This window comes from Capnocytophaga ochracea DSM 7271 (assembly GCF_000023285.1).
In the GTDB taxonomy this organism is placed as follows: Bacteria; Bacteroidota; Bacteroidia; order Flavobacteriales; family Flavobacteriaceae; genus Capnocytophaga; species Capnocytophaga ochracea.
This window is the reverse complement of record NC_013162.1, coordinates 230,686-461,371: the sequence shown is the minus strand read 5'-3', so window position 1 is coordinate 461,371 and position 230,686 is coordinate 230,686. Positions and strand designations below refer to the sequence as shown.

174 protein-coding genes, 1 tRNA gene and 4 pseudogenes (2 of these 179 running past the window's edge) are annotated in these 230,686 nt (G+C 40.1%); 98 read left to right on the top strand and 81 right to left on the bottom strand.

Annotated elements, in window-relative coordinates; genetic code table 11:
* Positions 1–2,443, bottom strand: the 5' end (the start) of a protein-coding gene (locus COCH_RS01850) for a T9SS type B sorting domain-containing protein (protein ID WP_015781690.1). The gene continues 4,994 nt to the left of window position 1, outside the view; only the first 2,443 of its 7,437 coding nucleotides appear in the window; it begins with the start codon at positions 2,441–2,443; its stop codon lies off the left edge, out of view.
* Between the two features lie 567 nt (positions 2,444–3,010).
* On the opposite strand from COCH_RS01850, the gene COCH_RS01845 reads away from it, so the two are divergent.
* From COCH_RS01845 to COCH_RS01835, 3 genes are read left to right on the top strand one after another with little or no spacing between them, the layout of a single operon-like run.
* Positions 3,011–3,802, top strand: coding sequence for a DUF2797 domain-containing protein (locus COCH_RS01845; protein WP_015781689.1), 792 nt, complete (start codon positions 3,011–3,013; stop codon positions 3,800–3,802).
* Between the two features lie 42 nt (positions 3,803–3,844).
* A complete protein-coding gene (locus tag COCH_RS01840) occupies positions 3,845–4,072 on the top strand; it encodes a hypothetical protein (protein WP_009421903.1) in 228 nt (75 codons plus the stop codon).
* On the top strand, positions 4,062–4,388 hold the full coding sequence (locus COCH_RS01835) for a hypothetical protein (protein ID WP_009421892.1): 327 nt from the start codon (positions 4,062–4,064) through the stop codon (positions 4,386–4,388). Before COCH_RS01840 ends, COCH_RS01835 begins: the two co-directional genes overlap by 11 nt.
* Positions 4,389–4,471: 83 nt before the next feature.
* On the opposite strand, the gene yaaA is transcribed toward COCH_RS01835, so the two are convergent.
* On the bottom strand, positions 4,472–5,230 hold the full coding sequence (gene yaaA / locus COCH_RS01830; protein ID WP_015781687.1) for a peroxide stress protein YaaA: 759 nt from the start codon (positions 5,228–5,230) through the stop codon (positions 4,472–4,474).
* Between the two features lie 336 nt (positions 5,231–5,566).
* On the opposite strand from yaaA, the gene COCH_RS01825 reads away from it, so the two are divergent.
* The 8 genes from COCH_RS01825 to rsgA all read left to right on the top strand — a co-directional run bounded on the left by COCH_RS01825 (position 5,567) and on the right by rsgA (position 18,469).
* Positions 5,567–7,438, top strand: a complete 1,872-nt coding sequence (locus COCH_RS01825) for a glycoside hydrolase family 13 protein (RefSeq protein WP_015781686.1) — start codon at positions 5,567–5,569, stop codon at positions 7,436–7,438.
* A 12-nt stretch (positions 7,439–7,450) separates the two neighbouring features.
* Complete coding sequence (locus COCH_RS01820; protein ID WP_009417563.1) at positions 7,451–7,696, top strand: hypothetical protein; 246 nt, start codon at positions 7,451–7,453, stop codon at positions 7,694–7,696.
* Positions 7,683–8,495: a zeta toxin family protein gene (locus tag COCH_RS01815; protein ID WP_015781685.1), complete on the top strand. Its 813-nt coding sequence runs from the start codon at positions 7,683–7,685 to the stop codon at positions 8,493–8,495. The genes COCH_RS01820 and COCH_RS01815 overlap by 14 nt, the downstream gene beginning before the upstream one ends.
* Before the next feature lie 3 nt (positions 8,496–8,498).
* Positions 8,499–11,525, top strand: a complete 3,027-nt coding sequence (locus COCH_RS01810; protein WP_015781684.1) for a reprolysin-like metallopeptidase — start codon at positions 8,499–8,501, stop codon at positions 11,523–11,525.
* Positions 11,526–11,593: 68 nt separating this feature from the next.
* Complete coding sequence (locus COCH_RS01805; protein WP_015781683.1) at positions 11,594–13,945, top strand: reprolysin-like metallopeptidase; 2,352 nt, start codon at positions 11,594–11,596, stop codon at positions 13,943–13,945.
* Between the two features lie 50 nt (positions 13,946–13,995).
* On the top strand, positions 13,996–16,992 hold the full coding sequence (locus tag COCH_RS01800) for a reprolysin-like metallopeptidase (protein WP_015781682.1): 2,997 nt from the start codon (positions 13,996–13,998) through the stop codon (positions 16,990–16,992).
* A 25-nt stretch (positions 16,993–17,017) separates the two neighbouring features.
* A complete protein-coding gene (locus tag COCH_RS01795) occupies positions 17,018–17,527 on the top strand; it encodes a CvpA family protein (RefSeq protein WP_015781681.1) in 510 nt (169 codons plus the stop codon).
* 3 nt (positions 17,528–17,530) lie between these two features.
* Positions 17,531–18,469, top strand: coding sequence for a ribosome small subunit-dependent GTPase A (rsgA, locus tag COCH_RS01790; protein ID WP_015781680.1), 939 nt, complete (start codon positions 17,531–17,533; stop codon positions 18,467–18,469).
* 211 nt (positions 18,470–18,680) lie between these two features.
* On the opposite strand, the gene COCH_RS01785 is transcribed toward rsgA, so the two are convergent.
* Positions 18,681–19,676, bottom strand: coding sequence for a glycosyltransferase (locus tag COCH_RS01785; protein ID WP_015781679.1), 996 nt, complete (start codon positions 19,674–19,676; stop codon positions 18,681–18,683).
* A gap of 101 nt (positions 19,677–19,777) precedes the next feature.
* Between COCH_RS01785 and COCH_RS01780 the strand changes: the two genes are divergently transcribed.
* The 7 genes from COCH_RS01780 (at position 19,778) to recJ (ending at position 27,621) form a co-directional block, all read left to right on the top strand.
* The gene (locus tag COCH_RS01780; RefSeq protein WP_015781678.1) at positions 19,778–20,641 is read left to right on the top strand and encodes a sigma-70 family RNA polymerase sigma factor; all 864 of its coding nucleotides are present in this window, start codon (positions 19,778–19,780) and stop codon (positions 20,639–20,641) included.
* A gap of 222 nt (positions 20,642–20,863) precedes the next feature.
* Entirely contained in the window at positions 20,864–22,354 is a 1,491-nt protein-coding gene (locus tag COCH_RS01775; protein WP_015781677.1) for a hypothetical protein, read from the top strand.
* A gap of 12 nt (positions 22,355–22,366) precedes the next feature.
* Entirely contained in the window at positions 22,367–23,314 is a 948-nt protein-coding gene (locus tag COCH_RS01770) for a hypothetical protein (protein WP_015781676.1), read from the top strand.
* 109 nt (positions 23,315–23,423) lie between these two features.
* Positions 23,424–24,362 carry a hypothetical protein gene (locus COCH_RS01765; protein WP_015781675.1) on the top strand — a complete coding sequence of 313 codons (939 nt, stop codon included), beginning with the start codon at positions 23,424–23,426 and terminating at the stop codon, positions 24,360–24,362.
* 4 nt (positions 24,363–24,366) lie between these two features.
* Positions 24,367–25,566 (top strand): clostripain-related cysteine peptidase, encoded by a 1,200-nt coding sequence (locus tag COCH_RS01760; protein WP_015781674.1) that lies wholly within the window; start codon positions 24,367–24,369, stop codon positions 25,564–25,566.
* A gap of 94 nt (positions 25,567–25,660) precedes the next feature.
* Entirely contained in the window at positions 25,661–25,849 is a 189-nt protein-coding gene (locus tag COCH_RS11840; RefSeq protein ID WP_143713199.1) for a hypothetical protein, read from the top strand.
* A 77-nt stretch (positions 25,850–25,926) separates the two neighbouring features.
* Positions 25,927–27,621, top strand: coding sequence for a single-stranded-DNA-specific exonuclease RecJ (recJ, locus tag COCH_RS01750; protein ID WP_015781672.1), 1,695 nt, complete (start codon positions 25,927–25,929; stop codon positions 27,619–27,621).
* Between the two features lie 53 nt (positions 27,622–27,674).
* On the opposite strand, the gene tpx is transcribed toward recJ, so the two are convergent.
* The 12 genes from tpx to COCH_RS01690 all read right to left on the bottom strand — a co-directional run bounded on the left by tpx (position 27,675) and on the right by COCH_RS01690 (position 39,314).
* The gene (tpx, locus tag COCH_RS01745) at positions 27,675–28,172 is read right to left on the bottom strand and encodes a thiol peroxidase (protein ID WP_015781671.1); all 498 of its coding nucleotides are present in this window, start codon (positions 28,170–28,172) and stop codon (positions 27,675–27,677) included.
* A gap of 72 nt (positions 28,173–28,244) precedes the next feature.
* Positions 28,245–29,474 (bottom strand): BaiN/RdsA family NAD(P)/FAD-dependent oxidoreductase, encoded by a 1,230-nt coding sequence (locus COCH_RS01740; protein WP_015781670.1) that lies wholly within the window; start codon positions 29,472–29,474, stop codon positions 28,245–28,247.
* A 2-nt stretch (positions 29,475–29,476) separates the two neighbouring features.
* Positions 29,477–29,911 carry a PepSY-like domain-containing protein gene (locus COCH_RS01735; RefSeq protein ID WP_015781669.1) on the bottom strand — a complete coding sequence of 145 codons (435 nt, stop codon included), beginning with the start codon at positions 29,909–29,911 and terminating at the stop codon, positions 29,477–29,479.
* A 1-nt stretch (position 29,912) separates the two neighbouring features.
* Complete coding sequence (locus COCH_RS01730) at positions 29,913–30,359, bottom strand: PepSY-like domain-containing protein (RefSeq protein WP_015781668.1); 447 nt, start codon at positions 30,357–30,359, stop codon at positions 29,913–29,915.
* A 76-nt stretch (positions 30,360–30,435) separates the two neighbouring features.
* Positions 30,436–30,879, bottom strand: coding sequence for a PepSY-like domain-containing protein (locus tag COCH_RS01725; RefSeq protein ID WP_015781667.1), 444 nt, complete (start codon positions 30,877–30,879; stop codon positions 30,436–30,438).
* A 41-nt stretch (positions 30,880–30,920) separates the two neighbouring features.
* Positions 30,921–31,601 (bottom strand): ABC transporter ATP-binding protein, encoded by a 681-nt coding sequence (locus COCH_RS01720; RefSeq protein ID WP_015781666.1) that lies wholly within the window; start codon positions 31,599–31,601, stop codon positions 30,921–30,923.
* Positions 31,602–32,147 (bottom strand): Smr/MutS family protein, encoded by a 546-nt coding sequence (locus COCH_RS01715; protein WP_041546624.1) that lies wholly within the window; start codon positions 32,145–32,147, stop codon positions 31,602–31,604.
* A gap of 67 nt (positions 32,148–32,214) precedes the next feature.
* Positions 32,215–32,415, bottom strand: coding sequence for a hypothetical protein (locus COCH_RS01710; protein WP_015781664.1), 201 nt, complete (start codon positions 32,413–32,415; stop codon positions 32,215–32,217).
* A gap of 24 nt (positions 32,416–32,439) precedes the next feature.
* Positions 32,440–33,612: a nicotinate phosphoribosyltransferase gene (gene pncB / locus COCH_RS01705; protein WP_002673512.1), complete on the bottom strand. Its 1,173-nt coding sequence runs from the start codon at positions 33,610–33,612 to the stop codon at positions 32,440–32,442.
* Between the two features lie 201 nt (positions 33,613–33,813).
* The gene (locus tag COCH_RS01700) at positions 33,814–35,007 is read right to left on the bottom strand and encodes an aspartate aminotransferase family protein (protein ID WP_041546889.1); all 1,194 of its coding nucleotides are present in this window, start codon (positions 35,005–35,007) and stop codon (positions 33,814–33,816) included.
* A gap of 29 nt (positions 35,008–35,036) precedes the next feature.
* Positions 35,037–37,442 carry an FtsK/SpoIIIE family DNA translocase gene (locus COCH_RS01695; protein ID WP_015781662.1) on the bottom strand — a complete coding sequence of 802 codons (2,406 nt, stop codon included), beginning with the start codon at positions 37,440–37,442 and terminating at the stop codon, positions 35,037–35,039.
* A 105-nt stretch (positions 37,443–37,547) separates the two neighbouring features.
* Entirely contained in the window at positions 37,548–39,314 is a 1,767-nt protein-coding gene (locus COCH_RS01690; RefSeq protein ID WP_015781661.1) for an ABC transporter ATP-binding protein, read from the bottom strand.
* 537 nt (positions 39,315–39,851) lie between these two features.
* Here COCH_RS01690 and topA point away from each other — a divergent pair.
* A complete protein-coding gene (gene topA, locus COCH_RS01685) occupies positions 39,852–42,329 on the top strand; it encodes a type I DNA topoisomerase (protein WP_012797070.1) in 2,478 nt (825 codons plus the stop codon).
* Positions 42,330–42,404: 75 nt separating this feature from the next.
* On the opposite strand, the gene rpe is transcribed toward topA, so the two are convergent.
* The 7 genes from rpe to COCH_RS01650 all read right to left on the bottom strand — a co-directional run bounded on the left by rpe (position 42,405) and on the right by COCH_RS01650 (position 49,690).
* Positions 42,405–43,055 carry a ribulose-phosphate 3-epimerase gene (gene rpe / locus COCH_RS01680; RefSeq protein ID WP_012797069.1) on the bottom strand — a complete coding sequence of 217 codons (651 nt, stop codon included), beginning with the start codon at positions 43,053–43,055 and terminating at the stop codon, positions 42,405–42,407.
* Between the two features lie 89 nt (positions 43,056–43,144).
* Positions 43,145–44,617: a Fe-S cluster assembly protein SufB gene (gene sufB, locus COCH_RS01675; protein ID WP_012797068.1), complete on the bottom strand. Its 1,473-nt coding sequence runs from the start codon at positions 44,615–44,617 to the stop codon at positions 43,145–43,147.
* Between the two features lie 160 nt (positions 44,618–44,777).
* Complete coding sequence (locus COCH_RS01670; protein WP_002673497.1) at positions 44,778–45,332, bottom strand: TlpA family protein disulfide reductase; 555 nt, start codon at positions 45,330–45,332, stop codon at positions 44,778–44,780.
* Positions 45,333–45,452: 120 nt separating this feature from the next.
* On the bottom strand, positions 45,453–45,926 hold the full coding sequence (locus COCH_RS01665) for a DinB family protein (RefSeq protein ID WP_012797067.1): 474 nt from the start codon (positions 45,924–45,926) through the stop codon (positions 45,453–45,455).
* Positions 45,927–45,930: 4 nt separating this feature from the next.
* Complete coding sequence (locus tag COCH_RS01660) at positions 45,931–48,219, bottom strand: DUF5682 family protein (RefSeq protein WP_012797066.1); 2,289 nt, start codon at positions 48,217–48,219, stop codon at positions 45,931–45,933.
* Positions 48,212–49,066: a hypothetical protein gene (locus tag COCH_RS01655; RefSeq protein WP_009410596.1), complete on the bottom strand. Its 855-nt coding sequence runs from the start codon at positions 49,064–49,066 to the stop codon at positions 48,212–48,214. The genes COCH_RS01660 and COCH_RS01655 overlap by 8 nt, the downstream gene beginning before the upstream one ends.
* A gap of 144 nt (positions 49,067–49,210) precedes the next feature.
* The gene (locus COCH_RS01650; protein ID WP_012797065.1) at positions 49,211–49,690 is read right to left on the bottom strand and encodes a Dps family protein; all 480 of its coding nucleotides are present in this window, start codon (positions 49,688–49,690) and stop codon (positions 49,211–49,213) included.
* A 242-nt stretch (positions 49,691–49,932) separates the two neighbouring features.
* Between COCH_RS01650 and COCH_RS12635 the strand changes: the two are divergent.
* The 9 genes and pseudogenes from COCH_RS12635 to COCH_RS01610 all read left to right on the top strand — a co-directional run bounded on the left by COCH_RS12635 (position 49,933) and on the right by COCH_RS01610 (position 60,433).
* Positions 49,933–50,034 (top strand): annotated as a pseudogene (locus COCH_RS12635) (glycosyltransferase).
* Positions 50,035–50,446: 412 nt separating this feature from the next.
* Positions 50,447–51,235 (top strand): tetratricopeptide repeat protein, encoded by a 789-nt coding sequence (locus COCH_RS01645; RefSeq protein WP_009410073.1) that lies wholly within the window; start codon positions 50,447–50,449, stop codon positions 51,233–51,235.
* 3 nt (positions 51,236–51,238) lie between these two features.
* Positions 51,239–51,724, top strand: coding sequence for a 6,7-dimethyl-8-ribityllumazine synthase (gene ribH, locus COCH_RS01640; RefSeq protein WP_012797064.1), 486 nt, complete (start codon positions 51,239–51,241; stop codon positions 51,722–51,724).
* 95 nt (positions 51,725–51,819) lie between these two features.
* Positions 51,820–52,533: a DUF4294 domain-containing protein gene (locus COCH_RS01635; protein ID WP_012797063.1), complete on the top strand. Its 714-nt coding sequence runs from the start codon at positions 51,820–51,822 to the stop codon at positions 52,531–52,533.
* Between the two features lie 55 nt (positions 52,534–52,588).
* Entirely contained in the window at positions 52,589–53,893 is a 1,305-nt protein-coding gene (locus COCH_RS01630) for a cation:proton antiporter (RefSeq protein ID WP_012797062.1), read from the top strand.
* Between the two features lie 14 nt (positions 53,894–53,907).
* The gene (locus COCH_RS01625; protein WP_009410077.1) at positions 53,908–55,743 is read left to right on the top strand and encodes a GNAT family N-acyltransferase; all 1,836 of its coding nucleotides are present in this window, start codon (positions 53,908–53,910) and stop codon (positions 55,741–55,743) included.
* A 13-nt stretch (positions 55,744–55,756) separates the two neighbouring features.
* Positions 55,757–56,503: a hypothetical protein gene (locus COCH_RS01620; protein ID WP_012797061.1), complete on the top strand. Its 747-nt coding sequence runs from the start codon at positions 55,757–55,759 to the stop codon at positions 56,501–56,503.
* A 4-nt stretch (positions 56,504–56,507) separates the two neighbouring features.
* Positions 56,508–56,942, top strand: coding sequence for a DUF4268 domain-containing protein (locus COCH_RS01615; RefSeq protein WP_012797060.1), 435 nt, complete (start codon positions 56,508–56,510; stop codon positions 56,940–56,942).
* Positions 56,943–57,274: 332 nt separating this feature from the next.
* A complete protein-coding gene (locus COCH_RS01610) occupies positions 57,275–60,433 on the top strand; it encodes an efflux RND transporter permease subunit (protein WP_012797059.1) in 3,159 nt (1,052 codons plus the stop codon).
* Between the two features lie 724 nt (positions 60,434–61,157).
* On the opposite strand, the gene COCH_RS01605 is transcribed toward COCH_RS01610, so the two are convergent.
* The 10 genes from COCH_RS01605 to pbpC form a co-directional block, all read right to left on the bottom strand.
* Positions 61,158–62,321 carry an OmpA family protein gene (locus COCH_RS01605; RefSeq protein ID WP_012797058.1) on the bottom strand — a complete coding sequence of 388 codons (1,164 nt, stop codon included), beginning with the start codon at positions 62,319–62,321 and terminating at the stop codon, positions 61,158–61,160.
* 268 nt (positions 62,322–62,589) lie between these two features.
* On the bottom strand, positions 62,590–64,224 hold the full coding sequence (gene groL / locus COCH_RS01600) for a chaperonin GroEL (protein ID WP_009418123.1): 1,635 nt from the start codon (positions 64,222–64,224) through the stop codon (positions 62,590–62,592).
* 24 nt (positions 64,225–64,248) lie between these two features.
* Positions 64,249–64,527 carry a co-chaperone GroES gene (locus COCH_RS01595; protein ID WP_002673428.1) on the bottom strand — a complete coding sequence of 93 codons (279 nt, stop codon included), beginning with the start codon at positions 64,525–64,527 and terminating at the stop codon, positions 64,249–64,251.
* Between the two features lie 204 nt (positions 64,528–64,731).
* Positions 64,732–65,109: a preprotein translocase subunit SecG gene (gene secG / locus COCH_RS01590; protein WP_012797057.1), complete on the bottom strand. Its 378-nt coding sequence runs from the start codon at positions 65,107–65,109 to the stop codon at positions 64,732–64,734.
* Between the two features lie 11 nt (positions 65,110–65,120).
* Positions 65,121–65,957, bottom strand: coding sequence for a hypothetical protein (locus tag COCH_RS01585; RefSeq protein ID WP_012797056.1), 837 nt, complete (start codon positions 65,955–65,957; stop codon positions 65,121–65,123).
* 25 nt (positions 65,958–65,982) lie between these two features.
* Positions 65,983–66,474, bottom strand: coding sequence for an LptE family protein (locus tag COCH_RS01580; RefSeq protein ID WP_009419020.1), 492 nt, complete (start codon positions 66,472–66,474; stop codon positions 65,983–65,985).
* Positions 66,475–66,555: 81 nt separating this feature from the next.
* Positions 66,556–66,996, bottom strand: coding sequence for a PIN domain nuclease (locus COCH_RS01575; RefSeq protein WP_012797055.1), 441 nt, complete (start codon positions 66,994–66,996; stop codon positions 66,556–66,558).
* The gene (locus COCH_RS01570; RefSeq protein ID WP_009410085.1) at positions 66,993–67,259 is read right to left on the bottom strand and encodes a hypothetical protein; all 267 of its coding nucleotides are present in this window, start codon (positions 67,257–67,259) and stop codon (positions 66,993–66,995) included. Before COCH_RS01570 ends, COCH_RS01575 begins: the two co-directional genes overlap by 4 nt.
* Positions 67,260–67,276: 17 nt before the next feature.
* Complete coding sequence (gene ruvA, locus COCH_RS01565; RefSeq protein ID WP_012797054.1) at positions 67,277–67,861, bottom strand: Holliday junction branch migration protein RuvA; 585 nt, start codon at positions 67,859–67,861, stop codon at positions 67,277–67,279.
* A 690-nt stretch (positions 67,862–68,551) separates the two neighbouring features.
* The gene (gene pbpC / locus COCH_RS01560; protein WP_012797053.1) at positions 68,552–70,930 is read right to left on the bottom strand and encodes a penicillin-binding protein 1C; all 2,379 of its coding nucleotides are present in this window, start codon (positions 70,928–70,930) and stop codon (positions 68,552–68,554) included.
* Positions 70,931–71,223: 293 nt separating this feature from the next.
* Here pbpC and COCH_RS01555 point away from each other — a divergent pair, with 293 nt between their 5' ends.
* Entirely contained in the window at positions 71,224–72,015 is a 792-nt protein-coding gene (locus tag COCH_RS01555) for a DUF3108 domain-containing protein (protein ID WP_002673370.1), read from the top strand.
* 76 nt (positions 72,016–72,091) lie between these two features.
* On the top strand, positions 72,092–74,527 hold the full coding sequence (locus tag COCH_RS01550) for a tetratricopeptide repeat protein (RefSeq protein WP_012797052.1): 2,436 nt from the start codon (positions 72,092–72,094) through the stop codon (positions 74,525–74,527).
* A 174-nt stretch (positions 74,528–74,701) separates the two neighbouring features.
* On the opposite strand, the gene COCH_RS01545 is transcribed toward COCH_RS01550, so the two are convergent.
* Together COCH_RS01545 and COCH_RS01540 are read right to left on the bottom strand one after the other, a co-directional pair.
* Positions 74,702–75,568, bottom strand: coding sequence for a geranylgeranylglycerol-phosphate geranylgeranyltransferase (locus tag COCH_RS01545; protein ID WP_012797051.1), 867 nt, complete (start codon positions 75,566–75,568; stop codon positions 74,702–74,704).
* A gap of 28 nt (positions 75,569–75,596) precedes the next feature.
* A complete protein-coding gene (locus COCH_RS01540) occupies positions 75,597–76,919 on the bottom strand; it encodes a lytic transglycosylase domain-containing protein (RefSeq protein ID WP_012797050.1) in 1,323 nt (440 codons plus the stop codon).
* Between the two features lie 362 nt (positions 76,920–77,281).
* On the opposite strand from COCH_RS01540, the gene greA reads away from it, so the two are divergent.
* Genes greA through COCH_RS01530 form a run of 3 tightly spaced genes read left to right on the top strand, consistent with a single transcriptional unit; the run spans position 77,282 to position 78,362 of the window.
* Positions 77,282–77,755, top strand: a complete 474-nt coding sequence (gene greA, locus COCH_RS01535; protein ID WP_002673366.1) for a transcription elongation factor GreA — start codon at positions 77,282–77,284, stop codon at positions 77,753–77,755.
* 48 nt (positions 77,756–77,803) lie between these two features.
* Complete coding sequence (locus COCH_RS12135; protein WP_009410099.1) at positions 77,804–77,944, top strand: hypothetical protein; 141 nt, start codon at positions 77,804–77,806, stop codon at positions 77,942–77,944.
* 31 nt (positions 77,945–77,975) lie between these two features.
* Positions 77,976–78,362, top strand: coding sequence for an HIT family protein (locus tag COCH_RS01530; protein WP_009410100.1), 387 nt, complete (start codon positions 77,976–77,978; stop codon positions 78,360–78,362).
* An 83-nt stretch (positions 78,363–78,445) separates the two neighbouring features.
* Here the strand turns inward: COCH_RS01530 and trxA are convergent, their stop codons facing one another.
* On the bottom strand, positions 78,446–78,766 hold the full coding sequence (gene trxA, locus COCH_RS01525) for a thioredoxin (protein ID WP_002673363.1): 321 nt from the start codon (positions 78,764–78,766) through the stop codon (positions 78,446–78,448).
* A gap of 107 nt (positions 78,767–78,873) precedes the next feature.
* The gene (locus tag COCH_RS01520) at positions 78,874–79,674 is read right to left on the bottom strand and encodes a DUF4476 domain-containing protein (RefSeq protein ID WP_012797049.1); all 801 of its coding nucleotides are present in this window, start codon (positions 79,672–79,674) and stop codon (positions 78,874–78,876) included.
* Positions 79,675–80,055: 381 nt separating this feature from the next.
* On the opposite strand from COCH_RS01520, the gene COCH_RS01515 reads away from it, so the two are divergent.
* From COCH_RS01515 to COCH_RS01495, 5 genes are all read left to right on the top strand, one after another.
* Entirely contained in the window at positions 80,056–80,922 is an 867-nt protein-coding gene (locus COCH_RS01515; protein WP_012797048.1) for a lysophospholipid acyltransferase family protein, read from the top strand.
* Positions 80,923–81,412: 490 nt separating this feature from the next.
* The gene (locus COCH_RS01510) at positions 81,413–83,695 is read left to right on the top strand and encodes a GH92 family glycosyl hydrolase (protein WP_012797047.1); all 2,283 of its coding nucleotides are present in this window, start codon (positions 81,413–81,415) and stop codon (positions 83,693–83,695) included.
* A 117-nt stretch (positions 83,696–83,812) separates the two neighbouring features.
* A complete protein-coding gene (locus tag COCH_RS01505) occupies positions 83,813–83,992 on the top strand; it encodes a type II toxin-antitoxin system HicA family toxin (RefSeq protein WP_009410104.1) in 180 nt (59 codons plus the stop codon).
* 14 nt (positions 83,993–84,006) lie between these two features.
* Positions 84,007–84,387 (top strand): type II toxin-antitoxin system HicB family antitoxin, encoded by a 381-nt coding sequence (locus tag COCH_RS01500; RefSeq protein WP_012797046.1) that lies wholly within the window; start codon positions 84,007–84,009, stop codon positions 84,385–84,387.
* A 63-nt stretch (positions 84,388–84,450) separates the two neighbouring features.
* Positions 84,451–87,438, top strand: coding sequence for a VIT domain-containing protein (locus COCH_RS01495; protein ID WP_012797045.1), 2,988 nt, complete (start codon positions 84,451–84,453; stop codon positions 87,436–87,438).
* A gap of 90 nt (positions 87,439–87,528) precedes the next feature.
* On the opposite strand, the gene COCH_RS01490 is transcribed toward COCH_RS01495, so the two are convergent.
* A complete protein-coding gene (locus tag COCH_RS01490; protein ID WP_012797044.1) occupies positions 87,529–88,923 on the bottom strand; it encodes a DUF5723 family protein in 1,395 nt (464 codons plus the stop codon).
* Between the two features lie 425 nt (positions 88,924–89,348).
* Between COCH_RS01490 and COCH_RS01485 the strand changes: the two genes are divergently transcribed.
* The 9 genes and pseudogenes from COCH_RS01485 (at position 89,349) to hisS (ending at position 97,914) form a co-directional block, all read left to right on the top strand.
* A complete protein-coding gene (locus tag COCH_RS01485) occupies positions 89,349–89,681 on the top strand; it encodes a hypothetical protein (protein ID WP_012797043.1) in 333 nt (110 codons plus the stop codon).
* A gap of 251 nt (positions 89,682–89,932) precedes the next feature.
* Positions 89,933–91,033, top strand: a complete 1,101-nt coding sequence (locus tag COCH_RS01475) for an efflux RND transporter periplasmic adaptor subunit (RefSeq protein WP_012797042.1) — start codon at positions 89,933–89,935, stop codon at positions 91,031–91,033.
* Positions 91,034–91,149: 116 nt separating this feature from the next.
* Complete coding sequence (locus COCH_RS01470) at positions 91,150–92,547, top strand: efflux transporter outer membrane subunit (protein WP_012797041.1); 1,398 nt, start codon at positions 91,150–91,152, stop codon at positions 92,545–92,547.
* A 157-nt stretch (positions 92,548–92,704) separates the two neighbouring features.
* Positions 92,705–92,959: pseudogene (locus COCH_RS01465) on the top strand (DNA alkylation repair protein); the annotation flags it as partial.
* A 38-nt stretch (positions 92,960–92,997) separates the two neighbouring features.
* On the top strand, positions 92,998–93,546 hold the full coding sequence (locus COCH_RS01460) for an SMI1/KNR4 family protein (RefSeq protein ID WP_012797039.1): 549 nt from the start codon (positions 92,998–93,000) through the stop codon (positions 93,544–93,546).
* A 6-nt stretch (positions 93,547–93,552) separates the two neighbouring features.
* Entirely contained in the window at positions 93,553–94,227 is a 675-nt protein-coding gene (locus COCH_RS01455) for an SMI1/KNR4 family protein (RefSeq protein ID WP_012797038.1), read from the top strand.
* A gap of 322 nt (positions 94,228–94,549) precedes the next feature.
* Positions 94,550–95,758, top strand: coding sequence for an ROK family transcriptional regulator (locus COCH_RS01445; RefSeq protein WP_012797036.1), 1,209 nt, complete (start codon positions 94,550–94,552; stop codon positions 95,756–95,758).
* Positions 95,755–96,531 (top strand): nucleoside triphosphate pyrophosphohydrolase, encoded by a 777-nt coding sequence (gene mazG, locus COCH_RS01440; protein WP_012797035.1) that lies wholly within the window; start codon positions 95,755–95,757, stop codon positions 96,529–96,531. Before COCH_RS01445 ends, mazG begins: the two co-directional genes overlap by 4 nt.
* Positions 96,532–96,537: 6 nt before the next feature.
* Positions 96,538–97,914, top strand: a complete 1,377-nt coding sequence (gene hisS, locus COCH_RS01435; protein WP_012797034.1) for a histidine--tRNA ligase — start codon at positions 96,538–96,540, stop codon at positions 97,912–97,914.
* A gap of 109 nt (positions 97,915–98,023) precedes the next feature.
* Here hisS and COCH_RS01430 read toward each other — a convergent pair whose 3' ends face one another.
* The 10 genes from COCH_RS01430 to COCH_RS12130 form a co-directional block, all read right to left on the bottom strand.
* Positions 98,024–99,274, bottom strand: a complete 1,251-nt coding sequence (locus COCH_RS01430) for an aspartate kinase (RefSeq protein WP_012797033.1) — start codon at positions 99,272–99,274, stop codon at positions 98,024–98,026.
* A 272-nt stretch (positions 99,275–99,546) separates the two neighbouring features.
* Positions 99,547–100,239 carry an OmpA family protein gene (locus COCH_RS01425; RefSeq protein ID WP_012797032.1) on the bottom strand — a complete coding sequence of 231 codons (693 nt, stop codon included), beginning with the start codon at positions 100,237–100,239 and terminating at the stop codon, positions 99,547–99,549.
* A gap of 23 nt (positions 100,240–100,262) precedes the next feature.
* Positions 100,263–100,757 carry a lipocalin family protein gene (locus tag COCH_RS01420; protein ID WP_012797031.1) on the bottom strand — a complete coding sequence of 165 codons (495 nt, stop codon included), beginning with the start codon at positions 100,755–100,757 and terminating at the stop codon, positions 100,263–100,265.
* A gap of 71 nt (positions 100,758–100,828) precedes the next feature.
* The gene (locus tag COCH_RS01415) at positions 100,829–101,590 is read right to left on the bottom strand and encodes an MBL fold metallo-hydrolase (protein WP_012797030.1); all 762 of its coding nucleotides are present in this window, start codon (positions 101,588–101,590) and stop codon (positions 100,829–100,831) included.
* 80 nt (positions 101,591–101,670) lie between these two features.
* Positions 101,671–101,829, bottom strand: coding sequence for a 50S ribosomal protein L34 (gene rpmH, locus COCH_RS11245; RefSeq protein WP_002669412.1), 159 nt, complete (start codon positions 101,827–101,829; stop codon positions 101,671–101,673).
* A 104-nt stretch (positions 101,830–101,933) separates the two neighbouring features.
* Positions 101,934–102,692, bottom strand: coding sequence for a carboxypeptidase-like regulatory domain-containing protein (locus COCH_RS01410; protein WP_009421677.1), 759 nt, complete (start codon positions 102,690–102,692; stop codon positions 101,934–101,936).
* Positions 102,693–102,764: 72 nt separating this feature from the next.
* Positions 102,765–104,057: a phosphopyruvate hydratase gene (gene eno / locus COCH_RS01405; RefSeq protein WP_012797029.1), complete on the bottom strand. Its 1,293-nt coding sequence runs from the start codon at positions 104,055–104,057 to the stop codon at positions 102,765–102,767.
* A gap of 90 nt (positions 104,058–104,147) precedes the next feature.
* Positions 104,148–104,618: a DinB family protein gene (locus COCH_RS01400; protein WP_012797028.1), complete on the bottom strand. Its 471-nt coding sequence runs from the start codon at positions 104,616–104,618 to the stop codon at positions 104,148–104,150.
* A 116-nt stretch (positions 104,619–104,734) separates the two neighbouring features.
* Positions 104,735–105,835, bottom strand: coding sequence for a glutamine-hydrolyzing carbamoyl-phosphate synthase small subunit (gene carA / locus COCH_RS01395; RefSeq protein WP_012797027.1), 1,101 nt, complete (start codon positions 105,833–105,835; stop codon positions 104,735–104,737).
* 223 nt (positions 105,836–106,058) lie between these two features.
* The gene (locus COCH_RS12130; protein ID WP_012797026.1) at positions 106,059–106,286 is read right to left on the bottom strand and encodes a hypothetical protein; all 228 of its coding nucleotides are present in this window, start codon (positions 106,284–106,286) and stop codon (positions 106,059–106,061) included.
* Between the two features lie 358 nt (positions 106,287–106,644).
* On the opposite strand from COCH_RS12130, the gene COCH_RS01390 reads away from it, so the two are divergent.
* Together COCH_RS01390 and COCH_RS01385 are read left to right on the top strand one after the other, a co-directional pair.
* Complete coding sequence (locus tag COCH_RS01390; protein ID WP_012797025.1) at positions 106,645–107,784, top strand: TlpA family protein disulfide reductase; 1,140 nt, start codon at positions 106,645–106,647, stop codon at positions 107,782–107,784.
* Between the two features lie 28 nt (positions 107,785–107,812).
* Positions 107,813–109,069 (top strand): hypothetical protein, encoded by a 1,257-nt coding sequence (locus tag COCH_RS01385; protein WP_012797024.1) that lies wholly within the window; start codon positions 107,813–107,815, stop codon positions 109,067–109,069.
* 161 nt (positions 109,070–109,230) lie between these two features.
* Here COCH_RS01385 and metK read toward each other — a convergent pair whose 3' ends face one another.
* Together metK and COCH_RS01375 are read right to left on the bottom strand one after the other, a co-directional pair.
* Complete coding sequence (gene metK, locus COCH_RS01380) at positions 109,231–110,484, bottom strand: methionine adenosyltransferase (protein WP_002673303.1); 1,254 nt, start codon at positions 110,482–110,484, stop codon at positions 109,231–109,233.
* A 277-nt stretch (positions 110,485–110,761) separates the two neighbouring features.
* Positions 110,762–111,307 carry a hypothetical protein gene (locus COCH_RS01375; protein WP_009410909.1) on the bottom strand — a complete coding sequence of 182 codons (546 nt, stop codon included), beginning with the start codon at positions 111,305–111,307 and terminating at the stop codon, positions 110,762–110,764.
* A 476-nt stretch (positions 111,308–111,783) separates the two neighbouring features.
* Between COCH_RS01375 and COCH_RS01370 the strand changes: the two genes are divergently transcribed.
* From COCH_RS01370 to COCH_RS01315, 13 genes and pseudogenes are all read left to right on the top strand, one after another.
* On the top strand, positions 111,784–114,840 hold the full coding sequence (locus COCH_RS01370) for a SusC/RagA family TonB-linked outer membrane protein (RefSeq protein ID WP_012797023.1): 3,057 nt from the start codon (positions 111,784–111,786) through the stop codon (positions 114,838–114,840).
* A 9-nt stretch (positions 114,841–114,849) separates the two neighbouring features.
* A complete protein-coding gene (locus COCH_RS01365; protein WP_012797022.1) occupies positions 114,850–116,358 on the top strand; it encodes a RagB/SusD family nutrient uptake outer membrane protein in 1,509 nt (502 codons plus the stop codon).
* Between the two features lie 67 nt (positions 116,359–116,425).
* A pseudogene (locus COCH_RS01360) lies at positions 116,426–117,645 on the top strand (DUF6051 family protein).
* Positions 117,646–117,699: 54 nt separating this feature from the next.
* Positions 117,700–117,876 (top strand): hypothetical protein, encoded by a 177-nt coding sequence (locus COCH_RS12125; protein WP_012797020.1) that lies wholly within the window; start codon positions 117,700–117,702, stop codon positions 117,874–117,876.
* A 190-nt stretch (positions 117,877–118,066) separates the two neighbouring features.
* Positions 118,067–118,828 carry a TatD family hydrolase gene (locus tag COCH_RS01355; RefSeq protein ID WP_012797019.1) on the top strand — a complete coding sequence of 254 codons (762 nt, stop codon included), beginning with the start codon at positions 118,067–118,069 and terminating at the stop codon, positions 118,826–118,828.
* 72 nt (positions 118,829–118,900) lie between these two features.
* Positions 118,901–120,034 carry a 1-acyl-sn-glycerol-3-phosphate acyltransferase gene (locus tag COCH_RS01350; protein WP_012797018.1) on the top strand — a complete coding sequence of 378 codons (1,134 nt, stop codon included), beginning with the start codon at positions 118,901–118,903 and terminating at the stop codon, positions 120,032–120,034.
* Positions 120,021–121,049: an asparaginase gene (locus COCH_RS01345; RefSeq protein ID WP_012797017.1), complete on the top strand. Its 1,029-nt coding sequence runs from the start codon at positions 120,021–120,023 to the stop codon at positions 121,047–121,049. The genes COCH_RS01350 and COCH_RS01345 overlap by 14 nt, the downstream gene beginning before the upstream one ends.
* A 69-nt stretch (positions 121,050–121,118) precedes the next feature.
* A tRNA-Ser gene (locus COCH_RS01340) sits at positions 121,119–121,206 on the top strand.
* Between the two features lie 74 nt (positions 121,207–121,280).
* A complete protein-coding gene (locus COCH_RS01335; RefSeq protein WP_009418843.1) occupies positions 121,281–122,012 on the top strand; it encodes a MotA/TolQ/ExbB proton channel family protein in 732 nt (243 codons plus the stop codon).
* Positions 122,013–122,040: 28 nt separating this feature from the next.
* A complete protein-coding gene (locus COCH_RS01330) occupies positions 122,041–122,472 on the top strand; it encodes a hypothetical protein (protein ID WP_009418031.1) in 432 nt (143 codons plus the stop codon).
* Between the two features lie 6 nt (positions 122,473–122,478).
* On the top strand, positions 122,479–123,093 hold the full coding sequence (locus COCH_RS01325) for an ExbD/TolR family protein (RefSeq protein ID WP_002673266.1): 615 nt from the start codon (positions 122,479–122,481) through the stop codon (positions 123,091–123,093).
* Positions 123,094–123,105: 12 nt separating this feature from the next.
* The gene (locus COCH_RS01320) at positions 123,106–123,585 is read left to right on the top strand and encodes an ExbD/TolR family protein (protein WP_002673265.1); all 480 of its coding nucleotides are present in this window, start codon (positions 123,106–123,108) and stop codon (positions 123,583–123,585) included.
* 118 nt (positions 123,586–123,703) lie between these two features.
* Positions 123,704–124,210 (top strand): porin family protein, encoded by a 507-nt coding sequence (locus COCH_RS01315; RefSeq protein ID WP_012797016.1) that lies wholly within the window; start codon positions 123,704–123,706, stop codon positions 124,208–124,210.
* Positions 124,211–124,257: 47 nt separating this feature from the next.
* Here the strand turns inward: COCH_RS01315 and COCH_RS01310 are convergent.
* Positions 124,258–126,504 (bottom strand): annotated as a pseudogene (locus tag COCH_RS01310) (helix-turn-helix domain-containing protein); the annotation flags it as partial.
* A gap of 351 nt (positions 126,505–126,855) precedes the next feature.
* On the opposite strand from COCH_RS01310, the gene COCH_RS01305 reads away from it, so the two are divergent.
* Together COCH_RS01305 and COCH_RS01300 are read left to right on the top strand one after the other, a co-directional pair.
* Positions 126,856–128,280 carry a Gfo/Idh/MocA family protein gene (locus tag COCH_RS01305; protein WP_012797014.1) on the top strand — a complete coding sequence of 475 codons (1,425 nt, stop codon included), beginning with the start codon at positions 126,856–126,858 and terminating at the stop codon, positions 128,278–128,280.
* A gap of 114 nt (positions 128,281–128,394) precedes the next feature.
* On the top strand, positions 128,395–129,480 hold the full coding sequence (locus COCH_RS01300; RefSeq protein ID WP_009421703.1) for an ATP-binding protein: 1,086 nt from the start codon (positions 128,395–128,397) through the stop codon (positions 129,478–129,480).
* 13 nt (positions 129,481–129,493) lie between these two features.
* Here COCH_RS01300 and COCH_RS01295 read toward each other — a convergent pair whose 3' ends face one another.
* The 8 genes from COCH_RS01295 to COCH_RS01260 all read right to left on the bottom strand — a co-directional run bounded on the left by COCH_RS01295 (position 129,494) and on the right by COCH_RS01260 (position 139,902).
* Complete coding sequence (locus tag COCH_RS01295) at positions 129,494–130,162, bottom strand: hypothetical protein (protein WP_012797013.1); 669 nt, start codon at positions 130,160–130,162, stop codon at positions 129,494–129,496.
* The gene (locus COCH_RS01290) at positions 130,159–131,205 is read right to left on the bottom strand and encodes a WD40/YVTN/BNR-like repeat-containing protein (RefSeq protein ID WP_012797012.1); all 1,047 of its coding nucleotides are present in this window, start codon (positions 131,203–131,205) and stop codon (positions 130,159–130,161) included. Before COCH_RS01290 ends, COCH_RS01295 begins: the two co-directional genes overlap by 4 nt.
* Positions 131,206–131,389: 184 nt before the next feature.
* Positions 131,390–134,572 carry a UvrD-helicase domain-containing protein gene (locus COCH_RS01285; protein ID WP_012797011.1) on the bottom strand — a complete coding sequence of 1,061 codons (3,183 nt, stop codon included), beginning with the start codon at positions 134,570–134,572 and terminating at the stop codon, positions 131,390–131,392.
* Positions 134,573–134,587: 15 nt separating this feature from the next.
* Complete coding sequence (locus COCH_RS01280) at positions 134,588–136,666, bottom strand: outer membrane beta-barrel protein (protein ID WP_012797010.1); 2,079 nt, start codon at positions 136,664–136,666, stop codon at positions 134,588–134,590.
* A 4-nt stretch (positions 136,667–136,670) separates the two neighbouring features.
* Positions 136,671–136,877 (bottom strand): hypothetical protein, encoded by a 207-nt coding sequence (locus COCH_RS01275; RefSeq protein WP_012797009.1) that lies wholly within the window; start codon positions 136,875–136,877, stop codon positions 136,671–136,673.
* Between the two features lie 46 nt (positions 136,878–136,923).
* On the bottom strand, positions 136,924–137,850 hold the full coding sequence (locus COCH_RS01270; RefSeq protein ID WP_009410890.1) for a Dyp-type peroxidase: 927 nt from the start codon (positions 137,848–137,850) through the stop codon (positions 136,924–136,926).
* 271 nt (positions 137,851–138,121) lie between these two features.
* Complete coding sequence (locus COCH_RS01265; protein ID WP_012797008.1) at positions 138,122–139,393, bottom strand: adenylosuccinate synthase; 1,272 nt, start codon at positions 139,391–139,393, stop codon at positions 138,122–138,124.
* A gap of 11 nt (positions 139,394–139,404) precedes the next feature.
* A complete protein-coding gene (locus COCH_RS01260; protein ID WP_012797007.1) occupies positions 139,405–139,902 on the bottom strand; it encodes a Fur family transcriptional regulator in 498 nt (165 codons plus the stop codon).
* A gap of 736 nt (positions 139,903–140,638) precedes the next feature.
* On the opposite strand from COCH_RS01260, the gene COCH_RS01255 reads away from it, so the two are divergent.
* The 7 genes from COCH_RS01255 (at position 140,639) to COCH_RS01225 (ending at position 149,346) form a co-directional block, all read left to right on the top strand.
* On the top strand, positions 140,639–141,712 hold the full coding sequence (locus tag COCH_RS01255; protein ID WP_009410887.1) for a PCMD domain-containing protein: 1,074 nt from the start codon (positions 140,639–140,641) through the stop codon (positions 141,710–141,712).
* The gene (locus COCH_RS01250; protein WP_012797006.1) at positions 141,705–142,487 is read left to right on the top strand and encodes a porin family protein; all 783 of its coding nucleotides are present in this window, start codon (positions 141,705–141,707) and stop codon (positions 142,485–142,487) included. The genes COCH_RS01255 and COCH_RS01250 overlap by 8 nt, the downstream gene beginning before the upstream one ends.
* A 35-nt stretch (positions 142,488–142,522) precedes the next feature.
* Positions 142,523–143,086 (top strand): helix-turn-helix domain-containing protein, encoded by a 564-nt coding sequence (locus COCH_RS01245; RefSeq protein WP_002673227.1) that lies wholly within the window; start codon positions 142,523–142,525, stop codon positions 143,084–143,086.
* A 98-nt stretch (positions 143,087–143,184) separates the two neighbouring features.
* Positions 143,185–145,686 (top strand): heavy metal translocating P-type ATPase, encoded by a 2,502-nt coding sequence (locus tag COCH_RS01240; RefSeq protein ID WP_012797005.1) that lies wholly within the window; start codon positions 143,185–143,187, stop codon positions 145,684–145,686.
* A 194-nt stretch (positions 145,687–145,880) separates the two neighbouring features.
* The gene (locus COCH_RS01235; protein WP_012797004.1) at positions 145,881–146,555 is read left to right on the top strand and encodes a succinate dehydrogenase cytochrome b subunit; all 675 of its coding nucleotides are present in this window, start codon (positions 145,881–145,883) and stop codon (positions 146,553–146,555) included.
* 4 nt (positions 146,556–146,559) lie between these two features.
* Complete coding sequence (locus tag COCH_RS01230; RefSeq protein WP_009418022.1) at positions 146,560–148,587, top strand: fumarate reductase/succinate dehydrogenase flavoprotein subunit; 2,028 nt, start codon at positions 146,560–146,562, stop codon at positions 148,585–148,587.
* Positions 148,588–148,593: 6 nt separating this feature from the next.
* Positions 148,594–149,346: a succinate dehydrogenase/fumarate reductase iron-sulfur subunit gene (locus tag COCH_RS01225; protein WP_002673219.1), complete on the top strand. Its 753-nt coding sequence runs from the start codon at positions 148,594–148,596 to the stop codon at positions 149,344–149,346.
* 77 nt (positions 149,347–149,423) lie between these two features.
* On the opposite strand, the gene COCH_RS01220 is transcribed toward COCH_RS01225, so the two are convergent.
* Positions 149,424–150,026, bottom strand: coding sequence for a DUF4254 domain-containing protein (locus COCH_RS01220; RefSeq protein WP_012797002.1), 603 nt, complete (start codon positions 150,024–150,026; stop codon positions 149,424–149,426).
* A gap of 85 nt (positions 150,027–150,111) precedes the next feature.
* Between COCH_RS01220 and COCH_RS01215 the strand changes: the two genes are divergently transcribed.
* The 9 genes from COCH_RS01215 to COCH_RS01175 are packed head-to-tail and all read left to right on the top strand — an operon-like array spanning position 150,112 to position 156,358.
* Positions 150,112–150,666: a glutathione peroxidase gene (locus COCH_RS01215; protein ID WP_041546613.1), complete on the top strand. Its 555-nt coding sequence runs from the start codon at positions 150,112–150,114 to the stop codon at positions 150,664–150,666.
* An 11-nt stretch (positions 150,667–150,677) separates the two neighbouring features.
* Positions 150,678–151,853, top strand: coding sequence for a glycosyltransferase family 87 protein (locus COCH_RS01210; RefSeq protein WP_012797000.1), 1,176 nt, complete (start codon positions 150,678–150,680; stop codon positions 151,851–151,853).
* Entirely contained in the window at positions 151,819–152,745 is a 927-nt protein-coding gene (locus COCH_RS01205) for a glycosyltransferase family 2 protein (RefSeq protein ID WP_012796999.1), read from the top strand. The genes COCH_RS01210 and COCH_RS01205 overlap by 35 nt, the downstream gene beginning before the upstream one ends.
* Before the next feature lie 16 nt (positions 152,746–152,761).
* Positions 152,762–153,166, top strand: a complete 405-nt coding sequence (gene uraH, locus COCH_RS01200) for a hydroxyisourate hydrolase (protein WP_012796998.1) — start codon at positions 152,762–152,764, stop codon at positions 153,164–153,166.
* 11 nt (positions 153,167–153,177) lie between these two features.
* Positions 153,178–153,945 (top strand): polysaccharide deacetylase family protein, encoded by a 768-nt coding sequence (locus COCH_RS01195; protein WP_012796997.1) that lies wholly within the window; start codon positions 153,178–153,180, stop codon positions 153,943–153,945.
* Entirely contained in the window at positions 153,945–154,865 is a 921-nt protein-coding gene (locus COCH_RS01190; RefSeq protein ID WP_012796996.1) for a VirK/YbjX family protein, read from the top strand. The genes COCH_RS01195 and COCH_RS01190 overlap by 1 nt, the downstream gene beginning before the upstream one ends.
* A gap of 4 nt (positions 154,866–154,869) precedes the next feature.
* Positions 154,870–155,586 carry a bacillithiol biosynthesis deacetylase BshB1 gene (gene bshB1, locus COCH_RS01185; protein ID WP_012796995.1) on the top strand — a complete coding sequence of 239 codons (717 nt, stop codon included), beginning with the start codon at positions 154,870–154,872 and terminating at the stop codon, positions 155,584–155,586.
* 26 nt (positions 155,587–155,612) lie between these two features.
* A complete protein-coding gene (locus COCH_RS01180; protein WP_012796994.1) occupies positions 155,613–155,807 on the top strand; it encodes a hypothetical protein in 195 nt (64 codons plus the stop codon).
* Complete coding sequence (locus tag COCH_RS01175; protein ID WP_012796993.1) at positions 155,807–156,358, top strand: RNA polymerase sigma factor; 552 nt, start codon at positions 155,807–155,809, stop codon at positions 156,356–156,358. Before COCH_RS01180 ends, COCH_RS01175 begins: the two co-directional genes overlap by 1 nt.
* A 35-nt stretch (positions 156,359–156,393) precedes the next feature.
* Here the strand turns inward: COCH_RS01175 and COCH_RS01170 are convergent, their stop codons facing one another.
* Entirely contained in the window at positions 156,394–157,752 is a 1,359-nt protein-coding gene (locus COCH_RS01170) for a suppressor of fused domain protein (protein ID WP_041546886.1), read from the bottom strand.
* A 90-nt stretch (positions 157,753–157,842) separates the two neighbouring features.
* Positions 157,843–158,925: a bifunctional 3-deoxy-7-phosphoheptulonate synthase/chorismate mutase type II gene (locus COCH_RS01165; protein WP_012796991.1), complete on the bottom strand. Its 1,083-nt coding sequence runs from the start codon at positions 158,923–158,925 to the stop codon at positions 157,843–157,845.
* Positions 158,926–159,858: 933 nt separating this feature from the next.
* Between COCH_RS01165 and COCH_RS01160 the strand changes: the two genes are divergently transcribed.
* From COCH_RS01160 to rfbB, 13 genes are all read left to right on the top strand, one after another.
* Entirely contained in the window at positions 159,859–163,002 is a 3,144-nt protein-coding gene (locus COCH_RS01160) for a SusC/RagA family TonB-linked outer membrane protein (protein WP_012796990.1), read from the top strand.
* 37 nt (positions 163,003–163,039) lie between these two features.
* Complete coding sequence (locus tag COCH_RS01155; RefSeq protein ID WP_012796989.1) at positions 163,040–164,710, top strand: RagB/SusD family nutrient uptake outer membrane protein; 1,671 nt, start codon at positions 163,040–163,042, stop codon at positions 164,708–164,710.
* A complete protein-coding gene (locus COCH_RS01150) occupies positions 164,697–166,076 on the top strand; it encodes a DUF4960 domain-containing protein (protein WP_041546611.1) in 1,380 nt (459 codons plus the stop codon). Before COCH_RS01155 ends, COCH_RS01150 begins: the two co-directional genes overlap by 14 nt.
* A gap of 121 nt (positions 166,077–166,197) precedes the next feature.
* Positions 166,198–167,655, top strand: coding sequence for a glycoside hydrolase family 32 protein (locus tag COCH_RS01145; RefSeq protein WP_012796987.1), 1,458 nt, complete (start codon positions 166,198–166,200; stop codon positions 167,653–167,655).
* 350 nt (positions 167,656–168,005) lie between these two features.
* Positions 168,006–170,222 (top strand): GH32 C-terminal domain-containing protein, encoded by a 2,217-nt coding sequence (locus COCH_RS01140; RefSeq protein WP_012796986.1) that lies wholly within the window; start codon positions 168,006–168,008, stop codon positions 170,220–170,222.
* A gap of 67 nt (positions 170,223–170,289) precedes the next feature.
* Entirely contained in the window at positions 170,290–171,456 is a 1,167-nt protein-coding gene (locus tag COCH_RS01135) for an MFS transporter (protein WP_012796985.1), read from the top strand.
* 190 nt (positions 171,457–171,646) lie between these two features.
* On the top strand, positions 171,647–172,525 hold the full coding sequence (locus COCH_RS01130) for a carbohydrate kinase family protein (RefSeq protein ID WP_009422057.1): 879 nt from the start codon (positions 171,647–171,649) through the stop codon (positions 172,523–172,525).
* Complete coding sequence (locus COCH_RS01125; RefSeq protein ID WP_012796984.1) at positions 172,500–175,304, top strand: hybrid sensor histidine kinase/response regulator transcription factor; 2,805 nt, start codon at positions 172,500–172,502, stop codon at positions 175,302–175,304. Before COCH_RS01130 ends, COCH_RS01125 begins: the two co-directional genes overlap by 26 nt.
* Before the next feature lie 486 nt (positions 175,305–175,790).
* Positions 175,791–175,934, top strand: coding sequence for a hypothetical protein (locus tag COCH_RS12120; protein ID WP_167524713.1), 144 nt, complete (start codon positions 175,791–175,793; stop codon positions 175,932–175,934).
* A 321-nt stretch (positions 175,935–176,255) separates the two neighbouring features.
* Entirely contained in the window at positions 176,256–177,038 is a 783-nt protein-coding gene (locus COCH_RS01120; protein ID WP_012796983.1) for a DUF481 domain-containing protein, read from the top strand.
* Positions 177,039–177,078: 40 nt separating this feature from the next.
* The gene (locus tag COCH_RS01115) at positions 177,079–177,741 is read left to right on the top strand and encodes a DUF421 domain-containing protein (RefSeq protein ID WP_012796982.1); all 663 of its coding nucleotides are present in this window, start codon (positions 177,079–177,081) and stop codon (positions 177,739–177,741) included.
* 88 nt (positions 177,742–177,829) lie between these two features.
* Positions 177,830–180,094, top strand: coding sequence for a GH92 family glycosyl hydrolase (locus tag COCH_RS01110; protein WP_012796981.1), 2,265 nt, complete (start codon positions 177,830–177,832; stop codon positions 180,092–180,094).
* Entirely contained in the window at positions 180,091–181,083 is a 993-nt protein-coding gene (gene rfbB / locus COCH_RS01105; RefSeq protein ID WP_012796980.1) for a dTDP-glucose 4,6-dehydratase, read from the top strand. Before COCH_RS01110 ends, rfbB begins: the two co-directional genes overlap by 4 nt.
* 106 nt (positions 181,084–181,189) lie before the next feature.
* Here the strand turns inward: rfbB and COCH_RS01100 are convergent, their stop codons facing one another.
* From COCH_RS01100 to COCH_RS01065, 8 genes are all read right to left on the bottom strand, one after another.
* Positions 181,190–181,894 carry a cell division protein FtsQ/DivIB gene (locus tag COCH_RS01100; RefSeq protein WP_012796979.1) on the bottom strand — a complete coding sequence of 235 codons (705 nt, stop codon included), beginning with the start codon at positions 181,892–181,894 and terminating at the stop codon, positions 181,190–181,192.
* A gap of 6 nt (positions 181,895–181,900) precedes the next feature.
* Entirely contained in the window at positions 181,901–182,782 is an 882-nt protein-coding gene (era, locus tag COCH_RS01095) for a GTPase Era (protein ID WP_012796978.1), read from the bottom strand.
* 10 nt (positions 182,783–182,792) lie between these two features.
* The gene (locus COCH_RS01090) at positions 182,793–183,413 is read right to left on the bottom strand and encodes a hypothetical protein (protein ID WP_012796977.1); all 621 of its coding nucleotides are present in this window, start codon (positions 183,411–183,413) and stop codon (positions 182,793–182,795) included.
* Between the two features lie 17 nt (positions 183,414–183,430).
* On the bottom strand, positions 183,431–184,261 hold the full coding sequence (locus tag COCH_RS01085; RefSeq protein ID WP_012796976.1) for a DUF6048 family protein: 831 nt from the start codon (positions 184,259–184,261) through the stop codon (positions 183,431–183,433).
* Positions 184,227–184,664: a DUF6452 family protein gene (locus COCH_RS01080; protein WP_016479154.1), complete on the bottom strand. Its 438-nt coding sequence runs from the start codon at positions 184,662–184,664 to the stop codon at positions 184,227–184,229. Before COCH_RS01080 ends, COCH_RS01085 begins: the two co-directional genes overlap by 35 nt.
* 321 nt (positions 184,665–184,985) lie before the next feature.
* Complete coding sequence (locus COCH_RS01075) at positions 184,986–185,456, bottom strand: GNAT family N-acetyltransferase (protein WP_012796974.1); 471 nt, start codon at positions 185,454–185,456, stop codon at positions 184,986–184,988.
* A 382-nt stretch (positions 185,457–185,838) separates the two neighbouring features.
* Positions 185,839–186,594, bottom strand: coding sequence for a response regulator transcription factor (locus tag COCH_RS01070; protein WP_009410639.1), 756 nt, complete (start codon positions 186,592–186,594; stop codon positions 185,839–185,841).
* 48 nt (positions 186,595–186,642) lie between these two features.
* On the bottom strand, positions 186,643–188,241 hold the full coding sequence (locus tag COCH_RS01065; protein WP_012796973.1) for a sensor histidine kinase: 1,599 nt from the start codon (positions 188,239–188,241) through the stop codon (positions 186,643–186,645).
* 548 nt (positions 188,242–188,789) lie between these two features.
* Here COCH_RS01065 and COCH_RS12115 point away from each other — a divergent pair.
* The 3 genes from COCH_RS12115 (at position 188,790) to rpmF (ending at position 189,943) form a co-directional block, all read left to right on the top strand.
* On the top strand, positions 188,790–188,933 hold the full coding sequence (locus tag COCH_RS12115) for a hypothetical protein (protein ID WP_167524718.1): 144 nt from the start codon (positions 188,790–188,792) through the stop codon (positions 188,931–188,933).
* Positions 188,934–189,201: 268 nt separating this feature from the next.
* On the top strand, positions 189,202–189,732 hold the full coding sequence (locus COCH_RS01055) for a YceD family protein (RefSeq protein ID WP_012796972.1): 531 nt from the start codon (positions 189,202–189,204) through the stop codon (positions 189,730–189,732).
* A gap of 16 nt (positions 189,733–189,748) precedes the next feature.
* Positions 189,749–189,943, top strand: a complete 195-nt coding sequence (gene rpmF / locus COCH_RS01050) for a 50S ribosomal protein L32 (RefSeq protein ID WP_002673108.1) — start codon at positions 189,749–189,751, stop codon at positions 189,941–189,943.
* A 216-nt stretch (positions 189,944–190,159) separates the two neighbouring features.
* Here rpmF and COCH_RS01045 read toward each other — a convergent pair whose 3' ends face one another.
* On the bottom strand, positions 190,160–190,573 hold the full coding sequence (locus tag COCH_RS01045; protein ID WP_009421271.1) for a DUF5606 family protein: 414 nt from the start codon (positions 190,571–190,573) through the stop codon (positions 190,160–190,162).
* A 75-nt stretch (positions 190,574–190,648) separates the two neighbouring features.
* Positions 190,649–191,239 (bottom strand): peptide deformylase, encoded by a 591-nt coding sequence (def, locus tag COCH_RS01040; RefSeq protein WP_012796971.1) that lies wholly within the window; start codon positions 191,237–191,239, stop codon positions 190,649–190,651.
* Positions 191,240–191,731: 492 nt separating this feature from the next.
* Here def and COCH_RS01035 point away from each other — a divergent pair, with 492 nt between their 5' ends.
* Positions 191,732–207,628 (top strand): T9SS type B sorting domain-containing protein, encoded by a 15,897-nt coding sequence (locus COCH_RS01035; RefSeq protein ID WP_012796970.1) that lies wholly within the window; start codon positions 191,732–191,734, stop codon positions 207,626–207,628.
* Between the two features lie 76 nt (positions 207,629–207,704).
* On the opposite strand, the gene COCH_RS01030 is transcribed toward COCH_RS01035, so the two are convergent.
* From COCH_RS01030 to aspA, 10 genes are all read right to left on the bottom strand, one after another.
* Positions 207,705–208,466, bottom strand: coding sequence for an acyl-[acyl-carrier-protein] thioesterase (locus COCH_RS01030; RefSeq protein WP_009410646.1), 762 nt, complete (start codon positions 208,464–208,466; stop codon positions 207,705–207,707).
* Positions 208,467–209,657: 1,191 nt separating this feature from the next.
* A complete protein-coding gene (locus COCH_RS01020; RefSeq protein WP_012796969.1) occupies positions 209,658–211,103 on the bottom strand; it encodes a beta-N-acetylhexosaminidase in 1,446 nt (481 codons plus the stop codon).
* Between the two features lie 112 nt (positions 211,104–211,215).
* A complete protein-coding gene (locus COCH_RS01015) occupies positions 211,216–212,820 on the bottom strand; it encodes a right-handed parallel beta-helix repeat-containing protein (RefSeq protein ID WP_455423499.1) in 1,605 nt (534 codons plus the stop codon).
* Between the two features lie 170 nt (positions 212,821–212,990).
* A complete protein-coding gene (locus COCH_RS01010) occupies positions 212,991–214,526 on the bottom strand; it encodes a RagB/SusD family nutrient uptake outer membrane protein (protein WP_012796967.1) in 1,536 nt (511 codons plus the stop codon).
* A 12-nt stretch (positions 214,527–214,538) separates the two neighbouring features.
* Positions 214,539–217,601, bottom strand: coding sequence for a SusC/RagA family TonB-linked outer membrane protein (locus COCH_RS01005; protein WP_012796966.1), 3,063 nt, complete (start codon positions 217,599–217,601; stop codon positions 214,539–214,541).
* Between the two features lie 183 nt (positions 217,602–217,784).
* Positions 217,785–219,572 (bottom strand): RagB/SusD family nutrient uptake outer membrane protein, encoded by a 1,788-nt coding sequence (locus tag COCH_RS01000; protein WP_012796965.1) that lies wholly within the window; start codon positions 219,570–219,572, stop codon positions 217,785–217,787.
* Positions 219,573–219,600: 28 nt separating this feature from the next.
* Positions 219,601–222,705 (bottom strand): SusC/RagA family TonB-linked outer membrane protein, encoded by a 3,105-nt coding sequence (locus COCH_RS00995; RefSeq protein WP_012796964.1) that lies wholly within the window; start codon positions 222,703–222,705, stop codon positions 219,601–219,603.
* Between the two features lie 621 nt (positions 222,706–223,326).
* Positions 223,327–227,316 carry a glycoside hydrolase family 2 TIM barrel-domain containing protein gene (locus COCH_RS00990; protein ID WP_012796963.1) on the bottom strand — a complete coding sequence of 1,330 codons (3,990 nt, stop codon included), beginning with the start codon at positions 227,314–227,316 and terminating at the stop codon, positions 223,327–223,329.
* A complete protein-coding gene (locus COCH_RS00985; RefSeq protein ID WP_012796962.1) occupies positions 227,313–227,993 on the bottom strand; it encodes a DUF4328 domain-containing protein in 681 nt (226 codons plus the stop codon). Before COCH_RS00985 ends, COCH_RS00990 begins: the two co-directional genes overlap by 4 nt.
* A gap of 100 nt (positions 227,994–228,093) precedes the next feature.
* The gene (aspA, locus tag COCH_RS00980; RefSeq protein WP_009410654.1) at positions 228,094–229,485 is read right to left on the bottom strand and encodes an aspartate ammonia-lyase; all 1,392 of its coding nucleotides are present in this window, start codon (positions 229,483–229,485) and stop codon (positions 228,094–228,096) included.
* Positions 229,486–230,519: 1,034 nt separating this feature from the next.
* Between aspA and COCH_RS00975 the strand changes: the two genes are divergently transcribed.
* Positions 230,520–230,686, top strand: the beginning of a protein-coding gene (locus tag COCH_RS00975) for an acetyl-CoA carboxylase carboxyltransferase subunit alpha (RefSeq protein WP_002673067.1). Its footprint extends 790 nt past the window's final position; the window shows 167 of its 957 coding nt (coding positions 1–167); its start codon is at positions 230,520–230,522; its stop codon lies off the right edge, out of view.

Genomic DNA, 230,686 nt, shown 5'->3' with positions numbered 1-230,686 from the left:
AAGTAGTGCCCGTAGCTGTAGTAGGAGGTGTATAGGTAGCTACGTTAGCTCCCGTAATAAGAGAGCCTCCCGTATTGTTATTGGTTGTATTAGAATACCATTGATAAGCAAGAGTGCCTTCACCCGTTGCTACTACATTGAGAGCTGTAGCTGTAGCATCCTTACAAATAGGAGTTGTAGGAGTTACTGGCTGAGTAGTGATAGTAGTAACCGCTTGTTTAGTGTAAGTGAACTCATTAGAGTATACCGTAAGGTTATCACATAAACCTACTATATCAGCTGTATATCTTACCCTAAAAGTAGCACCACTTGGAGTATTATTAGGATTTATAGAGAAAGTACGTATCCGAGCATTTGCATTATTGCTATATACTTGATCGTAATAGTTTTCCCAAGGAGAGGTAGGTGTTTTACGATATTCTAATTGGTAAGCAAAGAAATTACCTCCTCCCAAATTTTTAATTTTATTACTATAATCGGGAGCAATAGTAGCCTGAGCACTTATAGTACTATTTGTATTACAAATACCGTTAATATTATTGTAATTAGGAGTATTAATAGTAATGATATCCGAAGCGGTAAGTACTTGTACTCTTGCTACTGTACTGGTTACTGTACCACAAGTACCCGTAACTGCTACGTAGTAGTAAGTGCTACCCGCAGTTGTAGTAGGAGGTGTATAGGTAGCTACATTAGCTCCCGTAATAAGAGATCCTCCCGTATTGTTATTAGTTGTATTAGAATACCATTGATAACTAAGCGTTCCTTGCCCAGTAGCTGTTACACTAAGAGCCGTAGGTGTAGCATCTTTACAGTAAGCTACTGAAGTTGCTGGTTGAGTTGTGATAGTAGTACTAGCGTTTACATTCAGTTTTACCTCATTAGAATATTTAGTGAGGGCACCACAGAATTTTGCACTATTACTATAAGTATATTTTATCCTTACTGTAGCCTCATTGTAAGCTAATGCTTTTAAAACACTAGGCTGATAGGTAAGGTCATTAGTCACACTATTGTTAGTTGTAATTGTTTCCCAAGTAGTGCTACCTTTCTTTTTAGCTTGTAATTCATAGTTAAGCGTTCCTCCTGCATAGGCTGGAGTAATGGTAGCTTTAGCAAGATAAGAAGGAGCATTTCCTGTATTATCACATACTGTTTGCTCTGTGAGAGCTGTATTTACTGTAATAATATTTGCTTTTTTTACCGAAGTAGGACACATCTCTACTAAATAGCCTGCCGCTTGTGCATCACTACTGTCCTCTATGGTTATTTTTGTAAAAGGTTTACTAGAAGTTACTTTATAAGCTATATCTGTTACCTTTGTAGGGTTCTTTACCGAAATAAGACGACTGTTAGCACTTGGATTAGTTACATTTACATCGTTTCCATTACATCTAAAAGCCTCTCTGAGAGTAATATCACCACAATCTACACTAACTTTTGCTCTATCATAAGCGCTAATACCATTTCCGCCTCCCATTCCTACAAACCAAAGTTCAGCTTCTGTTACAGGCTCTTCAAAAGTATAAGTAAGTGTTTTAATATTGTTGTTACTATTAAGTACCCAAGGTAAATCGCCACTATAGCTACTTTGGCAATAAATAGAACTTCTAGGCTCTCCTGCATTCGAGAAGTTACCCTTGCCTGTATAAGAACGCGTTACCTTTACTCCTCCCATAGTGGCGGTTGCATTTTGTTCTCTTCCAAACTGAGCGTTAGGCATTGTATCACAACTTGCATCTGCAATAATAGATGCTAAACAAATTTCCACGAAGAAACCATAACCACCTGTTTGTCGTTGTTTTTCTATAACTTGTAACACAAGCTCTGTAAAAGGCTCTGTAGAAGTAATCCCTATTTTAGCATCGGTAGTCTTATGGTCTATAGATGATATTTCATTACCAGAGACAGTAAGTAAATTATTCTCACCACAAGTAGAACGTGCGTGTAAAGTTGCCGTTCCTTTATTAGTTGTTATTTTAACCACATCTATATGAGGATAAGATTGCCATCCACCAGACTTACGTGTTCCACTATAACCAAAGGCTGCTAAAAAAACTTCAACATCTATTACGGGCTTACTAAACTTATAGGTAATTTTGCTTACCTTATTAGAGTCCATAAAAGGATATTTCTTGTCACCAAAAGTATTCTTACGAGATTTACCACAATAGGTTTCGTCACTTTGCGTATCTCCAGGAATAGTTTCCTGATTAGAATACATAATCTTATCAATAGACCAGCCTCTCGTTTCTAATATGCGAGTTACTGTAATACCTCTAACAACAGCGGTTTCTTCTACTCTTTTTTCAGTAGGCGTACCCACTCTTGTATAAGCAACAGGCTCAGGCATAGAATTACAAGACTGCACTTGTGCTTCTATCCCCTCAAAAGAGATTAAGAAAAATGCTATAGCTAATAGAATTTTAGTGATATTTTTCATTCTTGTTTTGTAAAAAGACATTGTTAGTGATTTATTTTGGGCGCAAAATTAGTAAAGATTTTTTACATTCTCTACACTGAAGCAATAATTAACACAGTTTTAACAAGTTTAAGGTTAAAAACAACCGTTTTTAATTCTTTTTAAATCTCTTTTTCTTTACACTTTCTACTCTTTACCTTTCCTTACTTGTGTAAAAAATAACACTGTTATATCTTCTGTTTCTGCTGTAATCTTTTTCCTCTTTATAAGGTAGGTACGAGCTATAAGAAACGTACCTGCCGAGAGGGAAAAAGGTAGCTTCGCTACAAAGAGTCTCGCACAGATTTCACGGAAGACACGGATTTTTCACAGACAAATTTTAGATGCTATTCATTTTATCCACAGAATTTAGCAACAAGTTGCTTAAATTTCACGGAAGTATACTGTAAAAAGAAACTGTAAATCAGAATTATATATTGAACGGACATTAACTCTTAATTTCGTGTGTTTGCTCTATTTGCTAATTGTTTTGCTTGTTGTGTTACGACTTTTTTTGTATCTTTGTCCCCTCATTTCACTGTTAAAACTATGTTTCAAGGAGTACTTCAAAAAATGCTTACCGAATGGGCAGACCCCATACGGTATTACTTGCCAATGGAAGGCGATTTTGTGCTGATGAACCAACTCATCGGCAAGGATATAACGCTCCAATTTGTGCGCTTTCAGTGTATGAATTGTGGCGAAAATAAGCCTATCTTCCGTCAGGGTTATTGCAAAGAGTGCTTTTTTGAAGTCCCTCAAACCGCCGATTGGGTGATGCACCCTGAACTTAGCAAAGCGCATTTAAACATCGAAGAGCGCGATTTAGGCTATGAGCAACAAATGCAGTTGCAACCGCATTATGTGTATCTTGCCAATTCCAGCGACGTAAAAGTGGGGGTAACACGCAAATCACAAGCTCCAACACGCTGGATCGACCAAGGGGCGCACGAAGCCCTTATACTTGCCGAAGTACCCAATCGCTATTTGGCAGGCATTGCTGAAGTCGCTCTTAAAGCTCATATAGCCGATAAAACTAATTGGCGCAAAATGCTCACCAACCAAATCACCCCCGTAGATTTATTGCGAGTAAAATTAGAGGTGCGCGACTTTGTGCCCGACCAAGTACAGCCCTACATCACCGAAGATATCACCCCTTTGCACATTCATTTTCCCGTAGAAAAATACCCTACCCAAGTACGCTCTCTGCAACTGGTGCAAACCCCTACTTATAGTGGTAAACTAATGGGCATCAAAGGGCAATACCTTATTTTTAGCGACAACACCGTCTTTAATGTGCGAGGTAACGAAGGAATAGTGATTAATTTACAAATTAGCTGATTTTTCAATTAATTTTTATACCTTTGCAAAAAAAGAATAATTATGTGTGTATTAGTATATCCAAAAGATGAAACCCAAAAAGCAGTGCTAACTTCGTTTTTAGAAGAGAAAAATATAGATTTTGACTATAATATTTCAGATAGTGAGACTTCTAATGAGTATTTGCAAGTGCTTTTGAAACGAGCTAATGAAATTACAGAAAATCCTGAACAAGCAGGAAGAGCTTTTGATGAATTTGATAAAAAAATGAGAGCAAGATATGGATTTTGAGCTAATGATTCATCGTCAAGCCGAAATAGACTTGGAAGAAATTGTAGTTTACTACAATAAAATAAGAGAAAATTTAGGATTTGAAGTATATGAGGAGATTTATAGCTATATACAAGAAATAAAAAGTCGCCCCTTTTCTTTTAGAAAAGAAATAGAACAAGTGCGGGTTTGCTTTACTAAAAGATTTCACTTTGGTATTTATTTTCTTATTGTAGAAGAATTGTCAAAAATTTGGATTATAGGAGCTATAAATGCTAAAGAAGACCCTAATAAATTATTGAGAAGACTTACTATTATCAATATTCCTCAAAAATGATTGATATCATACACTTTGCCAAAGGTGCGAGCCGCACAGGCAGTTGTAGCACGACGTGCAATTAGAACCTTTGGCAAAGTTTTTTATCTAATAAAAACAAGTGTATTTCCTTTCGAGAACTGTTCTGAGAACGCATATCCATCAGCGTTAAACCCTTTCAAATCTTCTACTGAGCGAATCTCATTTTCTGCCAAAAAACGCACCATACGACCCCGCGCTTTCTTCGCATAAAAACTAACGACTTTTAGTGTATCTCCTTTATAATCTTTGAAAATAGGTGTAATCACGGGCACTTTTAGCTTTGTCGTATCAATTGCCTTAAAATATTCTTCACTGGCGAGATTGATAAACAATTCTCCTTCTTGTAATTCGTTGTTCAATGCGTGAGTGATTTTGTCTTTCCAAAAAGCATATAGATTTGTAGCCTTCCCTACGGGTAGTTTGATGCTCATTTCCAACCGATAAGGCGCGATAAGGTCTAAGGGTTTAAGCAGTCCGTATAAGCCAGAGAGAATACGCAAAGACCTTTGTAACTTATCAATTTGCATTTTAGAGAGTGAATAAGCATCGAGTCCCTCATACACATCGCCATTGTAAGCAAAGAGCGCCGGACGCGCATTTTGTGGGGTAAAGGGCAATGAGAGCTGTTGGTGTCGTTGCCAATTCAGGTCGGCGAGCTTTTGGGAGATATGCATCAGGTTTATAAGTTGCTTTGGAGAGAGTGCTTTAAGGGCAGTGCTTACCTCGCCAATTTCCTTTGGGAAAATAGCCGAAGAGTGTACGGTAGTAGGTAGGGCTGATGTTTCGTTAATGGTTTTGGCGGGAGAGATAACGATTTTCATAGTGATATATAATTAACGGGGCAAAGTTACAAAACAATTGACAATTCGCAATTGATAATTGACAATTGAATAGGGGTGAGACATTTGATAGACTTTAAACGGAACTATGATGGCTTTATAGTGGGGCTTCAGTGGGGCTTCAGTGGCTCTACAGTGGGTCTACAGTGGGTCTACAGTGGGTCTACAGTGGCTCTACAATGAAGACTAACCAAAGATTAATAGAATACTAATAGAACTTACAATGTTGTTACTATCAACTGTATCTCTCGTTCTGTGGGTCGAACTTGTCCGACCTAAAATAATTAACTACTATTTTTCATTGTTATTTAAAAAGAAATGCTTATCTTTGCGCGAATAAACACCCGTGTAACTTGCACTATGAAATACATTATTACCCTTATGGGACTATTTACTTTTGGAATGACTCACGCTCAGATTCAGCGTGTAGAACCGCCTTTTTGGTGGGAAGGAATGCACTACAGCCAAGTGCAGGTATTGCTCTATGGCAAAAATATCGCTCAGTACAATGTGGAGAGCGATTTGCCTATTGTAAACATACTGAAAACAGAGAACCCTAACTATCTGTTTGTAACCGTCGATACCAAAGATAAAAAAGCGGGCAACTATACCATTTCGCTATTGCAAAAGAAAAAGAAAGTGGGCAGTGTTCGCTACGAATTAAAAGCGCGTCGTGAGGGCTCGGCTTACCGCAAGAGTTTCGACAGCAGTGATATGGTTTACCTGATTATGCCCGACCGCTTTGCCAATGGTAAACCCGACAACGATTCGCACCCCGCACTTACTGATAAGCTCAACCGCTCAGATTCTTTCGGTCGTCACGGGGGGGACATTCAGGGGATTATCGACCATTTGGATTATATACAATCCTTAGGTGCTACGGCTATATGGAGTACGCCCTTATGTGAGGACAACGAACCACAACATTCTTATCACACTTATGCCCAAACCGATGTGTACAAAATAGACCCGCGTTATGGTACTAATGAAGAGTACCGACAGCTCTCAGCGGCTTTGCACAAGCGCGGTATGAAGCTCATCAAAGATTATGTAACCAACCACTGGGGCAGTCAGCATTGGCTCGTGAAAGACCTACCTTGCTACGACTGGTTACACCAATTTCCTGGTTATGGACAGAGTTCTCTTAAGATAACAACTCAGATGGACAGCAATGCCTCGGAATGGGACAAAAAGTACTGCGAAAAAGGTTGGTTTGCTCGTTCTATGCCCGACCTCAACCAAGCGAACCCATTGGTACTAAACTACCTCACCCAGAACGCGATTTGGTGGATAGAATACGCCGACCTCGACGGTTTGCGTGTGGATACTTATCCGTATAACGACAAAGCAGGCATTGCCCAATGGACGAAAGCCATTACTGATGAATACCCGCACTTTAACATTATGGGCGAAGTATGGCTTACTGAAAGCGCACAAGTGTCGTATTGGCAAAAGGATAGCCCTATCAGTGCGATACAAAGCTATAACACCCACCTGCCTACGGTAATGGACTTCCCGCTCTTCGATGCAATAGGCGAGGCTTTCCGTACCACACCTTCGTGGGACAAAGGTATGATGCAACTCTACGACAACTTTGCGAACGACTTTCTGTATAAAGACATCAACAATCTGCTTATCTTTGCAGAAAATCACGATACGGCACGTATCAATCACGTATATCCTAAGATAGAGGATTATAAGATGATTATCACATTGTTAGCAACGGCGCGTGGTATTCCGCAATTGTACTACGGTAGCGAGATAGCAATGACAGGCGACAAGAGTAAGGGCGATGGCGATATACGACAGGATTTCCCTGGTGGCTGGGCAGGCGATACGCAGAACGCTTTTAGCGCTTCGGGGCGTACGGCTACTCAGAAAGAGTATTACGATTTTACGGCTAAGCTCTTCAATTGGCGTAAGGACAAAGCCGTAATTCACTACGGGAAGACCAAGCAATACTTGCCTGAAAATGAAGTGTATGTCTATTTCCGTTACAACGATACCGAGACCGTAATGGTAGTGCTCAACAACAGCGAAAAGAGCCAAACGCTCCACCTAAACCGCTTTGCCGAGAGTTTGGCGGGATTTTTGAGGGGGAGAGATATTATCTCGGGGAAAGAGGTCTCTCTGAGTGGTGACACTTTAGAAATATCTGCTAAAACTCCTATGCTCATTGAATTAAAATAACAAAGGTATATGATGAAAGAACCTATTAGTTTAGATACAGCATTACAGATTGTAGGCTCATTAAAAGTAAGGGCTATTAAGGAAAAATCTACTTTAACTAATTTGGTAGAGAAGGATGCGTTAGACCAAAAAATTAAAATGTATTTAAAGGAAGAAAAAATGTTATATGGTACTGATGATATGGCAAGGCTTTCTGTTATGGATAAAGTAGTACATTATTATAGTCCGCTAATAAAACAAATGAATGGAGTACTATAAAGTTGAGGATATTTTTGAAAGAGAGAAAACAGACCTTTTATCAGGTTTAAAATCTCAAGAAAATCCTATTGCCTTTATATTAGGAGGACAGCCTGCATCAGGAAAGAGTGGGCTAGCAAAAGCTATCCTAAGACAATTTCCTGACAAAGATTTTCTTTTTGTAAATGGAGATATTTACAGAGAGTTTCATCCTAAGGCTAATGAGCTTATAAGATATCCTGAGAGATACTCAACAGAGACGCAAATATTCTCTAACTTTTTTACAGAAGCACTCATACAAGAGGCTATTATCCATAAATACAATATCATTGTAGAGGGTACTATGCGCAATCCTGAAGTACCTTTGCGTACGGCATTGGCTTTTAGAGAAAACGGTTTTAATGTAGAAGCTTTTGCGATTGCAGCTCCTGCACTCTTTACCGAATTAGGTTTTTATTTGCGCTATCAAGAAGAAAAAGATTTTCAAGGATATGGGCGATTGTCAGATAAAAATTCCCACGACAGAGCAGTAGAAGGCTTACTTCACTCATTAGACCGTTTGTACAACGAAAAGGCAGTAGATAAAATACATCTTTACAATTATCAAGCTGAAAAACATTTAGAAACTTTCTCATTGAGGGAACAGCAATGGGATATAAATATTTTGCCTTCTACAGAAGTTATAAAAGCAAGGAGAGAACAATTTCAGGATAAGACACTTCGTTTGCAACTGATAGCACGAGCTTACTCTGTTATACCGCGAATGTCGCCACCTATAAAAGCTATAGTAGAAGCACTTATAGAGCAGTTAAAAGACTAAAGAATGAAAAACATCATTACAATAGGATTGCTAATAGGGTGTGTGTTCTTTGGGAAAGCACAGGACGAGGCGGATAAATGGCTAAAAGCAGTATCGGCACAACAAGGTATTGCCATTGACTGGCAGGAGCGCAAAACCTCTCTTGCCTCAGAGGGTATTCGCTCTTTTGTGGGTTACTACCAAGACAATTTTGTAGCGACCCTTTCGGTAGGAGGACAGAGCGTGTCAGGGAGTTTTCACTACCGAGATACCTCGTATGAGATAAACGAGCAAAAAGGACAATTGCTCTTTTCGCCTAATAAAGATTTCCGATGTGGCACTACCGATACGCCTCATTTGCACCCAAGCCTTTCGACAGCACGCCCTGCGATATTAGCCGAAGAAACCGCTCCTACCATTGCCAACACACAAACACTAAGGGTATACCGCTTGGCAATGCATATCCCTTATAGCACCTTCAGCACAGAACACTTAGAGAAAAACATACAAAAAGTAAAAACGTTTTGGGCAGATACTGAAAACTTCCTAAATGAAGTGTATATACGCGATTTGGGAGTGCGTTTTGAATTAGTAAACGATGAGCGTCTCATCATCAAAGACGAAAGCAAAGAGACTTTTGCAAGCTTTCACAATGCCGATTACGTTAAGGATCATTCAACAAAGGTTATCAACGAACTTATAGGAGAAAATAGTTATGACGTGGGTATCTCTCTTGCATATACCGCTTCCTTAAAAAAAGGAGTCAGAGGATTGGCTTATCTTAAAGGTGTTTATCAGGCAAATACCAAAGCTGATGCCGTAGCAGTACTTACCAAAGAAGTCATAGCTCACGAAATCGGACACTTATTCGGGGGTAAACACACTTTTGGTAGCTATAAGGGCTCAGAAGCCTACGATAGTGAAAAGACAGAGTATGACAGAGGTACTTCGGTGATGAGCTATGGCAGTCCGCGTGATTTCTTCTCGCTGTCGAGCATTCAGCGCATACGGGAACTATTGACGAAAGTACCCGTGAAAGCTCACGACAAGACTTTCACTACTCAAGCTCCTCGCATAGACCACAGCAAGATTAAAAGTCATTATACGATTCCCAAGGGTACTTTCTTTCAATTCTATATTCCTGCTATCGACCCCGATAGTGCAGAACTGCTATACGCCGTAAACCAACACGATGTGCGCAATGGTGATGAAACCCCAATAACGCAATACATTATCTACAAACCTACTCCAGCTAACCCTGTAACTATTAAAACAGAGTACCACAAAGACTCAGGTAGTGTAATAGCCAATAGTGGCTTAGCACAACAAACTACGGGTACTTTTACCTTTTGGTTGGGAGTGAGCGATGCCCCACTCCAACCGTCAGCCGACTATATAGTACAATACGATTTGGCTGAAACCAAAGTAACGGTAAAAGACGGTACCCCCTTCAAAATTACGACTACCCCAAAAAACGAATACAAAGGAGGCACTCAACTTACCCTTAGTTGGAACGTAGATAATACTATTTTCAAAGACACCAAAGTGCGTATCCTGCTCTCAGATGATTTAGGTAAGACGTTTAAACATATGGTAGTAGCAGAAGCTGATAACAACGGCAGTAAAGAAATTACCTTGCCTAATATTAGCACTACCCAAGCCGTCTTAAAAGTAGAAGTAATCGATGGTTTAGCCTTTGACCTTACTAACTACAACCCTAAAAGCGGTGGTTTTACCATTGAAAAGAACCCCGCCCTCCCCGAACCTCTCCTTTGGGCATCACTTCCTAATCATCTTACCCTTTCTTGTGAACAATCTATTCCAGCAGTAGTATTGCCTACAGTTACAGGGGGGTGTACTCCTGTGGTTACCCTTCAAAAAGAAGAACGCATCAAAGGCAATTGTGACTATACTTATACTCTCAAACGCATTTTTATAGCTACCGACACTTGTAACCAAACGCTTACTTATACTCAAACTATTAGCGTAACAGATAAAACTCGCCCTACTTTTGTAGGTGTTTTACCCCAAAATATGAGTATTAAAGAAGGTGAAACAATCCCTACCCAAGTAACGCTTACCGCTACTGATAATTGTGGCACCGCTACTGTTACGTCTTCTCATAAAGAAGTAAAAACTAATGGAAAAATCTCTCAGCTTATCTATATGTGGGAAGCTAAAGATGCTTGTGGCAATGTTACTACCCACCAGCAAATCATTACCATTGTGCCTAAAACAACTCCTATACCTCTCACTTGGGCAACACTTCCTAACAATATAACCGTAGATTGTGCCAAAGCTATTCCCGCTGTGCAAACCCCCACCACACAAGGAGGCTGTGCTAAGGTAGTGATTACTCGCGCCGATAAAGAACTTAACAAGCAATGCCTTAACAACTTCACGTTAGAGCGTACTTTTACCGCTTCCGATGGTTGCACAACTCTTACCCATACCCAGCGCATTACCGTAGCCGATACTACCCCACCTACTTTTGTAGGGACTTTACCTCAAAACCTCACGATTAAAGAAGGGACACCCGTCCCCCAACAACAGAGTATTTCAGCAGAAGATACTTGTGCAGGACAACCTACCGTTACAATCTCTCCAAAAGAAGAAACTCTCACTAACGGAAAGCTCTCTAAGGTCGTCTATAAGTGGGTAGCGCGCGATGTGTGTGGCAACGAAAGAGTGCATACGCAAACTATTATCATTACCCCAGTAATACCACAACCACCTACACCGCCAATAGTTCCTTCTGTTAAAGAAGTGGTGATTTACAATGCCGTTTCTACTGAAAAAGGCTCTGATAACTATTTCAGAATAGAAAATACAGATGAAAACCGACCTATTACCTTACTTATTTTTGATGAAATGGGCTTGAAAGTATATGAAAGTAACCATTATCAACAAAAAGGTGAATATTTTAGAGGCTATCCTAATGTAAAAGGAGTGATAGGTAGCAAACGCTTAGCAGGTACTTATTTCTATGTGGTTACCTATTATTTCAAAGGACAGCAAGAAACAAAAAAGGGATTCCTATATGTAAGATAACTTGTTAATTTTTGCTTGCTATTTGTTAATTGTTTTGTACCTTTGCGCCGTTTTTTAAAACCAAACTAATGAAACATATACTACGCTACTTACTTTGGCTATGCCTAAGCATAGAGGTAGCCAATGCACAAACTAATATCCAAAGTGTTATAGCTCTTTTTGCTGAAAAACCCTCTGTAGAATGGGCTCCCCCTATTCCTAACTCACCTTCTATGCTCGTACAATGGCAAGCGCGAACTACTTCTAAGGAATTTCGCTCGTTTGTAGGTTACTACCAAGAGCATTTTGTAGGCGTTATCAGCTTTGACAAACAGCAGTTAAGCGGTGAAGTGTTTTACAGAGGAAAGTCCTATGTATTGGGAACTTCTCCCCAAGGAATGCTCACTGTAGAGGCAGTAACCGATGAACACGATTGTGGTACGAGTTCTTTGGGAAAACAAGCCCTCACTGCCCGCAATTTCTTTCCCGAAGGCAATGAAGATAAGAACGACCCTCCTATCGAGCAACCCGAGATTTACAATTCACTTTATCCTAAAGCGCTCATTCACACCGATGGCGTATTCAGGCACTACCGCTTGGCAATACCGGTGGATTACAGCATTTACAATTCGGCATATTTTAATAGAAATGTAAATAAAATCAAAACGTTTTGGTATGCCACCGTTGCCTTTATGAATGAGTTATATCGCAATGATGTGGGGGTGGATTTTACTTTGGTAGATGATGAGGCACTTATTTTTACTACTGAAGAAAATCATTTATTCCGCAGAAGGGAAGCTGCTAATGAAGTGGTAAACAACGGTACAATCACCTTAAATAAGAAGTACGACCCTAAGAAGTACGATTTGGCAGTGATCCTAACTGATTATCGCGAGAACTACAATGGTTTGGCAGCGGTCTATGCAGTTTATGAGCAACACAACAAAGCTAATGCGGCAGCACGCCCCATAAAGCCTTCTACCATTGCCCACGAAATAGGACATATGTTTGGTGCAGACCATACATTCTCTAACGGAGGACAGTATTCTAGTAAAACCGAAACTGGATCGGGTCAATCAATTATGAGTTATGGACACGAGCACCCACGCGATTTCTTTTCGCTCGTAAGTCTGCAAGAGATACGCAAGTTCTTGGGGAACTCTATGGCGTATTACGCTGATGAAGCGCGTACCCAAGAGGCAGGTAAACGCGTAGAAGGTACAGGCTCTAACCTTGTTTATGGGATAAAGAGCAACAACCGCCCCCCAGTGCTTGATAAAACGCACCTTAAGAAAACCTACACTATCCCTGAAGATACTTATTTTCAATTCTATCTGAACGCTACCGACCCCGAGGGCGATGCGCTTACTTATATAGCACACCCCGCTGATAGGCGTTTTCACTCTACCAAATCTAACGCTCGTTTTATCACCTACAAAGGAAAATCTGATGGTAATATACGCTTTGAAACTACTTGGTTTGAGAGTGAACGCAATACCTTTGTACCCATAGGAGCTGCCGATTCTTACAAAGAAGGTACTTTCACCTTTTGGTTAGCTGCTGCCGATCATAACAAAGACAATAGCAACCACGTAGTGAAATACGATGTAGAAGAGGTACAAGTGAAAATAGTCAAAGGTAAACCTTTTGAAATACAAAATTTCGACAATGGCAGTAGGGAGCAGAACAAAACCTACAAAGGAGGTCAGACAATTTTGCTTCATTGGCAGGTAGACGAGGCTATTTTTACCAAAGATAGTAAGGTGCGTATCCTTTTGTCAACCGACTCTGGTAAAACCTATAAGTATGTATTGAAAAAAGAAGTAGCTAATAATGGCACTTGCCAAGTAGAGCTTCCCAATATATCTGTAGGTACTACTCGCGGACATTTTGGCAAACAAAGAGGACAAGGCATCATTAAAATAGAAGTGATTGATGGCTTGGCTTATGCATTGTCTTGTACAAAGCCGTATCACGTAGGAGGTTTTATGATACAAAAAGACCCTACAAAACCTGAAACTACGCCAGAACCAGAACCTCAGCCCAACCCACGACCTAACCCTCAACCTAACCCACAACCACAGCCTAGCCCGCAACCACAGCCCCAACCACAACCAAGTCCGTCAGACTCTTCTGACTCATCAACATTACCTAATGCAACAGCAATCATATACAATGCTGTCTCAACTACTAACCCCGGGAACTATTTTAAAATAGAAAATGCTGACGAAGATCGCCCTATCTCGGTACTCATCTTCGATGAAATGGGACTCAAAGTATACGAGAACAACTATTACGGCAAAAACGGTGAAGTGTTTAGGGGCTACTCTAATCTAAAAACTATAAGTAACAAACCTCTTGCAGGTACTTATTTCTATATAGTTACCTATTATAAAGATGGTAACTTAGAAGAAAAGAAAGGATTCCTATATGTAAGATAATCGGAATTCTTACCTGTTACCTAATACTAACGACTAATAACTAACAACAAATGAAAATATCACGACTTTTACTACTCTGGTTCTTCGTAGCAGGAACCATAAATGCACAACAAAAAGCTACTGAGGTCATACGCCTTTTTGGTACAAACTCCTCAGTACAATGGAATGTTCCTATCGAAGGAAAATCTGTATCGCTCAACTGGCAAGCACGTCCCAACAGCCTTGCCCAAGAAGGATTCCGCACTTTCGTTGCCTATCACAATGGCAATTTTGCAGGAACACTCTCAATGAATAAAAGTACCCTATCAGGTGAAGTATGGCACGACGGTCATTCTTATTTCATCAACACTGAAAACGGAATACTCAAAGTTACTACCGATAAAGAACACTTCGCTTGTGGCACTTGCGCCGATGGACAATGCTCCCAAGCTACAACACCCACTTCCCAAAGACTACCTATGCAACTCGCGCCTGCTAATGCGATGACTGCACGTGGTGCCATACTGCATGAAGAGCCACTTCCGTCTGACGACAAAAAAGTGCTTTACAATACCAATGTACTCAGAACCTATCGTTTGGCTATGCTCATCGATTACAGTTTCTACAAAAAACATTGTTATGGTGATATAAATAAGGTAAAAGAATTTATGACAAAAGTAGAGGCAGGGCTCAACGAAGTATGCGGTAGAGAGATTGGCTGTCAATTTACTTTGGTGAACGACCCTCGCCTTATCATCACTACTAAAGACAAAGAAATATACAATTACCCTGTGGTGAGAGAGGTATTGAATAGAGCGACTTCAGATTTTAATAACCTTATAGGCGAAGAGAATTACGATGCAGGTATTGTCTTTTCTATATACAGTGATAACCGTGGTTTGGCGCATTTGGGTGAAATTACAGGAAAGCTAAAAGGAGGCTGTATCGCCAATCACGAGTTTTATATCATCCTTCACGAATTAGGACACTTATTAGGCTCCGCACACACTTTTACCATAGGAGGTGCAACAGCTTCTTCTCATACCGAACCCGATAGAGGGAACTCTATTATGAGTTACATCAACGACCCTAATGGCACTTATTTTTCTCTTCCGTCTATATACACCATCCGCAACCGTACCAATTTGCACGATGCTTATTATAGCGATAAAGCCCGTACACAGTTGGTAGGCTTGCCACAGGACAATATTCCTTACGGTGAAGTTTCTACTAACCGTGCCCCCGTAATCCAACGTTCTACCTTAAAGAAGGAATACAAACTCCCCAAAAATACTTACTTTCAATTCAATATAGAAGCAACTGACCCCGATGGTGATCCGCTTCTCTATATGGCACATCAAGCCGATTTTAATCAGTTTGGCAAAGCGCGTTTCCCTTCTAATCGCCCTACCGAAAGCAACCATATAGAGTTCTATCAACCCTATAGAGAAAATGGATACAATGAATGGAAACCTGTCCCTTATAAGTTCACAGGTAAAAATGAAACTGGCGTTTTTACTTTTTGGTTAGGCGTATGCGATGGTAAAATAGGAGCTTACAAAGATGGAAAACCTCACGTAGCGCTCTATGATGTCTATGAAACCAAAGTAAATATAGTAGAAGGTAAGCCTTTTAGGATAACTAATATAACTAAAAGCAGTGCCGGAAGATTTAAATATGGTAAAGAAACTACTATCTACTGGGATGTTGATAAGAATGTTTTTGGCAACGATAGTAAGGTGCGTATTCTCTTTTCAGACGATTATGGAAAAACCTATAAATACGTGTTAGCCGATGGATTACCTAACAACGGACAAGCTACGGTCATTTTTCCTACACAAGCCAAAGGGTGGAAAAATTATAATCTTTTTGTAGAAGGACTCTTTAAAATAGAAGTACTCAACCATATTGCCTATGCTGTGAGCACTGACACCCCAGGCACTTTGGATATGCACAGCCCTGACATTACCTTTAAAAATTTACCAGAGCCTGTGATAACTGTTAAAAAGAATGCTATTCCCGAAAAACCTAACGTTACCGCCGAATCTCATTATTGTGGTGCTAATAAAAAAGCTGAGGTAACTTTTTCAGAAGAAGACCATACTACCTATTTATTGCGCAAATGGGTAGCAAAAGATAAATGCAACTATTCTGCTACAGCACAGCAATTTATCTATTACGAAAAAGAACCACCTACTAAAACCTTACGATTTGTAGCTCCTCTTCCTGAGGATAAACACGTACAATGCAGAGGCGATATTCCATCCAAAGCTGAAGTAAAAGCAGAGGGAGCCGATAACATTCACATAGACTATGAAGAAGAGTTTAGAGAAGGCGACCGTAAGTCTTACAAACTCACTCGCTCTTGGATAGCCTATGCCGAGGGAGCTTTGCCTATCCGCCATACCCAACAAATTTTCCTTAAAGACACCCAAAAACCTGTGCTCTCGTCTTACCCCCCAAGTATGACCGTAAAGAGCGAAGCCGATGTGCCTGTAAGAGAAAACCTCACTGCAACCGATAATTGTGATGGAGCTTTACAAGTAGTGTCTAGCCAAAGTAATGAAACTAAAGACGGTAAAAAAATAGTGCGCTATGTATGGTTTGTAGAAGATAGTGCTCATAACGAAAACCGTTATGAACAAGTAATCACTATTGATCTTAACGCTCAAAATCCTCAACCCCAACCCCAACCCAACCCTCAACCACAACCACAGCCACAACCTCAACCCCAACCCCAACCACAGCCCAACCCGTCCGACCCATCCAAATCACCCTCTGCGGCACTTATAATATATAATGCTGTCTCAACTACTAACCCCGAGAACTATTTCAAGGTAGAAAATGCCGATGAAGATCGCCCTATCTCATTACTTATTTTTGATGAAATGGGCTTAAAAGTGTACGAAAATAACCACTATCAGCAAAATGGTGACTATTTCAGAGGCTACCCTAACGTAAAAGGAGTGGTAGGTAGCAAACGCTTAGCAGGTACTTATTTCTATGTGGTTACCTACTATTTTAAAGGACAACAACAAACCAAAAAAGGAATTTTATACGTAAAATAGATACTACTAAAAATATAATTGATAAATGAATAAGATAGATATTTTATTATTGGTAATTCTGGCTTTCGGAGCTGTACGTGGCTTTATGCGAGGAGTTATCATCGAAATGGCATCGCTATTAGCTATTGTGATAGGTATCTATGGGGCGATACACTTTTCGTTCTTTACAGCCTCGTTGTTAGACAAGATTCTACCAGCCGAAAAACAAACCTTGGAGATTTTTGCATTTGGTATTACTCTCATTGTATTAATGCTGGGGGTAATGCTCTTAGCTAAAGTCCTTACCCAGATGCTTAAAATTGCCGAACTCGGTTTTCTGAACCGTTTAGCAGGAGCCTTGTTTGGCTTACTCAAAGTGGCTGTAATTGCAGGGTCGATGTTCTTGTTTTTAGAGCGTACCTTTCAAACCGAAAAGTGGCTCTCAGTCTCCGCTTTGAGTGAATCTCTTCTGTACAAACCCGTAAAGAGTATCAGTCAAGTAGTATACGCCAATGTATTTCCCGAGAAAGAGAAAAAAGAACAGAAAAGTGAATAATAAATGGAAGGGTTAGTCTATAAATCTACAGGAAGCTGGTACACAGTGAAGGACGTCGCTACGGAGCAGTTCTACGAGTGTCGCATCAAAGGCAAATTCCGAATAAAAGGCATTAAGAACACAAATCCCATAGCCGTGGGCGACCGCGTGCTCTTTCGTTTGGAAGAGAGCAACAGAGGCGTCATTACCGAGATAAAAGAACGCGATAACTACATCATTCGTAAATCAGTAAACCTCTCTAAGCAAACTCATATCATCGCTTCCAATATCAACCTCGCTTTCTTGGTAGTAACCCTCAACAATCCGCCTACCTCTACTACTTTCATCGACCGTTTTTTGGTAACTGCCGAAGCCTATGGTATCAAAACCGTATTGCTTTTCAACAAAGTAGATACTTATACAGAAGACGAGCTCACCGAAGTGAAATTCCTCGCTTCAATATACCGCAAGGCAGGTTATAAATGTATAGGTATTTCGGCTACTACGGGCAAAAATATCGATAAGGTAAAAACCATTATGGAAGGAAAAACCTGCGTGGTATCAGGGCATTCTGGTGCGGGCAAGTCTACCCTCATCAATGCCATAGCTCCCAATTTACATCTCAAAACTGCCGAAATCTCTCAGCAACATCAGCAAGGTCAGCACACTACCACTTTTGCCGAGATGTTCGATTTGCCTTTTGGGGCACGCATTATCGATACTCCAGGTATCAAAGGCTTTGGTATGGTAGAAATCGAAAAAGAAGAACTCACCGACTATTTTCCCGAGTTTTTCGCTCTCAAACACCAATGTAAGTTCAATAACTGTCTCCATACCGATGAACCCCAATGCGCTGTAAAAGCAGCCTTAGACCGCGATGAAATCGCTTGGTCGCGCTACAAAAGCTATCTCCAAATCCTAAAAGGCGAAGAAAGCGTATACCGAGAAGGCGAAGGAGAGTAACGCAAAAAACAATATTAAAATAAAACACCTCTCTCTTACAAACAACAGACCTCCTATTGGAGGTCTGTTTTCTTTCGTTTTATTTCTGTGTAAATGCCCTTTATAGCAGTTTAAAAATCAAATCTTTATATAGCTATCCTATACCAATCGTCCAAGATTCGTATAAGCTTCCTATAAGCTTTCTATAAGCTCCCTACTACTAAAAAAGAGGTTATTTAAAGAATAAATGCGGGAAAAGAGTTTCGATTGGTTTCTTAACGAAAGCTATTTTTAATGTTGCTCTGAGAAATCCCCAACCATAACTAAAAAACTGTACCAGAAGTGCCCAAACCGATAAAAATCCTATCTTCACACTGCGGTTCTCTCGGGCACTGTCCCACCCTATCAATATAAAATAAGAAGCGTATACAAGCAAGGGAGCGATGTGTCCAAAAAAGGCTAACAGTATAGCGCCACAAAGTCCCAAGGCAAAGCAAGTAGGCAACCAAAAAGTCAGCTTGCGCGTTTGCGGGTGCCAATGGTTAAGGATAGCCCGCGTTTGTCCAAATTTGCTCACTTGGGTACGGAATTTCGTCCACGAAATGCGCCGTTTGTGAAACACAAAAGCGGTAGGGATAAAAGCCGAATCAAAACCCTTTTCCCAAAGGCGTATCACTAAATCAGGGTCTTCACCAGGGTGTATTTTCCCAAAACCTCCCGTCGCCTCAAAAGCTTTACGCGATAAACCCATATTAAAACTGCGAGGTTCAAACCGCTGAATACGCTTTTGGCTACCGCGAATGCCCCCCGTAGTCAGCAAAGAAGTCATCGTATAGTTAATAGCTTTCTGAATATCGGTAAAGTCATCGGTAGCAGTATCCGAGCCCCCAAAACAATCTACATAATGGGCTTGCAAGAAGTCATCTACCGCTTCCAAATAATGAGAAGGCAAAATGCAATCGGAATCTAAAATGATAAAATAATCGTGCTGAGCGCGTTGCATACCGTAATTACGCGAGTCGCCCGGACCTGTATTAGGTTTAGAAAGATAACTAATCGATAAATCGTTTTGGTATTTTTTACATATCTGCTCTGAGGTAATAGTAGAGCCGTCCTCTATCACTACTACTTCAAAATCACCTTCGTAAGTTTGTGATACAAGACTGTTTAGCAGTTCGTCAAGTTCCTCAGGGCGATTGTATATAGGGATAATAAAACTATATTTCATCTGTTAAAGTAATGTTAAAATTAAAAGATTTTGTAACATCTCTATAATACCATACGTATAATATGCGTATAAGAATCGACAAAATTAAGGATTTTTTCTGAATGAGACAACTAAAAATTACCAAACAGGTAACCAACCGTGAAACCGCGTCTCTTGATAAGTATTTACAAGAGATCGGTCGTGTAGATTTGATTACTGCCGATGAAGAGGTGGAATTGGCACAACGCATTAAGGCAGGCGATGTAGCTGCCTTAGAAAAACTCACCAAAGCCAATTTGCGCTTCGTGGTATCAGTAGCTAAACAATACCAAAACCAAGGGCTTACCCTGCCCGACCTTATTAACGAAGGGAACTTAGGGCTCATCAAAGCAGCACAACGCTTCGACGAAACCCGTGGATTCAAATTCATTTCCTACGCCGTATGGTGGATTCGCCAATCTATTCTCCAAGCCTTAGCCGAACAATCCCGTATTGTGCGCTTACCGCTGAATAAAATAGGTTCTATCAACAAAATTAACAAGATGTATGCTTATCTCGAGCAAGCCAATGAACGCGTACCTTCAGCCGAAGAAATTGCACGTGAGTTAGATATGTCAGTAAACGATGTAAAAGAATCAATGAAAAATGCAGGGCGTCATATCTCTATGGATGCGCCTTTGGTGGAAGGAGAAGATTCTAATCTTTACGACGTGATTCGCAGTAACGAATCGCCTAACCCCGATAAGTCGCTTATTTTAGATTCGTTGCGTACCGAGATTGAGCGTGCACTCGAAACGCTTACCCCTCGCGAAGCCGATGTAGTTCGTTTGTATTTCGGTCTTTCCGACCAGCACGCAATGACCCTCGAAGAAATAGGTGAAACCTTCGACCTCACCCGCGAACGTGTACGTCAAATCAAAGAAAAAGCAATACGTCGCCTTAAACACACTTCCCGTAGTAAAATTCTAAAAACATATTTAGGATAGTCAATTACAAATTACGAAATAGGAATTACGACTGTACCTCTAAACTTTGCCAAAGTTTCCTGCCTATGTGGCTCGTACCTTTGGCAAAGTTTTTTTATAATATTTTTCTATTACAACTATGTTTATTTTGCACATAAATGAAAAAAAATAACTCATTTTATTTTTTTTTCTAAATAAAAAAATGTATCTTTGTCCCATAATAATCTTAAAATTTGATACGCTATGAAGAAAATGTTATTATTGATAGGGGTAATTTCCTTGTCTGCCTGCCAAAAAAAGGACTTTTTAGAGGCTGAAGTTTCACAAACCTCTATTGAAAAAAATGCCAAAGCAGAGGATTTATCATTTCCTTTTGCTACTGAAGAAGAGTTAAATCAGTTCAAAGACAATCCAAAGGTACTTCATTATGAAAAGGCTCGTAAAGTAGCTCTTTTGGAAATGCAAGCTACTGGTTTTATTGAACAGATGAATTGGAATGGTTTTCATTTGTCTGAAAAGCCAATTGTCTTTTACAATTTATCTTCTGTACCTAAGTACTATGATTACATAGCTTTAGACTCTGAAAACGAACCCATAGGTACTATTAGAGTAACAGCTACCAAAGAGAAAAGTACTGCGCTTAAAGGTATGTTTTCTAAAACGTTCAACTACAACGAAATGCTTAGCAAATCATCAGCTACACATCCTTCTTTTTTTATAGATTGGAAAGGTACTGAGTTTGTAGGGATGAAATCTAAATCAGGAGAGGCTCCTAAACAACTCATTGCTGCAGAAAGTGGGAATCTCATATCTCAATCACAAGTAAAAGAATTGAGTAATCAAGAAATTGTAGATGTCTTATCAGAAGGACTTTTACCTGCACTTCTTCCTAAAGATGAGAGAGCATTCCAAAATATTCCTGAACATCTTATTCAAAATGACACTATTAGAGAGGAAATAGAAATTGCTAAGCACCTAGATGTTGACATGATAAAAGATTCCTTACAATCAACTCTTGTAAGAACAGAAAAAGAAGCAAAAGCATTCTGGAATGCTATTGATGAGATTGAAGAAGACCTTAAAAAAACTACAGATGAGGAACTTACCAATGCTGATAGCAAATTCTTCAGACGTATTCGTAATTGGATTCGTAGAGTCTTTAATTTTAATACTAATACAGATACTCATTATATTGAAAAATATGCTAATTATAGTAATATAGACAATTATGGGCACATAAATGATTGGTGTGGACCTTGGGTATGTGGTTATATAGTGTATGTAAACTTAGGAATTGATAGGTATCAAACTTTTGAAAATTGTTCCTCTACATTTGGTGAATTAGGAATTATAAATAATCTGTTCCGTTATTTAAATAGTTTTCCAGATGCTAAAACAAGAGCACTATCACCTGCAGAAGCTTGTTGGGCAATGCCTATCGCTTCTCAAGGAAGAATTTGGATACATCCATCTGCTTTTTACAATAATCTACATGCTTATGACCACATAAGATACAGAAAAAAACCAGCTCTTCGCTTATGTGCCACAAAGGGACAACTGCATTGGACTTTAGCTTTAGGAGCTAAGGCTACAGGAAATTATTGGTGGAGAAATTACTATTTCTTACAAATAGACAATGGCACTTTAATAAGTAATAGACATCAATTTCCTAAAGATGCTCAAAACTACACAGCTATTGATTGGTGGAATCCTTGGTTTTTAGTTTATGATTAAAAATAAAATCCTATGAAAAAGTTTTTTGTAAAAGTATTTCTAATTTTTAGTATTTTAATTAGCTTCCAATTAAAATGTACTAAGCCAGAGATAGAAACAGCTACAAGTAATAAAACTAAAGTGTTAAAGCATAATTATATAGTAGTTAATTCAGTAGATAACTCACCTGCTGAGGTAGAAGTAAGTTACTCAGTTTTTATTAATGGAAATGCTGAAAACATTGTAAAAACTGAACGTAAAACTACTCCTTTTATCATTGGAGGAGAAGAAGTAAAAGTAGTATATGATAGTCTACTTTTTGTGCACGGAACTACTCGAAGATTTCATCAAAATGAATTAAAAAGGAATTACACTCCTCGTGGCGCTGACTATCTATCAATCAAAAATTTATCATCAGTAGCTATTGAATATGCTATTATAGGCAACCAAGAATTAGAATATGATCCTATTCAAAAAATAACTGATAGGAGTGATATTATAAACAAAAATGAAATCGATAAATCAAAAGTTGTTAAGTATCTTGGTGGTGCAAACCCTATATATAAGGCTACTCCTGTATTGTACCTAATAAAACCTGAATTAGCCCCTCAAACTACGGTCTATGTACTCAAAGGAATATACAGCAGTGAAGGAGGAGTATCTGGGAACAAAGCAGTAGCAGTACCTCTTAAAACTCCTAATTTTGGTGAAGTGATTGCACATACACCTTTTTCAGTAACTGATATTCTCAGCCTATACAAACAGGAATACACTTCAGGGAATATATTATATCCAGAATATAATGCCTATATGGATAGAGGAAGACCCTATAATTACAGCATTTCTCAAGGCAAACACTATCTTAAATTTTATGGGACTATACTTCCAGACAAAACATTAGAAAATACAGGGCAGATATGGTTTATTAATACTTTTAAAGGAAGTTATGCCCTTGATGGTTTTCAGGAATATGAAGATTAAGAAAAATGAAGAATAGTTTTAAATTATAAAACTCTTACTTTTGTTTTTACTTTTATGCATTGATTGGTGGAATCCTTGGTATTTAGTTTATGATTAAAAATAAAACACTATGAAAAAGTTTTTTGTGAAAGTATTTCTAATTTTTAGTATTTTAATTAGCTTCCAATTAAAATGTACCAAAATAGAAGAAGAAGTAATTGAAAACATAAAGACGAACTCTCTTAAACATAATTATATAGTAGTTAATTCAGTAGATAATTCACCTGCTGAAGTAGAGGTGAGTTACTCGGTTTTTGTAGAAGGGAATACTGAAAATATTGTAAAAACAGAACGCAAGATAACACCTTTCATTATAGGAGGAGAGTCTGTGCAAGTAAATTACGATAGCATTGTGTATATTTGGCATAAAAAATTCCACGATTACCAAAGGAAACTAAAAAGGAATTACACTCCTCGTGGTGCTGACTATCTATCAATCAAAAATTTATCATCAGTAGCTATTGAATATGCAGTTATAGGCAATCAAAAATTAGAGTTTTTATCTGCTGATGAGATTGCTAATAGTAGTGATATTGTAAACAAAAATCAAATAGATAAAACAAAAGTCGTTAAATATCCTAGCGGTGCAGCTCCTGTATATAAGGCTACTTCAGTATTATACCTGATAAAACCAGAATTAGCCCCTCAGACTACTGTTTATGTTACAAAAGGAATATATGCTCCTGATGGAGGCGTTTCAGGTAGAGAAGCAGTAGCTGTACCTCTTAAAACTCCTAATTTTGGAGAAATAGTAGCTAACACACCTTTTTCAATAGCTGAGATTCTTAGTTTGTATAAACAAGAATATACTTATGGAAATACATTATATCCTAATTATGATGCTTATATGGGAAGAAACACTAAAGATCCAAATGATAGAAGTATTCTTCAGCATAATTACAAGATTAAACATTATGGAATAGTCTCAGCAGGAAAATCCTTAGAAAATAAAGGGGAAGTATGGTTTATCAATATCCCAAATGGAATAATGGGCTCTAATAGTTTTTAAACAGATGAAAAATTTTTTTTTACGAACACTTGCCATAGTTTTATGGCAGGTGTTCCTTTTCACAAGCTGCGAAAAGGATTCTAATATTGTTACAAAAAAAGAAAGTAAAAGAGCTGTTTTCGTTTATATGATAGCTGATAATGATTTAGACTTCTATGCTACTGCAAATATTAACGAAATGGAAACTTTTATGGCTCAAAACCCTGAAGCTGGCTCTGTGTATGTTTATATTGATCGCGCTAAAAACAGAAAAACAGCTCACCCTATACTGTATCAAATTACTGCTGACACCTCTGCTAAAATAAACTCTAAGATTATAAAGGTTTATCCTGAAAATAATAGTGCCAATGAAAAAGTTTTTGCTGAAGCACTTTCACAAGTACAAACTATTTGTGCTATTAATAATGAGTTCTTACGCGGACTTGTGTTATGGTCACACGGTAGTGCTTGGCTCCCCGAGAGTGTTTCTTTAGCTTCGCAAAGAGCTACTGCAGTCAAATCTTTTGGGCTTGACCAAACTATGGCTAATAACGAAAACCATAATGCCGAAATGGATGTCCGAAAATTAACTATCATTCTAAATAATTATCACTTTGATTTTATCCTTTTTGACGCTTGTTTTATGGCTTCTATTGAGGTGTTTTATGAATTGAGAAATACTACAGATTATATCATTGCTTCTCCTACTGAAGTGCTTGCTACAGGATTTCCCTATAAAGATATTTTGACTGATATGCTTAGTGCTACAGTGAATTACCAGAAAATTGCTCAAAAATATGTAGCATTTTTTCAGCAGAAAAAAGGTGTATTACAATCTGCTTCAGTAGTTACTGTCAAAACAGCTGAGCTTCCTCAGTTTGCAACATTATTTAAATACTATTTAAATACTATTTCTAGAGAAATAACAGACCAAAAATGGTTGCAATATAGCCAAGATGAAGTAGACTATCTATTTGATTTAGGACAGGTTGCTGATTATTTGCAAAAAGAACAAACTAATAAAAAACTTACCGAGCAATTAGGAAGATTAATAACTAATTACCATCATACTTCTTATTTCTTTGGTAAAATACCTCTCCAAAAAAGTTCTGGAATCAGTATTTATATACCTCAGTCGGCTACACTACAAAATGATGAATATGAATTTTATAAAACATTATCTTGGACTAATGCTGTTAATATGCCTATTTTTACTAAGCATTAGTTGTAAAAAAGAAAAAGTGTCTAAAGAGAATTACAGAATAGGTATTGAAAATAGATATTTTGAAAGAATTGATTCTGTTTCAATAGGTTCTAAAATGTCAAAGGAACCAATAGAAGTCTCTCAAACCTACTTTTTTAAGGAATATTTTCCTAAAAATACCTATGAAGTACGTTGTTATACAGCTTCTCATTTAGTGATTAAAACCACTCTTAAAGCAGTTGATCATCAAGAGAATATTTTACTATCATTAAATGCTGATGGAGTGTTATCTATCAAAAAATAATACGAATATATTTGAATATTAGAATGTAATAGATTTTGGCAAAGTTTTTTTCTTACCTCTTATCTCTTATCTAAATAATGGACTACACTTGGAACTTTAAACCACTACCACCGCAAGCCATTGTCGCTACTTTACAACAAGAGCTCAACATCAGTGAGCCTTTGGCGATTCTTTTAGCACAACGAGGCGTGACTACCTTTCAGCAAGCAAAAGATTTCTTCCGTCCTACATTCTCACAATTACATAATCCTTTCCTGATGAAAGGAATGAAAGAAGCCGTTGCTCGTTTAGATCGAGCCTTAAAAAGTAACGAAACAATCCTTATCTACGGCGATTACGATGTCGATGGTACTAGCGCCGTTTCTTTCATGGAGCGCTATCTTAGCAACTTCACTTCTAAATTACACACCTACGTCCCTGACCGATATACCGAAGGCTATGGTATTTCTTTTCAAGGAATAGACTATGCCGAGGCGCAAGGTTGTACCCTCATCATTGCGCTCGACTGCGGTATCAAAGCCATTGATAAAGTAGAATATGCCAAAGAAAAAGCCATTGACTTTATTATTGCCGACCACCACCGTCCTTCGGAACAAGTGCCAGATGCTATTGCCGTGCTCGACCCCCAGCAAGCTGATTGTCCTTACCCATATAAAGAACTCTGTGGTTGTGGTTTGGGGTTTAAATTAGCCCAAGCTTATCACGAGTATTTACAACGCCCGTTCAGCGAACTCATTCCTCTTTTAGACTTAGTAGCCGTCGCTACTGCTGCCGATATCGTACCAATGAACGGCGAGAACCGTTGCTTGACGTACTTTGGTTTAGAAGTACTCAATAATAATCCGTCGGCAGGCGTAAAAGCGCTTTTTGGAGAGCATCAAGGTAAAATTACCATAACCGATGTAGTGTTTAAAGCAGCACCTCGTGTGAATGCAGCAGGACGTATAGAACACGGCAAATACGCCGTTGCTCTCCTCACCGAAACTGATGAAGAACAAGCTGTACTTAAAGCTAAGGAAATAGATGCGCTTAATACACATAGGAAAGAGCTGGACAGCAGTATCGCCGCCGAAGCTCTCAACCAAATAGAGGCAAATGGCGAGCAAGAACACTATACGTCGGTAGTGTTTAATGAAGAATGGCATAAAGGGGTGATAGGCATTGTCGCCTCTCGCCTTATAGAGCATTATTATCGTCCTACGGTAGTCTTTACTAAGAGTGGTAATAAGTATGCTGCTTCAGCGCGTTCGGTACAAGGATTTGATATTTACGAAGCTTTGGAACAATGCAGTGAGTATTTGGAGCAGTTCGGTGGTCATAAATACGCTGCCGGACTCACTTTGCGCCCTGAACAGTATCCGCTTTTCAAAAATGCCTTTGAAGAAGTAGTAAAGCAAACCATAGACTCTTCGCTTCGCATTCCCAAACTCTTTATAGATACCGCTTTGCCATTGAGTAAACTTACTCAAAAGTTGTATAACGTACTCAAACAGTTCGAGCCTTTCGGTCCTCTGAATCTCCCTCCGCTTTTCTATGCCGAAAACGTAATAGATACCGGCTTTGCCAAACGTATCGGTAAAGATGAAGAACACTTAAAACTCACCTTAAAAGAAGTAGGCACTACCTCGTATTATGACGCAGTAGGCTTTGGCTTAGCACATAAACTCCCCATAGTAACCTCTGGCAGACCTTTCAGCATAGTATATTCAATAGAAGAAAATCAGTGGAATGGCAGAGCAAGTTTGCAGTTACAAATAAGAGATATAAAATAAAAAAGAGGTTATTGGAATACTATTCCAATAACCTCTTTTTTTTGTTCCTCTACCTATTTCAAAGCCTCTAACGCTTTAACGTAGTTAGGTTCGTGTGTGGTTTCAGCTACTTGTTCTGTATAAACCACTTTCCCTTGCTCATCTAAAACTATTACACAACGTGATAATAACCCTTTTAAGGGAGTATCAGTAAAGACAATAGGGTAATGCTTTGCAAAATCACCTCTAAAGTCTGAAAGCATAGTGAGATTGTCTATTCCTTCAGCAGCGCAAAAGCGAGTAAGTGCAAAAGGAAGGTCTTTAGATACACAAAGGATAGCTACATTACTGAGTTTAGAAGCTTCCACGTGAAATTTGCGTACAGAAGCTGCACATACCCCCGTATCTACACTCGGAAAAATATTTAGTACAACTTTCTTCCCTTGAAAGTCTTTGAGTGTTACTTCAGCTAAATCATTCCTTACAGCTGAAAAATTAGGAGCTATAGTACCCACTTTGGGAAGTTCTCCAACAGTATGAGCTGGTTGTTCGTGAAACGTAATATTTGCCATAAAATATAGTTATTATTAATAATATGAAAATCAACAAAAATAGTGCCAAGTATTAAGTTTATAATAGGATTATTATTGAATACTTTCTGCAATGATATAACCACCCGTCCACGCATTTTGGAAGTTAAACCCTCCAGTAATAGCATCAATATCGAGTACTTCTCCTGCTAAATAGAGCTGAGGGTATAGCTTGCTCTCATAAGTCTTAAAGTTGATTTCAGAGAGTTTTACACCACCTGCTGTTACAAATTCTTCTTTGAAGGTAGCTTTGCCCTCTATGGGAAAACGATATTGGGTAAGAGCTTCAGCCAGCCGGCGCAATTGTGGTTTGTTGAGTTCTGCCCACACTTGTTCAGGAGCGATACCTGCATTTTCTAAAAGAGCAGACCATAAGCGTTTGGGGAGTTCAAAAAGTGAGAAGCTTTGTATAGCTTTGCGTCCGTTGTGTTGTTTAAATTCTTGGAGAACAGAGAGCGTTTCGTCATAAGAAAGCGCCTCTGTGAGGTTAGCGGTGAAATTTACTTCCATTAAGCATTGGTAGTTACATTCAGCTAGCACACGAGCCCCCCAAGCCGAGGCGCGCAATACCGCAGGTCCGCTAAAACCCGTATGGGTGAAGAGTAGCGGAGCAGTCTCAGTTATTTTTAGTGATTTTCCTTCTTTGCTAAGCAAACGTACAGAAGCATTTACAGCAATACCCGATAGTTCTTTTGTCCATTGGGTGGAAGTATGAAAGGTAAACAACGAGGGGACTGGTGGTATGATAGTATGCCCCAAATTAGCTAACAATTGCCATATTTTAGGATTACTGCCGGTGGTAATGACTACATTTCGAGTAATGTAGGTCTGTTTGGGCGTACCTACTTGCCAACCTTCGGGAGTAGGAGAGAAGGCTTGTACATTTTGCTCAGCGAAGAGCTCTATATGGTGTTTTTTTATTTCGTTGAGGAAGCAATTTACAATGCTCTCCGAAGTATTAGAAATAGGAAATACACGACCATCAGCTTCAGTTTTGAGAGGGACACCGTGAGCTTCAAACCAGTCCATTGTATCACCACACATAAAACGGAGGAAGGGACTGAGGAGTTCCTTACTGCCACGAGGATAGTTCTTTACGAGTTCTTGGGGAGTAAAAGTAGCGTTGGTGAGGTTACAACGCCCTCCGCCTGAAATGCGCACTTTATGGAGTACTTCTTTGCTTTTTTCGAGGATAGCAATCTTAAAGTTAGGGTGTTTTTCAGCAGTATTAATAGCGGTGAAGAAGCCAGCAGCTCCTCCACCGATAATAAGAAGGTCGTACATAGTTATTTTACCCCAATAAAGTTGAACTTATCGTCAAATTTAAGTTCTTGATCGTCGGTAAGTTCTGCTTCATATTTCTTTTTACTAAGGTTGCGCGATACTTCTTTGATAGATTCAAAAGGGAAAGTGGCACGTACGTGTGCTAATATTTTTTCGGGTACTACGTGATCGGGCACTTTGCCGTGACGAGCTTTAAGCTCTTTCCAATCGCCATCGCCGTTAAACTCTATTTCAAGTCCATCGCGAAAGATGACGGTATACTCTTCGTCCTTGTAATCGGTGTCTTTCCATACCGAAGCGATGTGGTCTACTAAGAAATGCTCGCGTACAAAGTTGATAGCATCAGCAGGGAGGTCGTTAAAAGTTACTTTTTTGTCTTGTGCTGAGGCTGCGCTGAAGGTAAGTGTAGCAGCAATGAGTAATAAAAAATGTTTCATTTTAGTCGTCTATTTTTAAGAATTTACCATTTAAGTTAAAAATGAGTTCTACCCCGTTAGAAAGGTCTACTTCGTATTTAGTACGTTCTTTTTTAATTTCTTTAACGATTACATTAGGGTAGTTTTTGTGCACATACTTAGTAATTTTTGTAGGAACAATCTTGGGCGAAACTTGTCCGTTGCGTGATTTCACTTCTTTCCAATTGCCATCAGCACGAAACTCTATTTCTGTGCCATCAGCAAAGAGCACGGTGTAGTCCTCTACTTTGCCTTTCTCGGTATCTTGCCATACCGAAACGATGCTATTAGCAGAAAAATGTTGCTTAATAAAACTTTGTGCACTAGCAGGCAAAGTACTTATAGGTACAAGACCTTCGTCTTGAGCGGTAGTCACTCCAAAAGCAAGTAAAGAGAAGACTACTGTTGATAATGTTTTGAGTGTATTCATCTTTTTATAATTGATATGTTTAAGGCGACAAAGGTAGCTAAAAATAAAAAAAGTACCAAATGAATGGTACTTTTTATTAGTCGTCTATTCTTAAAAATTGTCCTTTAGCATTGAATTCCAAATCGAGTCCGTTAGCGAGTTCTACCTCATAGCCATAGCGTTTCTTTTGGATTTTGTAGATATCCGTTTGAGGGTAGGTTTTCTTTACGTACTGAGCGATACCATTAGGAATAAGTTTTGCAGGTACAGCTTGAGTGCGAGTTTTCACTTCTTCCCAGTCTCCATTGCTATAGAATTCAATTTGAGTGCCATCGTTAAAATACACTTTGTAATCTTGGTCGTGGAAATCGTCGTCTTTCCATACCGATGCGATATCATTTAGTTTAAAGTGTTGTTTCACGAAAGCTTGCGCCTTAGCTGGTAATTGTTCAAAAGTAATAGGAGTGTCTTTAGCTGACAAATCTTGTACTGCTATTACAGTCAATAAAAAAGTGGTGATAATTGATACTAATTTTTTCATCGTTTAATCTGTTTTTAAGTTTAACGGGGCAAAGATACTACCTAATTTTGGAAAGAATTGGGAATAATTATCCTTCCGTCTACCATCACCAGCTTTCTATCTGCCATAGTAGCCAATTCTTCATTATGGGTAACGATTACAAATGTCTGCTGGAACTCATTGCGCAGTTGGAAAAAGAGTTGGTGTAGTTTTTCAGCACTTTCGGAATCGAGGTTGCCACTGGGTTCATCAGCGAATACTACCGAAGGGTGGTTCATCAAGGCGCGTGCTACTGATACTCGTTGTTGTTCGCCTCCTGAAAGGGCATTGGGCTTATGGTCAGCACGCGAGGTGAGGTGCAAAAAGTCTAAGAGCTCCATTGCACGTTTTTCGGCTTCCTTCCTGCCTACCCCTTTGATGAGTGCAGGAATACAGATATTCTCCAAAGCAGTGAACTCGGGCAACAACTGGTGAAATTGAAAGATAAAGCCTATGTGTTCATTGCGGAATTTTGCTAAGGCTTTGGAGGATAACGACAATATATCCGTACCATTAATCACCAACGACGATGGTTTATTGGCATCTGGACTGTCCAAAGTACCTAAGATGTGTAACAGGGTAGTTTTTCCTGCTCCTGAAGCTCCTACTATCGATACAATTTCGCCTTTGGAAACGTTCACCGATACGCCTTTGAGCACTTCTAAATCTTTATAAGTTTTATGAATATTGGTAGCTTGAATCATTTATTTGGCATTTTGATAGATATATACTTCGGTAGCACCTATGCCGTATTTGGCATATTCGGCATCGTAGAAAGTAACGTTAGAATAACGCCCCAACAGGAATTCTAATTCGGTGCGCAACACGCCTTCGCCTACTCCGTGAATAAACACTACCCGCTGGATACGCTGTGCAATGGCAAACTCTAACTGCCGGCGAGCGGTTTCGAGTTGTAGAGTAAGCATATCGTAGTTGGTCATATTCCTAGTAGAATTGACCAGTTGCTCAATGTGCAAATCTACTTCCATTGGAGGGATATTACGCTCTTTTTTAGTGAGTGGCGATTTGTTCTTGCGCTTGCTCACCACATCTTTGCGCAAACTCTCTTCATCTATATTCGTAAAAGCACCTTTTAAAGGCGCTTCCTCTTCAATAACTATTATTTCCTCAGGGCGGTAAGTTAATTCAAACCCCTCAGTAGTAATTACTGTTACCTGCTGAGGCGTAAGGCGCACGATGTGTCCTTTTATGGTATCGTCTAATACTTCTATGTAATCTCCTATGTTCACAGTGCGAGGTGCGAGCCGCACGGGCAGTTTATTTGTTAATTTGTTAATTTGTCAATTTGTCAATTTGCTAATTATCTTCTGGGTTTCTTATTTTCGTCGCTGGGTCTTGAAAATCTTCCTCATTTTTAGAGGGTAGGTTGCGCGAAATGCGATAGATACCTATCATCAGTAGGCTTATGCCTATGATGAGTAACGCTTGGTCGTATTTTGGGAAAAGATAACGCGACAGTGCTACCAATATCCCTAAAATCATTAATATATAATTCATAAATTCGATTTATCAATTTGCTAATTAACTAATTGCTAATATTCCTTTTGCGAGTTCAATCATTCTTGGGTCGCCCGTGTGTTTGTTAGGCTCGTCTGAAAGTTTTACAGTAGGTACCCACTCGTTATCGCTGGTAAGTACCCCAGTGAGCTTCATCACTATGTTCATCGGACGTAAACCTACATCATTAGTGAGGTCGGTACCTATCCCAAATGAGATACCTATTTTACCTTTACAAGCTTCGGTGATTGCTTGTACTTTCTTAGGGTTAAGTCCGTCAGAGAAGATAATGTATTTTGATAGTGGGTCTATTCCCATCTTCTTGTAGTGTGCTATTGTCTTTTCGGCAAAGACTATAGGGTCGCCACTATCGTGACGCACACCGTCGAACAACTTGCTAAATTTCTTGTCGAACTGCTTGAAAAACACATCGGTAGTATACGTATCGGAGAGGGCTACTCCAAGGTCGCCTCGGTACACGTCTACCCAGTGTTCCAATGATAGTGCATTAGCCATTTTGTAACTGTACTCAGCTGCGTGGAACATAAACCACTCGTGGGCGTGAGTCCCTATAGGTTTCACCTTGTATTTCATCGCAAAATGCACATTGCTAGAGCCTATAAAGGTTTGGTTGTAGCCTTCCATTAAGGTATGCATCACGATGTCGTGCACGTGATACGAATGGCGACGACGGGTACCAAACTCGGCAAATACCACTCCTAATTCTTTGTATAACAGTTCTTTTTCACGAGTATTGGCTATCACCTGCTCGTCTGTCCAAGCGGTCGCTTTGGTGAGTTTATAGAAGAGCTCGCTAATTATAGAAAGTAGGGGCACTTCCCAAAGTATCGTGCGATACCAGTAGCCCTCAACAGTTACCTGCAAGTCGCTACCGTTTTGTTCGATATGTACTTCCGAAGGATCATAGCGATACCCTTCCAAAAAGTCTAAATACAGCGGACTCAAATAGGGGCAGTTATCTATCAAAAACTGCTTTTCGGCTTTGGTAAGTTTCAGTTTTGCCATATTGTTCACCTCTTCTCTCAAAGCCTCAGCAAAGCCATCGGGGAACTCGTGTTTGCCACGGTTGATAAAAGTGTAACGTGCCTTGTTTTTAGGAAATAACTGCACTACGCCACATTGCATAGTGAATTTGTAAAAATCGTTGTCTAATAATGAGTTTAGGATTGCAGACATATATTTTCAATTAACAATTTACAATGGATAATTAGTAAGTTCAAAAAACTTATTTTGGGCAAAGATAATAAATAAATTGCAATTATAACCGATTGCTTCCTAATTCTATTCCACCTATTTTTCGTCTTAACTTCGGTTTAGATTCGCCTTAGGTTCGCTTTAGCTTCGATTAAAATGAAATTAAATGTAGATAGCAATAATTTAGAATGATTTCTCTACTTGATTCAATGCTTCCAAGATAATATCACAGCCTTCTTTTATTTCTTCTTCTGTAAGGGTAAGTGGAGGAGAAAGTCGCACGGCGCGGTGTTCAAACAAGAGCCAATACACAATGAGTCCCCTATCCTGACAGTAATTCACTACAAAATCGGCGATTTCGGCAGTCTTAACGATAACTGCTAACATCAGTCCTTTACCGTTCACGCTTTCAATGAGTGGGTGTTGCAAATACTTGCGGAAGAGTTTTTCTTTCTCCAAGGTTTGAGCCATTAGGTCGGTAGTGAGTAGCTGGTTGAGGGTTGCCAACGAGGCAGCTGCTATCACGGGGTTGCCTCCAAAGGTAGTGATATGTCCCATTTTAGGACTGTGTGCCAAGAGTTGCATACGCTCATATGACGACACGAATGCCCCTACCGGCATACCGCTTGCCATACCCTTGCCTATTGCGATAATATCAGGGGTAAAGCCATAGTTTTGGAAACCAAAGAGCTTGCCGGTACGTCCGAAACCTGGTTGTATTTCATCGATGATAAGCAGGGCTCCCACCTCTTCACAACGGCGTTTTACCTTGATAAGATAGTCGTTTTGGGGTTCGATAAAACCTGCTCCTCCTTGGATACTTTCTAAGACCACACCTGCCGTACGTTCGGTGATTTTGAGGATATCGGCTTCGTTGTTGAACTCTATAAAATCTACATCAGGGATGAGCGGACGATAAGCGCGTTTGCGTTCTTCATAGCCCATTAGGCTCATCGAGCCTTGTGTATTGCCGTGATAGGCGTTTTTGGCAGCAATGAGTTGAGTGCGACCCGTAGCGCGTTTGGCTAATTTCACCGAGCCCTCAATAGCTTCCGTCCCCGAGTTTACTAAATAAGTAGTATTGAGCTCTGGTGGCAACTGCTCAGCGAGGAGTTTGCAGAAGTCTACCGCCGGTTTTTGTACGTACTCGCCGTATACCATTACGTGCATATAGGTAGCGCACTGCTCTTGTATAGCCTTCACTACCGCAGGGTGACAATGCCCTAAGGTGCAAGCCGATACGCCTGCTACAAAATCTAAATAACGTTTGCCATCGGTAGTATAGATATAGCTACCCTCAGCGCGTTCTACTTCCAAGAGTCGCGGATAAGGTGAGGTGGGAGCTTGATATTTTAGAAATTCTTGTTGTTGATTCATACTTTTGACTCTTAACTTTTCTCTTTTCATTATTGTCCTTCCAACAGCCTATCCAAGCTTACAATGTCTTGAATAAGCACTTGCCTTGCCTTACTGCCTTCAAACGGGCCTACTACACCGGCGTGTTCTAATTGGTCGATGAGGCGACCCGCGCGGTTGTAACCTAATTTCAGTTTGCGTTGCAAGAGGGAAGCCGAACCTTGTTGGGCATTCACTACCACTTCGGCAGCTTCGCGGAACATAGGGTCACGCTCCGAGGGGTCGAAGTCTAAATCTACACCCTCTCCCTCAGGTCCTACATACTCAGGTAGCAAGTACGCATCGGGGTAAGCGCGCTGTGCCCCAATGAAGTCGGTAATGTGTTTTATTTCGGGGGTATCTACAAAAGCACATTGTATACGTACAGGTTCATTCCCTTGCGAGTACAGCATATCACCTCGTCCGATGAGCTGTTCTGCTCCTGAGCCATCCAAGATAATTTTAGAGTCGATTTTAGAGCTTACTTTAAAGGCAATACGCGTAGGGAAGTTGGCTTTAATAATACCGGTAATCACGTTGGTCGATGGGCGTTGGGTAGCGATAATCAAGTGAATACCAATGGCTCGGGCAAGCTGTGCCAATCGTGCAATAGGAAGTTCTACCTCCTTGCCTGCTGTCATTATCAGGTCGGCAAACTCATCTACCACCAATACGATGTAAGGTAAGAAGCGGTGTCCCTCGTTAGGGTTTAGCTGTCGCGCTTTAAACTTAGCGTTGTACTCTTTGATGTTGCGCACTTGGGCATTTTTCAGCAGTTCGTAGCGGTTGTCCATCTCTATACAGAGGGAGTTTAGCGTGTTCACCACCTTTTTGTTATCGGTAATAATTGCTTCTTCACTATCGGGCAATTTAGCGAGGAAGTGACGTTCTATACGCTCAAATATCGAGAGCTCTACCTTTTTAGGGTCTACTAACACAAACTTCACTTCGGCTGGGTGCTTCTTGTAGAGTAGCGAACTGAGCACTACATTTATCCCTACCGATTTACCTTGTCCGGTTGCCCCCGCCATCAGTAAGTGAGGCATCTTGGTAAGGTCGGCTACAAAAGTTTCGTTGCTAATTGTCTTTCCGAAGGCGATAGGAAGTTCCATTTCGGCGTGTTGGAATCGCGGTGCGGTAATCATCGTGCGCATATACACCATTGTAGGCTTCTTGTTTGGCACTTCAATACCTATCGTACCTTTCCCTGGAATAGGTGCGATAATACGAATACCAAGTGCTGCCAATGAAAGAGCTATGTCGTCTTCTAAGTTCTTGATTTTTGCAATACGTGTCCCCGCTTCGGGTACAATTTCGTAAAGAGTAACGGTAGGACCTATGGTCGCCTTTATCTTCTCTATTTTAATTTTGTAATCGTTCAGCGTTTGTACGATTGTATTCTTGTTTTCCTCCAATTCCTCTTGGTTAATAACAATACCACTGTCTTTGGGGTCGTCTAAGAGGTCGAGTGTAGGGAAACGGTAATCGCTAAGTTCTAACGTTGGGTCATACTCTCCATAGTTCTCTACCAATTGCTTAGCCAGAGCCTCGGGGTCTATTGCCTCTGTTGGCTGAGTAGGCGTTACCGTAAAATCAGGTTGTTCCTCTTCGGGAATATTAGTGATTTCCAATCCTCCCTCTTGTCCATCAAGGCGCGGAATTTCCTTTTTATGGGTAAAAGGGTCTAACTTTTCGTTTTCACCCTGTGGAATGATAAAGTCTAAATCACCCTCATCAGTAGTAAATTCTATGGAGTTAGGTTCTTTTTCTATACTTTCAAAGCTGTTTTCCTCCTCATCGCCTTGCTCCTGTTCTTCTTCTCCTTCGCGTTTCAGTTTAGAGAATGTATTTTGGAAGAAAGCAACAGCCTTTTCAGTAGTGAGATTTAGTTTGAAAATGCCATAGAGTACCACAATAAGTACCAAAAGGAGTATAGTGCCCAATTTGCCCAAATAGTCTTGTAGAAAATGGTTTAGTTCATAGCCCGAAACACCTGCTAATATAGTAGCTTTCCCTCCCAAAAATCCTAAGGCGGTTGAAGTGAATACCATTAACAGAATCCCCCAGAACCAGCGGTTTAGCAATGGCTTTTTCATATTCAGGATAAGTTTCATCCCTGAGAGAAATAGAAGCCACACAGGAAAGATAACTGCCAGTCCAAAACCTTTATATACAAATAACTGACCCAAATAGGCTCCTATCTTACTGCCTATATTGTCAGCAATTTCTTCCCGATTGCTCAAATCTGCCCATCCACTTTGGTCAGTCTGCCACGAGAAGAAGAATGACGAAAAGGTAAATACCAAATACAGCGATAGCAGTACTAAAAATACGCCAAAAGCCAATTTGCGCTGTTGAGGTTTATTAGTATCCTTCTTCTTCTTTTGTGTTTCTTGTGGTTGTTTCTTTTTAGCCATTTATAGTTAAGCGTTTTTTCAATTAAATTTTATATAACGTCAGTTCAATTGCGTTTTATCTGCTTGATTCTGAACCTCATTTATGTTAATTTCTGAGATGCAGTCTCACTCCTTGTATTTCACTTCTTCCAAAAACTGCACCTCATACAAGTTGCGGTAATAGCCGTTTTCTATTTGCAACAACTCCTCGTGATTGCCTATTTCCACTATCTTCCCTTTGTCTAATACTATTATTCTATCAGCTTTTTTCACGGTGGTAAGGCGGTGCGCAATGATGATGGACGTGCGCCCTTCGGTCATCTTATCGGTAGCCTCTTGTATGAGCTTTTCCGAATGCGAATCTACTGAAGACGTTGCCTCGTCCAAAATAAGAATTTGCGGTTTGTGTACATAGGCGCGTAAGAAAGCTATCAGCTGGCGTTGTCCTGCCGAAAGCATAACCCCACGCTCTTTCACGTTGTAATGATATCCCTCTGGCAAACTCATCAAAAAGTTGTGAACTCCTATGCTCTTAGCAGCCGCAATCACTTCCTCTTCGGTGATAGCAGGATTTTTCAAGGTGATATTGTTGTAAATACTATCGGCAAATAGGAATACGTCTTGCAACACGGTAGCAATGTGCTCTCGTAGCGAACTGAGAGTATACTCCTCAATGTTCACCCCATCGATGTAAATCGCCCCCGAAGTCAAGTCGTAAAAACGGTTTAGCAAATTGGTGATAGTGGTCTTCCCTGCACCCGTTGCCCCTACAATCGCAATGGTTTCGCCTTCTTTTACCTCAAAACTAATGCCGTGCAAGATTTCTTCCCCTGCTACGTATTCAAAACGGACGTCTTCAAACTTAATATTACCTTTCACCTCCTTCAACTCTTTCTCACCTCCGGTTTCAGTATCCGTTTCAGTATCCAAAATAGCAAATACGCGGTCAGAAGCGATAATGCCCATCTGCAAAGTGTTGAACTTATCGGCTATATGCCTAATAGGTCGGAATAACTGTTGCGAAAGCTGTATAAAAAGGAAGATATTCCCTAAGTCGTATACGTTTTCTCCTATAATTTGCCGACCGCCAAACCACACAATCAGCGCAATGGTAATCGATACACACAAGTCGCCAATCGGAAAGAAAATAGAGTTGTACCATATCGTTTTCAGCCACGCCTGTTTGTGTTTCTCGTTTATCTTTTTGAAATTCTCCAATTCTTCGCGCTCTTGCGCAAAAAGTTGTAGTACTTTAATACCCGAAATGCGCTCTTGTACAAAGGCGTTTAAGTTTGCCACTTCGTGACGTACCTCCACAAAAGCTGCCTTCATTGAACGTTGAAACCAACGCGTAAAGTACAAAATCAGAGGCATCGTAGCATAGCTGATAAGCGCCAATTTCCAATCAATCACAAACATTACAATCGTGATAACAAACATTTTCAGTATATCGCTTGCCATCTCAAAAAGCCCCGAACTGAAAATTTCGCCTATCCGTTCCATATCGTTCACCGCACGCGTTACCAATACCCCTATGGACGATTTGTCAAAATACCGCATCTTAAAGCGTAACAAGTGCGCAAAAAGCTTTTCTCGCACATCGCGTATTACCGTTTGTCCCAGCCAATTAGAGTAATAAGAAAACAGAAACTGCATCGTTACTTCCGCACATAGCAAAGCTATGAGTATGTACACAATGCGCACTAAACCCTCGTAATCCTTAGGAGTGATATAATTGTCAATCGCTACTTTTATCAAGTAAGGTTGTGCGGTCGAAAAGATAGACGATAGCACTGCAAAGAGAGCTACGGCTATAAATACCCCACGATAAGGTTTTACAAAGCGCGACAGCTGACGAAAAGTATGTTTAGTCCGAGATGTTTTTTCTGACATTGTTTTCTTTTAAGGTGGCAAAATTACGAACTAATTCCCAAATCCCCAAATTTAACACTCGTCATTTATTCCTCGTTTCCGTCATACTCCCCCCTAGTGCCTATGGCCTAAGGCCTAGTGCCTTTTCTCTTTCTTTCGCCTCGAAACCTCGTTTTTAACATTTTTAGCACTGTTGTATGATATTATGAATCAACTCTTTATATACCCTTCCTATACCAATCGTCCAAGATTCGTATAAGCTTCCTATAAGCTCTCTATAAGCTAACCCCACCCTCCTCACAGCCTTTTTTCACCAAAATCTCTCTCAACCCTCTTCCGAACTTCTCCGTTTACTTTCGATAGCTCAGATATGTCACTTTTAGGGGTACACACTTTGCCAAAGTTTGAAACTTTGGCAAAGTTGATTACTGGTATTTCCGGTATTATTGGTATTCCCAGTATTATTGGCATTATTGGCATTACTGGCATCTCCCTCATTTGCTATTTTGCAATTATTTTGTACTTTTGCACCCAATAACTCAAAAAACAAACAAGCGTATGGCTAAGAATGTAGTGATTGTAGAGTCGCCTGCCAAGGCTAAAACCATTGAAAAGTTCTTAGGTAAGGACTACAAAGTAGTGTCCAGCTATGGGCATATTGTCGATTTGCCCTCCAATGAACTGGGCGTAGATATCCAGCACGGTTTTAAACCTAATTACCTCATCTCTAACGACAAAAAAAATCTTGTAAAAGAACTCAAAGCACTCACGTCCAAAGCCGAAGTAGTATGGCTCGCTTCCGATGAAGACCGTGAAGGAGAAGCTATTGCGTTTCATCTTTCCGAAACACTCAAACTAAAAAAGGAAAATACCAAGCGCATCGTTTTTAACTCCATTACCAAATCGGCTATTGAAAACGCTATTAAAAACCCTCGTGGTATCGATTATAATCTGGTGAATGCTCAGCAAGCACGCCGTGTACTCGACCGCCTCGTGGGCTATGAACTCTCTCCCGTACTGTGGAAAAAAATTAAAAGCGGACTCTCAGCAGGACGCGTTCAGTCGGTAGCAGTACGCCTTATCGTAGAACGCGAACGCGAAATACAAGACTTCAAAACGCAATCCTCTTACCGAATTACTGCCGAATTTATCACCTCAGAAGGCAAAGTTGTAAAAGCCTCTTTGCCTAAGAATTTCAACACACAAGCCGAAGCTGAAAACTTCTTGCAACAGAATATCGGAGCGCATTTCAAAGTGCAATCATTAGAAACCAAACCAGCTAAGAAAATGCCTGCGCCCCCCTTCACTACTTCCACCCTCCAACAAGAAGCCGCACGCAAACTGCACTTTTCAGTAAGCAAAACAATGACGGTAGCCCAACGCCTCTACGAATCTGGTTTCATCACCTATATGCGTACCGATAGCGTGAATCTTTCACAAGAAGCGCTCAACACTGCCAAAAACGCTATCGTGCAACTCTTCGGAGCTCAGTACAGTCAAGTGCGCAAGTTCGCTACTAAAAGCAAAGGCGCACAAGAGGCGCACGAAGCCATTCGTCCTACCGATATGAGTCGCTCCTCTATCGCTGCTGAACCCGACCAGAATAAGCTATACGAACTGATATGGAAACGCACCCTTGCCTCACAAATGGCAGATGCTCAAATAGAGCGCACTACCGTAAAAATAGAAGCCGATAAGCACAAAGAACACTTCGTAGCCAGTGGCGAAATGGTACAGTTTGATGGTTTTTTAAAAGTGTATTTAGAAAGTACTGACGACGAGGAAGAAGAACAAGAAGGAATGCTCCCCAATCTCAAAAAAGGAGAAGCTCTTACGCATCGCTATATTACTGCTACCGAGCGTTTCACTCGTCCACTACCTCGTTATACTGAGGCTTCGCTGGTGAAAAAGTTAGAGGAACTCGGTATCGGACGCCCATCTACTTATGCTCCTACCATTTCTACGATTCAAAACCGCGGATATGTGGAACGTAGCACACTCGAAGGTGAAGTGCGCCCCTATCAGCAACTTACCCTTACAGGTAATAGTATCAAAACGCAAACTCTTAGCGAACGAGTAGGTGCCGATAAAGGCAAGCTTGTCCCCACTGATATAGGTAGTGTAGTAAACGATTTTCTCGTCTCCCATTTCGATACGATAATGGACTATAATTTCACTGCCAAAGTAGAAAATAGCTTCGACGAAATAGCCGAAGGCACTGAGAATTGGACAAAGATGCTCACACAGTTTTATAATCATTTTCACTCCGTAGTAGAAAATGTTGAAAAACATACAGGTCGTGAAACAGGTGAACGCGTGCTGGGTACCGACCCTAAATCAGGTCGCCCTCTCAGCGTACGCTTAGGTCGTTATGGAGCTATGGCGCAAATAGGGAATCCCGACGATGCCGAAAAGCCTATTTATGCAAGTTTATTGGCAGGTATGTCTATCGAAACGATTACTTTTGAAGAAGCCCTCAAACTCTTCGAGCTTCCTCGTCAGTTAGGCATTGTCGATGGTAAGAATGTAGAAGTGAATGTAGGGCGTTTCGGCCCCTATGTGCGCTACGGCGATGCTTTTATATCACTTGATAAGGGTGAAGACGTTTTCAGTATAACTCTCGAGCGGGCTAAGCAACTCATCGGCGAGAAGAAAAAAGCTGACGCTCCTATTGCTACCTATCAAGGAGTGGAAGTTACCAAAGGTGTAGGTCGTTTTGGTCCCTTTATTAAGTGGAACAATACTTATATAAACGTTACCAAAAAGTACAATTTCGACCATCTTAGTCAGCAAGATGTAGAAGAACTTATAGAAGATAAGCTCAAAAAAGAATCGGAAAAGGTAGTAAAAGAATGGGACGAAGGAGCTATCCGTATAGAGAAAGCTCGCTGGGGACGTTTTACCCTCCTCAAAGGTAAAACCAAAGTAGAACTCCCCAAAGACACCGATATAGCAACTTTGACCAAAGAACAAGCTCTTACCCTGCTCACCGAGAAAGAGCCTAAAGCTAAAAAAGCCCCTTCTAAAAAGAAATAATACAATAATAATAGGCTATCAAAAAGATAAGATTTCTTTCTTGATAGCCTATTTTGTATCATAAAATAAGTATTCTTATAATACTGTTTTTTTTAATTCCGCAATCGTTTGGGTAGGGTTAGTAGCATTGAAGATAAAACTGCCTGCTACTAAGGCATCAGCACCTGCCTCTACAAGTGCTTTAGCATTCTTTAAACTCACTCCACCATCTATTTCTATAAGTGCGTGTGCCTCTACTTGTTCAATAAGTGCTTTAGCTTGACGCACTTTCTTATAAGTATTTTCAATAAATGACTGTCCTCCGAATCCAGGGTTCACACTCATCAGCAAGAGTACATCTATATCTTGAATAACATCTTCCAACAAAGCGACAGGCGTATGCGGATTGAGGGCTACCCCTGCTTTCATTCCCTCTGCTTTAATTGCTTGTATAGTGCGATGCAAGTGCGTACACGCCTCGTAATGCACAGTAAGAATATCACTACCGAGCTTAGCAAAAGTGCTAATATAGCGGTCGGGGTCAATAATCATCAAGTGAACATCTAACGGCTTAGTAGCGTGTTTGTGAATCACTGAGAGTATGGGCATACCATAAGAGATATTAGGCACAAAAACACCGTCCATAATATCGATATGAAACCAATCAGCTTCGCTGGCGTTTACCATTTCCACGGCTTGTTGCAGGTTGCCGAAATCGGCAGCTAATAATGAAGGAGCGAGAATCATATTTTTAATGTTTAATGATTAATGTTTAGTGATTTATTTTATGAAGCAAATGCAATTTTTAGTATACCATCGTCATTCGTAATTCGTCATTAGCCTACACTTCCTTCTAGCGAAATCTCTAAGAGTTTTTGAGCTTCAACAGCGAACTCCATAGGGAGCTTGTTAAGCACTTCCTTGCCAAAACCATTTACGATGAGTGAAATCGCTTTCTCGGTATCAATACCCCGCTGATTGCAATAGAAAATCTGGTCTTCACCAATCTTAGAGGTAGTAGCTTCGTGTTCTATTTGAGCAGTAGGATTTTTGGCTTCTATATAAGGAAATGTATGCGCTCCACAGAGGTTACCCATCAATAGGGAGTCGCATTGAGAGAAATTGCGTGCATTTTTAGCATTAGGCACTACTTTCACCAATCCGCGGTAGCTGTTTTGTGATTTTCCCGCCGAAATACCCTTAGAGATAATCGTAGATTTGGTGTTATTGCCTAAGTGTATCATCTTAGTACCTGTATCAGCTTGCTGAAAGTGGTTAGTAACCGCAATTGAGTAAAATTCGCCTATAGAATTATCCCCTTTGAGCACTACTGAAGGGTATTTCCAAGTAATAGCAGAGCCTGTTTCTACTTGTGTCCACGATATTTTGGCATTTTTCTCAGCCAAAGCGCGCTTGGTTACGAAGTTATATACACCGCCCTTACCGTCTTTATCACCAGGAAACCAGTTTTGAACGGTAGAGTATTTAATTTCGCCTCCCTCCATTGCGATGAGTTCTACCACTGTGGCGTGCAATTGGTTTTCGTCGCGTTTGGGCGCCGTACAACCTTCGAGGTAAGAGACGTAAGCGCCTTCATCAACAATGAGGAGGGTTCGCTCAAACTGTCCTGTTCCTGCTTGATTGATACGGAAATAAGTAGAAAGCTCCATAGGGCAACGCACCCCTTTGGGTACATAACAAAAAGACCCATCAGAAAAGACCGCTGAGTTAAGAGCTGCGTAGAAATTATCGGTTTTAGGTACCACAATACCAAGGTACTTACGCACTAAATCAGGGTGTTTTTGTATCGCTTCGGAGATAGAACAGAAGATAATGCCTCGTTCTGCCAATGTTTTTTGAAAAGTAGTTGCTACTGAAACGGAGTCCATTACTACGTCCATTGCTACGGCAGGTTTTTCATCTTCTACTCCCGCAAGGCGTTTTTGTTCTTCAAGAGAGATACCGAGTTTCTGGAAAGTTTCCAATAGCTGAGGGTCTACCTCATCAAGGCTGTTAAGTTTAGGTTTCTGTTTAGGAGCAGAATAATAAGCAATATCTTGAAAGTCGGGAGTTTCAAACTTGAGGTTCGCCCAATGAGGAGGCTCTTCCATCGCTTGCCACGCACGGAAGGCTTCTAAACGCCAATCGGTCATCCACTGGGGTTCGTTTTTCTTTTTAGAAAGGGCTATTACCACTTCCTCGTTGAGCCCTTTAGGAAAAGTTTCTGATTCGATATCTGTATAAAAGCCGTATTTGTATTCGCTGTTTTCTAATTCTTCTTTAAGTTCTTCTTCTGTATATTTAGTCATAATTGCTTTTAGATAAGAGGTAAGAGATAAGAGGTAAAAACTCCTCTTATTTATACCGAGATGCGATTTTACAAAGCGCAAAGATAGTACTTTAAATTGAATCTAAAATACTATCTTTATAATTATTTTGTTTGAGAGATAGAGTTTGCCTATAGTTAAGCTATTGGGTAAGACTGTCTAACAACTGATGTACTGCATCGCTATTCCAGCGTGCAATACCGTCTTTCTGAGCGCGTACATAACCGTTTTTATCTACTATGTAACCTGCAGGAATCTTATCGGGGTCAAAAGGTTTTTTAGGAGCTTCGATAATGAGGTAGGTAACTTTGAAATGAAAATTGCGCTTTTGCATCATTTCATCTACTGGCTCGGGAAGCTCATTGGTGATGATGTAAAAATCTACTTTATCCTTATAAGCATCATAGAGTTTTTCGACTGCATAAAGGTCGGCTACGCTGATTTCACGCCAAGAAGAGAAGAAGTATACAAATGATGGTTTCTTACCTTCGGTTTGGGAATAGTTAAACTGCACATTATTGCGGTCTTTCAGTTGCCAATCGAAGTCTATTTTACGAGCTTTATCAGCGGGAATAATATCTACCGAACCGGCGAAAATACGCTGTAGTAATATCTTACTTTCGTACCCCAAAGGAGTTACAAAGAAAGAGAGCACAAAAAGAATAAGTAGTAGGTTGAGTATGGTACGTTTTTTCATAAACTAATTTTATTGATAGCGATTGCAAAGGTAATACTTTTTTTTCTAATTGAGAAACTTACTTCAATATCAGAAATCAAATAGCTTTTCGTGTTACTCATCTATTTAATTTATAATCAATTACTTTTTGCTTCCTGTAATTGCACATTTTAAAGCTAATACACTTCCCAAATGTACTCCCTCGTGTGAAATATTGAAGTAAATAGCTTCTTCAATAGTATTGAGTTCGTACTCTATGCCCGTTACATAATGATTATAGTGCTTAAAAATTCCTTTTTGATAATCAGTTTCGAGCCAATTTACAGTGCTGATGAGAAGCTCTTTTAGTTCCTCTATCTCGGCAGAAGTAGGGATATGTCCATCGGGAATTGTACCTTTGCGATAACGCTCTACAAACTCAGGGGTGAGATAAGTAGGTAGGTCGCTATTGGTATAGCAATAATTTTGCTGGGTAACTACGCAGTGAGCGAGATTCCACAAGATATTGTTTTTAAAGCCCGCAGGAATGATTGCTAATTCTTCGGGGGTAAAGCTATTGAGCAATTTGAGTTGTCGCTCACGCAATTTTCGGTATAAGGTAAATACTTCTTTCATATATTTAAAAATCAAAATCAAAGTCGTTGAGTTCGTCTAATTTAGTACTCTCTTCTTCCGTAAGCACTTCTTGCAAGAGTTCGGCAGTAGCTTCTTTACCAGTACCCCAAAGGTCTCCTAAAAGTTCGGCGATACTGTTCTTTTGGTTAGGCTCAAAATCAGAAAAAGCACGGCGCAAGAACACTACCGAGCGCATAAATTGTTCTTCATCTAATTGGCGTACATAGTTGTCTAACTCTTGCCATATAATCGTACGCGATAACAATGCGTATCTATTTCTTCCTGAAAAGCCTTCAAACCACGAAGCTCCTAAATCGGCGGGGACACCTGCTGAAAGACGGCGTGACACTTCTTTTCCACATTGTTCTTCAGTAGCTAAATTGTGCTCTAACAATATAGCAAAGGCTACCCCCGAAAGTTTGGTGTTCACATCGTCACGCCACGCAAGGTGGGTAAGTTCTTTTTGCCACGTTTCGGTATCTACCAATTCGTATTGCTGTTCGGCTATGAACTCCATAGTATTGATAGCTTCTACAATTTGTTTAGAGGCTTTGTCATCACAAGATGAAGCATCTATCAGTAATAACGAAGCACGGAGGAAAAGCTGTTGCAAGATAGGTTTCAGCGGTTCGAGATTGAACTGACGCAAATCACCGTACTGTATAAGTACCGAGAGCTCGTGTGCAGCAAAAGCAGTTTCGGCAAAACTATTACTATCTACCAAAAGGCGTTGCAAGGTGCTGAGCGCATTGCTAAAAATATGCGTAAGCTGACATTCGCAAGCCTGCCTAATGATTTTAGCTACTACTGAAAGGTCGGTGCTTTCGTTGAGCTGTTCTTTGAGTACAAAAGCTGTGGCTATTTCAAGCGTTTCACCTTTAAGGTTAGCTTCTACAATTTCTATTTCGACCTCAGGACTCCACTGTAACACCCATTTCTCTGCCCACGAGGCTTTATCCTGCTGTACGTGCTGCTGAGTGGCAAAGTGAATGCCCAACACTTCCAAGCGATGGAGGAATGTAGAGCGATTTAGGTCTATAAAAGCAGCTTCTTTGGTTTTTACTTTTAAGTTCTCACGCAGGTCGAGGGTGAGGTCTTGCGCTACCGCCGATTTGTAGTTGGTAAGCTTTAAGCGTTTCAGCTCTTGGTTCATATCCTCTTGTACGGGCGTCTGGCTCACCCCTTCGGGTAATGCCCCAATAGCCGTACCGATATCTACCTTATTGATAGCTTCGGCTACCACAGCAAGGTCTCCCCCACCAAAACAAGTAACTACTGCATCGTGGAGGTCTTGCAACACAGGGTAAGAACCACCTTTCATAGCCGAAAGCACATTAGCAAGACGCACCGCTTCAATTACGCTAGCAGAAGAGGCATTTTGCCCTTGATTACGCAAGATTTTGGCTACTTTAGTAAGATAGACAGCTGAGAGCTGATTGAGGGTGTTTTCGTGCATCGCTTGCCACATCAGCTCAAAGTAATAAGGAGCCGTATTGCCCGCTCCATAACCCGTACGACTGCTGAGACGCAAATAGGAATAAGGCATCAGGGTGAGTTGAGAGGTAGCTTTGGGGAGCTTTTTGAGCTCGTCATCAGTTATAGCAGGTAGGCTGTTTTGGATACCTGATAAGTGGTAAGCCCCTACGATTACTACTATTTCTTCGGGTTTGAACTCGGTGCAAGCCTTAGCAATCTCACGTTTCATATATGCCTCACGAATGAGATTATACGAGAAATCGAAAGGCGCGTTTTCATATTCTTTATCTATGACCATTTGGCGCATTTCACCCGATTGTAAGGCAAGTGTGGGTGCAAAAGCATCAGGATTGAGATTGTGTTCAAAATGGCGTTCCCAATAATCTTCATAGTCGGTTTCGCCCCCCTCCTCGGCTATTTGCTTGTAGAGGGTATTATGGTAGAGATAAAATTCTTTGGCTTTTTCGGCTTCTTCCTCCGTGCGTTGCTCCTGCTTCAATTTCAGCATATTCTCCGAAGGCAAATCGATGAAACGAAGTGTTACCTTCTTCTTTACTCCCCAACATATTGCTTGATATTCGGGAGAATAAGATGCCAATGGATAAAGCACTGTTTCGATAGGCAATTCGGTAGTATAGCCCAGCATAGCGATAGGAGGTTTTACCCCTTTTTGCGCTATTTGAGATATCAGAGGGGTAGCATCGGCAGGACCTTCGATGAGAATACACTTGGGGTTGTTTTCCTCTAAGAAGGCAATTAAATGATAGGCTGCCGAAGGCGACAGATGCCTTACACCGAAAAAGTGAATGTTATTCATAATAACTGAGGGTGCGTTCTATAATTTGTCGGGGTTCACCGTTGATGAAAGTCGTTTTGGCAATCCAATTACCTCGATTATCGTATTTATACTCGTAAGTGGCTACATTCTTCTGTTTTTGAGGTAGTTTATTTTCTGCTTGTAGTTTGATACAATCTCCTTGACTATTGTATTTTTTGGTAGTAATATTCACCAACTTATTATCTTTGTCGTAAGTGCGATTGCGTTCGGCTAAATGCTGTTTATTGAACTTGCTTTCTACCCTTTGCAACAGATTGCCCTGAGCATCGTAGTAGCGCATCTCGACAGGGTCGCCTTGTTTGTTGTAAGTATAAGCTATGGTAGACTCTAACTGATTGGCGTGATAAGTTTCCTCTTTTAGCACTTTGCCATTGGTATCTACTTGATAGTTGTAATGCGTTTTTAAGAAGCCCCCAGGTGAATAGGTCGCATCTTTGATAAGATAGCCTTCGGGGTTGTAGACATAAAGGGTTTTATCGGAATTGTAACGGGTTTCAAACAGTTGTCCTTGCGGATTGTAATAGTATTCCATACGACTGTACAACTCACCGTTTTTGAAGAAAAAACGCATTTGAGTGAGATACCCATTGGGATTGAAATCTTTTTGAAGATTGTCGAGGTTACCTATCTTGACTACTGTATCCAAATCGCGGTCGATGGCTCCTTTTACGAATGTTTTTCCTTGGGTAACTACCTCATAAGGGATACTGCGCTGACTTTTCACTTTTCCTTTGAGTCCTGAGAGTTCCCAATCGGTAGGGGCTTTGTGTTGAGCGGTGAGGATAGTGGTTGCGATAAATAGGATAGATGTGATTAAATATTTCATTAGTTATGAGTTAAAAGTTATGAGTTATCAATTAAGAGTTATGAGTTGTGCAAAGGTAGGGATTAATTATGAATTGGCAAAAAAAGAAAGAGGAATTGATTATTTTTAGTCAATTCCTCTTCCTCGTTTAATCAAAATTCAGTATTAAATTACTTCATTGAGGTAGGCTTTGAGCATCCAAACGGTTTTCTCTTGTCCGGATATAAAGTCACTCATTAAAGAATTAGTACCTTCATCACCTATTTCGTCAGAGAAGTTCAAAAGTTCTCTTTCCAAAGGTAATAAAGTGCTAATGGTATTGATTATCAGGCGTACGGTTTTATCATCGTCGAAAATGTTTTCGCCTACGGGAACAGAAGTGTGCTTTACATAGCTTTCGAGAGTGTGAAAAGGCACGCCACCAAGGGTAAGAATACGCTCAGCTATTTCGTCGACTTGTTCTTGTGCGGTATTATAAAGTTCTTCGAACTTCACGTGTAGTTCAAAGAAGCGTTTTCCTTTTACGTTCCAGTGTACACCGCGCAAGTTTTGATAATACGTTTGATAATTGGCAAGCAGTACATTTAGCAAGCCGATTTCTTTTTCTACTTTGGCTTTATCAAGCCCTAAGGTATTTAAACTCATAATTTGTTATTTTAAAAATTCTACGGTGCAAAGATAGCAGTTTTTTTGCAAAGAAGAGCTACTGGATTATAGATTTTTTTAATTATAGAATAATAGTAATTAATACTAAATAATGCCAATAATACCAGATAATGCCAATAATGCCAGTAACTAACTTTGCCAAAGGTGCGAGCCGCACAGGCAGTCGTAGCACGACGGGCGGGGAAAAATTAGCAGATTAGCAAATTTGAAAATTAGCAAATGTGGAGGGTTGGAGGATTCGGAAGGAAACGGAGTAATTCGGAAGAGGTGAGGGAAGGTTTTTGGTGAAAAAAGGGTGTAAGGAGGGTGGGGTTAGCTTATAGAGAGCTTATAGGAAGCTTATACGAATCTTGGACGATTGGTATAGAAAGGGTGTGTAAAAAATTGATTAATAGCTTAATACAACAATGCCAAAAATGCCAAAAATGGGGTTTCGAGGCGAAAGAAAGGGAAAAGGTACTAGGCCTTAGGCCATAGGCACTAGGGGGAGTATGACGGAAAAGGAGAAATTAGGGACGAAAACATACCCCCTTTAAAGGGGGAGTGTGGCGATGGAAAGGGGAAGAAATGAGGAATGACAAGGGACGAATGACAGAGGAGATGTGGAGAAAACTCGCCGTATATTAACTAATAGATAAAATGGGAAAAATGACTGATAAGTAAATAATTTTTTCTGTTTTGCTTTCTAATTAAAATAAAAGTTGTACTTTTGCCGAACTTTAATGAAAATTATATATGGCAACTTACAAAAAGAACAACAACCGACCTAATAGACAAAAAGATACCGAGCATTTAGACGAAGCAAAACAGGCTCAATTACACAAAGAAAGTACTACTGCTGAGGTGTTTGATGCCCTCGATGCAGGCGCTACTCGCACCGAAGATTGGGTAAAACGCAATCAGAAGATTATTATTGGAACTCTCATAGCCGTAGCTGTGATAGGCTTGGGTTATTTGCTTTACCAACAGTTTGTGAAAGCCCCTAGAGAAAAGAATGCTGCTAATGAGCTTTTCTTTGCACAACAGTTCTTTGATGAAGCGATGGAAGCTACTGATGCTAGAGCGCAGGATTCCCTCTTTAAAGTGGCTATCAACGGTGGAAAAGGAAAATATGGATTTAAGCAAATTGCCGAAAACTACAGCGGTACCAAAGCTGCTAACCTCGCTGAATACGGTATGGGTATGGCTTATATGCGTTTGCGTGACTATAACAACGCAATAAATCACCTCAAAGAGTTTGACTCTACCGATGATATTTTCGGAGCTTTGGCTTACGGAAATATAGGTGATGCTTACCTTCAACAGAAAAATAACGCTGAGGCATTGAAATATTATATCAAAGCCTTTGAACATAGCAAAAATGACTTCGTAACTCCATTATACCTGAAAAAAGCAGGAATAGTAGCTTCTTTGCAAGGTAAAAAAGACGATGCCTTGAAATATTATGAGCGCATCAAAGACGAGTACCCTACCTCAGAAGAAGCACGTACTATCGATATCCTTATAGGGAAAATTAGTCAATAATTAATGGCAACAGAAAACAAAAACTTATCACAATACGATAAAAAAATAATCCCAAATGCGGAATCTCTTCGCTTTGGGATTATTACTTCTCAGTGGAATGAGCAGATAACTTACGGAATGCGCAATGGTGCCATCGAAACCCTTAAAGATTGTGGTGCTATTGATGACAATATACTCCTATGGGAAGTACCAGGGAGCTTTGAATTAGTGCACGCAGCCAAGCGGATGCTCGATACTAACGAGGTAGACGCTATTATTGTAATAGGCTGTGTGATACAAGGAGAGACTCGTCATTTCGATTTCGTGTGCCAGGGTGTTACCCAAGGTATTGCCCAGCTCAATGCGGAACAAAGTGAAGTACCTGTTATCTTCTGCGTCCTCACTGATAATACCTTCCAGCAGTCGCTTGACCGCAGTGGTGGTAAGCTCGGTAATAAAGGCGTGGAGGCGGCTATTACAGCAATAAAAATGGCGGTGTTAGGGAAGTGAAAAGAGAAAAGTGAAACGTAAAAGGTTGGAACAATTTTTGCAATGCAAATGTTGTTAAAGTCGTTAGATTTTAAAAATAAATAAAGAAAATCAGAATGAAATACATCATTGCATCTATACAACATTACCTTTTATTCACTTACCCAGCTATCACTGTTTTTGTCTTTTACTTTTTACCTTTTACTTCTTTCTCGCAGAAGCGTGATACTATTTATATTTTTGACCAGCAATTTTATTCAGGAGATACTATTCGGCTTGCTGAGGTAAGTGTTTTTGGTAAAGAACATTACTTTGGAGATGCAGAAGCTCAAAAGCGCTATTTGCTTCTCCGCAGTAGGGTGAAACGCGTGTATCCGTATGCCAAAATGGCTGCCGACCGGCTCTATACAATGGAACGTACGATGGATACTATGCAAAATAAACGACAAAAGAAGGTGTACGTAAAACGCACCCAACGCTATATTGAAGACCACTTCACCGACGAACTCAAAAAACTTTCCCGCTCGCAAGGGCGTATTCTCATTAAACTCATTCACCGCCAAACTGGAAAAACGGCTTACGAATTGGTAAAAGACCTGCGCAATGGTTGGAATGCTTATTGGTATAACAAAACCGCGTGGCTGTACGACCTTTCTCTAAAAAAAGGCTATGACCCTATGAATGTAGAAGAGGACTATTGGATAGAGGAAATTATCTTGCGGGCTATCAATAGTGGTGAATTAGAATACCAAACCCCAGCTTTACTATATAACTTCTCAGACCTTGTAGAACAACGACAGAAAAGACTTCAAAAGCAATTAGCAAATTAGCAGATTTGCAAATTAGCAAATTATTTGTACCTTTGCCGAAAATAAAATAGTACTAATGGAGTTATACTACGCTTTTTCAGTAATTATCGTCTTAGCAGCCTTGTTTTCGTACGTGAATGTTCGCTACATAAAACTGCCTATGACCATAGGTATTATGGTGATTGCTATGATGGTATCGGTAGGCGTACGTCTTTTCGGAGGAGAAATATTTACAGGGCTTGCACACCGTCTTGAATCGCTTTTAGAAGGCTTTGACTTCACCGAAATACTGATGGGAGCAATGTTGAACTTCCTTCTCTTTGCAGGAGCTCTCCACATTAATATCAACGACCTTAAAAACTACAAAATCTCCATTTTTACTTATGCAACTATCAGTGTAGTACTTTCGGCTTTCTTTATATCAGTCTTGCTGTACTACATTGCTCCTTTGGTAGATATCCATATTCCTTACATTTATTGTCTGCTTTTTGGTACGCTTATTTCCCCAACTGACCCTATTGTGGTGTTGGGAGTACTCAAACAAGTGAAAGTACCTAAACGTATTGAAACTAAGATTACGGGTGAATCGCTTTTTAACGATGGGGTAGCGGTAGTAATGTTTGCCGTAGTGCTGAAATTGGCTACTAATAGCACTTTTGAGCCTTCGTTCTTTGCTATTACTAAGCTCTTTCTCTTGGAAGCAGGAGGAGGCATTTTCCTCGGAGTGCTCTTGGGATGGATAGCTTCTCAAATGATGAAAAAAGCCGATGACTATCACGTGAGTGTGCTTGTCACTTTGGCAGTGGTAATGGGTGGTTTTCTTATCACCAAAGCTTCTCACGTTTCTTCGCCTCTGGCAATGGTAATTGCAGGACTTTTTGTAGGAAATGTAGGCAAGAAAGCCAGCAGTGCAGAGAATAAAGATTACCTTGAAAAGTTTTGGGCAATCATAGACGAGATTATGAATGCTATCTTGTTCCTATTCATAGGATTTGAGATGCTACTGATAGACAATCTAACAGAGCAGTTCCTTTTAGGTGGGGTAGCTATTCTCGTATGCCTCTTGGGGCGTGCACTGGCAATCTATATTCCTGCCAAAACGATATTACGCAAGGTAGCTACCTATTCGCGTGGCTCGCTCATCACAATGGTGTGGGGGGGTATTCGCGGGGGAGTATCCATCGCCTTGGTACTCTCTATCCCTGCTGATAAAGGAGGATTTAAAGAAACACTGTTGCAAATTACTTATATTGTAGTATTGTTTTCCATTTTAGTACAAGGTCTTACCGTAGGCAAAGTGGCTACCAGAGCCTTGTATCGCGATGAGGTGATGACACGCTTGAAAAGAATGAAACAACTGCAAAGAGGGAAACAATCATAAGACTTTAAAGAAGAATGAGAAAGCAAAAAGATAAAGGATTGGTAAGTGCCAAAGAAGTAGCCAAAGCGATTAATATTGATAAACTTGGCTTCTTGGGTACTTTTGGAGGATGGGCACTGATGAAGTTGCTCCGTATCTCCAAGCTCAATGCTATTTACAACCGAAATAAACACTTTGAAGGGTTAGACTTCCTCAACAAACTGTTAGATGAGTTTGAAATAAAGTTCGAAATACCCGAAGAGGATTTTAAGAATATCCCCAAAGAAGGGGCTTTTATCACCATTTCTAACCACCCACTGGGGGGAATTGATGGCATTCTGCTTCTCAAACTACTCTTAGAAAAACGTCCTGATTTCAAGATTATGGCGAATTTTCTCTTGCAACGTATTGAGCCTTTAGCGCCTTATGTATTGCCGGTAAACCCCTTTGAAGACCGCAAAGATGCGAAATCTAGCGTGGTGGGTTTTAAGCATACCATTGCACACCTCAAAGAGGGTAAACCCTTAGGTCTTTTCCCTGCGGGGGAGGTATCGGTAACCAAAGAGGGGCAACTGATGGTGGATAAGCCTTGGGAAGAGGCAGCTATGAAACTTGCTAAGAAAGTGAAAGTGCCTATTGTGCCTATCTATTTTCACGCCAAAAACAGTAAGTTGTTTTACTTCTTGGCGAGTATCAGTGATACGTTGCGCACGGCTAAATTGCCCTCAGAATTGCTTACACAGAAAGAACGCACTATTTATATACGCATAGGTAAGCCTATTTCGGTAGCTATGCAAGATGAGCATACCGATTTGGAAGATTTTACCGAATTTTTACGTAAGAAAACATATATATTAGCCAATGCTTTAGAGCAAGATAAGAAGTTTTTACCACTCACTAACGTGTTGAAATCAAGCAAGAGCGGTAGCAATCCTCAACAGATAGAAGCGCCTATCAAACAAGACCTCATAGAGAAGGAAGTTGATAACATCACTAAAAAAGATTACCGACTGCTCAAAAACAACAACTACGAGGTATTCTTAGCACCTTATCAAGAGATTCCTAATATAATGAAGGAAATAGGACGCTTACGTGAAATTACCTTCCGCGAAGTAGGGGAGGGGACTAACGCCTCGTCTGACTTAGATAAGTTTGACCTCTATTATCATCATCTTTTCCTTTGGGATAACGAAGCTAAGAAGATAGTAGGAGCTTACCGTATGGGCTTAGGGGCTGAAATATTTCCTAAATATGGCATCGAAGGCTTTTATACCCACGATTTGTTTCGTTTTGAGCCCGAATTATACGATATGATGAGTAAAACCATCGAGATGGGGCGTGCCTTTATCATTTCAGAATATCAGCAGAAACCTATGCCACTGTTTTTGCTGTGGAAAGGGATTGCTCACACCACTTTGCGTTATCCGGAACACTCATATTTGTTGGGAAGTGTGAGTATTAGTAACCAGTTCTCTGACTTTTCTAAATCGCTGATGATAGAGTTTATGAAGTCGAACTTCTATGACCCTTATATTGCACAGTATGTACGTCCTAAAAAAGAGTTCAAAGTAAAACTCAAAGACGAGGATAAAGATTTTATTTTCGACGAAACCAAAGCCGACCTCAATAAGTTCGACAAACTCATCGACGAACTCGAACCAGGAAACTTGCGTTTGCCGGTGCTCATTAAAAAGTACATCAAGCAAAACGCCAAAGTCATTGCCTTCAATGTCGACCCACTTTTCAACAACTCTGTAGATGGATTGATGTACATTCGTATCTCCGACCTCCCTGAAAGCACTATGAAACCCGTGATAGAAGAGTTTCAAGCCGAACTTGAAGCTCGAATGAAGAATAATGAATATGAATAAATATTAGAAACCAATGAAAAAGATATTATTTTTAGTAGCATTACTACCACTGACTCTTGTTGCACAAACTGTGATTGTGCCTAACCGTTATACTTTCCAAAAGGAAGATAATCAGTACCAGCTGAATGCACTTACGAAGTTTTTACTAGAAAAACAAGGTTTTAAAGCATATATGGAGAGCGAAGCCCCCGCTGAACTGCTCCAAAACCCCTGCGATGCTTTGAGAGCCGACGTGAAAAACCAATCGAATATGATGACCTCTAAGGTGCAATTTATCCTCACTGATTGTGCTAATAAAACCGTTTTCACTTCCGAGATAGGTAAAAGTCGTGAAAAGGAGTTTAAGAAGTCGTATCAAGAAGCCTTACGCAATGCCTTTGAAGGGAATGCTTTAGCAACTTTTAAGTCGGAATACAAAGCACCTGTTACTACTCAAACGGCAATGGCAACGCTTACTCCTGCACAACCTACTACTATAACAAAAAGCAATACTCAAATAATAGAAGAAGACCCCTATATAGAATTTTTATATGCTAAAAAAGTAGATTTCTCATACGAATTGTATGATAAGAAGACTAATGAATTGCGTTATAAAATCAAACCGACTCTTACCCCGAATACATTCGTAGCTTATGATTTAAAAAATAATGAATTTGGAGTGCTTGAAAAGGACGGCTCCACATTCTATAAATTTACTTTGTTTAAAAAAATAGATGATAGAGGTCATACATTTTTAGCAAATATCCAATTCATACCTTAACCCCTTGTACAGCAAAGCTGAAGCAAAAAAACTACGCGAAGACTTCTGGATTTCCTTTGGCAAATCCTTCCCTCGGAAATGGACGCTTTACAATACCAAGATAAAGGATTTCAGCTTTAAGTTTTCATTCGACACCCGTAAAGCACGGGTGCTCCTCGCTGTGGAAGACCCTGACGAGACAACACGTAGTTTGTACTACAACAAATTGCTGTCGCTGAAAACCCTTTTGCAAGAAGAATATCTCCCTGACCTTGTTTTCGAAGAGCACTTTCTCTTAGACAACGGTAAAGAAATCAGCTGTGTGTATGTAGAACTGCCAAACGTAACTATTCACAACAAAGCTACTTGGCAATCAGCGATGGAGTTCCTCTATCAATCGATGTTACAGTTTGAAGCCTTTTGGGCAGAGTACAAAGACATAATACAAGAAGAAAAATAAGCACTACTTACCTCTGTATTATCTTTTTAAACTTTAAGAAAAGATTAACATCGAACCTCATTCTCACGCAACTTTTTTGTCTTACCTTTGTATAGAAATAAGGTAACACCCTCAAAGAGGAAGTGTTTTTTACTATAAAAGCACTTCCTTTTCTGTATTTTAATATTTAATAAATTGGTAATTATGAAAGAAAACATCAAAGATAAAGTCGTGATTATTACAGGAGCCAGTAGCGGGTTTGAAGGTGGCGGCAGGTCGAGGACGTAGCTATCAATGAGATTACTTTGCGTCCTACTAAACAAGAATTTTAATTCAAGTATAACATCTAACTTATGATAAAAAACTTTATTAACAGACCCGTACTATCAACGGTTGTCTCTATCTTAATAGTGATTTTAGGGATATTGGGGATTATCTCTTTGCCTATCTCTCAATATCCTGATATCGCCCCTGTAACGGTACAGGTATCGGCTAACTATGCAGGTGCCAACGCCGAAACAGTGCTTAAAGCGGTGGTGATTCCGCTGGAAGAACAAATCAATGGGGTGGAAAATATGGATTATATTACCTCATCGGCTTCTAATAGTGGTTCAGCAAATATTACTGTGTATTTTAAACAGGGTACCAATGGGGATATCGCGGCGGTAAACGTGCAAAATGCGGTGTCGCGTGCCAACTCTATTTTGCCATCTGAGGTAACCCAATCGGGGGTAACGGTACGCAAACAGAGTTCTGGTAACCTGATGTTTCTCACCTTCTTCTCTGAGAATAAAGAGTTAGACGATGTATTTCTACAAAATTACTTAAGCATCAATGTGATTCCTGCAATTAAACGTATCAGTGGGGTAGGGGATGCCAGTGCTTTTGGGGGTAAAACCTATTCTATGCGCATTTGGTTAGATCCGCAAAAACTCCAAGCCTATGGGCTTAATCCTACCGAGGTAACTGCTGCAATTTCAGTTCAGAGTAGAGAAGCGGCTGCGGGTACTTTGGGGCAAAACAGCGGAAGTAGCTATGAATATGTGATTAAGTACAAGGGAAAATACACCCAAGTATCGGAATATGAAAATATAGTGCTCAAAGCGTTAGATGGAGGGCGTATTCTTCGTCTTAAAGATGTAGCTAAGGTAGAACTCGACGCGCTCGGATATACAGGATTTTCTGAAAGCAAAGGTCGTCCTGCTGTGGCAATGGGTATCTCGCAAACACCAGGCTCTAACGCTCACGAGATTATCCAAAATATTGAAAAACTCTTAGACGAGTTGAAGCCTTCTTTGCCCGAAGGGATTACTTATACTATCAACTACAACGCCAACACTTTCTTAGATGCTGCCATTTCTAAGGTGGTGTCTACCCTTTTAGAGGCTTTCTTGTTGGTGTTCTTGGTAGTGTATATCTTCTTGCAAGACTTCCGTTCTACACTCATCCCTGCTATTGCGGTACCAGTGTCTATCGTGGGTACTTTCTTCTTCTTGAATCTCTTTGGCTATTCTGTCAATATGCTTACCCTCTTTGCCTTGGTATTAGCTATTGGTATAGTGGTGGACGATGCGATAGTCGTCGTCGAGGCGGTGCACGCCAAAATGGAGCAAACTCACGAGAAAGCTAAACCCGCTACAATTTCAGCTATGAACGAGATTACAGGGGCGATTATCTCTATCACCCTTGTGATGGCAGCAGTATTCGTTCCGGTAACCTTTATGGGAGGTACTACAGGTGTGTTCTACAAACAGTTTGGGGTAACTCTGATTGTAGCCATCGTGATTTCAGCTATCAATGCGCTTACCCTCAGTCCCGTGCTTTGCTCGCTCTTTCTTAAACCTCACGGCAATAAAGAATATGAAGAAAAGTCGTGGTTTGGCAAGTTCTTCCACAAATTTAATATAGCTTTCAATGCCGCTACACGTAAATATGGTCAAACCTTTACCTTCTTCCTTCGTCATAAATGGGTAACCTTATTGCTCTTACTTATGGCTGGAGGTGGTATCTATTTTGCCAATAAAAGTATGAAATCGGGGTTTGTGCCCAGTGAAGACCAAGGGTTTGTGATGATGGATGTATCGATGATTCCTGGGGCTTCTATGGAACGCGTTGCCAATATTATGCGTGAGGTAAACGAAAGTCTTTCCAATATACCAGGGGTTGAAAATGTTACCTTTGTTACTGGTCGCGGTATGATTTCAGGCGAAGGTAGTAATAATGGTATGGGTTTCTTCAAGCTGAAACCTTTTGAGGAGCGTTCTAAACTCCCCGGTCAAGACATTAAATCAATTATCAACAATGCTTTTCGTGCAGTAGCCAATATTAAAGATGCCAATGTGATTTTCTTCCAACCTCCTTCCGTGCCTGGTTTTGGTGTAGGAGGTGGGGTGTCGTTTGTTCTCTTGGACAAATCCGGAAGTGATATCAGTGAGGTGAACAAGAATGCACAAGAGTTCTTGGGTGCCCTGATGCAACGTCCCGAGATACAGTTTGCCCAAACCTCTTTCAATGTGAACTATCCACAATACCAAATGGATATTAATGTAGAACGCGCTATGCAGTCAGGTATTACAGTGAGTACTATTCTATCGACCTTACAGAATTATATAGGAGGCTTCTACGCAACCGACTTTACCCTTTATGGAAAGCAATACCGTGTAATGGTACAATCGTTGCCCGAAGCGCGTAAAGACCTCAATAGCCTCAATAGCTTATTCGTGAAAACAGGTAGTGGAACAATGGCTCCTATTACCGAGTTTGTAACTCTTACACGTACTTTCGGTCCGCAATCGCTCAGTCGTTATAACCTCTTTACCTCGGTGTCTATTTCGGCTCAGAACAACCCTCCTTATAGTACAGGTGATGCCCTTACTGCGGTGCAAGAGGTGGCTGCCCAAACCCTCAATAATAATTATGGAATCGACTATACGGGCTTAACGCGTGAAGAGCAGAATGCCGGTTCACAAACCATTCTCATCTTCTTGCTCAGTTTGGTGTTTACCTATTTTATTCTCTCGGCACAGTACGAGAGTTACCTATTGCCTCTATCAGTGCTCTTCTCATTGCCTTTTGGTATCTTTGGAGCGTATTTAGGACAATGGTTTTTTGGGTTGGAGAATAATATCTATTTCCAAATCTCTCTCATTATGCTGATGGGACTCTTAGCTAAAAACGCGATTTTGATTGTAGAATTTGCTGTGCAACGCCGTCGTATGGGAGAAAGCCTCTCTAAAGCAGCTATCAATGCCGCAATGGCGCGTTTGCGTCCGATTTTGATGACTTCCTTTGCCTTCATCGTTGGTCTGATGCCATTAGTATTTGCTTCAGGCGTAGGAGCAGCAGGAAACCGTTCAGTAGCTACGGGAGCTGCTATTGGTCAGCTTATTGGTACTTTTTTCGGACTTGTTGTGATTCCGGTATTCTTTGTATTCTTCCAAGCGATACAAGAGAGTATAAGTGGTCATAAAGAAAAAGAAGAGATATTTGTAGAGCCTACTGGCGAATATTAAAAGCCTGTTGTGCTATCACAAAAAAAGGCTGTCTGCTTTTTAGCAGACAGCCTTTTTATTTTTTATTACTAGACATTATTTTTGGGTCGTTTTTGCGTCCAATACTTTGCCAAAGTTTTAAACTTTGGTAAAATTGATATTCCTTTTGTGTCGCAATCCGTACAAGTCTCATTTCTTTAGCTACTAAATCCGCCCTACAGACCTCGTAGATTTGTGAAATCTGTACAATCTATGGGATTTTTTTAATTATTTGATGTTTTATTATACCGAGCTCACCGTAAAAAGAAAGTAGTAACATTGCTTTTTATATGTTAAAAACGCTATTTTAACACTTTTTCTTCAATAAAGTTATAAGGGCTTTTTACCTATTGATATCCAATATTCTAACACCTTTCCTTCGTCTTAGATTCGTCTTAGGTTCGCCTTAGCTTCGCTCTACCTTCGGTTAAACTTCAATTAAAAGATAACAAAGCTCTTTCTAATATTTTACTGATAAATAATGTTTTAACGTTTTTCATACTAAAAAAGACTGTCGAGTATTCTACTTTCTAAACTTTAAAAAAATTGCGGGGTTTTAAAAGAGATTAACATTTTTTCAGCATTGACCTTGCCTCTTTTAATTTGAGTCAAACTCACGTAATAGAAAATAAAAAAGGCTATCCTAATTAGGATAGCCTTTTTCCTTAATTTTTATTTGTAAGTTCTTATTTTGTAGGGTATTTGATTACTCTACGATATTAGCGATACTTACACGGTTCCAATCTGGTTCACTGAACATATCACCGATACCATTACCTTCAGCTTGGATTCTATCAGCTGAGATTTTGTAACGTTTAACTAAAAGATTTTTAACAGCTTCAGCACGAGCGGTAGCTAATTGTTTGTTCTTTTCTAAGTTTCCTTCTGGTGAAGCATAACCTTTGATACTAACTTTAGCATTCCTATATTTGTTAAGGTAAGAAGCGATACGTTCTACGTTAGGCAATTGAGATGCATCGATAGTACTTTTAGCTACACGGAAAGTAACTACTGATTCCAAAGTTTTCTTGTTTTTAGTAACTACTTTTTCTACTACTTCTGGTTTCTTGTTGCGAGCTGCTTCTAAGTCATCTTGCAATTTATTAACTTGTCTTTGGCAGTCAGACAATTCTTTATTTTTGCTGTTCAACTCATCACGAAGTCTACCCAATTCTGCGCTATTGTCAGGATTTTGAGTAGCTGTAGTGAAGTGGTGAGCACCATTGCTTCCTTTGAAACGGTAAACCACACCAACAGTAGCTTGAATGAAAGAGTTCAAGCTGTTTAAGCTGTTTACTGAACTTTTCTCAGTAGGTGTATCTACTGCATAAACAATAGCAGGACTTAATTTAACTCCCCACGCTTTGCTTTCGCCTAAATTGAACAATAAGTTAGAACCAAACTGAGCAGACATACTGTTGCTTCTGTAGTTTTCTCTATAGTTAGGAGCGATGTCTTGTACATATCTGTGGAACCAACCAATTCCTGCAAAACCTTCTACTTCGAAGAAACGAGGAGTTCCTTTGTAACCAGCAATAAGGTTGCTCAAGTTTACAGTACCTACCAAGCTTACATTGGTATTGTCTATAAAGTTACCTGCATCTACATCATTGTCAAGGTCTACTGGACGAACATACGCCATACCTTCAACGCCTAAACGGAAAGCAGGAGAGATTTGTTTACCAATCTCAGCTCCAAAAGTGGCACGGGTGTTTTTAAAGAAAGCTTCACGCTGAGTATAAGAGAAACCTCCAGCTTTAACACCTACTTGCCAATTGTCAAAAAATTTGCTCTTACTTAGCATATCTTGTGCGTTAGCACTTGTTATCACTGCAACGACAGCTGCAATACTTAATAAGGTTTTTTTCATATAAAAAAATGTTTATTACTTGTGTTTTAAAATTCGGGGCAAATATACGACTTTTTTTTATTTGTACAATCATTTTTAGTAATAAAATATATGCTTTTCGCATTTTCACCCTGTTTTTTAACGTTTTATTTACAAATCATTTACATTTCTTTCACATTTCAAAGAGTTAATATAGTTTTTGGGTGTAAAAAATCAGGGAGAGTTTCATTGTAAACTCTCCCTGATTTTCGTGTTAATAAAATATGATAATAATGCTATGAATTTACGATTACATCATTCCTGGCATTCCACCACCCATTGGAGGCATTGCAGCTGCTTTATCGTCTTTGATGTCTACCAAAGCACATTCGGTAGTGAGAATCATACCAGCTACTGAGGCAGCATTTTCAAGGGCTACACGGGTTACCTTTTTAGGGTCGATGATACCTGCTTTAAACATATCGGTATAAGTACCTGTTTTGGCATTGTATCCGTAAGCATCTCTTGAAGCCTCGAGTACACGAGCTACGATTACAGAACCTTCAACACCTGCGTTTTCTACGATAGTGCGCAAAGGAGCTTCCAATGCTTTGAGGATAATTTTAATACCTGTTTCTTCGTCGGCATTGAGAGGTTTTAGTTTTCCTAAAACATTTTTAGCACGAATAAGCGCTATACCACCTCCTGCTACGATACCTTCTTCAACAGCTGCACGAGTAGCGTGAAGGGCATCATCTACACGGTCTTTTTTCTCTTTCATTTCCACTTCCGAAGCAGCACCTATGTAAAGCACTGCTACCCCACCAGAGAGTTTAGCTAAACGCTCTTGTAGTTTTTCACGGTCATAATCAGAAGAGGTGTTTTCGATTTGTGCTTTGATTTGTGCTACACGCGCTTTGATATTATCAGATTTTCCAGCACCATTTACAATAGTGGTGTTATCTTTGTCGATACTTACTCTTTCGGCAGTACCAAGCATATCGATAGTAGCGTTTTCAAGGGTAAAGCCTCTTTCTTCGGCAATTACAGTACCACCAGTAAGGATAGCGATATCTTCGAGCATTGCTTTACGACGGTCACCAAAACCAGGAGCTTTTACAGCAGCGATGCGAAGGGTACCGCGCAATTTGTTTACTACTAAGGTAGCTAATGCTTCACCATCGATATCTTCAGCGATAATCAAAAGAGGTTTGCCAGATTGAGCTACAGGCTCTAATACAGGAAGCAAGTCCTTCATAGTAGAGATTTTCTTGTCGTACAACAAGATATAAGGGTGGTCGAGTTCTGCAACCATCTTTTCAGAATCGGTTACGAAGTAAGGAGAAAGGTAACCGCGGTCGAACTGCATACCTTCTACTACATCTACGTAAGTATCTGTACCTTTTGCTTCTTCTACGGTGATAACCCCTTCTTTACCTACTTTCTCGAATGCTTGAGCGATAAGTTCGCCAATAGTATCGTCGTTGTTAGCAGAGATAGAGGCTACTTGTTTGATTTTTTCAGAAGAAGAGCCTACTTCTTTAGCTTGTTTAGCCAAGTGTTCTACGATTTTTGCTACGGCTTTATCAATACCACGTTTTAAATCCATTGGGTTAGCACCAGAAGCTACGTTTTTAAGACCTTCTTTTACGATAGCTTGTGCTAATACAGTAGCGGTAGTGGTACCATCGCCTGCGAGGTCATTGGTTTTAGAAGCTACTTCTTTCACCATTTGAGCGCCCATATTTTCGAGAGCGTCTTCTAGTTCTATTTCCTTAGCAACGGTTACCCCGTCTTTGGTTACTTGTGGTGAACCAAATGATTTGCTAATAATTACATTACGACCACGAGGGCCTAATGTTACTTTTACTGCATTTGCTAATGCATCAACGCCACGTTTTAAACCTTCGCGGGCGTCTATATCAAATTTAATATCTTTTGCCATTTCTTTAGTTTTTAGTTTTTATGTTTAGATAACTGCTAATACGTCGTTTTCACGCATAATAAGGTAGTCTTTACCTTCTAATTTTAGTTCAGTACCGGCATATTTGCCATAGAGTACTGTATCGCCTACTTTTAGGGTTACAGGGTTATCTTTAGTACCTGCTCCAACGGCTACAACCGTACCTTTTTGAGGTTTTTCTTTTGCAGTATCAGGGATGATAATACCTGATGCGGTAGTAGTTTCGGCCACTGCGGGCTCAATCACTACTCTATCAGCTAAAGGTTTAATATTCAATTTTGCCATTATTTGTTTAGTTTTTAGTTATTTGTTTGCTTAGAAAAAAGGAATTAGGTGTTAGGAAATTACATCCCCCGCGCCCCCTTCGAAAAGGGGGATGTGGGGATGTTATCTAACCTTTTCATTCAAGTATTTTAATTCCTTTTATAAAAAATCGAAGAGGATATTTCAGAAAGTATGCCAATCTGTAAAAACTGACTTTTTGTCAGTTTAGTTACCTGTATTAGAAGATGTGGCAGGAGTAGCAGGCATTTGGGTAGCATTGTTGGCAGGTGCTTGTTGGTTAAGAGGGTTTTCTATAGGGGCAGCAGGTGTATTGCCATCGAGCAGTTTAGAATCGGCATTTACACCGGTATTGCTTTGTAGTAAGGTGTTGGCGATAAGAATAAGCACTCCTAAAGCAGTAGCAAACGTCCAAGTACTGCGTTCGAGGAAGTCGCCTGTTTTTTTCACACCACCTACTACTTGTGTATTGCCACCGAAAGTAGAAGAGAGTCCGCCTCCTTTAGGATTTTGTACCATAATTACTAAAGCGAGTAGCAAACATACTACCACGATAAGCACTAAAAAGATGTTGAATGTAGTCATTTCTCTATAAATTAAAATAAATTATTTTGTTGTAGTTTTTTGATATTTTCTATTTGGGCTGCAAAGTAAGCACTTTTTTCTGGATTTTTCAAAATTAATATTTCATACGCTTGTATAGCTTGCTTAAATTTGCGCTGATTTACATATACTTGTGCCAATGTTTCGGTCATTAATTGTTTAGGGTCTGAGTTTACATCATCGGCTAAATTTACGTTGGATACATAGTCTTTGGAGGCTTCAATCTTAGGATTGTTTTCCAAAAACTTATCAATGAGTTTGAACTTTTCGGCTACCTTGTCGTCTTTATAAGATACTTCGGTATGGTCATCGGAGATGTTTTCTAACCATTGAGAGATATTGTCGGTATCAGTTTTAGGTTTTTCTTCTTTTTTAGGTTCAAAAGCATCGGCTAACTCTTGGTGATTTACCAAATCTTCGGGGAAAATAGGTTCTTCAAAAATAGATTCGGGTACATTAGGGCGATACAAGCGCGGTTCGTGGTCGATGTAACTTACCTTAGGAGGTGTATTCTCAGTTTCTTCGGCTTCTTTGCGTTCTCTCGCTTTGCGAATACGTTCAAAATCACGGCGCAGGGCTGAGAAATCAGGGATAATACTTTTAGAATTAATAAAGTCAAACAATACTGAGCGGTCAGTTACGTGTACCGCAGCGAGTTTTAAGGCTTTGTTGTACTTGTAGTTTCCTTCAGAATGCAATATTTTGAGTTGTAACACCCTTGCCGCTTGGAAATAAGGATATTCCTTCACTATCTCGTCGAGTTCATATACTTGATCATCGTTAATAGTGTAGGGATGCCTAATAATCTCTATGAATTGTTTTACTGTCAATCTTACCTTTATCTTTACCTGATTGCTACCAATCTGCCAATGAGGCGTTGAAAATATCTTGGGTGATACGCTCGAATATCTGTGGGATAGCTTCGCCTTTTACCGAGTTGAATTGTGTAGCAGCAGGATAATCATAGTAAAAAGAAAAGCGTTTTTCAAAGTCTTTTTTATCTTCTTTATGATTAGTAAAGCGCACATTTACGCCTATGGTTACACGGTTTTGGGCAGCGGTTTGTCCTGCAGTAGCCGTCATAGGGGTAATGTTAAACTCTACGATTTCGCCTTCGTACACAAGGTCGCCATTGCGGTCGGTAAGGCTGAGGTTGGTTTGGTTGTTAATCAAATCTTGTAGGGCGATGGTAAAATCGCGGTCGAGGCCAGGTTCTACCAAGGGAGCATCGTTGCGAAAGAAGTTTACTTGAAAAGTCTTTGCATCGCCTGTACTTCCTCCTGTAAAGTTGTAGATACCGCAACTTATAGCAGTGAAAGCCAAGAGTATATATAAGATGTATTTCATTTTACCAATCAATTAGCGGGCAAAGATACGAAAATAATTACGAATGACAAATTACGGATGACGAAATTGCGGTAAAAAGTGTTACTTTTTGTAAATTCTTTGTTTGAGTTCTTCGAGTGTTACAAAAAAATGTCCATACCCTTTTGCAGTAAGTCCTTTTCTGAGTTGCTTATCACCCGACCATATTTTGTGTTTATATTGCAAATGAAAGGCTATAAAAGGAGCATCATCAATATCTATATCAGCTACTATCTCCTGAGCTTTTTTGTCATTCTCTTTTGAAATATTTTTCATTGAAAGGATTTTTACCCCTTCTAAAAGATTAGCCAACTCCTTTTTAACCTCTTTCTTTGTTTTATTCAAAAACTTTGAGAGTCGAGGCAAGTGTTCTTCTACTTCATCTAATAAATATTCCGGCACCAAGAATTGTATCTTTTTCTTTTCGTTAAGAACTTTTGCTACGACTCCATCAGGAGAAATAAGTGCGCTAAAAAATATATTGCTATCAGTTATTACTATCATTTTTCAGCATATTTTTTCTTCATAGTCTTGAAATATCGTTTGGCAAAACCTTTTTTTACATCTTGTGATAGTTCCATTATAAAATCGCGATGTGCAATAGGAATACCGTCTTCATCTTCTTCTAATATTTCCATAGAGGAAGCTGATGTTTCTTTCTTGCTCTTAGGCACTTCTACTTTTACAAATGGCAAAGACTTTACATATTCTAAAAAAGCTAAAGCCATTTCACTGCTATTGTCTACTTTGAGAATGGTTGTATTCATAGTTTTTACTGTTAAATTTACAAGCGTTTGAGGGCTTGCTTGATAATTTCTTCTACTGAAAGCTCTTCGCTGCTTGATTTGATAATGATATCGACTACTTTTTCGGCTTGTTTGCGCATAAAGCCCAATACTTCTAAGGCGGCAAGCGCTTCTTCTTTATGGGTACTTACAGCGTTCATTGGCACCTCTTCAAAGTCTTGAAGCTTGAGCATCTTGTCTTTGAGGTCGAGTACTACGCGTTGGGCTGTTTTAGCACCTATACCTTTTACTGCTTGAATGGTAGCTACATCGCCATTGATAATAGCATTGCGCACTTGTGCAGCGGTAAGTGCTGAGAGCATCGTACGGGCAGTGCTAGCACCTACTCCCGATACCGAAAGAAGCAATACAAACACTTCGCGTTCGGCTTTGGTGAGGAAACCATAGAGTGTATGGGCATCTTCTTTTATTTGCAAATAGGTGTATAGCTTAATGGCTTCTCCTTCGGGGAGCGCTGAATAAGTATTCAGACTGATATTTACAAAATAGCCCACCCCGTGGCAGTCGATTACTACGTGAGTAGAGTTCTTTTCTACGAGTTTTCCTTGTAATTGTGTAATCATTAGTTCAAATTGTCGATTGAGTAGTGCAAAAGTACAAATAATTAAAGAATTAGCAAATTAGAAAATGAGAGAATTAGCAAATTAGCAAATGGGGTACTAGTTACAAGCTTGAACTAGAAGAGATTAACTTTGCCAAAGGTGCGAGCCACACAGGCAGTGTGAGCCACACGGGCTGTTAAATTAGCAGATTAGCAAATGTAGAGGGTTGAGGGGTTCGGAAGGAAACGGAGAAGTTCGGAAGAGGGGAGGTAAGTTTTTTACAGAAAAAAGGGTGTAAGAAGGGTGGGGGTAGCTTATAGAGAGCTTATAGGAAGCTTATACGAATCTTGGACGATTGGTATAGGAAGGGTATATAAAAGGTTGATTAATAATATGATACAACAGTGTAAAAAATGTTAAAAACAGGGTTTCGAGGCGAAAGAAAAAGGAATAGGTGCTAGGCCATAGGCCTTAGGCAATAGGGGAGAAGCGACGGTCATTATTGTTGTATAAACATTCTCTTTTCATATACTTCGCTCTCGCGGTGCACATACTCAGCTGTTGCTGGTTATCTTCAAAGGGGAAATTAGTGGCGGGAAGGTTTAATATATTTAACTTTGCCAAAGGTCCTAGAACAACAGACAATTAGCGGAAGACGGATATAAATTGGTAAATTGATAAATTAGCAAATTAGCAAATAGGTAAATTGGGTTATCGGCATATGATGGTAATGGCTCTTTCTTCGCCTTTTTCGTTGATGATACGCAGGGTGTGATTACCTTTGGGGGCAAAGATATTCATTTCGTGAAAGGTTTCGGTGGTGCCGAGAAAAGTATCGTCTAAATACCAAAAAACCTTGCCTTCGCGATTGGCAGCTTTCGCTGTAAAGGGTTGTTGCTCGCCCCCAAAAGTTTTAGTGGTGTAGAGTACACTTTGGTGTTTGGGGTAAACAAAATCTAAGCCTCTTTGCAGATTGCTTTGTGTGCAGTCTTCACGTAAGGGGGGCAACGGCTTGTAGTGAATGTGTTGCTGTTTGTAATACCATTCCATTACGGGAGGTAATACGAACCACGCTTTGTTTACAATATTTTGTGGAGACTCACACGAGGTGTTTACTTGGTACTGCTCATCACGGTCGAGGTGTACGAGCTTATGATAAGGACATTGCCCCACTTCCTTAGGAGCGATGTTGCTGAGTACTGTTTGCTTAGGGCATTCGGGTTTAGCAAGGAAACCAGAATTCGCACAGACGGAAACCTCGCGTAGGTCGTCTAAGGGCTGTGAAAACCACGAAGTAGGAGGGAGAGCGTTGAAGATACTGAACATTACTGGAGCGGCATAGGTAGCCCCTGTGAGGGTGGGACGCCCTTCGCCTGTGGCATTACCTACCCACACAGCCACCACATATTCAGGCGTAGCACCAATTGCCCACGCATCTTTATTGCCAAAGCTGGTACCCGTTTTCCACGCTATCTTGCGCGCCGACTCGTAATAACGCCACGCTACATCATCAGTAGGACGGTTCACTTCCTTCATTGCACTAAACATCTTGTAGAGCGCTCCTGCCCTGAGTGTAGGTAGTTCGCGAGTGTTTTTTCCGAAATCTAAAGGGGCAGTATCGGTATAACGCAAGTGCTGAAATTCCTTAGTACGATAGTGCTGAGTGCGCGCAAAGACTTCCGTTTCCGAAGCCAGATTGGTATATGCCTGTGCCAAATCCCACAGATTGCTCTCGGCACCTCCTAATATGATAGAAAGCCCATAATAGTCGGGGTGGCGGTTGATGTTTTTCAGTTGCAAGTGTTGTAACACATCGTAGAAACGATAGGTAGTAAACTGCTTTAAGAGCCATACAAACGGAATGTTTAGCGATTTGGCTAAAGCCATATCGGCAGAGACAGCACCTTCAAAACTATTGCTAAAATTCTGAGGTGAATAGCCTCCTATTTGAGTAGGAACATCGGGTACTAACTGGGTGGGAAGGAGTTCTCCCTCGTGCAACATCGCTGCATAGAGAAAAGGTTTGAGCACACTGCCCGTACTGCGAGGTGCGTGCACGATATCCACATCTTTTTGATGGTCGGTATCGGTAGGGGTATTGCCTACGTAGGCGAGCACTTTTCGTGTTTTTACCTCTACCACCAAAGCTGCCATATTATAGATTTCAGATTGCGAGTAGTGGGTGTAATACCCTGCTATAAGGCTGTTTACCTTCTCTTGCAAGTTTAACGACACCGTAGAGCTAATGCGCTCACCTTCTTGGGTTTTAGAAGCAAAAATAAGTAGGTGAGGCGCGAGTTGTGGAATAGGGTGAGGTTCAGCAGGAAGAGGTTCTAAAAGTGCCAAATCGTATGTTTCTTTATCGATGATATTTTTAAGGAGGAGTTTGTAAAGCAACGCATTGCGTTTCTGCAAGAGACGTTCTTGGTTTTTACCAGGAAAGATAAGGCTGGGTGCATTAGGGAGGACTGCCAATGTAGCCGATTGTGCCCACGAGAGCTGATGAGGAGCGACACCAAAGTAACGCCAGGCTGCCATATCGAGTCCCACAACGTTGCCACCAAAGGGCGCGTGAGAGGCGTAGAGTTTGAGAATACTCTCCTTAGAATAACGGAATTCCAAACGGGTAGCCCATATCATTTCAATAAGTTTTTCGAAATAAGTGCGCTGTTGGTGCTCACGAGCGATGCGTATCACCTGCTGGGTGAGCGTACTGCCCCCGCGCTGTACTTTACCACTGCTCACATTGCGATAGAGAGCCTTGGCTACTGATATGGGATTTACCCCCCAATGGTAATAAAAATGAGCATCTTCGAACTGCAATACCGACATTTTAAAGCGGTAGGGCACACTGTCTACTTCGGGGAAGCGCCATTGTCCGTCGTTTGCTATCTTAGCCCCAAGTAATTTACCCTCGTTGCTTTCCAACACCGTGGCATAAGGTTGTGGGAAGAGCTGACGAGGCAGGCAGAAAGCATACCACACAAAGCATAGCACTGCTATCGCTGTTTTGATAGGGTGGTGGCGGAGTTTTTGCTTTGTTAAGAAAAGGATATGTAAAATTTTATTTTTCAATTGTTTTTGCGTCACGGATTTTGTAAAAGCCTAAGAGACTTTGATAAAGAGTTTTTAAAGTCTCTCACGGATTACGCGGAAGCCCCCAAACCCTCGAAAGGGGACAATCCACGAAGGGATTTATAATTAGTGTTATATATTGAAATACTATTGATTAACGCTATCATAACACGAATAACCTCTAAAAAATCGGGCAAATGTAACATAAAAAAATGAGATGGAAGTCACAAGGCTGTTGAAAAGTGGCACGTTAATTGCTCTTTGGCACATTAATTTATTGTCTTATTGACAGATTAACACGTTAATATATGAAACATTTAAGTATTGTTATTATCTTTTTTTCGTTATTAGTAAGCCCCATAGTAGGGGCTCAAACTGCTGAATTACCTTTCAAAGGAGGAGAATGGTTGCGTTTTAAAGTAAAATATGGTGTATTTAACGCCAGCATTGCTACAATGGCAGTTAATGAGGAGATGTATAACGGCGAAAAGGTGTTTCACGCAGTGGGTAAAGGTGCCACTACTGGTTTGGCACGTATATTTTTCAAAGTAGATGATACTTATGAGAGTTATTTTGGCATAACAGATGGCAAACCACGACTTTTTATAAGAAATATTTACGAAGGAGGATACACTAAATACCTCAAAATGTATTTTAATCATACCAGCAATAAGGTAAAAATAAATAATGTAGAAAACGGTAATATTACCGAAATAAACTTTCAGCCAGGTTTACAAGATGTAATATCAGCGTTCTACGCACTTCGTCATCACCCTAATATCGAAAATATGAAAGTAGGGGGGCAGATATCTATGGATATGATTTTTGATGATGACGAGGTATACAAGTTCAAACTAAAACTATTAGGTCGCGAAAAAGTAAAGACACATTTTGGTACGGTTAATACCTTAAAGTTCTGTCCGTTAGTACAAGATGGGCGCGTGTTTAAGGAAGAAGAAAGCATCACGATGTGGATTACCGACGACAAGAATAAAGTGCCTGTGAAGCTAAAAGCCTCGTTGCGTGTAGGTTCGTTGGTAGCTGAGCTTGATGGCTTTAATAATCTTAAAAATGACACAAATTTGAAAAAAAAGAAATAATTGTGTAGTTAGTTTATTTTTTTTACGTATATTTGTCGCCTCAAAGCGTAAGTAATCAAAAATAAACAAATATACTATGAAAAACTTGTTTTTAGCAATCTCTGTTTTTCTTGTTACGTTATCGTATGGGCAAGATGCGAATGTAAAAAAACTCATCAAACTTGCCGAGAAGGGAGATGTACAAGCACAAACTGAATTAGCCGATGCTTATTTTAAAGGAAAGGGCGTAAGACGCTCTTATCAGGAAGCCGTAGTATGGCTTGAAAAAGTAGCCGAGACAGGCGATTTGAATGCACAATACCAGTTGGCACAATGCTATTTTAACGGTAAAGGCGTATCAAAATCACCACAAAAAGGAGTGGAATGGCTCACCAAAGTAGCCGATGCGGGCAACCCCGAAGCGCAACGTGAGTTGGCACTATGCTACCGCGATGGCAAAGGCGTAGAGCAATCGAAAGAGAAGTATTACGCACTTATAGAGAAGCACGCTGAGAAAGAGAATCCTGAAGTGCAGTTAGACCTTGCTAAGGCGTACCACTCAGGAGAAGGGGTTACTAAAGATGTGAATAAGGCTAAGTATTGGGCAGAACAAGCCTCAAAGAACGGTAACTCGGAAGCGGAATTGCTATTAGCTTCTTGGACATATGAAGTCAATGCATCAAACCCAGAAGCTATAAAGCGTTTAACCCAAGTGGCAAATAAAGGCAATACCGAAGCGCAAAGAATGCTTGCCGATGCTTACTTAGAAGGTAAAGGCGTAGAAAAATCGGAAGCTAAAGCTATTGAAATGCTTGAAAAAGCAGCCAAAGGAGGCGATGCTGAAGCAATGTACCAATTAGGAAACTTTTACTTCTATGGCAACAGTCCGCTTATAGGGAAATACTACAAGAAAGCAATTAATTACTATACCCAAGCCGCTAACAAAGGCAATGCAGCAGCGCAAGCACAGTTGGCACTTTGCTTCTACAATGGTATAGGCACCAATGCTTCCCCGAAAGATGCTTTCAGTTGGATACTCAAATCAGTAAATACCAATCCTACTCCTAAAGCACAAAATAACTTAGGGGTATGTTATGCAGTGGGGATAGGAGCACACCCCTCAAACGCACAAGCCTTAGAGTTCTTCCAAAAAGCTGCTGAAGCAGGTGATGTAACAGCGCAATACAACTTAGGAAATATGCTTTTGCAAGAGGGACAGTTAGACGTTAAAAAAGGCTTTGACTACCTCGAGAAAGCAGCTGCGGCTAATCATCTTTTAGCGCTTAAGAAATTAGGTGATTTATACTTCAACGGGAAATACACCAATCAATCGTTTGAACGAGCCTTTGAATATTATACTAAGGCTTCTAAACAAACACCTACTCCACAAAAGGAAATGTTAGACTACTTCTACCAAGGGCAAGAAGAAGCGTATGCCGATGTGTTATACAATCTTTCACAATGCTATGCCGAAGGTAAAGGAGTAAAGAAATCGATGAGAGAAGCCAGCAAGTGGGCAGTAAAAGCTGCTGGGCTTTCTAATAAATACGCTTTTGATTGGCTTAATAAAATAGTTGAAAAGAATGACCCAAAAGAGAGTCCGGAAGTGATATTGGCAGTAGCTGATGGTTATTTCTATGCTAAAGGGACAAATAAACAAAATGATAAAGCCTTTCCACTCTATGAAAAATTAGCCAAACAACAAGATAATACCACTGCACAAAAACGTTTGATGGAGTATTATTTTGAAGTAAAGAATCCAGATAAGAACGATGAGAAAGCAGTTTATTGGGCAGAGAGAGTGGCTAAGAAAGGAGATGCTTCTACTCAATTCAGCTTAGGAAAATACTATATGACAATGGTACCCGATGTGAAGCCACAACCGGCAACTCCCGCTCCTAAGCCAACCCCTAAAAAGCCAGCTGCTACCGCTACGCCTACTGTTGCTGTTACCTCATCACACAATATAGAGCCTAATAGTCCTGAAGCCGAAGCACGTGCTGAGTTACTTCGCAGACAAAGAGGAGGCAAGAATGTTACCCCAGCTAAACAACAATATGCTGTGAGAGCAAGTACACGACCTGCTGTAGCACAAAACGCTCCGAAAACACCTATGAAACACCTCGATGAAACCAAGGGGGTACATTGGCTTGCTAAAGCAGCTGAACAAAACAATGTGGAAGCGCTTAATGAGTTAGGCTCTTATTATTTTGAGAAGCAAAACTTTGGTCAGGCATTGGCTAACTTCCAAAAGTCGGCACAACGTGATTACGCTCAAGGACAATACAACTTAGCTAACTGTTATTACAATGGGAATGGTATAGACCGTTCGTATGAGAAAGCCGCTAATTACTACAAATTATCTGCACGTAAGGATTATGCTCCTGCGCAATTCCGTTTAGGGCATTGCTATTATCACGGTGAAGGCATAGAACAATCGGATAGTAGGGCTGCCGATTGGTTTGAACAAGCTTGCGATAACGGTGAGAAGAAAGCTTGCGATATGCTAAAAGTAGTTACCGCTAAAAAGTAAACTCTCCTTTTTCAAATAATAAATGCGGAAAGAGCTGTCTTATTAAGACAGCTCTTTTTGTTATTTAGCGAGAGTTTGATGTAAGAGAGGTAATATCCAAAGGGCTAAACTTTGGTAAAGTACTGTAACCGTAAAAGTATTTGAATATTAATAAATCGTTACATTGAGTTGAGATTATTTTACAGTAAGTGCTACGCTGAATATGCCTGCTACTAATATCAATTTAAGCATATTGTGGAGCAATGCATAATGTTTTTGGTCTTTACTTCGCCAAAGAAGACATACAAAAATACATAAATATATAAGCATAAACCATAGAAAATAGGTTAAATTTCCTATCGAAAAATAATTGAGCAATACGTAAATAGGTAAGGCACACAACACGACGCTTAGGGTAATGAGCTTTTTGGAGAAGGACTCTCCATATACTACGGGTATAGTAGCGTAGTTATGAGCCAAATCTCCTTTGATATTTTGTAAATCTTTAATAAACTCCTTGATAAGGATAAGCAGAAAGATGAGTAGGGCGTGTACGAAAATTATCGCCTCGAAGTTGCGGTAATATACAAAGATGGCAAAGAAGGGTATAATAGCCAGTACTGCCGAAGTGAGGTTGCCAAAAAATAATAACTTCTTGATACGGTGAGAATAGAGCCACATTGTGAAAATATATCCTGAGAAGAAAATCACTGCTCTGAAGGATACATAACTGGCTACAATTACTGAAAGGAAGTTAAGCAAAAAGTAAAGAGTGAGTTTAGTATTTTGACTTACCAGATGGTCTATCATTGTTTTGTTGGGCTTATTGATAAGGTCTTTTTCTTTGTCGTAAAAACCATTGATAATATAGCCTCCTGCGATAGCCAAGGCTCCTGCAATGACAAGCATCAGTAAAGAATCGTCAAAAATTACCTCACGCCAAGGTTTATGCGAAAGCACAAAGATAGCAGCTAAATATTGGGCGAGGCATACTATCATTATATTATAACCTCGTACAACCGAAAAAATTCCGATGAGCTTTAATAAGGTAGTTCTCCTCATTATGCGTATGTTTTGTACTTGTTAGCCGTTACCTATAGATAGAGAGCCGTTGTCCTACACGAATATTACTGCCCTTGATACGGTTCCAGCGTTTGAGATTAGAAACTGTTACTCCGTGCCGTGTAGCAATCTTTCCTAAATTATCTCCTTTCTTTACCGTGTAGACTGTTTTCTTAGAAGATCTGCCTCCTGCATATTGGTCGCCTTTTACCACTTGAGGGAGAGGTTGCTCACGGTTTGCTTTTTCTTCATTTAGATAAGCATAGATAGCCTCTTCGTTGGCTACAAACTTACCTATCTCGGAAATAGGTAAGCGCACGGCGTAGTTACGACCTTCAACATAAGGGACAACATCTAATTGATAGGAAGGGTTAAAAAACTGAATATCTTTTACGTCCATACCTGTAATATCGGAAATGTCTTTAAAAGATATAGCTTGCTTTACGCGGATAGTATCGGTTTCAAAAACGTGATTAGCGCGCTTTTGAGGCTTGAAGCCGTGTTCTTTGGCATATTCAAAAATATAGAGAGTTGCCAAGAAAGCCGGTACATATCCAGCGGTTTCTCTGGGAAGATAAGGGCGCAAATTCCAATAGTTAGTCTTGCCATTGGAACGGCGAATGGCTTTGGTTACATTACCGGGTCCTGAATTGTAAGCGGCGAGTGTTAAATCCCAGTCACCAAATATTTTATAGAGTTCATTTAGGTATTTTGCAGCTGCTTTGGTAGAGCGAATGGGGTCGCTACGCTCATCAACATAATTATTTACTTCTAAGCCATAACCTTTACCTGTACTGTACATAAACTGCCATAAGCCTGTAGCCCCTGCACGCGAACGAGCTTTAGGGTTTAGAGCCGACTCGATAATGGCTAAATACTTCATCTCTAAAGGAATCTTTTGATTACTCATCTCTTGTTCAAACATCGGGAAATAATAATCACTAAGGGTCATTAGGCGCTCTAAAGAAGAACGGCGATTTTTGAGAAACGACTTGATTACCTGTTCCAAGATAGGATTATATTCTACATTGAAAGGAGTTTTCTGGTTAAGTTTCTCTAATCGTTTTTTGAGGACTTCAGTGGGAAGTTCGTCGTAGGTTACATCGGTGGGGGTAGTAGCGATATCTTCACTCATTTGCTCGAATAAATCGGAATTAGAGAGTTCTTTTAGCCATTTTTCATCGTATTTTCTTGCCTTAGGGTTGTCGTTTAGTTTGCGAAGAGCTTCGCGTTTGTTGTTAGCAATAGTTTGATTGATGGTATCTTTGGAGAACGAGCTCTGTGCTTCAACGGATAAACTACCGATTAAAAAACAAAAAAGAGTTCCCAATGTATATTTTTTAAGTGTCATATTATTGTTGAGTGTTTTTTAACTTAGATTTAGCAAGGGGACAAAGTTATTAAAAATATTGAAATGCAACAAATATATAGTTATTTTTTTCAAAATCCTCACTGAATTGATACCAAAAGTGTGCCAAGATTTGTTTGTTTTGTGTAGAGGTGTTTTTTAGATAAGAGGTAGCTTATACAAAACTTATGTTAATTAGCATTAGTGATTTTATATTTGATATCAAAAGAAGAAAAGCGTACTACTTTGTTATAAAAAGTTTGTCAGTTTAAAAAAAAGTATTACCTTTGCCCGCAGAAATCCTCAGAGAGACTATTTGAGGATTTTTTATTTTTATATAAACATAACAACATTAAAAGGATATTATGAAGAAAGTATCATATTACACTGCTGAAGGGCTGAAAAAGCTTCGTGATGAGCTCAATCAGCTGAAAGATGTGGAGCGCCCTCGTGCTTCTCAAGCTATTGCTGAGGCACGTGACAAAGGAGACCTTTCAGAAAACGCTGAGTACGACGCTGCTAAAGAAGCGCAAGGTTTATTGGAAATGAAGATTGCCAAACTCGAAGAATTGGTAGCTAATGCTCGCATTATCGATGAATCACAACTTGATGTGAGCAAAGTGCTTGTGCTCTCTACCGTAAAGTTGAAAAATCTGGCTAACAAGATGGAGATTACTTATACCCTTGTAGCAGAAAGTGAAGCCGACCTAAAAGCAGGGAAAATATCGGTAAGTTCGCCTATTGGCAAAGGGCTCTTGGGCAAATCAGTAGGTGAAATAGCTGAGATTAAGGTACCTAATGGCACTCTTAAATTGGAGATTTTAGAAATCTCAAGATAGATAAGAGGTAAGAACATATACTAAATATAGTTTTTTTATTACTAAAATATGATTTTACCCCAATCAGAAGATAAACTTGCAACAAAGCAAGATTTAGCGCAAGCTAAATTAGATATCATAAAATGGGTGGTGGGATTATTTATTACTCTTGCCCTTATGATTATTGGTTTATACTTAAAGATTGGCTAAGTCCTAAAACCTGAACTAACAAATAAAAAAAATGAGTATTTTTACAAAAATTATCAATGGGGAAATTCCTTGCTACAAAGTAGCGGAAGACGATGAGTTTATCGCTTTTTTCGATATTAACCCTAATGCCAAAGGGCATACCCTCTGCGTGCCTAAACAAGAAATCAGCTATATTTTTGATATGGATGACGACCATTATCTGCGCTTGATGGCTTTCTCAAAACGTGTAGCCAAAGCTCTTGAAAAGGTAGTACCTTGCGAGCGTATAGGCGTAGCAGTTGTAGGTCTTGAAGTGCCTCACGTACACGTACACCTCATTCCTATCAGCGAGATGAAGGAAATGACCTTCCAACACAAAGTAAAACTTACTGATGAAGAGTTTAAAGCGCTTGCGCAGAAAGTAAGAGAAGCGTTTTAGCCTTAAAGAAGACAATACAAAAAAGGCTATCAACAATTACAATAAGTTGTTGATAGCCTTTTTTGTTGTAACACGACAAGCAATTAAGACAATAATCCGTCTAATGCATCGGTGTAAGTCTTTTTAGGAGCTACTCCCACTTGGCGACCTACTACCTCTCCATTTTGGAATACCAATACGGTAGGGATATTGCGAATGCCATATTTAGCAGCAAATTCTTGGTTGTTATCCACATCTACTTTGCCTACTACTACTCTACCTTCGTATTCTTTAGATATTTCTTCTACAACGGGAGCGAGCATACGGCAAGGTCCACACCACACTGCCCAAAAGTCTACTAATACAGGCTGGGTACTTTTAAGCACCAAGTCTTCAAAATTTCCATCTGTTATTTCTAATGCCATACTAATATGTTTTTATATTGTAATTAAATTTGAGGCAAAGATACAAACTTTATTAAAAATACAAAACCTCACGGTAATAGTTTTTTGTTATACTACTATAACGTTTGTTATCTGCGCACTGATTGTAGGAACTCTGATAGTTTCTTTTTACCAGATGAGAAGGTGAATTTAGCTTGCAACTGGTAATAGTTTTGAGGGTCGACTACATTAGGATAGGCTTCTTGTGCGATGATGAGTTTATTATCGTCAAAAGAAAGTTCTTCCATCAGTTCGCCTATTTGCTCAGTGGTAAACGATACGATATTCTTTTGGGCACGGAAGAAAGCTAGCTTGTCTTTATCGAAACTTTCGTTCTTGTACATCTTAAAGAAGTTATTAAAATCACCTTGACGCATCATAGGAGCACCTCCATAGCCTCCACCGTATGAGCGATTCCACACATCATTCCATTGACGACCGTGATAGGAGGGCTGATTGTTGTTCAAGCTAATTTCGTCTAACAAATAGAGTCCTTCGCGTGAAAAAAAGTCCATTATCATACGGGTGTTGTTACGGGGATTGATAGTTACTCGATAAATGAGCGTACGTCCTTGCCAGATGCTGAGTGGTTGAGGGTTAGCTGTTACGTCGAAGAAGCGATACATACCGGTAGTACTAGTGATTTCTTGGTCGCCTATACTCACTGTAAAGCGGTCGCGTTCAGGAATACGGATAAAGACTTCGGCATAACCGCCGTTATAGTCGTATTCCCAATCGATATTTACTGAGATACCACCCCGCCCAATGACAGCGCGCGCTTGTTTGTTTTGACGGTATTCGTTTTGTAACAAACGACCTGCTGAGCCTACTTCTTGCGCCCAGCTTACTGAGGTTAAAACCCCTAAGCAAAGTAATAATAACTTTTTCATAAGTGTATGTAGATTAAAAAGCCTCCGAACCCCCGAAGGGGGACAATCCGCAAAAGCAATAAATGTTTTAAAATCTCGCACGGATTTCACAGATTTCACGGATTCTTCGGCAATAAATTTAAGTAAATAACATATTAATTCACGGATTTCTCACCTAAAGGTGAGGGATTTTACGGAATTTATGACTTTACATCTTCTTATAGTAAATAGCGAATTTCGTGCCAAAGTCGTAGCACGACAGGCAAGTTGTAGCACGACAAGCAATTTAAAACTTTGGTAAAGTTTGCCACGAACTTTCTTTCTTTGGAAAATACAAAAATCACAGATTTACTTTTTTGGATAATATTAAATTATTAACTTTGCCACAAAATTAGGGACAGAATGAATTTATTAATTTATATTATTGCTTATCCTATTGTTTGGGGGATTTCGCGATTGCCTTTTTGGCTTCTTTACAGAGTATCGGATTTCTTTTATTTTATACTTTATACTCTATTGAAATACAGGGTGAAAGTGGTACGCAAGAACCTCCATACGGCTTTTCCTTTTAAAACAGAAGCGGAACTTAGAACGATAGAACGCAAATTTTACCATCACTTTTGTGATATTTTATTAGAAATGGTGAAATCATACGGAATGAGTGAAAAAGAGATGAAGAAGCGTATGGTGTATCCTAATCTTGAGGTGCTCAAAAAGTATGAAGAAGAGGAGCGTAATATCCTCATTATGTGCAGTCATTATGCGAGTTATGAGTGGTTGTTGTCTTTGGCTTATTTTCTTGAACACAAGTCGTATGCGCTTTATACTCCGCTGAGCAATAAGTATTTTGACAGGTTGTTACAAAAAATACGAATGAAACACCACAGTTACCTTTTGCCTCGCTATACGGCGCATAGAGAAATGAAAAAACACAAAGATGCGCACGAGGTATATTGCTATGGTTTTGCTTCTGACCAGATTCCTAATAATAAGAAGAACTATCGGCGTCCGTTTTTGGGGCTTAATGTGCCTGTATTTACAGGGGCGGAACGCTTGGGAAAGGCACTCAATACGGTGATTGTATTTGCTAAAATAGAAAAAGTAAAGCGCGGTTATTACCAAACTACCTTTGAAGTATTGGCGGAAAATCCTACTGAATACGTGGATTTTCAGATTACGGATATGTTTTTTGAACGTATCAACAGGCAGATTTACGACAAACCAGAGTTTTACTTGTGGACGCATAATAGGTTTAAGAGAATGCAATAAGAGTTCGAAAATTAGCAAATGAGGTGCGAGCCGCACGGGCTATTAACTTTGGCAAAGTTTGAGATGAAAAAGCGATGAGTTGGGAGTGTTAGGAATATCCGAAAGATATCGAAGAAGTTCGGAAGGAGGAAGAGAGGGGTTTTGGTGAAAAAAGGCTGTAAGAAGGGTGGGGTTAGCTTATAGAGAGCTTATAGGAAGCTTATACGAATCTTGGACGATTGGTATAGAAAGGGTGTATAAGTTGTTGATTCATACTATAATACAACAGCATAAAAAATGTTAAAAACGGGGTTTCGAGGCGAAAGAAAGAGGAAGAGGTAATAGGCCTTAGGCCATAGGCACTAGGGAAAAGTATGAAAGAGAGGGGGAGTGTGGTGACGGGAAAAGTGAAGGTAAAGAGCGGATGTATGACGATTATCATAACTCATTATAGACCATATGTTATTAATTTTTAATTCTTGACTCATATTATAAAATAATATCTAATTGAATGAAAATTGTAATTATTAAGATGAAAAAGATATTATACTTTGTGTTTTTGTGTTTGATAATGGCTTGTAATAAGCAGGCAAACACTTCAAAAGAAGAAACTAAACAGGATACTACTTCGGCAGTGCCCGAAACCTCTTACACTGAGTATGTAAACCCACTGATGGGTACGGACTCGAAGTTTAGTTTATCGAATGGGAATACTTATCCTGCTATTGCGGTGCCTTGGGGTATGCACTTCTGGACACCTCAAACGGGCAAAATCGGCGACGGCTGGGCATATCAATATCACGCTGATAAGCTCGTAGGCTTTAAGCAAACCCACCAACCGAGTCCGTGGATTAATGACTATGGGGCTTTTGCACTGATGCCGGTAGTGGGTGACTTGAAAATTAAAGAAGAAGAACGCGCTTCGTGGTTCTCTCATAAGGCAGAAACGGCTCAGCCTCACTACTACAAAGTGTATTTAGCCGATTATGACACATCGGTGGAAATTACGCCTACCAATAGAGCAGCGCAGTTCCGCATTACCTTCCCTGAGAGCGATAAGGCTTATTTGGTTTTAGATGCTTATTTTAAGGGCTCGATGGTGCAAGTGTTGCCCAAAGAACGCAAAATTATAGGCTATGCCCGCAACAACAGTGGGGGAGTACCTGAGAATTTTCACAATTACTTTGTGCTTACTTTCGACAAGGATTTTGAGAGTGTACAGACGTGGAGCGACGGCTTTAAGCTGACAAAAAATGCTGAAAGCAAGGGCGAACACACAGGGGCAGTGATAGGTTTCCGCACGAAAAAAGGTGAACAAGTAACCGTAAGAGTAGCTTCGTCGTTTATTTCGCCTGAGCAAGCCCTATTGAACTTGCAAACGGAACTGGGTAATGACACTTTTGAACAGACAAAACAAAAAGCACTTACCCTTTGGGAGAGTGAACTCGGCAAGATACAAGTGGAAGATGAAAATATAGACCATTTGCGCACTTTCTACTCCTGTTTGTACCGTACACTGCTCTTCCCACGCACTTTCTATGAATACAACAAAGAAGGTGAAATGGTGCATTACAGTCCGTATAACGGCAAGGTGGAAAAGGGGTATATGTTTACTGACAACGGTTTTTGGGACACTTTCCGGGCAGTATTTCCGCTTTTCAACCTGTTGTATCCTGAGATGAATCAACAGATGATGAAGGGATTGGTGAACGCTTATAAAGAATCGGGCTGGTTACCCGAATGGGCAAGTCCGGGTCATAGGGATTGTATGATAGGGTCGAACTCGGCTTCTATCATTGCTGATGCTTACCTGAAAGGTAATATAGACGAGGCTGATGCTGAAATTCTTTTAGAAGCGATGCTGAAGAACGCTACTCAAAACGATGGCAGACCAGTGAAATCGGTAGGGCGTGAGGGGGTGAATTACTACAATAGTTTGGGTTATGTGCCTTATGATGTGAAGATTAACGAGAGTGTAGCCCGCACATTGGAGTATGCTTACGCCGATTATTGCATTGCTCGTATAGCAGAAAAGATGGGTAAGGCGGAGGTTGCTAAACAGTATTACGAACAATCGAAACGCTACAAGAATGTGTTTGACCCCGAAACTAAGTGGATGCGAGGCAAGAATAAGGACGGCAAGTTCCAGTCGCCATTTAATCCGCTGAAATGGGGCGATGCGTTTACCGAAGGGAACAGCTTGCACTACACGTGGTCGGTATTTCAGGATATTGAAGGACTTATACAGCTAATGGGAGGCAAAGAGGCTTTTGAAAAGAAGATAGATGAAGTGTTTGAGATGCCTCCGCTGTTTGACGATTCGTACTACGGTTTTACCATACACGAAATACGCGAGATGCAACTCATAAATATGGGGAACTACGCGCACGGCAATCAGCCCATACAGCACCTTATCTACTTGTATAATTACGCTGGTAAACCCCAAAAAGCACAAGCTAAACTACGGGAAGTGATGGAGAAACTCTATACCCCTACGCCCGACGGTTATTGCGGTGATGAGGATAACGGACAGACCTCGGCTTGGTATGTGTTTTCAGCCTTAGGCTTTTACCCTGTTACCCCTGCCAGTGATAACTACATACTCGGTAACCCACTGTTTAAAACGGTGAGCTTGCAACTGCCTGAGGGCAAGAAGTTTTTAATAAAGAGTGTGGCACGCAATTCGGATAACAACTTAGTAGAGTACGTACAACTGAACGGTAAGAAAATAGAAGGTTTTGAAGTGCCGTTTGGCGCATTTAGAGAGAATGGAACTTTGACGTTTTTCAGGTAATGAGTAAATGTGTTAATCTCGTATGCAAAGCTGATGTCGCAAAATATTTATTAAAATATTTGCGCAAAAGTATATAAATATATACCTTTGCAATATTAAGCACCAATGAACTATATTATGAAATCAAGTGAATTGCACCGACTTATTACTGAAAATGATTGGATATTGATAAGAGTTTCTGGCAGTCATTATATCTATCAAAAAGGTGATAAAACCTATCCTGTCCCTTACCACGGTAGTAAAGAAGTGGGCAAAGGACTAGAGAAAAAAGTAAAAAAAGAAATGAGACTATCCTAAAAATATTATATAATATGAAAAACATTACTATTATTATAGAGCGCAGCAACGATTTTTATTGGGCTTACGCTGAAAACATAGAAGGCTTAAGTGCAGGAGGTGAAACCGTACAAGAAGTCAAGGAAGGTGTTTTGGAAGCGATTGCTTTACAAAAAGAGCTCGGTAATTTTCCTTATACTGATTATCAGCTTACTTATAAATACGACACTGAAAGTTTGTTGCAATACTTTAAAGGAGTAATAAGTAATCCTGCCTTTGAACGCATTACAGGTATCAATCAGAAACTGATACATCAGTACGCCGTAGGACTCAAAAAACCTCGTAGTGCCCAACGTCAAAAAATACAAGAGGGCTTACATAAATTAGGGGAAGAATTGCTTAGTGTACAATTATAATTAGCAAATTTGGTACGCTCTTTGATTTACAGACAGTAGTTTCATCAAAACCATTGTTTAGTAATGAGAATCAAGCATTTTTTATCAGCGACAGCTTTACTACTTCCCTTACTGCTAACCGCACAGAAATCGGTAGTGCCAGAGGTGAAGGTAGTGAATGAGCGCAATGCCAACCCGATGGTATTGCAAGACCTTTCAGTAGATATATTAGTGGTAGGACAAACGGCTGTTACTACTATGGAAATGACCTTCTACAACCCCAACACCCGCGTAATGGAAGGCGAGTTTCAGTTCCCGCTTGCCGACGGACAGCAGGTGTCGCGCTTTGCCTTAGATATCAATGGCAAACTGCGTGAAGGTGTGGTAGTAGACAAAGCCTTAGGGCGCAAAGCCTTTGAGGATATTGTGCGCAGGGGTGTAGACCCAGGCTTATTAGAAAAAACTGAGGGCAACAACTTTAAAGCACGTGTATACCCTATGCCTGCCAAAGGTACTCGCCGTGTACTCATCGCCTTTGAACAAGAACTACACGAACGAGGCGGACAAGATTACTACTTCTTGCCTATCACGGCTAACGTAACCCTTAAAAACTTCAAGGTGCGTACTGAGGTAGTATCACGCTTTGTAAAGGCAGATATTCAGAACAGTCTGCAATTAGACTTCAAACAAGCGCGCAATAGCTATATCAGTGAGGTAAGCAAGCAAAACTTCACGCTCAACCAAAACATTGCACTTACTTTCCCGAAAATTGAGAAACCACAAACCATTAGCGCTACCCAAGGCAGTAAAAGCTATTTTTATGGCAATATAGCTTTGAGCGATACCAAAGCTAAAAGTAGCCCCACTCCTAAGGAAATAGGACTCTTATGGGACGCATCGCACTCAGCAATCCAACGCGATAGAGCAAAAGAGTTTGCTTTCTTAGATGCTTATTTTAAGGAACTCAAAGACACTAAGGTAGTGCTTAGTACTTTTAATATTCGTTCTGCTAAACCGCTTACTTTTGAGGTGAAAAACGGTAATTGGCAAGCACTGAAATCGCATTTAGAAAGTTTGCAATACGATGGTGCTACCGATGGTAATGCTATTGATTTCAACCTCAAAACAGATGAAATATTACTTTTTAGCGACGGTATTTTCAACTTTGGCAGTAAAGAATTTTCTGTAAACGAAGTAGTGAAACAAGCTAAAACCCCTATAACAGTGGTCAATGCTTCGGCAGTTGCTAATACTCCAAAAATGCAATACCTCGCCAATGCTACGGGTGGTAACTTTATAGATTTGACAACCCTCACTACTGAGCAAGCAATAAAAGTAGCACGCACTGTACCTTTCCAACTGCTAGATATAGAAGTGAAAAGCGGTAAAGTAACCAAAATTTTCCCGCAGAAAGGAGCTACTATTAGCAAAGGTAATTTCACCCTTGCAGGTGAATTGCAAAGCGAGGAAGCAACCTTAGTACTTAGTTTTGGTTACCCTAAAAAGGTAATGGTGCAAAAAGAAGTAAAATTTGTAGCAAACCCCGATGCTTCTGAAAGTGAGTTCAATCTTTTGCGCCGTATATGGGCAGAGAAACAAATTGCACAACTACAACGAGAAGGTGTTGAACAAAAACAAATAGATGCGGTAGGGCGTGAGTACGGCATTGTAACCGAAGGTAATTCGCTGATAGTATTAGAAACCGTAGAAGATTATGTACGTTACCGCATTACGCCTCCTACCGAATTACAGCAAGAGTACTCCAAACGCTTAGCAAATGAGCAAAAGCAAAAAGAGGATACTGCTAAGCGTATTTTGGATAGAGTCGTAGAGCAATCGGAAAAGCAAAGTAAATGGTGGCATACCGAATATCCTGTGAAAGGCACTGAACCTAAGAAAAATGTTAATAACTCTAATGATACTCCTGTAAGAATAAGAGGGGTGGCTTCTGGGGTAGCACAAGAAGTTAGAAGTGAGGAGGTTGCTGCTATAGAAGCTGACGAAAGTGCAGAATTAAATGAAGTAGTTGTAGTAGGTTATTCTCCACGAAGAAAAGCAGCTATGACGGGAGCTATAAATAGTAGAGTTGCTGATTCTCCTAGTGGTAACACTACTGCTAAAAAAGATGTTTTTTTATCACGCAAACCAGCAAGTCCTGTTCCTGTACCTGCCTCAAAAATAGAGCTCAACGCCTATAACCCCGATACCCCTTATTTAAAGGTAATGGAGTATACTGAGGAAGCAAAAGCGGTAGAAACCTATTACAAACTCAAAAAAGAATACGGTAACACACCTTCCTTTTATGTAGATGTAGCCGACTATTTCTTTAAGAAAGGTAATCGTGAGCAAGCTATCTTGGTAGTTTCCAATTTGGCAGAGCTCGGTTTAGACGACCCTCAGTTGTTGCGTATGTTAGGCTACAAGCTCAGCAACTACAATGCTAAGAAAGAAGCGGTATGGGTATTCCGTAAGGTGGTAACTCTGCGTGAAGAAGAACCACAGTCTTTTCGTGATTTGGGCTTAGCACTTGCCGACGATGGTGCCTATAACGAAGCCGTGAAAAACCTTTATAAAGTAGTTACAAGCGAGTGGAGCAGTCGTTTTGGCGATGTACAAATCGTAACAATGAACGATATCAATAGCCTCGTCGCACGCCACAAGGGTATAGACGTGAGTTATATCGACAAGCGTTTGCTCAAAAAAGAACCCGTAGATGTGCGAGTAGTGCTCAGTTGGGATACAGATAGCTGCGATATGGACTTATGGGTAACCGACCCCAAAGACGAGAAGTGTTACTACCGAAACACTCTTACTTACCTTGGTGGTAAAATCACACGTGATGTTACTCAAGGCTACGGACCTGAAGAATTTATGCTCAAGAAAGCCGAAAAAGGCAAGTACAAAGTGCAAGTGGATTACTTTGGTACTCGCTCACAAAAGCAACTGATGCCTGTGAACTTGCGTATTACTTTCTATACTCACTATGGTACGCCTCAGCAAAAACAGCAAGAAACCACTGTACGCCTCAGTAATGCCAAGGAGGTGATTGAAGTAGGAAGTTTTGAATTTTAATAGTTAATGCTTAATAATTAAAGATAAAAGGCTGTTCAGCATTTACTGAACAGCCTTTTCCATTATGAAGTTGTAAAATTAAATTAATAATTAAAGGTCTACGGGGTAAGATTGGTGACCGAAACGAAGCCCAAAGAAGAAGTTAAACTCTTTAGCTGAGCGGGTAAGCACATTGCCTAAAATAGTGCTTGACCCTAATACTAATGGACCTAAGCGCAAGGCAATTCCCACATTAGCTTTTGATACTTGGTTGTATGAAATAGGCAAATAAGCCCCAAAACTATTAGTATCGTAGTGAGGAGTGAGTGAAAGTTCATTGGCATAAGTAGCGTTGTAAAGCTCTTTGTCCTTTGTAGAAGCTATATTCACTTGTCCTGATAAGTTCAAGTAGAACGCATCAACTACGCGATAATCGGCGCTGAGGTTAAAAGTAGAAGGTAGTGATGACCTCAATTTAGAGCCTGTAGCCTTTGTTCCATCAAAGTGATTCTTCAAATTCTCTTCTGATAGGTCATCTATGCTTAAAGTCGTACTTTGTGTTGCAGGCATTTTGTAGCGGTAAGAGTTCTTATTGGCAGTGTATTGTAAACGCCCGAGATCCATTAGCGAAATCCCTACACGCAAATCGTGAGGATTATTGTGGCAACGAGGGCAACCGTCCTTGCGAAACTCATATGTAGCTCCTAAATCGAAAGCCAAAGTAGTAGCTTCTGAACTAAAATACAACTTGTTTACCTTTACATTGTCGAAATCAACCAAGTCCATTCCACCGTTAAGCACTTCCAAAGTACCGTTAGCCGATTGGATATTCAAGTTTACTTTGTCCTTATCAGTGTCAGGCGTTAGTGTAGCCGAACCTTCAAAGTCTTTAAAACCTACGTAAACATTACCAGAGCCTTGTACCAATTTAGCACTTGCTCCTACTTTCACCGTGTTAGTACCGTCAAAATACACTTCACCTGACCACGAGAAACCTACTTCCGAAAAAGCATTTACCACTATCTCTTGGTCGTTAAGGTTCACTTGGTAAGGGGTTTTGAGTTCCAATTTATCTAAATCACTAACAAATGATTGTAACATTTTTGCATCTATGTTACGTACATTGCCCAGAAGGCGCACACGAGAGAAAATCCCTACTGTATGCTGGTCGTTTATCTTCACAAAAGCCGAGGGTCCTAACACATCAACGTTTATCTTCGCTTTGATATTGTTATAACCAAAAATAGCATTCTGATTATCAACGCGTGTGTACTCGTTAAAGCTATCAGTGATATTAGGCGTGAGTTTGATAGCGTTGTTGCCAAAACCAAAGTTCACTGTAGCAATATTAGCGTCCCAAGAACGCTTACTGCTAATCATATTCGCAGGATTAGAAGTTACAGGAAAAATACCCGAATAATTGCTTTCTCGAAGCCCTACATACGATTGCTGAGCTTCTACTGCCATTGTTGTTAGAAACAATGCTGATAAAATTACTTTTTTCATTCTATAAAAAACACTTGTTTAAATTGCGTGGCAAAAGTACAATATTTTATCAAATAACAAATAAAGAAGGTCAAAATTATTTGTAGAATTAATTTATAATCGTTATCTTTGCGCTTTCTATCCTGCCATTTACCGCTGAGCTACCTCTTGAAAAACCATATACAATCTTGTCTGCTTTGCATAGTTCACTACCTGAGTTTCGTTTTAGTTTCGTTTCACCTATGCTTTTAGTAGAGCATATATTCGTCTTTTCTATACCAATCTTCCAAGATTCGTATAAGATTCCTATAAGCTTCCTATATCTAAGCACTGATTATCAAAGGTATTAGTTACTTAAACATAACCTATTAACGGAAGTTTACGAAAGTTATAATATATAAAACGTAACCTTTATTTTGTAGAAGATTTTAAAATTGTTATTTCTTATGAAAAAGATAATTCTCGTAGGATTGAGCCTTCTTGCGCTCTCCTGTCGCACCACACAAAAAGTAGCACAATCTTCCTCTTCAGAAGAAGAAATGCTTAAAAATATTACGCATAATCTTATTATTAGCTATCAAAATCAAAAAACATTGGCTCATTTGAAAAAAGAAGTGCAAAAATATGGTGCAGAGATGCTTTACGAATACAAAATTATCAAAGGAATAGCTATCAAAGTATCCCAAGATAAAGATATTCGTCAGGCAAAAGCCTATTTTTCCAATCTTAAAGGTGTAACAAATGTGGAATACGACCAGATAAACCATATTGACCATTAATCACTAACCATCAATTATTAAAAGCTAACTTTAACAAAAGATTAACGCCTCACGGCACTTGTCTATAAAATTTTTTAGTGTACTTTTGCACTGTAAAAGCAGACCTCGCAACGCCACAAAAACAAGGAAGTGTTTTTTGCAAACGCTTCCTTTTTAGTGTATTATTTTTAATAAAATTATCTCTCAGACCTATCCGAATTATCCAACCTGTTTGATAACTAAAACCTCTAACATCTAAAATAACAAACATTATGAATAAAATCTTTTTAGTAGCAACCGCTATCGCAATGGTAGCTTGTAATAATGGAAACCAACAACAACAGCGACCACAGGGTGCTGTGTCTTACCCTGTGATTGTCGTAGGCGAACAAAATACCGTGTCTAACCTTTCTTACCCTGTGAATATCGAAGGCGTAGTGAACAGCGCCGTACAAGCCAAAATATCAGGCTATATTACCAAAGTATTGGTAGACGAAGGTCAGGTGGTTACCCAAGGGCAACCGCTCTTCAAGTTAGAAACTCAAACCCTTAACCAGTCAGCTGCTTCAGCCAAAGCTGCCGTAGAGGTCGCTAAGGTAGAGGTAGATAAACTCGTGCCTTTGGTACAGAAAAACATTGTGAGCCCTATCCAGCTCGCCACAGCCAAAGCTAACTTACAACGTGCCCAAGCTACTTATAACGAGGTAGCCAGCAACATTGGTTTTGCCGTAGTAAAAGCACCTGTAAACGGCGTGGTAGGTGCGATTAACTACCGCGAAGGTGCTTTGGTAACTGCCAATAACACTGTGCTCACTACCGTATCCGACGTGAAAGAGGTATATGCCTATTTTTCAATGAACGAAAAAGAATACCTCGATTTCTTAGACAATACCCAAGGCAAAACCACTGCCGAGAAACTCAAAAACCTACCTGAGGCTTCTTTGGTGTTAGCTAACGGACAAGAATATGCCGAGAAAGGCAAAATACAAGCCGTAACCGGACAAATAGACCCTACTACCGGTAGCATACAATTTCGTGCTACCTTCCCTAATCCTAACAAGTTGCTTACCAATGGCAACAGTGGGACTATCAAGATACCACAACATTTTAGTAACTCACTTGTAATTCCCGAAGTTGCTACCTTTGAGCAACAAGGAAAGGTATTTGTGTACAAAGTAGAGAACGACACCCTCAAACAAGCTATCATCACCCTTAAAAGCCGCGCCGATAACTATGCTGTGGTAGAAAGCGGACTTAAAAACGGCGATGTCATTCTCGCGCAAGGACTCAACAAAGTGCGTACGGGTACTGTTATCAAACCTCAACCTATCTCTATGGATAGCCTTGTCAAGAAAATACAACCGATATTTTAGTGAAGACTGAAAAGTCGCCTTTGCATCGTAAACCTTGCTAAAATTTTAGTGCTTGCCGTGCTGCGACCTTTGGCAAAGTCTATGTTAAATATTAATTGTCAATTGAACATTACTGTATGAACAGAATCATTTATAAATCACTGGCTATAGTAACCGTAGCCCTTACCCTTACCGCTTGTGCAGGACGCAAAGCCTATGAGCGTCCACAAGCCATAGACGAAAAACTCTTCCGTACTGAAAGCCCCGCTACCGATGCCCAAAGCGATGCTACCCTTTCGTGGCGCAATATCTTCACTGATCCGCTCTTGCAACAACACATCAGCAAGGCACTTTCCAATAACCTCGATGTGCGTGTAGCGATGCAAAATGTGGTTTCAGCACAAGCCTACCTCAAACAAAGTAAGGCAGCTTTTATTCCTACCCTCTCGATAGGAGCTAACTATACTCGTAGCACCTCATCATTAAATGCTGGAGGTGGTGCTCCCGACCGTACTTACAACAATCTGTTCGATATCACGGGTAGTGCTTCGTGGGAAGCCGACATATGGGGCAAGCTATCCGCTCAAAAACGTGCTTCTTATGCCTCTTATTTAGCAACTTTGGAAGCCCAAAAAGCAGTACAGTCCGAAGTGGTAGCTACCTTAGCAACAGCTTATTACCAACTGCTGATGCTCGACGAACAGAAAAAAGTACTCGAACAAACTATTGAGTTTCGCACCAAAAGTTTAGAAACTACCAAACAACTCAAAAAAGCAGGTTCTATTACTGAAGTAGCAACCAAACAAATCGAAGCACTCGTGTACAACGCACAGGCGCAACTTATTACCATCAACAATAGCGTTTGGGCATTAGAGAATACCATCTGTGTACTCTTGGGTGAAGAGCCTCATACGATAGAGCGAAGCACGCTTGCTGAGCAACAATTCCCCACACGGTTTCATCAGGGGTATGCGGTAAGTCTGCTCGAAAATCGTCCTGATGTGGCACGTGCCGAACTGAACTTGCGCAACGCCTTTGAACTTACGAATGTAGCGCGTTCCAATTTCTATCCTACGCTTACTCTTTCCGCTCGTGGAGGTATCAGTAGTACCGAACTCGATACTTGGTTTTCTGCCAAATCGATGTTTGCTAATTTTATAGCAGGATTGGCACAACCTATTCTCAATCGCCGACAAATACGCACCCAATACGAAGTGCAGAAAGCTGCTCAAGAAACCGCTTTGCTGAATTTCAAAAAAGCAATTCTTTCAGCGGGCAAAGAAGTATCCGATGCAATGCGTCAATTCAGTTCGCAAGACGAGTTCATTCAGCTCAAAACCCAAGAAATGAAAGCCTATCAAGAAGCTACCGACTATTCCAAACAACTGTTCGATAGTGGTATGGTGAATTATTTAGAGGTCATAACTGCCGAAGTAAACCGCCTCAATGCCGAGCTTAGTGTAGCCAACGCACAGTTTACCCGTATGCAGTATGGCATTACTTTGTATAAAGCATTAGGAGGAGGCTGGAGGTAGGAAAAAGAGCATAGGTTTTGCACACTTTGTTAAAGTTAAAAAAGCGATTTATAAGTTGCCATTGCTTTAAGAATCTGAATTGTCAGAAAGCTCAGAAAACCCTTGCTATCTCATTTCTTATAGCTTGTGCCTAATATAACTATAACTTAGTTATACAATGAACATAGAAATTATCAAAAACAGAAAAGGAGCTCAAAAGGCTGTTGATATCCCTTCCGAAGTGCTTTCACTGTTGAATACAGGGAGTATAGAAACGGTAAACCTTACCGAATGGTTGGCTGTAGACCATTCACAGCTTGTAAAAACTGTTTTTCCTACTTTTGGGATTGATAAGAATGTCATTGGGGAGTTGGTTTGCCAGATTGATTATCAGAAGAAACCTTCTACTTTAGGTAATGAAATAAAAACACTTGAAAAACCTAAACGAACAACTAAGAAATAGTCTTGATTATGCCCAACATCTTATTGCAACAATTAGAAAACGCACTTCCCGCAGGAATGCAAATCCCCGAAGAACTCCGCCAACTCTATCAGTGGATAGAAGATAACGGGTATTATGAGGACAGAGACGATGGTGTACGTTACGGATATCTGTATCCTAAAAATCCTTTTAGGAATACATATCTAGATGACATAAACGTAGATATCGATATTGCCTTTTATATGGAAGAAGAAAACTTTCGTAAAGAACTCTTGACCATTTCTTTTGGTAAGAATGCCGACGATGCTGCTCAGCGTTTTTTGCAAATAGCCGAAAATATATACAATGGTTCTATGGTAGCTTTGTGGTTGGACTACAGAGGAACAACCCAAATAGTCCGTTGTGTGAATACGGTTGAAGAGGCAGGCAACTGGGAAGTGGTAAAAAAGCAATTGAATTTCAGTAAAGTATCTATTCGCGCAAAAGGAATAGATATTTTTGTACCAATGAGCTCAGAGGATAGTGGCTTAAATGATGATTTTGAAGGTTGGTATAATGCGATGATGTATGAATCGTAAAGAAAAATGAAAAATATTTTATTACAACAATTAGAAAATGCCCTCCCTGAGGGAATGCAAATCCCTGATGAACTCCACCAACTCTATCAGTGGATAGAGGACAATGGTTATTATGAGGACAGAGATGGCGTGCGTTATGGCTATCTATATCCGTGGGATAAATTAGAAGAAAGCTGGACAGATGATGAGCGAGAAGGAGGTACCATTATTACTTTCAATGTAGATGAAGAATCCTATCGTAATGAGCTATTAGAAATACAATACAAACAGCACGCCGAGAAGATAAAGCGCCGTTTGCTCGTCTTTGCACGCAGTGGTGCCGATGGTTCGGAATGTGCCCTATGGCTCGACGATGAAGGGCGTACCCAAATCGTGCATATCGGGTCGGGTTCAGGCTCTATGATGACCTGTATATTGGTGAAAAACGCCTTGGATTTCTTGCGTCTTTTGGCTATTGGCTATGATGAGATTTGCTGGGACGAGGATTATCCACTCCCTCCTAACAGTGATAAGAACGAAATGTTCGTCCACCCCAATACACAATACCAAGAGTGGGTGCAAAATACGTTTCATACCACTATCCCCGCAATAGGATTAGAAGTGGTAACCCCTCATAGTATGGACGACGAAGCAACCGATGACCCTTTTTTAAATTGGTTTTATGAGATGACAGATGAGTAATAAGAAGTGATTATGCATCTTTATGCTACCTATAATCAAATGAAAAACAGCTATGGGAGATAGAAATACAGAAAAAAAGTTATTTCGAGACAAACTTTTAAAAGGTTTAGACGTTGCTTACAAGCGAATGATAGCCGAAAAGCGGAAGAATAATCAAAAGATTGTGGTGCACCGTGAGGGAAAAATCGTTACTATTAATCCGTAGGGAAAAGCATTAAATACTAATTACAAACATCAATTATTTTTTTATTATTGCATTTTTATTAAAATATTTTTAGTAATTTTGCCTTACCTTTACAATAATGATTAAGATTAAAATGCTATGGGACTAAAATTTTTAGAAGAAATTAAACAAGGCATCAGAAGCGCCTCATTGAAAAAGGATATTATCTGTTATTACATCAATAACGGAGATGATACACTTGCCGACCTTGGCAAGGAACTGAACTTCAGTGTTCCTACCGTTACTAAAATGGTGGGCGAACTGATAGAAGATGGTATAGTGATGGACTTTGGGAAGATGGAAACCCCAGGAGGTAGACGTCCTAATATCTATGGATTGAACCAAAGTTCGGGATATTTTATAGGTGTAGATATCTCTCAAAAACGCGTTCATATAGGGCTTATCAATTTTAAGGGAGATTTGATAGATGAACAGATGGATATCTCTTTTGAGGAAGCGCATCCTCACGAGCGTTTTGAACGTTTATGTGAAATAATTGAAGATTTTATGAGCCATACAGTGGTGCCTAAGGACAAAATACTGAGTATTGGCATTAATATTTCAGGGCGTGTGAACCCTCAAACGGGGCATAGTTATAGTTTCTTTTATTTCGATGAACGTCCGCTTACTGAAATGTTTGAAGAAAAATTGGGTATAGATGTCTCTATTGATAACGATTCGCGTGCGATGGCTTATGGTGAATATATTAAAGGACGCGTACAGGCTGAAAAAAATATCATCTACGTGAATGTAGGTTGGGGATTAGGCTTAGGAGTCATCGTTAATGGGCAGCTATATTATGGGAAATCGGGCTTTTCAGGTGAGTTTGGGCATATTACTGCCTTTGAAAACGAGATATTATGCCACTGTGGTAAGAAAGGTTGCTTAGAAACAGAGGCTTCGGGCTCTGCTCTTTATCGTAAATTCTTGGAAAAACTTCATAACGGTCAATCGTCTTTACTTACTCAACAGAAGGAAAATGAAGACGAAATTACACTCAACGATATCATAGATGTAGCTTTGCAGGAAGATATATTGGCTATAGAACTTATTGAAGAGGTGGGGAATACGTTGGGTAAACACGTGGCGGGCCTCATTAACCTATTTAATCCTGAATTGGTGATTATTGGTGGTACTCTTGCCAATGCAGGCGACTATTTGATATTGCCTTTGCGCAGTGCTATCAAGAAGTATTCTTTGAATTTAGTGAATAAAGACTCTTCGATAAAAGTATCAAAATTAGGAGATAAGGCGGGTCTATTAGGTGCAAGTCTCCTCGCCCGTAGTAAATTTATAGGATTGATATGAGAGAGCAACAACTTCAGGCTTTTGGGAGACTCCTCGATATAATGGACGACCTGCGTGCGAAATGTCCGTGGGATAAGAAACAAACAATACAATCGTTGCGCCATCTCACTATTGAGGAAACTTATGAATTGGGCGATGCTATCCTCAGTGGCAATCTGCAAGAAGTGAAGAAGGAACTCGGTGATTTGTTACTTCATATCGTTTTCTATGCCAAAATAGGTAGTGAAACGGGTGATTTTAATATTGCTGATGTGGCAAATGGTGTGTGTGAAAAACTCATTGAACGGCATCCGCATATCTATGGAGATGTGAAAGTAGACAACGAAGACGATGTAAAGCGCAATTGGGAAAAAATAAAACTCAAAGAAGGTAACAAGAGCGTACTGGGAGGTGTGCCTAAAAGTTTGCCTGCATTAGTAAAAGCTACTCGTATACAAGACAAAGTGGCAGGTGTAGGCTTCGATTGGGATAATATAGACGATGTTTTTGCGAAGATAAAAGAAGAAATAGATGAGCTACACGCCGAAGTAAAAGCGCAAAAACAGACAAATATTGAGAGTGAGTTTGGCGATGTTCTTTTTAGTCTTATTAACTATGCCCGATTTTTGAAAGTAAATCCTGAAGATGCCTTAGAGCGCACTAATCGTAAGTTTATAACTCGGTTTCAATACTTGGAACAACGAGCCAATGAGAAGGGAAAATCACTCAAAGATATGATTTTACAAGAAATGGAAACTTATTGGCAAGAAGCTAAGAAAATAGTAAAACAATAAAAAACAATGGCAATACAAAAACCAAGCATACCTAAAGGCACTCGTGACTTTTCACCAGCCGATGTGGCCAAACGCAACTTTATTATTAACACTATTAAAAATACTTTTAACGCTTTTGGATTTCAGCCTATCGAAACGCCCAGCTTTGAAAATTACGATACATTGATGGGTAAATATGGCGAAGAAGGCGACCGTCTTATCTTCAAGATACTCAATTCAGGTGATTTTACACAAGGAGTTAAACAAGACGATTGGGAAACTAAGAATACTCAGAAGCTCACTCCCCAAATATCAGAAAAAGCACTCCGTTATGACCTTACAGTTCCTTTTGCACGCTATGTAGTACAACACCAAAATGAACTGATTTTCCCCTTTAAACGTTATCAAATTCAGCCTGTATGGCGCGCCGACCGTCCGCAAAAAGGACGTTTCAGGGAGTTTTACCAATGCGATGCCGATGTGGTAGGCAGTACCAGCTTGTGGCAGGAAGTGGAGTTCGTACAGCTCTACGACACCGTGTTCACAGCGCTCAATCTTAAAGGGGTGACTATTAAGATTAACAACCGCAAAATTCTCAGCGGTTTTGCCGAAGTGATAGGGGAGAGTGATAAACTCATCGACTTTACCGTAGCTCTCGATAAGCTCGATAAGATAGGCGAAGAGGGTGTTATCAAAGAAATGATAGAAAGAGGTATCAGCCACGAAGCTATTAGCAAGTTACAACCTATCTTTGCACTTAAAGGAGCTCTTGCTGAAAAGCTCACTGCTCTGAAAGAGATACTAAAAACTTCTGAAACGGGGTTGAAAGGTATTGAAGAGGTGGAGTTTATAGCACAAAAAATAGAGCAACTTACCTTACAAACAGCTATTTTAGACCTCGATGTCACTCTCGCACGTGGACTGAATTATTACACAGGAGCTATTTTTGAGGTTGCTGCTCCAGCGGGAGTGCAAATGGGTTCTATTGGTGGAGGAGGACGTTATGACGACCTTACGAGCATCTTCGGATTGAAGGGGATAAGTGGTATAGGTATCTCGTTTGGTTTAGACCGCATAGGATTGGTGATGGAAGAATTGAATCTTTTTCCTGAATCACTGAGCAATAGCATAGAAGTGCTTTGTATAAATTTTGGCAATAACGAAGCTTTACAGAGTATGAAACTATTGAAAGAGTTGCGTAAACTCGGAAAAAGAGCAGAACTCTACCCCGATGTAGCTAAGATTAAAAAGCAAATGGAATATGCTAATAAGCGAAGCATTCCGTTTGTAGTGATGATTGGGGAAAGCGAGCTTACCAAAAATACTTTTGTATTGAAAGATATGCTTAAAGGCACTCAAAAAGAATATAATTTTAATGAAGTAAATGAAGCATTATTTCAATAATATGAATCATAGAATATATATAAAGGGACTGATATATCATCAGTCCCTTTTTTATTGTATGCTTTGCTTGATTGTTGCTTAAACAATAACGGATAATAAGAAGATAGATTTATTTCACTATTATCTGAACCGTATCTGAAGCCACTTGTTTAAGCAGCACTTCTTTGTTCATTTCCACTTCTTTAATAGCCTCTTCCGTAGCGTGACGAATGGTATAAAGTGTTACGCTCTCAGTTACCGATACCTTAAAGCGTTCTTCCAACTTTTCTAAAAGTTCAGTTAAGGTATCGAATTTGTTGTCTACACATACTGAAAAACTAATAGCCGAGTTCTGTATCACACTTACTTTCATCTTAGTCTTATGCAAATTCTTGAAGATATAGCTAATACCCTCTTCCATTATAAATGAAAAGTCAAGTGAAGAGAGAGAAAGCAGTATTTGTTCTTTCTTGAGGATAAAGCAAGGTACCTTTGGAAATAATTCAGCTACATTACACACAGCGCTTCCTTCAGCAGTAGGATTCAAAAACGAACGTACATAAAGAGGGATTTCCTTTTGTTGGAGTGGTTGTAGAGTTTTTGGGTGTATTACTGAAGCGCCATAAAAAGCGAGTTCTATAGCTTCCTTATAAGGGATTTTATGCAAGAGCTCTGTATGCTGAAAATATCGAGGGTCGGCATTGAGAACACCAGGAACATCCTTCCATATCGTTACACTTTCAGCGTTTAAACAATAGGCAAAAATAGCCGCTGTATAGTCTGAACCTTCACGCCCTAAGGTAGTAGTGAAGAAATTTGCATCGCTTCCTAAGAAACCTTGAGTGATGTTTAGCAATGATTTGTTAATATGCGTGCGAATGTTACTTTGTGTTTCTTCCCAGTCGATAGAGGCATCACGGTAATTACTATCTGTTTTTACGAGATTACGGACATCTATCCACGTGTTTTTAATACCATTGTCATTCAGATATTGACTGATAATAGTAGTAGAAATGAGTTCACCAAAGCCAATCACTTGGTCATATACAAAACTGTGTTTCGGCGATTTGTTGCGTTCTAAAAACGAAGTGAGCTCTGCAAACAAGCCATCTACTTTCCAATACACAGGGTGATTTTCATCTGTAAATAGTTCGCGAATGATATGGTAATGAAAGTCTTTTATCAGCTGAACGCTTTCCGAAAGTTTTTCTTGTTCTTTAAAATAGCTATTTACCACTATTTCTAAAGCATTAGTGGTTTTTCCCATTGCTGAAATGACGATGAGCGTATTAGCATAGCCTACCGTTTCTAATATTTTAGCTACATTGCGCACACCTGCAGCATCTTTTACTGAGGCGCCTCCAAATTTAAATATCTGCATTTCTTTTAGATATGAGGTAAAGTCTGCGACAGCAGAGTATGGTAAGAGGTAAGTAATAAACCTAAATACCCAAAATACCGAGATTAACAGTGCAAAGGTAGTGTATTTTAGTGAAAAGAGAAAAGTGAAGATTAAAAAATGTCATTTGGAAGTGATATTGTTATATTTCTAACGTTCTTTTTTATCTGTTGTTTTAGATATTTAATAAAAAATAATGAGTGTTGAGAAGTTCTTCTCAACACTCATTTGTATAGTCAAGTATCAAACTATTTTTATTTGTTTCCAGCCTGTTTTTTAGCGTCTGCTTTCATCTTTTCATTAGGAACGATTACTACATTCACACGGCGGTTTTTAGCTCGTCCATCAGCAGTTTCGTTACTTGCTACAGGGTTTCTTTCGCCATACCATTTGGTAGTAAAACGGCTACCTACTAAACCTTTACTTTTAAAATAGTTAGTAACGGCTTGTGCACGGCGTTGTGAAAGACCTAAGTTGTACTCATCTTTACCTACATTATCAGTGTGGCCAGCTACTATCACATTAGTATCAGGATATTCTTTAAGAATAGCAGATAGTTTATCAAGTGTTTGTCTTGATTTGTTGTTGATGTTATACTTATTAGTATCAAAGTATACACCTCCGTTATTTTCGTCGAAAGTAACCACGATACCATCGTCTACACGTTTAACATCGGCACCTGGGATTTCTTCTTCTATTTTTTTAGCTTGTTTATCCATTTGGTTACCGATAACAGCTCCTGCAGCACCTCCTACTACTGTACCGAGTACAGCACCGAGCTCGCTGTTTTGTCCGTTACCTACGTTGTTCCCTAAAATAGCTCCTAATAAAGCTCCACCAGCAGCACCAATTACAGCTCCGCGTTGTGCTTTGTTAGAGTTGTTGTATGCCTCGCAACCGGTAAGCAATACAGCTGCCGATAAGGCTAAAACTACGATTTTTTTCATCTTCTGTTTGTATTAATCTTTAATTATTTTACAAAATTCATTGAGATAACAAAAGGTTTGCCATCTACTCTCACGGTTTGTTCCCACACCATTGAGTTGTCAGAAATACTTGCCAAGTGCAAACGAATACCTTGTCTAGTTTCTGAAACATATTTTTCATTAGTAGGTTTCAATAGAAAATCATAGTATCCTGTTGATTTATCTACTTCTTGTACAATAAAAATGAAGTTTCTTTGTCCTGTTGAACAACCACTCGCGTTGATAGTATAGTGTCCGCGATTGTTATTTGGAACGAATTTCCAAGTACTGCCTTCAAAGCATTCTTTGGAAGTATCGTTTAACAAGGTAACTTCATATTTACCTTTTTCACTATATGTGATGGATTGTAATGTCCATTCACCTTTAATAGCTTTATTAGCTATATTTGTTTCTTTGGGTTTTGCAGTCATTGAGCCTGAAGAACTCTTACAAGCCATTACCAATACTGCCATTACAAGTAAAAGTGCAATTTTTTTCATCTTTAATTGTTTTTGATTACGAGGGCAAAAATAAACTTTTTTTTCTCGCCCACCTAATAATTAACTAAATATTAACATTCTATTACTAAGTTATCATATGCCAAAAATACGTTTTTAGGCAATCTTTTTTGTATCTCATCGTGAAAACCAAAGGTTTGGCTCACGTGTGTGAGATAGGTGCGCTTAGGTTGTACATCTCCTATAATTTCCAAAGCTTCCGCTAAATTGAGGTGTGTAGGGTGCACATCATCTCTTAGGCAATTCAATACTAAAACATCTAAATCTCGTAGTTTTTCTCTTTCGCTCTTGTCTATATATTTGGCATCGGTAATATAACCCAAGTCTTCTATCCGATAGCCTACGATAGGCAAATTGCCGTGCATTATGTGTATAGGTTCAACTGTTTTACCATACAAAGTAAAAGGCGCTTCGTCTATCTCGTGAGGTATTACCGAGGGAGCTCCTTCATATCGGTTTTCAGTGGCAAAGATATAACCAAAACGCACTCTCAGCTCATCGATTACTCTTTTTAGTCCGTAGATAGGCATATCGCCTTGCAAGCGTACAAAAGGGCGTATGTCGTCCATTCCGGCGGTATGATCGGCGTGCTCGTGAGTGAACAGTATAGCCCCCAAATGCTGTACATCGTTGGTGAGCATTTGCTGTCTAAAATCAGGGCTGCAATCTATTGCAATATTGGTGTCTTCCCAACTGATAAGTGCCGAAGTGCGCAACCGTTTATCTTTGGGGTTGGTACTTTTCCCCACAGGGTGGTTGCTTGCTATTACGGGAATCCCTTGTGAAGTACCTGTACCGAGGAAAGTAATCTTCATAATGATAAATGATTAATGGTTAATGATTAATTTCACAAGTCATTAATCATTAACCACTAATCTTTAAACAATTAAAATTGTTATTTTTTATGTCTTGGCTCAGAGGATACAGTAAGTTTTTTGCGTCCTTTAGCGCGACGGCGTGCTAACACTTTTCTACCATTGGCAGTTGCCATACGTTCTCTGAATCCGTGTTTATTTCTTCTTTTTCTCTTTGAAGGTTGAAATGTTCTTTTCATTGCTTGTTAATCTTTAAAATCTTATTAAAAATGATACTTTATCTCTCTATTTTATCAATAGCGGGGCAAAAGTACGTCAATTTTTTGGAATGACAAAATATTTTTTATTTTTTCTTGTGCAAAACCCTATATTCTTCGTAACACTGACTGATGGCTTCAAGCACTTGCAGGTCGTTTGCCGTCATTATAAAATCGTTAGAATAGTTGCAAGAGCGAATGATATCTTCTAATTCACTACGGTCTACTTGCAAAAGTTCTAATAGGGTTTCGCGGTCGTAACGGGTGGAAAGAGCATCGCTCAATTCGTTGTCTTTGCGCATCTCTCTCAGTTTGCGCATTTCTTTCCCTTTGGCACCAAACGAGCGACTCAGCAAGTCGGCAGGGTTCATTACAGCGCTTAGCACTCTACCCACAGCACTTGCACTAGCTCTACTTTCATAACCTATATCTAACCCCGAAATGCTATAACGCGTATTGTCATTGATAGGTGCATTTTTAGCGTCAATATCCAAATAACCTGTGAGTTTATAAGGAGTTACAACCACTTCTTGTAAAGTATAAGCAAGCTCTGTCATTCCTATTTTCAACCCTTGATATTTTATCATATCGTTTGTTATGCGTATCTTGGTAGATTTATACCCTAAAAAAGAAATGTATAGCGTGTCGTTAGCACTTACTCTGATACTAAAATCACCTTTGTCATTGGTAGTGGTACCTCTTACTTTATTGAGGTTCAAGATGTGTACATTAGGCATTGGTTTATTGTTTTGCACACTGTAAATATGTCCGTGCAACACTGTTTCCTGAGCTACAAGTGTCGTCACACATAAAAACATACAAAACCATAATATCTTCTTCATCATACTTACTTCTTTTAAGGGTAAAAAAATGGGTGTTCGAGGAGTGCCCTCGAACACCCTAATCATATTAAAACATTAGTTCTTTACATTGAAGGCTTTTTCTTTAGGATAGTAAGCTACTGAACCCAAAGATTCTTCGATGCGGAGCAATTGGTTGTACTTCGCCATACGATCAGAACGTGAAGCCGAACCTGTTTTGATTTGTCCGGTGTTCAAAGCTACTGCTAAGTCGGCAATAGTGTTGTCTTCTGTTTCTCCTGAACGGTGAGACATTACGGCAGTATAACCAGCGCGGTTTGCCATATCTACGGCTGCGATAGTTTCAGACAAAGTACCGATTTGGTTTACTTTGATGAGAATAGAGTTGGCAATACCTTTGGCAATACCTCTTTCAAGGATAGATACGTTAGTAACGAACAAATCGTCACCAACCAATTGTACTTTTTTGCCCAATTTGTCAGTAAGGAGTTTCCATCCGTCCCAGTCGTTTTGATCCATACCGTCTTCGATAGAGATGATAGGGTATTTAGCTACTAATTCTGCCAAGTACTCAGCTTGTTCAGCTGAAGTGCGTACTTTACCTTTAGCACCTTCAAAGATAGTATAATCGTATTTGCCATTTTTGTAGAACTCAGAAGAAGCACAGTCTAAGGCGATTTTGATATCTTCACCCCATTTGTAGCCTGCTTCTTTTACAGCTTCTTTAATAGAATCGAGAGCGTCTTCGATGTCTTTAAAGTTAGGAGCAAAACCTCCTTCATCACCTACGGCAGTGCTCAATCCTTTTTTGTGCAATACCTTTTTAAGGTTGTGGAACACTTCTGAACCCATTTGGATAGCTTGTGAAAAGTTCTTAGCGTTCACAGGCATAATCATAAACTCTTGGAAAGCAATAGGCGCATCGGAGTGTGCCCCAGCGTTGATGATGTTCATCATTGGTACAGGCAAAGTGTGAGCACTTACCCCACCTACATAACGGTACAAAGGCAAACCGAGTTCTTCAGCAGCGGCTCTTGCTACTGCCAATGATACCCCAAGAATAGCGTTAGCTCCTAATTTAGATTTGTTAGGAGTACCGTCAAGCTCAATCATTGTTTTGTCGATAAGGTTTTGTTCGAAAACGTCCATACCTACGATTTCTTCAGCGATGATATCGTTTACATTAGCAACGGCTTTGAGTACGCCTTTACCCATATAATTTTTACCACCGTCGCGCAATTCAACGGCTTCGTATTCACCTGTCGATGCTCCTGATGGAACAGCAGCTCTACCAAGGAAACCATTCTCGGTCATTACATCTACTTCTACGGTTGGATTTCCTCTTGAATCCAAAATCTGACGTGCGTGCACGCTTACAATAATACTCATATATTTTGTTATTTAATTATTTACTTTGTTTAGGGGTTAGGGATATCGGACTTATCTGACTTTATAATGCTAATTGTCAATTGTCAATTATCAATTGTTAAAGCTTTCTCTTCCCCAAAAGAAAGGCGGTTCGATGCCCAAAGCGCGGAGGTAGGTATACCCTTGTCCGCGGTGGTGACTCTCGTTTTCAATGAAGTATAATATCCATTGGGCAAAGCTGAAAGTCATTTGATAAATAGTAAACGGTTGGGTATAATCACCTACTTTTTGCCATTCACGGTCGAGAATTTCAGTAGCTCTGTCCCATAAAGCCAATACTTCCGCTTTGGTAGTAGGAAAGGCTCCTTCCAAGAAAAGCGTGTGTTGCTCCTGAAATCTTTCTTTAAAAAGATAGTCCATAACTCTCAAAAACTCTTCTACCATTCCTGAAAACGGACGCAAGTTTGCAATGTTGAACTCAAAGAGGTCTTTCTCAGGAAAAGCCTCAATCACCTTGCGGGTGAGACCACGTACATCTTTTAGGTTAGTGAGCAATGCTTCGGGTGTAAGTAATTCTTTCATATTAATTGTTAGTGTTTAGTCCTTAGTTTTTAGCCTATATTTTATACTCTTCTTATCCTTTTCACGGCTTGTCCCTCTTCGGGGGTTCGGGGGTAATTTTCTAATTTTCACATTTTCTAATTCCTCAATTGCTCCACAAATTGGTCAAACAAATACGTCGCATCATTAGGACCAGGAGCGGCTTCGGGGTGATACTGCACACTGAAACATTTCTTGCCTTTCACTCGTAAACCCATCACAGTATTGTCGTTTAGGTGGGTATGCGTGATCTCCACATTAGGGTTAGCTTCTGCCTCTGCTCTATTCACAGCAAACCCGTGATTCTGAGAGGTAATCTCGTCCTTACCTGTAAGCAAATTCTTCACAGGGTGGTTGATACCGCGGTGACCGTTGTGCATTTTATAAGTACTAATGCCATTGGCTAATGCAATAATTTGATGTCCTAAGCAAATGCCAAAGATAGGTAAATCCTCATCAATCATTTGTTTTACTTGAGCAATGACCTCGGTAAGCGGTTCGGGATCGCCAGGTCCATTAGACAAGAAATAGCCATTGGGGTTCCACGCTTTGAGCTCAGCCAAAGGCGTGTTGTACGGAAATACTTTGATGTACATATCACGGGCTGCTAAGTTGCGCAAGATATTTTTCTTGATGCCGAAATCGAGTGCTGCTACTTTGTACTTCGCTTCTGGATTGCCAAAAAAATAAGGTTCAGTAACCGACACTTTCGATGCCAATTCTAAACCTTTCATATTAGGAATCTCATTTAAGCGAGCTTTGAGCAGTGCTAAATCGTCAGTTTCTGTGGAAATAACAGCGTTCATCGAGCCATTGTCACGAATATAACTCACCAAAGCGCGAGTATCTACTTCACAAATGGCTACCAAGTGGTTACGGTCTAAAAAGTCTTTCAAGGTTTCCTCGGCAACAGCACGGGAGGCATCATAACTAAAATTTCTACATACCAGCCCTGCAATTTTCATACCATTCGATTCGTTGTCGTCTTCACAGATACCGTAATTGCCGATATGAGCATTGGTCATCACCATAATCTGACCAAAGTACGAAGGGTCAGTAAATATTTCCTGATAGCCCGTCATACCCGTATTGAAACACACTTCACCAAAAGCAGTACCTTCATAGCCAACGCTTTTACCATAAAAGGCAGTGCCATCAGCAAGGAGTAATACCGCTTTTTTCTTTTGTTGATACTTCATTGTGCTATTTCCTTAAATCGACTGCAAAGGTACAAAATATTTTTGAAATATAAATAATCAATGATATTTTTTAGCCTAAACCTATTAAAATTATTTCAATATTACCCTGAAATACAATCAATATTCATCTTATCTCCATCTTATCTCCTTCTTATCTTCACCTTATCTCCATTCATCGTTCGTTCATTCTTCGTTTATTGTTCGTTCTTTGTTCGTTCTTTGTTCATTTGCCCGTGCGGCTCGCACCGTTTTTTGTTCGTTCATTGTTCGTTGTAGAACCACTGTAGACCCACTGTAGAGCCACTGTAGAGCCACTGTAGAGCCACTGTAGAGCCACTGTAGAGCCACTGTAGAGCCACTGTAGAGCCACTGTAGACCCACTGAAAGACCACTCATTGTTCGTCTTTTGTTCGTCTTTTGTTTGTCTTTTGTTTGTCTTTTGTTCGTTCATCGTTCGTCTTTTGTTCGTTCATCGTTCGTCTTTTGTTCGTTCATCGTTCGTCTTTTGTTCGTTCTTTGTTCATTTGCCCGTGCGGCTCGCACCGTTTTTTGTTCCTCCTAGCTTCCAATAATCTTCAATTTGCAACCTTATTCTCTTCTTCTAAAAACTTTTCACACTTCATTTCTCATTTACTAATTTTCAAATTTGCTAATAGTACCTACCCTTGTACTACCCTTTACCTTTTATCTTTTACCTTTTATCTTTTAACCCCTTCATTAATCATTAACCATTATTTAAATATTCATAAAAAAAGTTCCTATTTCCAAAAAAATATTATACCTTTGTCATTATTTTAAATTCTAAAGCTATGAAACAACTATTTATTGCATTTCTCATTGTGTTAGGATTGAGTGCTTGTACCAATCCTGAAGAAGCTATAAAAGCGTATCAGCAACAAAAGGAAGCTATAGGGTTGCAAACTCCCGAAAAGCAAAATGAACTTTTAGGGCAGAACCCCGTTGCTTTTCAGCAGAACCTACAAGCGATAAGTAAACAATGCGCTGAGGTGTTAACTAACGCTAAAGGATTACCTTCTGATTTTATAGTTAAAGAAGAGAAAGAGAACCAATACGAACTCTTGTCTCTTACTTCTGCTTATTTACTGAATCATCGCAAATATACCGAAGAAGAAGCCCCTGCTATCAAAGTCTTGGAAGAATCTCTTAAAGATGTAGATTTAGATAACGCTACCGATTTCGATGCGTATAATGCTTATAAAACCTTAGTGCATAATTGCTTCCAACTGAAAATCTATCGCTATCAAGTGCAATATGAGTTCAACGACCCGTGGGGTAAGATTTTAGCCGATTTCAAAACGCTCAAATCACAAAATATTAAAGAAGACCTCACCCCTTTGCTCATCGAAGGCGTATCGGCTACCTCCGCTGAGACTACCAATGAACAGATTATAGCCTTAGTGCAAAAAGCAGTGAAAGATAACGAACTGTTAAACGCTCTTTCAGGACGCATTGCTACAGTAAACCGACTTAAAGCAGGACAACCTTTCCCTCTTTTTAAAGGTCTTACCGACCTAAACGATAAAGAAGTGAAATATGAGAGTTTACCCCTCAAAGGCAAATTGCTATTTGTAGATATATGGGCTACTTATTGCCCTGATTGCCGTAAAGAGTTGCCCGCCTTAGAAGCCTTACAGCAATCCTATAAAGGTAAGCCTATTGTCTTTCTCAGTATTTCAGTAGACCGTGATAAAGAAGCGTGGAAAGAGATGGTAAAGAATGATAAACTAAGCGGTATTCATCTGTATACCACCCCAGAAGTGAAAGATACTTATAAGTTTTTGTACGACTTGCGAAGTATCCCTCGCTATATGCTTATTGATGCACAGGGTAATATCATCAACAGCAATGCACCAATGCCTTCCGATGAGAATTTAAAGAAACTCATAGATACCCATTTGATGGCTATTAACAATCCTAAAGCCAAGTAACTTTTTTAAACCATAAACATAACATAAAATGAAAAGAATTCTATTTTTAGTAGCTTTATTGATGGCAATTCCTGCCTCAGCTCAGTTGCTTCGTCATAATTTCGATGAAGAAGGCGACACTTTTATTCAAGGTATTGTGCGTGGACAGTTTTGGGCTCGCCTTACCGAAACAAACCCTGGTACTACCGTACAAGGTGAACCTGCCGATAAGGTATTCGACCTTTCTGTACGGCGTTATCGCTTAGGCTTCTTCGCCCAAGTAGAAAAGAAATGGTTGTTCTATATCCTAATGGGAAATAACAATCTCAACCAAAGTACCCTCCAAAGCTCCGATTTCCGTCTGCTTGACGTGCTCGGTCAGTATACTTTTAGCGAAAAATTGAGCATTGGGGTAGCCAAGACCACCTTTGCAGGAGCTGGGCGCTTTTCCAACGCTTTCTCTAACGGCTCTATGCTCACTCTCGACCCTTCCGTTTATTATCTTAACACCCTTAATCATTTCGATGATATGGGGCGTAGAATAGGTGTTTACGCCAAAGGTCAGTTAGGAAAGATTGATTATTTCGTGTCTTTGCAAAATTCACCTGCCCCCTCTGAGAGTGCGCGTACAGCTTTTAATTATAGCAAAGGGCAACCCAAAGTGCTTACTTCCTCTTACCTAAAATATGAGTTTTGGGACGATGAGAGCAACAAATTGCCTACTAGCGGAGGTAATGGCACTTATTTAGGAACTAAACACATAATGAATCTCGGTATTGGCTATGAATATCAAGCTAAAATAAGAGAAATCACTGATGGAACTAATACTTCCTATCGCGATTACTTCAATTTAGGAATCGACTTCTTTATAGATACTCCTATTTCTGAACGCAACGACGCTATTACCGCTTATTTAGGCTTTAACAGCACTCATTTTGGTAGTGATTATGTGAGAAGTGTGGGTGCTAATAGCATTTTTGCAGGAGGAACCTCTCTTAATGGGGCTGGTAATGCTACTCCCGCCATAGGTACAGGTAGTACCTTATTCTTGCAATTAGGCTATCTGCTTCCTAAATGGGAAGATTGTAATATCCGTATACAACCCAATGCAGGCTGGCGATTTGCTAACTATAAAGCCCTCAACAGTAACGTGAATATCTATTCAGTAGGCGTGAATACTTATTTTAACGGACAAAAGAGCAAACTCTCCTTAGGCTATGAGAACCGCCCTATCTTCGATGCTACTGATAAAAAGGTAAGTACTCGTTTAGGTACTTTTGTATTGCAATACCAAATAGAGCTTTAAGAAAGAATATTGGATAGTGAAAAGTCGTTTTTCTATCATATATTCTCCCTCCTAACTATTTAATTTGCATTGTATATCACCTCCTAAACAAATAAAAGAAGGCTGTCTGTTTTATATCAGACAGCCTTCTTTATATTAATATTAACATTAACCACTAATCATTAATCATTAAAAAAAGTGTTTTTTACTTTCTCTACAAAGTCTAACTTTTCCCAAGTAAAAAGCTCTACTTCTATCGTTTTTGTCTTGTGATAAGGTGACGAGAACACTTTGGTTACCACCTTAGGTGTACGCCCCATATGTCCGTAAGATGCTGTTTCGCTATAAATAGGATTGCGTAGTTTCAAGCGTTGTTCTATATCATACGGGCGCAAAGGGAAGATTTCTTGTATCTTCTTCGCTATTTCACCATCGGTGAGGTTTACCTTAGCTGTACCATAAGTATTTACGTACACGCCCGTAGGTTCAGCTACCCCTATGGCGTAACTCACTTGTACCAATATCTCATCGGCTACTCCTGCGGCTACTAAGTTCTTAGCGATGTGTCGCATAGCATAAGCTGCACTGCGGTCTACCTTGCTCGGGTCTTTGCCGGAGAAAGCACCTCCGCCGTGAGCTCCTTTACCGCCATACGTATCTACGATAATTTTACGACCAGTCAAGCCCGTATCGCCGTGAGGGCCTCCTATCACGAAGATACCCGTAGGGTTGATGTGGTAAATAATCTTGTCGTCAAAGAATGGCGCATATTGAGGATACTTTTTAATCACACGCGGTATGAGAATGTTCACAATGTCTTCTTTTATCTTTTGAAGCATCTTCTTTTCCGTGTCGAATTCGTCGTGTTGGGTAGAAATCACAATCGTGTTCACGCGCAGCGGTTTGTTATCATCGCTGTATTCAAGGGTTACTTGGCTTTTCGCATCGGGGCGCAAATAGGTAATCTCTTTGTTTTCACGACGTAAATCAGCTAATTCTCTCAGCAAAGCGTGCGAGAGGTCTAAGGCAAGAGGCATATAGTTTTCGGTTTCGTTTACCGCATAACCAAACATCATTCCTTGGTCGCCAGCCCCTTGTTCTTCGGGGTTACCGCGGTCTACCCCCTGATTGATATCGGGCGATTGTTCGTGAATTGCCGAAAGCACACCACACGATTTGGCTTCAAACATATAGTCGCTTTTAGTATAGCCAATTTTCTCAATCACGTTGCGCGCAATTTGCTGTACATCTATGTAGGTGTTCGATTTTACTTCCCCAGCCAATATTACCTGACCGGTAGTAACTAAAGTCTCGCACGCCACCTTCGAATGAGGGTCGAAAGCAAGAAAGTTGTCGATTAGAGCATCGCTTATTTGGTCTGCGATTTTGTCGGGGTGTCCTTCAGAAACGGACTCAGAGGTGAATAAATATCCCATTGGTAATTATGATTTAGTAGAGGACGCAATTGTAAAGAAGAATGGGGAACCGACGTGAAAAGCAAGTAAAGATTACTGTTTTAGCATTTTTCGGGGAGTACCCCAAGAGGTTGCAATCAGTACAAATTTGTCCTCTTGTTATGTTTTTCGGTGCAAAGGTATAAAATAATTATAAATGAACAATTATAAATAAATAAATTTCTCTACTGTTCATTCGCTCACACCTGTTTGTCGTGCTAATTGCCTGTGTGGCTCGCACTTCACTGTGTGGCTCACACTAAAGTCCTATCACTATCCCAACACTCGGTATAAAACCACTACTGAAAACACTTTTGTCCTTCTTGTAGAGCACATTGTAGCTCACACCTATCTGTATATACACATTACCCCCCACATTTTGCATATAACCAGCTCCCACATACAAGGCGTCTTCCTCAGTATTGTATTTGTAATTGGTGCTTTTATGCTTCTGAGAGATAAAATAATGCTGATAAGAACTACTCACATACGCCACCCTACCTATGTAATAGGTTAAAGCAGGACCTACGCCCACTAACAAACTGCGGTAGTATTCCGAGTTTTGAAAAGAACCATTCACCACAGCAGCAAGCTCCAAATCCTCAGTGATTTTGTACCCCAAGCGTGGCGATACATCAATCCCCAATCCATAAGTAGAGTAGCCAATGCCTATATTTCCCCCATAAGTCCAAGGGTTAGGACGGCTGTTTTGGTAATCAGGGTCTAAAATGTTAGGACTTTGTGACCAAGCTAAGTGGCTCATAACAAGGAGTGTGATAGCTGATAAAAAGCGCTTCATATTCATATGTTTATATTTTTCGGCAAAGATAATAAATAATTACAAATAGCCAAATCTTACCTTATCAATAAGCAATGGCGTATTTTTCTATAAGATAATACTTTTTTAGAAAAACCAATAACAGAACATAAGTGTAACTACCTTATAGCGCTCAGCCAAGGTGTACAAAGGCTTTCAGTAACATTCCTATATCTATCGTCCAAGATTCGTTCAAGCTTCCTATAAGCTTCCTATAAGCTCCATATAAAATTTTTTTTACCCAAAAAAACGCTCATAAAAAATATATTCATCACATTTTCAGTATATAAACTCTCAGTGTTCTAAAAACGCCATTTTGTCAATAAAGAGGCTATGAAACATATTTATTTTCTGTTTTGAGTTCTATTTTTAGAAAAATATTCTAAAAGAGGAATCTCTTTTTTCTTTTGTTTGTTTTTCTCATTTTTTTTTAGAAAACTTTGCACTGAAAAATAAAGCGATTTATGAATTTGAAAAATTTATTAGTTTTTGTAGGTATTTTCCTTTGGGTATTACCTTCCTTAGCGCAAAATGTAACGATTAAGGGCTCGGTGAAAGACACTAAAGGTGAACCTATGATGGGCGCTTTTGTCTTTATAAAAGGCACCCAACACGGTACTTCTACTGACTTTGATGGCAACTATACTCTCAATGCCCAAGTAGGCGATGTACTCAAATATTCATTCTTGGGAATGAAATCTGTCGAAAAGAAAGTAACGGCAGGTGTAACCCAAATAGATATCGTTCTTCAAGACGATATTCAGCAATTAGAAGGTACAGTGGTAACTGGCTATGGAGGCAAAAAAATAGCCAGTCGCACGGTGGCTTCGGTAGCTACTGTAAAAGGCAAAGATTTTGCCGAAACCCCTAATGCTAATATCACCGATGCGCTACAAGGTAAAGTGGCAGGTATGGTGGTAACTACCGAGTCCGGAAGACCAGGAGCAAGCTCTTCGGTACTCATTCACGGACTCAACACGTTTATGTCAGTTTTTGATAAGACGATAGTCTCAGAACCTTTGTATATAATAGATGGTGCCCCTGTAAGTGGCGATATAATGACGATGTATAACCCTACCGATATAGAAAGCGTAACAGTACTCAAAGACGCTGCTTCTACTTCTATCTATGGAGCTCGTGCTGCCAATGGGGTGATTTTAATTACTACCAAAAGAGGTAAACGCAATGAGCGCACTCATATTACTATTAATCATCAGTTGGGCTTCTCAATGCGCACCAATGTAACTCGCAAATTCTTTGATAATATGGCGAGCCCACAAGAGTATATGGACTTTTGGGTAAAAAAAGACCCCAATGCTATTGTTGCTTTCGGTAAGCGTTCGGGCTACACCCAAACTACGGCAAGAGCTATCGCCGATAGTATCTTGGCAGCAAATCCTTATAATACACGTTGGGATAAAGTTTTCTTTCGCGATTTCGCTCCTATCTCACGCACCGATGTGTCTATTTCGGGAGGAAGTAATACAACCTCTTATTACATTTCGTTGGGCTACTTAGACCAACAGGGTATCAAGGCGCGTTCGGACTACAAACGCTATAATCTCAATACTAATTTAGACACTCAAATAACCGATTGGCTTAAAGCAGGACTTTCAATCTCCTTAGGAACTACCACTGCCGAAGGAGTATCGAATGCTGGTAGTGAAACCGATATATTGTCGCTTCCTATTTATTCTCCCAAAGAGAGCGATGGGAAGAGAAAGAATTACATTCCTTCTTTTATTAATCGTCAAAATGGCTTTTTTCACCCTGATTATATGGCTGAGAAATACCCTTCTATTGATTATACTGAGGATATATTGCCCATAGGGTATTTATTAATAGAACCTATTAAGAACTTAACATTTAAAAGCCAAGTAGGGATACAGTATAATGTAAACGAAACAGAAAGTAAAGGGCCTCTGCCTTCTTATATAGATTATCGTTATAGTAATGATAGTAGCAAAACGGTAGCACAAACCCTTCGCTATCTCAATAAATACATACAGCGTACTTATACTAACCTATTGCAATACAAATGGAATATAAAGAACCTACACGATTTTGACTTTTTATTGGGGCAAGAATCTATCGAAACGCTGTGGCGCTCGTTCAACGCATCGTCTAAGGGGCAACCTTCTGATGCTTTATCAATGCTCAGCCACGGAACTAAAGAATATAATGTAGGAGATAGTCAGTCTGAATCAGGATTTAATTCCTATTTTACTCGCTTAGAATACTCTTATAAATACCGTTATTTTATAGACCTATCAGCACGCCGTGATGGTTCATCAGCTTTTGGTTCAAATAATCGCTATGCCAATTTCTGGGCGATAGGAGGGATGTGGAAACTCAAAGAAGAGAAGTTTTTGCAAAAGGTAAATTGGCTTACCAGCTTAGATTTGCGTTTTAGCACCGGTATTTCGGGTAACTCTTCTATTGGTGATTATCGCAATAGAACCTTGGTAGATGCTTCAAAATTATATAAACAAACCCCAGGTTATTTTATTGCGATGCTCGGTAATCCCGATATTATGTGGGAAGAACAACAGAAAACAACACTCGGCTTGCATATCGGTATCGCCAAAGGTACTACTATCAATTTTGAAGTGTATGAGCGCAATACCCATAAAACTCTTGCACAACGTTATATAAACTCAGCGTCGGGTTTTACTTCTATTCCAGATAATATAGGTGATATGCAAAATAGAGGTTTTGACCTTACTATTTCAACGATTGCGTATAGAAGTAAGAACAATGATTTAAGCATACGTCCTTATTTCAATATGAATTACAATGAACAGAAGGTAACCTCACTATTCTTGAGCAAAGATAATTTTGTGAATAGACTTTTTAATAATGGATATAGGCTAAATGAACCATTGCAATGGGCATTGCCAATATTCAAGGGTATCAATAAAGACGGAGATGCCGAATGGTATCAACGAAACGAAGATAACCCTATGATACAACAAAAAGACGACTCCAAAGTTACAACCCAATTCAGTGAAGACCTAATACAAACTACTGGTAAGAAAATGTTTGCACCTATCAATGGTGGTTTTGGGCTAAGTGCTACTTATAAGAATGTATCACTCGATTTGGCATTTTCTTATGCTTTGGGCAAATGGCTTATCAATGAAGACCGATACTATACTTTAAACCAAAGCACTTTTGGAGGTAAAAATTTCAGTAAAGATTTGTTGAATTATTGGAAACAAGAAGGTGATGATACCGAGCTCCCTAAACTCAGCAGTGCTTATTATATGCGCAAAGATACCCGCTTACTCGAAAACGCCTCTTATATGCGCTTGAAGAGTATAAGTTTAAGTTATGCGCTTCCTCAGGAGGTAATAGACCAAATGAAATTCTTTTCAGGGGTGCGCCTATATGCATCGGCACGTAATATTTTTACCATTACCAAATATTCAGGAGCCGACCCTGAGTTTTCTAATACATTATCAAGAGGAGGATATCCACCTACTCGCCAGTTTACCTTAGGTGTAGAACTTAAATTTTAATAGAAAAAGATGAAAAAAATAATATATACAGCAGTTTTATGTTCTTTTTTGGTGTTGTTGCCTACGGGTTGTGCTCGTTTGGATTTAGACCCTTATAATTACGCTAGTGAAAATACAAGTTTTAAGAATAAGCGTGATGCCCAAATGTGGGTAAATGGGATGTATAACGCTTTGCGTGATTACAATCAGGGGCAACAGATGTATGCCTCAGACCTCCAAGCCGATTATCTCAACGCAGCTGCGGGAGCAATGGAAAAATTGCCCGATATGCATCGTTGGTCTATTTTTGCTTCTTCAGAGCAGGCTACTGCCTCTATATGGAAAGAACGATTCCTTATCATTCAAGATATAAACACGGGTATTAAGGGCTTCCCTAATATACCTGAGCAATCAGAAATACAAGAACTTACAGGAGCTCTTTACTTAGGGCGTGCCTATTGCTATACCTATTTGGTTACGCACTTCTGCAAGCCTTATAACAGTAGTACAGCAACTACCGATTTAGGTTTACCTCTGCTTACAGCTCCTACGCTCAAGAACTTTCCTACGCGCAGTAGTGTAGCCGAAACCTATGATTTTATACTCAGTGATATTCAGAAAGCTGAAACCTTATTGGCAAACCAAACAGGAGCAGCAGGAGCTGATACTTTCACCCTCGATGCTGCCAGAGCTCTCAAAGCAAGAGTCTTGCTCTATAAAAATGATTGGGCACAAGCCTACCAAGTAGCAGTAGCACTTATCAATACTAATCGCTATCCACTGGCTACCTCTGCCGATGCTTTCAAGAAAATATGGACAGAAGATGATAATACCGAGAGTATTATCCAGTTATACGCAGCTGTCAATGCAGGAGTTTATGAAACTTCTGATAATACCAATGAGCTCTATTTAGGCGAAAGTGAAAGTTTCTTTTTCCCAGGACAGATAGACGCTAATCCTAATGTGTTGCCTACTAAGGATTTTATAGATTTATTTACTACTGGCGACTGGCGAAAAGATGTTTTCTTGAAAGAAGTAACCGTAGGGTTTAGCTTTCTTTATGCTGTAAACAAGTATCCTCGAAATAGAGAATTAGAACCTATTGATAGTTATAATTTTTATTATGGGCATAAGGCTAAGCTTTTTCGCATAGCTGAGACTTACCTTATAGCAGCCGAAGCTGCCTATAAGAACAATGATGAAACTAATGCTAAAAAGTACTTAAACCTATTACGTGCTGCAAGAGGGCTTAGTGCTATTACTACCTCAGGAAGCAACCTTTTTGCCGACATACAAAACGAGCGCAATAGAGAGTTAGCTTTTGAAGATTTCCGCCTGTATGACCTTAATCGCTGGGGATTGCCTGTAAAAAGAGGCACTCCTCAGGATGTAACGACTATTAGGAATACTCCTGCCTCTGATTATAGTGAACTCAATATTCAGGTAGGAAGTAATTACTATTACAAAATAGTATGGCCTATACCAGTAGATGATATAGACTACGAACAAGGCAATTGGAAACAAAATCCTAATTGGTAATCCTATAATTAGCAAATTAGTAAATGTGGAAATTTGCTAATTTGCTAATTTTCTAATTTATAAAAATATGGAATATCACGAATTATACAAAAACTAAAAACAGTTTTCGATACCCAGCGCGATACCGAATTACCCGAGCTGGGTATTCGTATTTTGCATAATAGCTTCTTCTCCGAAGGGGCTAAGTATTACCTGCCAGGAAGTCCGCATTTGTTTTGCCAAGAGCATAACTTATCGTTTTCTTCTCAGCTTAATGATGCGCAAGACGACCTTCATTGGGCTGACTATGATGTGGATTGTAATATTCATTTCCAGTATCATATAATACAACCTTTAGGAACTCCAAAAGCTGACGGGGTGATTATCGTATTCCACGGACTCAACGAAAAGAAATGGGATAAATACTTACCGTGGGCTTATGGATTGGCAACACAAACAGGTAAGGCAGTAATGCTCTTCCCAATAGCCTTCCATATGAGTCGTGCCCCTGAGCGATGGAGCTCTCGCCAAGAAATGTACATTATTGCACAAAAGCGTATGAATGAGTTTCCGGATAATTCCGAAACCTCTTATGTGAATGCAGCGACTTCTACGCGTTTAGATGCCTTTCCTCAACGTCTCTTTTGGTCGGGGTTGCAAACGTATAACGATATAGTACAGCTCATCACCGACCTGAAAGCGGGCTTGCTCCCTACCATTGCACCTACGGCTACGGTAGACCTCTTTGGGTATTCCATAGGCTCTTTCCTTTCTGTAATATTGATGATGGCAAATCCCAAAGGCTATTTTACTAATTCCAAGCTCTTTTGTTTCTGTGGAGGTATGACTATCGACCGTATGTTTCCCATCTCTAAATACATAATGGACGGACGTGCAGCGATAACAATGCAAAAAACTTTTGCAGAACTGCTCAGCACCAATTTCAAGAACGACGACCGCCTAAGACATTATCAAGACAGTAACCTTCATTTTGGTGAAGGCTGGTTCAAAACGATGTTGCGCTATAATTATTATCAGAAAGAACGTGAACAGCGCTTTTTGCAGTTGGAGAAGCAAATCAAAGCTTTAGTATTGGAGAAGGACGAGGTAACACCTCCTATTGAGGCACTCAATACCCTTAAAGGAGGTTACAGAAATATCAATATAGAGGTACAAATAGAAGATTTTCCTTATCCGTATACTCATATGAGTCCGTTTGCTCTCACCACCAAGAATGCTCCCCAAGTAACCGAGGCTTTTGAGAAGTTTGTAACATCGGCAGTAGCGTTTTATTTAGGTAAAAGGTAAAGGGTAATACAAAGGTCGGTGCAATTAGCAAATTTGAGAATTAGCAAATGAGAAATGGAGTGTGAAAAGTTTTTAGAGGAGGGGAATAAGGTTGAAGATAAAAGGCTATTCGGAGCTGGAGCGAACAAAAGACGAACAAAAGACGAACAAAAGATGAACAAAAGACGAACAAAAGACGAACAAAAGACGAACAAAAGACGAACAAATGACGAACAAATGACGAACAAATGACGAACAAATGACGAACAAATGACGAACAAATGACGAAGGAAAGACGAATAAATGACGAATAAATGACGAATCTATACCGAGGATAAGGCGAAGAAAGGTTATAGAAATATTGGCTATTAGGAGTTGCACTTGTGATGTATTTAACCTATATAATTGTAAATAACTACTAAACACTAACGGCTGACAACCGATGATAGATACACATACACACTTATATTCAGAAGAATTTGACGCTGACCGTACCGAGATGATCGCACGAGCCAAAGCAGCTGGCGTAACCCGTTGTTTTATCCCAGCTATTGATGCGAGCTATACCCAGCGAATGTTTCAGCTGAAAAACGATTATCCTGACTACGTTTTCCTAATGAACGGTCTGCACCCTTGTAGCGTGAAAGAAAACTATCAGGAGGAACTTGCGCACGTTGAGAATTTGATGCAATCGCATTTCTTTTGCGCTATTGGCGAAATAGGCATCGACCTTTATTGGGATAAAACTTTTCTCAAAGAGCAACAAGAGGCTTTCCAGAGGCAAATACAGTTGGCTAAAAAGCATCAGTTGCCTATTGTTATTCACTGTCGAGAGGCTTTCGACGAAGTGTTTGAGGTTTTAGAAACTGAAAAAAGTGACGACCTTTTTGGCATTTTTCACTGCTTTACGGGTACAGAAGCGCAAGCTCAGCGCGCTATTGGCTACGGCTTACATTTAGGTATTGGCGGAGTGGTAACTTTTAAGAACGGAAAGATAGACCAGTTTTTAAAAAATATAGATTTACAGCATATTGTTTTAGAAACCGATTCACCTTATTTGGCACCAGTACCTTACCGCGGGAAACGCAACGAAAGTGCTTATATAGTGAAAGTTGTAGAGAAATTATCAGATATATATGCTTTGCCCGAAAGCGAGATTATACGCCTTACTGACGAAAATGCTACAAATATATTTAAGATTTAATTAGGTATTATCAAATATATTTCGTTACTTTGCCTTTCGTTATCCAAAACAAGAGAATATAGAGTATCTGAAATGACCGATTATTTCAAGTCCATACGTCCGTTTAACGACAACGAAGTAGCACGTGCCTTGTCGCAAATTAAAGATAATCCTTTGATTCGAGCGATGATGGCTTATGCATTTCCTGATGAAACTCCTGAGGAGCGAGAGCGACGACTGCTTGCTTGCCAAAAGGTGTCCGATTTTCAGGAGGATATAATGTATCAAGTGGTTACTAAGGCGATTGAGAAAAGTATTTCGGAATTTACCTGTGATGGGTTTGACGGTTTAGACCCGCGCAAAGCTTATGTATTTGTTTCCAATCACCGCGATATTGTTTTAGATACTTCCTTATTAAACGTTGCCCTATACGATAATCACCTCTCGATGACGGCTTCGGCTATGGGCGATAATTTGCTTAGGAAAAAGTATTTGAAGATATTGGCAATGCTCAACAGAAATATTATTATATATAGGAGTCTGCCCCCACGAGAGGCTTTGGAGCATTCTAAATTGGTATCGGAATACATTTACCACTGTATTAAAGAGGAGCACCGCAATGTGTGGATTGCGCAACGAGAAGGGCGTACTAAGAATGGAGACGACCGTACCCAGCAAGGGGTTTTGAAGATGCTCACCCTTAATGCTCCCGAAGATATATCACCTTTGCAGTACCTGAAGACACTTAATTTAGTACCGATGTCGATTTCCTATGAGTTTGACCCCACTGATGTGTTGAAGTTGCCCGCACTTATTGCCCAACATAACGGGGTAGAATACGTGAAATCTAAAAAAGAGGATTTTGAGAACATCATTCAAGGCTTGTTGGGACAAAAAGGACGTGTGCATATTTCGGTAGGACAACCGCTGTACGACCAGATAGACACTATAGAAGCTACACATCAGCATCTTAACAAGCAATTGCAAGCCTTAGCTGAATGTTTGGACAAAGCTATTCATCAACAGTACAAGTTGTTTCCTGCGAATTATATTGCTTATGATTTGCTGAACGACACCTCTATATATAAGGAATACTACAACGAAAAAGATTTTCGACGTTTTGAACGCCGAATGAACAACCGAAGCAATTCTGAAGATCTTTCACAAAAGAAGTTCTTAGAGATGTACGCTAATCCTGTAAAGAACAAATTCGATGGAAACCAATAATTCAAAAGTGCTCCTCATCTATACGGGGGGGACTATCGGGATGATAAAGGACTACCAAACAGGAGCCTTGCGTGCTTTCGAGTTTGATAATCTTTACAAGCGTATTCCTGAGCTCTCGCACTTAGATTGTGAAATCTCGGTGCACTCGTTTGAGAAAGTGATAGACTCCTCGGATATGAACCCCCAGCATTGGATTGAAATTGCTGAGGTGATTGAAAGAGAGTATAATCACTACGATGGTTTTGTAGTGCTTCACGGCAGTGACACGATGAGCTACTCGGCTTCGGCTTTAAGTTTTATGCTACAAGGACTTACTAAACCTGTAATATTTACCGGTTCACAACTGCCGATAGGCGATTTGCGCACTGATGCCAAAGAGAACCTCATTACCTCTATACAGCTGGCAGCCCTAAAAGAAAATGGTGAGCTGGTGATACAAGAAGTGGGGCTCTATTTTGAGTACAAGCTCTACCGAGGTAACCGCACTACCAAAATAAACGCCGAGCACTTTCAAGCTTTTGCCTCGCTGAACTACCCTCTGTTAGTAGAAAGTGGTGTACATTTAAAGGTAATGAAAGAGAACCTTTTACCCCGCAAGCAAAAGCAACACTTAGAAGTGTGGAAAGATTTTGAAACTAATGTAGCGATTATCAAGATGTTCCCAGGCATTACTGCACCTATACTGAATGGTATTTTCAATATCCCAAATCTGAAAGGGGTAGTGTTAGAAACCTACGGTTCAGGTAATGCTCCTACCGATGCGTGGTTTGTAGAGAGTTTGCAGAGTGCTATTCATAAAGGAATATATATAGTGAATGTTACCCAGTGTTCTGGAGGTAGTGTGATGATGGGCAAATATGAAGCGAGTGAAGCCCTCAAAAAGATGGGAGTGATAGACGGAAAAGACCTCACAACCGAGTCGGCAATCACAAAATTGATGCTTTTGCTTAAAAAAAATATTTCTCATAAACTATTCAAAATCAAGTTTGAAGAAAATATAGCTGGAGAAATTTAGCAAAAAATTAAGAAAAAACTTGTGGGATAGAAAAATAATTTGTTACTTTGGCATTCAGAAACAGCATAGAGAGAGGTGTCCGAGTGGTCGAAGGAGTACGCCTGGAAAGTGTATATACGCCACAAGCGTATCGAGGGTTCGAATCCCTTCCTCTCTGCTTCTTTCTAAAAAAAAAACAGAATAATTATTAAACATTAAATTATCAACTAACAATTTAAAAAGATTAAACAAATGAAAAAAATGTCATCTAAGCTACTTCTAGTAGCAATGTTAATTTTAAACGTGGCTATGGTTAGCGCTCAGGAAGCAACTGAAACGATGCAACAAAGCAAAGGCTTCCACCAAGTATTTAAAGAGCGTTTTATTGAAGGGGGTCCTATGTATATGGCTCCTATCTTGCTCTGCTTGATTATTGGTTTGGCAGTAGCTATTGAGAGAATTATTTACCTCAATATGGCGACTACCAATTCTAAAAAGCTAATTGCCGATATTGAAGAGGCATTGGATAGCAAAGGTATTGAGGCAGCTAAAGAAGTGTGCCGTAATACAAAAGGTCCTGTTGCATCTATTTTCTATCAAGGTCTTGACCGTTCATCAGAAGGTATTGATATGGTTGAAAAATCAGTAGTATCTTACGGAGGTGTACAGATGGGACAATTAGAAAAGAACGTATCTTGGATTTCGCTCTTTATTGCTATTGCACCGATGTTAGGGTTTATGGGTACGGTAATTGGTATGATTGAAGCGTTCGATAAGATTAGTTCAGCTGGTGGTTTGGACGCATCATTGATTGCTGGTGATATCAAGGTTGCCTTGCTTACTACAGTGTTTGGTTTGATTGTAGCGATGATACTACAAGTATTCTACAACTACATCATTGCTAAAATCGACGCTATCGTAAATGATATGGAAGATGCTTCTATCTCATTGATAGACCTTTTAGTAGCAAGAAAAATGAAATAATTTATTCACCCATTAAACAACTTTAAGTATGTATAAAATAGCAAAATATGGAGCTCTTGCTTTGGGCGTAATTGGGGTAGTTCTATGGATTGTTTTGTCTTTCTTTACAAACGCTGAGGATCCCAACAACGGTACTATGCAAGCTTTGTTTGTGCTGACTTATGTTCTTTTAGGTATTGCTTTGTTGGCAGTAATCGTATCAGCGGCACAAAACATTTTAGCTTCACCAAAAGCACTTAAGAAAACGCTTATCTATACGGGAGGATTTGTGGTAGTTCTTCTTTTAGCTTATATCTTCTCATCAGGAGCTGTAGAAGCTAATGCTAGTGACGAAGTGAAGAAAGCCAGCGAATCTGTAAGAAGATGGGTAAGCACAGGTTTAATCGCTTTGTACATATTGGTAGCAGTAGCCGTAGTAGCTCTTATAGCTTCCAATGTGAAAAAAGCACTAATGAAATAAGAAATTATGGCAAAACGTTCCGCACCCGAGGTAAATGCAGGTTCAATGGCTGATATTGCTTTCTTGTTGTTGATATTCTTTTTGGTAACAACAACTATTGAGAGCAACTCAGGGATTACTGTAAAGTTACCTCCTAAACCACAAGAAAATACGCCACCACCTCCACCAGTAAAAGAGAAAAACGTATTGGTAGTGGTAGTGAACAAGTACAACCAGTTGTTAATAAACAACGAAGTTAAGGAACTTAAAGACGTAAAAGAAACAGCGCTTAATTTCTTGGATAATAATGGAGATGGTTCTTGTACTTACTGTAAAGGTAAAAGAGACCCTCTATCATCTGACAACCCAGATAAAGCAGTTATTTCTTTGCGCAACGACCGTGAAACTTCATATCACACTTATATAGCTGTACAAAATGAATTGATTAAGGCATATAATGAGTTACGTGAGCGTGAACGCAGACGTTTGTTCCCTAACGAAGTACCTTACGTTCAGATAGAGGAAGAATTTAACGCAGCTCGTACTCCTAAAGACAGGAAAGATGCGTTAGAACCTAAAATCGTGAAATTACAGGAGCTATTCCCAAGAAAATTGCTTGAAACAGCACCTAAGAAACACTAAAATTAGAAGGATATGTCAAAATTTACAAAAAAGAAAAGTGGCGAAACGCCCGCTGTTTCTACGGCTTCTTTGCCAGATATCATCTTTATGCTTTTGTTCTTCTTTATGACAGTAACAGAATCTAAAGACAGTGATTTGATGGTACAAAATAAGTTGCCAGTGGCAGACCAGGTACAAAAATTGGACAAGAAAGACCCAGTTGTGTACATTTATGCAGGGAAACCACTTCCTAAGTATCAGGCTAAGTTTGGTGTAAACGCTAAAATCCAAGTGAACGATAAATTCATTGATGTTTCGGAGGTAAGCCACTATATATTGAATTATAGAGAAGGTTTACGCGATGCACTAAAAGATGTATTTATGACCGCTTTGAAAGTAGATGCTGATACCAATATGGGATTAGTGAGTGATATTCGTGAGAAATTGCAAGATGTTAATGCCTTGAAATTGACTTATATCGCTCGTGAAGGTTCTCCTTTGAATCAAAAATAAATAAGAAACATATTTCTGTGTTAAAAAGACTACCTTAAAAATTAGGGTAGTCTTTTTTTGTTATTATCAATAAAAATATTACCTTTGCATTATTAAAACAAGTTAATAGTAATTATTTATGAGAAAAATCGTTTTACTTTTTGGATTACTCCTCAGTGCAGGAGTAGCTTCAGCACAGTCTTTTGGGGCTGGTGATGTACAAATTAACGGAGGTTTAGGTGTTTCAACTCCAGGGGTTATGGTATATGGTTCAGTGGACGTTGGGATTAACGACCAAATAACTGTAGGAGGTGAGTTATTTTACCGTGGCAGAAACTACAATAGCGTAAAATACAATAATATAGGTGTTTTAGCTACGAGTAATTACCACTTCAATAAACTTATAAGAAGACTTCCTTCAAACGTAGATTTGTATGGTGGTTTAAGTTTGGGATATTACAATTGGAATAATGATTATAAATATGACAATTGGGATCCTTATTATGACTCAGGATTTGCAGTGCGTCTTCAAACAGGGGGGCGTTACTTCTTTACAGAAAACTTCGGTGTGAATGCTGAGTTATTTGTAGAACACAACTCTTTTGCAACAGGAGGTTTTAAAGCAGGTGTTACTTATAGATTTTAATAACTTAAAAAATGAAAAAAGGGACTTCTGAGGAAGTCCCTTTTTTATTATGCTTTTTTAGCTTCTTTTAGTAAGTAGGCTCTGAATAAACGCAGTTCGTCCCAACTGTATCTTTCTTCTGTCTTTTCATAAAGACTTTTCAGGGTAGTAAGTTCTTCGTTTTCTTTAAAAATTGTATTCAGTTCATTGATGGTTTCCTCAGGGAGTACTTCAGTAATAGCAATTTTATCTTGTTCTATGCATTTGGCTATGTGAGAATAGATAGTAGCCTGTGATAGCGTACGCTCTTTGGCTATTTCGACTACTGTTTTGCCTTCTTTCCAAAGCTGAAGTGTGATATCATAAGTAGAGCGTTTTTCCTTCTTAGGTTTATCATCTTTGGAGGGAGGATATTCGCCTATAAAGAGTTTTTCGTTCTTTAAAATATTATTAATTTTTCCGGTGAGTTTAGTGTACAAAGTTTCTAATTTAGCTGAATGTATCTTTTCTTTATTAAAAGGTTGGTCGGATTGTGCTAATTGTACCATTTGCTCTAAGCGGAAGAGCTTCTTTAGCATCTCGGAAAGGCTATTGTCTAACTCTTTTAGTTCGGTGAAAAATTGTTTGACTTTTTTCTGATTGGCTATTTTTCCTTCAACTAATAGCACTTCATACCATAATTGTTCTAAGAGCGGTGTAAAATAAGTGATACCTTTGGCTACGCGTTCGAAAATATGCTGAACATCGGTTGCATTATTGAAAAGTGTTTTGAGTTGCTTGATGAATTTTTCGGAGACGGTAACAAGTTCTTGCACTCTTACTAACTGCTGTGATGCCCAATCCTTATATAGGTTTTTATTGCCAATTTCACCTGAATAACTATTGCGGTGTAGCACCCATTCTTCTAAAAGAGTATTCCATTGGAAAGTGTTTAGAATATTCTCCTGCAAAAATTCGGTTTTTCCTGTATAACAAGCGGTTTGTACTTCTTTTTCGGAGGCTTTGTTCTCGGCATAACCTATCACTTCACCATTGTTGTTGATACCATTAGCACTTACTGAGGAAAGCAAAATCAAGCCTTCTAACGAACGCAGGCGCGAAAATGCTACATAGGCTTGACCTGAGGCAAATACGCTTGCCAAATCTAAGATGGCTTTCTCGAAAGTGAGCCCTTGACTTTTGTGTATGGTAATTGCCCACGCCAAACGCAATGGGTATTGGGTAAACGAGCCCAGGCGCTCTTCTTCTATATCTTTGGTTGTTTCATTCAGTTTATATCGCACGTTTTCCCATTCGTAGCGTTCGACGTTTATGACCCTTCCACCGTCTAATTTCACGGTAATTTCACCTTCGGAAAGAGAGACTACTGTACCCATCTTTCCGTTGAAAAACAGATGTTCTCCTGAAATGTCATTTTTGATGAACATTACTCTTGCGCCTTCTTTTAGCTGAATGACTTTTTCGATAGGGTAGAGGTATTCCGGAAAATCATCAACAATATCAGCCTCGTAAGAGAATAGGGGAGAAGAGAGTTTACTCATTTCGCGTTGGTTCATTGCATCGGCTTTGGCGTTGTGAGTGGTGAGGGTGATGTAATCTTTTAGGTGTTTTTTAGGGAAATCTGGCTGTACATACTTTTCTAACTGTTTGATATCCTCAGAGGTAAGTTGGTTTTCACGCAAGTGGTTTAAAATGGAAATAAACAGCTTATCGGTTTGTCGGTAAATGGTTTCGAGTTCTACATATAGCAAAGGATTTTGAGTTATGACTTCGGACTGGAAAAAATACATTCCTTTATAATAATATTTGAGCACTTCCCATTCCTCTTGTTTTACTACGGGGGGCAACTGTAACAAATCGCCGATGAAGAGCACTTGTACGCCTCCGAAGGGTCGTTTGTCTTTTCGGATAAACTGCAACATATAGTCCATAGCATCGAGCACATCGGCACGGAGCATACTCACTTCATCTATAATTAGCAACTCCATATTGCGGATAACCTGCTGTTTATTTTTGTGCATTTGGAAATGTTTGCGCAAAGAAAATCGGTTTTCAAAGCGCAAGAATTCATTCACAATAGGGGGATTGCTGAGTGTTGGTAAGAAAGAAGCAAAAGGGAGTTGGAACATCGAATGAATAGTTACCCCTCCAGCATTGAGAGCAGCAATACCCGTAGGGGCAACTACCACCGTATTTTTATAACAAGTATTGATGATTTTGTGTAGCAGAGTAGTTTTACCCGTTCCTGCTTTCCCTGTGAGAAAAATATTTCTATTTGTTTGATTTACAAGTGTAAGTATGTACTCTTCCATACCATTTGTTTGGTTGTTATCATTTAAAACGCAAAGATACGAAACTTATTTTAATTAGCAAATTAACAAATTAGGTGTGAACTACACAGCCAAATTTTGGTAGGAAGGAGGGTAGGTTTAGCTTATAGAAAGCTTATAGGAAGCTTATACGAATCTTGGACGATTGGTATAGAAAGGGTATATAAATAGTTGAAAGTGAATGGTTAAGAGTGAACGTTTTTTTGTAAAAAAGGTACTGAAAAGTAATTGTAAAGGAGTGGATAAATAAATCTTTTTTACTTTTCTTTTGTTACTATTAATTTTTTTTGCTACTTTTGTCACATTAATAATCAACCTTTAAAAATATTCACAGCTATGATTAAAAAAATCTATCAAGTAGCCATAGGCATTGCTGTATGTCTTGGCTTTGTGGCTTGTAACTGCAATCAAGCTACTTCTAATGAGAATAAGAGTAGAAGTTCTTATCAAATTAAAGTAACTACCCCCCCTCGTCCAGCTGGGCAAACAGATGTACTAAACCTTACTACACCTAAAATGGATACCGTGCGTGTAGGAATCATTGGTCTTGGAATGCGCGGACATAGTGCGGTAGAACGTTATATGCACGTGCCCGGAGCGAAAGTTACAGCTATCTGCGATATACGTCCTGAAATGGTAGAAAAAGCGCAACAAGTAATTGAAAAAGCAGGGCATAAGCGTGTAGCCCAGTACACAGGTGATGAAAATGCTTGGAAAGCGCTATGTGAGCGCAAAGATGTAGACCTCGTGTACATTGTAACTGACTGGAAACACCACGTACCAATGGCGCTTTATGCTATGGAACACGGTAAACACGTGGCGATAGAAGTACCTGCAGCTCTTGATATGGAACAAATTTGGGCATTGATTAATATGAGTGAAAAGAAACGCCTACACTGTATGATGCTTGAGAACTGCGTGTATGACTACTTTGAAATTACTACTCTTAATATGGCACAACAAGGGCTCTTGGGTGAAGTGATTCACGGTGAAGGCTCTTATATTCATAACTTAGACGACTTTTGGACTGAGTATTGGAACAACTGGCGTTTAGACTACAATGCTAAGAATCGTGGAGATATATACCCTACGCACGGTATAGGTCCTGTATGCCAAGCACTTAATATTCACCGAGGAGACAAGATGAACTATTTGGTTTCATTTGATACGCACGCTTTTAGAGGTAAAGAAGTGTACAAACGCGTAATGGGCAAAGAAGATCCTAACTTCCAAAACGGTGACCTTACTGTTACAATGATTAAGACAGAAAAAGGGAAAACCATACAAATACAACACGATGTGGTAACACCACGCCCATATTCACGTATGTATCAGCTTACTGGAACAAATGGATTCGCGAATAAATATCCAATAGAAGGTTATCTTATTCAGCCAGAAAGTATAGCAAAAGACGAAGTGCCTAACCACGAAAATCTTTCGACACACAGCTTTATGCCCGAAGAGGCTAAAAAAGCAATGATGGAAAAATACAAACCACGTATTCTTAGAGAATTGGAAACTAAAGCAAAAGAAGTGGGCGGTCACGGAGGTATGGATTTCATTATGGACTATCGCCTCATCTACTGTTTGCGCAATGGTTTGCCTTTGGATATGGACGTGTATGACCTTGCTGAATGGTGTTGCTTAGCACCTCTTTCTAAACTATCATTAGAAAACGGTAGTGCTCCTGTAGAAATACCCGATTTTACTCGCGGAGCTTGGAATAAACAAAAAGGTTACAAACACGCGTTTGCTAATTAGAATCACCACCCCTTTCCCTCCTCCAAGGGGAGGGGGTAGGATAATATATTTTTCTAACTATTTATATCGTATTCTCCCTTCCTTGGGAGGGGGTGGGGGAGGATTATAGAACTTATGTCAAACGTATTACGTCTTCCTGCGGAACAACTATATGCAAAAGAATTAGAGGCTCTAAAAGAAGAGGATAAAAAACAAGAAAAGCCCATAGGCTGGCAATTGTCGCCTAAAGCAGTGTTGAAATTTGTAACTGGAGGTACTGCCAGCGGGGTAGAGATTACCCCTAAGTATATCGGTCATAATCGCTTGGTGGAGATAGCTATTGCTACACTCCTTACCGACCGCTCTCTACTGCTTATAGGCGAGCCAGGAACTGCCAAGTCGTGGCTTTCCGAAAACCTTACAGCTGCTATTTGTGGTGATTCTGGCAAAGTGATTCAAGGTACTGCGGGCACCAGCGAAGAACACATTCGCTATTCGTGGAACTACGCAATGCTCTTGGCTAATGGACCATCGCACGAAGCCTTACTTAAGTCTCCTATTTACCGTGCGATGGAAACAGGAACTGTTGCTCGTTTTGAGGAGATTTCGCGTTGCGCCTCCGAAGTACAAGACGCATTGATTTCTATTCTATCGGAGAAGAATATTGCCATTCCCGAACTCAGTGAAGAATTACCTGCTCAGCGTGGTTTCTCTATTATTGCCACAGCTAATACCCGCGACCGTGGTGTAAACGAAATGTCGTCAGCACTCAAAAGACGTTTCAACATCATCGTGCTACCTGCCCCTGCTACTTTAGAAACCGAAGTGTCTATTGTAACCAAACGTGTAGCTGAGATTTCTAACAACTACAAACTGAAAGCCGCCTTGCCAAGCAATGAAGCTATAGAGAAGATTGTAACAATTTTCCGCGAATTGCGCAAAGGAGCTACTTTAGACGAAAAACAAAAACTCAAATCGCCTAGCGGGGTTATTTCTACGGCAGAAGCTATTTCGCTTATCACCAATAGTATGGCATTGGCAGGCAGTTTCGGCAACGGCACTGTTACCGATGAAGATTTAGCATCAGGATTGCAAGGAGCTGTAGTGAAAGACGAAGACAAAGATAAAATGGTGTGGAAGGAATACCTTGAAAATGTAATGAAGAAACGCGGAGCGTCTTGGCGTGAACTCTATAACCAATGTTCAGCAATGAACAATTGATAATTGATAATTATTACATTGGTATATTAGTAAAATTGCACATCTCTACATAGTAGTAAATAAGTGAATTGTATTCAGGATGTGCCTGCATCCACTGATGCAAGATAGGTATAAAGGTGGCGATAATCTCTTTGTCGCCACTTTCTAATATATGTTTGCTATAAGCAATATAGATTTGTTCCGCTAAAGGCATTATAGGCATACCTTGGTATGACTTAGGTACAAAATCCTCAGCGCACAGAAACGGCATCACGTCAGTAATCACTTCTAAATATTCCTCACGGTCTTTATAGGCTTTGTGCAACTGCTCTGCTAGGGCAGAAAACGCTTTTGAAGGCATTGTGAAATACATACCTTTCAAACTCTCGTACAGCACATCAATAAGCGCTATTTTTCCTGTTTTGCGCAACTGTGCGAAGAACTTCACGTATTGCCAAAGTAGTTGGTCGGTGATGAGCACTTCTTCAATGCTAAAACGCAGGTCTTTGAGAGCTTGCACATATTGTAGAAAAATGTCTAAGTCGTTTTCGGCTACTGCCCTCTTGCAAAAATCGTAATACACCCAGCCCAACGAATATTTGTTGATACTGCTATCGTTTTCCTTAAATTCTTCAAGAGCGATACGCAATGCTTCATCTAATTCACCTGCCTTTCGCAAAGCTGTTACCTCACTTACCATCATTTTTTTACGACTCTAAAAAGGGTGATTTTCTCATTGCCCGAAGCAACCATAGTTTGCTCATCAACAAAGAGTAGTGCGTGATAGGATTTATCCGAAAGTTGTTGCCAGCTCCTACCTTGGTCGTTAGAGAAGAAAAGACCATTAGGCGAAGTTGCCACCAAAGCATTTCCCTCACTATTAGGGATGTATTGCACACAACTCGCATAGCCAATAGCCTTGTCGGTCGCGATAGGTTGCCACGTTTTACCCCCATCGAAAGTGAGTGCGCCAGAGCCTTTGCGCTCTGTAGGTTGTTCATAATCACCACCGAGAGCGATGCCCTGCTGGTCGTTGTAGAAAGCTATGGTGAAAGCCCCTTGAGTAGCCGAACCTTGGGCGAGAGGTAGGGTAGCGAGGTCTTGCCATTTATAACCCTTGTTGTTCGAGAATAACACCCTGCTCTTACTGCCGCCTGTTACTACCCATAGTTTGTTGCCATAGTGCGCCAAAGCCGAGTTGCTAGCGGCAAATACACTTTCACCCTCTTCGAGTTTGGGTGATTGTGACCACGTGAGTTTCGTCCATTGTTGTCCGCCATTGTGCGTTGTTACTACCGATAGGCGATTGTCGATAGGGTCGCCAATAACGATGCCAAATTGGTCGTCCGTAAAGCGCAATACATCGTAGAATATATCGGGGTGTTCCTCGCGATACACTTCTTCCATACCACTTTGTTCTGCTTTGTAGAGCAATGCAGGATTGCCGATAGAGAGCATAAAAAAGTTCTGAGTCGTTGCTGCCACTGCGCGGAAATCCGAAATCACTCCGCGGTTTTTTAGGTTAGAAGTTGCAATAGTTTGGTTTTGTGTGTTGATAAAACCAAAGGTAGCATCGGAGCCTGCAAAAGCCACGTTTTTCTCTAAGAGCACCATTGCTCGCACGCTTACTTTCTCTAACGGAAAGGACTTTACTTCTACCAATTCAATAGTAGTGTCCTTATAAGGATTGGAGTGCTTGCACGCTCCAAGACAAAGCAATATAAAAATAATAGCAATATGTTTCATACATCAGTGATAAACAAAGGCAAAGATAATGTTTTTGGTTCGAATAACAAAGAAAGAATATATTTTTTCTCAACACTGACACGATTTGTCAGAGTAGCGCCTTACCTTTGCACCGTGAAACTAAAAAAGAAATAATCATTACTAAAACTTTTTTGAACAATCCTAAGGCGTATTTTAGAGAGGATTAGAGAATCTTTACCACTTTTCCCAAATCCAAATACACTAAATATTTTCCTTTTACTTGCCAGCCAATAGCTTGCAGGTTTTGGGCGTAGTACGATAGCTGTTGGTGGTACTGAGGGTTGGGTTGTCCAGTTTTGTAATCTATGATATAGACTTCGCGAGTGTTTGGGTTGTAGGCAAGTCGGTCGGGACGGAAATAGTTGCCATTAGCATCTATAAACTCACGTTCCATAAAGTATTCGTAGTCCTCACTAAAGAAAGGTGCTAAAGTGCTGTCGTTGAGTAATCGCTCCATTTGGGGTTGCAATAGCTCATATTGTTCGGCAGTGAGAGTACCCTCTTGTAGCGCATCGTTGAGTACAGTGTCGAGGTCGGTGGCGTAAGTGATTTTTGAGAATAACTCATGAATCAGGTTACCGCGCTCCAAGGCTTCTTGTTGGTGAGTGTCCCATAGCAGGGAAGCCCCTGTCGCAATCTTGTAGTTCGGATACTGCCAACCTTTTTGGAAAGGAATAGGTGATTCTTCAGCTGCTGCATTCTCTTTCTTCTCAGGAAATACAGGGTTTCCAAAGGTATATTCCACTACATTCTCATTCCACTGTTTGTTTTCTTCTAAAAACTCTCTAAAGAGCGTGCCATACGTTCCTGCACTACTTTTGGATAGTGAGGTGATTATATAGAGGAAAGATTCGGGACGCGTCATCGCTACATATAACACATTTAGCTGGTTGAGGAGGTTTTGTTCGTGTAGTTGCATCATAAGCTCTTCGGCTTGTGCGTCGTAATTCACTAAGCTTTTATTGCTGTTTACCAGCAGATAGTCAAAACCGTTAAACTGTTCGTGATTTACGGGAAACCAAAGTTTTTCAGTATGTGTATCGATGAGTTTGCTATCGGCGAAAGCGTAGATAATCACGGGGGCAGAAAGTCCTTTGCTCTTGTGAACCGTCATTACAGTAATAGCATTCAACCCTTCGGGAGAACTGATACTCAGTTTTTCTTGTTGGTCGTCCCAAAACTCCAGAAAATCGGCTAAGCCTCCTTTGCGCGCATTCTTAAAATCGAATACAATATCCATAAAGTGAGTGAGATAAGCATCGGAAGAGCGAGCGAGGTCAAAACAATTCACCGCCAAAGCTACTCCTTCGTATAAAGAATATTGGTTGAACAGCTCTATGGAGAAGTGAAAATCGGCAAGGAAAGTATTTACGGGTTTCTCTACATATTTGCTGAGGAAGAGGTGAGGGTCTTTAGTTTCTTTAAAACGAAGATAATCAAAGAGCAATTGCAGTTTGAGTTCTTCACTTTCAGGGTGATAAAGCAGACGTAATAGGGTGACGAGAAATTGTACTGATGCCACGTTTTTCAGCAATAGCGAATCGGGGGAAATTACATTTCTTTGGTGTTCTGAAAGGAAAGAGGCAACGGCTGCTCCTTCGCGGTTGGTGCGCACCAATATAGTAATATCCTTATCGGCTGCCCCTGCTCGGTTAGCGTGTTCTATTTTCTCTAAAATCGCTTCACAATAACTCCGTTCGCGCGGTGAAAGTGCTACAACATTGCTATTGTCTTCTTCTGTAGGCACTTCTTCTTCTCCAACTTCTATAAAGGAAAGATTGAAATAGCCCTCGGGTAAGGATTGGTCTTTTTTGTTTTTGGGATATTCCTGTGTAGAGTTTTTGTAAAGTTCTTTGTAGGTCTCACTTTGGAAAAGGTCTGCTGCAAACTTAAAAAAATGGTTGTTAAAATCGATAATGGCTTCTAAACTGCGAAAGTTTTCATTGAGGTCTTTTACTTCTCCTTTGATGCGGAAAGGGTTTACTTCATTGTTATACAGACTCATAAACTGTTCCGCTTTTCCTCCTCGCCAACGATAAATCGATTGTTTGGCATCGCCTACAAGTAATACCGACCCGCACTTATTGTTCACTTCACTTTGCACTGCATTGAGGATAAGCGGTATAAAGTTCTGCCATTGCAGTACTGAGGTGTCTTGAAACTCATCGATAAAATAGTGGCGGAATTTCTCACCTATACGCTCGTAGATAAAAGGTGCAGGCTGGTTGCTGAGCTCTGAGGAAATTACTCCGTTGAACTCCCATATAGGCAAGATGTTTTCTTCTTCTTTAATGGTCTCTATTTCTTTTTGTATACGGTTGAGCAAAGCCAAAGGCACAACATATCTCAGCGCGTTGTTCGCAAAGGCAAGAGCTCCAAAAGCTTTTTTGATTGCCAAAAACAAGTTGGCAATCATCTCTTGCAAACTATCTATCAGGGCAGTGTCGTACTTCTTAGCCGCTGAACCAGAATAAAGAGGTTCGCCTTCTAATAGATTGTTTTGCCAACCACTGCCCCACGAAGGTTCCTTAGGGTTGTCGGCAGTGAGGTTATCGAAGAATTTGTATAAATGTCCTCCATTAAAAGCACCTTTATCCAAACCGTGCTCACACATCAGTTGCATAAAGTCTTGGGCAGAAGTTTTAATGCTTTTCAGGGCATTGTTGCGTTGTTTGAGTAAGGTATTTTTAAGAATTAGAAAATCGGGTATTTCCTTGTCTTTCAGCGATTGTAATTGCTTGTAATGGTTCTCATTGGTGAGCATTTCGGCTACGCCTAATAATTCTTTAGTAGTATCCCAACTCTTGTCGTCATCTATCTTTTCATTGGCGAAATCGATGAGCAATTGGGTAAGCTCGGGGTCGTTTCCTGCCTGATTCATCAAATTATCAACCGCTCGCTCTAGTAAAGCCTTGCTATCCAACTGTACTTCAAAGAAAGGATTGAGATGCAAATCCTGTGAGAAGTGGCGTATCAGTTGGTGGTTAAACCCATCGATAGTACTGATATTAAAAGCCGCGTAGTTGTGCAGTATATGCTCCAAAGCTTTAGCCGAACGCGTTCTCAGTTCTTCGTCGGGGAGATTCAATTCCTTTGCTAATTCAGTAAACATAGCGTGAGGTTTAGTGAGCATTTTGTCCTCACTGAATACCCCTAATAACTCTATGATGCGGTTCTTCATTTCAAAAACCGCCTTATTGGTAAAGGTAATAGCGAGTAACTGCCTAAACAAATCGGGTTGCTTACTGCCGAGAATAATTCTCAGATAAGCTTTCACCAGACTGTAGGTCTTTCCAGACCCTGCCGAAGCGTTGTATATAGTATAATTTGCTGAAGGTGTATTCATTTTTTACCTCTTACCTTAAAACTGCGCTGCAGGAGCGGTATCGTTGTTGAGCTTCTTGTCTACCGAATTGTTCTTTCCTTTGGAGAAATCGTAGCTAACCCCTAATACAAACATATTGCGGTTGTTCTCTATGTAGGTATAGCTATGCTGGTTTACCAAACCTTCGTAACTGCTCTTCATCTTGTATTCCGAAGGCATTCCTAACCAAAACACACCACCTTTAAGTGTCCAACTACCTAACTGGTATTCTATAAAAATATCATTGTTATTTTCATAAGTGCTCATAGTGTTGCCGTCTATGTAATAAATAGGGAAGTTGAAACTGTAATCTACCCTCAAATCTTTATAGGTAAAAGTAAGTGATAGGTTGTTGTCGATATAATTATTGCGAGCGCGTAGTCCAGCATCAGTAACCAAAGTCTCACGTGTAGGGGCTATATTAGCTGAAAATACAAATAAATCATTCCTTAATGGTTTAAAAGTACCATCTAATGAAAAACCAAACTCCTCGTGATATTTACTGTTTTCATAAGTGCTGAGTATTCCATTGCGTACGGGGTCTTTGATATAAATATCAGTAATTACTCGTTGGGTGTTTTTGTAGAAGGGTTGAAGGTTAAAATCGGTGTACTCATTGTTGAAAGTATAAGAGAGTCCAGTCCAAAATATATGTTGTGATTTTAGGTAAGGATTTCCTGTCTCCAAGATGTTCGGCGCTTGTTGTGCTATATTGCTACTGAGTTCTGCACTACGCGGACTGCGGGGTACATAGTAACTTGTGAGGCGCAAACTCTGGTTATTGGCGAGTTCATAACCCAACACTACCTTCGGCGTAAACACCCATTCGGTAAAAGTGTTTTCGGCACTACGGTTGTGGGTGTGGGTAAGCCCAGCACTGGCTCTGTACATAAAATTAGCTTTTTTGCCTACAAACTCGGTGTACAAATACTGATTGGTATAGGTAACATCGTAAGCCGAAGTACCTGCCAAGTTACGTAAGTCGTTGTCGATAAAAGTACTGCTAATACGGTAGCCCGAATTGAGTTTGCCTATAGTAAACTGATGAGTATGTGCTACTTCACCTACCCAACCGCGTTGTTTTACTTTCAAATCCATATCATCGTCGTACACATTCTGCTGGGTTGCGGTCTCCCATTCCTTTGAGAGGTTCTCTTTGGTAGTGTTGTAATAACTCCCCACGGCGTTCACGCTCAATTCATCTCGTTTGCCTAATTTTTTAGAGAAGTATAGGTCTACTTTGGGGCGCAACCAGTGGTCGTGACTTTTACCTGATAATGTGTGATGGCTAATGGTTGTACCTTGTGTAAATAGGTTTATGCCATTGCTATGTGCAGAGCGATTCAAAAGTTCCATTCCGGCTTTAGCTTGGAAACTATAGTTTTGTGGTACTACTGCGCTATAACGCACCGAAGCGTTGTGCGCATTATAGCTAAACCCTGATTTTGATTGTTGGTCGTTTGCATAACGCACACCCGATAGTTCATAATCGGAGTGTTTTTCATAGTATCTGTCGTTGTAATTGCGAAACTCCAATTTGTATTCCACTCCCAACGTATGCTTGCCTTTGGTGTAGTTACCATAAGCCGAAGCATCTACAAAACCTGTAGTAAGAGCCGAAAGCCCATCCACCCCTACCGAATATCCCTCTTCAGCCGAACGTGTGATGATGTCCACCACTGTGTCAGCCCTATTGCTCCAGCGCGCAGGCGGAATATCGTAATAGTCTATGCGTGCCACGTTTTGAGGGGCAATACCGCGTATTTGCAAGTCAGTTGCCTCTACACCGTTTACCAATACCAAGAGCGTACCCCTTTTAAGGGTAGCAATCTGGTTGGTTACAGGATTGAGGTGCAGGTTAGGCAAACTGCGCAAGAGGTCTTTGGCATAGCGTGCTTGTTCCACAGCTTTCTTTTCAAAGGTAAAGCTCGCCTTATCGGTATATTGTGTTTTGCGCTGTGCTTTTACAATTACCTCATTGAGCACAATCGTATCCAAAGGTGTTTCAGGCACTACTTCTTGCGCTGTAGTGGTCATAAAATAAACTAATAGTAAGCTGGTTAAAAGGAGTTTCATAAGATTAGCAAATTGTACGTGCTTTTTTTCTAACTTCAGTATAAGGTTTTAACAATCCATTATTAGCTTGTTCAATACCTCTTTCTATGGAAGTTAATTGTGCTTCAGTGAAATGTGTTTCACTCCTTTCAAAAGAGATTTGTTGTTCCTTGAGCCATTCTTCCACTAAAAGTTGCTCTTCTGTGTTTAAAGGTTGTACTAATATATTCATAGTTTTTTAGGTATATTGTTAAGGATAATTAGTTGTATAGCTCCTTTTATCCTGCAAACTCGTCTAACATATCCAAAGATGGTACAAAGAAAAGTGTTCCTGTTTCGGCTGTGCTGAAATCTAATAGGCGGTCGTAATTGCCAGCGGGATTGCCTATAAACATATTAGTAAGCATCTTTTCTACCGTACTGAACGTATTGGCATAGCAGATGAAGTAAGTGCCCATTTGGTGACTTACGGGGTCGTGGAAAGGCATATTGTCTCTCACTACTTTCAAATCATCGCCTACATTGGCAAGTGCCGAGTGCGCATTGGTAGGCTTGGTATCCTCGTCCATTTCTATGTCCATTTCTTTGCTACGCCCTATTACTTTTTCTTGTTCGCTAACGGGGAGCGCACGCCAAGCGTTCATATCGTGTACGTATTTTTGTACGAATAGATAACTTCCTCCTTGGTAATCGGGGTCTTCATCACCTACTACGGCAAACTGTTCGCGTTCTGCGCCACGCGGGTTTTCGGTACCGTCTACAAAACCGATGATAGCGCGTCCGTCCCAATATCTAAAACCTTGTACGTTTACAATACCATTGGCAATGGGTTGCATTACCTCGCTAATGGCAGCTGCCATATCGTAAGCCAAGCTGGGGTTATGAGCGCGGATATGAAAGTGTAAGTCGCCTTCGGTGGATACAGCAGTGTGTTTACTACCTCTGATGGGCTCAAAATCTTTGAGTTCTTTGGGGAGTGGTTTGGGTAACCCTAAAGTAAGCCACGCCCTATGGCTAATGCCTATGGTTACACTGGCACGACCTTCAGGAAAGCGGTCGGCTACCGAGTTGTTGAGGTTTCCTACCAAACCACATACTTTTGCAAAAGTATTATTAAGCAATGTCTTGTCTATATCTTTTTTAAATGCCCATACCAAAAATATGGTATTGTTATTAGGCAAGTCTGTTACATTCTGATAATTCATTATATTAAGTATTTTTAATTTTTTAGGAATATTTCACGCGCTCTTTTCTTAACTTCAGTATAAGGTCTCAACAATCCGTTATTAGCTTGCTCAATACCTCTTTCTGTGGAAGCTAATTGCCCTTTTGTAAAATAAGTTTTTCTTCTGTTAAAAGAAATCTGTTTTTCCTTGAGTCATTCTTCTACTAATAATTGCTCTTCGGTATGTAAAGGTTGTGTACTATGATGTTCATAGCTCATTCATTTTATAACTTCCTAAATCATCTAATGTTCTACCGAATAATCGTTTGAGTTCTATCAGGCCCCACCGATACTACTTTGATGGGCACTTCGAGTTCTTTCTCTAAGAAACTGATATAATCCAAAAGTTCTTTGGGTAGTTGCTGGTAATTGGTGAGTTTGGTAAGGTCTTGTTGCCAGCCTTTGAGTTCCGTATATATGGGCGTTACGTTCTGTTCTTCTATATTGTAAGGCAAGTGCTTGATTTCTTTTCCTTTATAAAGATATGACGTACATACTTTTAAAGTCTCAAAACCGCTGAGCACATCGGCTTTCATCATTGTAAGTTCGGTAACTCCGTTTACCTGTACAGCGTATTTAAGGGCTACCAAATCAAGCCAACCACAACGGCGACGCCTACCGGTAGTGGCTCCAAATTCGCGACCTACTTGGGTCATTGTTTCGCCCACTTTGTCAAACAGTTCGGTAGGGAAAGGCCCACTGCCCACACGGGTTGTATAAGCCTTAAAGATACCTATTACCTCACCAATACTGCGAGGGGCTACACCTAAGCCCGTACAAGCTCCAGCAGCCGTTGTGTTCGACGAGGTAACAAACGGATAGGTACCAAAATCAATGTCCAACATAGAACCTTGTGCTCCTTCGGCAAGTATTTTTTTACCCTTTTTGAGAGCTTGGTATAGGTATTCTTCACTGTCGATAAGCTGAAACTCTTTCAGCACTTTTATCGCTTCAAAAAACTCGGCTTCCAACTCTTGTAGGTTATACTGAATATCCACCTTGTAGTTAGCGAGCATTTCTTCGTGTTTATCGGTGAGGTTACGGTAACGATCGTTAAAGTCACTGAGCTCTATATCGCCTACGCGCAAGCCGTTACGACCTGTCTTATCCATATAAGTAGGTCCTATACCTTTAAGAGTAGAACCTATTTTAGCTTTACCTTTGGAAGCTTCCGAAGCAGCATCTAAGAGGCGGTGGGTAGGCAAGATAAGGTGTGCTTTGCGCGAGATGAGCAAATTCTGTTTCAAATTTACCTCGTAAGGAGCGAGTGCCTCTATTTCTTTTTTGAAAATGATAGGGTCTATCACTACCCCATTGCCTATAATATTTACAGCACCTTTGTGGAAGATTCCCGACGGAATAGTGTGTAACACGTGTTTAATACCGTTAAATTCAAGAGTATGCCCTGCATTAGGACCTCCTTGAAAGCGTGCAATAATGTCGTAGTTTTGCGTAAGAACATCTACTATTTTCCCTTTTCCTTCGTCTCCCCACTGAAGACCTAATAATAAATCTACTGCCATTTTTGTTTCTTTTATTTAGTTGCTCTCTCTTCTTTTGGGGCATCTGCTTTGCGTGTACCGTAAAAATAAAGAGAGTGATTGCTAATATTAATATTAAAAACTTCTTCTATGGTTTTCTGTATTGCTTGAATACGAGGGTCACAAAACTCCACAATCTCACCCGTATCGGTAAGGATTACGTGGTCGTGCTGACGGTCAAAATACGATTTCTCGTAATACGCTTGGTTTTGTCCAAACTGATGTTTGCGCACTAAACCACATTCCAGCAAGAGCTCAATCGTGTTGTAGAGGGTCACTCTACTCACCCGATACTTTTTCTTTTTCATATTTTCATAGAGGGTCTCTATGTCAAAATGGTCGTTGTATTCGTAAATCTCCTTCACAATCGCATAGCGTTCAGGGGTCTTACGGTGTCCATTGTCTTCCAAATATTTGGTAAGCACCTTTTTTACAATCTCCAAGTTCTCTTCGGAGGTGTTTTTTTTATCTTTCTCAGCTATATTTTTCATATATTAAATATGTTTTTCAATAAAGGGCAAAAGTACTATTTATTTTTCAGAAAACAAAACACTACTATTATTTTTCAAAGCAAACACACCTCAGCCTCGCTACATTCGCCCTTTTAGCATTGCATCAACTCCCCCTTTGAAGGTAGCCAGCGACAGCTAGGTATGTGCCCTGCGAGAGCGGAGTATGTGATAGAGGGGAGGTTTCCGTCCCTACATTCCCCCTTTGGAGGGGGCTAGGGGGAGGTTTCTTTTGATTTTCCTTCACACTCCCCCCTATTGCCTATGTCCTAAGGCCTAGCACCTTTTCCTCTTTCTTTCGCCTCGAAACCCCGTTTTTAACATTTTTTGCATCGCTGTATTATACTATGAATCAATTATTTGTATACCCTTTCTATACCAATCGTCCAAGATTCGTATAAGCTTCCTATAAGCTCTCTATAAGCTAACCCCACCCTCCTTATAGCCTTTTTTCACCAAAATCTCTCTCAATCCTCTTCCGAACTTCTCCGTTTCCTTTCGCCTTCTCTAACCTATCCGATTTGTCCGACAAGTCTCACCTATCAATAAACAATTTTTATCACTACTCATTTGCTAATTTCCTCATTTCCTCATTTTCTCATCTCCCCATTTCCTCATTTTCTAATTCTCTCATTTTCTAATTTCTGGTATTATTGGCATTATTGGTATTAAAAAATTATTTCCTACCTTTGCAGTCTAAATTCATTGAACAGCATATATGAAACTTCAAAACATCATCATTACCATAGCCTCGCTATTCACATTGCAAAGCTGTATCAAAAGCGAAGCCCCAAATACCGAAGCCGATATCCTAACCTGTGAGGTCGACGGCAATCTGCTCATTCGTGAGCCCATAATCCAAAACACTGAGGTAAAACTCTACGTAACCGATTTAGATAAAGTAAAAAATCTCGCCCCTCGCTTCACCCTTACACAAGGGGCAACAATCAGTCCTACTAGCGGTACCGTACGCGACTTCTCTACCCCTCAAACTTATGTGGTAACCTCTGAGGACGGTAATTGGCAGAAAACTTATAAAGTGAGTTGTCTCACTAATGAAATTATCGCTCACTATCACTTCGAAAACGCTCGTATTACTGATGGCTACTACACTTTTTACGATACCTCAGTAAGCGGACAAGAAATCGCTTGGAGTAGCGGAAATGCAGGTTTTAAATTTACCAACAGTAATGCTAAACCCGATGACTTCCCTACAAGTCAGAGTGAGAGTGGATACAGGGGGAAATGCGTGAAACTCGTAACACAAAGCACAGGGGTCTTAGGAAAAACTTTTGGTGCTCCTATCGCAGCTGGTAATCTCTTCACAGGAAGTTTTGAAATAAATTTGTTCACCCCTGCAAAATCTACCCATTTCGGGATTCCTTTCAAAAGAAAACCTACTCATCTATCAGGATATTACAAATACAAAGCTGGTGAAAAACTTACTGATAAAAATGGCAATGTAATACCTAACCAAAAAGACAAATGTGATATTTATGCAGTGTTCTACGAGGTAACTTCTCAAGTACCTCATTTAGATGGCACTAACATCAAAACGCACAATAATATAGTGTTAATGGCACAACTAACCGACAAGAGAGAAACCGATAATTGGGTACAATTCTCTATTCCTTTTAAAACAATAAAAGGTCGCTCTATCGATACTAAAAAACTAAAAGAAGGAAAGTATAGTCTCGCTATAGTACTTAGTTCCAGTGAAAAAGGCGCTGATTTTACAGCAGCCGTAGGTAGTACTCTTTATGTAGATGAAATGCAATTGTCTTATGAATAATGAAGTTATGAAAAAGAATATCGTTATTGTATGCTTAATGCTATTGAGCTGTTTTTCATATGCGCAAAACGAACGTACTGAAACGCTTGTACAATCAGAAGAAAAAGGTTGGGAATACGAACTAAAAGCTGGCGTAAATATAGGAGGTGCAAGCCCAATACCACTCCCTAAAGAAATACGCAAGATAAAAGGATATAGCCCAAAGTTTAATGGCTCATTTGAAGGAACTGTAACCAAATGGCTTACTCCTAAATGGGGTATCTCAGCTAGCTTACGATTCGAAGAAAAGGGTATGGAAACCGATGCAAATGTAAAGAACTACGGTATGGAGATTATAGAACAAGGTAACCACGTGGCGGGCTATTGGACGGGTGATGTACATACTACCTACAAAAGTTCATTTGTTACCCTGCCCATATCACTGAACTATCGCCTTGCCAATCGTTGGAAACTGCGCTTAGGTACATTCGTTTCTTATCGTATGGACGGCAATTTCTCAGGCTATGTTACCGAAGGTTATTTGCGAGAAGGTAGTCCTATCGGTGAGAAAGTAAGTTTCACTAATGGGCAGATAGCCTCTTATGATTTCAGCAATCATCTCCGCCATTGGCATTGGGGCACACTGATAGGAGGCTCTTGGCAAGCGTTCAAGCATTTCAATATCAATGCTGAAGTCACCTACGGAATAAATAATATCTTTAAAAAGGACTTTAAAACAATTACTTTTGATATGTATCCCATCTATATGAATATAGGTTTTGGGTATCACTTTTAAGCACTTTATAATATCTTAATCCTTAAAGGAAATATATGACAAAGTTATTTGTAAAAAATATGGTCTGCCATCGTTGTATAATAGTACTCGATGAACAGTTAAAAGCATTAGGCTTAACACCACAAAGCATCAATTTGGGTGAAATTACTTTTACACAGGAACTTTCTTCTGATGAGATACAAGCTATCAAACAAGCTCTCTTACCCTTAGGATTTGAGGTGATGAACGATAAGAAAAGTGTTCTTATTGAAAAAATTAAATCTATCATTATCAATTTGATACATAACCAAGACAACAAACTATCGTTTAACCTTTCTGAAATACTCAGCAGTGAATTAGGTCGAGATTACGGGGCTTTATCGCGTTTGTTTTCTGAGGTAGAAGGCAGAACTATTGAAAAATTCTTTATTGCTCAAAAGATTGAGAGAGTAAAGGAACTCTTAGTATATGACGAACTGACGCTTAGTGAAATAGCTTATCAACTCAACTATTCAAGTGTAGCACACTTAAGCAATCAGTTTAAAAAAGTTACAGGACTCACCCCTAGCTTTTTCAAGCAGATAAAAGATAACAAACGTAAGTCTTTAGATGAGGTTTAAAATCTTACAAATTAAATACAAAATTGTGTAATATCCAAGTAGATGTTTTGCTGTATCTTTGCAGCGTAAAACAAATAACTTTTTAACATTTACAATTTATGGAATACAATATAGAAGGTATGGGGTGCAGAGGTTGTGCCAATACCATACAAAAAAAGCTCTCTGAAGTAGCAGGCGTAACAGCTGTTACCGTAGATTTCGCTACTAAAAAAGCTACTGTCGAAACTGATAGAGAAATCCCTTTTGAAGCTCTTGAAAAAGCCTTAGAGGGTACTCATTATAGCATTCATCAGGCTTCAAATTCTGAAGGCTCTGGTGTTTTCTATTGTCCTATGCACTGCGAAGGCGATAAAACCTACGATCACCCTGGTGATTGCCCTATATGTGGTATGCACTTGGTAGAACAAGTAGGAGGAGCTCAACAACAACATCATCACCACGAAGAAACCCCAAAAAAAGCCAAAGGCTCTGGTGTTTTCTATTGTCCTATGCACTGCGAGGGCAACAAAACCTACGACCACCCCGGTGATTGCCCCGTATGTGGTATGGATTTAGTAGAGCAAGTAAGCACAGAGGCTCCTGAAGGTGAAAGTGCGGAAGAGCAAAAGCGCAAAAAGTTACGCCGTCACTTTTGGGGTGCTGTAGCCTTTACGCTCCCTATCTTTATCATCGCAATGATCGGAATGTGGCACAACAATCCGCTGTATGAGTTAATGCCCGTAAGTGCTTGGAACTGGGTGCAGTTTGCGCTTTCTTTACCAGTAGTTTTCTATTTCTGCTGGATATTCTTCGAAAGGGCTTGGCGCAGTATCCGCACCTTGCACTTCAATATGTTTACCCTTATAGGGATAGGCGCTGGTGTAGCTTGGCTTTTCAGTGTAGTAGGACTGTTAGTTCCTGATATGTTCCCTGAACAATTCAAAGAACACGGCTCAGTACACTTGTATTTCGAAGCTGCTACCGTCATTCTCACTTTGGTACTCTTAGGGCAAGTGCTCGAAGCCGATGCCCACAGTCGTACGCAAGGGGCTATCAAAAAACTGTTGAATTTAGCCCCTAATGAGGCTACTAAAATTGTTCACGGCGAGGAAATAAGAGTCTCTATAGAAGAAGTAACCTTAGGCGATTTGTTGCGAGTGAAACCTGGTGAGAAAATCCCCGTTGATGGTGTAATTACCGAAGGTAGTGCGAGCATAGATGAGAGTATGATTACGGGCGAACCTATTCCTGCTGAAAAAGAAGTAGGCAGTAAAGTGTCGGCAGGTACGCTCAACGGTGCTCAATCATTTGTGATGAAAGCGGAAAAGGTAGGTAGCGATACCCTGCTCTCTCAAATCGTACAGTTGGTACAACAAGCCAGCAGTAGCCGTCCTCCCATTCAAAATTTAGCCGACAAGATAGCCTCTTACTTTGTGCCTATTGTGATAGGGATTTCAGTGCTTACCTTTGTGATATGGTCGGTTTTTGGAGGTGAAAATGCTTACGTATACGCCCTGCTCAATGCCGTAGCAGTATTGATTATCGCTTGTCCTTGTGCACTCGGTTTAGCCACCCCTATGTCGGTAATGGTAGGCGTAGGCAAAGGAGCTCAAAACGGTATCTTGATACGCAATGCTGAAGCCTTAGAAGTGATGAACAAAGTAAACACATTAGTCATCGACAAAACAGGCACACTTACTGAGGGGAAACCCAGTGTGAGCGAAGTATTTACCTTTGGCAACAGAAGTGAAAAGGATTTGTTACAAGTGCTCTATAGTCTCAATCAGCACAGTGAACACCCTTTAGCAAAAGCTACCAATGCATACACTCAAGCACAAGGTGCTACTCCCCTATCCTTTACTAACTTTGAAGCCTTGGCGGGCAGAGGGGTAAAAGCCTCTTACGAAGGAAAAAATTTTTTCTTTGGCAATGAACGATTGATGGAAGAAATCGGTGCTCCTTTATCCGAAGAAATACAAACTGTGGTAAAAACAGCGCAAGCAGCAGGAAAAACCGTTTCACTTCTCGCCATAGAAAAAGAAATCATTGGGGTAGTAACCATCACCGATAGAGTAAAAACCTCTACTGTTCAAGCCTTACAAGAGTTGCAGGACTTGGGAGTAGAAATTGTAATGCTTACAGGCGATAATTCGCTTACAGCTGCAGCTATTGCCAAAGAAATAGGCATCAGCAACTACAAAGCTGGTATGCTCCCTCAAAACAAACAAGCTGAAGTAGCGCGTTTGCAAGCTGAAGGAAAAATCGTAGCAATGGCAGGCGATGGTATCAACGATGCTCCTGCTTTGGCACAAGCTAACGTAGGCATCGCAATGGGCACCGGTACTGATATCGCTATAGAAAGTGCTGAAATCACCTTAGTAAAAGGCGATTTAAATGGTATTGTAAAAGCTAAAAAACTCAGCAAAGCAGTAATGAAAAACATACACGAAAACCTATTTTTTGCTTTGGTATACAACGTTGTAGGTATCCCCGTTGCTGCAGGAGTGCTATACCCTATTTTTGGTATCTTGCTTTCTCCTATGTTGGGTGCCTTAGCAATGAGCTTTAGCTCTGTAAGTGTTATAAGTAATGCTTTAAGATTGAGAAGAACGAAATTATAAAGAATAAAAAAAGCGATACAGAATGTTAATCTCCTCTTAATAAATCAATTTCAGCTACTAACTCTTATTTCCTTCTTTAAACCGAATATAAATTAAGGTTTTTGTACATTTTTTATTGTACAACTGATAAAAATGCCGTACTTTTGTAGCGAAATTGTTTAACGTAATATATACATATATAAAACTATAAAAGAATGGCAGGATTATTTAAAACATCTGTTGCAAGAAAGGTGACGATGGCTCTTTCGGCACTCTTTCTCATTCTCTTTCTAATCATTCACTTTGCGGTAAACTTCACCTCTGTGATTAGCGAGAGTACTTTCAACGAGCTATCTCATTTTATGGGCACCAATCCTCTTATTCAGTTTGCTTTGCAACCTGTATTGCTCGCTGGGGTGTTGTTCCACTTCATTATGGGATTTGTCTTGGAAATCCAAAACAAAAAAGCTCGTGGTAGTGAGGCATATTACAGCTATAATGGGGGGGCTAACTCCACTTGGATGTCTCGTAATATGATTATCACAGGAGTGGTGATTCTTCTCTTCTTAGGGTTGCACCTCTATGATTTTTGGGTAGGCGAAATGAACTACAAGTACATCGAGCAATTACCTCCAAACCCCGACCGCTACTACGGAGAATTAGTAGAGAAATTCCACAACCCTGTGCGTGTAGGTATTTATGTGTTAGCCTTTATCGCTTTGGCTTTGCACTTGCTACACGGTTTTCAATCATCTTTCCAATCTATGGGCTGGAAAGACGATGAGCGCAAAAAGTTTATCAGCTGCGTTGGCAATTGGTATTCTTACATTATCTGTGGAGGCTTTATCTTCATCGCCCTCTTCCATTATTTTAATCACTTAAATGCTTAATTTTATGAGTACATTAGATTCTAAAATTCCTGAAGGTCCTATAGCGGACAAATGGACGAAATATAAAGACCATATCAACCTCGTAAACCCTGCTAACAAGCGTAATATCGATGTGATTGTGGTAGGTACTGGCTTGGCAGGAGGTTCGGCTGCAGCTACCCTCGCTGAATTAGGCTACAACGTAAAAGCATTCGCTTACCAAGATTCTCCTCGCCGCGCGCACTCTATCGCTGCTCAGGGGGGTATCAATGCCGCTAAAAACTATATGGGCGATGGCGACTCTAACTATCGCTTGTTCTACGATACTGTAAAAGGGGGCGACTACCGCGCTCGTGAGGCTAACGTATATCGCCTTGCTGAGGTATCTGGCAATATCATCGACCAATGTGTGGCGCAAGGCGTACCTTTCGCTCGTGATTATGGTGGGCTACTTGATAACCGCTCTTTCGGTGGGGTATTGGTTTCTCGTACTTTCTATGCCAAAGGTCAAACAGGACAACAGCTTTTGCTCGGTTGCTATGCCGCAATGAACCGCCAAATTGCTCGTGGTAAAATAGATATGTACAACCGCCACGAAATGCTCGATGTGGTAATAGTAGACGGCAAAGCTCGTGGTATCATCGCTCGTAACCTTGTTACTGGTGAAATTGAACGCCACTCTGCTCACGCGGTGGTTATCGCTTCTGGTGGTTATGGTAACGTATACTTCCTTTCAACCAATGCGATGGGCTCTAACGCTACCGCAGCTTGGAAAATCCACAAAAAAGGTGCTTACTTTGCTAACCCTTGCTTCACTCAAATCCACCCTACTTGTATCCCTCGTTCAGGTGACTATCAGTCTAAATTGACTTTGATGTCTGAATCTTTGCGTAACGACGGACGTATTTGGGTGCCTAAGAAAATGGAAGATGCTGTAGCGATACGCGAAAAACGCAAAAAACCTACTGAAATCCCTGAAGAAGACCGCGATTACTACTTGGAACGCCGTTATCCTGCTTTCGGTAACCTCGTGCCTCGTGACGTAGCTTCACGTGCTGCTAAAGAACGTTGCGATGCAGGCTATGGAGTAAACGAAACAGGTGAAGCTGTTTATTTGGATTTCTCTTCTGCTATCGAACGTTACGGTAAAGAACAATGTAAAATTCACGGCGTAGAACCTACTAAAGAAGAAGTTACCAAGCGTGGTGAAAAAATCGTAGAAGCTAAATACGGTAACCTTTTTCAAATGTACGAAAAGATTGTAGCCGAAAACCCTTATAAAACTCCAATGATGATTTATCCTGCTACTCACTACACTATGGGTGGTATTTGGGTAGATTACAACTTGATGACCACTATACCTGGTTGTTATGCTATCGGTGAGGCAAACTTCTCCGACCACGGGGCAAACCGCTTAGGAGCTTCTGCCTTGATGCAAGGTTTAGCTGATGGTTACTTTGTATTACCTTACACTATTGGCGATTACTTATCCGCTGATATCCGTACCGGTAAAATCCCTACTGATACCCCTGAGTTTGACGAAGCAGAACGCATCGTAAAAGAACGTTTGGCTTACTTCATCAACAATAAGGGTACCCACTCTGTAGATTACTTCCACAAAAAACTTGGTAAAGTGATGTGGGATAAAGTAGGTATGGCGCGTAATGCTGAAGGCTTGAAAGAAGCTATCAAAGAAATACGCGAAATACGCGAAGATTTCTGGAAAAACGTAAAAGTACCTGGTGAACTCACTGGTATGAACGTAGAGCTTGAAAAAGCAGGTCGTGTAGCCGACTTCCTTGAACTTGGTGAGTTATTTGCTAAAGACGCTTTAGAACGTAATGAGTCTTGTGGTGGTCACTTCCGCGAAGAATATCAAACTCCTGATGGTGAAGCTCTCCGCGACGACAAAAACTATGCTTATGTAGCCGCTTGGCAATACACTGGTAATCCTAAAGAAGTAGTGAATACCTACAACCCTAGTGAAGAGGTAATGCATAAAGAACCTCTTGTATTTAAAGATATTGAACTTAAACAACGTAGTTATAAATAGAAAGATATGGCAACGATGAACCTAACACTCAAAGTGTGGCGACAAAAAAACTCGCAAGAGAAAGGTCGTATGGTAGATTATAAAGTAACCAACATTTCAGACCATATGTCTTTTTTGGAAATGTTGGATGTACTCAACGAACAACTCATTGAAAAAGGAGAAGAACCTGTAGCATTCGACCACGATTGCCGTGAAGGTATTTGCGGTATGTGCTCTCTCTTCATCAATGGGGAAGCTCACGGACCCGACCGTGGGGTAACTACTTGTCAGTTGCATATGCGTATGTTCAAAGATGGTGATACCATCACTATTGAACCTTGGCGCGCTACTGCTTTCCCTGTTATCAAAGACTTGATGGTAGATAGAACTGCTTTTGAACGCATTCAACAAGCAGGGGGATATATCTCTGTGAACACTTCTGGTAATACCCAAGATGCCAACGCTATTCCTATCCCTAAACGCGATGCCGACCGCTCTATGGATGCTGCGGCTTGTATAGGTTGTGGGGCTTGTGTGGCTACTTGTAAAAACTCTTCGGCTATGCTGTTTGTGGCTGCCAAAGTATCGCAATTTGCCCTCCTTCCTCAAGGTCGTGTAGAGGCTACTGAGCGTGTACTCAATATGGTAAACCAAATGGAGCACGAAGGTTTTGGTAACTGTACCAATACAGGAGCTTGCGAAGTAGAATGCCCTAAAGGTATTTCACTTGAAAATATTGCACGCCTCAACCGTGAATACCTCAAAGCAAGTATTCGATAATTAGCAAATTTGAAAATTAGCAAATAAAAAAACTGCCTCAATTTGTTTGAGGCAGTTTTTTTATTTAAAATTCAGAGTTATTTTTTTCTCAAAACGGGGTTCAACTCCTCATCATTGTACATCTTCATTTGTTTATAGACTTTCATATACTTGCGACCGGCAGCGATATCGTCTAAAAGTTGGTTGAGAGCCGTTGAAAGATCTTTTTTCTGTTCGAGCAGTACATTGAGTTTTTCTTGGCATTTAGCACGATGCTCAGGAGTGGCATCGGGGCGGTTTACTTCTTCCTGCATATGATAGATTTTCAGTGCTAAAATTGAAAGCCTATCCACTGCCCACGCAGGACTCTCGGTGTTGATAGTAGCCTCAGGAAGTGGTTTCACCTCCTTATACAAGTCTAAAAAGTAGCTATCTATATACTCTACCATATCGGTACGATCCTGGTTAGAAGCATCGATTTTGCGTTTGAGGTCGAGGGCTACCACTGGGTCGATGTTCGGGTCGCGAATAATATCCTCATAATGCCATTGCACGGTGTCAATCCAATTCTTGCGATAAAGCAAGTGATTGAGCAAGTCAGTTGATGGATAAGGGTTTACAAAAGGCTGATATACATCGTCCGCAATGTGGTATTGCGCGATACTTTCTTCAAATATTTTAAAGGCTTTTTCTGAAAACATAGTCATTAATTTTTTGGCAAAAATAAAGTTTTTCTTTAATAAATCAAACCTTTTACGTAACTTTGCCACAAATTTTAATTTTTCTATGAAATACTTCATTTTTATTATCACTTTATTCACCCTCACTATGGAAAATCTACAAGCTCAAAACAACGCTGATAATCAAACTATTTATCAGTTTACTGTAGAAGATATCAATGGCAAACCCTTTGTCCTTGCCGACCTCAAAGGCAAGAAAGTAATGATTGTTAATACTGCGTCAAAATGCGGTCTCACTCCCCAATACAAAGAGCTTGAAGCCCTCTATAAGCAGTATAAAGACAAAGATTTTGTCATTATAGGATTCCCCGCTAATAATTTCTTAGGGCAAGAACCTGGTAGTAATGAACAAATTGCTTCATTTTGCAGTATCAACTATGGAGTAACATTCCCGATGATGAGCAAAATATCGGTAAAAGGAAAGAATATGCACCCTCTATATCAGTTTCTTACACAAAAATCAAAGAACGGAGTAGAAGATTCTAAAGTAAAATGGAATTTTCAAAAATACCTCATTGGCAGAGATGGCAAGTTAGAAAAGGTAATCGACCCTAAAACTTTACCATCCAGTGATGAAGTAATACAATGGATTGAAAAATAACACTGATAACAATGCTAAAAAAACTATTTGAAAATTACCGCTTTATAACAATACTATGGTTTGCTCTTGCGCTGGCAACTGTGGTGCAGAACGTGTGGATAGCATGCAAGTTCAACAACTACCTAATTTTTGATGGGGTGTTTTGGCATACTCTCAAGCAATTGCCCCTCTACCTTCCTTACCCCGATGAGTATTTCGATACAAATCATTACGGTATCTTTTTCAGTGCAGTTATAGCTCCTTTTGCCTTGTTACCCAAGTGGATAGGTTGTACTTTGTGGATAATAGCAAATACAGCTTTCTTGTATTGGGCAATTAGGCAATTGCCTCTCTCTAAAAAAGCGATCATTGCCATACTGCTTATTGCTGCACACGATTTGTATACTGCGGCAGCTATGCAACAGTTTAATATCAGCGTGATAGCACTATTAGTAGGTGCTTTTGTGTTTATAGAACGCAGGCAGAGTCATTGGGCAACCTTGCTCATTGTAATAGGCACACTCACCAAAATCTACGGCATTGTAGGCTTAGCATTTTTCTTCTTTGCTAAGGACAAATGGCGATTTATTTGGTCAGGATTATTTTGGCTCATCGCTTTATTTTGTTTGCCAATGCTCTACTCTTCACCCGATTATGTAGTTTCTCAGTATTTTGATTGGTATGCTTCTTTGGCTGAAAAGAATGTATCCAACCTAAATACCACCACTTACAACCTGCAAAACCTATCACTTTTAGGCTTTTTGCAACGCACAGGGATTTATAACAACAACAGTATAGTCATTCTCATTGGATTAGGGCTGTTTGCTCTGCCTTATTTGCGCATTCAGCAGTACAAAAATCTCAATTTTAGATTGCTATTATTAGCTTCAGTGAGTATTTTCCTATGTTTGTTTAGTACAGGCACTGAAAATAGCACTTATGTAATAGCTTATGTGGGAATTGGGATATGGTTTATGGTAAGTGAGCTCCATCCTAAACTCAAAATAACCTTATTGGTATTGGCTATGTTAGGCTCACTCTCCCCTACTGATTTATTCAAACCACTGAAAGAACCTTACATTATCCGATATTCACTAAGAGCTGTACCTGTAACCTTGGTTTGGCTTGCAATAGTGTATGAAATGTTATTTATTCAGGTAAGAGATAAAAAAGATGAAAACAATAGAAATAATAGTACCGTGTTATAACGAAAGTGAAAATATACGTCCGTTATATGAGGCTATAAAGAGTGTCTTTACTGAAAAACTCTCTGATTATAGCTATACTTTGCTTTTTGTGAACGACGGCAGCAGCGATAATTCTCTTGAGGTGCTCAAATCTTTAGTTGAAAGTGATGTGCGCGTGAAATATCTATCGTTTTCGCGTAACTTTGGTCATCAATTAGCAGTAAAAGCAGGATTAGACCACTCGTTTGCTGATGCTGTTATCTCTATGGATTGCGATTTGCAACACCCTCCTGCCCTTTTACCCGAACTCATTGCCAAATGGGAAGAAGGCTATCAAGTAGTCGCAACTTTGCGTACCTATCCCGCGGATACCCCTAAAGAGAAACAAAAAAGCTCTCAACAGTTTTACAAACTTCTCAATCTGCTTTCGGATATAGAAATCAAAGAAGGTTCAGCTGATTTTAGACTCTTAGACCAATCAGTGGTAGAGGTCATTCGCTCGATGAGAGAAAATGAACCTTTCTTGCGAGGCATCGTACCTTGGGTAGGATTTCGCCAAACTTATATCCCTTACACTGCAGCTTCTCGTTTTGCAGGTGAAAGTAAATACACGGTTAAGAAGATGCTACAATTAGCAATTACAGGTGTTACTGCTTTCAGCATCAAACCCTTATATTTCGCTGTATTTTTAGGCTTTGTATTTTCTGCCCTATCACTATTGTACATTCCTTACGTGATATACGCCTTTGCAAGTGGTACTGAAATATCGGGCTGGGCTTCACTGATTATGACGATTGTTTTCTTTGGCGGGTTACAACTCATCATTTTAGGTATCATAGGTATTTACATAGGAAAAATCTTTAAACAAACTAAAGACCGACCTTGTTATATTATTCAAGAAGAAAAATTGTAAATAAAAACATATAAAAATGAGAAATCCAATTCTAATATTGCTAATACTTTTTAACACATTTATCCAAGCACAAGAGAAATATCAATTATCAAGTCATATTTTAGATATTTCACAAGGCAAACCTGCTCCAAATGTAAAGATAGCTCTATCTAAGCAAGATAAAAATCAAAACTGGGTATTGATAGATGAGAAATACACAGATAACAATGGGAGAATTAAAGATTTTTTGAAAGAAGAATCTAATAAAAATAATAATGGGGTTTATAAACTCACTTTTTATATTACTCCTTATTTTGAAAAGTTGAAACAAAAAACATTTTATCCCTTTATAGAAGTAGTTTTTGAGATAAAAGATAATCAACATTATCACATCCCGATTACATTATCTCCATATGGTTATTCTACTTACAGAGGAAACTAATAACTATAAAAATGATTTATTTAAGTTTCGACATAGAAGAGTTTGATATGCCCAAGGAATACGGCTACGACATTGCTTTCGAGCGACAAATAGCCATTTCACGTGAGGGGCTTACCGCTATATTAGATCTGCTCAAAAAACACAACGCCAAGGCTACTTTCTTTTCAACAGTAGTCTTTGCCCAGCAAGTCCCCGACCTTATAGAGCGACTTCTCAGCGAAGGGCACGAATTAGCCTCACACACTTATTATCATTCCGAATTTGAAAATGCACACCTCAAAAGTTCTAAAGAAGCTTTAGAACAACAATTTGGGGTAACTATTGAGGGATTGCGTATGCCGAGAATGCTTGAAGTAAGTGCTGAGGAGGTAAAAAAAGCCGGTTATCAATACAATTCATCGGTAAATCCTACTTTTTTACCAGGAAGATACAACAAATTACACGTACCAAAGCGTTTTTTCAAAGAAAATGGCTTATGGCAAATCCCTACAGCGGTAAGTTGGTTTAGAATTCCTCTATTTTGGTTATCATTTCATAATTTTCCTTTGTGGATTTATAAGTTTTTGCTGAATAGATGTGTAGCTTCTACAGGCTATGCTACTTTGTACTTCCATCCTTGGGAATTTACAAATTTACACCAAAAAGAATTTAATTTTCCTGCTTATGTAATGCGTAACAGTGGTGAGCAGATGATAGCACGCTTCGAGCAGTTGTTGCAATATATTGATAAAAAAGGCTGGAAAACGAGCCTCTATAAACAATTAACAATCGAGAATTAATGACGACAAGAAAACTACTACACGATGCTTTAGCTTTGACAGAACATAGTTTTGCCAACGAAAATCCTAAATACATCAAAAAACAAAAGAACAAGATACTCTTCCACACCTTGTTAAATATCCCATTTGCTAAAAAATGGTTCAGCTTGATACAATCAGAAGAGTATAAATGGGTGCTTTCACACCGTCCTCGTATTTATTTTAAGCCTTTTAGGGTGTATATGTCTACCAAATGGGGCAAGAAAGAACGAACTAAAGCCTTGCTGAGTTGTTATGCTTTTATCAAGCAACAGCCTTTTTTGACGCGTGTTATCCAAGAAGAAAAGCCTATCAAATTGGCTGAGTTCACAATGAAATACAACGGCGAAAAGGGACAAATATACCTCGGATACAATGAACGTTTCCGCAAAGAGGGAGAATTAGTGGTCTCGTTGCATTGTGATAGTTATCAGGAGGCTATCTGTGAAGCTTCTTTTGTGATTGACAAAGAAAATGAGGGATGGGTATGTCGTATAGGCTGTGTGCAAGGTAATAAAAGTGCCGAAACCGAGAATGCTATCAAGGAATTACAAAAACAAATGTATGCTCTTCGTCCTAAAGCCCTGATGATATTTATCATTCAGGAACTTAGCAGGCAATTAGGCTGCACTGCTTTGTATGGGGTAGGCAGTAAAATTCAGGCACATAACAAAAAACACTTTATCCATATAGAATGGTTGCACAAACTCTCTTTTAGTTATGACACGCTGTGGAAAGAAGCCGATGGCATTCCCGATAAAGATGGGTGGTTCAAGCTCCCTATTGAAATGCACTGCAAACCAATGGAAGAAATCAAATCGAGCAAGAGGTCGCTCTACCGCTATAGGTATGAGATGTTAAACAAAATTGCAACAGAAATAAAAGAGACAATTAACAAATAACAAGATGAAATTAGATATATTAGCTTTTGGGGCGCACCCCGATGATGTAGAATTAGGGGCTGCAGGCACCATTGCCAAAGAGATTAGCTTAGGCAGGACGGTAGGCATTATCGACTTAACACAAGGCGAATTAGGTACGCGTGGCAGTGCCGAAATACGCCATCAAGAGGCAACTAAAGCCAAAGAGCTATTAGGAGCAATAGTACGCGAGAATTTAAAATTCCGTGATGGCTTTTTTGTAAATGATGAAGCTCACCAAATGGAGATTATCAAGAAAATACGTCAATATCAGCCCGAAATAGTGCTTTGCAATGCTATAGACGACCGCCATATCGACCACGGCAAAGGTAGCAAACTAGTGAGTGACGCTTGTTTTCTCAGCGGTTTACGACGTATTGAAAGTACTCTCGATGGTGTAGCACAAATGGCTTGGCGTCCTAAAGTAGTGTATCACTACATTCAGTGGAAGAATACAGTCCCTGATTTTGTGGTAGATATCACAGGATTTATGGAAGCCAAAGTGAATGCCGTATTGGCGTACAGCTCTCAGTTTTACGACAGCAATAGTAATGAACCTACCACTCCTATTTCGGACAGGAATTTTTTAGACAGCGTTACTTACAGAGCACGCGACTGGGGCAGGCTAATTGGTACAGATTTTGCGGAAGGTTTTACTTGTGAGAGAGTTCCCGCCGTAGAGAGCCTTTTTTCTCTCAGATAAGAGATAATTAATAAAATGTAAAGATAATGAAATTGATATTATTAACCATTGGCATATTGCTATTGTGTGTAGTAGGTATGGCAATTAAGATTTGGGGCAAGAAAGACGGTAAGTTTGCCGGTACTTGTGCGAGCCAAAATCCACATCTAAATCCTGAAGGAGAGCCTTGCAGTTTCTGCGGTCGTTTGCCCGATGAACAAGAGTGTAGAAACAACAAATAATGGCAGAGGCACTTGCTGAAAATATAGTCGCTGCAAAAGCAGGTAAACAACGAGCTTTTAGCTGGTTGCTAGACGAGTTTTGGACTGATGTGTACAACTTTCAGCTCAAGCGTGTAAATAATGAGGTAGAGGCAGAGGATATTAGCATACAAACATTTGCTAAGGCTTTCGACAAGCTCCATACTTACGATGAACAATACTCATTCCGCACTTGGCTCTTCACTATTTCCAAAAATATTCACATAGATAACCTGAGAAAGCAAAATGAGTCGCTATTGCACTTAGACCGAGAGGAAAAACAATCTAAAACGCTCATAGATGAGACTCCTATCATAGAGGATAGCCTCATTATGGAACAGCAGTTTGATTATTTGCTAAAGAGTATAAAACAAATGAAAGAGCCTTACCGAACGGCAATACAACTGCGCTATCTGCACGAAAAAAGCTATAAAGAGATTGCCGAAGAAATGCAATCAACGATGAGCAGTGTGAAGATTACCCTGCTAAGAGCTAAGAAGATACTAGCAGAGATATTAAAGAAAAACAGATGAGACCTTTATGTTTCATCTGTTTTTTTATACTTGTTTTATAAAGCTACGTTCTTGCGGTGAATATCTATAACTTCGGAGATTTGGTATTCATCAAAAAGACTGAGAAGCTCGTCAACACCTTCTTCTAATTTTAAATCCATTTCTTCTGGATAAATAGGCAAAATACAATAGAAATTGATAATTGTACCGTCTTTGGTGTGTAACTTTAAGAAGTCCTGTGGAGCCGATAAGTAAGGGGGCATTAGCAGTATACAACCGAAATCGGTATTAGCAATAGGCTCGGCATCGGGACCATTGGGGATAGTGTGCCCTTCTGCCATCCACGTTTTGTACTGATGAGGAAAACGTGATATCATTTTAAGAAAGTAGATAGGCCAATAGTTATCGTCGTCTTTAAAAGCCTCATCGCTGATAGGCCAATCGACGGGGAGATAGACCATTAACTCGGCGTGGCTATAATCGTTCGGGTCATCTAAGCCTTCGGGCAAATACATCGGGTAGTCGCTCATACCGGTAGTAAAAAGCACGTGGTAAGGGGTTTCGGGGGTAGGTTTGATCCAATGTACATCTATATGCACGTATTCTGAGAGGATTTCGTGGAAAACGCTGTCTATTTTGCCGATATATTTTTCGAAATGGTCGCAAATTTCGTCCATATACACACAAGTACGGTCGGGCAATACAAAATCGCTTCTATCTTTTTCGGAATAGTTATAGACGTTAGAGCCTCCTTCCGATATATAATCGGGGGTAGGGGCAAAGATATTAGGCAAATCGTTTTCTTCATCATAAGAAACGGCTTCAATGAGCGAGTGCATCTCGTTGTCGTAGTACACGATTCCCTTTTCGATATCATCAGTAAGGAATTCGAGCCAATCTTCCATAGAGTCGTGGTACAAATCCATAAAAGAGGCTTCTATAGAGTCCAACACCAAATCTATTTCTCCTATCTGACCTATCACGCCTTCTTCATCGGGATCGAGGTCTATGAACATAAAGCGCGCCCCATTGGAGAGGAACGGAATCCATTTAGGATTATAAAATTGGTTTTTCACTACCTTGTCCCAGCACATATCAATTGCCTCTTCTTCATCAAAGCGGAGTGACTGCCAATTAGGCACACTCTCCAATTGCTCAAGCCAGTGTTCTTGGGTGCGTTTGATTTCTTCTAAGGGAATAAAACGCAACCCATTTAAGAAGAATATATCGTTTTCGCCTTCTTTTTGCCCGTTGAAAGTCTGGTATAGCTTTCTCACCTCAGAAGGCAAAGTAATACCCATTTCCGCCTCAAATACCGCTATTTGGGTATCCGAAACGCCTTTGTTGAGACTTGCAATAAGAGGAGTTGCTTGTTCAAGTATTACGTCTAAAAAACGTTTGACAGTTTTTTCCATAGTCATTTTATACAATTAGTTTTTCGCAACAAATGTACGACTTTTCTATTTAAAAGCAAATATCATTCTATATTTTTTCGTTTTTCTTTTTTAACTCTTAACCACTCTCTCCTGTCTATTGATAGACTCCTGGTGAATTGCCTTAAATACCTGAATCACTAAATCCTCACTTAGGTTGCGTTGTTCGCCTTCTGATATCATTTTGCCAAGAATTTCGTGCCAACGTTGGTTTTGTAAAATCGCTACATTGTTCGCTTTTTTCAGCATTCCAATCTCATCGGCTACCTCCATACGTCTTTTCAGTAAATCCAATAATTTATTGTCCAGTATATCAATGCGCGAACGCAAATTACTTAACTTACTCACATAGTCTTCCTCAGATACCGAAGCCTCGCGAATGCGCAAATCCTTCATTATTTGTATGAGGCGTTCAGGGGTAATCTGTTGTGCTGCATCGCTCCACGCAGCATCAGGGGTACAGTGCGTTTCAATCATCAAGCCATCGAAGTTTAAGTCGAGAGCCGTTTGCGATACATCAAAAATCATATCGCGTTTGCCGGTGATATGCGAAGGGTCGCAAATAAGTGGCAAGTCAGGGAACTTGTTTTGCAGTTCAATTACCAATTGCCATTCAGGAATATTGCGGTATTTGGTCTTTTCGTAAGTAGAAAATCCGCGATGTATCACCCCCAATTTTCTGATGCCTGCGCGTTGTAATCGTTCCAAAGCTCCTATCCATAACGGAAGATCGGGGTTTACAGGATTTTTTACCAAGATAATCTTATCAGTGCCTTCTAACTCATCGGCTATTTCTTGAATAATAAACGGACTCACAGTAGAGCGCGCTCCTATCCACAACATATCAATATCGTGCTCCAAGGCAAGCTTCACGTGGTCTTTATTGGCTACTTCGGTAGCCGTTTTGAGTCCCGTTTCTTCTTTTACCCGTTGTAGCCATTTGAGACCTAACGCTCCTACACCTTCAAACATACCTGGGCGGGTACGAGGTTTCCAAATACCTGCACGGAAGAAAGATACATCAGTATCTTTTAGGCTATGTGCTATTTTCAGTACTTGTTCTTCAGTCTCAGCACTGCAAGGTCCAGCAATTACTACGGGGTGGTTAAGGTGTAAGTCATCAAGCCACTGTCTATTTTCTTTGGTTATTTCCATTCTATGGGTCTTATTCTTTTAGTTGTCAGAGGGCAAAGATACAAAAAACTAAAGAATAAGTAATGAAAAACCAAAAAACTCTACATTATCAACTGATAAATCAGCAAAAAAGTAAAATATACCCATTTTTAAATCTTTAGCAATTATCTTTATAATCACTTACCTTTACCTTAGTTTTTTCTTACCTTCGTTCATTCTTGATTTGCCCGTGCCACTCGCACTCTCATTTACTAATTCCCAAATTCGCTAATTTGCTAATTTTTCTACCCGCCCGTGTGGCTCACACCATCTGCTCGTGCGGCTCGCACCTTTGGCAAAGTTGAAATTCACTAATAACCTTCTTTTTATCTCTGCCTTAGCTTCAACTTTCCTTTGCCTTAGGTTCGTTATTCCTTCGTTCATTGTTCGTCTTTTATTCGTTGTAGAGCCACTGTAGAGCCACTGTAGAGCCACTGTAGAGCCACTGTAGAGCCACTGTAGAGCCACTGTAGAGCCACTGTAGAGCCACTGTAGAGCCACTGTAGAGCCACTGTAGAGCCACTGTAGAGCCACTATAATACCACCCTTTGTTTGTATTAGCGTCGTTGTAGTTTCTTCTCAGCGAGAGGGGATAAAGAGGGTAGCTTCTCTTTGTTCATTAATTATTTTCTTTAAGATTACTATAATTTTTAAATACATAAACGAAAATAATAGAAATTTCCTCCTATCACTTTTTGCTCATCTGCTATCAAAAATATTTAAATGTTTAATAGTTAGACAATTAAATTTTATACATTTTTCTTCATTATCAAAAATTAGCCACAATTTTGATAGTGTTTGACCGATTTTTGATAGTGCTATACTTTCTTTTGCCTTACCTTTGCCTCCGAAAAAACATCGTATTTTCATCAATGCGAAGAAAATAAAACCAATTGTTAAAAAACAAATACCAATATGATGAGTAGAAAGATAAACAAGCGCATTTTACTATCGCTTTTGCTCTGCAACTGTTCGGGTGCTCTTTTCGCCCAACAAGTAAAAGGAGTGGTGAAAGCAAAATCCGACAACAGCCCTATGATGGGTGTAAGTGTGGTGGTAAAGCACAAAACAGTAGGTGCTTCTACTGATTTCGACGGGAATTATACCCTTCAACCCGTTGTAGCCACCGATAGTTTGGTCTTTTCTTATATAGGCTACAAATCCCAAACCGTAGCCGTGAAAGGACGCAAGGAAATAAACGTAAGTTTAGAAGAAGAGGTGACTACTCTCGAAGGAGTTACCGTTTCTGTAGGGTATCGTACTGAACGTAAAACCGACCTTACCGGTGCAGTATCAGTAGTAAAGGTAAACGAGATGATGTCTACTGCCGAAAACAACCCTATGAAAGCCCTCCAAGGTCGTGTAGCAGGTATGCAAGTAACCGATAATGGGGGTCCTGCTGGTAAAGCTACCATTCGCATTCGCGGTATCGGTACACTTAATAACAACGACCCTCTTTATATCATCGATGGAGTACCTACTCAGGGCGGTATGCACGAGCTGAACTCTAACGATATCGAGAGTATACAAGTGTTGCGTGACGCTTCGGCAGCAAGTATCTACGGGTCACGTGCTGCCAATGGGGTCATCGTTATTACTACCAAAAAAGGTAGAAACGGAGTGTTAAAGGTAGATTTCGACCATTATACTACCGTTTCGATGTTTCACTCTCGTATGAAGATGCTCAATGCTAATGAGTATGCACAAGTGCTTTGGAAAGCAGCCGTAAACCGTGGTAACGACCCTAACCAAAACGCTTTAGGTATTCACTACGATTATACTACCGATGCCAATGGTCACAGCACCCTTAATAATTTGTATTATCCACGTCAGTATTTCGATAAGTCAGGAAGCCCTATGCTCCCTTCTAATACCGATTGGTTCAAGGAAATCACTCGTATGGGGGTAACTGAATCTTATAACCTTTCGGTTACCAATGGTACTGAAAAAGGTAACTACTTCCTTTCGTTAGGCTATTACAACAACGATGGTTTGGTAAAGAATACCGATTTCTCTCGCCTCTCTGCGCGTATCAATACCGATTACAAACTCTTTGGCGATGTAGTAACCATAGGTGAAAACTTCACTGTAAACCGTACCAGCGAGGTAGAGCAACCTTACCAAATTACCGAAGCAGCAATGATAGCTGTACCTTTCATTCCGGTACGCACTCAAGACGGTAAACATTGGGGAGGTCCTGTAAATGGGTTGCCCGACCGTCAGAACCCTGCTCGCTTAGTAAACGACAATAAGAATAATCGTTATAACTACTGGCGTATGTTCGGGAATGCTTTTGTAAACATTAAACCTATTGATAAGCTCAATATCCGTTCTAACTTTGGGGTAGATTACGGTAATTTCTATAAACGTACACTCAATCATTCGTATATTTCCGGTTTTATGGAAGAAGGCAAAGAAAAAACCTTCTCTCAACTCGAACAATCTCACTGGACGAAATGGAACTGGGCAAATACAGCTACCTACGACTTCGAGCTTGGTAAGAGTCGATTTGAAACCTTAGCAGGTATGGAAATGTTCTCACAAGATGATATAAACTTCTCTGTAAAAGGTACTACTCTTGCCTTAGAAACTCCTGAATATATGTGGCCTAATCTCGCTACAGGAGGTATTACAGGAGGTGGTGGAGCTACCGGTTATAAGTTGCTTTCTTTCTTCGGAAAAATCAACTATGCTTTTGATAACAAATACCTCGCTTCAGCTACTCTTCGTCACGATGGTTCTTCTCGCTTTGCCAAAGAGAACCGCTGGGGTACTTTCCCTGCTTTCAACTTGGGTTGGCGTCTTTCTCAAGAAGCCTTTATGGAGAATATTCGCAATACCGTTTCTGAAATCAAATTGCGCTTCGGTTGGGGGCAAAACGGTAACCAAGAAATCGGTAACTACTCTATTTACGATATTTACGATCCTTACTATGGGGTAACAGGCGACTATATTTGGTCTGGAACAGGTATTTGGAATACCTCTTACGATATCGAAGGAAAAGGCTCTGGTCAGTTAGCTTCTGGTTTCCGTCGCAGTCGTCTCGGTAACAAAGATCTCAAATGGGAAACTACCACACAAACCAACTTCGGGTTAGACTTCGGTTTCTTTAATAACAATCTCTACGGTTCGGTAGAATACTATATCAAAAAGACCAAAGACATCTTGGTAGAACCTCCTTATGCAGGTATCAAGGGTGAAGGTGCTACCCAATGGGTAAATGGTGCTGGTATGGAAAACAAAGGTTGGGAAGTATCAGTAGGTTATCGTAACGAGACCAAAGGCGGACTCAAATACGATATCAATGCCAACGTTTCAACCAATAAAAATAAAGTTACTGAATTACCAGAATCTGTAGTCAATGCTTACGGCGGAAATGGTAAATGGGATAATATCTTAGGTCGTCCTTATCAATCTTATTACGGTTATGTAGCTGATGGTATCTTCAAAACCCAAGAAGAACTCGATCAGCACCCTATACAAAACGGTAAAGGTATTGGTCGTATCCGCTACCGCGATTTGAATAACGATGGAGTAGTAAACGAAGACGACCGCACTTGGATAGGGACTCCTTACCCTGATTTTATCTACGGTCTCAATCTCAACTTAGAGTACAAAAACTTCGATTTTACCCTCTTCTTGCAAGGCGTACAGAATGTCGATATTATCAACGATGTGAAAAAACATACTGACTTTTGGAGTGTGGTGGATACCTACTCCAATAAAGGACGCCGTTTGCTCGATGCTTTCGACCCCGTTACCAATCCTAGTTCCGATATTCCAAGTGTAGCTTATACCGATGATAATAACGAAGGGCGTATGTCTACTTACTATGTAGAGAATGGCTCTTACCTAAAACTTCGTAACGTACAGTTAGGCTATACTTTACCTAAAGAAGTATCCGAAAGAATTAAGCTCAGCAAGTTGCGCTTGTATGTAAGCGGTCAGAATCTCTTTACTATCAAGAGCAAATCGTTTACAGGTAAAGACCCTGAAAACCCTAATTATGGTTATCCTATCCCAATAACATTCACTATGGGATTGAATGCTAGCTTTTAAATTATCAATAGTCTGACGTCTGATAAATAATAATAAAATGAAAAAGATAATATATACCACCACAATATTTGCAACTCTACTTACAGGTTGCAACTTCTTAGACGATAATCCACAAGGGATTATGACCGAGAAAGAAGCTATCTCTAAAGCCGATGAGTTGGTAACTACTGCTTATTCGTCTTTGGGTAACGACCACTACGATGTACCTTTTAGTCTTTGGATTTACGGTAACGTACGTGCCGATGACGCTTATAAAGGCGGACAAGACGTGAGCGATATCCAGCATTTCCATTTCTATGAAATCGCTCAGAATATCGACCCTACTTTTGGTGAAGCTGACCGCTTTTGGTTTATGTGTTATATGGCTATTTCGCGTACCAATACTGCTCTGAAAGCCTTGCAACAGGCTTCCGATGCTGAAGTAGTAAATCGTCAATCGCGTATGGGCGAAATGTATTTCTTACGAGGTCATTTCTATTTCGTGTTGAAGACTATCTTTGGGCATATTCCTTTTGTAGATGAGAATACACCTGATAGTGCTTACGAAACCACCCCTAACACTTTGCCTAATGATGAACAATGGCAAAAAATAGTAGCCGATTTCAAAAAAGCTTACGACTTATTGCCTAATACCCAACCTCAAAAAGGTAGAGCTGATAAATATGCAGCAGCAGCTTATTTAGCTAAAGCCTATTTGTACAAAGCGTATCGCCAATCAGAAAACAATAGTGTAACAGGTATCAATAGCCAAGATTTGCAAGAGGTACTTACTTATACAAGTTTTGCATTAGGTTCTTCTTATGGTTTGGAAGATGACTTTGCGTTTAACTTCCTCCCCGGTGGTTATGAAAATGGTAAAGAATCTCTCTTTGCGGTACAATACTCAGTGGACGATGGTACCCAGTACGGACGTCTCAACTGGGGTGATCAGCTCTCTACTCCACAGAAGTTAGGGTGTTGTGATTTTCATAAACCAAGTCAGAATTTGGTAAACGCCTTCAAAACAGTGAATGGCTTACCTGATTTTGATAACTTCAACAACAACGATTACAACGCTGCTAGTGATAAAGCCGACCCTCGTTTGTTCCACACTGTTGCCTTACCTGGCTTGCCTTATAAGTACAACACCGAGTTGATTTACAAGAACGACTGGAACCGCAATAGCAATGTGTATGGCTTCTATGCATCACTCAAAGAAAATGTAGACCCTTCTTGCTCTTGCTTCCGCAATATCAACCCTTTCCGCGGTAACTCTAAGAATCGTATTCTTATCCGTTACGCCGATGTACTTCTAATGCGTGCCGAAGCTCTTATCGAGCTCAACCGTAGCAACGAAGCCCTTGCACTTATCAACCAAGTGCGCCAACGTGCTAAACAAAGTACTTCGCTTATCGGTTATGCCACAAACACCGATATAGCCTTGTACCAAGATGGAGTAAACATCACTTGGAATCAAGAAAACGCACGCAAAGCACTCCGTTGGGAACGCCGTTTAGAGTTTGCTATGGAAGGCTCTCGTTTCTTCGACCTTGTACGCTGGGGTATCGCCGACCAAGTACTCAACGACTATTTCACTAAAGAGAAAACACGTCGTCCAGCGATATTCAGCAGTGCTTATTTCACTAAAAATAAAAATGAGTATATCCCTATTCCACAAAACCAAATAGGGTATGTAAAAGGTATTTACAAACAAAATGCAGGATTCTAATATGAAAACAATAGTACACAAACTCGCCCTCAGTGTAGTAGCTTTGCTCGGCTTACTCAGCTGTGACGAAAAGCACGAAGGCGAACTTATTAACGACAAAGAGGCAAAAATTAATGTCTTTCAAGCCGATGGTATCGATGGGATTATAGACGAGGAGAAACAAACTATCACGGTGTATGCTCCTTGGAATACCGATCTTACCAAAATGACCACTTCCCTCTCATTGCCCGAGGGAGCTACCTCAGTGCCTACTGCAGGAACGAATGTCGATTTGAGCAAAGGTGCCAAATACCGCATTTTTAATGGTAACCTCTATTGGGATTACACTGTTACCGCTCAATATCCACAGTTAGAGAATTTTGCTATTGGCAAATACAAAGCTACGATTGACCACAGTACGGGTAAGATAAGCGTGAAATACCCTAAGGGTGAAAGCCTTACTGCGCTTACCCCCACCTTCAGCACAACACCTAATGCTACTGTGAGCCCTGCTTCGGGAGTTACCCAAAACTTTACCCAAAGCGTTACTTATACTATGAGTTATCGTGGGAAAAACTTTGTGTATAGCGTAGAGATTATCCCTACTAACTTTGCACCTATTGCCTTTGTAGGTACAGCTAACAGTGCTTCTGCTATAGCTGATGAAGACGAGAAAGCGGCTTACACTTGGCTTACCGAAAATTACGACACTGCTAAATACATTTCGTTTAGCGACATCAAGGACGGCAAAGTTAATCTCAACGACTACAAAGTGATTTGGTGGCATTGGGATAACAACAAAGAGTTGCCAGCTGAAGCCAAAGCAGATGCTGTTGTGAATAAGATGAAACAATTCTATGCTGCTGGTGGCTCGTTCTTATTGTCTTCTTGGGCAGTACAATACGTAGTCGATTTAGGTATCGCCTTAGACGGCAAGGTAGTAAACAATATGTGGGGTGAAAATAACGTTCCATTTACAGTAGGTGAAGATTGGTCACTTTGCTACAAAGGCAATGAAAACCACCCATTGTTTAAAGGATTGACTAAAAAGTCGGGGGTTGATTATATATCCTTCTTTCTTTCTAAAGGAACAAATACAAAAGGACATAATGCTATTTGGAACTTCGATTGGGGAGATTATGAACATAATGCTGCAGGTTGGCAAACTGCTGCAGGCTCTAAAATATTAGCGAGTTTGCATTGGGACGTAACGATGAGCAATCGCGCTGTCATCTTTGAATACCTCAAACGAGGCAATGCAGGTCGCACTATCTGTATAGGTAGTGAAGCTTACGACTGGTATAACGAAAACAATTCACCTGCCAATGCTTATAAGGGCAATATCGAATTGCTCACTGCCAACGCCTTAGAATATTTAGCGAATTAATAGAAACATAAAATACCTCTTTTCATACGTATATGTGTAACCGTCCTTTCTTCCCCCTTTTTAAGGGAGAATAGGAGGAGGTTAAATAATTAAAAAGAGGTTAAAATTAAATTAATAAACAATGAAAAAGACACTTACATTGGCACTTTGTGCTACCGCTTTAATAGCTTGTGAAAAAAAAGAATATTGTAGTAACGACCCTAATGCGGCTCCCGATGCTTCTACTTGTTATGCCGTACAAGATTATGGTCGTACTTATAAGCATTTCTTCCAGCCCAAGAACGCTTGGGTAGGAGACCCTATGCCGTTCTATGACAACGGTAAGTTCCATATCTTCTATCTCTACGACCAACGTCCAGCACCTGCAACCTTCCACCCTTGGTATAGTGCTACCACTACTGATTTGGTTAATTATACTGATAATGGTGAAGCAATTGCTTGTGGTGCCGACGGTTCGCACGAAGATGCCCTCGGTACAGGTTCAGTATTCAAAGATGGCAATACCTATTACGCCTTTTATACGGGGCACAACGGCGATTTAGACCCCAAAGAAATCATCTATTGGGCTACCTCTACCGATTTGAAAACGTGGACAAAGGATACACAACACTCCTTCCGTGCTCCTGATAAGTACGATGCCAATGAGTTCCGCGACCCTATTGTATTTAAAGAAGGAAATGCCTATAAGATGCTCGTCAGCACCCGTGCCGATATAGGAAGCGGTGTATGGAAAGGTGTCGTAGCACAATTCACTTCTACCGACCTTAAGAACTGGACAAAAGACCCGAACACTCCCTTCTTCTATACTGACCCTAGTGCTTTTATGGTAGAGTGTCCCGATGTGTTTACACAAGGAAACTATCAGTATTTAATATTCTCTAACATCGAAGAAAGCGTGCGCCGTGTGCAATACAGATACCGTCGTGTAGGTGACAAGAATTGGATTACCCCTGCACAACAAGACTTAGATGACCGTGTGTTCTATGCTGGAAAAACCGCTACCGACGGCACTCACCGCTATATATGGGGGTGGAATCCTTCGCGTATCAACTACGAAGATAATTCCGCTTATCACTGGGGAGGTTCTTTGGCTGTTCACGAGCTCACTCAAAACAGCGATGGTACCCTCAACGTAAAAATGCCTACCGCGTTCGATAGCAAACAAGCGGTATCTGCTTCTTTGGGTAGCATTTCGTTAGATAATAATACTCGTGTGTTCGACCGCCTTGGCACTGGGTTCAACAAAATAGTTGCCAAAATCAAAGCCAATACCGCCACAGAGTTTGGGGTGATGTTTGGCGCTTGTGGTAACCTTTATGAAACCTACCGCGTAACGATTAATCTCAACAAAGGAGAGTTACAACTCAACCGTGTGATTAGAGACGGAGGCACTGCTACCATTAATAGCATAAAACTTCCCGTGAACGCCAACAAGGAATACACCGTGAAAATAGTGCAAGAAGGCTCGGCAGCCGCAATCTATGTGAACGATGTAGTAGCCCTTTCTATCCGTTGCTATAAGATGAACCAAAACCCTTGGGGTATCTTTGCTAACGGAACAGCAAACTTTACTTTTTAGGTAAAAGGTAAAAGATAAAAGGTAAAAAGAGGAAGAGTGAACCTAAGATGAAGGAAAGACGAACAAAGGACGAAGGAAAGACGAAGGAAAGACGAACAAAAGACGAAGGAAAGACGAACAAAAGATGAGTCTAAGGCAAAGCTAAAGCGAACCTAAGGCGAAGGACGGGTATAAACATCTTATCTTTTACCTCAAAAACAGATACTTTCATTACTTTATAAGTCTCAGCTTCCTCCCTCTCCTTAGTGAGAGGGAATGAAGATGAGGAATTAGTTTACTTATTTGCTAATTCAAATAAAAATAATGTATATTTGTACCATCTTTTGATTAAAAGAGATATAAAAAAGTATATGAATAACAAACTAATAGCAGGATTAGGAGTCTTAACGCTCACTGCCTGCCAGCAAAACACCGATAACCTCATTATCGAGGACTTCGAGTCGGGCACTTATGCCAATTGGACGGTAGAAGGCGACGCCTTTGGCGCGACTCCCGCCACCGGTAGCTATACCGGTCAGCAGCCCGTAATAGACTTTGAAGGCAAATTCCTCGCCAACAGCTTCAACAACGGCGACGACTCTCGAGGAACGCTTACGTCAAAAGAGTTTACTATCAAGCGTGATTACATCAACTTCCTCATAGGAGGAGGTACGCACCCTGATACCTATATCGAGCTTTTAGTCGAGGGGAAAAGTGTGCTACAAACGCGCTCTCTATTCGAGACCGAAACCCTACAATGGCTCACTTGGGACGTAAAACCCTATAAAAACAAGAAAGCTACTATCCGCATTGTCGATAACCAACGTGGCGGATGGGGGCATATCCTCATCGACCAAATCGAACAAGGCAACAAACAAAAAAGCGTTTTTATGACTGATTACACCCGTACCTTTGAAGCCAAAGACAAGTACCTGCTCATCCCTATCGAAGACCAAGCAGTTGAAAACAAAGTTCAACTCTCGGTAGACGGGACTCTTGTAGGCGAGCCAATGACGATACGCATCGCCCAAAACAAAATAGACTACTGGATGCCTATCGCTATCGAGGCGTACAAAGGCAAGAAAGTAACCCTTACTTTCGCAGTAGCCAAAACTACCGATATGGGATTAGCCGAAATCAAACAGTCGGCTGAATATAACTTCAACTACAACGAAAAATACCGTCCGCTATACCACTTCACCCCTCAATATGGCTGGATGAACGACCCTAACGGAATGGTATACCTCGACGGAGTATTCCACCTCTTCTATCAATACAACCCTTACGGAGCGCGCTGGGGCAATATGCACTGGGGGCACACCGTTTCCAAAGACTTGGTGAATTGGGAATACAAGCCTTATGTATTAGTCCCCGATAAGTTAGGAGCGATTTTCTCAGGCAGTGCTGTGATTGACCACGAGAACACAGCCGGCTTTGGCAAAGGAGCTATGGTGGCTATTTTCACCTCAGCAGGCGAACGCCAAACCCAATCTATTGCTTATAGCCTCGATGGCGGAAAAACCTTCACCAAATACGAAGGAAACCCCGTACTCACTGATGCCAATATCATCGACTTCCGCGACCCGAAAGTATTCTGGCACGCACCCTCTAAACAATGGGTGATGAGCCTTGCCACTACCCAAACCATTACCTTCTATGGTTCTAAGAACCTCAAAGAATGGACACGCCTCAGTGAGTTTGGCGAAGGCTTAGGCGGACACGGCGGTGTGTGGGAATGCCCTGATCTCTTCCCGCTTACTTATGAAGGAAAAACCAAATGGGTGCTCTTCGTGAGTATCAACCCAGGAGGACCTAACGGCGGAAGTGCTACTCAGTACTTTATCGGTAATTTCGATGGCAAAACCTTCACCCCCGATACTATGAGCTATCCGCTTTGGTTAGACTACGGACGTGATAATTATGCAGGTGTAACGTGGAGTAATGTCCCCGCTACCGATGGTCGCCGTCTCTTCATAGGCTGGATGAGCAACTGGGATTACGCCAATGAAACCCCTACTCAAAATTTCCGTAGCGCGATGACCGTTGCCCGCGTTTTGCGTTTGGTGCATAATGGCGAGCACTTGGTAGTAGCCAGTGAGCCCGTAAAAGAGTTGGAGAGCTTGCGTCGTGAAGCAGTGCTTTTAGGTGATAAAACACGTACCAACACCTCTGATGCTATAACGTTCGAAAACTTCTTGCCCAATAATCAAGGCGCTTATGAACTCACTTTCACGGTAACCCCTAACGAAACCGATAGCTTTAGCTTTGCCCTTGAGAACGCCAAAGGTGAAACTATCAAATACCTATTTGATGGCGCTAATAAAACTCTATCGGTAGACCGCAGTAAGAGCAGTGTAGCCTTCAATGCCAACTTCGCCGAAACGCTTATCAAAGCACCAATGGTAGCTAAGAAAAGCTATACCGTACGCTTATTGGTAGACAAATCTTCTACCGAACTCTTTGTGAACAACGGCGAAGTAGTACAAACCAATGCGGTATTTCCTAGCGAAGTGTACAATACCCTCCGCTTCAATACCAGCAAAGGTACCCTCACTCTTAACAATGTAACTGTCTATAAATTGAAATAATAATCCTCTCCCTCTGCCCCTCTCACAAGGAGAGGGGAGTGCGTGAGACTAATAATATATTCATAGTATGCAACAGAATAATAACTATCTAAAATATTTATTGCCCGTACTTCTATCATTCTTCTGTATGGGCTTCGTAGACCTTGTAGGCGCCGCCTCTAACTTTGTAAAAGACGATTTTAGCTTGACCGAAACCACCGCCAAAGCGCTCCCTGCAATGGTATTCTTTTGGTTTCTGCTTTTCTCAGTGCCCACAGGCGTACTGATGAGCAAAATAGGTCGTCGTAAAACCGTACTCCTCAGCTTAGTGATTACCATCTTAGCAATGGTAGTGCCTTTTATCAGCTACAACTATACCACTATGCTGGTAGCTTTCTCCTTGCTTGGTATTGGTAACACACTGATGCAAGTATCGCTAAACCCTCTAATGTCAGCCATAGTAAAAGGCGACAAACTCGCGAGTTCACTCACTTTTGGTCAGTTTATCAAGGCAATAGCCTCGTTTTCTGCCCCCTTGCTAATGAGTTTCTGCTTTGATAAATTTAATGATTGGCGACTTTTCTTCCTGCTCTTTGTAGCTATTTCGGTAGTATCCCTCTTGTGGCTTGGAGCTACCCATATTGAAGAAGAGAAAAACGACAGTAAAAACGCCACCTTTGCCGAGTGTTTTGCACTGCTTGCTAACCCTTATGTGCTCTTGTGTTTTATTGGCATTATGTGCCACGTAGGGATAGACGTAGGAGTTAATGCCTCAGCACCTACAATCTTTATGGAACGTTTAGGGCTTACCACTACCCAAGCCTCTTTTGCTACCAGCTGGTATTTCTTGTTCCGTACCATAGGATGTTTGTCAGGAGCTTATATTCTCACCAAAGTATCACCTAAGAATTTCTTTACCCTTAGTGTGCTTTGTATGGTAGCCTCAATGGCGATACTGTTCTTTTTCAGTGATAAGACAATGCTCTACACTGCTATTGCTTTGGTAGGTTTTGGCAATTCCAATGTATTCTCAATCATCTTCTCGCAAGCCCTCTTGCAGAACCCTACTAAGAAAAACGAAGTGTCAGGTTTGATGATTATGGGACTCTTTGGCGGTACTGTCTTCCCTTTTGCAATGGGCTTAGCCTCCGATGCGATGAACGGTTCACAGATAGGAGCCCTTATTGTCCTCAGCATAGGAGTATTATACCTATTGCTAATGAGCACCCGACTCAAAGCAAATGCTAATAGTTAGTCGTTAGAGAGCCCTACAAATTGTATAAGTTGGATTAGTCAGAAAGATCTGACGACTGATAGTATTTATTATTAGTAGTAGGAAATCTCAAAAAGAATTTATAACTTTGTACGCTGAAAAAGAATTAACAACAACACTCTCGCCTCCTTCCCCCAAGGGGAAGACAGAGGAGAGGATAACATATAATACGATGAAAAATACAGTAGTAGGATTGGGAGAAATCCTTTGGGATGTCTTCCCTGAAAGAAAAGTATTAGGCGGTGCGCCCGCTAATTTCGCTTACCACGTGTCGCAATTTGGCTTCAACGGCTATGCTGTGAGTGCCATTGGAGGCGATCTACTCGGTAAGGAAATACTAAAAAGTTTAGAAGAAAAAGAACTCAACTACATCATTGAGAAGACTGATTTCCCCACAGGTACTGTAAAAGTACAGTTAGACGGTCGCGGGGTGCCTACCTATGAGATTAGCGAAAATGTAGCGTGGGACAATATTCCATTCTCTTCGCGAATTGAGAACTTAGCAAAGAACACTAATACTGTGTGCTTCGGGTCGTTAGCACAACGCAGTGAAATATCGCGTGCCACTATCCACAAGTTCTTAGATTTAATGCCTGCCGAGAGTTTAAAAGTATTCGATATCAACCTCCGCTTGAAATATTTCAGCAAAGAGGTAATTGCCGATTCGTTAGACAAGGCAACTGCATTAAAAATCAACGATGAGGAGATAGTGAAAGTGGCTGAAATGTTCAATTTGCAAGGAACTGATGAAGAGGTATGTAAGCACCTATTGGAGAAATACAATCTCAAATTCCTTATCTTAACACAAGGTACAAGAGGTAGTTATGTGTTTACGCCTAATGAGAAATCGTTCTTAGGTACGCCTAAGGTTACCATCGCCGATACAGTAGGAGCTGGAGACTCGTTCACAGCTGCTTTTGTAGCCTCTTACCTCAATGGTCGCAGTATTGCCCAATCGCATCAATTAGCGGTAGAAGTATCGGCTTACGTGTGTCAGCAACACGGTGCGATGCCTCGCCTCGCCGATGCTCATTTGGAGTTGTTTAGATAAAATGACTTTTAGGAAGTATCATATACTTTTTTTATATTTCGCTCTCTTTGCTTGCCTTGCTTGCCAAAGGGAGCGAAACCCCCGTTATGTGATAGGGGTGTCGCAGTGCAGTGAAGACCTTTGGCGACAAACGATGAACGAGGAGCTAAAACGCGAAGTAGCCCTTTACCAAGCCAATACTGAGCTACTGATTCGCAGTGTGAAAGACGATACTCCTAAGCAAATTGCCGATATAGAGTGGTTCATAGAACAAAAGGTAGATGTGCTCGTGGTTTCGCCTAACGAGTCGGAAGCGTGTACACCAGTTATTGAAAAGGCTTACCAGCAGGGTATTCCCGTGATTTTGGTAGATAGGAAAATAGCTACTGAGAGTTATACTGCCTATGTGGGAGCTAATAATTACCAAATAGGTAAAGAAGCGGGACACTATGCGATAGGTATTCTCAAAGGCAAAGGCAATATAGCCGAAGTGCGTGGTACCAAAGGCTCAACCTCCGATGCGGAACGCCATAAAGGCTTTGTAGATGCCCTTAATAATGCTCCTGAGGTGCGAATAGTAGCCGAGACCTGGGGCAACTTCCTCAAAGCAGATGCCAAAGTGCAAATGCAACAACTTTTTCAACAACACCCCAATATCGACCTTGTGTTTGCGATGAACGACCCAATGGCAGCGGGTACTCACGAAGCAGCGATGCAATTCAACGGTAAAATACCCTTTATCATAGGGGTAGATGCGCTACAACAAGAAGGAATTAGCAATATAGAGAACAACGTGCAAGACGCATCGTTTATCTATCCTACGGGAGGAGAAAAGGTTATTGACCTTGCAATGAAAATACTCCATAAACAACCTTTTGAGCGCGAGAATATCCTCAATACCGCTGTGGTGGACAAGAGCAATGTGCGTATTTTACAGTTGCAAACAGAGCAAATTGCTCAAAAACAAGCTAAGATAGAGGATATCAATCAGCAGCTGAGTGAGAGCCTTATTCAGCATACTACTCAGCGTACACTCTTCTACATTTCTATTATTGCTATTGGTTTGATTACTATATTTTTGGCAATAGCTATCAGAGCATATCGCACCAAGAGTCGTGCAAATAATCTGTTAGAAAAACAAAATGAAGAAATCAAACGTCAGGCTACCGAATTGCAACAACAGAAAGAACGCTTAGAGGAAATCTCGGCGCAATTAGAAGAGGCGACCCAAGCCAAATTACTTTTCTTTACCAATATTTCTCACGAGTTCAAAACACCGTTGTCGCTTATTTTAGGACCTGTGCAGACGCTTTTGGCTCACAATTCACTCCCCAAAGAAGAACAAGACTTGTTATTCCTCATCAAAAAGAACAGCAACCGACTTTTGCATCTCATTTCCGAAGTAATTGAGTTCCGCAGTTATGAGAATGGCAAGATGCAAATGTACTTCACTAAGGGCAATCTAAAACGGTTTCTTACTGAACTCAATTCTTTTTTTAGTGACCGTATCAAACAAAAGAAACTCAACTTTCAGTTTCTTGCCGAAGATACTTCTTTTGAAATGGCTTTCGATAAGGAAAAAGTAGAGAAAATCTACTTCAACCTGCTTTCTAATGCACTGAAATTTACACCTCAAGGAGGAAGTATCACCGTGTCGTTAGAAAAAGAAGACCTTCCCCTAACCCCCTCCAAAGGAGGAGTAGCTGTGCTACGTGTGTTCAATAGCGGTTCATATATCCCAAAAGACAAACAAAGTGAGGTGTTTGAGCACTTCTACAAAATAAATCCCGATAGCGAAGGTTCGGGTATAGGTTTGGCTTTGGTACAAGCCTTAGTAGCCTCACACAACGGTACTATCAGCGTAGAGAGTACAGAAGGGGAGGGGACAACCTTCCTCATTCGCCTGCCTTTTACTCAAGAACAAGTATCGGTAAAAGCGGTATACGACAGCAATTACATAGAAACCCATCTCGACTTATTGCCTTCGTTGCCCGCACCTACCGAGAAACTCAAACTACCTACGGTTTCTCCAACGGCTTCGGAGAAACCTACTGTACTGATTGTGGAAGATAACGAGGATATGCGTCAGTTTATTCGATATATCCTCAGTGATGACTATAACCTTATCGAAGCTGAAAACGGTGAAGAAGGCTTTGAAGTCGCTAAAAAGCACCTTCCCGATGTAGTAATCAGCGATGTGATGATGCCCAAGACTGATGGCTTCGATTTATGTCAGTTGATAAAAACTAACGTGGCTACTAATCATATTCCTGTGATTTTGCTCACCGCTTATGCGTTAGACGAACAGAAGCAAGTGGGCTTCGAGAGTGGTGCCGATGCCTATATTGCGAAACCTTTCAACATAAAATTACTGAAAACACGAGTGCGCAAGCTCATTGAGAACCGCAAGAAGATACGTGAGAGTTTTAGTAATTTCCTCTTGAACGAAACTAAACAAGAGACTTTAGGTAAGGTAGAACAGCAGTTTATCACCGATTTTACGCATTACGTAGAGAACTCTATCGCCAATCCTGAAATGAATATAGACGAAATAGCCGATGCCTTAGGTTTGTCGCGCTCTAACCTATATCGCAAAATCAAATCCCTCACCGACTATTCGCCTAATGAGCTTATTCGTACCATACGAGTAAAATACGCTAAGCAGTTGCTCAACAGCAAAGCCAAGAGCATCTCGGAAGTCGCTTATGAAGTAGGATTTTCTTCTCCTTCCTACTTTGCGAAATGCTTTAAAGATTTTTACAACGAGAGTCCGACAGAGTACTTGGAACGGATTAGGTAGTGTTATAGACCGCTTTAAAATCTTGCACTGATTTTTCCCAGATAATTTTTTAATTAACGCGAGTTTGATGTAAGAAAAGTGTAGCTTACGCTACAGAAATCTTACAAATCTTTAAAGAATCAAACAAATAGGCAATAAATTGCCTGAAAGTCTTGCACTGATTTTTTCCAGATAATTTTTTAATTAACGCGAGTTTGATGTAAGAAAAGTGTAGCTTACGCTACAGAAATCTTACAAATCTCTAAAAAAAATCAAACAAATAGGCAATAAATTGCCTGAAAATCTCGCACAGATTACACGGATAGTCTTTCAATTGACAAATGTGATGGGCACGAATTGGCAACTGCGTTGCTGGATTTCACAGATTGCAATGTAAACGTAGCTGTAAATCAGTATTATATATATGTTGAACTGAGATTAATTAGCAAATGAGGAAATGAGAGAATTAGAAAATTTGGAAATTAGCAAATGGGGTAAATGCCAATAATGCCAGAAATACCAGAAATGCCAATAATACCACCAAGAGGAATGGACGGGTCGGACAGGTCAGAGGAGGGGTTAGAGGATTCGGAAGAAAACGGAGATTTTCAGAAGGAGGTTAAGAGAGTTTTTGATGAAAAAAGGGTGTAAGGAGGGTATGGTTAGCTTATAGAGAGCTTATAGGGAGCTTATACGAATCTTGGAAGATTGGTATAGGAAGGGTGTATAAGTAGTTGATTCTTACTGTAATACAACAGTGAAAAAAATGTTAAAAGTAGGGTTTCGAGGCGAAAGAAAAGGGAAGAAAAGCCGAATGACGAATGACGAATGATGAGGGTAATGTGGTGAAAAACTTCTCTTGGAAGATTGTTATAAAAAAGGTATGAAGCATTGGTTTTAAGTGAGATTTTTTTGTGTATTCGGGATTGATTTTATACTTTTGCGTCTTATTAAATAATATGCTTAAAAACGATGAAACGATTACTTTATATGTTATTGGCGCTATTGTCTTCGGCTTCTGCCTATTCACAAATGCTTTTTTCGGAAAACCTTACTATGACGATAGACAGCACCAAAACTCTGCAAGGGAGCCTAATGCCTATCTTGGATTTTAAAACCGAAAAAGAAGATGTCTTCACTTTTAAAAATACGGCTAATCTCAACTTGCTTATCAATTGCAATAGGATTATTAATGTAATTAACAAGTTTGAGTTATCTACTTATGGTAGTCAAGTAATATTAAGTGGTGGCTATGTGCATATGGAGTACCGCTATCTGTTAGACCACGCTTTTGAGGTGTATCCTTATGCTGAGTCGCAATGGGCAGAGAGCAGGGGAATGAACCACAAGATTTCTACCGGCTTACAATCGCGTTATCGGTTGCTGAATACTCAATCCTCGCTGATGTTTGCTGCGGTGGGCTTCTTCTTTGAATACGAAAAATGGGAATATCCTGCTCCCGATAACGTTGAGGCTACTTATGCTTACAGTCGCAGTATCAAAAGTCATTTGTCGCTCAGTTATAAACTTCGAATAGGTGAAAAATGGGAGCTTACCACTACTGCCATTCATCAAACTAGACCTGATAGTACTTTTAAGGAAGCGCGCTATGGTGGGGCTATCGACCTCAAATACAATATTACGCCTACCATAGGTATACTTGGTACCTACCGACTTATCTACGACTCTGCCCCTATTGTACCTATAAAAAAGGACTATCATTCGCTTGAAGTAGGGCTTAATATTTCTTTCTAATTTCCCCATTTGCTAATTTACTAATTTTCTGATTAACATTATGTATACAATTCCTTATATTGAATCCGAGGAGTTTTTCTATTTGGATGTATTCCTAAAATTGCTTTTAGGATTGTTGGCTCTTGCCTTAATCATCAACAAATCGGGCAAGGGTAATTTAGCACCGAGTTCGGCAATGGATCAGGTGCAAAATTACGTACTTGGGGGTATTATTGGAGGTGTGATTTACAGTCCATCGGTGAGTATCTTTCAGTTTGCTATCGTATTGGCTATTTGGGCATTCCTTATCATAGGGTTACGTCAGTTAAAAACTAAAAACCAAGCTTTTAGGAGGTTTATAGACGGCGCTCCTGTGATTGTTATCAATCGAGGTAAGATAGATATAGCCGCCTGCAAAAAAGCTAAAATTACAGCACACGAACTCGCTTTCAAACTGCGTAAAGAAGGGGTATACTATATCAGAGAGGTGAAAAGAGCGGTACTTGAACAGAATGGCGAACTCATTATCGTGTTGGCAGGAGAAGAAAACCCCAAATATCCTGTCATTACCGATGGGATTATTCAAAAAAGCGTGCTGGAAGATGTAGATAAAAGCGAAGAATGGCTACTTGGAGAGCTACAAAAGACAGGATACAGCAATCCTTCTGAGATATTTTTAGCAGAATACGAAAATGCTCAGATAAAAGTTATACCCTATATTTAGTAACAATGAGAAAGAAAAGCCCTCAAAAACATTTTGCTATTCGTTGTTATTTTATTATTTTTGCCCAAAATACTTAATTGCTATTACAATGAAGTTAAAACATATTACTCTTTTGGTAGCCTCTACTTTTGTACTAGGGGCTTGTAATCAATCTAAAACAGCTTCTGAGCAAGAAGCACAAACCCCTCAAAAACCGCTTATCAGCTATGTAGACCCGTTTATTGGTACAGGCGGACACGGACATACCTACCCTGGAGCGACTACTCCTTTCGGTATGATACAAGTGAGCCCAGTGAATGGTCTCAGCAACTGGGATTGGTGCTCTGGTTACCACTATTCCGATAGCCTTATGGTAGGTTTTGGACATTTGAGCCTTAGTGGTACAGGTATAGGAGACCTAAATGACATCTTGTTAATGCCTACTACTAAAGAATATGACCTCAGTGTACTGAAATACGGACGCAAAGAGCAATACCCTGTGAATGCCCAAGAGTTTCGCGATATGGTGCCTTACAAATCGAAGTACAGCCACAAGAACGAAAAAGCAGAGCCTGGCTATTATCAAGTGTATTTAGAAGACCCAAAAGTAAACGTCGAACTTACTGCGACACAACGTTATGCCGTACATCGTTATACTTTTGAAAAAGGGGCAGAACAATCAGTACTACTGAACTTGGGATTTGCAATCAACTGGGATAGCCCTACCAAAACTTCTTTTAGCAAATCGGATAAGAAGTTAGACGCTAATAATAGCGACAATATTATTACAGGTTATCGTTATAGTACTGGCTGGGCTGAAAACCAAAAAGTGTTCTTTGCGATTCAGTTTTCTAAGCCTATAAAAAATATTACCTATCAAAAACACAAAGATGATGTTACCTCAGGGCAAATCTTCTTTGATAATACTGATGAGAAGTTAGAGGTAAAAGTAGCGCTTTCTTCAGTGAGTGAAGAAAATGCTTTAGATAACTTGGAGTTATATAACGCTCCTAATTTTGATAAAACCAAATCATTAGCACAACAACAATGGGAGAAGACCCTCAGCAGTATAGTAGTAGAAACCCCTGTTGATTCTCTCAAAACCATTTTCTACACTGCCCTCTATCACGCACAAGTAGCGCCTGTAACTTTCTCTGATAAAAATGGTCAGTTCCGCCTACAAAACGATGAGATCGCAAAAACAGAAGGCACGGCTTATTCTACCCTTTCTCTGTGGGATACTTTCCGCGCCGAGCACCCACTGCTTACCCTTTTGCAACCCAAAGTAACTGCTGATATTATCAACTCAATGTTAGCTTACTACCAAGTGCACAAAGTATTGCCTGTTTGGACGCTCTATGGTAACGAAACCAATACAATGACCGGCTATCACTCGGTAGCAGTGATTGCCGAAGCCTACCTTAAAGGCGTACGTGGTTTTGATGCTGAAAAGGCTTATGAGGCAATGAAAACTACAATGATGCAAGACGCACGAGGACTCAAAGCATACAAAAAATATGGTTACATTCCTTATAACGCAGGGGTAGACGAATCAGTTACTATTACCCTTGAATACGCTTATGACGACTGGTGTGTAGCGCAAATGGCTAAAGCCTTAGGTAAAACCGAAGATGCTACCTTCTTTACCAAACGCTCAGAAGCCTATGCTCACCTATTCGATAAAGAAACGGGCTTTATGCGCGGTAAAAGTACCGACGGTAAATGGCGCACGCCTTTTGACCCTAAACGCTCTGACCATCGCGAAAATACCGACTATACCGAAGGTAACGCTTGGCAACACAGTTGGTTTGTGCCTCACAACGTACAAGGACTTATCAGCTTATTTGGAGGCAATGAGCCTTTTGTAACACACTTAGAAAAACTCTTTACCGAAAGTTCTGAAATCACCGGTGATAACACCTCTCCTGATATTTCAGGACTCATAGGTCAGTATGCGCACGGCAATGAACCTAGCCACCATATTGCCTATATGTTCAACGTAGCAGGACAACCTAAGAAAACCCAATATTGGGTAGATCGCATCTTGCAAACTCAGTACAACACTACCCCTAACGGACTTAGTGGTAATGAGGATTGCGGACAGATGTCGGCTTGGTACATTTGGAGTGCTATGGGCTTATATCCTATGAATCCAGCTTCTACCGAGTATGAGTTCGGTCGTCCACTCTTTGATAAAGTAACCATACACTTGCCTAACGGAAAGACGTTTACAATCATTGCTAAAAATGTCTCTAAGGACAATAAATATATCCAATCTGTAAAACTCAACGGCAAAGAATATACCCAATGGCATATTTCTCACCAAGACCTTCTAAAAGGCGGTGAATTAGTTTTTGAAATGACAAACAAATGAAAAGAAATATCTTAATCACAGGAGGAGCTGGATTTATCGGCTCTCACGTCGTGAGGCTATTTGTAAACAAATACCCCGACTATCACATTTTTAACTTAGACAAGCTTACTTACGCTGGCAACTTAGAGAATGTTGCCGACGTAGCCAATGCCCCTAACTATACTTTTATACAAGCGGATATTTGCGACTACGAGCGTATGAAAGCCCTCTTCGCTGAAAATCACATTGATGGGATTATCCACCTCGCTGCCGAAAGTCACGTGGATAGAAGTATTGAAGACCCTTTTATCTTCGCGAAAACAAACGTAATGGGCACTTTGAGCCTCTTGCAAGCGGCTCGTGAGGCGTGGAAAGATAATATGCAAGGCAAACGCTTTTATCACGTCTCTACCGACGAGGTATATGGAGCCTTAGAAATAGGCGAAGCACTCTTTACTGAGCAAACGCCTTACGACCCCCAATCACCGTATTCGGCTTCTAAAGCTTCCTCTGACCATTTTGTGAGAGCTTACCATAACACTTACAAATTGCCTGTGGTGATTTCAAATTGTTCTAACAACTACGGTTCTCACCAGTACCCTGAAAAATTGATACCGGTGTGTATTTATAATATTGTAGATAATAAGCCGTTACCTATCTATGGCAAAGGTGAAAATATTCGCGATTGGCTTTTTGTAGAAGACCACGCTCGTGCTATCGATACTATTTTCCACCAAGGAAAAGATGGTGATACCTACAACATTGGGGGCTTTAACGAATGGCGTAATATCGATTTAGTGAAAGTAATCATCAAAGAAGTAGATAAACAGTTAGGTCGCCCCGAAGGTACTTCCGAAAAGCTCATCACTTTCGTAACCGACCGTGCTGGTCACGACCTCCGTTACGCTATTGATGCTACTAAATTGAAAAAAGAACTCGGCTGGGAACCTTCCTTGCAGTTTGAAGAAGGTATACAGAAAACCGTAAAATGGTACCTTTCTAATAGATAAGAGGTAAGAAGTAAGAGATAAGAAAAACAGAGGTTACTCAATAAAGTAACCTCTGTTTTTGTTATTCTATAATTGAATTGACACATTAGTAAATTGACTAATTGTCTCATTTTCTACATACCACTTGGTTGGTGTATTTTAGGTTTACGATGTTATATTCATTCAGTTTATCAGTCTTCTCCAATTGCTTGTAAAAGGCTTTGAGGTTTGCTTTCTTGAGCGCTTCGTCTTCAAACTTTCCGAAAACGACCTTAAAGTGAGGTACACGCATTAAAAACTCGTATTCTCCGTTAGGCTTTACCAATACTTCGGTAATGTTTTCAGCCATCCATTGGTCGTTTTGGATAAACTGCATCAGTGCATAGGAGGCTTGCCAATAGCGCTCAGTATTACCTCTGAGAATAGGCACACGTGCTGAGTAAGAACTTGAAAGAGGCATCTTCTTTCCTTGTGTATCCATATAATACACTCCACTGCCGTCGTATACGCGTGCAATAGGTTCTCGCTGTTTGATTTTAGCATTCAGAGTGCCGTCGATAGTGCAAAACACTTCCGATTTCTCAATCATCACATTGTTGTCTAAGAGTTTTTCAATTTCATTTAGCCTAAGAAGCCCCATAGGGTGTTGTGCTTGAGGATCTTTGAAGATAGTGCGGCGTATAGCCTCATCGGTAACGTACATATTCTCGTCCTGATGGTCTACCACCACCTCTTTCACTACACGCATCTTGTTGCGCCCCGATGCAAATATTTGTATACAAAAGGGCAAAAAGACGATGACGAATATCTTTATGATTTTTTTTATGTACATTTTTCTTTATTTGATATCGTAACCAAACCTGCGCAATTGTCGCACATTGCTACGCCAATCTTTGTTTACTTTTACGAAAAGTTCTAAGTGTATTTGTTTGCCGAAAAACTTCTCTAAATCAGTCCGTGTCTCAATGCCTACCCGCTTTAAGGCTTCCCCTTTATGACCTATGATAATCCCCTTTTGGCTTTCGCGTTCTACCATTATCACCGAGCGAATGTGAATGATAGTCTCGCTATCGGCAAAACTTTCGGTCTCTACTTCTACCGAATAGGGAATTTCCTTCTTGTAGTGCAATAGTATCTTCTCGCGTATAATCTCGTTTACAAAGAAACGCTCCGGTTTATCGGTGAGTTGGTCTTTTGGGAAAAACGCAGGTGACTCGGGCAAGAGTTCTATAATGCGGTTGAACACCACTTCGGTTTGAAAGTTGCGCAAAGCCGAAATAGGATATATTTCGGCACGAGGCACTTTTTCCTTCCAGTAAGCTACTTGTTCCTCTAATACATTTTGGTCGGAAGTATCCACTTTGTTGATGAGCAACAATACAGGCACGTCCAACTGGTTGATGCGATTAAAGAAAGCCTCGTCTTTCAGCTCTTTTTCGCCTATTTCTACCATATAAATGAGAATGTCGGCGTCTTCAAAAGCACTCTTTACAAAGTCCATCATCGAGGCTTGTAAGGCATACGATGGCTTGATAATACCAGGGGTGTCCGAAAAAACCACCTGAAAATCATCACCACTTACGATACCAAAAATACGGTGCCGCGTGGTCTGTGCCTTGGAGGTGATAATAGAAAGTTTTTCGCCTACAAAGGCGTTCATAAGGGTAGATTTTCCTACGTTGGGGTTCCCGATGATATTTACAAATCCAGCTTTGTGCACTTGTTAATTGTTATTTGTTAATTGATTTTGCCATTCCTTTGCCCCAATGAGGATGATTAGGCGTTTTCGGAGTAAAATGTTCGAACTTCTCTAAGGCTTTATTGAGCATTGGTTTAGCTTTCGCTACGCCCCCACCAAATACTTTGGGTGTAAAGTAAATACCGATAGCACGAATGAGATAGGGCCTTGGATTTTCGGAATTTTCCTTAATAGATTTCTCGGAATACTCACGACTCAGCTTACCGTATTTAGCTCCGCGAAACATTCGGTTTACCTTCACTTTGACACTGTACAGATAGGCGTATAAGGCGTTGATTTCCGATGCGTCGGCATCGGGTTGTTTTTCAGCTATCTTTATGTACTTTTCTGCCTGATTGCAATAACTATCAATAGACCCTCCCGATGATTGGTCGGCAAGGCGGATATTTGTGTAAGCTACGTAGTAATTAACTAACCAATTAGTAGGCGCAACAGTGGTAAGGTGTTCAAAGTCGTTTGCCAAAGTTTGCAGTTCTTTAAGATTATAGCTTTTGTCTAAGAGTTTTACTTTTTCGGTAAGCATTGCCTCCACATCTTGAGCATAAGCAACACTACAAAAAAGAAGCAAAAAAAGTGTAATATATCTGTTCATAATAACATTGTCAATTATTATCTTCTTCCTTTCGGTTTTTTAGCAGGAGCTGAAGGGGTAGGAGAGGAGGTAGTTTTTTGCGTATCTGCCTCTTCTTTCTTTTTCTCTTTTTTATAAAGAGGAATGAGATAGCTGAGAGTGTAGTTGAATCCTACTCCAAATCTGCTTCCTTCGTATACCCGCCCAAAGGCAGGAATATAGTAGTTAGGGAAACCACTGCTGCCCGTTTGAGCCACCAAAAGACCTACACGCACGCTTGCTCCTGCGTAAAGATTGTGCAAGAGTTCCGCTTTAATGCCTAATACGAGTTCCAACCAATGAGCAGTACGTCCGTCGTATTTCTTTAAGAAAGAAGGGTCGGAACCTGTGATAGTTTCGTTCCAATATTGGTTATCTTTATGGATAATATACGAGGTAAGGTCTTGAGAGAAGAGCGAAATGCCATAGCGAGCCCCCACGTAAATCATATTCTCCATACCATACCAATTGCCATAGGTGTTATAATCGAAACCAGCACGTAAAAACTGACCTTCGGTAGAGTAAGTAAAGAAATCTTCGTCCTTAGTTCTTTTTTCCATACCGAGTTCAGCAGCGAAGTAGTAGTTGGTTGTTAGGCGGTAATCGCCTACCAATTCGAGTCCGTAGTAATTCTTATCAAAGAAAGGGCGTACCAGTTTGCTCAGGTCGGCACCTACGCGCAAGCCATACCGCTGTTTGTACACAGGGGCTTCTTGCTTTTCGGGCAAGGCAATAGTAGTTTGTGAGGTCGTGCGGGTAGCCGTTTGAGCCATTGCACCTAAGCCCCACCAAATACTAATGATACAAATGTATATGAGCTCTTTTTTCATTATCTACGGTAGTGTTCTTGATGTTAAGACCTTTTAGCCAAGAGGTATTTGTATCTTGAATGGTAGCTGAAAGGGTGTTGTAAGTAATTTTCACTCCACAAGCCTTGCTTACGAACGACTGTTCGGGAGTATAAGTGAGCGTGAGGGTTGCGGTGCTAGTGGTAGTACCTGAAACTACGGTTTGGAATAAGTAGGTAGTAGGCGACTCCAAGCGCAAAGGTAGTGCAAGTGAATCTAAAGTTGCACTGCTTACCAGAGGAGTAGTATTTCCTTCGCCATAAACTGTAAGGTTAGTCACGCTAAAAGGCGTACGAGTATTGTTTTGGTTGTAGAAACGCACCACCAAGCGAGGCGTATTCACGCTGTGGTCGCAAAGGTCGTCGGACTCACAACTTATCAACATTGAAAGCGAGAGTATTAAAAATGATATAAAGATAGTTCTTTTCATTATCAAAAATAAAGTTGGTGCAAAGATACGAAATAATTACAAATGACAAAAAAAACTTCACAGAGCAACTTAGTATTGATACTTATAAGCTTGATGGACAAAGCTTATTCGAAAGAAGAGCGAAGCTAAAACGAACCTAAGACGAAGGAAAGACGAACAATGAACGAAGAAAAGATGGGGATAACCTAAACCTAAACGAGAGCTTTTATATTGCAAAAGAGGTTATTTGGCGACTCACAACTGACAAAAATTATTCTGTTAATTTGTCTTTTTTGTTTAGGAGTTAGGTTCATCTAATCGAAAACTGTATTGTAATACCTTTGTTTCATCGGTAAAAGGTGTTTTTCTATAAAAAGCAATAGCATCTTCATTATCATCTTGTTCCGTACCTACAAAGATATCTTGAAAATCGTTTTGCGTTGCATAGGCTATTAAATAGTTGATAAGCTGTTTGCCAATGCCTTGATTTTGAAAACGCTCTTTCACTCCCAAATCATAAAGGTATAGAGAAGGTTTTTCTACTTCATAACTATCAAGGATATAAGCTGTTAAACCTCCTACTACTTGATTTTCTATTTTGGATACTACTGCCAAAAGGTTTGTGTTTTTCAATAAATGATGCAACTTCTTGTCGGTAGGATAATGATAGTTTGTCCACTGAAAAACTTCTTCAAAAACATCTAAAAGACCTTTAAAATCATTGATATTATTAGTAACGAGCTGTATGTTTAAATCATTTGTGTTCATTATATAATGCTTTTTAGTGTTATTTATTAACTTTTTTCTTTACTTATTTAGACGTTACTGCTGAAAGGTTTTAACTTTGCCAAAGGTTGTAGCTCGACCGGGGTTAGAAACTTTGGTAAAGAGCTTGTCTTTGACTTCAAAACGCCAAGATTGGGCAAAGTAGTAGGGGTGTAAACAAAAAACCCGAAACGGGACGCTTCGGGCTCTTCTATATATTATACTATTCTTATAATCAAACAGATACGACACGAAGCATTACCTTGCAAAAAGGTAGAACTGATGCGATATGTAACTTGACATAGGTCATTTTTCTTCGTGTATATCTTTATTTAGTTAAACAAATGTTCTTGAAATCGTGGGCAAAGGTGTGACTATTTTTTACCTAAATGAATTCATCGGCTTCTTTATTGGCAACCAAACGGAAGCCTTCGCCGTGAATGTTTAGTATTTCTACTTTATCGTCCTTTTTCAAGAGTTTGCGCAGTTTTGCGATATATACGTCCATACTGCGAGAGGTGAAATAGTTGTCGTCTTTCCATATTTTGGAAAGGGCTAACTCACGTGACATAAAATCATCGGTGTGTAAGGCGAGCAAACGCAAAAGTTCATTTTCCTTAGGGGAGAGTTTTACAGGTTCTTCGTCCTTATATTTGAGAATACGCAATTTGGTATTGAGGAAGAATCTTCCTATTTCGAACTCAAACTTATTGTCGTCTACCATTGTTTCGATGCTTTTACGTTGCAAAATTGAACGTATTTTCATCAATAGGATTTCGGAGTCGAAGGGTTTGTTTAGGTAGTCATCAGCTCCTGAGCGATAGCCTTTTATCACATCTTCACGCATTGTACGAGCTGTAAGGAAGATAATAGGTATTTTCTCATCTTTCTCACGAATTTCTTTGGCTAAAGTAAAACCGTCTTTATAAGGCATCATCACGTCTAAGATACACATATCGTATGTTTCTTTCTTAAACTTTTCGAAGCCTTCCATACCGTTTTTAGCTAAGGTAACGTCGAAACCGCTCATTACCAAATAGTCTTTTAGTACAGTGCCGAAGTTGGGGTCGTCTTCTACTAAGAGAATGTGTTTATTGTCCGTAGAAGCATTTGAACTGTAATAGTTTCCGTCTGTATTCATTTTTTTATTGTTTTAGGCAATTATGAATTAAATTGTTAAGTTCTTAAATTATATTACCGGCAATTTGATAAAGAAGGTACTCCCTTTTCCTTTGTCGCTTTCTACATCAATGCTTCCTTGATGGTATTCTACGATACTTTTCACGTAGGCAAGCCCTAACCCGTGTCCTTTTACGTTGTGTAAATCGCCAGTATGTTCTCTATAAAACTTGGTAAATACGTGTTTCATAGCCTGCCTGCTCATTCCTTGCCCTCTGTCTTTTACACGTATTAGTATTTTATTCTTTATATTTTCAGTATAAATGTCTATTTCGGGGGCATTAGGTGAGTATTTGATAGCATTTTCAATCACATTCACAAATACATTAGTAAGGTGTGATTTGTTTGCTGATACATCGCCGTTTTCTGCTAAAAAGTGAGTGCGCAGTACGCCTCCACGTTCGTCGAGCATTACTTGTAGGTGCCCTACGGCATTGCTTATAAGTTCGTGCACGTCCAACGGCTCTCTCTCTAAATGTAAGTTTCCTTTTTCGAGACGTGATATTTGCAAAATGTTTTCTACCTGAGCCAGCATTCGCTTGTTTTCCTGTTTGAGTATTTTTACATATCCTTTTATTTTCTCAGGGTCGTGCAGGGCAACAGGTGTTTTAAGACTGTCCAGCACTAAGTTCATAGTGGCAATAGGTGTTTTGAACTCGTGCGTCATATTATTGATGAAATCAGTTTTGATTTCGGAAATGCGACGCTGAGTGATGAGCTGGTGGAAGGTAACCACAAACACACCTATAACTATTAGTAAAAATACTACTGATAGGGTTGCTACCCCTATTACTGATGATAGCACATAGCGCTCGCGCTGAGGGAATACTACTGCTAATTCGTATACTGAATCGTCGGAGCTATTGCCTCCAAAAAGCAAGGTGCGATATTCCTTAGTTTCATTAGGGTCAAAGTACTTAGAGTGTATCTTCGATAAGATATTGCGGTTATACACGGCAAACTCGAAAGGTAAATTCAAGCCTCTTTTTTTGAGTTTTTGCTCTAAGAGTGTGTTTATTTGGCTTACGGACACTCGTTCGCTAAGGGTTTGTTGCCTTATGATACTCTTAAATGATTCTTCTATCATTAAGCGCTCAATCTCGGGTAATTCACTTAGCTTTTCGTAGGCTTTTATGATAGGCAACTGTTTGTTATCTATATTATTACCTCTGTTGATGTGCTGAAAACTTTCTCTGTTTGTATAGTTCTTTAAGGTAAAAGAATCGGAGAGTTTCAAATCATCGATGAGTACAGGGTTGCGCAGATTGGTAGCTAAAGCGTAATCTTCCTCTAAAATACCGTGTTTATAAATAAAGGTCTCTTTGCTTAGTTTGTTTTCTTGCACATAGATAAACTCTCGCAGATGACTGTCTTTGAGCTTTAAGGTGCTATCGTTCTCGCGCAAATAGATAATTTGAGCTACATATTTATCGACTTCATCTTGCTCTATTTGTTTAGCTACATTATTGAGTACCTGCTGAATAGAATAAGTAAAAGCCTCTTCTTTATTATCGATGGCTGATTTAATCCAATACCCTTGTATGGCAATAATTCCTACAAGAGAAAGGCTTATGAGCACTACTGCGAGTATGTATAATCGCTTATTCACCGGGCAAAGTTAAAACAAATATTTAATATAAAAAACAAATTCTCTTAAAAATTTAACAAAAGATTAAGGAGTACCCTTTTTAAGAAGGCTAAAATACTGTGGTTTTTCTTTTATAAACCCTTGTTTTTACTAAGGAAGAGAAGCGACAATGTTAATAATGCCAATAATACCAGAAATGCCAATAATACCAAAAATTAACTTTGCCAAAGGTCGTAGCACGACGGGCGATTAACTTTGGCAAAGTTTGAGATGAAAAAACGATGTGTTGGGAGAGTTAGGAATATTCGGAAAAAAACAAAGAAGTTCGGAAGAGGGGAGGAAGAGTTTTTGATGAAAAAAGGCTATGAGAAGGGTGGGGTTAGCTTATAGAGAGCTTATAGGAAGCTTATACGAATCTTGGAAGATTGGTATAGAAAAGGTATGTAAGTAGTTGATTTATACTGTAGTACAACAACGCTAAAAATGTTAAAAAAGAGGTTTCGAGGCGAAAGAAAGAGAAAAGGAACTAGGCCTTAGGCCATAGGCACTAGGGGGAGTATGACGGAAAAGTGCGAGCCACACAGGCAGGTGCGAGTCGCACGGGTAGGTGTAACTCGCACGGACAATCAAGAATGGACGAAGAATGGACAAAGAATGGACGAAGAATGGACAAAGAATGGACGAAGAAAGAACGAAGAAAGAACGAAGAATGAACGAAGAATGAACGAAGAATGAACGAAGAATGAACGAAGAATGAACGAAGAATGAACGAAGAATGAACGAAGAATGAACGAAGATAAGACGGAGATAAGGCGGAGATGAGAATATTTGAGAAGAGGGAGTTGCTCAATGAAAGATGGGGTTTTTGAGGGGATATGATGTGGTTATGATAAAAAAGTGAGGTAAAAAGTTTGTATATAAAAATAAAGTTGTATCTTTGCACCTTGAAAAATGAACAATTGATTACTAAACTTGTAGAAAATGAGAAAGTTAAAAGAATACGATATTTCTTTTGCAGGCTTGAAACAGGGGAGACATCAATTTGTTTATGAGATTGACAAAGCGTTTCTACAACTGTTTAATTTTGACGAGGTGAATGATATTCATCAGCAGGTAATCGTTGATTTAGACAAGAAGAGCAACTTGTTGGAACTGCATTTTCACAACAGGGGTACTGTGAATGTGAATTGTGATGTTTCTAATGAGCCTTTTGACTTGGCAGTAGAAGGAACACTTTTTTTGGTGGTGAAGTTTGGTGAAGAGTATAATGATGACGATGAAGAAATCTTGATACTTCCTCACGGAGAATACCAACTGAATGTGGCACAATATATATATGAGCTTATTGTGTTGTCAATCCCTGCTAAGCGTGTACACCCTGATGTTTTGAATGGGACGATGCACTCGGTGGTATTAGATAAATTGGAAGCACTTGCTCCAAAAGAGCACCACAATGCAGTGACTATAGACCCGCGTTGGGAAAGTTTAAAGAATTTAATAACAGATAAATAATATAAAGATTTAAGTAATGGCACATCCTAAGAGACGACAATCAAAAACAAGAAGAGATAAGAGAAGAACCCACGACGTAGCGGTAGTTCCTCAAATAGCAAAAGATCCAACAACTGGTGAAAACCATTTGTATCACCGCGCACACTGGCACGAAGGTAAATTGTACTATCGTGGGCAGGTGCTTGTGGATAGTACAGAAGAAGCAAAATAGATTTGCTTCATCTGATTTTATAAGATTATAAAAAAAGAGAACAATATTAATATTGTTCTCTTTTTTTGCTTTGTGAGGGCGATTTGCAAATCGCCCCTACAATATAACTAAAGGAAATTGATTGTCAAGATAGTCTACTCTGACAAAGGTCGTAGCACGACAAGCGATTAAAATTTTGGGAAAGTAATACTGATTGTAAAATGATTGTACTGTGAATTAGCTTTTTTGGGTGTCTTCTTGAGCGTCTTCTTCTAAGAAACCTTTGGCTAATAGAAGGTTGTACCATTGGATTATTTTCTTAATATCGCTGGCATACACACGGTCGCGGTCGTAATTAGGGAGTACTTGAGAGAAATACTCTTCGAGAGTAGCTCCATCGGATTTTGGAGAGATACGCGCTTCTTTTCCTTCTTCAAAGTTCTTCATATTAGTAAAAACTTCGGTGAGAGGCACTTCTTTTTCGAGTGTATAAATTGCGATTTCAGACAATAGGCTCACGTTGTTGCGAATGCCTACTGATATACGCTTACCATCGGCTAACGAAGTGGCTAAGAAGCCAGAGCGCGTTTGAGTTTCTAAGTGATATAAACCAGGTTTGCCAGAAATGGCTAATACTTTTGTTAGATTCATTGTATTTATTTAAGAGTTAAAAAGTTAAGAGTTAAAAGTTATGAGTGTTACTAATTATAACTGTAAATTAGTGTACTATCTTTTGTTTTTGGCATCAAAGAATTTCATTCGGTAGTCTACCTTTACCTTTCCTTTACTGATATTAGCCAGCTTACTTTTGATGAGTTGGCGTTTAAAAGAAGAGAGTTTATCGGTGAACAGAATGCCTTCGATATGGTCGTATTCGTGCTGAATGATACGAGCCGCGAGTCCGCCAATGGTAAGTGTTTGCTTATTAAAGTCTTCATCAAAGTATTCAATGGTGATTTGCTTGTGCCTGCTAACATCTTCTCGTACGCCAGGAATACTGAGGCACCCTTCGTTGAAGTTCCAAGTATCGCCTGTTTCTTCTACTATTTTGGCATTGATAAAAGTTTTTTTGAAGTCTTTTAAGAAAGTTTGCTCTTCTTCTGAAAGCTCATCGTCATCGGCGAAAGGAGAGGCATCTACCACGAACAAGCGTATAGAGAGACCTACCTGAGGAGCAGCGAGCCCCACGCCATAAGCGGCATTCATAGTGTCGTACATATTAGCAATCAGTGTTTTGAGTTGAGGATAATCAGGGGGGATTTCAGTTCCTACCTTTCTGAGCACTGGGTCGCCATAAGCAATAATAGGTAAAACCATTGTGTTTTAATTTGTTTATCGGGCGCAAAGGTAAGAATAATTTGGAAATTAGCAAATGAGGAAATGAGAGAATGAGGAAAAATTGTTGTATCTTTGCACCAGAAAGAAAAGCTACACAGTTATACCGTGTAGTGTTTTTCCTTTTTTTGGAAAGAATGGAGAGAAAAACTCTTAATAAAACGCCTTTTTATTTAACAGAATACAAAATGCACAACAAGATAGTGTAAAAGACGCTATCTGTTGATTTGCAGTATGTTTAATGTGTAAAAAGGTAATTTACATTGTATACTACTGTGTTAAATAATGTTAAATATTTGTGTGGAGTATATTATATAAAATAAATATCTTACTTTTGCGTTTGAAGAGAGAGGTGTAACTATTATACAAAAAGATATATGAGGCACCTTTATATATTATAAGATTTCAAGCAACAATATTAATAATTTCACTATTGCTATACTGCAATAGCATAAATACAAACATAACTTCCATATGAAAAAGTTATTACTATTACAATGTTTCTTTTGGGCGACTCTCTCAGTTGCCTTTGGGCAGAATTATATTCCTTTTAGTATTCGTTACCAAGGTACTGTAAAGGGGGATATGATTGTGGTTGGGAATACTATTCTTAGTCCACAGGGCAATCAAGACTATACAGGTACGCACGCTGATAATTCACGCATTGAGATGAAGTATATCAATGTGGTGCCTGAGTCGGGGGTGTTTAACTCGAGTTCGGCAACTGTGCCCGACCCTAATCCTGCCTCTACTTGTAAAAAGGTAGTGAGGGCGTACCTCTATTGGGCAGCTGCTTATACCGAAGAGAGACTTGCCAACCAAACGAATCCTCGCTTAGAGAGAAGTAAGTTTGCGAACGTAAAATTTAAAGTAGGTTCGGGAGCTTATCGTGATTTGGTAGGGGAGCGTGTATATGATGGTAATGATATAGTGAGTACCTTTGGAGATAATTATAGAGCTCAACGTGCCTATGTATACCGTGCCGAGGTGACCAATTATCTCAATGGTACTATTGCTAATACCTATACTGTAGGGAATATACAAGCACCTAATGGTACAGAATCTACAGGTGTAGGTTATGCAGCTGGATGGACGCTTGTAATAGTATATGAGGACTTGACCCGTGAAGCCCGTAATATTACGGTATTCGATGGTTTTTCAGTAATAAATTTAAGAAATAAGGATAATAACCCTACTATTAACATATCAGGGTTTAAAACTGTACCTACCGGACCTGTAAAGGCTAAGATAGGCTTTGCAGCTTTGGAAGGTGAGTTAGGAATTGAAGGAGACCAGCTCACAATGAGAAGAAGAGATGGTGTTTACGAAGCACTTACAGTACCTGGTCGACCTTCTGATAACTTCTTTAATAGTACTATCACCAATGAAAATGGTGCTAACACGAACCGCCGACCTGCTTCTACCAACTTATTAGGGTTTGATGCGGGTATTTTTGAGTTGGCTAATAGTGGTAAAACTTTTTTAACTAACAACGATACTTCTGCTTCTTTTAAACCTACTACAAATGGTGATTCTTACTATCCTTTTATGTTTGCTTTTAACGTGGAAGTGATAGCACCCCATATTGTAATGGAGAAACGCGTGCTCAGCAGTGCAGGTGCCGATATTACAGGGCAAAATGTGCAAATGGGTCAGTCGTTACGTTATAAAATACGTTTCCAAAATATAGGGAATGACGATGCTAAAGATGTACAGATTACTGATATACTTCCTGTAAACTTACAAGATTTTGATGCTACAACAGCAAATATTTCGAAGCCATCAGGGGTAAGCTATACTTATATACCAGCCTCTCGTAAACTTACATTTAATATTCCTGAGAGTTTAGTGAAGAAAGGAAGTACCGTACAGGAACTTTCTTTTGGTATAAAAGTAGTGAACGACTGTAACAAATGGCGTGATGCGTGTTCTAATGTAGTAGAGAATAGAGCCTCAGCAAGCTATAAAGGAGTGTCTAACCCATCGACACCCTTAACAGCAGGTAGCTTCAATACACAATTTACAGCTTGTAACGGTGGGGTAGAAGGACCGTCTAACTTTATTGTAAACCTTGATTTTACCAACTGTATGTTTAAAGCTACTACGGTATTGTGCGAGCGCACGGTTACCTTGGAGGCAGGAGCTAACTTTGACTCTTACAAATGGGAAAAAGTAGGCGGAGGTACTATAGGAGGTAATTCACGCACCTTAGTAGTAAGTGAACCAGGTGTGTATAAAGTAACGAAGACTAAAGCAGGTTGTGCTACAATGTACGAAGAGCACACTGTGAACCCTAATGCTTATGCTAATGCAGTACATCCTATTAAAGATTTGCTTTCGAAAGGGAAACTAAATGGTGAGGTGTACATCTGTGCAGATACAGGGGGTACTGAGTATCCACAAGTGTATTTGTGCGGGGGTAGTACAACAGTGCCTGTAAGTCTTAAAATTACTGGGGCTACAGCTTATCAGTGGCAAAAATTGGGCTCTTGTGGAGCTTTACCACCTACCCTAAGCAAAGAATGTCCACCTTCTAACGACAACTATAACTGTAACTGGACAGATATAGGAAATAGTGGAGACATTACTTTGCGAGATGAAGGAGTATACCGTTTGGTAGTTACTTATGGCAACTGTGTGTCGCCTTATTACTATTTCCGTATTACCAAAAACAATGTAGACCCACAATTGGTAGGTCGAGACCTTATTTGTAATAAAAACGGTAGTATTACTGTGAATGGGGTGCCAGCAGGATATGAATACGGTTTGAAGAAAACAGGTTCTACTGGCTGGGTGAAAACCTATCAAAGCAGTAATGTATTTGATATAGTAACTCCAGACAACTATACCGTGTACGTACGCCAAGTACTTACTACTACCATTACTACACAACCTTGTATTTTTGAGAAATCAATACAAATAAACAAACGAACTCCTGCGATGACTGCCAGCGTTACACCTATGGCTTGCAGTACCAGTAAGGGAGGTATACGCGTACAACTTAGCGGTAACCCTTATCCACCTTTTACTTATACTATTCGCAATAACAACGCTACAGGTGGAGTGGCTTATACTACGGTTACCAATACTACCGACTTAAATATTACTAACCAGTTTACTGCTGGTAATTACTATATAGAGGTAACGAGCCCAGATGGTTGTAAATTTACTACTAGTGTGCGTATTGATAAAGTGCCAGACCTTAAAGCTACGGCTTCGGTATTGCGACACTTGAGCTGTGGCAGTGCTATAGTGCGTGTAACTGCTGAGGGAGGAAAGACTAACAGACCTAATGGCTATGGCTATAGTAACGATGGAGGAGCTTCCTACCAAAATAACTTCGCAAATAGTTATTACGACTTTACCTTTACTACTGCAGGGGTGAAAAACTTTAAGGTGATAGACGACAACGGCTGTATTGCTGAAGCTTCGGCTACTGTGAATACTTTGCCTACACCTGCTATCACAGCCAACTATACCGTACAAAACTGTGGTGATAGAGCAAAGATAACTATTAATGAACCTACTAATGCTTCCAGCTATAACGTATTACAATACAGTATAGACGGAGTGAACTTCCAATCAGGGCGAGACTTTCCGAACTTACAGACGGGAAGAAACTATACTCCTGTATTACGCTATGGTAACGGAGGAGCAGGAGCTTTATGTACAGTTACAGGTGCCACTATTACTATTCCTACTTTTGTGGGAGGTAACCTTATTGCTTCAGCAGGGGTAGAAGAATTGGTAGGTTGTGACACAGGAGTTAATGCCGGTAAAGCCCTCGTTCGTTTCTCGAACGTACAAGGTGGGCAAAAACCTTATGAATTTAACTTTGGTGATGGTAACTGGACTACCGATATGAAAAAATGGATGTTACCAGGCACCTATAATATGGCAGTACGCGATGCGATAGGTTGTACTCGTGAAAACATAAAGGTAACTGTAGCCCCAAGAATTCCAGAACCAACCTTTACTCCTTCACAAATTACTTACGACTGCCAAGGACGCGGTTCTCTTACGATTACTAATAACAAAAATGATTACAAATATAAATATTACGTAGACGGTCAGCCTACAACCGATAATAACTTTAAGAATCTTGCACCAGGCGTACATACTATTACTATTGAGTATGCAGATACGAATCCTCTTACCAAAAACGTACTCTTTTTTGAGGACTTCGGTACAGGGCGCAATGGTGGTAATGAATATATTAACAAGAAATACTATCTTGAATTACAAAATGGTTCAATGCCTAGAAACGGTTATGGGCAACCTTGGCCTAGTGGCGTAAACCCTGAAGGCCCATACGTTGCTGATGGTGAATACGTAGTATCACAAAGACTAAATCCTAATAATCCTGCTTGGATGCAACCTAATGACCACACAGGATTGGCTAATGGACGTATGCTCTTTGTAAATATTGGTAAAATCTTAGGACAAGAGGGGGCAATACTTTATCAGAGACCCATAGAGGATTTGATTCCAGGTAAAGAGGTTATTTTCTCAATAGCTTTGATGAATATGTTGAGATTTAATGACCCTCGTTATCCTGTGGGAGCTCCGGATATTGCGATAGAACTTTATACTGACCAAGCAGCTATAGATGCCCGAACACCTTTGGATAGCTATCGCATTACACCACCTATTAGAGGAGCTCGTGATGCAGATGATTGGACAGTAAGGCCAAGACCATTAAACCCAGGAAATCATACTAAACTTATAGCAGTTGTACGTTCTTATAGTTTGATAGAAAGCGGTAATGACTTGGTTGTAGACGATATCTACCTCTACCAAGAGCCAAAGGCTTGCGGCTTTACCTATACAACTACTGTAACAATTGCTAACGACAAGGCTTTCGACGTAGACCCTGCTACTGAAAAGATTACGCAACCTAAATGTAATGGAGAGCAAGGTAGTTACCAAATAGGCTTGAAAAATGCCCCTACTACCTATTACGTACAAAAAGATGGAACAGGTAGTTTTGTAGCTACCACAGGTAATCCTTTCAGATGGGATAACATACCTGCGGGTGCTCATACCGTGAAAATACGTGCAGAACAAAATAATCCTAATTGTGAGGCAACACGTACTTTCAATATTGCTAACCCCGTAGCTATTACTGTTTCAGTACCTAACAATGTATTGATAGGTTGTAACCCATCACGTGTAGAGGTAACTGTTACTGCCAATGGCGGTAGTGCTCCTTATAGTTATGAGCTATATAGAGGTGCTACAAGAATAACGGGTTCTAACAATCCTAAGTTTGTAATTACACAAGCAGGTACTTACAGGGTGGTAGTGAAAGATACTAATAACTGTACTAAAGACGCTACTTTCAATGTGGTGAGTCCGAATACTATTAGTTTGAGAGGTACTTCGGGTACAGCTAACGACTTCTGTACAGCTGCTACTTCACAAGCAAAAGTAGAGGTAGAAGTGACAGTAGCAGGAGGAGGAAATAATGCGCCTTATACATTCCAACTCAACGGAGTGACTAAGGCAACCCAAAATGGTACTAAATATACATTCACAGGTTTAGGAGTAGGCAACCATACTTTCACTGTTATAGATAAATATGGTTGTACCGCTACTTATAGTAAGGCTTTAACAACTCCTGTAGTTATAGATGGCTCAGGAGCACAAGTAGCCAAGGATATTGCCTGTGGAAGAAATGAAAATGAACGCAAGGGAAGAATTACCTTGAAAGTAAAAGGAGGTACAACGCCTTATACTTATACTGTAGAAAAAGTAGGTGGAGGTATCGTAGTAGGAAAAACTCCTGTACCAGCTAATAATACCGTAGTATATGAAACTGCTCAGGTAGGTACTTATAAGATAGTAGTACTTGACAGCAATAATTGTAGGGTAGAATCTTCGGCTACACTTAGAGCACCAGCAGCTGTAACTGCTAATGTAACCTCTACTGACGTATTATGTAAAGGTACTAATAATGGTTCTATATCTGTAGTTGTAACAGGTGGTAAAGCACCATTTACTTTCTACCTAAATGGTAATAACCTAGGAGGAGGTACTTCAAAAGAATTTAAAAACTTGCGACCAGGTTCTTATACTGTAAAAGTAGTAGATGCAAATAACTGTACGTATGAGACAACACGAAATATTAGTGATGCGCCCTCTGAACTTAAAGGATTTGTAGGTGTAGCAGAGCTTATAGGTTGTGGTAAAACAGGACCTACAGCAGGTAAAGCAAAGATTAAGTTTACTAACGTATCGGGTGGTCAGCCTCCATATTCGTATAAATATGATGGTAACTATACTTCTTCATCAGAAGGTTGGTTACCAGCGGGTAGACATACCGTTTATATAAAAGATGCGAGAGGTTGTGAATTGCCATTGCAAGTAACCGTAGACCCCGTTATTCCAGAACCAGCAGGATTTACCTATACTGCTACGGACTTTGATTGTAACGGTAAAGCTACTGTACAGTTTAAGACTTCATCACCTACCTCTTACGACTATGAGTATGAAGTAGATGGTAAAAAGGCAAAAGGTAGAATTGCTAATATTGCAGGCTTAGCACCGGGAACTTATACCGTAACGGTACGTTATAGAGATTTGAACCAATCGCCAAGTAATGCTATTATAAAAGAAGATTTTGGTACTGGTAAAAAAGATAAGTGTATTCCTAATATATCACCCTTCTTGACCTGTGCTCCATCTATTACTTTTCCAGCAGGTCCAGGACACTATGTAGTGGGTAATAAGAACTCTCGATTTATATCAATAGGGGATGTAGACCGTGCGGGTGTACCAGGTATATGGACGCATCCAAACCCACGTTCAGGAAATCCTGAAGATCTTTTCTTGATAGTGGATATAGGAAATGTAAGAAACCAAGACGTATTGTATTGGAAAGATGTAAATGATATAGACCCTCATAGGAAAGTACAATACGAGATGTACTTATATAACTTGTTTAAACCTTATAAAGGAGCTCAAGAACCAGACGTACAAATACGCTTGGTGAACAAGGCTAATAATCAAGTGTTAGACTTTAAGAATTCAGGTAAATTAGCACACCACAACGATCCTAATAACTGGGTGAAATTTGAAGGAGAGTTAGATCCTAAAGGAGCTACTTCTATAAGAGTAGAAATACGTACTAATAGCTGGGCTGATTGGGGCTGTGACTTTTTGGTGGATGATATATTTGTATACCAAAGACCAGATGTGTGCTGGCAAGAAATGACTAAGGTTATTACCATACCAGGTGATAGAGAGTTTAAGGCAGAAATGACAGCTAAGACAGATGTAACTTGTTATGCAACGGGAACAGCAAAAGTAACCTTTAAGGTACAAAACATAGGCGCTGGTAATTATAATGTAGTAGTAGATGGAGGAGCTCCTATTTTCTCAAACCAAACAGCGGGTACTATAGTAATCCCTAACCTATCAGTAGGTAATCACATCATAGAATTTAATCACAGTGGTAACTGTAAAGTAACTCGTACAGTTACTATCACACAACCTACTCAGCTTACTCTTAGTGCTACTATTACTGAACCTGCAATGTGTTCTAACGGACAACAAGCACGTGTAACCCTTATAGCAAATGGAGGTGTACCACCTTATCGTTATCAGTATACAGTAGGAGGTGGAGCAGGTAGGACACAAACTACACCTATTTTTAGCAATATACCTGCAGGAAGTGTAAACTTTAAGGTAATTGATAAGAATGGTTGTGAGGCTACTTTAGCAAGCAACTTGAATATACCTACCCCACAAGCTGTAAACTTTACCCTTTCGGCTACTGATTGCTACGAAGGAGGTAATACAGGTGAGGTAACCGTGAAAATAAATGGAGGTAATGGTGGTTATAAAGCGAAATTGAACAATGGTACTCCTGTAACTTTAGCAACGGGAGTTACTGCTCACACTTTTACAGGACTTACTCAAGGAAGCTATAGAGTAACCGTTACTGACCAATACGGTTGTAGTGCAGTACAGAATATTGTTATTCGTCCTACTTTGAACACCAGTGTGAAGGTAACTAACGAAAGTTGTGTGCCAGGTAAGATAGAAGTAACTGCAACAGGAGGAGATGGTAATTATACCTATGCTTTTGCACAAGGTTCAGTAACTACTGTTACAGCAGGAACTTTTGGAACTACCAATACTTACAATGTACCTACTATCACAGGTTCAGTACAGACTTATACTGTATTTGTGAAGTCTGATCGTTGCGTGAAACGTCACGAAGTGGGGGTACGCAAAGCACCAGCTGTTACCTTCGATACTGAAACGATAACACCTACTTGTCAGGGTTCAGGTAACGGTAAGATAGTAGTGAAGCATATTACCGGTGATGCTAACTTTACCGTACGTTACGGTAATACAGGTACTCCAGTAATTGCTACTTTCACAGGTATTGCAACTAATACTTATACAATTGACAACTTGGTGGCAGGAGCTTACTCTATTACTGTAACCGACCGTTACGGTTGTAGTGCAAGCAAAAATGTTACCTTGCAAGATATGCCAGCGCTTACTGCTAGCATTACGGTACCATCTAGCCCAGGAGATTGTATCACAGCAGGTCAAGCAGTATCTCTTACTCTTACAATGTCTAACGAGGCGTGGAATGCTTATAGAGCAGGAGGTAACCAAATATATTATAACTATAATGGAGGTACTTGGCATCCAATGCCAACCAACCCATATACTTCAGCACCTATATCAGGGGTGACTGAGCCGGGTAAAACAGTACGGGTGCGTTTTGCTACTCGTCCAGCATTAGGAGGTTCCGATATTTGTAGTACAAGTGCAATAGATTATGTAGTGCCACGTCCGTTAGGAACAGTGAGTGTAACTACTGATATAGGAGATTTCCGCTTAGGTTGTATTACAGCAGGTAAGACTTACTTTACTGCTACAGTAACTGTGAGTACAGGTAATCCTCCATTCCGATATAATGTAAATGGAGGAGCTTGGTCAGCACCTACTCCGTCAGGAACCTATGTCTTTACTAACTTGATAGTAGGAAGGACTTATACTTTTGGAGTGATAGATGCAAATAATTGTGAAACTGAATTTACTGGTGATATTTATGCTAATGTAGCTACACCGGCAATGACAGTGATTGTTTCGCCACAACCTGCTTGTCACGGAGGTCAAGGACAAGCTACCTTTAGAATCCACCGTGAGTCACAATACACAGGAGGTTCTCCAGCGGGTACACCACTTACTTGGGTGTTATATGAAAAAACACCAGGAGCAGGTTTAGGTAATCCAATTGTGAGTGGTACTGCTGTAATGCCAGCACCAGGTAATGATGCTACGAACGTTACCCCAGCAGGACCTCATAGCTTAGCACCTAACAAGACTTACTATGTGGTAGTAACAGAAGGTACTTGTGTATGGGGTAGTCGTGATGCTCATATTAGAGAGTTAGGTACTCTTACTGCTACCGTATCAGCAAGTACGCAAATTACTTGTGATAGCAATGGTGTATTAGAAGTGTTGAATCCATCAGGAGGTGGAGGTACTTATACATATAAAGTAACTCCTGTAACTCCAGGTGTAAGCTTTACGGTGCCAATAGCAACAGGAAACTCAAGAGTACAGATTATTAAGGATAATATAGCAACTCCACCAATGCCTGTTAACCCAGCTTTACCATATTCGTTCGCTGTGAAGTTAACAATGGAAGACCAATTTGGTTGTAGTGCAGATCTCGGTACTCATACCCTTACAGTACAGCCAGCACCTAAGATTAATAAAGTCAAACTAATGGGTTGTGTGAATGGTTCTATCAGTTTGACTATTGAACCACAAGCGAAAGCACCAGCAGGCTCTGGTACTTCGGCTACAGGAGCAGAACTCAACGGTTATGAATACTCAATAGATGGTGGTTTGGATTACCAAGCAAGTCCTACTTTTGGCAACTTGGTAGCAGGTGCTTACGACTTGCAAATCCGCGATAAGGCAACAGGCTGTATAGCAACACTTACCTATACCGTTACTGCCAACTTAGAAGCTGAAGCATCACTTACTAAAGCCTTAGGTTGTGGTGCGACAGGAAATGCTGAAATTACTATAAAAGTAGACAGAGGAACTGGTAACTACACTTATGCTATTACAGGTCCTGCAGGTTATACAGTAGCTTCTACAGCTATCCCACAAGTGAGTGGTAAATATGAGGCTAAAGTAAATAATATCACTACAGCAGGTGTTTATACCGTAACAGTAACTGATGTTAATGCCTCAGCAGGTTGCAACACCTTTACTAAGACTATAACCGTGTTGCCAGCAGAGTTACCACAAATAGAAACTGCAGTGAAATCAGTAACTTGTAGTGGAGGTAATGATGGTGAGATTTACATCACTGAGAAGAACGCTACTATAGGAACATTTAACTATACGAATGTACCTATTGTAGGTCCTGCTGGTTCTACACCTCTTTGGGCAGCTGCTACAAGAACTTACAGTAATTTGAAAGCAGGCGTGTACACAATTACAGTAGATGCTAATGGCTGTCAAGCAGTTTATACAGTAACAGTTGCAGAACCTAAACCAGTAACTATTAGCAGTACACAAATTGTGACACAACAGTTTGCTTGTACAGCGAGTGGTACAGCACAGCAAGCTACTATTAGTGTACCTAATGGAGCTATCAGTGGAGGTACCCCACCATATACAGTAGAATTTGTATATACAAGCCCTGCAGGTACTATCACTAGTACAGGCAATACTTTCACGGTGGGAGACATTCGCGGTGGAATAGTAACCATTACGGCTACCGATATGAATGGCTGTGCTACTACTACTACCCAAATGATTAAACCTTTTGAGGCATTAGACCCAGAACAAGTGAGTGTAACCGTACAAGGAACACCAACTTGTAACGCTCCAATACAAGTGAAAGTGGATATAGTAGCTGCACCAGGTATGCCTCCACTTACACAAAGTGAATTGCGTTACTATATGGGAGTTAATCAGCCTACTGTACCACCAAGTGCAGGAGCACCTTGGACAACAAATAATGTGTTCTCTGTAAATCCTAAGCAAACTTATACGTTCTGGATAGGTCACGCAGGTACAGATTGTGTAGTGAAAGCATTGTATGTAGCACCAGATCCAAATACGTTCCGCATTGTGAATCCACAAATTAAGAATGTTACTTGTAAAGGCAATAACGATGGTATAGCTACCTTCACATTGAGTAATACAGTAAGCACACATAACTATACTGTGAACTTAATAGCTTCAGGAGGAGTAACACCACCTACAGTACCAGCTGTATCAGGAGCTAATCCTATCTTTACAATTACAGGTTTGAAATCAGCTACTTATACAATGACAGTAACAAGTAGTGGTACAGGTTGCGTACAAACTTATACCTTTAATATATCAGAAGCTGACGTTGCTCTTACAGCAAGTATTAGTGTTCAGTCTATCACTTGTTTAAGTGCACCAAATTATGATAATGGTGAAATAGAGATTACCAATGCTACAGGCGGTTGGGGTGGATATCAGTACTATGTAAGTACTACACCACCTACTCCAACAAGTGCTGTATGGTCAGACACTAATGTGTTTACAGGCTTAACAGCGGGCACTTACCACGTAGCTATACGCGATAGAGGAGGTTGTATGGTAACGCTTAGCTCGACAGTGGTACTTGCTAATCCTAATAACATTATAGGTACTCTATCTATTACAGCACAAAACTGTACACCTAACTCAGGAGAAATAACTGTACAGAATGTAACAGGTGGTGAAGGACGCAATTATACTTTCCAACTCATTAGAAATGGAGTGTTACAAGGAGATACACAAACAAGTACTGTATTTACAGGCTTAGGAGCAGGTACTTACCAAGTAGCTATCAGTGATACTTGGGGTTGTACCGCTACCCTTACTCAATCGGTGACTTTGTATGACCCAATTGATAGTGCAAGTATAGGAGTAGTATTTATCAAGCAAATTACTTGTAATCCTGCAACAGGAGCTACTTTATCAGTAACTCACCAAGGAGGTTCAACAAACTTGCGTTATACTTTAACTAATAATGCTGGAGGTACTCCACAAGTAAATAATACAGGTATATTTACAAATGTAGGTGCAGGTGTTTATAAAGTATCAATTGCTGACCTTACTACAGGTTGTGCTACCGTAACAGGTGCTGATATAGACGTAACAGATGCTATGCCTGTGAACTTTACTTATACCACTACGGCGGTAACTTGTCACGGTGCAAGCAACGGACGACTTGTGATTACCATACCAGGTACACAAATACAAACCGATTACCAAATTAATATTGCAGGAGCAGGAGGAACTCTCCGCAGTGAAACGGTGAACGTAACACCTAAAGATATTGAATTTGATGCAATGCCAGCAGGTGTATATACAGTAACGCTTACCTCATCACGCAATTGTACTGCAACTCAGGTAATTACTATTGGTAAACCAGATGAATTGGTAGTAAGCAGTACAACGGTGACTACACACTTCAAATGTGACGCCAATAATAATGCACAACAAGCTATCATTCAAGCAACAGGTCGCGGTGGAACAGGTACTTATACTTTCAACTTTGAAGTGTTTGACGGTACCTCTACTACTACCTCAGGTTGGGTGAACCATACAGGAGTATACAGTGTAACTAGCAATGGTACTCACACTCAAACAGTAATAGTGTATATACGCGATGCGAACGGTTGTCAAGCTGATAACAGTGCGAACCCATTAGTAATACCGCCATTAAAACGCATTACTAGTATTGATGTGAACCGAACAAGCCAAATAAGCTGTAACGCTACCGAAAGTATTACCTTAACTATTAATGGAGGTAATAACAAAGGATATCGTATAGAAGTAACCTCTACAGGAGCTGGAGTGGCTATCCCAAGTACACAAACGCTTACCGCAGGAGTGAACACAGCTAATATAGGCTTTAATACACCTGGTTACTATGAAATGAAAGTAATAGACCTTGAAACAGGTTGTTATGCTACCGCATCGCATACGGTTATAGATTTCAGCGATATAGAAGTAACTGCTGCACAAACCAAACCAGTATCGTGCGTAGGAGGCAATGATGGTGAGATTACCCTTACTGTAAAAGGTTATCAAGGTATTTATAACTATCAAGTGCTTGATGCGACTACCTTAGCTCCAACAGGAATAACAGGAACTGTACAAGCAAATGCGGCTACTGAGAGAAGAGAGGTAATTGCAGGTTTATCGGCAGGAACATATGTGATAAGAGTAGTGGAAACACAATCACCATACTGTACAGTAACCACTACTTCGGTGATGGTATCGGCTCCTACACGAGCTTTGACAGTGAGTCCTACTATTACAAATCGCATCACTTGTGAACCTAATGATAATAAAGGTGCCTTCAGTATAGATGTAACAGGAGGTTGGGGTGATTATCAATACCGCTTGTTAGTGGGAGGAACTCCTCACGCTACTTATGGTACCTATACCACCACTACCTTATTTGAAGGATTGACTGCCAATACCTATACGGTAGAAGTAACAGACCGAGGAGGTTGTTCAACTACTACTAATGTAGTAATGGCACCACCAGCACCTATTTCGGCAAGCATATCACCAACTACTGTTTTGAATTGCTTCAACGATAGAACAGGAGTAATAACAGTGGTGAGCCCAACAGGAGGAAGTGGTAATTACGCTTACGAATTGTGGAATGTGGGAGGTGCACAAATAGGAGGTGCACAAACTAGCACTACTTTCACTAACCTATATGCAGGTTCATATAACGTGAAGATTATAGATGGTTGGGGTTGTGATGTTACTATTCCAGTAACCATTGATGAACCTCGTGAAATGAAGGTAACTGCCTCAATTGCTAAACCGCTTACTTGCTTGCAACAAGCTACTATTTCAATTACTGTAACAGGTGGTACTCCAGGTTATACTTACTATATGGTAGCCAACGGTACAACTACTACAACACTTACAGGAAATAGCACTCAAGCAGGAGTAGGAGAGTACGAGTTCTATGTGATAGATAGCCACGGTTGTCAATCGAAGTTGTCTAACAAGATAACGATAGAAGCATTACAACCATTACAATTACACGTAGATACTTCTGAGGCATATGTAAAATGTAATGGAGATAGTACAGCTAAGATTACTTTCTCAGCCACTGGCGCTTTGGGTAATTACCAATACAAATTGTATAAAGGAGGTGTAGCACAAACAGCTACTGCCACCCAAGAAAATGCTACTGATTGGGCATTTGGAGGTTTGTCTTCTGGTACTTACCAAGTGGAAGTAATTAGTGTAGACTGTGTACAAACTAGTACAGTTATAAATATTGGAGAGGCAGGACCACTTTCAGTAGCTACTGCAAGTACTGATATTAGCTGTAATGGTGAAGCCGATGGTACTATTTCGGTAACCGTAACAGGAGGTACAGGAAGAATCCTTTACGCTATCAGTCCACGATTAGACCGATTTGTAGATAGTGGTTACTTCACTAAATTAGCAAGAGGTAACTATATTGTAAGAGCTCAAGATGAAAATGGTTGCTATACTGATACTACCTTTGAAATTAAAGAACCTACTTTATTAGAGGCTTCAATAGACAAGATAACTGATGAGGTATGTAAAGGTGGTAATGATGGTACAGTATCTATCACTATCAAAGGAGGAACTGCTTCTTACAGTACTTCAATAGATAATGTAACTTGGACAGTAGGCAAGACCCTCTATACGGGATTAGCTTCTGGTACTTACACTATCTACGTGAAAGACGCTCGAAGCTGTACTACCGAAGTATCGGTAACAATCAAGGAAGGGGTAGACTTACAAGCTACTGCTACCGTAGAGTACAGTTGTGGTAATAATACCGTAGTGAATACTATTGTAGCTTCTTCTAATTCAAAATATGCAGGATATGTATCATATAGTATAGATGGAGGAGCACCACAAGCTTCAGGACGCTTTATAGTAACACCAGGTACTCATACTGTTACCATAGCACATAATAACGGTTGTACACGTACTATAACGGTAGATGTAGAAGCTTATACAAATCTTACAGTATCGTCTACTAAAACTGATATGAGTTGTTATGGTGTGAATGATGGTACGATTACTTATGCAACCACAGGTGGTACAGGAAGCTATACATTTACTATCTCACCAGAGGCAGGAACTTTTGATGGAACTAATAAGTTCACTAACTTGCCAAAAGGACAATATATTGTGAAGGTGAAAGACAATGTGATAGGCTGTGAAGTAGAACGCACCTTTACCATTGTAGAACCTGAACAGTTGATAGCTCACGCAAGCACCGTAACAGAAACTTGCTACGGCACTAATGACGGAGCTCTAAGCTTCCGATTCACAGGTGGACGTGCACCATACAACTATACGTTGAAAGACCCATCAGGTAATGTGATAGGAACTTCAAGCAGTGTAGCAACAGGTACAGTAGTATCTAGAACAGGAATAGCACCAGGTAGATACCAATTAGAATATGGTGACTCTGGTATCTGTTCACAAACCTTAGAAATAACAGTAGCCGCTGCACCAAGCATCAATGCTACTTTTGAAAAAGGCTTTAACTGTTCTACTGTTTCTACTACTTGGACGACAGGTTACTTGATGCTAACGTTCAACAATTTGGACGGTGCACTCACACGAAGCAATACAAGCTATGCTATCAATAGTACTGATGCGCGTGATGCGAGACCATTTGAATCGTTTGACGGTAATAGAGCTAAGACAGCTCCTATTGAACCAGGAACGAACCAATATATAACTGTATTCTATCGCGGAGCAGGTGTAGCATCTACTTGTCAGGAAACTATTGCACAACGTTTTGATATAGAACGTTACCCAGGATTGGAATTGAAAGACAAGAGCGACCCACGTGAATTGAACCTTATAAAAGTAGAAGCAAGAGGAGGTAATCCTCCATACACTTACTACTTTAACGGAAGTTACGAAAATGGAAGCAATGAGTATACTCTTAAACCTACTGACCCAACCAGCCGTATAGTAAACGGAAGAGTATACAAAGTGGTAACCGCTACTGTACAAGATGCAAATGGTTGTGAAGCCGACTTGCGCATCGAGAAAGAGTTTATGAAGTCAGTACCACCTAACTTCTTTACACCGAATGATGATGGTAGCAACGATGGTTGGGATCCTGATAGATTCCGCAGTTATCCAAACTTGACTGTAGATATCTACGACCGCTACGGACGTTATATCACAACGTTGCGTTCAGGACAAAAATGGGACGGACGTTATGACGGTAAAGAATTACCAGCGGGTGACTACTGGTACGTCTTGAAGACTCACGAAGACGGTGAAGATGCACGAGAATATATGGGTCACTTCACATTGTATAGATAGTAAGTAATATCTATAATAAATAAAACCCCTGCGAAGGAAACTTCGCAGGGGTTTTTTATTAAAAGTAATAAATAGTTTAAATTCGTTCAGCAATCCAGCGAGATATGAACGCAGGTTTAGGAGCACCTATTTTTTGTGCGTACAGATAAGTTTCTACCAAGTTATGAGCATCGTCGATGTATTTACCTTTGCTTTTAAATCCTTGCATTTCGTCTCCCATAAAAGTTTCGGATAAGAAATTGATATCATATTCTTTAATAACAAACTCGCGATGGTTGCGCTCTGTCATCATATCGAGTGCCCACTGAGTGTATTTTACATTATTTACGTGTGAATTGACATCTAAATCGCTTACACGCACTTTAAAATCGTTTACTTGATACATACCTTCGGGGAGATTGATACGGTCGGTATGGAAAGAGAGTCCGCCTTCGGTACGAGGAGAGAAGATTTCTTGGCGGTCAGTAAGCTCAATGGGGCGACGTGTCTGAATATCTAAGGTAATCCAAGTACTAGCACATTCACCTATTTTTTGGTCGTTGCAAAAAAGTTCGAATTCGCGAAAAGCATACACTCCTTTTACAGGGAGAGACCACGTTTTGACGGTGATACGTTCATTCCATTGAGGCCAATAGTGCATTTTTAGTTTTTGCTGTATGAGTGCCCAAAAGAATCCTTTTTTTACTAACTCTTCATAACCGAACCCTAAAAGTGAAGCGTGTTCGGCAGCGATATCTTGCAACATACCTAATACGCCATATAACCCGAGTTGATTGTTAAGGTTTACTTGTGTGCTGCGCACTTTATAAGTTTCGGTGAAAATTGTTTTATCTTCCATAATATACTTTTAATGATAATTTATTTTTGAATATGCAAAGATATAAAACTATTTTCTATTTACTTACTTTTTATGGGACAGAATAGAGCAAACGCACAAAATTTTCTTTAAAAAAGAATTGTACCTCTGACGGTACAGAAATTGAAATAAAATAGGTGTGTGAGCCATACGAGCGGGGAAAAATGAGAAAATGAGGAAATTAGAAAATGGGGAAATGAGGAAATGAGAGAATGAGGAAATGAGAGAATGAGAGAATGAGAGAATGAGAGAATGAGAGAATGAGAGAATGAGAGAATGAGAGAATGCCAGAAATACTAATAATTAACTTTGCCAAAGGTGCGAGCCGCACAGGCAGTCGTAGCACGACGGGCGATTAACTTTGGCAAAGTGTTTACTCCTAAAAGTGACACATCTGAGCTATCGGAAGGAAACGGAAGATTTCAGAAGAAGGTTGAGAGGAATTTTGGTGAAAAAAGGGTGTAAGGAGGGTGGGGTTAGCTTATAGAGAGCTTATAGGAAGCTTATACGAATCTTGGACGATTGGTATAGAAAGGGTATATAAATAGTTGATTCATAATATAATACAACAGTGCTAAAAATGTTAAAAACAGGGTTTCGAGACGAAAGAAAGAGGAAGAGGCACTAGGCCTTAGGCCATAGGCACTAGGAGATAACATCCCCCTTTACACATACCCAGCTGTCGCTGGCTACCTTCAAAGGGGGGAATGTAGGAACGGAAAAGCGGAGGAAACCTCCCCCCTTACACATACTCCGCTCTTGTAAGGCAAATACTCAGCTGTGTCTGGCTATCTTCGAAGGGGAATATAATGACGGAAAAGTGAGAGGTACACTGGCGGAGGTTCGTAGGAGTTTTAGGAGAAGCTCAGAGGAGTTAGGTCGTCGTAGTGCGACAGGCAATTTAAAAATAATATTATATATTGAGGTAAGAAAAGTGTAGCTTACGCTATAAAAAAACTACAAATCTTTACAAATCAAAGAGAAAGGCAACAAGTTGCCTGAAAGTCTCGCACAGATTACACGGATTGCACGGATAGCCCAATTGACAATTGATAATTGACAAATGTGATAGACACGGATTGGCAACTGCGTTGCTGGATTTCACAAATTACAATGTAAATACAACTTTATATCAGTATTATATATATTGAACTGACATTTACTAATAGATGGTTACTGATGCAATTCTACTGGGAGACGATAATTAATGCCTTTGTGTAGCAAATATTGCAATTGGAGGTCTAACTTTTGGGTGAATTGTTGCCAATCACGCTTAGGCATCTCTGTCCACCCTGCTTCGGATAAGGCTAAAGCGCGAGGATAGGTCATATAAAAAGCGCGGAATACATCTTTCACACTTTCGCCCCACAAAGTAGCTTCAACTCCTAAAATATATTGCTTTTCTTCTTCGGCTGTGAGCGAAAAGGCGGGATTAAATTCATATACGCGTTGTAGGGTCAGGGTAGGCATCCAATCTACATTAGGCAAATCGTTTTTGGCTTGTGGATAATCGAAGTAGGCGTATTCACCGGGGGAACAAATCAGTTTGAAATTATCTTTTTTAGCGCGCTCCAATACTTGCGGAGTAGTACGCATTCGCCATAGATACATCACACTATTTTTCGGATAGGAGGGGACTTCTAACTCTAACCAAATAAGAGGACGCTTGTGGTTTTTCTCTAATGATTGATTTACCCTTTTGAAAAACTCACTCATCAGTTGTTGGTTATTGGTAGTGTGAAGGCTTTGTTTGAGTTTGAGAGTAGGGGAGTGTTCAAGCCACTTGTCCATAGGGGCTTCATCACCCCCGATATGAAAATAAGGGGAGGGGAAAATAGTTGATAATTCGGTAATGACATCATCGATGAATGTAAAGACTTCTTCTTTGCCTACACACAACAAATTCTTAGAAACACCTGCGGTAGTGCGTACCCCAATGAGGGTATCGTTGCAACTGAGGAAAGGATAAGCAGCTATGGCAGCATCGCTATGACCTGGTACATCGAACTCAGGCACTAACTGTACGTTGCGCTGAAGAGCGTATAGTACGAGATCTTTTATTTGCTCTTGGGTATAAAAGCCTTCGTTATTGCGTTTAGAACCTTCGAAATCGGAACGTTTGCTCCCTATTTCGGTGAGTTTAGGATATTTCTTGATTTCTATACGCCACCCTTGGTCGTCGGTGAGGTGCAAATGTAAGTAATTGAACTTGTAATGAGCCATTACATCAATGTATTTTTTAATATCGTCTATCTTCCAGTAATGCCGAGCGGGGTCAATCATTAAGGCACGATAAGCAAAACGAGGCGCATCGGTAATGGTAAGACAAGGCAAAGATTTTTTGTGTGTTACCTCTGCCCCAAAAACAAGTTGGTTGAAGGTTTGTTCGGCATAGAACTTTCCTGCTTCGGTAGCAAACTTGATGATAATTTGGTTAGGTTTGAAGATAAGCTGATAGCCTTCGGGATTATTGATGAACTTATCCTGTATATAGGTAATTTTGGTACTTATCGGACAAGTACCCTTATGATAAGTTATCTCATTAGGCTGTGGTACCACATTGATTTGTGCGGAAAGTGGTAAGGCTAAAAATAGTAAGATGTAAAATAGTTTAGACATAATATAAGAAAATGAATGATTATAAAAGTATAAATGCTTCCCTCTCTCCCCCTTAAAGAGGGGGAACTGTGGCGATGCAAAAGAGGCTTTGGTAATATTCTGTTAGGGTGCATTAATCAATCTTTACATTCTTAGTGCGTTCTAACTTAAAACGTTCTTTATTCCAATGAAAAGGTTTGAACTCTTGATTTTTGATAATTTTATTATTGCGGTAAATGAGATTCTCTACTGATTTGGCATAGAGAATAGGCTCATCAAAAGTTTCAAACACATTGTTTTCAATAGTAATATTAGAATGGAAATACTTTTGTTGTGCTTCTAAGTTGGGGATTTCGGGATAGATGGAAATGATAGCGTTCGTAAATTGATAATTAGCGGTAAGTGCATTGATGAAGTGGTTGTTTTTGATGATAACATTGTGGCAAGCACCTGTTTCATACCAGCCATTACAATCGCCACAGAGTAAGATAGCAGTGCCGTGAGTATGGTCGAAGGTGTTATTGGCACAGACGACCTTTTTAGGAGTGCTAAACAGTGCCCCACGAGCCCGATTGTTACGCACTATATTGTTTTTGAAAATCACCTCAGGTGTCCAAGTAAGGTTTTCTACCCCACAAGGTGTATCGGGATTTACTTCGGTAGGTAGTATTTCATCAAAAGTGATTTTAAATATCTTAGCACCTACTTCGGTAGGTTTATCAACGGCTTTAATAGCTTGAATGCGATAGGTTTTATCACCGATAACGTCCATTGTCTTGGAGGCAATGAACTGCACTTTATCACCTACATTGCCCCAGAGGAATCCCCACGATTGGGGGTGCATATACTGCGCTTTGATAGTGTGATTGTCTTCACGAGCTATTACTTTTAGGTAAGTGCCGTGTACGTTAATAGCATCATCAGCCATACCTTCATAGAGTCCGTTTTCAGAGCGTATGAGTCCTTTGCAAGCAGAAAAGTGAGTTGCATCGGCTTGGGTAGTGAAATAGCGTTCGGTGCCTTCTTTTAAAGCTACGCGAAAGCGGTTGAGGGTTATATTTTCGGTGAGTTGCGCTAAGAGTCCCATACCTTGGGTGTTATGCACAGTTATATTTTCTAACTTTACGTTCTTGCTTTCAGTAACGAAAATGGCAGGTGTAGGACGTGTGTAGGTGCGCAATACAAAACGCTCTCCTTTTTCCAAATAAGGTTTAGCACCTATGCCTTCGATGCGGAACTCATTAGGAGCTATTTCGGTAATTTTAGTAGGGTTAAAATTTACGTCAGCTCGCTTATAAGCCAAACGTTTGTCAGCTCTGAATATCATACCTCCAAAGGGAGTTTCTTCATAATCTTCGCCAGTGAAGAAGAGTTTCCCGTCCTTGATTTTATAGTTTCCTTCGGGGTATAGTTGGGCTTTTACCGTGTTATTTTTTGCATCTACTTCGGTAATGTGCAACTGACGCAAATGAGGGGTTGCAAAGTCTATCGAAAAGTTTTTAAGAGTGATATTGGTACAGTTTTTCACTACGATAGGCAAGATAGTGCCGTGAAAGAGCCATTCGCTGTTACTGCCGTCAATCACTACATCGTTTAAGTTTTCGAGATAAAGTCCTACTTTTTTGGGATTGGTTTGGTCGTGGTTGGAGATGTAGAGTTCTTTATCGGTAGTTTGGTTGAGATAAAAATGATAGGTATCCTTGTTAAGGACGATATGTTTATGGCTACTTACTTCCATTTGAGCGGGTGTAGCAGAGGTAGTAACGGCTGTTTTGCACGATGCCAAGCATAGCAATGCGGTGCATAGGGCAATGGAAAGAGTTTTCATTATTTTCAATAGATAATAAGTTAAGAGGCTGTTTAAAAAAGGTTTGTTTTGTAGGGGCGAATGCAATTCGCCCCTACAAGTTAATAATTAGGATTTTGAACTAAAATACCTCTGTTTTTATCAATTTCTGATTGAGGTAGAGGCCATAGATAGTGTTTGGATTCAAACTTACGTGCTACGATACCGTCAGTAACATTGTTGAGCACTTGAGGGGCAATTTTCCAACGTTTAAGATCGAAATAGCGCTCGCCTTCAAAAGCCAATTCCACCCGACGTTCGTGGCGAATGCGGGTTCTCATATTCTCTTTAGAAAGACCTGCTGGTAGATTAGGCATTCCTGCTCTTGTGCGTACTTGGTTTATATAGTTATACACTTCGGCAGAGGCTCCTGAAAGTTCGTTTTCTACTTCTGCTTTCATTAGGAGTACATCGGCGTAACGCATTAGTACCCAGTCTTGTTGGCTTTGGGTAGAGTATTGATAAGGGGCATCTAAGTTAGGAGACAAGAATTTTGCTAATCCTATATTGGTAGCACGTGCATTGCTGGGTGTTACGTAAACGCCACGGTGCAAGAACTTATCTACGAAGATCGTCTTTGCCATACGTGGGTCACGACTTGCCATAGAGGCATTGGTGAAAGTATTGATATCTATCTTACCATTAGTTTGTGCTACGGCAGTAGCGGTGGTGCCATTGGCATTTTCGAACTCGTTTATAAAGTTAGCTAATGGAGAAACTACTATCCAATCGCCATACCATAAATCAGCATTTGTATAGTTGTTGGGAGCAAGATATTTGACTGACATCATTATCTCAGGACAACTTTCTTGTTTTAAATCGAAAAAGTTATCGGAGAAATCAGTTGCTAATGAATAACCTGAAATAGAGGCTAACACTGTTTTTGCTTCTTGCATTTTGGCGGCAATGGCATTACCACTGTCGTCATAGGCGGTATACAAAATCAATCGCGCTTTGAAGGCTTTAGCAGCGTTGCTCGTCCAACGTCCTTTTTCAACGCTATAAGGTTGAGAAGGCAAGTTGGCAATAGCAAAATCGAGGTCTTGCATTATGAAGTTATACACTTCGGTAGCAGGACTTTTGGCTTTGAACTGGGTATTTAAATCTAATACCTCGTTTATAACAGGTACATCGCCATAACAGCGGTAGAGATAAGAATAGAAGAAAGCGCGTATCATACGAGCTTCGGCTTCATTTCTCTTTTTAGTATTGGCATCGATACCAGAGAAAACTTCTAAGTTTCTCAAGAAGATATTTGCACGCATTACAGCTTTGAGACCATAAGTGTATACATTGCTAACAAAACCTTCGGAATTGGCATAAACATTACCTTGCGATAGCCCAATGGTCATACCATATTGGCCTTCATTATGTTGCCCATAAGCATTATCGGTAAGGTTATCCCACGTAGGAAGACCTTGCGCAAAGTGAGGGTGTTGCATAGCACCATAACAAGCGGTGAGTGCCATTTTATAGTCACTTTCAGTTTTCCAAAACGTACCAGAAGAAGGTCTGTCGTTTGGATTAAGATCTAAGAAATCTTTATTACAAGCCGTTAATAACAACACTGTAACGAAAAGTGTCAGTATTTTTTTCATATCTTTTCAAAATTAAAATTCTACATTTAACCCCATTGAAATGATTTTATTTTGTGGGTATTGGACAAAGAGTCCGTCGCCAGCACGTTCGGGGTCTAATCCTTTATAGTCAGTAAGAGTCCATAGATTATCACCTGCGAAATACACTCTGAGTTTGGTTAGACCTACTTTAGAAATGATATCTTCGGGGAAAGAGAACCCAACGGTGATATTTTTCAAGCGTAAGTAAGAGGCATCTTGCAAATACCAAGTGTTAAAGCGGCAGTTATGTTCGTCGCCTACTTGATTAAAGTACATACGTGGATAGCTGTTAGAAGTACCTTCGCCACGCCAACGGTTGTTCACATAGTCTAAAGTAGGAGCTGTACCTTGACGAAAAGGGTCTAAGCCCCACCCCGTAGTATAGATTTTGCGACCTTCTACCCCTTGAAAGAGGACAGAGAAGTCGATACCTTTATACTCTAAATGTGCATTGAATGAATATTCGTATTTAGGGAAACGACCATCTACTACAGTACGGTCATCGTTATCAATTTTGCCATCGCCATTTACATCGCGATATTTAAAATCACCAGGACGTACGGGGTCGTTGAATTGTTTGGGAGAGTTATCAATTTCGGCTTGGTTTTGGAAAATGCCTATCATCTCGAGCATATAGAAGGAGTTATAAGGCAAACCATCTTCGCGAAGGTTATAACCGTCAATTTCACGCGCTCCAAAATTTACTAACTTGTTACGTGAAATATCAACATAGAAACCAGCCCCATAGCTCAACCCTTCTAAACGACCTTTATTGATAGAATGATTATATTGCACTGAGAGTTCGTGTCCATAATTATCCATTTCACCACTGTTAATAGTAGGAGCATTTAATCCTAATGCTCCTGTTACTTGTGCGCTACGGAGTATATCAAAAGTGTGCTTTTTATACCAGTCATACACAATAGAAATACGCTTAAATAGAGTGATATCAACTCCTATATCGGTAACGGAAGTAGACTCCCATTTGATATCGTTATTTGCATAACTTGTTTGTGCTACTCCTGGAGAAAGGGTAGTGTTATCAAACGGATAAGCTCCTGTGTAGTTGAGCAATGATTGATAAGGGTAGTTGCCTATATTTTGGTTGCCCAATAGACCGTAAGAACCGCGTATTTTTAAGTTGGTAAGCCATTGCATAGCAGGAGTGTCTTTGATAAAGCTTTCTTCAGAAATGCGCCAGCCTGCTGAGAAAGAAGGAAACCAACCCCAACGGTTAGCTTTAGCAATACGTGAAGTACCATCATAGCGTACATTAGCTTCAAGCAAATAACGTTCTTTATAATTGTAATTAAATCTTCCGAAGAAAGATTGTAAAGCCCATTCTATTGTATTACCATTATTGGTTTGAATGGCGGTAGTACCCGCATCAAGTTCGTGTAAGTTATTAGCTATATAGTCACGTCTATGACCTTGTAAGGTCTGATAATTATTGTACTCTTGGCTATACCCTGCTTGTAAGCCTATGGTATGGTTTTCTGCAAAGGTTTTAGTGTATTTTAGATAGGTGAAGAAGTTGGTATAAAAGTTTTTAGCGTTGTTAGAAATTAAACCTTTACCACCTACATCGAGGTCGCCCGTTACAGCTCCTGTGTGATAATTGTAAACAGGTACCACAGGGCGCCAGTCTTTATAGGATTCATCGGAATAAGTAACGGCTAATTTGGAATACCAATTCAAGCCTTTTGTCAAAGTAATATCGTCCCACAACTGACCCGATAAGTTGTATTCGGTAGTGTTGCGAAGTGCTCCACTATCAATAATGGCAGGCATATTCTTGTTAGCTTGCTCGAAATCGTAAGCCTTAGAAACATATTTGCCATCAGGAGTAAAAGGTCTATAAGTAGGAGCTTGTGCTATAGTAGAAAGGAAAGTATCTACGTGACCTTGGCGAGGACGTTCAGTTTTACCTCTATCCAAAGCTACGTTTACACCTACAGTAGCCCACGGTTTAATTTCGGATTTTATATTGCTACGGAAGTTAAGTCGGTCATACTTAAAGCCTCGTAGCACCCCTGGCTGGTCTACATAACCTAAAGCAATATTGTAGAGAGTTCCTTTAGCACCCCCACTGAGCGTAAGATTGTGGTTTTGCACAAAAGCAGGGTTGAACATATAGTCTATCCAATCGAAGTTTGGATATTGAATACGATCGGTAGCATTCTCATAGGCAGCTATCATTTCGGGAGTGTAATGCCCATCAGTAATACCCGAATTGGTTTTAGCTTCGTTGAACAAGCGCATATATTCAGCTGAATTGGTAACCAATTTGAGCATACGTGTAGGGGTATGAATAGCAAAGTTGTTTTGATAAGAGATTTTGAAATGTCCGTCGTTACCTAATTTGGTAGTGACTAAAATTACCCCATTAGCAGCTCTTGCCCCGTAGATAGAAGCTGAAGCTGCATCTTTGAGCACTGAAATGTTTTCGATGTCATTAGGATTGATGTTTGCCAAAGAACCAGGAACTCCATCGATAAGTACCAAGGGGTCGGAGCCAGCGGAGCTATAAGTACCTTGTCCACGCACACGTATTGAAGCCGACTCGGCACCAGGTTGCCCTGAACCTTGCACAATGCGTAACCCAGGTACTTGCCCTTGTAGCATTGTAGCGGTATTAGCTACTGGACGTTTCGTAAGTGTTTCAGCCGAAACTGCTGCTACGGCTCCCGTAAGGTTTTCTTTCTTTTGAGAACCATAGCCCACTACTACTACTTCACTCAATTCTTGGGTGTCTTCTTTTAGTTTTACATTGATAATCAAGCTATTACCCCCCCCCTTACCAACGGTTTTTTCTTGGGAGGCATAGCCCATATAACTGAACAATAGCACGTTGCCTTGAGAGGCTTCAATGCTATATTTACCATCAAAATCAGTAGCTACCCCACGGGTAGTTGATTTGATTTGCACACTCACTCCGGGAAGAGGAGTGCCTTTCTCATCGGTAACAGTACCGGAAATTTGTTTGTTTTGTGCCCATAGCAGAGAGGTAGTACTCCATAGAGCTATGAGTAATAAGAAGATTTTTCGTTTCATACTTCCAAAACTTTCTATTGGTTATTTAATGGCGCAAATATATTAATAAAAAGTTATATAAAACAAATATTTTCGCAACTTTTTATCAAAATATTTTGTTAAAAGTTTAACAATTGAATAATAAAAAGGCTACCCTGAGAAAATAACTTTTCAAGATAGCCTTTTTGTGTTATTGGAATCTGATTAATATCCTGGGTTTTGTTTCATACCAGCGTTTTTGTTTTTGTCTAAAGCTGTTTGTGGAATAGGCATATACATAAGGCGTGCAGACCAGGTTTTGGTAGTACCAGGGTTACCTACTACGTCTTTTATTTGTCCTCTCATTACCACACTTGCAGCTTCAGTGCCTTTAAATCCTCCGTTGCGAGTATCGTCTTCATACAAGCGGATATCAAAGAAACGCAGACCTTCACCTGCCAACTCTATACGACGTTCTTTACGAATAAAGTCGAGAGCATCATTTTTAGAAAGACCGGTAGGTACTTCGGGCATACCCACACGAGTGCGCAACTTGTTGAGTTCAGTTACTACTGTACCGTCATAACCTGTATTTTGGGTATGGGCTTCGGCATAGATAAGCATCATTTCAGCCAAACGAATGAGCGGGAAATCTACTCCTGTAGTGTAATAAGCGTCACCCCATATAGGCACTACGTCGTCTGCACCACTCATCTTCCTAAAGGCATAACCACTTTTACCGTAGTTTACAATATCAGGAATGTATTGCTGATATTCGTTCATTCGGTATTTACTTACAGAGGAGAATGGAAAGATGATAGAAGCATACAAACGACTATCTCTATTTTTGAACTGTGTCATATAGGCTTTATTAGGCAAGGTGTTCACAATACTATTTACTGCCTGACTGTAAGTAGATTTATTGGCTTCTTGAATTGTTTTTACTTCATCGGAAAGTGCTTTATAATCTAGAATACGTTGCTCCATAGTAGAAAGGGTAGGCTTGGTTTTACCATCGGTTGTCCAGTAAGCATCTACCAATTCTTGAATAGGGACAATAGTAGCCCAAGCGTGTTTAGACACTAAATTAGGAGTTAATAAGGCTGTTACTCTTAACCAGTTGCCTTCACGTTCACTTGCGATAAACTCCTTAGCAATAATGGTTTCAGGACTATTATCGGCTTTCCAAATATTTTGATAATTGAAAAGTCCTTTGATAAAGGTGTCTTCATCAATGCCATAAGCAGAAAAGTCTACGAATTTCTTAAAGTATTCAGCATCTTTTATCATATCAGGAGTAAGGGATGCTACTTGATGCAAGCGATAACCACCGTTATCAATAACATAGCGGGCTGCTGCTTCGGCTTGATCGTATTTACCAAAATAATAAGCTAAACGCGCTTTAATGGCATAGGTCATTGCTTTATTAAAACAACCTTTGTCATTAGTTTGAGGCAATATAGCAATGGCTTCGTCTAACTCTTTAAGCACCCACGTTCTGATTTCAGAGGCTGGTGTTTGGGCTAACCCATCGGGGTAATCATTGGCAACGGTGGTTACGAAAGGTACATTATTAAAATAAAGCGTAAGGTTTCCGTAAATCCACGCGCGCATTACGCGAGCTTCAGTTTTATACTTCTCACGTAAATTGGCTGAAATCTGTTGAAAGTTATCGACTTGTTCAATAACTTGGTTACAAGCACGTATGCCTGAGTAAAAGCCATTATAACCATAATCTTGAGAGGATGTAAGTGTATTTCCTTGTACAGAACTACCATTACTATCCCACAGATTTCGTGAATAGCCATTATCGGCATATCCGTCTTCGAAAATTCCGCCATAGCCATCATTTAAATGGCGATAGATACCATTTCGGAGCCCTATAAAAAGACGTTCATCTATCTTTGAAGGATCTAATGAATCTTGTGGGGTTTTATCGAAAAAGTCATCGCCACAACTCATTGTACCCATTAAGGCAAGCGCAATAAATGATTTTTGTATGATATTTTTCATTGTCTTTAAATTTAATAGTTATGATAGGTTAGAAAGAAAAAGACAAGCCAGCGATATAGCTTTTTAACACCAATGAATAACCACGACCACTGGCTACTTCGGGATCGAAATCTTTCATACGTTTATCGCCTCTAAAAGTAAAGAGGTTTTCACCTGAAAGATATACACGTGCATTGGTTACTCCTAATATCTTTTGTACTTCATCGGGTAGTGTATACCCAAGGGTTATGTTTTTAATTCTGAAATAATCGGCATTAAATAACCAAAAAGATGAAGTTTGCGTGTTATATTTATAACGAGCATCAGAAGGGACAAAAAGTTTAGGATAAGAAGCTCCTTGATTTTCGGTTGTCCAGTTATCTCTTTGCCACTCACGAGGTACAGAGTTATCAAAGAATGATTGTGAGGCTTCATTCCTTAGATATACTTTTACGCCTTGAATACCTTGCCCCATTATGGAGAAAGAGAAGTTTTTGTAGTTAAGTTCAATGTTTACTCCATAGGTGTATTTAGGGACATCATTACCTACTACAGTACGGTCTTTGGCATCAATTTTTCCATCGCCGTTAATGTCTACATAACGAATCATACCAGCTTCAGGGACTTGTTCTCCCAGAGGCACAAATTTTCCGTCAGTAATCTCTTGTGGGGTATAGAGACCATTGGAGTCATACATATAGAAATCGCCAATAGAACCTCCTTTTTTGTATATCCAAAGATCCTCAGGAGGTAATTGGTCTACTTTATCACCTAAGTCGACAATTTCGTTGTGGTTAAAAGTGCCATTTAAAGAAACGTTATAACTGAAGTCACCAAAAGATTTATAATGAGAGAGTACTAACTCAATACCTTTATTACGTACTTTACCTACATTACGTGCAGGTATTTGACTAGAAGAGAGGCCAGTTTCAGCCATTATATCATTAGCACGAATAAGAATACCTTTTGTTAAGCGGTTGTATAAGTCGGCGGTGATATTGATGAGCCCTTTACCAATACTCAAATCAAGACCTATGTTAGTGGAAGCAGTAGTTTCCCAAGTAAGGTCTGGGTTTCCTATACGTCCTTCGGTAAGGGTAGGAACGCTTACTCCACCTAATACCGTAGTACCTCCACTATCGTAAGTAGAATAGGTATCGTATAATCCTATGTTTTTAATATTACCATTCTCACCCCAAGAGGCGCGCAATTTGAGTCCGTCGAGCCAAGTGGCATTTTCCATAAACTTCTCTTGGTCTACACGCCAGCCCACTGAAAAAGAGGGGAAGTAGCCCCAACGACCTTTTTTAGCGAAACGAGAAGAAGCATCGGCACGGAAATTGGCTTCGAATAGGTATTTTTGGTCGTAAGTGTAACCTATCCTACCAAAATAAGAATTGATACTTTCTTCTTCGTAATAATTTATATTATTTTTTGTGTCTGTGAGTATTTGGTCTACTTCTTTTAAAGAACCACCTGAAAAGTCGTTCATATCATTGCTGGCGAAGTTTTTACGTCCTACGGTAAGACGCCTAAACGAATAGATATCGGTGTGCGCCCCTATCATTAAGGTTACGGCGTGTAGGTCGTTAAAGGTCTGGTCGTAGTTAAGCCAGCCGTCATAGATAAACTTATCGGAATAGAACCAATCTAAGTCCATTTGGTTATTAGTGGATGCTGTACCTGCAATAATTCCAGAAGCAGGATTTAGGAAACTTGGTACACCTTTCTTTCTGTTAGCAAAAGAGAACCCTCGATAATCATAATAACTATAAGCGAACTGATTGGTAACTTTTACTTTTTCGAACGGACGTACTTCGGCAGCGATAGAACCTAAAAGACGACGCGCTGTAGAACTACTTCTGCCATTTTCAGCCCAAGAACGGTAAGGGTTTGCGTTGGTTTCTTCAGAAGTTGTTTGTCGCCCGTTACGAACAGTACCCCATTCACCATTAGAATGTTTGGCTACTTGGGTGGGAGGTACGCGTAAAGCCTCTACAAAGTTAATACCACCGCGAGTATTGTTATGTTTGGTATAGATGAAATTAATATTAGAAGTAAGGGTAAGCCATTTTTTAATATCGGAAGAAGTTTTGGAGTTCAAGTTGTAGCGGTCGGTTACATCACCTCTTGAAGCTCCTTCTTCTCTAAAGAAACCTCCGTCTAATAGATATTTGAACTTTTCTACGCCTCCTGAGAATTGTACGTTGTGTTTGGTAATAAAGCTTTGTTTACGCACAATGAGGTCGAACCAATTGGTATTGGGATAGCGGTCGGGGTCAGAGCCATCACGATACTTTTGTATCATCTCATCGGTAAAAGTAAGGTTGGCTTCAGGGACACCTGTGTTGCGTTCGGCTAAGCGATACATTTCGGCATATTCAGCTGAATTTACCATCTTAGGTAAGTAGGTAGGCATTTGTACTCCTGTAGCACCTTCATAACTAATTTGCATTACGCCTGTTTTGGCGGCTTTTGTAGTTACCAATACTACGCCATAAGCAGCTTTTGCTCCATAGATAGCTGCCGAAGAAGCGTCTTTTAAGAAAGAGATGTTCTCAATACTATTAGGATTCATAGCATTGAAGAAATTGCTACTTACCTCTATACCATCTACGATATAGAGAGGGTCGGAATTACCTAAGTTACCGCGCCCGCGAATGTTAAGAGTCGTACCTCCAGGACGAGAGATAACGGTAACCCCGGCTACACTTCCTTGCAAGGCTTTGGTAATGCTTGTTGCCGGACGGCTGGCTAATTTCTTAGCGTCTACCGCTGCTACAGCTCCCGTAAGGTTTTCTTTCTTTTGGGTACCATAGCCCACTACTACTACTTCGCCCAATTCTTGGGTATCTTCTTTCAGCTGTACATTGATAATCAAGCTATTACCCCCCCCCTTGCCAACGGTTTTTTCTTGGGAGGCATAGCCCATAAAACTGAACAATAGCACGTTGCCTGGAGAGGCTTCAATGCTATATTTACCATCAAAATCAGTAGCTACCCCACGGGTAGTTGATTTGATTTGCACACTCACTCCGGGAAGAGGAGTGCCTTTCTCATCGGTAATAGTACCGGAAATTTGTTTGTTTTGTGCCCATAGCAGAGAGGTAGTACTCCATAGAGCTATTAGCAATAAGAAGATTTTTCGTTTCATACTTCCAAAACTTTCTATTGGTTATTTAATGGCGCAAATATATTAATAAAAGGAATATAAAACAAATATTTTTGCAGATTTTTAATTATTTTTTATTACGATGTAAAATATATAAGGAAAAATAAGAAAATAATAATAATACCAGAAATGCCAATAATGCCAGAAATGAGAAAATGAGAGAATTAGAAAATTAGTAAATGAGTAGTGATAAAAATTGTTTATTGATAGGTGAGACTTGTCGGACAAATCGAATAGGTTAGAGAGAGCGGAAGGAAACGGAGAAGTTCGGAAGAGGCGAGAGAGGGTTTTTGATGAAAAAAGGCTATTAGATGGGTATGGTTAGCTTATAGAGAGCTTATAGGAAGCTTATACGAATCTTGGAAGATTGGTATAGAAAGGGTATATAAATAGTTGATTAATAATATGATACAACAAGGGTAAAAATGTTAAAAAAGGGGTTTCGAGACGAAAGAAAGGGAATCCTCACCCCGTCCCTCTCCCAAGGAGAGGGGGTGTAGGGACGAATGGTGAATAACGAATAACAGAAGAGGCTGGCTCTTAAAGAGCCAGCCTCCCCTCAATTAAATTTAATTTAACTTACAATGACAACAAATTAAATTTCTATTCTAATATCACCATAAATTCGGCACCTGTGGCGAAATCTTCGCCATAGAAATCACTTAGGGCGGTGAAACGCACATAGCGTGCTTTTGTAACTTTGTCGAGCAACACTTGTTGGGCGCTACTCACATCTTTAAAAGCTCCTACTTTCACGGGTTCGCCCCAGTTCTTACCGTCGTTGCTCAGTTGTATTTGGTAATCTTTTACCTTTCCGCTCCAGCTATCAGTGCGCTGGGTAAAGCTAAAGCCTTTTACATTAACTACCTTTCCCATATCGAAATCTACCCAATGTGGGTGTTTGGCTACAGTAACTGAATAGGCGGAGTGCCAAATGGTATTGGGGTCGCCATCTACTAAATGTTTGGCGTCACCTACGCCTGCTTCTTCACTGCTGGCGAAAATTACTTCCATTGCCGTGCTTTCGGCTTTACCGAAAGTAAGGGTGTATTTCTGAGTTTCATTACCTGCAAACCATGCTTTTACAATACCTCCGTTAGGCAAATCGAAAGGAAGGGTGTATTTCTGTGCTTTGCTATTATTGATGCTGTAATAGATAGTTGCAAGGGCATTGGCTGTACTGATAGATACTTTTCCTACTTTGCTACGAGTAATAGAAAGAGGTTGCTCACCGCTTGCACTTACATTGGTTATGGTTTGCAAATCTTCTTTGGCTGGACGAATGATGAAACCGAAATTATGAGGGGTTGCTAACAAACGGTCACGCAACAACGGACGAGGACCGCAACTATGTCCACCCAAACCTGTGTTGCCTATGTTCAGTTGCAAGTACACGCCATCAGATTCTGGTAATTGGTAGGGGTGTCCTGCCAAAGTCATATCGATAGCTTTATAAGGTAAAGCTGCTACCGATAGCGGTTCAGCCCCCACAAACACTGCGCCGGCGCCCTGAGCATTGGTAAGAGCTGCCCAGCGGGTTTCTTGGTGTTGCCCCATATCTTGTGGTTTAGGGAAAGGCACAAATTCATCGGCTACCTTACCGCTGTAGAGACCTACAAAAGCCCCCGATTTGCGGTCGGGATAATTATCTTGTTTACCGCGACCGTAATAGGTGAAATTTTCGTATTGCTTAGGCAGTTTGAGTAAATAGCCCAATTCTGGCAATACCAAAGAGGCATCGTTAGACACCACGCTGGCTTGTAGTTCGATAGAGCCATCGGGATAGACGGTGAAAATTTGGTTGGTAGTGAACTTGAAGTCGTTTGCACCAAACTTCTGGTGAGTAAGTTCCTCTATCTTATTGCGCCCTGAGCTCGCACCCCCTGTTATTTTAGCTGCATTAGGCGCTTGTGATTCCACCGTGAAAAAGAATGTATAACCACCTTCTTTATTAGGTTTTACAGAGGAAGCAATGGCTTTATGATGCAGGTTATGCAATCCTTTTTCGAACCATTGTTCGTATATCCAGTTGTCGTTATTGGTGAAGGCGCGGAAAGCGTTGAGACTTAGGTCGCTGTTGGCAATAATAGTATGCTCACCATAGCGGAGTGTGCCTATCGTACCTTTATCGAAATCAAAAGTTACTGAAAAGTCTTTTCCGGTAATGGTCTTTTTGTCTTTGCTAAGGGTGAGTTTTTCTCCTTTGGCTACAGAAGAAAGAGAAGGCTTTTGGGTAGCAGGTTGCACTAAGAATTGTTCGCGAGCTTGCACAAATCCTTTTTTAGCCCAAGGAGTATCTGCTTTAAGGCGGAATTCTACAATACTGTAATATTCTTCATTGCTATCTAAGGTTACAGAGGTAATGGTCACACTTGATTTTTGCTGTGGCATCACAGAAGGCACTTCAAAAGGACGCTCTTCTACAAGCACACCGTTCTTATAGAGTTTCCATATACCCTCATAGTTTGAAAGATCGGTAAAATAGCCTTTATTGAAAATTTCAAAAGTAAAACTATTAAGTTTTTTCACGCCTATATTCTGATACACTTTCTGCACTTCGTAGTACTGTGGTTTTACTGTTCTATCGGCAAAGATAATGCCGTTCATCACAAACTGACCATCGTTAGGGAAATCGCCAAAATCACCTCCATAGGCTTGATAACGAATGCCGTCTTTGGTATAGTTGTACATCGCTTGGTCTACCCAATCCCAGATAGCACCTCCGCATAGAAAGTTGGAGCTTTCGATAGCCTCCCAATAATCGGCGAGATTCCCTACCGCATTACCCATAGAATGTGCGTATTCCGAGATGTGAAACGGATATTTGATGTCGTACTTACCTGTAGCAGCACCCTGTACCCACGCTACGGAAGGGTATTGGTTAGAGCCCATATCTACGATGTCGTTATTGCGCTCGTATTGTACAGGGCGAGAAGTATCGAGTGTTTTGAGGTGATTATAAGCCGTTACAAAGTTCTGACCAGGGCCTGCTTCATTACCAAGTGACCATATCACAATGGCAGGCGAATTATAGGTAGCCTCTACCATTTCGGTTACGCGGGCTGTATGTGCCTTTTCCCATTCTTTAGGGTGAGAAAGTGATTCTTTGCCGTAGTAATACTCGTGAGACTCTATATTAGCTTCGTTTTCTAAATAAATACCATACTTATCGCAGAGGTAAAACCAATAAGGGTCGGGTGGATAGTGAGAGTTGCGCACGTGGTTGATATTGGCTCGCTTCATCATCATCACCTCTTCTTCCATTTGTTGATGTGTGAGCACGTGTCCTTGTGCGGGGTGACTTTCGTGACGGTTTACGCCTTTAAATTTGATAGTTTTACCATTGAGATAATAATACCTTCCTGCCTTTCCGAAAGCATCGTCTTCAGCCTTAGTATCTTTGATTTCAACTTTTCTAAAGCCAAAGTAAGACGATACTGTTTCTACCACCTTCCCTTTTTTATCCAAAAGTTGAGCTACGAGCACATAACGATGAGACTCCTCAGCCGACCATAGTTTAGGATTCTTTACGGTTATTGTACCGCTCACTTTATCGATAGTGTTAGGAGCTACCGCTTTTAGGGGAATACTTCCTTTGGTAGCAGTAGAGGTAACGTCGTCTTTATACAATGAGACTTCGTATACGTTATAGCGCACTTGATAATCTTTGACTGCTTTTGGGCTGAGGTTACGCACTTCGGCATTGACTTTTAACTGCCAATCGGTGAGGTTTTGGGTATCTGTAAGAATGTTGAGGTTAAAGATTTGCACCTTAGGAGTACTGCGCAAGGCTACTGTTCTGAATATACCAGGTAGGCGGAACATATCTTGTGATTCGAGAAAAGAACCATCGGAATTGCGGTATACTTCTACGGCTACTTTATTCTTGCCTTTGTGTAGATATTTGGTAATATCAAAAGAAGCCACATTGCGTGAGTTTTTAGAAAAGCCTACATACTGCCCATTAATCCAAAGGTAGAAGAAAGAGTCTACTCCATCGAAATCGATGAAGATTTCACGACCGTCCCAATCGGTAGGTACTTCAAAATCGCGAATATAAGAGCCTACCTCATTGCGATACTCATAGGTTGTCCACGTTTTAGGAGGAGTGCGCATTACTCCTTTACGCCAATCGTCTACCTTGCGCTCGTGATAGAAAATCACGGGTTGGTTTACATAGATAGGCACTCCATATTTGAGCGTACCGTTTTTTTGGATACCTTGAATATTCCAGTTAGAAGGTACAGGAATCAACTCCCAAGCAGAAGCGTCGAAATCGGGTTTATAGAAGTCTTTGGGACGCTCTTCGGGAGTTTTGCACCAGTGGAATTGCCATTGTCCATTGAGAGATTTCCAATAGGGAGAATGTTCAGGCAATACTTGGGTAGCCGTCTTTTCGTCTTTAAACGAGAAGAAATAAGCACGGGGGTACTCTTTGTTAAGCGAGAGTTCTTCTACTGACTCCCATTCTTTACCCGTAGGGGCTGAGAGAGTGCCATAAGCAAAACCACCCAAAGGCTTGTGCTGGGCTAATAAATAAGGAGAGAGTAGTAAACTTAGCAGGGTACTTACTGTTCTAAAATAGTGTTTCATAAATTATTAGTATTAGTTTTGTCTTTTTGAAGATTGGATAATAAGGGCTCTACCTTGGCGTAATCTTTTACGACTTTGATGCATAGAAAAAGGGAAATGATTAACAAAAGGGTACCAATCACATTTATAATTGAAGTTGTATATGACATCTCGATAGTAGGGTCATCAAGCATAGAGGCTCTAAAAACAAAGTAATTTACTACAGAAGAAATAATTGAAATCGTCCACCAAATGGTTACAAAATTAGTAGGTAGTTTGGGTTGTATGTCTCCCCTTTGTATGAAAAGATTGCGAGTACTATCGTATATTTCTTTCATTATGCGATATGGGAGTACCCAGTTAGCAAAAGGAATGAACCAACTCCCTACTGCCCAACCATCGGTATATGAGAGGTTATTTTTCAGTTGGTGCAAGTTGTAATAAGCGCGCCTGAACCACATCAAAAAAAGAATACTCATTATAATGAATATCACAAGCCACAAAATACCTACTATACCTGAGAAAGTATCACTCAGTTCAGCTCTTGCAAACAATTCGTCATCTATTTCACCTACAAGGAACTCTCTAATAATATATAGTTCAAAAATATCTGAAATCAGAAATATGAATAAAAAAGCAAAGGATATCCACAACATTATTATGGCATTCTTAGCACGGGTAGTATTATCTCTTAACATTTTTGTTGGTTTTTATAAGAAAAGGCGTAACTGGAAGTTGATATTAAAAAAGGTTACGCCTTTTCTTGTTGAATATTGAAATCTCTAAATTTATAAATTATTAAACGCCTAACATATTCTTGGGGTCTAAAATCTCATCTAGCTTATCCTTAGAAAGCAAGCCGTGTTCTAATACTAAATTGTACACTGACTTACCTGTTTCAAGGGCTTCTTTGGCTATCTTGGTGCTATTTTTATACCCTATATGTGGGTTTAGCGCTGTAACGATACCGATACTGTGTTTTACCATATTGAGGCATACTTCGCGATTGGCGGTAATACCTTCGATACACTTGGTGCGCAAGGTGTCGATAGCGCGTTCTAAGAATACGATAGACTCGATAATGCACTGGCAGAGCACGGGTTCCATTACGTTGAGTTGCAACTGACCTGCCTCAGCGGCGAAGGTAACGGTAAGGTCATTACCAATCACTTTGAAGCACACTTGGTTCACTACTTCGGGGATAACAGGGTTTACTTTGCCGGGCATAATAGACGAACCAGGTTGCATTTTAGGCAGGTTGATTTCGTTGAGTCCTGCACGAGGTCCTGAAGAGAGCAAACGCAAGTCGTTACAAATCTTAGAGAGTTTTACAGCCATACGTTTTAACGCAGAGGAATAAATTACATATGAACCGGTATCAGGGGTAGCTTCTACCAAGTTAGAAGCAGTAACGAAGGCTTCGCCTGTGAGTTTAGCCAAGTTTTCGGCACATAGTTTGGCATATCCCTTAGGAGCATTGAGTCCTGTACCAATGGCGGTACCTCCCATATTGATTTCCAAGAAGAGCTTGGCGTTGCTTTGCAAGCGGGCGATTTCTTCTTCGAGGTTGGCTGCAAAAGCTTCAAATTCTTGACCAAGCGTCATAGGTACGGCATCTTGCAACTGGGTACGACCCATTTTTATTACATCGGCGAACTCTTTACCTTTCTTCCGAAAAGCCTCAATGAGCAATGATAGGCGCTTGATGAGCGTTTCGTTCATCTTGATAACAGCTAACTTTACAGTAGTAGGGTAAGCGTCGTTTGTAGACTGTGATTGATTCACGTGGTCGTTAGGAGAGCAGTGTTGGTAATCACCGCGAGGATACCCCATAATTTCCAAGGCGCGATTGGCTATTACTTCATTAGCGTTCATATTCACCGAAGTACCAGCCCCTCCTTGAATCATATCTACGAGGAACTGATGGTTAAACTTCCCCTCGATTACTTCTTTGCAAGCCTCAGAAATAGGTTTGAGTAGTTCGTCGGGGAGTAATCCCAAAGCGTGGTTTGTTTGAGCTGCGGCGAGTTTTACATAACCAATAGCTTTTACAAACTCAGGGTAATCACCCATTTTAGTTCCTGTAATGCGGAAGTTTTCGATGGCGCGTTGTGTTTGTACGCCATAATAAGCATCGGCGGGCACTTGCAAGTCGCCGATAAGGTCGGATTCTGTTCTAAATTTTGTCATAATTTTAAATTTTATATTTTTAGTAATTTTATATATGATACTTACGTTATGCAACGAAAATGTATTGGTTTAAAAAATTTCGGTAAAAGTACGGAAGTTTTTTTTAATAGAAAAGAAAAAAGAAAAATATTTTTTAAGACAACGTAACTTCGATTTAAAGGAGTGAGGTTATGCCTTAGAAATTAAACAAAAATTGGTAGATTAGTAAATTTAGAAATTAGCAAATTGGTAAAAGGAAGAGATGAAAATAGTTATTTGGCAGGTCGAACTTGTAGACAGACCGGATGAGTCATACATTTGAGAATTGTCGAAAAAACTCCGAAAAACTCTGAGTTTTCGAGAAGGGTTGGAGAGGAAACAGAGGTACTAAGGAGGTATCGGAAGAAAATGAAGAAAATCGGAATAGGGTTGAGAGAAAAATTGGTGCAAAAAGGCTGTGAGAAGGGTGGGGTTAGCTTATAGAGAGCTTATAGGAAGCTTATACGAATCTTGGACGATTGGTATAGAAAGGGTATGTAAGTAGTTGAATCATAATGTGATATAACAACGCTAAAAATGTTAAAAACAGGGTTTCGAGGCGAAAGAAAAGGAATAGGTGATAGGCCTTAGGTCATAGGTACTAGGGGGGAGTATGACGGAAAAGGGGGAATGTGGTGACGGAAAAAGGGAAGAAAAATTAGAGAATTAGCAAATTAGAAAATTAGTAAATGGGGAGGTGTGGGGGCTTAGGGCATAGGTATTAGGGTTATGACGGAAAGTGGATAGGCGGATTGGGAAATTAGAGAATTAGTAAATTTGGAAATTGGCAAATGAGGACGAGAGGGACGAGGTAAGATGGGTGGGATAGAAGAGACGGGAGATTAAATTAGCAAATTAGTTGGAGTTATATTGAACAAACGTTGATAATCATTTAATTGCTTGGAAGAATTGCCGGACAAAAAAAGGGAGGTAAGCTTATAAACAAAAAATATTAGTTCGTAATTCAAAATTATTTTATATCTTTGCATTCTAAAAAATCAAATAACGCTTAGTTTATGGAATATTTAGATTTTGAACAACCTATTAAAGAGCTTGAAGAACAGATGGAAAAGTGTCAGGTCATCGGTAATGAAAGTGATGTGGATATGACTGATGCTTGCAAGAAGATAGAAAAGAAACTCAACCAAGTAAAGAAGGAAGTTTATGGTAATCTTACGGCGTG

What these genes read in the sequence shown, in the direction of transcription:
- COCH_RS01120 (WP_012796983.1), top strand. Translation starts at nt 176,256, where the DNA reads ATGAAACGATTACTTTATATGTTATTGGCGCTATTGTCTTCGGCTTCT.
- aspA (WP_009410654.1), bottom strand. Translation starts at nt 229,485, where the DNA reads ATGACAAAATTTAGAACAGAATCCGACCTTATCGGCGACTTGCAAGTG.
- COCH_RS00995 (WP_012796964.1), bottom strand. Translation starts at nt 222,705, where the DNA reads ATGAAACGAAAAATCTTCTTATTGCTAATAGCTCTATGGAGTACTACC.
- COCH_RS01810 (WP_015781684.1), top strand. Translation starts at nt 8,499, where the DNA reads ATGAAAAACATCATTACAATAGGATTGCTAATAGGGTGTGTGTTCTTT.
- COCH_RS01260 (WP_012797007.1), bottom strand. Translation starts at nt 139,902, where the DNA reads ATGAAAAATATAGCTGAGAAAGATAAAAAAAACACCTCCGAAGAGAAC.
- COCH_RS01155 (WP_012796989.1), top strand. Translation starts at nt 163,040, where the DNA reads ATGAAAAAGATAATATATACCACCACAATATTTGCAACTCTACTTACA.
- COCH_RS01195 (WP_012796997.1), top strand. Translation starts at nt 153,178, where the DNA reads ATGATTTATTTAAGTTTCGACATAGAAGAGTTTGATATGCCCAAGGAA.
- COCH_RS01290 (WP_012797012.1), bottom strand. Translation starts at nt 131,205, where the DNA reads ATGAAACATATTGCTATTATTTTTATATTGCTTTGTCTTGGAGCGTGC.
- COCH_RS01595 (WP_002673428.1), bottom strand. Translation starts at nt 64,527, where the DNA reads ATGGCAAAATTGAATATTAAACCTTTAGCTGATAGAGTAGTGATTGAG.
- COCH_RS01550 (WP_012797052.1), top strand. Translation starts at nt 72,092, where the DNA reads ATGAAAAACTTGTTTTTAGCAATCTCTGTTTTTCTTGTTACGTTATCG.
- COCH_RS01825 (WP_015781686.1), top strand. Translation starts at nt 5,567, where the DNA reads ATGCTTATCTTTGCGCGAATAAACACCCGTGTAACTTGCACTATGAAA.
- COCH_RS01010 (WP_012796967.1), bottom strand. Translation starts at nt 214,526, where the DNA reads ATGAAAAAAATACTGACACTTTTCGTTACAGTGTTGTTATTAACGGCT.
- COCH_RS01800 (WP_015781682.1), top strand. Translation starts at nt 13,996, where the DNA reads ATGAAAATATCACGACTTTTACTACTCTGGTTCTTCGTAGCAGGAACC.
- COCH_RS01150 (WP_041546611.1), top strand. Translation starts at nt 164,697, where the DNA reads ATGCAGGATTCTAATATGAAAACAATAGTACACAAACTCGCCCTCAGT.
- groL (WP_009418123.1), bottom strand. Translation starts at nt 64,224, where the DNA reads ATGGCAAAAGATATTAAATTTGATATAGACGCCCGCGAAGGTTTAAAA.
- COCH_RS01505 (WP_009410104.1), top strand. Translation starts at nt 83,813, where the DNA reads ATGAAATCAAGTGAATTGCACCGACTTATTACTGAAAATGATTGGATA.
- COCH_RS01690 (WP_015781661.1), bottom strand. Translation starts at nt 39,314, where the DNA reads ATGTCAGAAAAAACATCTCGGACTAAACATACTTTTCGTCAGCTGTCG.
- COCH_RS12130 (WP_012797026.1), bottom strand. Translation starts at nt 106,286, where the DNA reads ATGAACGAACAAAAGACAAACAAAAGACAAACAAAAGACGAACAAAAG.
- COCH_RS01485 (WP_012797043.1), top strand. Translation starts at nt 89,349, where the DNA reads ATGAAAAAGATAATTCTCGTAGGATTGAGCCTTCTTGCGCTCTCCTGT.
- COCH_RS01275 (WP_012797009.1), bottom strand. Translation starts at nt 136,877, where the DNA reads ATGAATATATTAGTACAACCTTTAAACACAGAAGAGCAACTTTTAGTG.
- COCH_RS01365 (WP_012797022.1), top strand. Translation starts at nt 114,850, where the DNA reads ATGAAAAAAATAATATATACAGCAGTTTTATGTTCTTTTTTGGTGTTG.
- COCH_RS01660 (WP_012797066.1), bottom strand. Translation starts at nt 48,219, where the DNA reads ATGAATAACATTCACTTTTTCGGTGTAAGGCATCTGTCGCCTTCGGCA.
- COCH_RS01230 (WP_009418022.1), top strand. Translation starts at nt 146,560, where the DNA reads ATGAGTACATTAGATTCTAAAATTCCTGAAGGTCCTATAGCGGACAAA.
- COCH_RS01240 (WP_012797005.1), top strand. Translation starts at nt 143,185, where the DNA reads ATGGAATACAATATAGAAGGTATGGGGTGCAGAGGTTGTGCCAATACC.
- COCH_RS01355 (WP_012797019.1), top strand. Translation starts at nt 118,067, where the DNA reads ATGATAGATACACATACACACTTATATTCAGAAGAATTTGACGCTGAC.
- COCH_RS01285 (WP_012797011.1), bottom strand. Translation starts at nt 134,572, where the DNA reads ATGAATACACCTTCAGCAAATTATACTATATACAACGCTTCGGCAGGG.
- rpmF (WP_002673108.1), top strand. Translation starts at nt 189,749, where the DNA reads ATGGCACATCCTAAGAGACGACAATCAAAAACAAGAAGAGATAAGAGA.
- COCH_RS01780 (WP_015781678.1), top strand. Translation starts at nt 19,778, where the DNA reads ATGAGACAACTAAAAATTACCAAACAGGTAACCAACCGTGAAACCGCG.
- COCH_RS01495 (WP_012797045.1), top strand. Translation starts at nt 84,451, where the DNA reads ATGAGAATCAAGCATTTTTTATCAGCGACAGCTTTACTACTTCCCTTA.
- COCH_RS01385 (WP_012797024.1), top strand. Translation starts at nt 107,813, where the DNA reads ATGAAAAGAATTCTATTTTTAGTAGCTTTATTGATGGCAATTCCTGCC.
- COCH_RS01135 (WP_012796985.1), top strand. Translation starts at nt 170,290, where the DNA reads ATGCAACAGAATAATAACTATCTAAAATATTTATTGCCCGTACTTCTA.
- COCH_RS01420 (WP_012797031.1), bottom strand. Translation starts at nt 100,757, where the DNA reads ATGAAAAAAATTGCACTTTTACTTGTAATGGCAGTATTGGTAATGGCT.
- COCH_RS01410 (WP_009421677.1), bottom strand. Translation starts at nt 102,692, where the DNA reads ATGATGAAGAAGATATTATGGTTTTGTATGTTTTTATGTGTGACGACA.
- COCH_RS01390 (WP_012797025.1), top strand. Translation starts at nt 106,645, where the DNA reads ATGAAACAACTATTTATTGCATTTCTCATTGTGTTAGGATTGAGTGCT.
- eno (WP_012797029.1), bottom strand. Translation starts at nt 104,057, where the DNA reads ATGAGTATTATTGTAAGCGTGCACGCACGTCAGATTTTGGATTCAAGA.
- COCH_RS01415 (WP_012797030.1), bottom strand. Translation starts at nt 101,590, where the DNA reads ATGAAGATTACTTTCCTCGGTACAGGTACTTCACAAGGGATTCCCGTA.
- COCH_RS01555 (WP_002673370.1), top strand. Translation starts at nt 71,224, where the DNA reads ATGAAACATTTAAGTATTGTTATTATCTTTTTTTCGTTATTAGTAAGC.
- COCH_RS01655 (WP_009410596.1), bottom strand. Translation starts at nt 49,066, where the DNA reads ATGAAATATTTAATCACATCTATCCTATTTATCGCAACCACTATCCTC.
- COCH_RS01170 (WP_041546886.1), bottom strand. Translation starts at nt 157,752, where the DNA reads ATGGAAAAAACTGTCAAACGTTTTTTAGACGTAATACTTGAACAAGCA.
- COCH_RS01470 (WP_012797041.1), top strand. Translation starts at nt 91,150, where the DNA reads ATGAACAGAATCATTTATAAATCACTGGCTATAGTAACCGTAGCCCTT.
- COCH_RS01350 (WP_012797018.1), top strand. Translation starts at nt 118,901, where the DNA reads ATGACCGATTATTTCAAGTCCATACGTCCGTTTAACGACAACGAAGTA.
- COCH_RS01580 (WP_009419020.1), bottom strand. Translation starts at nt 66,474, where the DNA reads ATGAAATACATCTTATATATACTCTTGGCTTTCACTGCTATAAGTTGC.
- COCH_RS01835 (WP_009421892.1), top strand. Translation starts at nt 4,062, where the DNA reads ATGGATTTTGAGCTAATGATTCATCGTCAAGCCGAAATAGACTTGGAA.
- COCH_RS01295 (WP_012797013.1), bottom strand. Translation starts at nt 130,162, where the DNA reads ATGATGGTAAGTGAGGTAACAGCTTTGCGAAAGGCAGGTGAATTAGAT.
- mazG (WP_012797035.1), top strand. Translation starts at nt 95,755, where the DNA reads ATGAGAGAGCAACAACTTCAGGCTTTTGGGAGACTCCTCGATATAATG.
- COCH_RS01610 (WP_012797059.1), top strand. Translation starts at nt 57,275, where the DNA reads ATGATAAAAAACTTTATTAACAGACCCGTACTATCAACGGTTGTCTCT.
- COCH_RS01730 (WP_015781668.1), bottom strand. Translation starts at nt 30,359, where the DNA reads ATGAATACACTCAAAACATTATCAACAGTAGTCTTCTCTTTACTTGCT.
- COCH_RS01815 (WP_015781685.1), top strand. Translation starts at nt 7,683, where the DNA reads ATGGAGTACTATAAAGTTGAGGATATTTTTGAAAGAGAGAAAACAGAC.
- COCH_RS00990 (WP_012796963.1), bottom strand. Translation starts at nt 227,316, where the DNA reads ATGAAACACTATTTTAGAACAGTAAGTACCCTGCTAAGTTTACTACTC.
- COCH_RS01695 (WP_015781662.1), bottom strand. Translation starts at nt 37,442, where the DNA reads ATGGCTAAAAAGAAACAACCACAAGAAACACAAAAGAAGAAGAAGGAT.
- yaaA (WP_015781687.1), bottom strand. Translation starts at nt 5,230, where the DNA reads ATGAAAATCGTTATCTCTCCCGCCAAAACCATTAACGAAACATCAGCC.
- COCH_RS01100 (WP_012796979.1), bottom strand. Translation starts at nt 181,894, where the DNA reads ATGTACATAAAAAAAATCATAAAGATATTCGTCATCGTCTTTTTGCCC.
- trxA (WP_002673363.1), bottom strand. Translation starts at nt 78,766, where the DNA reads ATGGCATTAGAAATAACAGATGGAAATTTTGAAGACTTGGTGCTTAAA.
- COCH_RS01130 (WP_009422057.1), top strand. Translation starts at nt 171,647, where the DNA reads ATGAAAAATACAGTAGTAGGATTGGGAGAAATCCTTTGGGATGTCTTC.
- rsgA (WP_015781680.1), top strand. Translation starts at nt 17,531, where the DNA reads ATGGAAGGGTTAGTCTATAAATCTACAGGAAGCTGGTACACAGTGAAG.
- COCH_RS01630 (WP_012797062.1), top strand. Translation starts at nt 52,589, where the DNA reads ATGGAGTTATACTACGCTTTTTCAGTAATTATCGTCTTAGCAGCCTTG.
- COCH_RS01075 (WP_012796974.1), bottom strand. Translation starts at nt 185,456, where the DNA reads ATGAACACAAATGATTTAAACATACAGCTCGTTACTAATAATATCAAT.
- COCH_RS01605 (WP_012797058.1), bottom strand. Translation starts at nt 62,321, where the DNA reads ATGAAAAAAACCTTATTAAGTATTGCAGCTGTCGTTGCAGTGATAACA.
- COCH_RS01515 (WP_012797048.1), top strand. Translation starts at nt 80,056, where the DNA reads ATGAATTTATTAATTTATATTATTGCTTATCCTATTGTTTGGGGGATT.
- COCH_RS01445 (WP_012797036.1), top strand. Translation starts at nt 94,550, where the DNA reads ATGGGACTAAAATTTTTAGAAGAAATTAAACAAGGCATCAGAAGCGCC.
- COCH_RS01055 (WP_012796972.1), top strand. Translation starts at nt 189,202, where the DNA reads ATGAGAAAGTTAAAAGAATACGATATTTCTTTTGCAGGCTTGAAACAG.
- COCH_RS01710 (WP_015781664.1), bottom strand. Translation starts at nt 32,415, where the DNA reads ATGAATTATATATTAATGATTTTAGGGATATTGGTAGCACTGTCGCGT.
- COCH_RS01045 (WP_009421271.1), bottom strand. Translation starts at nt 190,573, where the DNA reads ATGAATCTAACAAAAGTATTAGCCATTTCTGGCAAACCTGGTTTATAT.
- COCH_RS01030 (WP_009410646.1), bottom strand. Translation starts at nt 208,466, where the DNA reads ATGGAAGATAAAACAATTTTCACCGAAACTTATAAAGTGCGCAGCACA.
- ribH (WP_012797064.1), top strand. Translation starts at nt 51,239, where the DNA reads ATGGCAACAGAAAACAAAAACTTATCACAATACGATAAAAAAATAATC.
- COCH_RS01035 (WP_012796970.1), top strand. Translation starts at nt 191,732, where the DNA reads ATGAAAAAGTTATTACTATTACAATGTTTCTTTTGGGCGACTCTCTCA.
- COCH_RS01540 (WP_012797050.1), bottom strand. Translation starts at nt 76,919, where the DNA reads ATGACACTTAAAAAATATACATTGGGAACTCTTTTTTGTTTTTTAATC.
- COCH_RS01305 (WP_012797014.1), top strand. Translation starts at nt 126,856, where the DNA reads ATGATTAAAAAAATCTATCAAGTAGCCATAGGCATTGCTGTATGTCTT.
- tpx (WP_015781671.1), bottom strand. Translation starts at nt 28,172, where the DNA reads ATGGCAAATATTACGTTTCACGAACAACCAGCTCATACTGTTGGAGAA.
- pncB (WP_002673512.1), bottom strand. Translation starts at nt 33,612, where the DNA reads ATGTCTGCAATCCTAAACTCATTATTAGACAACGATTTTTACAAATTC.
- COCH_RS01080 (WP_016479154.1), bottom strand. Translation starts at nt 184,664, where the DNA reads ATGTTGATAAGTTGTGAGTCCGACGACCTTTGCGACCACAGCGTGAAT.
- COCH_RS01725 (WP_015781667.1), bottom strand. Translation starts at nt 30,879, where the DNA reads ATGAAAAAATTAGTATCAATTATCACCACTTTTTTATTGACTGTAATA.
- rpe (WP_012797069.1), bottom strand. Translation starts at nt 43,055, where the DNA reads ATGATTCTCGCTCCTTCATTATTAGCTGCCGATTTCGGCAACCTGCAA.
- COCH_RS01500 (WP_012797046.1), top strand. Translation starts at nt 84,007, where the DNA reads ATGAAAAACATTACTATTATTATAGAGCGCAGCAACGATTTTTATTGG.
- COCH_RS12135 (WP_009410099.1), top strand. Translation starts at nt 77,804, where the DNA reads ATGATTTTACCCCAATCAGAAGATAAACTTGCAACAAAGCAAGATTTA.
- COCH_RS01650 (WP_012797065.1), bottom strand. Translation starts at nt 49,690, where the DNA reads ATGAGTTTAAATACCTTAGGGCTTGATAAAGCCAAAGTAGAAAAAGAA.
- rpmH (WP_002669412.1), bottom strand. Translation starts at nt 101,829, where the DNA reads ATGAAAAGAACATTTCAACCTTCAAAGAGAAAAAGAAGAAATAAACAC.
- COCH_RS01425 (WP_012797032.1), bottom strand. Translation starts at nt 100,239, where the DNA reads ATGAAAAAAATCGTAGTTTTAGCCTTATCGGCAGCTGTATTGCTTACC.
- COCH_RS01210 (WP_012797000.1), top strand. Translation starts at nt 150,678, where the DNA reads ATGCTAAAAAAACTATTTGAAAATTACCGCTTTATAACAATACTATGG.
- COCH_RS01665 (WP_012797067.1), bottom strand. Translation starts at nt 45,926, where the DNA reads ATGAAAGAAGTATTTACCTTATACCGAAAATTGCGTGAGCGACAACTC.
- COCH_RS01255 (WP_009410887.1), top strand. Translation starts at nt 140,639, where the DNA reads ATGAAACTTCAAAACATCATCATTACCATAGCCTCGCTATTCACATTG.
- COCH_RS01330 (WP_009418031.1), top strand. Translation starts at nt 122,041, where the DNA reads ATGTATAAAATAGCAAAATATGGAGCTCTTGCTTTGGGCGTAATTGGG.
- COCH_RS01700 (WP_041546889.1), bottom strand. Translation starts at nt 35,007, where the DNA reads ATGAATCAACAACAAGAATTTCTAAAATATCAAGCTCCCACCTCACCT.
- COCH_RS01520 (WP_012797049.1), bottom strand. Translation starts at nt 79,674, where the DNA reads ATGAAAAAGTTATTATTACTTTGCTTAGGGGTTTTAACCTCAGTAAGC.
- COCH_RS01005 (WP_012796966.1), bottom strand. Translation starts at nt 217,601, where the DNA reads ATGAAACGAAAAATCTTCTTATTACTCATAGCTCTATGGAGTACTACC.
- COCH_RS01160 (WP_012796990.1), top strand. Translation starts at nt 159,859, where the DNA reads ATGATGAGTAGAAAGATAAACAAGCGCATTTTACTATCGCTTTTGCTC.
- COCH_RS01545 (WP_012797051.1), bottom strand. Translation starts at nt 75,568, where the DNA reads ATGAGGAGAACTACCTTATTAAAGCTCATCGGAATTTTTTCGGTTGTA.
- COCH_RS01245 (WP_002673227.1), top strand. Translation starts at nt 142,523, where the DNA reads ATGACAAAGTTATTTGTAAAAAATATGGTCTGCCATCGTTGTATAATA.
- greA (WP_002673366.1), top strand. Translation starts at nt 77,282, where the DNA reads ATGAAGAAAGTATCATATTACACTGCTGAAGGGCTGAAAAAGCTTCGT.
- COCH_RS01090 (WP_012796977.1), bottom strand. Translation starts at nt 183,413, where the DNA reads ATGAACAGATATATTACACTTTTTTTGCTTCTTTTTTGTAGTGTTGCT.
- COCH_RS01190 (WP_012796996.1), top strand. Translation starts at nt 153,945, where the DNA reads ATGACGACAAGAAAACTACTACACGATGCTTTAGCTTTGACAGAACAT.
- metK (WP_002673303.1), bottom strand. Translation starts at nt 110,484, where the DNA reads ATGGGATATTTATTCACCTCTGAGTCCGTTTCTGAAGGACACCCCGAC.
- COCH_RS01795 (WP_015781681.1), top strand. Translation starts at nt 17,018, where the DNA reads ATGAATAAGATAGATATTTTATTATTGGTAATTCTGGCTTTCGGAGCT.
- ruvA (WP_012797054.1), bottom strand. Translation starts at nt 67,861, where the DNA reads ATGATTACACAATTACAAGGAAAACTCGTAGAAAAGAACTCTACTCAC.
- COCH_RS01250 (WP_012797006.1), top strand. Translation starts at nt 141,705, where the DNA reads ATGAATAATGAAGTTATGAAAAAGAATATCGTTATTGTATGCTTAATG.
- COCH_RS01220 (WP_012797002.1), bottom strand. Translation starts at nt 150,026, where the DNA reads ATGTTTTCAGAAAAAGCCTTTAAAATATTTGAAGAAAGTATCGCGCAA.
- COCH_RS01270 (WP_009410890.1), bottom strand. Translation starts at nt 137,850, where the DNA reads ATGAATTATCAGAATGTAACAGACTTGCCTAATAACAATACCATATTT.
- COCH_RS01205 (WP_012796999.1), top strand. Translation starts at nt 151,819, where the DNA reads ATGAAAACAATAGAAATAATAGTACCGTGTTATAACGAAAGTGAAAAT.
- recJ (WP_015781672.1), top strand. Translation starts at nt 25,927, where the DNA reads ATGGACTACACTTGGAACTTTAAACCACTACCACCGCAAGCCATTGTC.
- carA (WP_012797027.1), bottom strand. Translation starts at nt 105,835, where the DNA reads ATGAAGTATCAACAAAAGAAAAAAGCGGTATTACTCCTTGCTGATGGC.
- COCH_RS01575 (WP_012797055.1), bottom strand. Translation starts at nt 66,996, where the DNA reads ATGATAGTAATAACTGATAGCAATATATTTTTTAGCGCACTTATTTCT.
- COCH_RS01110 (WP_012796981.1), top strand. Translation starts at nt 177,830, where the DNA reads ATGAAGTTAAAACATATTACTCTTTTGGTAGCCTCTACTTTTGTACTA.
- COCH_RS01785 (WP_015781679.1), bottom strand. Translation starts at nt 19,676, where the DNA reads ATGAAATATAGTTTTATTATCCCTATATACAATCGCCCTGAGGAACTT.
- COCH_RS12120 (WP_167524713.1), top strand. Translation starts at nt 175,791, where the DNA reads ATGCCAGAAATACCAGAAATGCCAATAATACCACCAAGAGGAATGGAC.
- sufB (WP_012797068.1), bottom strand. Translation starts at nt 44,617, where the DNA reads ATGACTAAATATACAGAAGAAGAACTTAAAGAAGAATTAGAAAACAGC.
- COCH_RS00985 (WP_012796962.1), bottom strand. Translation starts at nt 227,993, where the DNA reads ATGTTAAGAGATAATACTACCCGTGCTAAGAATGCCATAATAATGTTG.
- COCH_RS01455 (WP_012797038.1), top strand. Translation starts at nt 93,553, where the DNA reads ATGAAAAATATTTTATTACAACAATTAGAAAATGCCCTCCCTGAGGGA.
- COCH_RS01635 (WP_012797063.1), top strand. Translation starts at nt 51,820, where the DNA reads ATGAAATACATCATTGCATCTATACAACATTACCTTTTATTCACTTAC.
- COCH_RS01510 (WP_012797047.1), top strand. Translation starts at nt 81,413, where the DNA reads ATGAAAATTGTAATTATTAAGATGAAAAAGATATTATACTTTGTGTTT.
- COCH_RS01570 (WP_009410085.1), bottom strand. Translation starts at nt 67,259, where the DNA reads ATGAATACAACCATTCTCAAAGTAGACAATAGCAGTGAAATGGCTTTA.
- hisS (WP_012797034.1), top strand. Translation starts at nt 96,538, where the DNA reads ATGGCAATACAAAAACCAAGCATACCTAAAGGCACTCGTGACTTTTCA.
- COCH_RS01020 (WP_012796969.1), bottom strand. Translation starts at nt 211,103, where the DNA reads ATGTCTAAACTATTTTACATCTTACTATTTTTAGCCTTACCACTTTCC.
- COCH_RS01180 (WP_012796994.1), top strand. Translation starts at nt 155,613, where the DNA reads ATGAAATTGATATTATTAACCATTGGCATATTGCTATTGTGTGTAGTA.
- COCH_RS01345 (WP_012797017.1), top strand. Translation starts at nt 120,021, where the DNA reads ATGGAAACCAATAATTCAAAAGTGCTCCTCATCTATACGGGGGGGACT.
- COCH_RS01400 (WP_012797028.1), bottom strand. Translation starts at nt 104,618, where the DNA reads ATGAAAGAATTACTTACACCCGAAGCATTGCTCACTAACCTAAAAGAT.
- COCH_RS01215 (WP_041546613.1), top strand. Translation starts at nt 150,112, where the DNA reads ATGAAATACTTCATTTTTATTATCACTTTATTCACCCTCACTATGGAA.
- COCH_RS01720 (WP_015781666.1), bottom strand. Translation starts at nt 31,601, where the DNA reads ATGATTCAAGCTACCAATATTCATAAAACTTATAAAGATTTAGAAGTG.
- COCH_RS01000 (WP_012796965.1), bottom strand. Translation starts at nt 219,572, where the DNA reads ATGAAAAATATCATACAAAAATCATTTATTGCGCTTGCCTTAATGGGT.
- COCH_RS01315 (WP_012797016.1), top strand. Translation starts at nt 123,704, where the DNA reads ATGAGAAAAATCGTTTTACTTTTTGGATTACTCCTCAGTGCAGGAGTA.
- COCH_RS01115 (WP_012796982.1), top strand. Translation starts at nt 177,079, where the DNA reads ATGTATACAATTCCTTATATTGAATCCGAGGAGTTTTTCTATTTGGAT.
- COCH_RS01370 (WP_012797023.1), top strand. Translation starts at nt 111,784, where the DNA reads ATGAATTTGAAAAATTTATTAGTTTTTGTAGGTATTTTCCTTTGGGTA.
- def (WP_012796971.1), bottom strand. Translation starts at nt 191,239, where the DNA reads ATGGTTTTACCTATTATTGCTTATGGCGACCCAGTGCTCAGAAAGGTA.
- COCH_RS01235 (WP_012797004.1), top strand. Translation starts at nt 145,881, where the DNA reads ATGGCAGGATTATTTAAAACATCTGTTGCAAGAAAGGTGACGATGGCT.
- COCH_RS01430 (WP_012797033.1), bottom strand. Translation starts at nt 99,274, where the DNA reads ATGCAGATATTTAAATTTGGAGGCGCCTCAGTAAAAGATGCTGCAGGT.
- uraH (WP_012796998.1), top strand. Translation starts at nt 152,762, where the DNA reads ATGAGAAATCCAATTCTAATATTGCTAATACTTTTTAACACATTTATC.
- bshB1 (WP_012796995.1), top strand. Translation starts at nt 154,870, where the DNA reads ATGAAATTAGATATATTAGCTTTTGGGGCGCACCCCGATGATGTAGAA.
- COCH_RS01070 (WP_009410639.1), bottom strand. Translation starts at nt 186,594, where the DNA reads ATGAATACAGACGGAAACTATTACAGTTCAAATGCTTCTACGGACAAT.
- COCH_RS01775 (WP_015781677.1), top strand. Translation starts at nt 20,864, where the DNA reads ATGAAGAAAATGTTATTATTGATAGGGGTAATTTCCTTGTCTGCCTGC.
- COCH_RS01225 (WP_002673219.1), top strand. Translation starts at nt 148,594, where the DNA reads ATGGCAACGATGAACCTAACACTCAAAGTGTGGCGACAAAAAAACTCG.
- COCH_RS01740 (WP_015781670.1), bottom strand. Translation starts at nt 29,474, where the DNA reads ATGTACGACCTTCTTATTATCGGTGGAGGAGCTGCTGGCTTCTTCACC.
- COCH_RS12125 (WP_012797020.1), top strand. Translation starts at nt 117,700, where the DNA reads ATGGAGTGTGAAAAGTTTTTAGAGGAGGGGAATAAGGTTGAAGATAAA.
- COCH_RS01760 (WP_015781674.1), top strand. Translation starts at nt 24,367, where the DNA reads ATGAAAAATTTTTTTTTACGAACACTTGCCATAGTTTTATGGCAGGTG.
- COCH_RS01280 (WP_012797010.1), bottom strand. Translation starts at nt 136,666, where the DNA reads ATGAAACTCCTTTTAACCAGCTTACTATTAGTTTATTTTATGACCACT.
- COCH_RS01490 (WP_012797044.1), bottom strand. Translation starts at nt 88,923, where the DNA reads ATGAAAAAAGTAATTTTATCAGCATTGTTTCTAACAACAATGGCAGTA.
- COCH_RS01335 (WP_009418843.1), top strand. Translation starts at nt 121,281, where the DNA reads ATGAAAAAAATGTCATCTAAGCTACTTCTAGTAGCAATGTTAATTTTA.
- COCH_RS01460 (WP_012797039.1), top strand. Translation starts at nt 92,998, where the DNA reads ATGCCCAACATCTTATTGCAACAATTAGAAAACGCACTTCCCGCAGGA.
- COCH_RS01625 (WP_009410077.1), top strand. Translation starts at nt 53,908, where the DNA reads ATGAGAAAGCAAAAAGATAAAGGATTGGTAAGTGCCAAAGAAGTAGCC.
- COCH_RS01375 (WP_009410909.1), bottom strand. Translation starts at nt 111,307, where the DNA reads ATGAATATGAAGCGCTTTTTATCAGCTATCACACTCCTTGTTATGAGC.
- COCH_RS01015 (WP_455423499.1), bottom strand. Translation starts at nt 212,820, where the DNA reads ATGGAAGTAAGTAGCCATAAACATATCGTCCTTAACAAGGATACCTAT.
- COCH_RS01140 (WP_012796986.1), top strand. Translation starts at nt 168,006, where the DNA reads ATGAATAACAAACTAATAGCAGGATTAGGAGTCTTAACGCTCACTGCC.
- COCH_RS01320 (WP_002673265.1), top strand. Translation starts at nt 123,106, where the DNA reads ATGTCAAAATTTACAAAAAAGAAAAGTGGCGAAACGCCCGCTGTTTCT.
- COCH_RS11840 (WP_143713199.1), top strand. Translation starts at nt 25,661, where the DNA reads ATGTCAAAGGAACCAATAGAAGTCTCTCAAACCTACTTTTTTAAGGAA.
- COCH_RS01770 (WP_015781676.1), top strand. Translation starts at nt 22,367, where the DNA reads ATGAAAAAGTTTTTTGTAAAAGTATTTCTAATTTTTAGTATTTTAATT.
- COCH_RS01475 (WP_012797042.1), top strand. Translation starts at nt 89,933, where the DNA reads ATGAATAAAATCTTTTTAGTAGCAACCGCTATCGCAATGGTAGCTTGT.
- COCH_RS01325 (WP_002673266.1), top strand. Translation starts at nt 122,479, where the DNA reads ATGGCAAAACGTTCCGCACCCGAGGTAAATGCAGGTTCAATGGCTGAT.
- COCH_RS01125 (WP_012796984.1), top strand. Translation starts at nt 172,500, where the DNA reads ATGCTCATTTGGAGTTGTTTAGATAAAATGACTTTTAGGAAGTATCAT.
- COCH_RS01735 (WP_015781669.1), bottom strand. Translation starts at nt 29,911, where the DNA reads ATGAAACATTTTTTATTACTCATTGCTGCTACACTTACCTTCAGCGCA.
- COCH_RS01670 (WP_002673497.1), bottom strand. Translation starts at nt 45,332, where the DNA reads ATGAAAAAACGTACCATACTCAACCTACTACTTATTCTTTTTGTGCTC.
- COCH_RS01845 (WP_015781689.1), top strand. Translation starts at nt 3,011, where the DNA reads ATGTTTCAAGGAGTACTTCAAAAAATGCTTACCGAATGGGCAGACCCC.
- COCH_RS01620 (WP_012797061.1), top strand. Translation starts at nt 55,757, where the DNA reads ATGAAAAAGATATTATTTTTAGTAGCATTACTACCACTGACTCTTGTT.
- COCH_RS01265 (WP_012797008.1), bottom strand. Translation starts at nt 139,393, where the DNA reads ATGGCAGTAGATTTATTATTAGGTCTTCAGTGGGGAGACGAAGGAAAA.
- COCH_RS01820 (WP_009417563.1), top strand. Translation starts at nt 7,451, where the DNA reads ATGAAAGAACCTATTAGTTTAGATACAGCATTACAGATTGTAGGCTCA.
- COCH_RS01530 (WP_009410100.1), top strand. Translation starts at nt 77,976, where the DNA reads ATGAGTATTTTTACAAAAATTATCAATGGGGAAATTCCTTGCTACAAA.
- COCH_RS01165 (WP_012796991.1), bottom strand. Translation starts at nt 158,925, where the DNA reads ATGGAAATAACCAAAGAAAATAGACAGTGGCTTGATGACTTACACCTT.
- COCH_RS01805 (WP_015781683.1), top strand. Translation starts at nt 11,594, where the DNA reads ATGAAACATATACTACGCTACTTACTTTGGCTATGCCTAAGCATAGAG.
- COCH_RS01175 (WP_012796993.1), top strand. Translation starts at nt 155,807, where the DNA reads ATGGCAGAGGCACTTGCTGAAAATATAGTCGCTGCAAAAGCAGGTAAA.
- COCH_RS01300 (WP_009421703.1), top strand. Translation starts at nt 128,395, where the DNA reads ATGTCAAACGTATTACGTCTTCCTGCGGAACAACTATATGCAAAAGAA.
- COCH_RS01645 (WP_009410073.1), top strand. Translation starts at nt 50,447, where the DNA reads ATGGCAACTTACAAAAAGAACAACAACCGACCTAATAGACAAAAAGAT.
- COCH_RS01765 (WP_015781675.1), top strand. Translation starts at nt 23,424, where the DNA reads ATGAAAAAGTTTTTTGTGAAAGTATTTCTAATTTTTAGTATTTTAATT.
- COCH_RS01145 (WP_012796987.1), top strand. Translation starts at nt 166,198, where the DNA reads ATGAAAAAGACACTTACATTGGCACTTTGTGCTACCGCTTTAATAGCT.
- secG (WP_012797057.1), bottom strand. Translation starts at nt 65,109, where the DNA reads ATGACTACATTCAACATCTTTTTAGTGCTTATCGTGGTAGTATGTTTG.
- rfbB (WP_012796980.1), top strand. Translation starts at nt 180,091, where the DNA reads ATGAAAAGAAATATCTTAATCACAGGAGGAGCTGGATTTATCGGCTCT.
- topA (WP_012797070.1), top strand. Translation starts at nt 39,852, where the DNA reads ATGGCTAAGAATGTAGTGATTGTAGAGTCGCCTGCCAAGGCTAAAACC.
- COCH_RS01085 (WP_012796976.1), bottom strand. Translation starts at nt 184,261, where the DNA reads ATGAAAAAAGAGCTCATATACATTTGTATCATTAGTATTTGGTGGGGC.
- COCH_RS01840 (WP_009421903.1), top strand. Translation starts at nt 3,845, where the DNA reads ATGTGTGTATTAGTATATCCAAAAGATGAAACCCAAAAAGCAGTGCTA.